Origin of the sequence: Pseudomonas fluorescens NCIMB 11764, assembly GCF_000293885.2 — a bacterium.
Taxonomy (GTDB): domain Bacteria; phylum Pseudomonadota; class Gammaproteobacteria; order Pseudomonadales; family Pseudomonadaceae; genus Aquipseudomonas; species Aquipseudomonas fluorescens_B.
In genome coordinates, this window is the sequence record NZ_CP010945.1 from 4,643,315 (window position 1) to 4,872,009 (window position 228,695).

Here is a 228,695-nt window from a genome sequence, read left to right on the forward strand (position 1 = left end):
CGATCAGCCATGGTCAGGTATTTGATCTGGCGTTGACGCCTGGGCAGGCGGGCCTGTTGCTGGTGGAAGTGTGCGAGGGCGTGAGTTTCGATTGGCTGGGTTGGGTGCAGGATTTGCTGACGACCTTGCTCAGTAGCGTCAACGGCATGCTGCGCGGCTCGCCGTTGTTGGGCCACGATCCACAGCCGAGCCTGTTACTCGATGCGCAGGGGCGGCCGCAGGAATTCAACGCGGCGTTGCTGGCGCTACTGGCCGAAAAGCCGCTGACCGACGTGCTGGGATTTCTGCCGGTCAATCATCGGGTGCTGGTACGTGCCTGTCTGGACCAGCAACGGGCCATTGAAGGGGTCGAAGCACAGTTCGAGGCGCAGATCCTGATCTGGACGTTCATTCCCGATCCCCAGGACAACCGCGTGCTCGCCCGTTGTCGCGACGCCACCACGCAAGTGCTGGCCGAACGCGAAGCAGCCCAGGCGCGGCGGCTGTACCGGTTGATCATCGAGAACACCACCGACCTGATTTCCCGGCACACACCGGACGGCTGTTTTCTCGATGCCTCGCCCGCCTCCTGGACATTGCTCGGTTACTGGCCGGAAGAATTGCGCGGAAAAATGGCCCAGGGCCTGTTCCATGGCCAGGAACTGGCCAGCCTGATGCAGCGCGCCCGCGATGCGCTTGAGCAGGATGGTTATCACACGATGACGTACCGCATTCGCCATCGGGACGGGCATTACCTGTGGTTCGAAACCGCCAGCCGGGCGATTCGTGAAACCTACACTGGCACGGTGGTCGAGGTGGTCAGCGTGTCCCGGGACATTACCGCCCGGGTGCAGGCCGAAGAGAACAAACGGCGCCTGGCCGAAGTCGTCGAGGCCAACATTGACCCGGTGCTGTTTATCGCCCCCGAAGGGCAAGTTACCTACCTCAACCCGGCGGCACGACGCATTCTCGGGATTGGCGAGCAACAGCCGATGCCGACCCTGGCTGAACTGTTCGCCAGCGCTGACCTGACACGCCTGCAACGTGACGGCTGGAGCGGCGCCGAACGCGACGGCGTCTGGAGCACCGATGCGCGTTTGCAACCACCGGGTGGCGGCGCGTCGGTGCCAGTGTCGCTGGTGCTGTTGGCGCACCGTTCAGCAGGTGGCGAGCGTTACTATTCCCTGGTCGCTCGGGACATGACCGAACGTGAATTGCGCGAAGTGCAACAACGTCGCCATCAGGATGAACTGGCGCACACCGCGCGCCTGGTCACCCTCGGTGAACTGGCTTCGGGTATCGCTCACGAAATCAACCAGCCGCTGGCCGCCGTGGTCAATTACGCCAATGCCAGCCAGCGCTATTTGCAGACCGTGGATTCCAATCCCCAGGCCGCCGCCCGGGTGGCACAAGGCCTGGAGCGCATCACCCACCACGCCACTCATGCTTCGGAAGTGATCCGACGTCTGCGGGCATTTTTGCGCAAAGGCCAGCGTCGCATGCAGGCGCTGAATGTCACCGATGTCGCCCGCGAAGCCGTGCGTTTGTGCGACTGGGAGGCGAGCAATTGCCAAGTGACAATCGAGGATCGACTGCCGGATAATCTGCCGCCGGTTTATGCCGACCGGGTGTTGCTGGAACAAGTCCTGCTCAATCTGCTGCGCAATGCCATCGATGCCAACCGCGAACAACATCCCGGCCAGCCTTCGTTGATCGTGATGACGGCGGGGCAGGGCAGTGCTGCCAGTGTGGACATCAATGTGCAAGACCAGGGCCCTGGCGTGAGCGAGCCGGAACTGGAGCAGATCTTTACCCCGTTCTATACCAGCAAGGCCGATGGCCTGGGGCTCGGCTTGTCCATGAGTCGCAGCATCATTGAAGGTTTCGGCGGCGAATTGCAGGCCCGGCGCCAACCGGTCGGGCTGCTGATGTGCTGTCGCTTGCCGCTTGCCGGCCCAACAAAACAACAACAGGAATAATGCAATGGCGGGTGTGACGGAGCACGTGGTGTATGTGGTCGATGACGATCAAGGCATGCTCGATTCGACGGTCTGGTTATTGGAGTCGGTCGGCCTCAAGGCGTTGCCGTTCACCAGTGGCGTCGAGTTCCTCAATGCCTGCGACGCCAGTCTGGCGGCCTGTGTCCTGCTGGATGTGCGCATGCCTGGCATGGGCGGCTTGAACGTGCAGGAAGAAATGCGTTTGCGCGAACTGAATTTGCCGATCATCTTCGTCAGCGGTCACGCCGATGTCCCGATCGTGGTGCGTGCGTTCAAGGCTGGCGCTCACGACTTCATAGAAAAGCCCTACAACGAACAATTGCTGCTGGACAGCGTGCAACAGGCCCTCAGCAATTGCGCGACCCACCGTTCGGGCAATCAAGGGCATGAAGCATTGCAGGCGCGCTTGCTCACGCTGACCCCACGGGAGCGGGACGTCTTGCTGCCGCTGGTGCAGGGTTATACCACCCGGGAAATCGCCGAACAATTGGAGGTCAGCGCGAAAACGGTCGACCTCTACCGCTCACGCGTGATGAAGCGCATGCAGGCCAATACCCTGCCGGACTTGGTCGGCATGGCCATTGCCGCCGGACTGGTTGATCCATTGAAACTGCGTTGAACCCTCGCATTTTCCGCCGAACGTCTATGCTGGGCTAACCGATCCTGTACCGTTGCAGTGATCAGGGAGGCTGCCATGGAACCCACGTCCTTATCCGAAACAAAGCTGACGCGCACGCTGCTCGATGTGTTTATCCGGGCCGGGCTGATCGCCGTTCTGGTGCTGTTCTGCTTCCAGATCTTCAGCCCGTTCCGCGACCTGATGCTGTGGTCGCTGATCCTGGCGATCACCCTTTACCCACTGCAAGAGCGGCTGAAGGGGCCGCTGGGGCAAAAGGAAGGGCGCATTGCGACGCTGATCATACTGGTCGCCATCCTTATCCTGATGGTGCCGATCTATCTGATGGGCATCTCGATTGCCGACTCGGTCGAGCACGCCATCAGCGTGATCAAGAACGGTGGTTTCCACATTCCGCCGCCCGCCGATTCAGTCGCCGAATGGCCATTGGTGGGCAAGCCACTGTCGGCCCTTTGGCTACAGGCTTACACCGATCTTCCGAGCCTGACAGAGAAGTACATTCCGCAAATCAAAGGCATCAGCCTCACCCTGTTGGGCAAACTCGCCGGTGTCGGCATGGGTTTCCTGATGTTCATTTTCGCCTTGATCATCGCCGGGATCTTCATGGCCTATGGTGAAAACGGTTACCGCAGCTCGGTCCAGATAGCCTCCCGCATCATCGGCCCGGAAAAAGGGGCGAAGATCGCCGGGCTTTGCACCGCAACGATTCGTGCGGTCGCACTGGGGGTGGTCGGCATCGCCTTCATCCAGATGCTGCTGGTAGGCCTGGGTTTCGTGTTCAAGGGGGTTCCCGGTGCCGGGTTGCTCGCACTGGGGGTGCTGCTGCTCGGAATCATGCAGTTGCCGGCAACCTTGATTACGCTCCCCGTGATTGCCTTTGTGTTCGCCACGGAAGGTGCCAGCACGGCGACGATTGTCTTTGCAATCTATGTCTTCGTTGCCGGCCTGGTGGATAACGTACTCAAGCCCTTGCTGCTGGGGCGCGGTGTCGATGTGCCGATGCCGGTGATTCTGATCGGCGCCCTGGGTGGCATGGTCACTGGCGGGATTCTCGGGCTGTTCATCGGCCCGGTAGTGCTGGCGGTCGCGTATCAATTATTCTGGCAATGGGTACGGGATCGGCCAGGGCCGCAAGAATGAATGCTCAGGGTGATGATCTGCTGAATCAGGTACTGACCGCCCACGGAGGGCTGGAGCGCTGGAACAGCTTCAGCCAGGTACGCGCCACCCTCGTGACCGGTGGCTCGCTCTGGGCAATGAAAGGGCTGACTCAGGCGACGCTTGCGGGTGACCTTTCCCGAGGACATCGCCACGCATTGCGCGGTGCAGGATTTCTACTTCGGTAAAGACTTTCTGCTACGTCGACACGACTACAACGTGGAGGTCAGCGGTGGCCTGCCTGCCGCCCAGTACGTTCATGGCTATGTCGAAGCCGACATCGACTATTCGTAATGCATTGCGGAGGAATGAATCATGACCGCGCATTCCTGGGAAAAACTCTACCTCGATGACCTGAGCCTGGGTCAGGAATTTGAAAGCGACCCTGTTCGCGTCCACCGGGAAGCGATGCTGGCCTTTGCTCGCGAGTACGACCCGCAACCCTTTCACCTGAGCGCCGAAGAGGCCGGGTTGAGCCTGTTCGGCGGCCTGGCAGCGAGCGGCTGGAACACCGCTGCCCTGACCATGAAAATGCTGGTGGCCAGCGTGCCTCTGGCGGACGGCATCATTGGCCTGGGCATCGAGCTGAGTTGGCCGACGCCGACTTATCCGGACGACGTGCTGCGCCTGTTCAGCACCGTGCAGGCCATCGAACCGTCCGCCACCAAACCGGATCGGGGCGTGGTGACGCTGTTCATGGAAACGTTGAACCAGAACGACAAGGTGGTACAGCGCGCCACCGGGAAGTTGCTGGTGTTCAGAAGACCGGCAGAGGATTGAAGTGGCACTCCGAAGGATTGGCAGTTGCATTTACCGGTCAGTCAGTAATCCGGGAAGCTAACGACACGGGTCAAGCAAATACAAGACCTTGGAAAATGCTCATTACCGCCCCCGTCATAGCCATCAAACTGCCGTTGATGGTTTGACGGGGGTCAGGTCTTTCAGAAACTGAACCGCTGCAAAATAACGCCCAGTCCGTCGGACATTGCCTTGAGTTCCTGGGTCGTTCGAACGATCCCGCCTTGGGCTGTGGCGTTCTCTTCCACACTTTGCGCCACTCTTTCGACGTTGCAGGCGACCTGTTCACTGGCGGCGCGTTGTTCCTGGAGCGACAACGAAATGAAACTGACGGCCGCAAGGGATTCGTCCAGTGCACCCTTGATCCTGCCCATGGAAAGGCCCGCGCTTTCGACCAGTTTCTGGCCATGGGTCACGCGCTCACAGCCAGCGGCCATGCTGTCTTTGGCTTTGACCATGCCGTTTTGTATGGCGTTGACCAAGGCCACGATTTCCGTGGTGGATTGGGCTGTGCGTGCGGCCAGGCTGCGCACTTCATCGGCGACCACGGCGAAGCCGCGACCTTGTTCGCCCGCGCGTGCCGCTTCGATGGCGGCATTGAGGGCCAGGAGATTGGTCTGTTCGGCGATGCCCCGAATCACCCCGACAATCAGACTGATGTCGTTAGACTGAACCGCCAGTTGATCGATGTCAGATGAGCTTTGTGCAACCAGATCGGCAATCTGATCCATTTCCTGGATGGATGCTTGCATGACCTCCATGCCTTCGCTGGTGATTTCGCCCGCTTTCTGCGCGGTGCTCTGTGCCTGTCGGGCATTGTCGGCAATGTGCGTGATGCTGACGGAAAGCTCTTCTACTGTGGCCGCCATGGAGGAAGCTGTCTCGCTTTGCAGGGCGGCGCTGCTCAATCCTTGTTCGGAAGATGCAGACAGTTGCAGTGTGGCACTCTCGATTTGCTCGGAGGCCTGGCTGATTTTGCCAATCATGTCGCTCAAGCTGTGGCGCATCGCCTGGACGGAGTGCAGCACCCCCGTCGACTGCTGTTGGAGATCAAACTGTGTAGCGGCCAGTTGCCCCTGGGCGATGTTCGAACTGATGACGGCAAGTTCTGCCGGTTCGGCACCGAGCTGGCGACTCAACAGTCGGGAGAACAAAAACGTGTAGGCCACGCCCGCGATCAGCGCCAATGCCAGAATCAACAGGCTGAACCGGAGACTGGAGATATAGGCGATCTGGTTCAGCTCGAACTGGTTCTTGGCCTCCACCAGCTGAACCTCGATCAACTCGGAAAACTTGGCTGACAAGGGATCGATCAGTGGATACAACTGCTCTGTTGCGAAACGTGCAAGCCCGGCGTTGTCGTTCTGGCGCAGCATGCCCTGCAAGTTTTGCAATGGCCCGTGGGTGGCTTCCATTAGCGGATTGATTTGCGCGATTAAACGGGTTTCTGCGGGAATCAGTGTTGTCGATTTGTATGCTTGCCACGTCTGATCGATTTCCCTCTGCGCTTGCTCTATCCGAGTCAATGATTCAGCGTAGGTAAAGTTTCCATTACGTGCCTTGTGGGTGGCATCGACGATGTCCACGGCGTACAGGTCAGCGATTTTTTTCAAGTCGCGCAGGGGCACGACTCGATCGAGATACACGGTTTCCAGACTGTGTACAGCGGATTGCATTCCCAAGAGTCCGAGCCCGCCGACACACAATAGACCCAGCAGCAAAGTGCTGGTGAGCACAAGCAGGTGAGTCCTGATCTTCCAGCTTTCCATAGTCCATAATTCCTGAGTCAGCTAAGCGATAGAGATCGAGAAGGTCAGCATCAGTTGCAATGAGGGCACATTGACATCATCCGCTGAGGCTCAGGAGAAGAACATCGTTTGACCGGCGTACATTTATGAATTTGCGACGTTTGAACACCCTAAGTCTCGAGCTTGTTCCACACCTGCCGCACGCGATTTGTTAACCCTGAGGGCTAAAGTCCCATGAGCGATTCGGATGCTCTGCCTCCCGGTCCTGAACCGGGTCGGATTACACGCAAGCACACTGGCGATCAAACCACCTGGCGCCGTTGGCTGCCGGGGCTGCAGACGTTGGGTCGCTATAAGATGGCATGGCTGCAGCACGACATTGTGGCCGGACTCGTGCTCACTACCATGCTGGTGCCCGTCGGTATCGCCTACGCGGTGGCATCGGGGGTGCCCGGCATTTATGGCCTTTACGCGACCATTGTTCCATTGCTCGCTTATGCGTTGTTTGGCCCGAGCCGAATCCTGGTGCTGGGGCCCGATTCCTCATTGGCTGCCGTCATTCTCGCGGTAGTACTGCCGTTGTCCGGCGGCGACCCGCATCGCGCGATTGCCCTTGCCGGCATGATGGCGATCGTCTCGGGGACCGTGTGCATCCTGGCGGGTATAGCGCGGCTGGGTTTCGTCACCGAGCTGCTTTCCAAACCGATCCGCTATGGCTACATGAACGGCATTGCACTGACGGTATTGATCAGCCAACTACCCAGGCTTTTCGGCTTTTCGATCGAAACCGACGGACCGTTGCGCAACCTGTGGGCCATTGCCACCTCGGTGATGGATGGAAAAACCAACTGGACCACCTTCATGATCGGCGCGGCCACCATGGCGGTCATCTTGTTGCTCAAGGACAAAAAACGCGTGCCGGGGATTCTGATCGCCGTGGCAGGAGCCACCGTTGCCGTTGGCGTGCTGGATCTTGCATCCTACGATGTGGCGGTCCTCGGTTCTCTGCCCCAAGGCCTGCCGGGGTTTGCCATCCCCTGGATCAGCAGTGCCGATATCGTTCCTGTGCTGATCGGGGGTTGCGCTGTTGCGCTTGTTTCGTTCGCCGACACCAGTGTGCTCTCGCGTGTCTATGCGGCGCGCACCCAGACCTATGTCGACCCAAACCAGGAGATGGTAGGACTCGGCGTCGCCAACCTTGCCAGCGGTTTGTTCCAGGGCTTTCCGATCAGCAGCAGTTCTTCACGGACTCCCGTGGCCGAGGCCGCGGGTGCCCGAACACAACTTGCCGGCGTGGTGGGAGCACTGGCTGTTGCTTTATTGCTGGTGTTTGCCCCGGATTTGCTGAAGAACCTGCCCACCAGCGCACTGGCGGCGGTGGTCATCGCATCGGCGATCGGCCTGATCGAAATCACCGACCTGCGACGGATTTATCGTATCCAGCGCTGGGAGTTCTGGTTATCGATCGTTTGTACGGCAGGTGTGGCCGTATTCGGCGCCATCGAAGGCATTGGCCTGGCCATCGTCGTAGCGGTGATCGAGTTTCTATGGGATGCCTGGCGCCCGTATTCTGCGGTCTTGGGGCGCGCCAAAGGCGTCCAGGGCTATCACGACATCACGCGTTATCCGCAGGCGAATCTTATTCCCGGTCTGGTGCTGTTTCGCTGGGATGCCCCGTTGTTTTTTGCCAACGCAGAACTGTTCCATGACCGAGTGCTGGACGCCGTGGCGACATCGCCCACGCCGGTTCGTTGGCTGGTGGTAGCAGCGGAGCCGGTCACCAGCGTGGATGTGACTTCCGCCGACATGCTGGCCGAACTGGATGAAACCTTGAACGCAGCTGGCATCACGCTCTGCGTGGCGGAGATGAAGGACCCCGTCAAAGACAAGCTGAAGCGCTTCGGGCTTTTCGAGCGGTTTGGTGAAGCTGCGTTCTTTCCGACATTAGGCGTCGCGGTCAGCAGCTACCTCAAGGTCCATTCGGAGGACGGGAAGGAAGGGCAGGGCGAGGATCGCGAGTAAATGATCGTGCGTGCACGCTATCGGGGCCGGCGCGGTAGTCCGGCCCCGACGTAATCGGGCTGGCGATCCCGGTTACTTACGCACGTTCTGGTACAGCATCAACCTTGAAGTTTCATGCAGGCCGCGGGTCAGCTGCACCAGGCGCTCGAACTCTCCGGGGTTTTGCCGGGCCACGTTGTCCAGCGGCGTCGGTGAGGCCAGGTCGTGCAACGTCGGCGAGCTGCCATCGTGCTGCATCTGCACCATGTAGTGTTGCGTGACGCCCGCAATCAACGGGAACGTACCTTCACGCAGCACCAGTGGCACCACGCGTTCACCCTCTGGCGCAGGCTGCTGGATATCACGCCCCAGGCCGCTGTTGCGAAACTCGAGGCCGGCCATGCCGGCCACGGTTGGCAGCAAGTCCACCAGGCCGACGGCTTCCTTGACGGTCCGCGTGCCGAGCAGGCCCGGTGCATGGATGATCATGGGCACCGCGTTGCTTTCCAGACCCAGTTGCTCATAAGCCGGTGCCAGGAAAGGGATCTGGGCGATACGGGTGTTGTGGTCGCCAAACAGCACGAAAATGGTGTTGTCGTAGTAGCCACCTTCCTTGGCGATTTCCATCAAGCGCCCGATGTTGAAGTCCAGCAAGCGCACGGCGTTGTACTGCTCGACACTGCGCGATCCTGCGGCCTGAACTTCCGCCAGGGTAGGGTGCTTGACCTCGAATCCGTCATTACTCTTGGGAATCGTAAAGGGGCGATGGTTGCCGGCCGTCTGCACATAGGCAAAGAACGGTTTGTCCTTGGGCAATGCCTGCAGGATCTTGTCGGTTTCCTTGAACAGATCCAGATCAGAAATCCCCCAGACATCCACGACCGGGGATTCCCAGTCCCGCTCCTCAAGCAAACGAACCCCGTCGATACTTTGCCGGATCAAGGCGTTCATGTTGGCCCAACCGGAGTTGCCGCCAATGGTGTAGATCTTCTCGTAACCGGTGAAGGCATTGATCAATGTGTGCTGTTTGGTGATCAGCGGATTACGCGTCGCGGTTTCCTGCCGAGTGACGTCTGGAACCCCACTGATGCTGGCCCAAACGGTTTTTGCGGTCCCGGTGACCGGTACGTAGAAGTGCTCGAAGAACCAGCTCTGAGTGGCCAGGCGATCGATATTGGGCGTCGGATTGATCGGGTTGCCATAGGCCCCGACGGCACTCGTGCCCAGCGACTCAAGCATCACAAACATCACGTTCGGCGGCCGTGTGCTGGATACTTTGTAGGGTTGTGGCGCTTGATGACGGACGAAATTCAGGGTTTGCGGGTCGGGCTGGTCGACCCCCAGGTACTTGGCAATCACGGCGTAGTGTTCACGCACCTGCGCTTCGTCATAGCGCGACTGGCCGACCTTGACCGTGTCATAGAGGAAAATCACCGGGTTCAGACCCAGCGCAGCGACCTGGTTATTGCCAGAGAAGAACGCGTCGCTCCAGCGCAACGGGACAGGGTTTTCAAGGTTCATGTTCTCGACACGCCCCAAAATGCCCAACAGCACCAACACGACCATCAACGCACCACCCCAGGTGGCGGAGAGCGGGTGAATGGCTTTGCGTGGGCGGTCCAGTGTCACGCGTTCCAGGCGCACCAGGGCCAGCGTCACCAATGCAACTGTTGCCAGCCACCCCAATGAAATCCAGATGACCGGGTAGGTTTGCCAGACCATGTCTCGGGATATTTGCGCATCTTCGATGAAGCGCAGCACGGTGGCGTTGATCCTCACGCCCAGGTAGGCGTAATGGCCAAAATCGACGATATAGATCAGCAGCAGGGCGCCCATGGCGACTGGCACATACACGCGTGCCAATTGGCGAAGCAGGCGGCTGCTGACGAGATTCCAACGCGGAATCCAGGCCAGCAACGCCAGTGGCAACATGACCAGGATGGCCAGGCGCAGATCGAAACGAAAGCCGATGCCCAGCGTTTCCAGGACTGCATGGTCGTCGCTCAATGCTTTGGCGTCGAAACCGGAAAAACCGAAAAAGAACACCACCCGTAGCAATGCAAACAGCACAAATACAATGGCTGTTGCGCCTAGCCAATAATGCAAACGTCTCGATTGCAGCCAACCCATCCCTGTTCCCCTGTTAAAAATGTCGTTGAATCTCAAACGGATCCGGACTCTTTCACTGAGCCACGCAGCGTGCTCAACCTGCCATACGACCAGCGCACCGCCAGCATCAGCAGTGCCGCGCAGCAATACAGGCCCAGCAGCGGATCAACCAGGTAATCCCAATAGTTATGCGAAGGTTTTACCCCGACGATGAAGGCCAGGGTCGCACTCGCGAGCATCACGACGGCCAGGTAACTGCGCAGGTAAAACAGACCTGCCGTGAGCAGTGCGACGAAGATCAGCAACGGACGCGGGCTGAAGCCAAACCGGTAAGGGTCCAGATAACTCAACCCCAGCGTTGCCGGGTAGAGCACCAGCGCCATCGCAGCGAAGATGATCAATACGCTGGTCGTGCTTTGCTGCGCAGGCGGCAGGAAACCCAGTCGCCGCAAACACCCCCACGCCATGAACACCAATGTCGTGACCGCCAGGTCATCAATGTGGCTGCGCAAGTACGCAGCCAACGACAAACCACCCAGCGGTATGAAGCTGGCTGCCAGCAAGGCGATCAACAGCGTGATCCTCGCGGTCGTCTTTAAACCGAAGGAAGGCAGCAACAGAAAGATGATCAGGGTGAAGCTGATATGGGCTTGCCACAGGTTGATCATTTGGCACGCTCCGACAACCATGCATCGTTGAAGGTGACGTGCTTGATGAAAGTGTTGTTCCAGGAATAAACCAGGTGATACATACCGTCGGGACTTCGGATGAAGTACGGGTATTCATATTCGAAACTGCAGCCTTGCGCCTTACAGACCCGGGTGTCGAGGTTGTTCAGGAACTGCGCCTCCAGCGGTTGGCGAAGTGCGCCACTGGATCCGCGAAACTCTCTGCCGATGATTTCCTTGTACGCCTCGGGTGAAAACGTATCGCCCTCCGGATCGGGTGATTTGTCGAGATCCCGCAGCGAGCGCCAATCGTCCATTTTTGCGTCGGTACCATAAAGACTCAGTTTGAAGCGGCCCTCCTGCAAATCATTGAGCGCCACCAGCAACCCGTGTTTGGGCGTTGCGATGGCGGCCAACGAGGAGTTCGGATTGGAGGGGTCGAGCGGATAAGGATCGCTCCAGGATTGCCCGGCGTCTTCAGTGCGGGCCGCCAGCACACGGTGATGGGTGTTTCCGGCATAGCGCAACAAGGCGATACCGCGCTGTCCATCCAGCGGAACGACCGTGGGTTGCAATGAGTTGTTGCCATGGCTGATGCGGAATTTATCGATCACATCACCGTCTGCGCTCAGGTACAGGTACTCGGCAAACTTGCCCAGAAATTCGTGATAGACCGGCAAGCCGATGGAACCGTCGGCATGAAACACCGGGGCGGAACGTACCAGGGTGCTGATATTCAGAAAGGGCGAGGTGATCAATTGGCGCGGCGCGGACCACTGGCGACCATAATCGTCAGAGACCATCACATTGACCGCACTACCGGCCCAGCCCCCCATGGACACCGACACGTAGAACAGCCAGAGGCGGTTGTCCGGTGCGAGCGCAATGACCGGGTTGCCCAGTTTGCGGATGTATTTTCCTGTGCCCTGTTGGGTCGAATCCCGCGTCGCCAATACCTGTTCCGCCCCCCATTCGCCAGTTACCGCGTCGAAGCGGGCAGAGCGCACCTGAACGTCGGATGCGCCTTCGCGGGTACCCGCGAACCAGACCGACATCAGACTGCCGTCAGGCAAGGCGGTTACCGCCGAGGAATGCACGAAGTCCACCAGGCCGGATGAGGCAAAACGACTGGTATAGATGGGTTTGGCAACTTGATCAGTCACCGCTCTTACGGGACTCATCAAGGCGAAGGATGAGTGCACAGGAGCAGGATGGGTGAACCATGCGACCGAAAACAGGCAGGAAAGGGCTAAATAGGCCCCGAAGGCAGGGAGGGTGGGTAGGTGGATGCGCATGATTAAGGCTGTGCATCTCATGGCCAATTCAGGCCGCTCAACCTATCACTTGTAGTTACAGGTTCGATGTTTTGCGAGCTGCTATTTTGTAAGCAAATAATTGTAGCGCGGATGCGTAGTCCAGAGCCTATATCTATCAATAGGTTACAACCGAGATTGGGTACCGGACCGTTAATCGTATTCCTGAACTGGACGGCGGATGGCGTCATGGCGTCATGGCGTCATGGCAAAGGTGTCCCCTCTGCGGCCGAAGGTCAGGAATGTGCTCGATGAGCCGATCAAGCTTGAGCATTGGCAGTTTTGAGACCCGTTAGCCAGAAACCAAGTTAGAGTGTTCATCAAAGTCCGTTCATAAGGTCCCTCCACTCGATTCGCGTAGTCGCGCCAAGCGCTTCCAGCGAACGAACCGGGCAAAAAAACCGAATCTCAATCATTATGTGAAGAATGAATCGTCCGCTGTTTGTTTCTCTAGATGGGCCCAAGGGAGCCGGCAAAACCACACTGTTGGAAGCCGTGACGAAAGTACTGAGGGCCGACAACAAAAAGGTGATCCGACTTTGCGAGAAAAAAAGCGATCCCTATAGGGGGGAAACAATGACCCTCGTTAACAAGCTCGTCAGAAATCCCACTCGGGATCTGGAGTTGAGGGTTTGTGAGCGCTTTGCGGATAGCCGTACCTGGATTTCCCGGCACGTGCTGACTAAACAGCCACCAGACAGCATCATCCTGATTGATCGGTGGTACCCGTCAGATGCGGCGTTTCGCCGGTTAGTCCCGTTTGCAGAAATTCTACAGTTGAACATTGACCGAAACGTGCGAGTGCCAGACCTGCATGTCGGGGTTGTCACCACTCCTGACATTTCGTGGGCGAGGGCGGCGGCACGAGGGCGCGGGCTGGGCAGTACCGTGATTCATAAGCTGGAAGAACATGTCGCTTGTACAGAGGCGTTCGAGCGAGCAATTGCCGACCACGGCTGGGTGTTGTGTCGTAATGAAGGATCGATCGAAGACGCAACGATGCAGGTGGTTTCCGAGATCTATAAAGTCCTTCGTCGCAGGGATTGCCCAAGTGATACATCCATCGAGTTGTCGCGTGACCCTTTCTGAAGGATGAGCTCGATTCGCAATGGCCTATGCCGAAGTGGCGCCTGAAGAAATCCGGCTAATTGCGAAGCAACCGAGCCGTAGCACTGACAAAAACCAGCAGCACACTCACGCAGCCAAGAGCGAATGACAAAGTGCTCAGATGGGCGACCGCCCCGATAAATACGGGTCCTACCAGAATCCCCGCGTAGCCCATCGAGATGACAGCGGGGATGGCTACCGCCTGTGGCATGCGTTGCTGGCGGCCTACAGCAGTAAAGAGCACAGGGACAATGTTCGAGCATCCGGCACCGACCAGCGCGTAGCCAATCAGGGACGCGGCCCAGCCATCGATACCAAGCGATACGAGCATGCCTGCGGCTGCGCAGAGTCCGCCAAGCGCAACGACGCGCACGCCGCCCAGTTTGCTGACGATGGCATCCCCTGTCAGGCGGCCCACCGTCATGGCAGCCGCGAAGGAGGCATAGCCCAAGCCGGCCATGCTTGGCTCTAACCCTCGGGTCGAGACAAGGAAAACTGCGCTCCAGTCGAGTATTGCACCTTCAGTGAGGAAGACGATGAAACAGAGCGCCCCTAAAAACAGCACGATACCCCTGGGCACCGCGAACAATGGCCCACCCCGTTCGGTGCCATAAGTCAGAAAAGCAGGCGCTGCCTTGTAGAGCGCTCCCAAAACGGTGGCAACGATGCAGAGCACAGCAATCAGCGGATGCAGGCCCAAGGTCAGCAGAGCTGTCATCGCCCCGGCGCCCAATATGCCTCCAACGCTGTAAAGGCCATGGAAGCCGGACTGAAGTGCCTGCCCGCTGTTTTTCTCGACGATGACGGACTGTATGTTCATGGCGCAATCCAGCATGCCCATGCTGGCCCCGAAAATAACGACAGCGATGACCAGGCCAGGCAGCCACGCCACGGTGCTCAACAGCGGAAAAACGGCGCACAAGACAATCGTCGCCCAGATTACGACCGGGCGGCATCCATAGTGTGCAGTGAGATAGCCCGCGAAGGGCATGGCCACAATGGATCCACCACCCAAGCCAAGCAGCAGCAACCCCAGGCCACCATCGTCCAGGCCCGCACGGGCTTTGACCAATGGGACCATAGGCGCCCATGCGGACATGAGTAAGCCCGCGATCAGGAAGGCGATGCGTGTAGACATCCGCTCGCTGTGGTTAGCCGTGGGGACCAATACCGGGGATGGCGCATTCATAATTCTCGGTATTCCTTATCGATGATGCTAGCCATCGTTTGCTCGGCCTGGACAGTGCGGATTCAGGTTTTTTTGCGGGCCCGATTTTCGGAAAACCTAGCGCCTGCGCTCATACGTAGCTCTATAGCTGCTTGGCGCCACGCCAAAGAAGTCCCGAAAGCGCATATGGAAGTTGGCGAAACTACAAAAGCCGGTCGCAATCGCGATATCGGTGATAGGCCGATTGCTCTGCAGAATAAGCTGCCGCGCCCGAGTCAATCTCAGTTCAAGGTAGTAGCGTGTGGGCGTGGCGCCCACGAAACGGCAGAAACGACGCTCCAGTTGTCGTCGGGAAATATTCACACACTCAGCCAGCTCGTCGATCGATAGCGGTTCTTCGATATTCTTTTGCATCAGTTCTAAAGCGAGCTTCAGGGTTTGGGGCAAGGTGGGGTCTGAGTCAACTATGACAGTCGATATCCCGGAGACTTCAGAGGTTTGATCGCAACTGAGTATTTCCTCGACAGCATGGGTCAGCGACACGCCTTGTTTAGCGGTGATGAGCTCCAGCATCATGCGTAACGAACTGCTGGCGCCGGCGCACGTGATGCGGTTGCGATCGATGACGTGCGTTCGACGAGAGACCAGCACCTTGGGGAAAACATCCTCCATCATCGCTCGCCCATCGGGATGGAACGCACACTCGACGCCGTCCATGAGTTGAGCTTCTGCCAGGAAAAATGCCCCGTTCCACAAACCGCCCATGGTCGCGCCGAGGGAGGCGGCGTTACGCAGCTTGCGCCGTAATAACGGGTCGCTGATCAGCTTCACTCGCAACCCACCGGCGACGATGAGAACATCGATGCGATCCGATAGTTGTAATAGCTCCAGGTCTGCTGAAATCGCAATTCCCAGATCGCTCATCACCAGACGGCCCCTGATGCCGACAGTCAACACTTCAAACGCCGGTGTATCGCTGATCAGGTTGGCAGTCACCAGCGCATCGATAGCGCCGGTAAATGACATCATCGAGAAGTTGTTCATCAGTACGAAAGCTACACGAGTCACCGCCTGCGGCTTTACTGGTTTCTGCGCCGTACAGGAGTAGCCCCTGTTCTTGTCTTTGAGCACGCTCTCGAATACGAAGGGCATAAATCCTCTTTGAAACCTGAACGAATAGCCATGAAACCGTTGTGCAATCTAGGCAGCGGTTTTTGGAGCGGACAACAACAACTCAAAGAATGATTGGCAGTCACCACTGCCGGGCAATGCTTCAACACTGTGCTTGATGGCATTGCTGAGTGTTGTCCCCAAGCTGTCATCAGCGAGTAAATGGTATTTGGCGATAAGTTCGTCACTCGACATAGGGTTGCCGGGGTCGCCCTTGGCCGTTGCGGTCGGGCTCGTAAGGCGCGTGCCGTCTTTCAGGGTAACCGTGACGCGGGACAGAATTTCCTCCGGGAACCTGGCGGACAGGTCTGGCGCCTCATGGAGGGTTATTTTCTCGCTGATACTCAAGATGTCTGGCGCGTGAATGGAATCCCCGGTGACCTCTTCAGGCCCCAGCTTCCCGCGAACGATCAGGGCAGCCAGGGGGAACGCCAGCGCATATTGGGCCTCGTCCGCATTCTTTGGAAAATGCCCCTGCAGGCACACAGACTCGTGGAAAGTTTCCACATCAATGGTCTCGATCAACGCTGCAGTGATGACCGGGTGTGCTCGCATCAAATCAGTCATGGCCGTGAGCGCCGGTTGCGCCCAGCGACAGACCGGCCACGGTTTGAAATATTGTTCGTCGATCTCCCAGCGGGTTCCGATGTCCTGCCAGAAAGTGGAAATTTCCAAAGGTTCAACGGTGGCGGCTGGAGCGCCTGTGACACCTACCTGTGCCATCAATAGTGCGTTCAGTCCGGCATACGCCCCGGCGCCGTGGGCATCACGCAACATCGTCGGGAAGCTCACCAGGCGCATCATCGGGCACCTCGGGCCGAAGTATTCCGCGATACCGAGCGCATGACGGAACGTCGTTTCATCAAGCTTCAGCAAGCGGGCGCCAGCACAAACGACCCCGATCCCGGAAAAAGCACCTGAGGCATGATATTCAGGGGCGGTGGCCATCAATGCCTGGCCCGCCCGTAACGCGGTCTCGTAACCGATGCACAGTGCGCTGAGAAATTCTTCGCCGCTGATGTCCTTGCCTTGACTGCGACAGGCGTCGACCAATGCAACGATGGCCGGGACCACGGTCGCACCCGCATGCCCCTTGGAGGTGAAGTGACCTTCATGTGCATCCAGGCTATCAACGCAGAAACCGCCCGCATACGCGGCACCCAATGGATGTACGGCTCTGCCGTCGAACCAGAGGCGGCTGGACAGCTTGTTGGCGGAGTAATGGGTGTCAGCGTAGGTTTTGAGCATCACGCTGGTTTGATTGTTGCGAGCTCCGGCGGCCACACCAATGATGTCGAGCAGGCAGGTTTTAACCAACTCGCGTGTATGCAGGGGAGCGTCCTTGTAACTGAAGTTCTGGACGAATGAATACAACTGCATTTCATGATTCCTGAATGATGAACACCGAAACAGATGAAAAAGTTGCCCGGGGGAGGGCAACCTTTTATGCAGATTTAAATGAAGGGACTAGTTTTTGGCGGTGGCGGTATTCGCCGCAGCGCGTGCGTCTGCCAGCCAGGTGTCATATTTCGCGCGATGGGCCGCGATCCATTCTTTGGCGTGACGAGTAATGTCGGCTGCACTTTTCTCACCATTGTGCATTTTGAGATTTTGCGCGCTTTCATCGTCGGTAGTGATCTGCATTTCAGACAGGAACTTCACGGCGGCCGGATTTTTCTCGGCGAACTCTTTATTGATGACCGCTCTGACACTGTCTACTGCGAACCCAAGGTTTTTACCATCGAAGGTCGTGTTGGTATCGTTTTTGCCACCTGGAAGATCCGTACGCGGCACGGTCAACCACACAACATCTTTACCTTCGACCAGAACACCGGAGATCCACTGAGGTACCCAGGTGTAATAGAGAATCGGCTTACCTTGTTTATAACGAGCGATGGTGTCCGCCATCAATGCGAAATAGGAGCCCTGGTTATTGGAAACGGTCTTCGTCAAGTCATAGGCTTTCATCTGGTGCGCAATGATGAGCTCACAGCCCCAACCCGGGTTGCAACCCGTGAGGTCGGCTTTACCGTCACCATTGGCATCGAACAGTTTGGCAATTTCCGGTTTCTGCAAATCCGCGAGCGAGGTGATGTGGTGCTCATCGGCCGTTTTTTTGTCAATCATGTAGCCCTGCAACACGCCCGGCATGATAGCGCCGGTTTTCACCATCACCTCATCGCCGCCAGCCTTCTCGTAGAAGGATTTGTGCAGTTCCTCCCACAGATGCACGGAGAAATCCGCGTCACCATTGGCAATCGCAACCATCATGGTTGAGTACTCGGTTTCCTTTGGCGTTTCAACGTCGTAACCCAATTCCTTGAGGCCCGCCATTGCAATTTCTCCGCGAAACCGCTCCTCGGCGATTGACGGAAAGATCGGGGTGATGGAGACCCCTTTTCCGGGCTCCTGCGCCGAGGCGGCCGATGCGAACACAGGTGATACCGCTAACACTAAAAGCGCCACAGAATGAATGAATTTCTGTTTTATTCCGAAGGTTGTGAAGTTCATTATCGTCTACCTTGGCTGGTTAAGAAGTTGGCATTTCTTTTGGTTCACAACGCGCCGCTAAGCGAATTAACTTTCTTTGGGACTCACTTCTATCTTTGTAATGGTGTTCTTTCTCTTCAGACGGTAAACGACACCCGCAGGACCGGTCTGGTACCAGTGCTCGCCTTTGGTTGCCCTGTTACTGCGTTCGCCCATTGCCTGGGTCAGGCGGTCGAGGAAAATCGCCAGCAGTACCAGGCCCAGTCCACCGACGGTTGCCAAGCCCATATCAAGGCGGCCAATCCCGCGAAGAACCATCATCCCCAAGCCACCCACCGAAATCATTGATGCGATCACCACCATGGAAAGTGACAGCATTAATGCCTGATTCAGACCGGCCATGATCGTCGGTGCAGCCAAAGGCAACTGGACCCGCCTCAGCATCTGGCGAGGGGTGCATCCGAAAGCCCGGGCCGCCTCAATCTTGTCTTCCGGTACCTGTCGAATTCCCAGATTGGTAAGCCTGACCAGTGGTGCTACCGAAAAGATGATCGTGACCAGCACCCCCGGTACGTTGCCTATACCAAACAGCATCACCACGGGTACCAGGTAGACAAATGCAGGCAGTGTTTGCATGGCATCGAGTACCGGCCGCAGCAGCATCTCCAGCCGGTCACTCCGGGCACACAGGACACCCAGTGGTATGCCGATAGCTGCACAGAAGAACAGTGAAGTGAGCACCAGGGCGAGGGTGACCATGGCGTCACTCCATACGCCGATCACTCCCAAGAGGGTCAGGGTGACGAAACAGAGGATTCCAATCTTTCTCCCTCCTACCTGCCAGCCCAGGAGCGTCGCAAAAATAATGAATATTGACGGAGGAATAGCCAACAATCCGAACTGAATACCATTAAGTACCTGGTCGATTGGCCATCTTATTGAACGGAATACTTCGCGAAAATTATGAACCAGATAATTCAGGGCAACTTCTACCCATTGGCCCAAAGGAACATTGATGGATTGAAACGGGTCTAGAAAACTGAATTCGTTCATGTCATCACCTGAGTATCCGAGCCTGGCAAGCCAGCAAATAGTGACTATTAATGTCGGCTCATTGTTTGAAGCAGCAGGCTCTTGGAGATCGTGCCTTTGAACACACCCTGGCGATCCAGCACAGCCACTGGATTAACGGCATCAGCCACAATGTGAAAGACGTCCTGCAGGAGTACATCGTCGCGCAGCGTTGGCGTGGATTGATCCATGGCGTACGGATGCTCTGCGCAGATCTTGGCAACATCGCCAGCCTTGAGGATCTTCGAGGCATCAAAGCCTTTGAAGAAAGCTCTGACGTAATCGTTCGCGGGATTGCAAAGCAGCGCTTGCGGGGTACCGATCTGTACAACCTGGCCACCCTCCATGATCGCAATGCGATGGCCGATGCGAATCGCCTCTTCAATGTCATGGGAGATGAAGATGATGGTGCGATGCTGTTCTGCCTGCAGGCGGATCAGTTCACCCTGCATTTCGTGGCGAATCAACGGGTCGAGTGCGGAGAAGGCTTCGTCCATCAGCAGGATGGCGGGGTCGTTGGCCAGCGCTCGGGCCAGGCCTACCCGCTGTTGCATACCGCCGGACAGTTGGTGCGGATAGCTGTAGGCGTGGCCATCGAGCCCCACCTGCTTGAGTGCTTCGAGCGCACGTTTATGCCGCTCACTTTCCTCGACGCCCGAGATTTCCAGGCCGAAAGCAACGTTGTCGATCACACTCATGTGGGGCATCAGGGCAAACGATTGAAACACCATGCTCATGTCTTTGCGACGAACGCTGAGGAGATCGGCATCCGACAGGCCGGTGATTTCCTGGCCGTTGAGATGGATGGTTCCGGAGGTGGGCTCGATCAGTCGATTGAACAACCGGACCATCGTCGACTTCCCGGAACCGGAAAGCCCCATGATGACGAAAATCTCTCCACGTTTTACGGAGAAACTGGCATCAAAAACGCCAACGACTTGACCTGTTTTGCTGAAAATTTCACTTTTATCAGCACCGCGAGCCAGCATCTCCATCGCGAGCTTTGGCTGAGCACCAAAGACTTTGTAAATGTTTTTTACCGAGAGTATCTCGTCACCAAGACTCATAACCCCTCCTGCTGCAAATACGACGTAAGATCAAGAATTTGGATATACGTATCTTGATCAGTGAAAACGGTGCTTATGGGGGCAGTCAAGCTGGGAGAAAGGTTGCGAGTTAGTCATTGTGACCATCCTCTTAATTATGTGATGTTTATTATTCTTGTTTTATCGGTGCTGAATTAATCAGTGCCTTGAGACCCAAGTTATTACCTTATAGAGTCAGCGTCTAACAACATTTCTTCCAGCCAATCAATAACGTCATGTTATCAATCATTTAAATATGTCAATTTGCGACTGCGATGATGCTAGTTGCGAAGGCGACTGCCGCGGGCGCTGTCTTAGCCCCTCTGTTTCGGCTACGCTCCAGCGTAGGCTCTAGATGGAACCTTCTCGCCGAACTCATCGCTCACGGCCCTCCAAACGGCCCCGAACCGGATATTCAATACTCTAGGTTATGGTTAAGCACATCGATCCAGACATGACGCTGCTGAAAATGCCGTCTCTGAAAGCAGTGAAGTCATTCGTAGCCGCCGCCAAATATCAGAGCTTTACGCGTGCGGCTGAAGCGCTGTGCGTTACTCAAGCGGCCATCAGCCGTCAGATTCGGGAGCTTGAGGCGTACCTTGGGGTGGATCTCTTCAAGAGGGTGGGGCGAGCAGTCGAGTTGACGGAAGCCGGGTCCATCTTTTTTGATGCGGCACAGCTATCTTTCGTCAATATTTCCCAGGCGGCGGAGCGCATTCGTACCAACAATGCGGGCAAGCGTACGTTGACGCTTTGCTGTTCTCCCGCGTTTTCGGCCCTCTGGCTCGCAGCGAAGTTGCCGGGTTTTTTTACCAGGAACGCAGACATCGACCTCAATCTGGTCACCACTCAAAACTTTTTGTCGATGGAGCCGGGTGTAACTCCGGACATCTTCATCACCAAAATGGCCAGAATTCAGGATGGCTACCGCAGTTATCCGTTGTTTCACGACGTCATCTACCCGGTGTGCACACCTCGTTACAAAGAGGAGCACCCTGAGCTGTCCAGCCTGGAAGGATTACGCGACGGGGTTCTGCTCAACCTCAGCCCCTATGGCAGATCCCAGGTAGCGGAGCACGTTGACTGGGGCGTCTGGCTGGCTTATCACGATGTTGATATCGAGAAACGCCCCCACGACAGCCCTCATGTTTTCAACGCCAACGACTACAACCTGGTCATCAGCATGGTGTTGACCCATCAGGGCGTAGCCCTCGGATGGAATCACCTGGTGGCAACCCTGATCGAAAACGGCACGCTGATTCGGCCGATCGAAGAGGAAGTGGTTCTTCATGAAAGTCAGCACTACCTGACATTTCGTGAAGACCGGATCAATGACGATGCCTGTTGCCGGCTACGCGACTGGATTCTCGCTCAGTTTTCCTGAGCTGTCTGGAAGAAAGGAACACGGCCAGCGGCTGAGCAGTCACTGGGGTGGCGGAGAGGAGAGGGGATTGAAGGTGTGAATCAAGATACCGGTGGTGATCATTCGTGGTTCTCACCACCGGCAGTGCTGCACTTAGCCGACAGATCTTAACGGGATCGTGTCATTGAGCTGCTCAAGCATCGTTTTGCAGTACCAGTCATCAAACTGGCACACACCAATTTCGCTGGCCACCGACAACGGACCTGGCTCGAAAGCTGGAGAGCTGACACCCACCTGTGCACCTTCAACCAAGGTGCGGTCCTGGTCATTGGTGGCAAGCCAAACCTTGGTCAGGCGATCGATGTCGTAGTCGACACCTTCCTGCGCGTCCTTCTTGACGAGCCATTTTGTAGTGACCAACGTCTCGCCCGGACCGATGGGCAGAACGCGGAAGCTCAGCGCGTGATCGCCCAGAAAGTGGTTCCAGGTTGATGGGTAGTTGAAATAAAGCAGCGCACCGATGTTGGCCTCACCGGTGGTGTCCAACCGGCCAGCGACCGCAGGCTTGCCATCCATTGTGTAGCTGACGGCCCCGGAAAACAGGGGAATGCGCGTCATTCGGAAACGACCTTCATCATCCATGACCAATCGGCTAGGCAGACCGGCCGCCTCGCAGCGATCCCAGTGCTCCTTGAGTTCGAGATCTTCATCGCCGCCGGCGCCGCCCACGGATGGATTGTCCACGAATGAATGCATTAATTCCGGGTGAGTAAAATCGCAGTGGTAGCACTCACGGTTGTTCTCGAACACCAGTTTCCAGTTGCCTTTCTCGATGATGTTCGACTCAAACGCGACTTTGCAGTCGTCCAGGTTATGAGGCGCAACGAAAGGGGTGACGGATTTTCTGAACGACGAAAAGTCTGGGGCGACATCTGCTACGCACACGTAGATGTACGTTTCGACGACCTCACAATGCACGGACTTCAACCCATGCTGAGACTTGTCGAAATCTTCCCCCATGTTCCCGGCGAACAGCAGGCGGCCATCCAGTTCGAATGTCCATTTGTGGTAAGGGCACACCAGCTTGGCGACCTTGCCGCTTGCTTCCGGGCACACCTTGGAACCGCGATGGCGACAGGCGTTGTGGAAGGCACGGATCTGCTTGTCTGCGCCGCGCACGATAGCGACCGGGTAATCGCCGATTTGCAGCGACATGTATTGACCCGATTTCTCCAGCTCAAATGTGTGCCCGGCGAAGATCCAGCTTTTGTGCCAGATCTGTTGCAGATCCTGCCTGTAAACGTCGGGATCGCTATAAAGGGCACCTGGCAGCGCGTGGTCAGGCTTGCGCTGCGCGATTAGATTTGAAACTGCCGATTTAGTGCTCACGGTCAACACACTCCAAAATACCAAGGGGGCGACACATTCAGCCTGCTCAGCGAGGTGAGGCCAAACGGTCCTGAGTTCGCAGTACCGTCTGTGGATGCAAGCCCATCAAACCGTGCTGCTGCTAGCCGCGATCCGGAACGTTTTGCCACGTCCAGGAAGCGTTTTACGAAAAATGTGCCTTCTTGGATGGTGGTGCCATCCGTGCACTCATCTCGATCGAATCCTTATTACGGCAGACAATTCCGTAATGCCGATGTTTGCGTCAATAGCAACATTTCTACAGCACCTTATTCAAGCCTGAGCAAACAGACTCTAACTAATGGAGCGAATGCTCGCGAAATTCACTTATCCAATTAGTCGGTAGAATATCGCTGTTGTAAGGCTACGACGGTAATCATGCATCAACAAGAAACATTTACTCTTATCAATGCATAAACAAATGTTATCGATTGAGGTCGCGGCCGCGCTGATTAAATTTCAAGTCATTGAAATAAAAGAAAAATATATTTTCAAGGGCGGGTGAAGCAACCATCTGGAACTGTAGGCGCGAGAAATACACTCTATTGACCACCTTCTTGGCCCATGCCAGTCTGGATTCAACAGTTAAGCAAAGTGCCGCAATTGATCTCATGTTTGAGCCTGGGCATCCGCCCCGTGAAAACATGAAGATTTTTATCGCGCCTAAAGGCATCCAGGCTAACGCGCTCGTTGATCTTCCACCTAACTCGCATTCGGAGCATTTATCTTGAAATTTGAAGGTATTTATACGCCAGCAGTAACTCCTTATAACTCTGATGGGGAGATTGACTGGAACGTGTACTCGGAAGTCTTGGAGTCGCTGATTGAGGCGAAGGTGCATGGCATTATTATTGGCGGGTCGACCGGCGAATATTATGCGCAGACGTCGGAAGAACGTACCGAGTTAGCGGCCTACGCCAAAGATGTGATCGGCACTCGGGTGCAACTGATCGTCAGTACCGGGGCGATCCGTACCGAAGACGCGGTTCAGTACGCCAAGGATGCCAAATCGATCAAAGCGGACGCCATTCTCGTCACCAGCCCGCCGTATGCGCTGCCGACCTCCCAAGAGAACGCGATTCACGCATTGACCATTGATCGCGCCGCCGACCTGCCGATCATGCTTTACAACTATCCGGGGCGCATGTGCGTTTCGATGGATGAAGAATATTTCACGCGTGTCAGCCAGTCGAAAAACGTCGTCGCCATCAAGGAAAGTTCCGGCGACATGGGCCAGGTGCATATGCTGGCCCGGCAGTTCCCCAACATCGCCTTGTCCTGCGGATGGGACGACCAGGCCCTCGAGTTTTTTGCCTGGGGTGCCCGTAGCTGGGTGTGTGCAGGTTCCAACTTCCTGCCCAGGGAACACGTGGCGCTTTATGAAGCCTGCGTGATCGAAAAGAACTTCGACAAAGGCCGTCAGATCATGTCGGCAATGATGCCGCTGATGAATGCCCTGGACGGCGGCAAGTTCGTGCAGTCGATCAAGTACGGCTGCGAAGTGGCCGGATTGAAAGTCGGTAACGTGCGCCTGCCATTGCAGCCCCTTGAAGCGGACGAAAAGCAGAATTTCGCGTCGGTCATTACTGAACTCAAACGTAACGTAGCCAATGTTTCTTCGGGAGCCAGCCATGGGTGATCTACTGAGCAAGGCCGAATACGCCGCTCTGGCCAAAGACATTTCGTTGCCATCCAAGGCGTTCATCAATGGCGCATTCAAGCCCGCAATGTCCGGCAAAACCTTCGCCACGAACAATCCGGCGACCGGTGACTTTTTGACCGACGTCGCAGCGTGTTCGTCCGATGATGTCGACTTCGCGGTGAGCAATGCCAAGGAGGCCTTTGAAGATGGACGCTGGAGATCTGTTTCTCCTCGAGAGCGCAAAGCGGTTCTGTTGAAGTTTGCAAACCTGCTTGAAAGCCATCAATACGAACTGGCCGTCCTCGAAAGTCTCGATAGCGGCAAACCCGTCAGTGAATGTCAGTTGGTCGACATTCCGGACACCATCCACACGATTCGCTGGCACGCAGAACTGATCGACAAGATTTATGACAACACCGCCCCGGTGGGCAGCGACGCGCTGACCATGGTGGTCCGGGAGCCGATCGGCGTGGTGGGCTGCGTATTGCCCTGGAACTTCCCGCTGCTGATGCTGGCCTGGAAAATCGGCCCGGCGCTCGCCGCGGGCTGTTCGGTCATCGTCAAGCCTGCTGAACAAACCTCGCTGACCACGTTGCGCGTCGCGCAGCTGGCGTTTGAAGCCGGTGTTCCCGCTGGTGTACTCAACATTGTCACCGGCACGGGCAAAGACGTCGGTGAGCCGATCGGTTTGCATAAAGATGTCGACATGGTCAGCTTCACCGGCTCCACCGCGACCGGCCGCCGCTTCCTGCATTACGCCGCCGATTCGAACCTGAAACGCATCGTCCTTGAGTGCGGCGGAAAAAATCCGGCTGTGGTGATGGACGATGCCCAAGACCTGGATCTCGTCGCCCAGCACGTGGTCAATGGCGCGTTCTGGAACATGGGAGAAAACTGCTCCGCAACCTCGCGCCTGATCGTCCACGCGTCCGTGAAAGACGAACTGCTGGAGCGCATGGGCGCCTACATCCGTGAATGGAAGATGGGTGACCCACTGGATCCGGAAAACCGCGTAGGGTCGCTGGTCAGCCCTGAGCATTTTGCCAAAGTGAAGTCCTACCTTGAGCACGCCGCCGCCGGAAAGCTTGAGGTGGTTTACGGTGGCGCAACCAAAGACGGTGCCTTTGTAGAGCCGACGGTGATTGACGGTGTTGGTCGAGACAATCGGCTGTTCCAGGAGGAGATCTTCGGCCCGATTCTTTCGGTCACCACCTTCAACACGATCTCCGAGGCCATTGCGCTGGCCAATGACACGGTCTACGGCCTGGCGGCCTCTGTTTACACCGGCAGCCTGCGGCGGGCAATCAAGTTGTCGCGGGAAATTCGCGCGGGCATCGTCACCGTGAATTGCTTTGGTGAGGGCGACGCATCGACCCCCTTCGGTGGCTACAAGGAGTCGGGCTTCGGCGGTCGGGACAAATCCATTTTTGCCCATGACCAGTACACCGAAATCAAAACCATCTGGATCGATGTGTCTGATCGGTCGGATGAAGAGACCGAAAAATGAGCACCCATACCATCAAGCGCCTGCCGGTAGACACCGGGGTTTCGGGTTGGGAGGCGATTTCCGCACGCACTGCGCCTGTCCGCATGCTTGATGGAAACGTGACGGCGGATTGGCTGATCATCGGTGCCGGCTTTGCCGGCCTGTCCGCCGCTCGCAGACTTTCACAGCTGCACCCGGGTGACAGCATTGTTGTTGTCGATGCTCATGAGGTCGCCAAGGGGCCGGCGGGCAGGAACTCGGGTTTCATGATTGATGTGCCGCACAGTCTGTCGTCCGGGGAATACTCCGTGGCGAGTGAGTCTGCAACGGCGCTGGAAATTGCGCAGAACCGCTTTGCGATTGCTTTTGCCGCTGCCGCCGCGCGGGAGTACGGCATGTCTACCGACACGTTCGACCCTTCCGGGAAGATCAACGCGGCCGCCACTGAACGGGGATTGAAGCTGAACGTCAATTACGCTCAATCCCTTGAACGCATTGGCGAGAAGTTCGAGATGTTTGATGCCGCGCACATGCGCGAAATCACCGGGTCCACCTATTACCACGGCGGAATCTACACCCCCGGCGCAGTGATGATTCAACCCGCGCAATACATCAGGGACCTGGCAGCAGGGCTCGAAGGTAAAATCACGCTGTTCGAACGCTCTCCGATTATTGAATTGACCAAGCAGGGAAGTGGCTGGAGCGCTCGTTCTGATAACGGGACGGTGTACGCGCCCAAGGTCATTCTGGGCGTTAACGGGCACATCGAAGACTTTGGCCATTATCAAGGCCGCCTGTTGCACGTCTTCACTTACGCGTCCATGACGGCCGCTTACAGTGATGATGTATTCAGCAAAGAGGTGCCGGGCAAGGCCAGGTGGGCGTTGTTGCCGGCGGATCCAATGGGCGCGACCGTTCGCAAGATCTCTTCAGACGGTCAATCGCGTATCGTCATCCGGACAAAGTTCACCTATGACCCGAGTATTCAGGTCACTCCAGAGCGGGTAGCTGCGGTGGCCAAAGAACAGCGACATTCCTTGGATGCGCGCTTTCCCGAATTGAAATCCACTGCGTTGGAATTCAGTTGGGCCGGCCGTCTGTGCCTGAGTCGAAACAGCGCGGCTGCATTTGGCGAGATTGAAGAAAACCTGTATTCGGCTTGCTGCGAAAACGGGCTGGGTACTGTGAAAAGCACCCTGGCAGGTGTGATGGCTGCGGAGTTGGCATCGGGTACGCGTTCGGAGTTTCTTGATAGCTTCAGTCACGCACCTGGCCCCAGCAAACTACCACCCCGGATAATAACGAAGCTGGGCGTCAGTTCGGTTATTCGCTGGCATGAGTTTTGGGCCGGGCGAGAAGGCTAGCGAATTCAAGTTGTCGGCTATTGACCGACTTCAAAGTCTGATCGGAACGATCTACGAAGGAAAACTTGATTGAAGAGCGACCGAACAAACAACACCGCGCACTTAACGACGCCCACCGTTATCGCCACTCCTGGGGTCACAAGGCCCCAGCTCGGGATATTTTTATGCCTGCTTTCAATGCTGATCTTTGCCAGCCAGGACGGCATAACCAAGGTGCTGGTCAAAGACTTCCCGGTCGCCCAATTGGTCATGGTGCGTTATTGGGTGTTTGTCGTTTTTGCTCTCGGATATGCCGCCTACCAAGGTAGGGTAAAGGCGTCGTTTCGCAGTAAGCATCCCTGGCTCCAAATCCTTCGAGCGTTGCTGGCCGTGGGCGAAACCATACTGTTCGCGGTGGGGCTACGACATTTGGGCCTGGCGGAAATGCACGCGATATACGCGGTATTTCCGCTGATGACACTGGCCTTGGCGGGAGCGTTGCTTGGGGAGTTCATCGGCCTTCGGCGCTGGGTTGCTGCCGCGATAGGGTTCACCGGCACACTGATCATCCTCCGGCCAGGCGCAGGCGTCTTTGAACTCGCGGCGCTGATTCCGCTGGTGGCTGCTTTGGCATTCGCGGTGTTCAACGTACTTACCCGCCGGATTAGCCTGCACGACTCCCTTGCTACGAACATGCTCTTTATGGCGTGTGTGGGTGCCCTGACGGTCACATTTGCAGGGCTGCCGGCATGGGTTTCTCCGACTCCAGTCCAGGGCCTCTTGATGGGGTTACTGGCATTGACGGGAGTAGTCGCACAGATTCTCTTCATTCAAGCATTGAAATACGCAACCGCTTCTAGCTTGCAGCCTTTCAACTATGCGCTTCTGGTATTCGCCACGCTGATTGGTGTCATCGTTTTTGCCGAGCGCCCTGATACCTGGGTGTTTGTCGGCGCAGCGTTGGTGATTATCGGTGGTTTGTATGCGATCAAAGCGAAGACGTGAACAGGTAATACAGCGTTCAACTTAATCCTCTGGAGGCCGTCTGGTTCCGGCAACCTGCAACGGAGGAGGGCAAGTGCCTTCCGCCGTCGCCGGTCAGTCTGCTTCGATCAAAACGGCAGTGGCAGTTTCGCCGTTCGCCCCCCATCCACCACCAGCACCTGCCCGGTGATGAAGGCCGACGATTCGGAGGCCAGGAAAACGACTGTCCCGCCCACATCCGCCGGTAATCCGGTACGCCCGACCGGGTGAAGGCGCAGGAGTGCCTGGCGCGCCGCACGCGGATCGGCTTGAGCGGAAAGGTATGCATCACTCAACTCGGAATTTATCCATCCCGGAGCAATGGCATTGCAGCGAATGCCATCTCGGCCGAGATCGATGGCCAAGGCTCGGGTCAGCCCATGGATACCCGCCTTGGAGGCACAGTACGCGGCATGTTCAGGGTTGGCGCCTAACCCTTCGATCGACCCGATGTTGATGATGCTGCCACCGCCTCGCTGACGCATCTGAGGCACCAACGCCTTGCACAGGAATGCTGGCGCTCGCAGATTGACAGCCATCATGCGATCCCAGTCCTGCTCGGTCATATCATCGATGGACTTTTCGAACATGAACCCGGCGTTGTTAACCAATACATCGACTCCGCCAAGCTGCTCCTGGGCGACCTGAGCAATCAAACTCGGAGTCTCCATCGAAGCGAGATCAGCCTCGACGAAATAGACTTGAGGGTGATTTTGCAAGTCGGCGTCCAGTGCCTGGCGCTGAGCGATCAACACAGAAGCGCCTGCCTCCAGCAATTGTTCGGTGATGCCGCGGCCAATCCCTCTGCCGCCCCCGGTCACCACCACATTTTTACCGTTGAGCATCGCAACCTCTCCTTAGCCGGATACCGGCTTCGCGCCTGTGACTTCTACCGTTTCACCGGCGATGTACCTGGCCTCGTCGGACGCCAGAAATGCGATGACATCCGCAATGTCTTCAGGCTCGGCGATGCGGCCTAATGGCACGCTCTTGTTCAGTTCCTGTACGGCTTTGTCGGGATCCAGGCCTCGACGCTCAAAGCCGCTGCGTATCATCGGGGTATTGATTTCGTGCGGGCACACGGCGTTGACACGGATGCCCAAAGGGGCGCAATCGCGGCCCAGATTCTTGGTTAAAGCCGCGACGGCCCCTTTGCTTGTGCAATACGCCACATGGGCTGGACCGGGATAAATGCCCCAGACAGATGATGTGTTGACGATTGCGGCGCCTGGGCGATTTTTCATGTGCGGTATCGCGGCACGGCAGATGAAGAACACTGCATTCAGGTTTACGCCCATGGCGTCAAACCACATGTCGTCAGTCGTTTCCTCAATCGTGCCACGGGGAATAATGCCGGCATTGTTCAATACGATGTCGATTCCCGAAAAGATATCGACGGCAGTTTGGACAATCGCCTCGCAATATTCCTTACGGCGTAAGTCGCCAGCCACGTAATGCACTTCAGCGCCCAGGTCACGGACTTTGGCGGATATAGATTTGCAACCGGCTTCATCAAGATCAGATAACACAAGCTTTGCGCCTTCTCGGGCGAACAATAATGCTAACGCCTGTCCGACGCCCCCGGCAGCGCCGGTGATGATGACCACTTTATTATTAAACTTCATGACACCTACCTATTGTTTTTTTCGGTAGAGCCATTATTTGGTTTCATTGGTTCTAATCGTCCAGCAACTTTTTTATAGGGGCAAAGATAACTTTTTGTTATCTAAAAGTTGGAATCCGCTGGTAATCAAAAGTGACCCGTCGTACGGCTCGGGCGGTATTCATTGAGGCAGTCCGTTGTGAGACCGAATGCGAATCATCGTCTAAAAAATGTACACTGCTGTACATGCCGTGTACGCCGCGGCCCCTGAGGTGTACAGTAGGGAAGAATTCTTAAATGAAGGTGCAACCCGAATGTCACAGACAGGAAGGGCGAAAACCAAAGCGCAGGATGCAGGCTGGCGAGGGTCCGTCGATGGTTGGCTGGATGCTGCCTACGATGCTCTTAAAGAGTCGGGAGTGGAGGCTGTGCGGGTGATGCCGCTGGCCAAACGCTTGAACTTGTCTCGCACCAGCTTCTATTGGTTCTATGAAGATCGGGAACAGCTGCTGGCGGCGCTCCTCGCTCGATGGCGGGACAAGAACACCGGCGGTATGGTCAGCCAATGTGAGAGTTATGCGGAAAGTATTTCCGAAGCGATTCTCAACGTCTTCGAGTGCTGGGTGAACCCCGAGCTGTTCGATTCACAGTTCGAATTTGCCGTGCGCAGCTGGGCGCTGCAATCGGACGAAGTCAAAGCTGAAATCGCTCTGGCCGATGAGGCACGGATGAATGCCCTGGCCGCGATGTTCCGACGGTTTGGCTACGACGCCGAGGGGGCTGACGTTCGGGCCAGGACGATCTACCTCACGCAGATCGGCTACATCTCCATGAAAACCAATGAAGATATTGTCGTTCGATTCAGACGGATTCCTCAGTACGTGAGCGTGTTTACCGGCAAAGTACCGAAGAGGCGCGAGCTGGACCGCTTTTATGGAAAGTTCGGCTACGCAGAAAAAGAACCCGGCGTTTTCGTCCCCTTGGTCGAGACATTCGAGGAATCCACTGCCGATGGAGAATAGAACGCTGGGCATCATTGGCGGCACCGGCTGGCTCGGGCGTGCAATTGCCGAGGCGCTCCTTGATAACGGTTTCATCAAGCCTGACCATTTGTTGATCTCGAACCGCTCCGGCATCAGTACCTTCGAGCCTGGTGTGAAGCTGCTGTCCGACAATCAACAGTTGGTGAACCTCAGCGATATTGTCGTGCTGTCCATCCGGCCGGAGCAGTTTCGTGAACTGCAGATCAACGCCCGCGGCAAGCGAGTGATTTCTCTGATGGCCGGCGTTCCGGCGGCAGCCATCAGCGCGGCCACCGGTGCGGATGAAATAGTGCGGGCCATGCCGAATGCGGCCGTGGAAATCAGACAGTCGTACACGCCCTGGTACTGTGTCGGAAACTTTTTTGAGCGCGATCGCAACTGGGTGCAGCGACTGTTCGAGTGCGTAGGCTCGGCGGACGAAGTGCCTGATGAAGACTGCATTGATTACCTCAGCGCGTTGTCCGGGACTGGGCCGGCCTTTCCGGCAATGTTGCAAATGGCACTGACTAATCAGGCGGTGGCTGCGGGAATTCCTCTTGCCATCGCGCAGCGCGCTGCACAAGGCGTAGTAGTGGGGGGCGGCCAGATGCTTGCCCGCCGCGATCCGCGGCAAATGATCGAGTCGTTGATGGCTTATCGTGGCGTGACGGCCGCAGCGCTGCAGTCGATGGCCGATCAGGATATCGAATCCATTGTGGGGCGAGCAGTAAAGGCTGGCGCTGAGGTTGCGCGGCGGGGAATGTAGCTGGGGCAGGGGACATACAGTGAAGGCCCGCTGAAGGGCCTTCACTTTTGGACTTAGATTTCTTTCACCAGGCGCAAAGCGTCGTAGATGGCTGCGTGGGTGTTGCGAGCAGACACGGCGTCGCCGATCCGGAACAGCTGGAAGCGCCCTTCAGGATTGGTGACGATGTTCTGTGCCGTGCCGGCGATCAGGTCATGCTGCTCTACCGCGCCGCCATTGGTGGAGAGAGGACGCAGGTCGAAGTACAAATCGTCCAGGGGAAGGGTGCCGTGGTTGACGACAACCTGATCGACCACACGCTGCTTGTGGACCTTTCCGTAATCGCTGCCAAAGGTTGCAACGAGCCCGCCATCACGTTTTTCCACGGTATCGACCCGGTAGGTGACGGTGAAGGTGACGTCCAGGTCCTGCAGGCTTCGCATGTAGGGCACCAGATTCATAGCCATGACTTCAGGTGCAAACGAGCGGTCGGGGGTGACGATTTCGACTTTCGCACCGCTTTGCGCGATGACCTCGGCAGCCTGCAGGGCAGCATGGTCGCCAGCATCGTCGAAGATCAGTACGTTGCGACCGGGCTTGATGTCGCCGGAAATGATGTCCCAGGTTGAAACCACGAGTTCGTTGCCTTTGCGCAGCACCTCGGTATCAGGCAGGCCGCCGGTCGCAACGATGACCACGTCGGGCTCGAAGGCTTGCACAGTGTCGGCTTCGGCCCAGGTGTTGAAGTGGAACTTCACCCCCAGCCGCTCGCATTGCGCCATGCGCCAATCAATGATGCTGATCATCTCACGACGACGTTCGCTCAACGCCGTCAGACGAATCTGCCCGCCTGGTTGGTCAGCCGCCTCAAGCACTGTTACCTCATGGCCGCGCTCACCGGCGACCCGCGCCGCTTCCAGCCCGGCAGGGCCGGTACCGACCACCAGAACCTTGCGCTTGACGGCGGCTTTGGGAATGTCATGTGGCATGGTGGTTTCCCGACCCGTCGCTGCGTTGTGAATGCAGTAGGCCGCGCCGCCCTGATAGATGCGATCCAGGCAATAGTTGGCGCCCACGCACGGGCGAATGTCTTCTTCGCGCTTCTCGATGATTTTGCGCACGATGTGCGGATCGGTCATGTGCGCGCGGGTCATGCCCACCATGTCCACTTTGCCCGAGGCGATCGCGTAGCGCGCGGTGGCCACGTCAGGAATCTTGGCCGCGTGAAAGGTCGGAAAGCCTGTCGAGGAACGGATCTCGCCTGCGAAGTCGAGATGGGGTGAGTTGCGCATACCCTGGATCGGGATGACATCAGTCAGGCCGGCGTCTGTATCGATGTGACCACGCACGACATTCAGGAAGTCGACCAGTCCGCTGTCCTTGAGCATGTGAGAAACCTGCATGCCCTCGCTGGCAGTGAAACCACCGGGCAATTCTTCATCACCGGTGTAACGAACTCCCAGTAGAAAGTCTTCGCCTACCCGCTGACGTATGCCACGCAAGACGTCGAAGGTAAAACGCATGCGGTTTTCCAGCGAGCCGCCGTAAGGGCCGTCGAGGTCATTGGTCAACGGCGACCAGAACTGGTCCATCAAATGCCCGTAAGCCTGGAGTTCCAGACCATCGAGGCCTGCGGCCTTCATGCGTTCCGCGGCGTCTACATAGTCCTTGATGATCCGCTCGATGTCCCATTCCTCCATTTTCTTCGGGAAGGAGCGGTGCGAAGCCTCGCGACGGTGTGACGGCGACACCACCGGTAACCAGTCGGCCTTGTCCCAGCGGGTGCGACGGCCCAGGTGAGTCAACTGGATCATCACTGCCGCGCCATGTTCGTGGCATTCATCGGTCAGGTCCTTCAACCATCCGACTACTTCGTCCTTGTAGGCGAGCACATTGTTGAACACCGGCGGACTGTCTCGGGATACGGCAGCGGAGCCGGCAGTCATGGTCAGGGCGACACCGGCCTTGGCGCGCTCCACGTGGTAGGCGCGATAGAGATCCTTGGGCATGCCGTCCACAGGGTAGGCCGGTTCATGGGAGGTGGTCATGATCCGGTTTCTGAGGGTCAGATTCTTGATTTTATAGGGTTGCAGCAAGGGATCGCTGGACATCGTGGTGCGCTCCAAAGTGGGCTTCATCAGGCTTGGCCACTTGAAATTAGGACAAATGTACACCTGTGTCAACGCTTGGTGACACAGGTGTACATTTTGCTTGCGTGCCAAAAAATCCAGGATTAACATCCGTCAAAACCAAGACCGACTTGTTTGGATAGGAGAGGGCACGTGACAGAGTTATTTGATATTCGGCTGGCTAGTAAACAGACAGCTTTCACTGAAATTCCAGTCATCGATATATCGTCGCTCATACACGGCAACAATCCGCTGACGGTGGCAACCCAAATAGGTGATGCCTGCGAAAAGGTGGGGTTCTTTTATATAAAAAACCATGGCATTGACCAGCAACTCATCGATGAGATGTACACGTTAACCAAAAGATTTTTCGAACTTCCTTATGAGGAGAAAAACAAACTCAATGTCGTAAACTCCGGGCTCACGCTACGTGGTTATATACCGATGTATGCGGAGAACGTCGATCCGGCTAATACCCGCGATTTCAAAGAGTGCTTTGATTGCGGAGCTCATTACGACGAGGTCTCTCCCTTTTTTGGTCCTAATCAAATGCCGTCGGCACTGCCGCAATTCGAGAAGGTTGCCGAAGCGTATCACTCCGCTGTATTGGCGCTCGCAAGAAAACTCATCGGCGGGATAGCGCTGAGTTTGGGGCTGCCACAAGATTACTTTGAACATCTTCAACGCAAGCCCATCACTATTCAGCGAATTTTGCACTACCCGCCCCAGATCGGAAGGATCTCCCAGGAAGAGATTGGTATCGGGGCGCATACGGACTACGGTTTCTTGACTGTCCTGTCTCAAGACGCAGTTGGCGGTTTGCAAGTCAGGAACCGGGCAGGGGAGTGGGTTACCGCCCCTCCAGTTGAAGGCACTTTTATTGTCAACATTGGTGATCTGGTTCAAACACTCACCAACGATCGCTATACCTCGACAATGCATCGCGTCATAAATACCAGCGGTCTAGAGCGTTATTCAATACCTTTCTTTATTGATTTGGATTTCGATGCGGTTGTTGAGCCTGTACCAACCTGTGTAAGTGAGACTTTGCCCGCGAAGTACGAAGCCTACACGTGTGGCAAACACAAGTTTAAGCGTTTCGTTGATAGCTATGCGCATCTGCAAGAAGTCGAAAAGGCATGATCGCGCTTTAAGCTGTGCGAATGCCTTATTTAAGAGTTCAAAAATTATCATTGCAGCTGTGAGACGATTGTTCCACTGGGACCACAAGACTCACCTTGGTGTGCCTTGTGGTTTTTCAAGAGATATTCATCGCGATGAGACCGCTGCAGTATCGGAAATGGCTGCGGTTAAACGAGGCGCGTCGCTTGATGCTCAATGAACATCAGGATGTCTCCAGCGCGGCTTTTAAGGTTGCTTACGAAAGCTTCGCAGCTCAGTCGCGAATTCCATGATGTCGGTCATCGCCATCGTAAACCTGCGATTAGAATTGAAGGGATGATTCGTCGCCGCAGGGAGTAGCCGGTTGACGATTGCTCTGGGCGCCTGTCAACGAACGCTACGCCGAAGCTGCCCGGGGTGGGTGATCAGACGGTTTGAGCGTTGATGACTGGATCCGTGGGGAATGAGTTTGGGGATTGGTAACTCTAAAGAGCCCTTTGGTAGAAGTTCCATCCTAACATATGATTTAACATAATATACATTATGCGCACCTTTGGATAAGAGCCTGGGAGCCAAGAGACGCGCCTTTCAATGTGCTGAAAGCCCCCGACCACGCTCAATTCAGCCTACGGTCAATCGTTGATGTAATGTTCACGGGTCAACGAAGCGGGATTGCCGCTCACCAGGTTCAGCCTTTGATGTGTCAGAACAGCCCCTTTAAAGCTAGCTGGAAGCTCTTTGGAGAACCGGACAAAGCCTTCGTCAGACAACCAACGAACGCAACTCGTGAACAAAAACTCCTCAGCACTTGCCGCAACATATCCAGCTCCATCCCAGCTATTGCCTTCTCGATAGACAGTCTGATGATCGGCTGAGTCAGCTTGCAAGTGAACGGGCTCGGGGAAAGTTCAGCCACGTGCTAAACCGCTCAACAGGCGGAATTACAAATGCAGCAGCCGTCTTGGGCCTGAGCGAGGCCAGGCTAAATGAGCTTTGCGCGGACAATTCAATGACTACGAGGAAAAGGATCTGATCAAGTACCTAGAGAAACTCAACCACGGCGGGAGTTTCGCGGGCGGAAAACTGGAGGAATGAGAGTTACAGCCTTCTGCTTCTGCTGGCATTTAATACGATTAAGTTATAATTATGCTAAATGGTTCTTTAGTTTAGTTATATTGGAAATCAACCAGCCTCGGCGTCAGAAAAAGAACAAGCTCCGTACTGTTTGAAACGGTCGAGCTGCTGGTGAATAACCACTTAAAGGACGATGGTGAATCTAGCCTTGCGCTCGATGATTACCCTGGCTTAAAAGAGGCAGACGCTTCATCAAATCAGTGGTGATGTTTTGGCGCCCGTGCTGCAGTAATCGGTATTTCGCGGCCCTCCTCTTATGCAGTCTGTCGACGAATAGTCAGGATGGCTGCTCCGAAGCAGATGAACGTCGACTCAACTACCCAGCGGACCCACTGGGATAGCTCGGGTCATCACGCACTTGCCCAAGAGACCAGTGCGGCATACAGACTAAGAAACGTCACCAAGCCCAATCACGCGAGCTTTATGGCTCCGCCTTGGATATCGTCACGCGCCATTCGTAAGTCAATAGCGTCCTGGTTGAGTCGGTGAATCATGTTGAGCAACCGTTGACGTAGCACTTCGTCTTGAAGCTGCTCTACTGCGCGCATCATATCGAGCGCCGCTACCTCATTGTTAGTGGCGACGGAGTCGAGCAGTTTGCGCATGCTTCTTGATGGTTGATTCATCTCCAACTCCCTGGATTTCAGTGACGCGAATCATATGACCAGAATGTTTCATCGATATTTCAGCTGCACGAACTGGCTTTAATCACCGGCTCCGGCTCATTTGGCGCTAGCTGGAGGGGTGCCCTGTGAGGTGTCAATTACGCTTGTCGCGCCATCCCGTGATGTAGCTAAATCGCTACCATTAAGCAGGGCCTTGCCCGAATGAGCGATCACAACAATCAACATCAGGTGCTACCGCTGAATGAGGCACGTAACGAAGCTCAAGCGAGCCCGTCCCTCTCCGGTCAACCGATTAGGTCGAGAACACATGTCGTATCTACCCTCAGTCCAGGTCCACAGAGACAGGGAACACGACGATATCATTCTGCATTCAACCGGGTCGTGAAATACCGTGGTGGCGCAATTTGCGATAGAGCGTATTGCGGCTGATCCCCAAGCGAGCAGCAACGTGGGCGATATGCCAGTGTTCCGCCTCAATCAATGTGAGCAGTGTCTGCCGCTCGGATACGCCCAGCGGATTTTCTGCCAGCGCAATTGTCGCTGGCACTACCGGCAGCAACTCCTCCAAATCATCCAGGGTCACACGCCCTTCCAACGCCAACGCTACCAGTGTGCGCAGGCACGTACGCAGCTGCCGGACGTTGCCCGGCCAAGGCTGCGTCAGCAGACGCTCTCTGACGCCAGGCTCTAGCCGAATTCTGCCCCCTGCCCCCTCATCGCGCAGCAATAGGTCGAGTAAAAGCCCCTTGTCTGATCGTTCGCGCAGCGGTGGAAGGTGCACGGCGAACCCCGCAATGCGGTAGAACAGATCCTCGCGCAAGCGCCCTTCGGCCACGCAGACGTGTAGATCCTGGTGGCTGGCACTGATGAGGCGAACATCGAGCGGACGTGCCGTCGCGCCGCCTAAGGGCACCACCTGACGCTCTTCCAACACGCGCAGCAGGCGAGTCTGTAAAGCCAGTGGCATATCGGCGATCTCATCAAGAAATAGTATGCCGCCATGGGCCTGTTCCAGCTTACCGATCATTCCGTCCTTGCGTGCGCCGGTGAAGCTGCCACCGCGATAGCCGAACAGCTCGCTCTCGATCAGCGCTTCTGGAATGGCCGCGCAATTTATCGCCACAAACGGCTGGCTCGCTCTGGAGCTGGCGCGATGCAGCGCCGCAGCAAAAGCCTCTTTGCCGGTACCGGTTTCGCCCTGTAAAAACACCGGAACGTCACGCTCCAAAACACGCAATGCGCGAGCAAAGCCGCGTTGCAGGCGCGGGTCTTCCAGGCACACATGCACGTCGTTAATTTTGGGGATTGCAGGAGTGACTAAAGGCACCTTGCGTAAGGGTTCTCGCAACTGTCCGTAGAGCAGGCGTCCGTCCAGCAGCCGCATTGGCCAGCAGACACTTGGCTGCGAGCTGGCCTGACTCATCACCTGATCGAGAGGTGTCTCCAGCAGCATCGTCAGAGATTGCCCAACCACCTGCTCACGGCTGAGGCCCAGCAGCTCGAGCGCCGCATGATTGACTGAACAGATACAAGCGCTTTCGTCAAAACTGAGCAACCCCTCCCCCAACAGCCCGACGTAGCCGGACTCCGGGTGGAAGCGCAGCAAGTATCGCTGCGGATCATGCCCCAGGAAATAACAGCTCTCGATCATATGGGCCGTCAGGTTGGTCAATGCCATTGCTTTGAAGTGCTGCTGAAGACCTTGTTCCTCTCGCACAGAAGAGAGGTTAAGAACGGCGAGCAGCTCTCCGTTCGCATCAAATATCGGGCTGGCCGAACAGGTTAAGCCGGCATGCTTGCCACGGAAATGTTGATCACGACGGATAGTGACATGCTGTCGCTCGACCAAGCAGGTGCCGACACCGTTGGTACCCTCGCAATCCTCGCTCCATATCGAACCGAGCCATAATCCGGAACGCTGAAATTCGGCTCGTTCGGATTCGTTAAACACACTGTCGATCGCCACACCGCGAGCATCGGTGAGTAGCACCACGTGGCCATCACGTCCGAGCTGTTGGTGCAAGTTGCTCATCTGCCAGTGCGCCACAGCGATGATGTGTTCCAGTGGCGCGCGGTGATCCTGCAAGCGTGGATGCTCAACCACGTTAGGTGCGCGGCGACTGGCAGGATCGAGCTGATATTGATCCAGGCACCGGCGCCAGGATCGTGTGATGGCCAAGTCAGCAATAGGGCCATGGGTGGCGTGAGTGCCCTGCACGGCTTGCAGCACTTGTTGTGCATGGGCGTTGATCAAGGCCGGCTTCATTGTTCTTGTTCTCCGTTACGGTCAGGACACGGGTCTGTTTGCAGCTTATATGAAAAGACCGGAACCAGCGCTTTTTGCACCGAGTGACACTCTGTCATCCACCATTTCCAGAATCGTGACAGATCTCCGAATCCAAGGCTGAGCAACACCGCAGCAGCCGCTCTGCAATGGGGCTTTCGCGAAGGTGGCCCGAGCCTTGCTCAGGGGCAAGTTGTACAAAAACAACAAGATCGGAGAAGCCCAATGAACATCGCTGTTGAAACACCTCTGCACACGCCAACTGCTCAACTCGCGGCTTGGGTCGAAAACCTCGGCGAGCGTCTCGCCCAACGTGATGTGGACGGCGTACTGGAACTGTTTGCCGAAGAGTGTCACTGGCGTGACCTGCTACTTTTCAGCTGGAACCTGGTGACCCTCGAAGGCAAGCCTGCCATCCGAGACATGCTCGAAGCACGCCTCGACCAGACTCGTCCTGAGCGATGGAAACTGGAAGGTGAAGCGACGCTGAATGACGGTGTGCTCGAAGGTTGGATCAGCCTGGAAACCGAAGCGGCGCGAGGTAAAGGCTACGTTCGCCTAAAAGACGGTGTGTGCTGGACGCTGTTGACAGCCATGCGCGAGCTCAAAGGCTTTGAAGAACCCAGTGGCCGCCGTCGTCCAATGGGTGCAAGTCATGGTCACACCCACACCGACAAACGCAACTGGTTAGAGCGTCGCCAAGATGAAGAAGCTTCGCTAGGCATCACCACCCAACCTTACTGCCTGATCGTTGGTGGCGGCCAAGGTGGGCTGGGGCTCGCTGCGCGGCTCAAGCGAATGGGCGTGCCAACTCTGATCGTCGACAAAGCCGAGCGTCCTGGAGATCAGTGGCGCGGTCGCTACAAGTCGCTGTGCCTGCACGACCCTGTCTGGTACGACCATATGCCTTACCTGCCCTTCCCCGATCACTGGCCAGTCTTCACCCCAAAAGACCAGATTGGCGACTGGCTGGAAATGTACACCAAAGTCATGGAGCTCAATTATTGGCCGCGTACCGAATGCGTAAGTGCCAACTTTGACGAGCAAAGTGGCACTTGGAAGGTTGAAGTGCAGCGCGATGGCGAGCATGTGACTTTACAGCCTACCCAGTTGATCCTCGCCACCGGCATGTCTGGCGTACCCAATGTTCCCACTTATCCGGGTGCCGAGGCTTTCAATGGCCAGCAGCATCATTCCAGCCGCCATCCCGGCGGAAACGCCTGGAGCGGCAAGCGCGCGGTAGTAATCGGTGCGAACAATTCGGCTCACGATATCTGCGCCGACCTTGTGGAGAACGGTGCCGAGGTGACCATGGTGCAACGCTCCAGTACTCACATCGTGCGCTCTGACAGCTTAATGGATCTCGTCTTCGGGGGGCTCTACTCCGAAGATGCCTTGGAGTCGGGTTTGACCACCGACAAGGCCGACATGCTGTTCGCCTCGATCCCCTACAAGGTAATGCCAAGCTTTCATCAACCAATCTTCGAAGCGATCAAGGAGCGTGACAAGGACTTTTACGAGCGCTTGGCCAAGGCCGGGTTCATGCTGGATTTCGGTGACGACGAGTCTGGCCTTTTCATGAAGTACGTACGCCGTGGTTCTGGTTACTACATCGACGTCGGCGCCTCCGAACTGATCGCCAACGGCACGATCAAGCTCAAGAGTGCTCCTGGCCTGGGTGTTGAACGCATCGAAGCGGATGCCGTCGTGCTCAACGATGGCAGCCGGCTACCAGCAGACCTGATCGTCTACGCCACAGGCTATGGCTCAATGAATGGTTGGGCCGCGAAGCTGATTTCCCAAGAAGTCGCTGACAAGGTCGGTCGCTGCTGGGGCCTGGGTTCCGGAACCACGAATGACCCTGGCCCATACGAGGGCGAACTGCGGAACATGTGGAAGCCAACACAGCAAGAAAACCTCTGGTTTCACGGTGGCAACCTGCATCAGTCACGGCATTATTCGCTGTATCTGGCGCTGCAGTTAAAAGCGCGCTTCCAAGGCATCAACACGTCCGTCTACGGCCTTGCCGAGAGTCACCACACTGGCTGAGTCAAATGGCGCTCAGCCGTGGTTGGGCGCCTCTCCACAATGCCCCGGACGGATTCGGGACGAAGCGCTGCGGGAGCGCGAACTGGTCGGCGACGCTGTGTATTTGATAGAAGAATTTGTTGGCAGCATGCGCTGCCTAATCCTATCAAAAAAGCCTCAAATCACGGATCGGATAGACGAGCTCACGGAAGCATGGAATAGCAGGCAGCTTGGTAACGCCCAGGAGAAATGAGACAGCTGCAATGCGCTTCGCGAATCAATCGTGGTCGGCCAACTGCGGAGTGAACCGCGCAGGGCATATGAAGACTTTGGGTCGAGCCGGGCTTAAGCCCGAATGAGCGATAGCCGATGTAGCTATAGCTCCGCAGCCCAGCAAATCGCCAATTGAATCAGAGATCAGATATTTGCGGGCCGAGAATTATGCAAAGGCATGGTTAAACGGTAGCGGTACCCAAGGCGTGCATTTACCGTCCATAAAGCGCTCAAATCACGTAAGGCTCGAACAGCCTCCGGACATTCACCCGCGCCTTCAGCTTCGCGGCCAACAGGTACAAACCTACCACCTTGCGATGCAGAAACAGCACATCCACAGGTGGCGTGTGCCAGAAGTCGCGGTCGGCACCTAGTTCCCAACCGGTATCACGTAGGCGTACGGCCAGGTCAGACGTCGCAAAGTCATAGGCACCTTGATGCCTCAGTGGTTCGCAGGCCTGTGTAATGAGCTCAGTGAGTACCGCTCGGTGTTTGGGCAGCGTTTCAGGCTGAAAGTAGCCGACGTCCAGCGCGGCATTGGTGATGGCGGCACGGTCTTCATGCAGGCCTCCAATCAACAAGCGGCGATAAGCCTCGGTAGTGTTGCGGTCATAAAGTCGCGTGGCGCCGAAGTCCAACAACACCATCCGTCCTGAGCCTTGCTGATAACGGTAATTGGCAAAGTTAGGGTCGGTCTGCACGCACTGGAACTCGAACACCTCGCGCAGAAACAGGCCGAATAGCAACATGATGATCCGGTCGCGCTCTGCTTGGGGCGCGTGCTCTAGTGACTCCACCGCTACCCCGTCAACGAAGGACATCACCAAAATATTCGGCGTGCTGAACTGGACATACGCACGAGGAACCAGAAAGTCAGGACTGTCCGCCAACAGTTGATCAAAGCGCTGTAAGTGATCGGTTTCTTTCATGTAGTCCGCTTCATCCTGTAGCTGACGCTTGGCCTCTTGGAGCAATGGGCCGACGTCCATGCCCTTAGGCAGCATCCCGGACATGCGCAGCAAGGAAGCAACGTTATCCACATCGCTGGAAATACTCTCGCGCACGCCAGGGTATTGCACCTTGATCGCCAGGCGTTGGCCGTCCTTTCCTTTCGCAACATGAACCTGGCCGATGGACGCTGCCGCCAATGGCGTGAAGGAAAACCGTTCGAAGCGCCCTTCCCAGCCCTTGCCCCAGCTTTCGTTAAGGACTGCCACCAACTGGCTCATGGGCATAGGATGAGCGTCGCAACGCAGACGAGAAAGGATTTCGCTGAACTCGCGCGGCAACAGATCACCTGCATCCATCGATAACAACTGCCCAATCTTCATGGCGGCGCCACGCAGTTGCGACAGTTGCTCGACCACCCGATGCACATTGCCCGACGTCAACAGCAGTTCGCTGAGCGCCGGACGTTTGCCCTGAACCCACTGCCGAGCGCCTTCGGCTAGCATGCCGCCCGCGACGCCCGAGGCCAAACTGCCTAAACGCATCAACCGCGATAAGCGGCTGCCAGGCACGGGCAACGAGCCGGGCACACGAGGCTTCATGAATGAAGCGCCTCAACGATCGCGGCAAGCAGCAAGCAGACGCTCGCCACGAGGGTAAGCCGTAATCGCATCGGCAGGTACCAGGCGGGCAAGCTCGTAACCCGCAACAGCTGCCTGTCCTGCCGAAGGTGGACAACAAAGCCGATGACCAGCAGCAAGCAACCCAATGGCATTGGCAGTAACGTGGCAATCCAAGCAATAAGCGCAGGAATGACACTCCAGATGAACCGGTCGCTGCCCTGCTCGGCGCTCATGTCTTTCACTGTCATGGCGAAGCCCCAGTGTAAGGCGCCGACGAAGCTCAGGATGACTGCGCCATAGTTAACAAGCGCCATCGCAAACAACGGCCGATAGTCGAGAGAGAACGGGATCAGCAGCGCCAGAAAAATAAACGGCAACAGACCGCCATAACCCAGCAGGCTGACGTGCTTTGGCAGAGAGGTTGAAGGCAACGCGTTCATTTGTATTCCTTGCAGTGAGCGACACTCAAGACTGTAGGCCCAAAAGCCCCGCTTGGGCGAGATTGATGGCGATCCGAAGCTGAGGTCAACGTAATGAGTCGCTTTGTAGAATTAGGTCATTGCCCCATTGCTTTTCGGGCAATCAGGCGACGCCATATGAGGCGCTTCGCATCCTTGAGATCATGCTCAGTGCCTGCATTTACCAAGTCGACAGCACCTTAGAACCCTTCCAGCCTTCAGTTCTTCGTGAGCGGTTTTTTAAAACGTGCCAATGCAATCAACAGATTCTTGAAACCAAAATTAATAGGAAAACCGCGCCAGCAGTGCTTTGCCTGGTCGTCCAAGATTGCTTGCAGTAAGTCATGACGCGATGTGGCTGGCGACGCTGTATGAGATGAACAGGCGCTAGAACACGAAAATCACGACTACAAATTTTCGGAGATGTCTGGTCGTTTCACCATCGGTTTTAAGCATACGAGCCCGGGCTCTCGCTGACGAATCCCAGTCCTTCATCGGGCCACCTAGCTTTTACGAACCGATCCGCTCGCCATCTTGGTGCATCACCGAAACCAGACTGTGACTGCCGTGGCTCGACGTTGAGAGAAGCGATAATACCTATACAAAAATAACTTTGTGTATAGGTTTTCTGCAATCTGTGTCACTCTGCCATCAGTCAGCTATCACCAGCGGCTCACGCTCGTACCTCGCCGGGCTCTCGTCACTTTCAAATGGGCGGTAGAGACAAGTAGCCCTTAACACGGACAGCAAAACAGAACCACCACGTCTTGCCCGTACAGGGTCTATCTAAGAGCTCAGCCGATGAAAAACTCCATCACACTAGCCTCGCGCATAGGCCTTGGTTTCGCCGTAATTGTGTCGCTGCTCATACTAATCACCGCCGTGGGCATCCAACGTGTGGGCTTTATCGACTCCACCCTGGAACACGTAAGCGAAAATGCGGCCAAGATTCAACGTTACGCTATTAATTTTCGCGGGAGTGTACACAACCGAGCCATTGCTATTCGGGACGCAGTGTTGGTGGATAGTGATAAAGACTTAACCGTCCACCTCAATGAAGTTATCAATCTAGAACAGGCCTACTCCGATTCAGCCATGCCAATGGATCAGCTATTTGCAACTGCAGGGGTAACATTGCAGGAGCAACAGCTGTTACTGGCGATTAAAGATATTGAAAAGCAAACGCTAGCTTCCACCAAGTCGGTAATTGCTTTGCGTCGCGCCGGAGATATTTCAGGTGCACAGGCTTTGCTGCTGCGCCAAACCTCCGGTGAATACAGTGAGTGGTTGAAACGCGTGAATGCATTGATTGACTATGAAGAAGCCTCGATCAAAAGCCAACTCAGTGCGGTACAAGCCACCGCTAGTGAGTTTCGAGGACTGATGCTCATGGCCACCGGGATAGCGCTGCTGCTGAGCATTATCCTGGCGATCTCAATTATTCGCTTCGTCAAGTCAACGCTGGGTGCTGAGCCGACTCTGGTTGCACAGGCTATCCAGCGATTGGCGGCAGGTGACTTGCAACAAATCATTGTTACCGATTATCCGAACAGCGTGATGGGCGTCCTGAAAACTGCCCTAAGCCGTTTGGCTGATACCATTAGTGAAGTACGCATTGCGGCCCAAGAGGTCAACAATTCATCTAGGCAACTATTGACCACATCGTCCACCAATAACAATCAAATCAGCCTGCAGAACCGCGAAGCCGAACAGGTGGCAACTGCAATTACGCAAATGGCGGCAACGGTCAATGAAGTTTCAGGTTATGCATCTCAAGCAGCGGACGCAACGCGTCTAGCCGATGCGGAAGTTGTAAGCGGTAATCGCGTCGTTGCGGACACCACTCTCGCTATCGAACAATTAGCGAACACACTGGTTGAAACCACCCATACGGTAGAACAGGTGTCCAAGCGTAGCGAAGAGATTGAAATAGTGATCGAGGTAATCAATTCAATTGCAACGCAAACTAACCTGTTGGCGCTGAACGCAGCCATCGAAGCGGCCCGAGCAGGTGAGCATGGCAGAGGGTTTGCAGTTGTGGCCGATGAAGTGCGCTCTCTAGCTAATCGCACTCAGGAGTCGACGCGGGAAATTCGAGAAATGATAGGCACACTGCAGAGCGGTACCGAAACGGCTGCACAAACCATGCGTAATAGTTGCGAACTGGTAAGCCACACCGTTGCGCAAACCCGCAACGCCCAGACGGCGCTATCTAAAATCAGCCAGCAAGTCGGCGCCATAAACCACATGAATGCCCAAATCGCCAGCGCATCTATCCAGCAAAGCGTAGTGGCCGAAGACGTTGCGCAAAATATCACGCGCATCCATAGCTCAACGGTGCAATCAGCAACGGGCTCTCGTGAAGTTGCAACGGCCAGCCAGGAGTTAGCGCAGCTTGCGGATCGTCTTACCCAGAAGGTCGCATTTTTCAACTTGGCTTAGGGCGGGCCCATTGTCAGTCCTTTTCTTTCAGCATATCTTGTGCAAAACCTATACATGGCGGCTGAAAATGTACAATAAAAAGGATTGGCCACTGACGCTGTACTTTGACGGTCAATGTCCGCTGTGTGCGCGCGAAATCAAGATCCTGAATCGACACGCCGCAGAGAGTCGACTGCTATTTATTGACATCAGCAGCGGAGCGTTCGACGCCAAGGTACTCGGGTTCACGTTCGAGCAAATGCAGTCCTCGCTGCACGCCCGTTTCGCCGATGGCCGCTGGGTAACCGGTCTGGACGCCACCTTGTGGAGCTGGCGAGCCGCGGGCTTGGGGTTTTGGGCTGCGCCATTGACATGGCGTGCCACCCGACCGCTGCTTGCTTTAGGTTATCGCCTCTTCTGCCGCTTACGCCCCCATTTGGCGTGGCTTCCTCACCCTGATGGCCGCCGTCGCTGTGTCGATGACCGTTGCGGTGGGCCGGAGTCAAAACCCGCACCAGACGAGCAGCCCACTTTGAAAACAAAACAGACCTAGAAAACTTCGCTTTCCCATCGGGCCGACGCAGAACCTGAGCAACAGATGATCTGGCGAACTCCTTGTTATCTGGTGCGCAGCAGGCACTCCCCTACTGCCAAGGATTGCCGCCTCTTTAAGCACAGCATGGCTGCGAGGAATCAAAATGAACCCATCAATAGCCAAGCATTACCGTGAAATTCTCATCGCTGTAGGCGAGAACCCTGAGCGTGAAGGACTGCTGGACACGCCCAAGCGCGCAGCCAAAGCGATGCAATACCTTTGCAACGGCTACACGATGAGTCTGGAAGACGTGACCAACGGTGCCCTGTTCGAATCGCAAAACGATGAAATGGTCATCGTGCGCGATATCGAACTGTATTCATTGTGTGAGCATCACCTGCTGCCCTTCATCGGCAAGGCTCATGTCGCGTACATCCCCACAGGAAGGGTACTGGGTCTATCAAAGGTCGCCCGAGTCGTCGATATGTTCGCCCGCCGCTTACAGATCCAGGAAAACCTCACAAAACAAATTGCTGATGCCATCCATCACATCACCGATGCGGCCGGCGTGGGCGTGGTCATTGAGGCAAAGCACATGTGCATGATGATGCGGGGCGTGGAAAAGCAAAACTCTGTGATGACGACCTCAGTGATGCTGGGGGCCTTTCGCGAGTCATCCGCTACGCGTCTCGAGTTCCTGCAACTGATTGGGCGACGCAGCTAAGGCCCCAAATCCGCACAAGGCGTGGGAGAGGCGAAATGAACAGTTCCTTTGAGATGAACTCACTCGGCTACGGCTACCGTGCCTTGGTGATAGGAGCCAGTGGAGCGCTCGGCGCGGCGTTTTGTGAGTTGCTCAACGAAGATCCAAGATGCTCGGTTGTTCGTGAGCTGGGGCGCAATAGTGCTCCAGGATTGGATCTGGAAAAGCCAGACAGTATCGCCAGCGCAGCCGCCGAATTAGCCGAAGAAGCCCCGTATCAGTTGATTTTGCATGCTGCCGGTCTGCTACATCGCGAAGACATCAAGCCTGAAAAAAGTTACACCTCTATTGAAGCTGATGCGCTTCAGGCGATATTCCAAGTCAACGCGCTCGGGCCTGCGCTGGTTTTGCGTCACTTTCTACCCTTGCTAGACCCTCGCGGCGCAATGGCGGTGCTCTCCGCCAAGGTCGGCAGTATTGGCGATAACCGTCTGGGCGGCTGGTATGCCTATCGCGCCTCCAAGGCAGCGTTGAACATGTTGATTAAAACGGCTGCGATTGAACTGGCACGAACACGCCCTCAGACCCGTTTGCTGAGTCTTCATCCAGGCACGGTCATTTCGGGCCTGTCCCAGCCCTTTAAAGGCGCTTCTGCCGCCAGGCCTGCAAGCCTCGTTGCCCGCGAATTGTTATCACTGATTGACCGCTTGGCGCCTGCCGACAGCGGCAATTTCTTTGCTTATAACGGAGAACGCCTACCGTGGTAGGCAGGGAGTGAACCTTGAATCTGCAAGCGTTGACCGAACGGGCCGCGAATGGCGAAGTACGAGAGTTGGAGCTGCTGTCTCTGGAAGGCGGTTTTTATCTGGCGCGAGTCGGGCTGGATCACGGCCAGTTCACACTGCTGGACGACGAAGCAAAGCCTATGCGCCTTCGCTCCATCAATCACCTGCGTGAGTTGTTGCAGTTTGTGCCGCCTTTCCCCTGCGTGCTTGTGCAGCAGTGCGTCCATGACGAGATGTGCGGCTCACGTGAAGGGCGCATTGAGCCGTTACGCATTCCATTCTCGCTGACTGCGCCTTGGTGAGTCATCTTCCGTTGGACTCTTTCGAATGAACAAGACTCACCGACTATGCCTGGTCTTGGGCGACCAGTTGTCTTTTGACCTGGCCTCATTGAAGGGGCTGGACAGCGAGCGCGATACGGTTTTGCTGGTCGAAGTGATGGAGGAAGCCAGCCATGTGCCCCATCACCCGCAAAAAATCGCACTGATCTTCAGTGCGATGCGCCATTTTGCTGAGGCGTTGCAACAGCGTGGCATCCGCGTGCAATACGTCACGCTCGATGATCCGCAAAATAGCGGATCGGTACCGGAAGAGTTACGGCGCTGGCAATCACTGCTGCAACCGGATGAGCTGCACCTGACAGAATGCGGTGACTGGCGCCTGGAGCAGTCGCTGAAAGATTGTGGCTTGGCGATCCAGTGGCATACCGATACCCGTTTTCTCTGCACCCGACTCGAGTTTGCGTCCTGGGCCGAAGGCAAAAAGCAGCTGCGCATGGAGTTCTTCTACCGTGAGATGCGACGCAAGAGTGGTCTGTTGCTCAACGGCGACGGCAGCCCGGTCGGCGGCGCCTGGAACTTTGATGCCGATAACCGCAAGGCACTGCCCAAAGGCGTGAGAGCTCCCTCGCCAGTGCGATTTTCAGCCGATGCAATCACCCAGGAAGTGCTTGAGCTGGTCGCAAAAAACTTCTCCAGCCACTATGGCGCACTCGACACTTTTGATTACCCGGTAACCCACGCCGATGCCCAAGCGTTGTGGGATTACTTCCTCGATTGGAGCCTCGCTGCTTTCGGCGACTACCAAGATGCGATGGCCAGTGATGAACCTTTTCTGTTCCATGCGCGGATCAGCGCCGCACTGAATATTGGCCTGTTGGATCTACGTCAATTGTGCAGCGACGTCGAGGCTGCTTACTGGGCGCACAGCATTCCATTAAACGCAGCCGAAGGCTTTATCCGTCAACTCATTGGCTGGCGTGAATATGTACGCGGCGTGTACTGGCTGAAAATGCCCGACTACGCCGGCGGCAATCTGTTTGGCAACAGCAGGCCGCTTCCAGAGTTCTATTGGACTGGCGACACCAAGATGAACTGCATGGGCCAGGCGATCGGCCAAAGTTTGAAACATGCCTATGCCCACCACATCCAGCGGCTGATGGTGACCGGCAACTTTGCACTGCTGGCCGGCATCGCTCCGTCCCAGATTTGCGACTGGTACCTGGCGATCTACATGGACGCATTCGACTGGGTCGAGCTACCCAATACATTGGGCATGGTCATGCATGCCGATGGTGGTTACCTGGGCTCTAAGCCTTACTGCGCCAGTGGCCAATATATAAAGCGCATGTCTGACTACTGCCGTAATTGTGCGTACAAAGTCAGTGAAAGCACGACGGACGACGCCTGCCCTTTCAATTCGCTTTACTGGCATTTTCTAATACGTCATGGCGACCTTCTGCGCAGCAATCAGCGCATGGGCATGGTCTATAAAAACCTCGATCGTATGACTGAATCCAAGCAGCAAGCACTCTGGGATCGTGGCCAGAAACTGCTCGCCAAACTAGATGCCGGGGAGTCGTTTTGAAGAAGAGTGAACTACCGATCAAAACCTGTGCGGTCTGCGGATTGCCTTTCGCCTGGCGCAAGAAATGGGCGCGCTGCTGGGCTGAGGTGCGCTACTGCTCGGAGCGTTGCCAACGGCGCAGGAGCATTGAATGGTGAGAGAGCGTATGCGTTAACCACTCGGGTGCAGGGTGCGTTTAGCTAGCGTAACGAACGTCCTGGCTGGCCAAATCCTGCGATTTACTGCTGCTTTTGCATACTGCGGTCTGCGTCGTAGCGGCCATGATTCAGGTCGTATTTGGATGCACCCCAATCTTACCGGTCAGTATAGTTAGCTCCGTCCCTACGCCGGAGTGCCTTAAATTGGACAATACCCGTGAACGCTTGATTGACTCAGCGTTGAAGCTGTTTCTGTCGCAAGGTATACACATTACTGGTGTGATGGCCATCGCCGCGATGGCGGGTGTTACCAAGATGACGCTCTACAGCCATTTCCCCTCCAAGGATGCGCTGATAGTGGCTTGCCTTGAGGAGCGTGACCGACGCTGGCGTGAAGAGGTAGCGCGCACCTTGGCAGGGCATCCTGACCCGGTCAGTGGCATGCTCGCTTTTTTCGATTTGTATCAACGTTTTCTTTTACAAGACAGCGAACGCGGGTGCCTGTTCGTCAACAGTGCGGCTGAATTCCCCCAGTTTAGCCACCCTGTACATTTAGCAGTCAGCAGGCATAAGCAAGGGATACGCGACAATCTTAATGCCTTGGCCGTGAGCGCCGGTATAAGTGACCCTGACGTAGTTGCTGAGGGGCTGTTTATCTTACTGGAGGGCAGTTTTGTCAGCGGCACCATGGGCCAGGACGTGCGGGTATTCGACACTGCCCGACACGTAGCTCATTGCTGGATCCGGAAGCAGGCCCAACAGGAGCATCACGTATGACCCTAGGCCTATTAGCGGCCATTGCCGCCACTTTTTCCTGGTCGCTGCTCTACATCTTTCCGGGGTTGGTCGGCGATTACAGCCTTTTTGATCTGGCTGTGGTGAGCTATTCCTTTGCCGGTTTAGGTAGCCTGCTTGTGCTGTTTGTTTACCGCTGCGAAGTTCGGCAGTTGCGACTGAGCGACTGGGCCTGTGCCGCACTGCTGGGCTTCTTGGGATACATCGGCTACTTCTTCCTGATCACCACTGCGGTCTTGGCAGCTGGGCCGGTGATCCCTCCGGTAATGATGGGGTCAGTACCGATTGTGCTCGCGATTGCCGGCAACATGCGAAGCTCCAGCGTACCCTGGCGCGCCATTGCCGGGCCGCTGCTGGTGGCGGCATTGGGCATAAGTTTGGTCAACTTGAGCGTGTTTGATTTTAGCGCCGCAAAGGTGGTGCTCCCGACCCATTCGATATTGCTGGGGCTGCTCGCATCGTTAATGGCAATTGGATTTTGGACTGGCTTTGGATTGTTAAATGAAAGTGCTTTGGCTCAGCGTCCAAGCATGTCACCCATGTTGTGGTCAGCCATGCTGATCTTCATGTGCAGCGTCGAGATGCTGGCGTTCATACCCGTTGGTCTGCACTTGAACCTGTCCCACTTCGCTAGCCATCCGAGCGGGTTAGCAGGTACTCAGGCGCTAATAGTCTGTGGGTTGATTCAGGGGTTAGGGGCCACCCTTGCAGGTGCCTGGGCATGGTCGATTGCAACTCGACGTCTACCTCTGGCGCTCAGCGGGCAATTGATCGCCAGCGGAACCATTTATGCTACTACGATGGGCCTGCTGATCAACCAACGCTGGCCCTCTCCTATGGAAGCGCTTGGGACAGGGTTGCTACTGGTAGGAGTGGTATGGGCAATTCACGCCTTTTATCGCAGGCAAACACGCCTCGCGACGCGTGGCGGGATAACTGACCTTGGCCAGAACTAATTCGACTGCGCCGGTATGGGCATTTTAAAAAAGTGCGTTACGAGCCAACAAGTCAGCGTCTGAAACTCAAGACTGTTATTCATTTTCCTTCCATGCCTGATGGTATCGAAGCGATTATGTCGAGGTCGCTTGCTTCCTCATCTGCCCCCTTAACCGTAGATACGAATATTATGGGATGAAAGAATCCGTAGGACTCGATGATCCTCTTGAATAGCTAGGCCCTGCTGGCCCGAAGCATCGACTATAAGAAAAATGGCTCAACACGCTACCTACTGCTAACCGTGCTTCATGCGATGAGAAGCATGGTGCACCGTCATCAATTGTCTCAGCTTCAGTCCGTCCCGTTCTTGAAGTGGTCTCCTTTTGCCGGTACTTGTAGGGCACCAATCTTCAGCAGGGAACGCACCATGCACCCAAGATTCAGAGTCATCGAGACCACCGGCATGGAAGATGGCGCTAAGCGATACAGAGTCGTTGATCTCGTCGAAGGAGGCTCAGCTAGCAAGCACGGTGTCTTCAAAATCAGGACGGATGCGGAGGCTGTTTGTTCGTTCCTGAATGCCGAGCCTCATCAGCGTGATGTAACTCATAAGTCGCTTAGTCTTTGACCCGCTTGTCCATTCAAAACGGCACAAGTCTCATGCAGCAGGGGATTACGTCATCCCTACACCCCTCCGACCAAGTTGCTTGACTCCATACATGGCCTGGTCCGCCGCTTTAAGCAATGTGTCGAGATTCTGGCCATGAATAGGACACAGCGAAACTCCGACACTGCACGATACCGATAGCTCTCCTGCACTTGTCACGACTGTCTGCGCGATGGTGTCGAACACCCTCAATGCCTGCGACTCAGCACTCTCGGGGTCAGATAGTTTAGAGATCAGCATCACGAATTCGTCGCCACCGTACCGGGCAACGGTGTCACATGAGCGGGTGGCTTGAAGCATGCGGTGTGCGACCGCTCGCAGAACCTGGTCGCCTACTTCATGGCCGTACTTGTCGTTGATTTCCTTAAAATGATCCAAGTCGATCAAAAGCACAGCAAACGGAATCCCTTTAGCCTCCCAATCCGAGAAGGCCTGGGCAAAACGTTCGGCGAACAAGTAACGGTTAGGCAGTTGCGTGAGCACGTCATGTGTTGCGAGGTAGGCCGAGCGCTGGTGCTCAACTTCAGCCCTTTCTAACGCCTTGAAATGCCGAATCAATACCATCGGCATCAACACCAGTGCCCCGGCGAGGACAAAAAGTATCATCAACATTTCTTTGGTGAGGACATCCCCGACACGGAGTTGCCGCTCGAAGACCAACGTCATTGGCTGCGATGTACTGCGGATCTCGACTCGGTCAGCCAATTGCGGCAAGAAGAGGCGATCTAGAAAACTTGCTTGTTGAACCGGTGTTGAAAACACACTGCTTTCAGTCCCAGCAGCGGTTTTCAGGACTGCACTGATGTGAACCAGGGGATCCAGGTTTGCATTATTCACTGCATCCAGTAGCGCGCCCGTTTTGATCAATAGCAAAGACACCATCGTGCTGCCAAAAAAATTGGGGCGGGTGTTCTCTCGCGACTGTTCAGGCCGAATGACTGACTGCATCAGAATGTATGCGTTGCCACCCTCATACATTGTAAAAACGGGTGATACAACGGGCTTCTGATTATTGTGGGTCCGAGCCAGCGCATAGGAGAGATAGGCCACGGTTTCTAATCTGACGCCATAGATCGAACTGGATTCAGGGAGTAACGGGTACATGAACAACACCGGCCAAGTCTCGCTGAGATACACCTGATTTTGGGCAGGTTGCTGGGTGAGGCTCGGGAAGTCTTTGAGTTCAAAGTCTGGCCGCCAGGTACGGCGCAACAGATCTTCAAACGCAGCCTGTTCGGCGATGGGTACTGCCCTAGCAGCCTCGAGCATGTAAATATGAGGGTAAGCTGATAAAACGGCTGCCGCATAACGGGCCGCAGCTTCAGTATCGCTCTGATCCACGGCTTGGAGAAATGCTGAGAAACCTGCCAATACAGCTTCATTGGTATCAAGCTGATTTCGCACGACGCCGGAAATATTCTGAACGTATTCCGAGAAACGCGTTTCCCTGCTTTGGGTCTCTGACTTCAGTAGCAACATGGCCGAAAAACCAACCAGACCGACAGCAAGAATAATGAAACCTGCCAGGGAGCTGCGCCGCCTAGTAAGCATCACTTTAACTTTTCCAAGGCGCAGAGCGAGAGCCGAGCCTTGGCAAGCACCGTTGAAGCTAAAAGAGATCGCGGGTGAACGACCGATAAATGCCGATTTGAAGGTCGCTGAGCATTGAAAACAATTCCAAAGGAATCAGTTCCGATACGATTTCTGCTCTGCACTGCGACTACCCCTTTCGCATGTGATCGAAAGAAAAATTTTCGAGCCCCATTTGCTGCTTCCTAGATGTTCACCACTGCAACGAAACTCACTATAGGGCAATTTGCCAGCATTCGCTGTGTCGTGTGCAATAACTTCGGTTCGAGCTCAGGCGTTTATAAGGGGAAACTCCAAGTGAAAGCTCGTACCTGCGTCAGTGCTGTCAACGGTTATACAACCGCCATGCAGTTGCATAATCGAACGAACGATGGCCAATCCCAGACCACCGGAATCGTCGGGTTGATTACGTGATGGGTCACACCGGTAAAAGCGCTCAAACAATCGTGGAAGATGTTCTGCCGCAATCGGCTCGCCGTGGTTGTGCACCGTGATGTCGAGACGGTGCTCCAAAACCCTGCTGCTGATCGTCACTGCAGAGGTAGGAGTTGCGTAGCGCAGCGCATTCGCCAGTAAGTTAGCAAGTGCTCGACGGATCAAGCCTGGATCACCCAGCAATTGATCCTGGGTCTGGTTTATCAGCTGTACATCTCGTTCTTGCGCTACCCCTTCGAAATACTCACAGAGCTGCTCGATCAGATCGTGCAGGTTGACTTGCTCGAATTTTACGCAAGCGTTTGGCTGCTCGGTGCGAGCGAGAAACAGCATGCTGTCGATCATGCGGGCCAACCTTTCATACTCTTCCTGATTGGAAACCAGCAGGTTCTGATAGTCCTCTATAGAGCGACTGCGCCTCAGGGTTTGTTGGGTATGTCCCATCAGGTTGCCTAGTGGGGTTCGCATCTCATGGGCGAGGTCTTCCGAGAAACGTGAAAGCTGGGCGAATCCGTCCTCAAGACGTGCAAGCATCTGGTTGAGGGCATTACAGAGCGGTTTGAGCTCATTCAGCTCACTGAACTCATCCAGCCGCAGATGCAGATGCTGCACATCGATTGCGGCAGCGCGATTGGCCAGCAGGCGCACAGGGTGCAGGCCTCGTTGACTAACCCACCAACCGAATGCAAAAGCCAATAGCGCTCCGACTGACATGGCCAGCCAAAGCCTGAGTCGGTAAACCCCCAGCATCTGCTCGCGCTCACCCAACAACTTGCCAGCGATCAGGGTCAAGCCGCGATCACCCTGCATGACATCCTGCCAGGCAAGCCGCACAGGCTCGGAAGAGTGATCCTCAACAAGGCGCGCCTGATGGGCAGCCGGCAACTTTGGAAAGGTCATACCCACCGGGTTGATTTCGATCAACACCTTGCCGGTGTCATCGACAATCCATAGCAGACTGTCGCGATTGCCCAACATGTTTTCGTAGAGCTTGGGCCGACCTCGCAGTTGCTCGATGCTGTCGCTATCGCTGATCAATGCTTGCATTCGCTCCAGGCGTCCCAGCAGGGCCTGGTCGTCGCGCCATGCAATCTCTCGCTGTAACGATTGATAAAGATAAAAACCAATGGAGCCCAGTAATAGCACGCTGACCAGTGCGAACATGATGGCCAGGCGCAGGCTCAGAGTGCGCGGATATAGATTCAGGATTGCACCTCGAGCATGTAACCGATACCACGGACTGTGTGTATCAACTTCAGCGGGTAAGGATCATCAACCTTGGCCCGCAGTCGGCGGATGGCGACATCGACCACATTAGTGTCACTGTCAAAGTTCATTTGCCAAATCTGTGAGGCAATCAGCGAACGCGAGAGCACCTCCCCTTCACGACTAAGCAGCAAGTGCAGTAGGGCGAACTCCTTGTTGGTCAGGGTGAGGCGCTCGCCGCTGCGCGTTACCCTGCGTCGCAACAAGTCCAGACTAAGGTCACCAGCCACAAAATGCTCCACCTCGCGAGGCGGACCACGGCGCAGCAAAGTGCGTACGCGTGCCAACAACTCGGCATAGGAAAAGGGTTTCACCAGATAATCATCAGCCCCCAACTCCAGCCCTTTGACCCGATCATCAACCGAATCACGTGCGGTAAGAAACAGTACCGGGGTCTGGCACTTACGCCGGATGATTTGCAGCAATTGCCAGCCATCCAACCCCGGCAACATGACATCCAGAATGATCAGATCGAACTCACTCTCCTGTGCCAAATGCTGGCCATCAAGGCCGTCAAGAGCGATCTCTACCGAATAGCCCGATTCAGTCAGGGCTTTGCGCAGGTAATCCGCCATTTTCGTTTCATCTTCAACCACCAGGATACGCATTTTTTCCTCCAGGACTGGCGCACAGGCTAGCCCGCTTCGCTGATTTCTCACATTACATATTGGTAATCAGGAGGTAATCATTCTGACGGAGCGAGCTGGTCATGATGTCTCGCAATGACCCAGACAGACTCAACCAACCAAGGGAACAGCATGCGTACAAGCCTATCGACTTCATTGCTGATCACACTCGCAATGAACTCTGCGTTCGTCGTTGCAGCTCCGGATCAGGTTGCGCAGCGCCAGGACGTGTCACTTGCAATGGCCAACGATTTGCTAACGGCCGCGCTGACCGCCTGTCACGCCGATGGCCGCACAGCCGTTGCCGCAGTTGTCGACCGTGGCGGCAATCTGGTTGCCGTGCAACGCGATGACAATGTCGGCCCGCACAACACGTTAGCCGCGCAACGCAAAGCCTATACCGCCCTGTCGACCAAGACTTCGACGCGGGTGTTAGCTGAGCGCGCTCGCGCTAATCCAGATGCTGAAAACCTCAACACCCTCGATGAGTTGTTATTGCTCGGTGGAGGCGTGCCATTGAAATTCGATGGTCAGGTCATCGGCGCCATCGGGGTGGCCGGTGCAGGCGGCGCTGCAAACGATGAAGGTTGTGCAGAGGTCGCTATCAACAAAGTTTTACCTGCCGTTAAAAACTAAGGACATCACCATGACTGTATTGAAGAGTTTCTTCGCTGGCGCTGTATTGAGTGCCCTTTCAGCGTTTGCATCAGCGGCAACGAATCCATTGAGCGTGCATGTACTCAATTTGCAGGATGGCCTGCCCTCCCCTGGAGTCAATGTCACGTTGGAAAAACAGGATGGGAAAGACTGGGACATGCTCAACAGCGCGAAAACCAACGAGCAAGGTCGTATCACCGGGCTGTATCCGGAAGGTCGGGGTCTGGAGAAAGGTACCTACCGTGTCACCTTCAAGACTGGCGAGTGGTTCAAGTCGCACAAAACGTCCAGTTTCTTTCCGGAGGTACCCGTCATTTTTGAGGTGGACGGTACCGTACCTCACTATCACATCCCGTTGCTTCTGAGCCCTTACGGTTTCTCCACATACCGAGGAAATTGATCGTTAAGCGATACCAATGGATACCGTCCGAAGGTGAAGACAGCCGCCCCTAATCAAAAGGGCGGCACTGTCGCTTAACTTTTCGGCATCAAAACCTTCAGCGATGACCACGCTCACTCCTCAGGCTTGGCTCACGTTACAGGTGATGCCGGTGACAGTGAACGAGCCCCATGAAAGACAGGACACCGTTTCCCCCTTACGATAAGGGATAGGCAAACGGTTATGTTTATGACTAACAGCAACGATAAGAGTGGGGAGCTTTTGGGCCAGGAGCGGCGGCGCCGCTGGAGCCCGGAGCAAAAACTGGCCATGGTTCGCGAGAGCCTTGAGCCAGGACAAAGCGTTTCGGTGGTGGCTCGGCGCAACGGCATCAATGCCAACCAGCTGTTCCTGTGGCGCAAGCTGTATCAGGACGGCAGCCTGTCGGCGGTCAGTGCTGGTGAGGCCGTGGTGCCTGCCTCCGAGCTGAGCGATGCGCTCAAGCAGATCCGTGAACTGCAACGGATGCTGGGCAAAAAAACGATGGAAGCAGAAATCCTCAAAGAGGCCGTCGAGATCGCCCGGTCGCGAAAATGGATTGCGCACTCACCCTTGTTGCCGGGGGACGACCAGTGAAGCTGGTCAGCGAATGTCTCGGTGTGGCGCGCTCGCAATTAACGGTTCGAATCAAGCAATTGGTATCGCCCAAAGTACGGCGAAACAGGCCTGTGAACGACGCTGAGTTGGTGGCCGAAATCCAGCAACAGGTCAGCGAACTGCCCAGCTATGGCTACCGTCGAGTCTGGGGATTGCTGCGTCGCGCCCGTGAAACCCAGTTGCTACCCGCGATCAACGTGAAGCGGGTTTACCGGGTGATGCGTGATCACAACCTGCTGCTTGAACGCCGGATCAAACAACCCGGCGTGCCGCGTCGGCACGAAGGCCGTATTGCGGTGCAAACCAGCGATACGCGTTGGTGCTCGGATGGCTTTGAATTCCGTTGCGAGGACGGCGCCAAACTGAGCGTGACCTTCGCCCTGGACTGCTGTGATCGCGAAGCCATCGGCTGGGTCGCCAGCCCAACCGGGTACAGCGGCGATGATATCCGCGACTTGATGCTGGAAAGCGTGGAGAAGCGCTTCGGTGATCAACTGCCTGCAACGCCGGTGCAGTGGCTCAGCGATAACGGTTCGGCCTACACCGCCGAACAGACGCGCCTGTTTGCTCGACAGATCGGCTTGCAGCCGGTGACCACACCGGTGCGCAGCCCGCAGAGCAACGGCATGGCCGAGAGCTTCGTGAAGACGATCAAGCGTGACTACGTGGCGCACATGCCCAAGCCGGATCGAGAAACGGCGCTGCGCAACCTGGCCATTGCCTTCGAGCATTACAACGAGCAGCATCCGCATAGTGCCTTGAGCTATCGCTCGCCGAGGGAGTTCAGGCGCTTGGCCGCAGCATCAAGTTAACAGGGAGTTGGTGTCCGGTTTTGTAGGGGCAAGTCCAGACAGCACCTTTCTGATCCTTGAACATGAATAGCGGGCCACTCATCCCCCCCTGAGATACCTCTCCATCGCCGCAGCGGACTGGGATAATGCACCACGGATGCCGGAATCGTTCCGTCGCGGATTCCGTAGTACTTTCAGCGGGGCTGATCATCTACGCCAGTCGTTACAGTGCACAAAGCGCTACGCAGTTGCTGGATTCAGGACTGGCCGACCTTGTCGCTTTTGGCCGTACGTTATACTGATTACTCCGTGTATGGCGGGTAACCGCTAAAAATGAGATGTCACTCACTGGGGCTCTGAAAATGATCGACGCAGAACTGCTGAAACTGGTGGTTGAAGCATCCAACGACGGCATCGTGGTAGCAGAGCAGGAAGGCGACGAAAACATCCTGATCTATGCCAACCCCGCCTTTCAGCGCCTTACGGGGTACAGCGTTGACGACATCCTGTACCAGGACTGCCGCTTCCTGCAGGGTGATGACCGTAATCAAGCTGGTTTGACAGTAATCCGCGAGGCGATAAGGAACATGCTCCCCTGCCGCCAAGTCATTCGCAACTATCGCAAGGACGGCAGCGCCTTCTGGAACGAACTGTCGATCACCCCAGTGTTCAACGACACCGATCAACTCACCTACTTCATCGGTATCCAGAAGGACGTCAGCGTCGAAGTTGAGGCCAAGGAACGAGTGCGTGAACTGGAAGCTGAGGTCGCACAACTGAAGACTCAACTGGCTCAATTTCAATCTAAAGCCTAGATGGATCCGCACTTGATGGGTTAACGATCCAGTATCCACTCGTAAAAACGTCCCTGTTTCTGAACCAGGGACTGGTGAGTTCTCACTCGCAATGATCCGCTAGAACTCGTACACAGCCGTAATCGTAATCAGATGGTGCACAAGGTCATGACCCATTCCAGCTATCCGGCGATATGCCAATGGCCTGGCCTTTCGCCAAGTTTGGCGTATGCCTATGCCCTACGTCATCGACAGACAAGACGTGGTGCGTAAGGATGGCTGGGCTGCACGGATGTTCTGGTATAAAAGCTCCTGAAAGTAATCGCTCAATCCGAGTCACTATTTCAACTCTGGCGTAACTAGCATCGGGCTTAAGGCCAGCCAGCATCTGCGCGTTTGATTTCTTCGCTAAATAGTAGGCTCACTACAAGACAGCAGTCCAAGCTAGCGTCAAGGCGCCTTGTTTTCGATCAGACAATTACCGCCATCCACCACCAGCACTTCACCGGTGATATAGCTGGCTTCCGGAGACGCCAAAAACGCCACTGCAGCGGCAACCTCTTCTGGACGACCGGCGCGGCCGATTGGAGTGTAGGTACCGGCGCGGCTTTCTTCCTCTGTCAATGCCCCCGTATCAATCCAGCCTGGGGCAACGCTATTGACGGTGATGCCCCGTTTACCGACTTCCAGCGCCAGGCCCATATTCATCCCGACCATCGCTGCTTTTGCCGCACTATAAGCCGCCTCACCTGGATTGCTGCCGCGTGTACCTGACGTCGAACTGATGTGGACTATGCGTCCGTAACCGCGCGTCTTCATCCCAGGTAACACCGCACGAGTCAGCAAAAAAGCGCTGGTCAGATTGCGCGCCAGAGATAGATTCCAGGTCGCCAAATCCATGTCAGCCACTTGAACGAAGGGTTCCGGGCTGCCGACCATAGCCATACCGGCGTTATTGACCAAAATGTCGAGATGACCGAACTGCTCATAAGCCCAATCGGTCAGCTTCTTGACCTGCAATTCGTCAGTCAGGTCGGCTGTCATCGCCCGAGCGTCTATACCCTCAGCCTGCAACTCGGCGACACGTTGCTGGATCCGCGCACTGCTGGCAGTGATCAAGACTCGCACGCCTTCGCGGCCCAAGCGTCGGGCGATCGCCAGACCAATACCACTTTCACTGCCCGCACCGCTGACCAGAGCGACTTGACCTTGCCACATTGGAATCGCCATTTCTTATCTCTTTGTAATCACAAATTTAATGCACGATAGCAAAACAGCCGATGAACGCCGGTGATTCGGGAATTTGTGATCAGGCCGGGTACCGGTTGACATTGGTTCCTGGAAGTCAGGCGGTGCTGGCTTTATGAGCGGAGCAGATTGCCCTTAATACGCTATGGACACTGGTGTCTTTAGGCGCTCACCACATTTTCGCCGGCATGGTGATCCTGAAGCTACTCTGGGTTGTGGCCGATGCGATGGTGGTGATGGCATCGCAGTTTGACGTGATTACTGTCTTGATCCTGTTTCCTTACCTTGTTTGGCTTTATATCGCAGCGGCGTTGAATCTTTCTACCTTAAGCAATAAGTGCTGATGCTCAATCCCGATAGGCTGGCTATTCAATGAAGTGCTGCGTGGTTGCATGGACGCAGGTTTGGTCAAAGGTGAAGGCTTTGCCGTAGACGCCAGCATCATCAAAGCGGATGCCATGGGTTGTTTATTCATCTGGCGAACCATTAGGTGTTTTAGCCCAGCAATGGCCAGAACCTAAATTGGCCGTGCCCCCCGCGAGCATCGTGGATCAATATTTCGGAAATATCGAGCCTCGCCTACTGTTCAGATATTGGTGTCAGGTAGATCCAGATGGGGTCTTTTCGGATATCAATGAGGTGTCCGCTGCATCATATGTCGGTTTGTCAGTTGTGATGAGCTTCTCGATACCCCAGTCACCAGGCAGGTGCCAATCCTCGCCGAAAAGTTCGGCCGGATGCATCGTACGGTCGGAGCCATTGCCACAGGCTAGGGACTTCGCCGGACAATACCGGTCGCACCCCCAACAGATCCGTTCGGGGTGTTTGGGGTTGATAGGGAAGTTCTTAGCCATGCCGATCTCCGGTCTTTGGGAGGCGTTCCTCCAACCTACAGCCCTTACACAAAGTCAGCCTTGATACGCATCAAGAATCGACATCGGGCGACTGCGCTCACCTCCTTCGCAATCCCGGGGCTAAGCTAACGCTTTAATAGACTTGGAGACGTCTCTCATGCTCAATAAAAATCCTTTCTCAAGCGGCCTATCAACTTGGAACGATCAAGATGCCGCAACATCTCTCGATGACAAAACGTTTACCGCTCCGCCCGCCTTGACGAACGCCGAACTGGTTCATCTGCGTGTCCGAGTGATTGCCCTTGAAAACCTGGTCATCGCCCTGCTGGCCACTGGCTCGGAACATCAGCTCGCCGTTGCTCGGGAGATGGCCACCTACATATCCCCCAGACCCGGTTTTACCCAGCATCCGCTGACCATTCACGCAGCCGAACAGATGACCCACACCGTCGAGCGCGCCCAGCGATTTCGCCAGAGTGATGTGCCATCGGTTTAATTGCTCGAAACTTGATGCCAATCATTATTGTTCGCAGCAAAGCTTCCTAGACTCGGGCTCCTACTCGTCAATGCCCAGGAAGAAATTATGCGTACCCCCTTGTCGCTTTCGCTTGCCCTGCTCTTGCTCACACCGCTGGCTCACGCCAAGGAATACCCGATCGGTGAGCCACAGTTGTGTCCTGGGCTGGAAGTCGGGGCGGTGTATTTGCAGCCAATCGAGATGGCACCTGCCGGAATGATGCGGGCCACCGCGGATTCCGATGTGCATCTGGAAGCCGACATTCGCGCCACGGCGGACAATCGACAGGGCTTTCAGGAAGGCAGTTTCGTGCCTTACCTCAATGTCTCGTTCAATCTGAAAAAACAGGGCAGCGAGAACGAACTCAAAGGCGATTTCCACGCCATGGTCGCCAATGACGGCCCGCACTATGGCGACAATGTAAAGCTGCTCGGCCCAGGCAAATATCAGCTGACCTTCACCGTCCTGCCACCCGGCGGTCATGGGTCCCTTGGCCGTCATACCGATAAGGAAACCGGCGTAGCCCCCTGGTTTGAACGCTGCGAATTGCACTACGAGTTCATCTACGCCGGCATTGGTAAAAAAGGCGGCTATTGAATGAAGCGCCTGGAGATTGCCTGGCTGATGCTTGCCGGAGCAGTGGCGCCGTTCACGGCCTATGCCGAATTACCCAGCTATGAACTCAGCCTGCGCGATGGCCACTTCACGCCTGCCCTGTTGGAGGTTCCGGCCGGTCAGCGCTTCAAGATCATCCTGAAAAATATCGGCCAAGGCCCAGCCGAATTCGAGAGCACGCCATTGCGGGTTGAAAAAGTACTGTCGCCGGGCGTGACAACCTTCGTGGTCATTCACCCGCTCAGGCCCGGCCACTACCCCTTCTTCGACGAGTTCAATCCACAACTGCCCGAGGGCGGCATCCTCGCGAAATAACCCGTTCAAACACGGAGTTTTCATGAATCAATCAATGTTCATTGTCTGGCGCGAAAGCGTCGAGGCGCTGCTGGTGATCGGCATTCTCCAGGCCTGGGTCAGTCAGCAGCATCAGGGTGATCGACTGGCGAAGTACTTGTGGGCAGGCGTCGTGCTGGGGTTGATGCTTTCGGGCCTGCTGGCGGTGTTGATTCTGTTTGCCGGTGAGGCCATGAGCGGTTCAGCCAGTGAATGGTTCCAGGCTGCACTTGCGCTGGTGGCCAGCCTGCTGATCGTGCAAATGGTCGGCTGGATGCACCGCCACGGGCGCACGCTCAAGCACGATTTGCAACGACACGCCGATAGCCACCTGGCTCGGCAAGGTGGCGCGGGTCTGTTACTGCTGGCCCTGCTCGCCGTCAGCCGCGAAGGCAGTGAAACGGTAGTCTTTCTCTATGGCTCCGGTGCTCAGTTGCGAGGTCCGCAGCTCGGTTTGTTTGCCGTCGGCGGCGCAATGGGGTTGGTGCTGTCGGCGCTGACCATTGCCCTGCTGCACAGCAGTCGCCGGTTCATCTCTTGGCAGCGATTCTTTGCCATCAGCGAAGCTGTTTTGCTGGTACTCGGCGCGGCGTTGCTGGTCAGCGGTACCGAGCGAATTGGCGGCCAATTACTCGCCATGGATTTACCGGAGGTGATGTACAGCCTCGTTGGTGATGCGCTTTGGGACAGCAGTGCCTTGCTCAGTGACAGCCATGGACTGGGTGGTTTTCTTGCCGGTTTTGCCGGTTATCGTGCGACGCCCAGCGGCATGACGTTACTGGTGCTGGCCGGTTATTGGCTGACCGTCGGCGGTTGGCTACGCCAGCGTGCTGTGGAAAAAGTCCCATGCCTGAGCTGAGTTGCCGCAATCAATGGCTGCAGCGCCTGGGCGACGGCATGCGTCGTCACGCGCCCGTCATCCGTGCCGTGCAGTGGGCCGTTGTTCTGTTCTATGCATTGCTGTTGGTGATCCCGGCGGTGTTGCCGCTGCCGGACAGCCAGGCACGGCTGTTCGATAACCTGACCCTGTTCGCGCAGTTTTTGTTCTGGGGCATATGGTGGCCGTTCGTGCTGTTGTCGATCGTGCTGTTCGGACGACTCTGGTGTGGCGTTCTCTGTCCGGAAGGCTCACTCAGCGAATGGGCCAGCCATTACGGCAAAGGTTTGGGTGTGCCGCGCTGGTTGCGCTGGGGCGGCTGGCCAACCCTGGCGTTCTGCCTGACAACCCTCTACGGCCAGTTGATCAGCGTCTATGACTACGCCCAGGCGGCGCTGTTGATTCTGGGCGGTTCGACCGTCGCCGCGGTCGTCGTCGGGTTGCTGTTCGCCCGGGGCAAGCGGGTCTGGTGCCGTTACCTGTGCCCGGTCAGCGGCGTCTTCGCCCTGCTCGCCCGACTGGCGCCCGTGCATTTTCAGGTCGACGAACAACGCTGGATGGAAAACGCTGCGCCACGCCTGCCGCCGCCCAACTGCGCGCCCTTGCTCGATATCCGTCGTATGCGAGGCGCCAGTGACTGCCATGCCTGCGGACGTTGCAGCGGACAACGCGGCGCGGTTCAGCTGATCGCGCGCTCCAGCAACCAAGAGATTCTTCATGCGACGGCGCAGACGCTTTCACCGTGGGACGCGCGCTTATTGCTGTTCGGCGTTATCGGTCTGGCCATGGGTGCGTTTCAGTGGACGGTCAGCCCATGGTTCGTCGCCCTCAAACAAACCCTCGCCCAATGGCTGGTCGAGCACGACCAACTCTGGGCCCTTGAGGACAACGCGCCCTGGTGGCTGCTGACCCATTACCCGCAGCTCAACGACAGCTTCAGCTGGCTCGACGGTTTCAGCATCGTCGCTTACTTGAGTTTGAGTTCGATGGTGTTGGGCACGGCGTTGATGATCCTAATGCGCCTGACGGCTCGACTGGCGCAAGATCCTGCACTGTATTGGCCCCTGGCGCTGACACTCACGCCCTTGGGTGGTGCGGGATTGTTTCTCGGGCTGTCGGCCACAACGGTGAAATTGCTGCGCTATGAAGGTCTGCTACTGGAGTGGGTACAACCGGCCAGGGCTTGTCTGTTAATGGCCGCGATGGGGTGGAGCCTGTTGCTGGGTTGGAAACGGCTGGACCGCGAAGGCCTTTCCCAGGTTCGTCGCTGCGCTGGCAACACTTGCCTGCTACTCGCCATCGGCTTGGTAGGGTTCGACTGGTGGTTGCAGTTCTGGGGCTGGTCCTGAGCGCCCTCATCCACAACCACCAACCCGAATTACCTAGACTTTAAAACGCGCCACCGTCTGGTGCAGCGCCCCGGCCATCTGCGCCAAATCGTGACCTGCGGTGTGAGTATGTTGGGCACCCAGCAAGACCTGCTCTGACAAGTTGCGAATCCCCATCAGATTGCGATCCACCTCACGCGCCACCAATGCCTGCTCCTCCGTAGCGCTGGCAATCATCATGTTGCGCTCGTTGATCTGCGAGATCGACCGGGTGATTTCATCCAATGCATCGCCCGACCGTTGCGCCACTTCCAGGGTGGCCCGCACCAGGTTGCTGCTGCTTTGCATGGCCGTCACCGCATGCCCGGTATCGAGACGAATGTTGCCGATCATCTGCTCGATTTCCTGGGTGGACTCTTGAGTGCGATGCGCCAGGGCGCGTACTTCATCGGCGACCACGGCAAAACCGCGTCCGGCATCGCCGGCACGAGCCGCTTCAATGGCCGCGTTAAGGGCCAGTAAATTGGTCTGCTCGGCGATGCTGCGAATCACGTCCAGCACCTTGCTGATGTCCTGCACCCGGCCCGCCAGTTGCTCGATGCGCTGTGAGGTGTCGGTGACCCCATCGGCCAGTGCGCCGATTGAAACCACTGTTTCCTGAACCTGTTCACGCCCGCGTTGCGCGGTTTGCTCGGACTGCCGCGAGGCCTCGGAGGTGCTGACCGCATTGCGCGCCACTTCATCGACCGCCGCGGTCATCTGGTTCACGGCGGTGGCCGCCTGCTCGATCTCCAGCCCTTGCAATTGCAGGTTGCTGCTGGTCTGGCTGCTGACCGCACTCAGCTCTTCGGAGGAACTGGCCACCTGGTCCACCGACATCGCGATGTGCCTGACCATGGCATTCAGACTTTGCTGCATCTGATGCATGTTCATCATCACGCTGCCGCCGGCACTTGAGTTCACGGGTACCTGAATCGTCAGGTCGCCTTGAGCGATCTGATTTAAAAACCGTGCGGCATCATCCGGCTCGCCGCCCAATGGACGGGTCACACTGCGCGTGACGATCACCGCCGCGGCGATGACAAGCGCCACACAGAACAAAAACAACCCGAGCATATTGCGCCGGGCATCGCTGTACAGTGCCTGCGCCGACTGCTCCCGGTCGGCGAATATTTTGCCTTGCAGCGCCATCAACTGATCCAGGCTGCCATAAACCTCGCGTTCGGCCGGCACGACCTTTTGTTTCAGCTGTGCCATGGCGTCATCGAAAGCCCCTTGCCGGATCAACACCTGCACTTGAGTGAACGCCGCCACGTAGGCTTCACGATTCTTCTTCAACGCGGCATAAGCGGTTTTGCCCTCTGGCAAATAGAACAATGGTTCAAGCGTATCGAGTGCCTGGGTAATCCGTTTCTTGGTAGCGTCGATTGACTGCTGCACCTGCTGATTATCTTTATCGATCAGTAGATCCCGGGTGTTCCTGGCGTTATCACGCACGCCGGTGGCGATGACCATGATCGGATCGATCTTCGGCCAGTCCTGCTTGACGATTACTACCGCCTGTTCCTTGAGCGTTGCCAGATCGTGCAACGCGTAAAACGCCATGCCCATCAGCGCCAACGGCGCGATGGCAAAGCCGATGACGATACGTTGTGCTGTCGTTAATTTGGCCATATCAAATGCTCCCTGTTTGATACCTGCCGATTGGCAGCGCATTTGAAAACCTAATGATGGATGTCACCGTTAAACGTTGATTCGCAGCCACGGTTACCCCCGTAACACGAAAGCGGGAAACAGCTCGCGCATGGTTTCCCATAAGTCAGGTAGCAAGGCTTGTGCCGAAACACTCGGCAGCAACGGATCGAACATCCGCTCGGTGCGGACCAACTGCACGGCGAAGCGTTTGACGCCGAGTTCGCTCAAGCGCTTGGCGAGGATCAGCAGACGCGCCGGTTCAAACAGATGCCAATGCACGGTGGTGCGACATTCGTAGTCGACACCGCTGGCCAGCAGATGCTCAAGGCTGCGCCAGTTGGCCGTTCCGCTGCCTTCGACCCGGGTGATCGCCTGGCAATCCTCGGGCAACGCCTTGACATCGAAACCGACCCAATCGGCCCCGGCCAGTGCCTTGGCGAACGCCGCGGGTTTGATGCCGGCGCTGTGCAAACCGATACGAAATCCCATCGCCCGCACCTCCTCCATGGCGCCGAGCAAACCGTCCTGCAGGGTCGGCTCACCGCCACTGAACACCACCGCATCGAGCAGGTCCTGACGCCGTTTCAGAAACGCCAGCACCCGCCGCCAATCCACCTCGTCTGCGCCTCGAGGCGGAATCAACTGCGGGTTATGGCAGTAACGACAACGCCAGGCGCAACCCTGGCAAAACAGCACGCAGGCGAGCTGTCCCGGATAGTCGATAGTGGTCAGGGGCACCATGCCCCCGACCCGTAGCGTTCGACTCACTGGCGCCCGGCCAGTGCCGCGCTTTCAGTGAAGTGCACCCGCTCGCGGTGCTCCGACTGTTTGCCTGGATTGAACGCCGACACAGGGCGGTGATAGCCCATCACCCGGGTCCAGACTTCGCAGCGTTGACGTTGAGCCTGGGGCAGTGTTTGCGATGCAGTCATGGTGAAGCTCCTTGCGGTTGAGTGGATCGAAATCAATGAACGGTGCCGAGCTTCTGTTCTTGCAGCAGCAAGACCTCGTCGCATTTGGGGCAGAACTCATGCTCGCCATCGAGGTAGCCGTGCACCGGGCAGATGGAGAACGTCGGGGTCACGGTCAGGTACGGCAGGCGGAAGCGGCCAAGGGCTTTGCGCACCAGTTGCTTGCACGCCTCGGTCGAGGAAATCCGCTCGGCCATGTACAGATGCAAGACGGTACCGCCGGTGTATTTGCATTGCAGTTCGTCCTGAAGTTCCAACGCCTCGAAGGGGTCTTCGGTGTAGCCCACGGGCAGTTGGGAGGAGTTGGTGTAATACGGCGCTTGCACGCTGCCGGCCTGGAGAATGCCGGGGTAACGCTTGAGGTCTTCCTTGGCGAAGCGGTAAGTCGTGCCCTCGGCCGGCGTCGCTTCAAGGTTGTACATGTGGCCGGTTTCTTCCTGGAACCGCAGCAACGTGGCGCGCACATGATCGAGCATCTTCAAAGCGAACTGGCGGCCCTGCTCGGTGTGCATGCCCTCCTCGTCGCCGGTGAAATTGCGCAGCATTTCATGCATGCCGTTGAGGCCGATGGTGGAAAAATGGTTGCGCAGGGTTCCGAGGTATCGCTTGGTGTACGGGTACAAACCGGCATCCATGTGGTGCTGAATCACCTTGCGCTTGACCTCCAGGCTTTCCATCGCCAGTTCCATCAGAGTGTCCAGACGCTGCAGTAAACCGCTGGTATCACCCTTGAACACATAGCCCAGCCGAGCGCAGTTGATGGTGACAACGCCGAGCGATCCGGTCTGTTCCGCTGAGCCGAACAAGCCGCCACCACGCTTGAGCAACTCGCGCACATCCAGCTGCAAACGGCAGCACATCGAGCGCACCTGATTGGGTTGCAGGTCCGAATTGAGGAAGTTCTGGAAATACGGCAGACCGTACCGCGCGGTCATCTCGAACAGACGATCGGCGTTTTCACTGTCCCACGGAAAGTCATGGGTGATGTTGTAGGTCGGGATCGGAAAGGTGAACACCCGCCCTTTCGCGTCGCCGGCCTGCATCACTTCGATGTAAGCGCGGTTGAGCAGCTCCATTTCGGCTTGCAGGTCACCATAGGCAAACGGCATTTCTTCACCGCCGATGACGGGTATCTGCTCACGCAAATCCTGGGGGCACACCCAGTCGAAGGTCAGGTTGGTAAATGGCGTCTGCGTGCCCCAGCGTGACGGTACGTTGAGGTTGTAGATGAACTCCTGGATCGCCTGGCGTACTTCCTGAAAACTCAGTTGATCCTTGCGCACGTAGGGCGCCAGATAGGTGTCGAACGAGCTGAACGCCTGGGCGCCGGCCCATTCGTTTTGCAGGGTGCCGAGAAAATTCACCATCTGCCCCAAGGCACTGCTCAAGTGCTTTGGCGGACCGGCTTCGACACGCCCCGGCACACCGTTGAGCCCTTCATGCAACAGGGTGCGCAGCGACCAGCCGGCGCAGTAACCGGCGAGCATGTCGAGGTCGTGCACATGCAAATCCGCCTCACGGTGGGCCTGGCCGATGGCCTCGCTGTACACCTCGTCCAGCCAGTAGTTGGCAGTGACCTTGCCCGACACGTTCAACACCAGTCCGCCCAGTGAATACCCCTGATTGGCGTTGGCCTGGACCCGCCAGTCTTCACGGTCCAGGTATTCGTTCATCGAAGTCGCCACCTCGACCATGGTCCGGCGGTCGCGGCGCAAGCGCCCGTGCTGTTCGCGGTAGACGATGTAGGCACGCATGGCGAGGAAATATCCGGCGTCCATCAACACCCGTTCAACGCGGTCCTGGATTTGCTCGACATGGAGTCTTGGCAAACCTTCGAGCCTGGCCAATACCGCGTTAAGCAAGCCTTCAACCTCAACCTCGGCGTACTCCCCCGTCGCCTTGCCGGCGGCGATCAATGCCTGACGGATTTTGTCGGCATCGAAGGCGACCTGACTGCCATCGCGTTTGTGCAAGCGGTTACATCCTACTGCGATCAGCGTACTTTGCATTCGGCCTCCAGATACTACATATAGATGTTTATAGACAAATAAACACAACATGCAGTGAAGACTACGGACAAAGGGCTGATCTGCAATTGATCGACATCAAGATTTCCCGGCGAAAAAACGTCCGATGACGGCAGAAGAAAATCTAATGTGGGAGCGAGCCTGCTCGCGATGACTGCAGCACGCTCAACATTGATGTCGATTGTTCTACCGCTATCGCGAGCAGGCTCGCTCGCACATTGATTTGCTGTGTTTTACAGATCAGCTCAACCGCCACTCATGTTCATGAACCGTACAATCTGCACCTCCCCTTCGGGGCTGAAATCGTGGCGCAACGGCTTGCCGCGCAAGGCCTTCTGCACAGCATTGATCACGGGCTGATCATCCAGCGGATAACGCCGCAGCAATCCTTTTAAATCCAGGGCATCGTCCTGCCCCAAACACAGCAACAGCTTCCCTTCAACGGTCATCCGTACCCGGTTGCAGCTGCCGCAGAAGTTGTGGCTGTTGGGTGAAATGAAACCGATCCGGGTCTCCGGATGGCGTTCCAGGCGCACGTAGCGCGCCGGTCCACCGCTGTTTTCAGTGCTGTCGAGTAACCGATGCTGGCTGGCGATCAGCGACCGAACCTCGTCGCTGGAACAAAACGATTCACCCCGGGAACGCCCGACATCGCCCAAGGGCATTTCCTCGATGAAACTGATATCGATGCGCTGGTCGATGGCGTACTGCACCAACGCCGGGACTTCATCAAAGTTGCGGCCCTTCATCACCACGCAGTTGAGTTTGATTCGCTCGAACCCCGCGTCCCGTGCTGCCTCGATGCCGTTGAGCACTTGATCGAGATCGCCAATGCGAGTGATCGCGCGAAACTTCTGCCCGTCCAGGCTATCGAGGCTGATGTTCATCCGCTTCACCCCGGCATCGACCAACGGCCGGGCCAGACGGCCCAGCTGCGAGCCGTTGCTGGTCATCACCAATTCGCGCAAACCGGGCAACGCGGCGATGTTGCGACAAAGTTCGACAATGCCCGGACGAATCAGCGGCTCGCCGCCGGTCAGGCGAATCTTGCGTACACCCAGGCCAACGAACAGCGTTGCCAAACGCTGCAACTCTTCAAGGGTGAGCACCTGCTGACGCGGCAGGAAGGTCATGTTTTTCGCCATGCAATACACACAGCGAAAATCACAGCGGTCCGTCACCGACATCCGCAGATAATCAATCTGCCGTCCAAAGCCATCCTGCATTACAGCGTTCATCACATCTCCCGGTTTACCTTGATGCTCACTGCACCAGCGGTGAGTCGGCGCCCTGCAGATGGATACCGCGAATATCCGCCGCACCGATCAGGGTTTGCAGGTATTGCACCAGGGCTTTTTGCCAGACGCCTTGCTGCAACTGCGTGCGAATCGCCGTCGACACCACTTCATAGGGCAACGGCATGCCTTCGATTCGCTGATCGACACTGACTACATGCCAGCCGTAGCGACTTTCCAGCGGTTTGCTGGCCAGGCCCGGTGCCAGAGTGAACAACTGACGTTCCAGTTCAGGCACGGTCTGGCCCTTACTGATCTGCCCCAAAGAACCACCCTGGGCCTTCGACGGGCAGGCCGAATAGTTCACCGCCAGTTCGGCGAAAGTGCCGGGGAATTCTTCCAGACGTTGCAGCAGGATTTCCGCCTGAACATGCGCAAGGCTGCGCGCCTCGACATCGTCCGGCGCACATTCGAGCAGGATGTGCCGCACCGCCAGCAACGGAGCACTGTGGAAGCGTCCGCGATTGTTTTCGTAGTAACGAAGACTGGTTTCCTCGTCGCACTGCGGCACATGCACCTCGCGTTCAAGCAACAAACGCGTGGCCGCTTCTTCTTCGTTCTCGCCAGCACCGATCTCCATCGATACGCCGAGTTCGGCAATGCGTTGCTGCAACAACTCGCGGATCACCAGTGCCCGGGCGGCCAAGTACACCGCTTCTTCGCGGCTTTCGGCCGGGTGATATTGCAGCTCCTGGGCCATCGCTTCCGGCGTGATCGACACCTCGTTGACGCTGATGATCGGCCACTCCTGTTCACTGCTGGCGATCAACTGCGCCGGGGCGTCATCGGCCCCTGCGGGCTCAACCGGCAGCGCTTCGAACTGCGCCTCTGCGACCGGCGCCATGTCGAGAACGGCCTCCGATTTTTTTGAAGAACCGCAGCCACCGCCGCCCCCATTACCGCCACCACATCCGCATCCACCTGACATGATTGTCTCCTCAGTACTTCTGACGAACGATTTGATAACGGCGCCCCAGGTACCAGATCGGTGCGCTGATCATGTGTACGAGACGGGTGAAGGGGAACAGCACAAACAGGGTCAAACCGAGAAACACATGCAGCTTGTAGATCAGCCCAACCGGCGCGATGGCCGCCGCTGCTTCCACCGGACGCAACAACACGGTGTTCTGTGCCCAATCGGCGAGCATCACCATCACCGAGCCGTCCATATGCGCGGTGGACGCAACGATCGTCAGCAGCCCCAGCAGCAACTGCGCCAGCAGCACCAGCAGAATCAGAATGTCCGAGGGGCTGGACGTGGCGCGGACCCGTGGATCGGTCAACCGCCGATTGACCAGCATCAGCAAGCCAATCAGGCACAACAGACCAAAGAAGCCACCGGACACCATCGCCAGCAACTGCTTGTTCTCAGTGCTGATCACGTGGTGATAAACCGACGCAGGGGTCAGCAGGCCGACAAAGTGTCCGGCCAGTACGAACAACACACCGATGTGGAAGAAGTTGCTCGCCACGCGCATGCCGCGCTGATTGAGCATCTGGCTCGAGCCGGCCTTCCAGGTGTACTGCGACAGATCAAAACGCGCCCAGCTGCCAATCAGGCAAATCGCCAGGGCGACGTAGGGATAGACCCCGAACAACAACAGGTTCCATTTAGACATTGCCTACCTCCTTGGCCGGCACGGCGGCCAACCCTTCATGCTGAAAATCCACCCAGTGCAACGGCACCGCGCTTTCTTCCCGGGCCTTGCCCGGTGCGCTTGGCAGTCCACTGCAACGGTCCTGCTGTTCGGCCTGGAGAAAGTCCACGGCCTCCTCTTCCCAGATCTTGTCGAGGGCTTCCAGGGAGTCGTCGCGCGGCTCCGCCGCCACCTGCGCCCGCAGGTCGGCCACCGCTTGATGCGGCTCGGCCCCGGCAATTTGCAGCAGCGCCCGGAAGCAGCTGGCATAGGCGCTTTCGCGCTCTTCCAGACGTGCGGCGAGCAAGGCCAGCAAGTGCGAAACATCCGCCAGGCCCTCCCGGGCCTCGATGTCTTCGCGGGTGGACAGGAACTCCAGGTACAGCGGGATGTAATCGGGCAGCTCTTTGACACCGATGGCAAAACCGGCTTCTTCGTATTGCGCCATCATGTCGACCATCGCCTGGCCGCGATCGCGGGATTCGCCATGCACGTGCTCGAACAAGAGCAGCGACAGCGAGCGGCCTCGACCGAACAGCGCACCGTAGTGTTCCTGCCCATCCATCAGGTCATTGGCGCAGATCAACTCCAACAATTCGAACAACGCACCCCGTTGCTTCGGGCTGATTTCCCGTGACTGGATGATCGCTTGCTCGAGTTCGTCGCGACCGCCAATCAGTGTCTCGGTCGGGTAATCGAGCAGCAGCGAAATCACTTTGAGAATTTGCATGCTCATTCCTCCCACAACTGGACGGTTTTCAGGATGTCGCGGCGGTTGGCTTTCTTCGCACCGAACATGTTGGTGTCGGAGCTGCCGCTGCAGCCGCTACCAAAGCTGAAACCGCAACCGGAGCGCTCGGCAAAGGCGTCGCTCATGGCGTCTTCACGGTGGGCGCTCGGTACCACAAAGCGGTCTTCGTAGTTGGCGATTGCCAGGTAGCGATACATCTCCTCGACCTGGGCCACACTCAGGCCGACATCCGCCAGCACCTGCAGGTCCTGCACGCCGTCGACTTGCTCGGAACGTTTGTAGGCGCGCATCGCCAGCAAACGTTTAAGCGCACGCTTGACCGGCTTTTCATCACCCGCCGTCAGCAGGTTCGCCAGGTACTTCAGGGGAATACGCAGGCTGTCGACATCCGGGATCACCCCGTTCATGCCGACGGTGCCGGCAGTGGCAGCGTTCTGGATCGGCGACAGTGGCGGCACGTACCAGACCATCGGCAAGGTGCGGTATTCCGGGTGCAGCGGCAGCGCGAGTTTCCAGTCCACGGCCATTTTGTAGACCGGCGAACGCTGAGCGGAATCGATCACCGATTGCGGTACGCCATCGGCCAGGGCCTGACGAATCACTGCCGGATCGTTCGGATCGAGGAAGATCTCCAGTTGTTTCTCGTACAGGTCCTGCTCATTGGCGGTGCTCGCCACTTCGCTGATGCGGTCGGCGTCATACAGCAGCACGCCGAGGTAGCGGATGCGCCCGACGCAGGTTTCCGCGCAAACGGTCGGCATCCCGGCTTCGATACGCGGGTAGCAGAAGATGCATTTCTCGGACTTACCGCTTTTCCAGTTGAAATAGATCTTCTTGTACGGGCAGCCGCTGATGCACATCCGCCAGCCACGGCATTTTTCCTGGTCGATCAGGACGATGCCGTCTTCTTCACGCTTGTAGATCGCACCGCTCGGGCACGACGCCGCGCACGTCGGGTTGAGGCAGTGCTCGCACAGGCGCGGCAAATACATCATGAACGTGTTTTCGTACTCGCCGTAAATGTCCGCCTGAATCTTGTCGAAGTTCTTGTCCTTGCGACGTTTGGCGAATTCGGTGCCGAGGATTTCTTCCCAGTTCGGGCCCCACTCGATTTTTTCCATGCGCTTGCCGGAGATCAGCGAACGCGGACGCGCGGTGGGTTGATGCTCGCCCAGCGGCGCGGTGTGCAGGTGCTGGTAATCGAAGTCGAACGGTTCGTAGTAGTCGTCGAGGCTCGGCAGGTCCGGGTTGGCGAAAATGTTCGCCAACACGCGGAATTTACCGCCGATGCGCGGGTTGATCGTGCCGTTGGCGTTGCGGATCCAGCCGCCCTTCCACTTGTCCTGGTTTTCCCATTCTTTCGGGTAGCCGATCCCGGGTTTTGATTCGACGTTGTTGAACCAGGCGTATTCCATGCCTTCGCGGCTGGTCCAGACGTTTTTGCAAGTGATCGAACAGGTGTGGCAACCGATGCATTTGTCCAGGTTCAGAACCATGCCGATTTGTGAGCGAATCTTCATCTCAGTTCTCCTCAATATCGGTCGGCAGCGGACGTGGCAGGTCATCGCCACTTGAACCATCGAGCCAGTCGACTTTGGACATTTTGCGCACCACGACGAATTCATCGCGGTTGCAACCGACCGTGCCGTAATAGTTGAAACCGTAGGCCTGTTGGGCATAGCCGCCGATCATGTGGGTCGGTTTGAGCACGACGCGGGTGACCGAGTTGTGGTGGCCGCCACGGGTCTTGGTGGTTTCCGAACCTGGCACGTTCACGATCCGTTCCTGTGCGTGATACATCATCACCATGCCGTCCTTGACGCGCTGACTGACCACCGCCCGGGCGGTCAGTGCACCGTTGACGTTGAAGCACTCGATCCAGTCGTTGTCCTCGATGCCGGCGCTTTTCGCGTCGTTCTCCGAGAGCCAGACAATCGGCCCGCCACGGCTGAGGGTCAGCATCAGCAGGTTGTCGCTGTAGGTGCTGTGAATGCCCCATTTCTGGTGCGGGGTAATCCAGTTCAGGACGATTTCCTTGTGGCCGTTGCTGCGCTTGCCTTTTACCCCTTCGATGGTGCGGGTGTTGACCGGCGGGCGATAACTCATCAGTTGCTCGCCGAACGCCTGCATCCACGGGTGATCCTGGTAAAACTGCTGGCGACCGGTGATGGTGCGCCACGGGATCCCTTCGTGAACGTTGGTATAGCCGGCGTTGTAGCTGACGTGATCGTCTTCGAGGCCCGACCAGGTCGGGCTGGAAATGATCTTGCGCGGCTGTGCCTGGATGTCGCGAAAACGAATCGCCTCGTGGGCCTTGGACAGCGCCAGGTGGCTGTGGTCGATGCCGGTGAATTCCGACAGCGCGGCCCAGGCCTTGACCGCCACCTGGCCGTTGGTTTCCGGCGCCAGGGACAGAATCACTTCTGCCGCATCGATGGCCGTGTCGATTTTCGGACGGCCGTGACTGATACCGGCATCGCCTTCTTTGTGATTGAGTTCACCGAGGAATTTCACTTCGTCTTCGGTGTTCCAGTTGATGCCCTTGCCGCCGTTGCCGTGTTTTTCCAGTAATGGCCCGAGGGACGAGAACTGTTTGTAGATGTTCGGGTAGTCACGCTCCACCACGTGCAGATTCGGTGCGTTTTTGCCTGGCACCGGTGCCACGCCGGCGCTTTTCCAGTCGGTGCCGCCAAACGGCTGGGCCAGTTCGCCGACGCTGTCGTGCATCAGCGGGATGGTCACCAGATCCTTTTCAACGCCCAGGTGCCCTTCGGACATGCTGGAAAATGCCTTGGCGATGCCTTTGTAGATTTCCCAGTCGGAACGCGATTCCCACGCCGGGTCGATCGCTGCCGACAACGGGTGAATGAACGGGTGCATGTCCGAGGTGTTCATGTCGTCTTTTTCGTACCAGGTCGCGGTCGGCAACACGATGTCGGAATAGACGCAGGTCGAGGACATGCGGAAGTCCAGCGTAGTGACCAGATCAAGCTTGCCGATGGCGCCCTCATCCACCCATTCGGCTTCTTCAGGTTTGCAATCGCCGACCTGGCCGATGTCTTCGTTCATCACCCCGTTTTTGGTGCCCAGCAGGTACTTGAGCATGTACTCGTGGCCCTTGCCCGAGGAGCCCAGCAGGTTGGAACGCCAGATGAACATGTTGCGCGGGAAGTTGACCGGGCTGTCCGGCTGTTCGCAGGAGAAGCGCAGCGAACCGTCCTGCAGCGACTTGACCACGTAGTCTTTCGGCTCCATGCCGGCCGCCGCCGCGTCACGGCAAATGTGCAAAGGGTTAGTGTTGAGTTGCGGTGCGCTGGGCAACCAGCCGGCGCGTTCGGCGCGGATGTTGTAGTCCAGGGCATGCTCGGGGAATTTTGATTTATCGGCCAGTGGCGAGAGCACGTCGTGCATGCTCATCTTCTCGTGGCGCCACTGCGAACTGTGAGCGTAGAAGAAGCTGGTGCCGTTCATCTGGCGAGGCGGACGGTTCCAGTCCAGGCCGAACGCCAATGGCAGCCAGCCGCATTGCGGACGCAGTTTTTCCTGGCCAACGTAGTGCGCCCAACCGCCACCGGTCTGGCCGACACACCCGCAGAGCATGAGCATGTTGATCAGCCCGCGGTAGTTCATGTCCATGTGGTACCAGTGGTTCATCGCCGCGCCGACGATGATCATCGAGCGGCCCTTGGTCTTGTCGGCGTTGTCGGCGAACTCACGGGCGATCTGGATGGCCTTCTCGCGGCTGACGCCAGTGATCTGCTCCTGCCAGGCCGGGGTGCCGGGCACCGAGGCGTCGTTGTAATCCTTGGCGACGTTTTCACCCCCCAAGCCACGGTCGATCGCCAGATTGGCGGCCGACAGGTCGAACACGGTGGCGACTTTGGCCACGCTGCCGTCCGCCAGCACCACGCTGTGAACCGGCACGCGGCGGTATTGCACGGCATCGCCGGCCACGTGCTGGAAGTGTTCGTGGGACTCGCCGGCAAAATACGGGAACGCCACTTCGGCAACGTCACCGCCAATCAGGCTCAGTTTCAGATCGATCTCACGGCCTTCGCCGCCTTCACGAGGCAGGATGTTCCACTTGCCCTTCTCGCCCCAGCGATAACCGATGGAACCCTGAGGCGAAACCAGTTCGCCGCTGACGTCGAGGGCGATGGTTTTCCATTCCGGGTTGTTTTCCTGGCCGAGGTTGTCGGTCAGGTCGCTGGCACGCAGGAAACGGTCCGGCTGGTAACCGGCGCCCGGTGCCTTGTCGACCATTTGCTTGAGCAGCACCAGCACCGGCAAATCGGTGAAACGCTTGGCGTAGTCGGTGAAATAGGCGCTCGGTTTGTCCAGGTGGAATTCTTTGAAGATCACATGGTTGAACGCCTGCGCCAGCGCCGCGTCAGTGCCTTGCTTAGGGTTCAGCCACAGGTCGGTGAGCTTGGCGACTTCCGAGTAATCCGGGGTGATCGCGACCGTCTTGGTGCCCTTGTAGCGGACTTCGGTGAAGAAGTGCGCGTCGGGAGTACGGGTTTGCGGGACGTTGGAGCCCCAGGCAATGATGTAGTTGGAGTTGTACCAGTCGGCCGATTCCGGCACGTCGGTCTGCTCGCCCCAGACCATCGGCGAGGCCGGTGGCAAGTCGCAGTACCAGTCGTAGAAGCTCAGGCAGGCGCCACCGATCAGCGACAGGTAACGCGAGCCTGCGGCATAGCTGACCATCGACATGGCCGGGATCGGCGAGAAGCCGACGATCCGGTCCGGGCCGTATTGCTTGATCGTATAGACGTTGGCCGCGGCAATGATCTCGTTGACTTCCTCCCAGTTGGAGCGGATGAAGCCACCCATGCCACGCTTGCTTTTATAGGAGTCGGCCTTGGCCTTGTCCTCGACGATGCTGGCCCAGGCTTCCACTGGCGCCATGGTCTGCCGCGCATCGCGCCAGAGCTTGAGCAATGGCTTGCGGATTTTCGGGTACTTGAGCCGGTTGGCGCTGTAGATGTACCAGCTGTAACTGGCACCACGCGGACAGCCACGGGGCTCATGGTTCGGCAGATCGTTACGGGTACGCGGGTAGTCGGTCTGCTGGGTTTCCCAGGTGATCAGGCCGTTCTTGACGTAGATTTTCCACGAGCAGGAACCGGTGCAGTTCACCCCGTGGGTGGAACGCACGATCTTGTCGTACTGCCAGCGCGAACGGTAGACGTTCTCCCAGTCACGCGACTCTTTGCGGGTCTCGCCATGACCGTCGGAAAACTCGTTTTGCTTGCGGTTGAAAAACCGCAATTGATCCAGTAAATGACTCACGGTGTAGTCCTCTCAGGCTTTGTCGCGGGGTCTGTGCCCCGCCCACGCAATGGTTGGATGCAGCTCGGCTCAGCAGGGTGTCGCGGCGCCTTTGCGCGCGTACCACCACCAGGTCACCACGATGCAGCTCAGGTAAAAGCCGACGAACATGTAGAAGGCCATCTCCGGGCCGCCGGTCTGGGCCATCGAAGTGCCGAAGGATTTGGGAATAAAGAACGCGCCGAAGGCGCCCATGGCCGAACTGAAGCCCAGGACCGCAGCTGATTCTTTGCCGGCATCCTTGAGCGCTTGTTCGCGCACGGCGGCTGGTTTGCCGGCTGAGGCTTTTTCATGTTGGGTGCGGAAGATCACCGGGATCATGCGGAAGGTGGAACCGTTGCCGACGCCGGTGGTGATGAACAGCAGCATGAACATACCGAGGAAGCCGTAGAAGTTACCGCCCTGGCCGCTTTGCGGCAGAAAGTGCAGAACACCGAACACCATCACGATCATCAGCACGAAGTTCCACAAGGTCACCTTCGCACCGCCGAGCTTGTCCGCCAGCCAGCCGCCCAATGGACGCACCAGCGCACCCACCAACGGGCCGAGGAAAGCGAATTTCAAGGCAATCACGTCAGGGAACGAGGTTTTGATCAGCAGCGGAAACGCGGCGGAGAAACCGATGAATGAACCGAAGGTCGCCAGGTACAACCAGCACATCAGCCAGTTGTGTTTGCGTTTGAAGATCACCGCCTGTTCGCTGAACGAGGCCCGGGCACTGGACAGATCATTCATGCCAAACCAGGCCAGCACGGTCACCAGGACAATAAACGGCACCCAGATGAAGCCGGCGTTCTGCAACCACAACTGGCCGCCGTCCGGTAGTGCTTGCGGCGAGCCGCCCATGAAACCGAACACACCGAAGGTAATCACCAGCGGCACACAGAACTGCATCACCGAGACGCCCAGGTTACCCAGCCCCGCGTTGAGGCCAAGGGCCGTGCCCTGCTGCGACTTGGGATAGAAGAAACTGATGTTGGACATGCTCGACGCGAAGTTGCCGCCACCAAAACCGCAGAGCAACGCAATCAACACGAACACGCTGTAGGAGGTGCTCGGGTCCTGCACGGCGAAGCCCATCCAGATCGATGGCAGCAACAGCGACGCGGTGCTCAGGGCGGTCCAGCGACGGCCACCGAAGATCGGCACCATAAAGGAATAGAAGATCCGCAAGGTCGCCCCGGACAGCCCCGGCAACGCCGCCAGCCAGAACAGCTGGTCGGTGGTGAAGGAGAAACCGATGGCGTTCAAACGCACGATCACCGTGCTCCAGACCATCCACACCGCAAAGGCCAGCAGCAACGCAGGAATGGAAATCCACAAGTTGCGCGTGGCGGTCTGTTTGCCGCTACTTCCCCAGAACGCGGGGTCCTCGGGGCGCCAGTCATGAATGACCGGGCCTTTGTCAGGCTTTTGCAGAACGGACATGTTCTTCTCCTAGGGCAATGCTGGAAATCGGGGACGGTGTCAGCAGCGGCGCTTTACCCAGCACCGGGCTTTTGCGTATTTCGCTGAAGTACATCCAGGTGAGGGAGACCCAGACCACGCCGTACATCAACATGAAGCAGGAAGAGCGCACGCCGGTGAGGTCCACCAGGGCGCCGAACAGGATTGGCAACACGAAGCCGCCCAGGCCACCGGCGAGGCCGACGATGCCGGACACCGCACCCATGTTTTTCGGGTAGTCATTGGCGATGTATTTGAAGACCGAGGCCTTGCCGAACGCGAAGGCGATGCCCATGACGAACAGCAGTACGGTGAACAGCGCGGGGTTGAGGCCGATGTGAAAATCCACCGGGCCGTTGATCGTTTGTACTTGCAGTTGGGTCTGGGGATACGAGAGCAGGAACAGGCAGATCCAGCTGATCCACAACACCCACCAGGTCACGCTTTGCGCACCCCAGCGATCCGACATCCAGCCACCGACCGCACGCAGCACGCCACCGGGCAGGGAAAAACAGGCCGCCAGCAGCGCCGCGCTTTGCAGGCTGAAACCGTATTCCTGCACGTAGTATTTGGTCATCCACAGCGCCAGGGCGACATAACCACCGAAGACGATCGAGTAGTACTGGCAGTAGCGCCACACGGCCGGGTCCTTCAGCGAACTCAATTGCTCACGCAACGTGGCGCCCGAAGCGCTGCGGTGGTTTTTGTTCTCGGCGCTGAGGAACCAGAACAACAGCGCGGTGATAAATAGGATCGCGCTGAAAACTTTCGGCACCAACTGCCAACTGCCGGCAGCGATCAATGCCGGGGCCAGAAACTTGGTCACCGCGGCTCCGGCGTTACCGGCGCCGAAGATGCCCATGGCGAAGCCCTGATTCTCCTTGTCGAACCATTTGGCGACGTAGGCGATCCCCACCGAGAACGAGCCGCCGGCCAGGCCGACGAACAAGCCCAGCACCAGGAACTGCCAATAGGCGGTGGCGTGACTGATCAGGTACAGCGGCGCGACGCAGGCCAGCATCAGCAGGAAGAACACGCTGCGCCCACCAAAGCGGTCGGTCAGCAGCCCCAGTGGCAGACGCACCAGCGAACCGGTCAGCACCGGCGTCGCGGCCAGCAGGCCGAACTGGGTTTCGTTGAGCTGGAGAAGGTCCTTGATCGGCACCCCGAGCACGGCAAACATCATCCAGACCATGAAGCAGACAGTGAAGGCCAATGTGCTCATGCCCAGCACCAGGCCTTGTCGTACACGGGGTTCGGTCACAATGCTCTCCAGTCAGTTAGCCATGGCGGCAGACTAGAGAGGCCAACCCCGCAAAAACTTGACCTACGTCAACGAAGCCCATGGGGGCATAGGCCTATGCTTGCGGGGTCTACCTCTAAGGAGGTAGTACAGAAGAACCCTGAAACCGTTTGTTTATCAGTGTCTTAAGGTTTTTCGCCACGGTTTTTGCTGACAAGGATCAGTCGACAACTCTTTAGAGGTAGCGCGCCCTGGATCGGCGGCAAAACCCTGACCTGGGGTTCCACATGCTCTGTTTTCCTGAAATTGTCCGGGACCTGCGCTGATGATGCGCTGGTTGCGCAGCTCCCTGCCCGCTCGCGCCGGGCTGGCCGTGATCCTGATCGCCGTGCTCGCCCTCGCCAGTTCGTTGAGTGCCGGACTGATCGCCTGGTTCAGCCAGGGTGATGCGGCTGCCATCAACACCGCAGGCTCTGTGCGCATGGAGACCTACCACCTGAGCTGGAAACTGGCCGCAGGGGCAACCGGCGAAGAAATCCTCGCCATCACCGACAGCCTGCAAACCCGTTTAAACAGCCAGTCACTCAAAGCCGTGCTGGAAGATGGCCCGGCCACCGCACTGCAGATCAGCTACGGGCAAATCCAGCAACAATGGAACGAGGATTTGCGTCCGGCACTGGAACGCGGTGATGCCGCCTATTTTCAGCTCCAGGCCCTGCCCTTCGTTGAGCAACTGAACCATTTCGTCGACCTGTTACAGCGCCAAAGCGAACAGAAGCAAGGCTGGCAACAAGTTATCCAGGGCTTGGCGCTGTTCACCACGATGATCGTCCTGCTGCTTGGGCTTTACGAACTGCAATATGGCGTGGTCACGCCCCTGAAAGAGTTGGTGGACGCGACCCAGCGTTTTCGTCGTGGCGATTTCAAGGTGCGGGTCAACCATCAGTCCCAGGACGAATTGGGCCAATTGGCCATGAGTTTCAACGCCATGGCCGAGACGATCGAAGACTCGCATCGCACCCTTGAGAGTCAGGTCCAGCAGAAAACCCTGAACCTGCAACAAGCCAATGCGGCCCTTGAATTGCTGTACCAAAGCAGTCGAAGCCTGGCTACACGCCTGGCCAATGCCGAAGGTTTGGATGAGTTGATCCGGCGCTTCCAGCAACGCCTGCCCGGCTTGCGCCTGTCGCTGTGCCTGCAAGGTCAATTGCAGGCCCCGGCCCAACAGTTGCTCGCCCTGCATGGCGCCAACATCCGCGAAGTCTGCGCCAGCAGCGATTGCGCCACGTGCCAGAAGCACCATAAAGCCAGCCCGCAAACCTTCAGCATCAGCAACCAGGGCAGCGAACTGGGTGAGCTCAAGGCGCATTTTGTCGATGGACACCCGACGCAAGCCTGGGAAACCCAACTGATCCAGGCCCTGGCCAACCTGATCGGCACCTCGCTCTCGCTCAAGCGCCAACGGGAACAGGATCATCGCCTGCTGTTGCTCGACGAACGCACCATCATTGCCCGCGAGCTCCACGACTCACTGGCCCAGGCCCTGTCCTACATGAAGCTGCAAGTCAGCCGCCTGCAGACCCTGATGCGTCGTGGCGAACCGGTCGAGACCCTGGAGAACGTCACCGCCGAACTGCGCGAAGGGCTGAACAATGCCTATCGCCAGTTACGCGAGTTGCTGACCACCTTTCGCTTGCAGATTCACGATGCGGGGCTGGTGCAGGAGCTCAAGGACACCGCCGAAGAGTTCTCCCGTCGCGGGGAGTGCCAGGTGCACCTGCACGTCGACGCGCTGGCCTTTCAATTATCGGCCAGCGAACAAATCCACATTCTGCAGATCACCCGCGAGGCACTCTCCAATTGCCTGCGTCACGCCCACGCGCAAAACGCCTGGCTGCAACTGCGTCAGGACGGTGAAACCGTGAGGCTGATCGTCGAAGACGACGGGCGTGGCTTCAGCGGCAACGTCGACCAACGCGAGCATCACGGCCTGAAAATCATGGATGAGCGGGCCCGCAGCTTGCGCGGTCAACTCGAAATCGTCTCCAGGGAGCCGCAAGGCACCCGTGTCCAACTGGAATTCCAACCGGAGTTTCTGGGACAAAAAACAGAAGGTAGCGTCACATGAACCCGTCCCTGCAACACACCATCCTGCTGGTCGATGACCATCCGATGATGCGTCACGGCATCCGCCAGATGCTCGAACTCGAAGATGATTTCCTGATCGTCGGTGAAGCCAGCAACGGCGAAGAAGCGCTCGGACTGATCGAGCCGCTGCAACCGGATCTGGTGTTGCTCGATAACAACATGCCGGTAATGAATGGCATTGAAACCCTGCGCCAGTTACGGGCGATGCACTACACCGGCAAGGTGCTGCTGTTTACGGTCTCGGATGCCGAAGACGATATTCGCGACGCGCTGCGTCTGGATGCCGACGGCTACCTGCTCAAGGACATGGAGCCCGAGCTGTTGATTCAGTACATCCGCAATGCCTTGAACGGCGAATTGGTGATCAGCCCGGGGCTGACCCAGGTCATGGCCCAGGCACTGCGCTCACCCCAGCGCCAGACCGTGGTGGAACTGACCGAGCGTGAACGTCAGGTGCTGAAAACCATCGCCAGCGGCTTCAGCAACAAAGTCATCGGGCACAAGCTCGGCATCACTGAAGGGACGGTCAAGGTTCATGTGAAAAACCTGCTGCACAAACTCGGCTTGCGCTCGCGGGTCGAGGCCGCGGTATGGGCCATGGAGCATCTGCGCAATGCCGGATGACGGGTATGCCTCTTTGGAGGTAGACCGGCAGAGGCATAGGTCATCCGGCCGACACTCTCTACTATGAGCGTCAGCGGAGGTACGCCATGCTGACCCACCCTTCCATCGTTTTAACGTTGCGCCGTCACCATCTGTTCAGCCAACTTCCGGAGAAAATCTTCGAGGAAGTCTGCGGCCTGGCGATGCTCAAGCGCCTGAGTTGTCACAGCACACTCATGCACCAAGGGGATCCGGCCAAGCGTTTCTTCCTGCTGGTCAGCGGCCAGATCAAGTTGTATCGGCTGACCGGCGAAGGCCAGGAGAATCTGGTGGAGATCATCCAGCCGGGCCAGACCTTTGCCGAAGCTTTACTGTTCAGCCAGGCCCGTCTCTACCCGGTCAGCGCCACGGCGCTGAAAGACAGCGTACTGGTGAGTATCGAGGGCAACCACTACCGCAATGCCCTGGAAGATCAGCCGAAAGTCTGCCTGGCGATCCTGGCGAGCATGAGCGTGCACCTGCACCTGCGTCTGCGCGACATCGACACCTTGACCATGGCCAGTGCGAGCCGCCGGGTGATCAACTTCCTGTTCCAGGAACGCAACCCGGTCAGCGGTTTGATTGTGTTGCAGGTGTCCAAACGCCTGGTGGCCTCGAAGCTGGGCATTCAGCCGGAAACCTTTTCGCGGATCTTGCACCGCCTGGTGGACAGCGGCCTGATCGCGATGGAACGCCGCAACATCAGCATCCTCGCCGAAGAGGATCTCGCGGCCTTCCAATAGTCGTAATTGACCGCCGTCAATGCGCAATGCCACCGCTCTTGCACACTGAAGATGTCCATCCATGGAGAGCGCTCATGTCCCGTTCAACCTTGCCCCTGATTTACTCCTGCTCAGGCTGCTCCAACGTTGCCCAACTGGCCAATACCCTGGCCGTGCGGCTTGATCGCAGCGGACTGGCGGAAATGTCCTGCATCGTCGGGGTCGGCGGGCACGTGGCGGCGTTGGTCAACAAGGCACGCTCGGGACGGCGGATTTTTGCTTTGGATGGTTGTCCGTTGCAATGCGTCGAAAACTGCCTGAAGCAGCATGGTTTGCACGCGGATGTGCATTTGATTCTTAGCCATTACGGGTTGCGCAAACGCTTTGGCGAGGACTGTACGGAGGCGCAGGGGGATGAGTTGTTTGAAGGGATCAAGCAGTTGATTGCCAGTGATGCCCGCCAGTCTGTGGAACAAATACATTCTAATGTGGGCGCGGGCCTGCTCGCGAAGGCGGACTGATATTCAACATTGATGTTGACTGACACACAGCCTTCGCGAGCAAGCCCGCTCTCACATTTTGACCGGCGTTTGCAGGTTGTACTGCGCCGCCAACCCCTTCCCTGCCCGCTCCAGATTGCGCCACAGCCACACAGGCAACACGTCGGGATCGAGGCTGTCGATCAGGTTCTTCAGCGCCAGCCCCAACTCCGTATCGCCCTCTATCACCAAACGCCTGCGAAAGAACAAAGTATCCGGATCCTCCTGACGACTCGCCAGCAATAAAAACTCACGCCAGTTACCACTGATGGTCACATGCGCGTTGGCGCGTTCAGCAATTCGCAACCCTTCACGGGTCAGCGTAAGAAACCAGGACAACCCCAGGTCCGGAATCCGCAAGCACAACCAGCGCCCACGCAACACTTCAAACTCGCCGTCGCGCAACGGCTCCGCGAGGCAGCGATTGAGCGCCTGCTGCAACGCCAGACGCTGCACGACAAAAGGCACCCGGCGCACCAACGGCAACAACCGGTCGGCGCCTTTGAGCAGCCACTTCTTCCGATTCAACACAGGCCGACCTCCTCGACGCGCAACATGCCGGCCTGGCCATGCCAGTAACCGTTACAACCGTCGACGAACACCGGCGGTGTCTCGCCCAGACGAACCCGTTGATAGGCGGCAATGACCTGCGCCATGCCTTGATAACGAGGGCTCAGTCGCAACAAATCAGCGCCGCAGGCCACCAGCCCTGCGTAATCTGCCAGGAGATTGGTCACCTCGGCCGACATCGTTTGAATGCCGTTAATGGTGAACAGTGCCTGCCCTTCCTGACTGGTCAGCGGCAGGCCGTCGGGGTAGTTGATGCAGCAAAACTGGCAGTCGTCCTTGGGCCGGTTTTCCGCCCGCGCGGTGAAGCAGCGTGCGGAATAGGCCAACGGCAAATGTCCATAAGCGAAGACCTCGACTTCCGGGACCTCTCGACCCAGTTCCCGCACCTGATCGAGCACATCGCTAATCAGCGTCGCCGAACACTCCACGGGCGGCACCCAACGGGTCATCCCGCCGTCCAGCAGTTGCGTGAGCGTATGCCCGTTGTACACATTCAGCGCAGGACCGCCCACGAACGGCAACTTGCGCTCGGCCAGAAACTGCACCGCGCCCATGTCGTTGGCTTCCACCAACAGTTGGCCGTTGTCGCAGAGCCGCCGCAGGCTAGAGAGTTCGGAGGCCGCTTCGATAAGCGTCAGGCTGGAGAGAACCAGTTGTGCCTGGCTGCATTCTTGTAACTCGCGCCCCAGCCCCAACCATTGATCCAATGAAAATGACCGGCGTTTCGAGCACACGGTTTCCCCCAGATAAATCACATCCAGGGGCAAGGCCGACATCTCGGCGTAAAAGTTGCTGAGTTGCGCTTTGTCCCAATAAAACAGGACCGGTCCAAGGCTGAGCTTCATGTCGCCTCCCTCATTGCCATGATCGATGGTAAGCACCCAAAGTGGTCTGGCTGCCTTCGGACAAACCGGCCAACACCCGTCGCCATTCTTCCTTGACCCGAAAACTGCCCGGCGAACCACGATGGGCATCCAGCGCCGCACGCCAGACACGGGTGACTTGTTCGACATACGCCGGGCTGCGTTGCCGGCCCTCGATTTTGACCGCCTCGACGCCGATGGCCGTCAATTCCGGCAGCAAGTCCAGGGTGTCGAGGCTGGTGGGTTCTTCCAGCGCATGAAAGCGTTTGCCGCCGACCAGGAAACGGCCTTTGCACAGGGTCGGATAACCGGCGGGTTCCTCAGGGGTGTAACGGTCGATCAGCACTTCACTGAGCCGTGCACTCAAGCCGTCGGCGTCTTCGCTCCAGCGCACCGCTTTGGCCGGCGAACAGACGCCACAGAGGTTCGGCGACTCACCGGTAATGTACGAAGACAGATGGCAACGCCCTTCAGCCATGATGCACAAGCTGCCGAAGCCAAAGACTTCGATGGGCACCGGGCTGCTTGCAGCGACCTGACGCACCTGCGCCAACGACAACACCCGTGGCAGTACCGCGCGACGAACTCCGTAGCGCTGCGCATAAAACTCCAGGGCCGCGGCATGGGTCGCCGAGCCCTGCACCGACAGGTGCAGCGCCAGTTGCGGATGCCGCTGGCTGGCGTAGTTGAGTACGCCGGGGTCGGCGGCGATCAGCGCATCCACACCAAAATCGGCGGCGCGATCAACCGCGCGCTGCCAGCGCTCCCAGCCCTTGGGTTGCGGGTAGGTGTTGACCGCGACATAGAGTTTTCGTTGATGCTGACGAATGTGGGCGACCGCCGCGTCGAACTGTTTGTCGTCCATGTTCAGCCCTGCAAAATGCCGGGCATTGGTGTCATCGCGAAAACCGACATAAACGGCATCGGCGCCTTGGCGCACCGCCGCTTTTAGCGCAGGCAGGTTGCCTGCCGGGCAGACCAGTTGCATGGGTAATCCTCATGGGAAAACGCGTCTGAACCCTCCCTCGATGCCTGTGATACAGCGATCGAAAAAGGCGCTGCCAGTCTAGCGAAACCGGCAGGCACAGCCTTGACGGCAATCAATTGCGATCAATGCATCAGGTCGGCGAAGGACAGGAACATCACGTTGTCGTGCTTGAGCACTTGCTGCTCGCACTCGATCACCGCCAGGCCATCGGCCCAGCACGCGGCGGTCAACATCGCTGAGCTTTGCTGGGGGTGCAGCTCCACGCTCAACTGACCATCAGCACCGGGTGTCAGCCGTGCCCGCAGGTACTGCCGACGTTTGTTGCGCTGCAACCAATCGAACCCGGCGGGCACGGCCAGTGGCGCCGGCAACACATCGCTGACGCCCTGGGCCCTGAGCAGGAACGGGCGCACCACCACCAACGCGGTAATCAGCGCCGCCGAAGGATTGCCCGGCATGCCGATCCAGGGTTTGCCGGCGACTTCGCCGAAGGCCAGCGGCTTGCCCGGCTGAATGGCCAGCCGCCAGAAATCCAGGCTGCCGAGTTCCTCGATCGCTTGTTTGAGGTGATCTTCCTCACCCACCGAGACGCCACCGGAACTCAACAATAGGTCGCATTCCGAAGACGCCAGGCTTAACGCATGCCGGCTGGCGGCCAACTCGTCGGCCATGACGCCATAGTCATGCACCTCGACCCCCCAACCGCTCAACAACGCGGCGAGGCAGTAGCGATTGCTGTTGTAAATCTGCCCGGGCGCCAATGAATCACCCGGCTCACGCAGTTCGTTGCCACTGCTGAGCAAGCACACCTGCAACGGTCGATAGACCTCGACCCGCCCGATACCAGCGCCAGCCAGCAATCCCACTTCTTGCGCACGCAGACGTTTGCCGGCCTGGATTAACAGGTCGCCCCGGCGAACCTCCTCACCTTCTTTGCGCACGTGATCGCCAGTATTGACGGGCGGGAACCACACGCGCTTGCCCTCGATCCGACAACGCTCTTGCGGCACCACGGTGTCGGCGCCTGCAGGTAATGGTGCACCGGTAAAAATCTGCACTGCTTGCTGCGCGAGCAACGGTGAGCACGCCGAATCCCCCGCTGCGATTCGTCCGCCAATCAACAACCAGCCACCCTCCGGTGGCAGGTCAGCGGCCCTGAGGGCATAACCGTCCATGGCGCTGTTGTCCCAGGCCGGCAGGTTGACGGGAGAATGAATGTCCGCCGCCAGCACCCGACCCAAAGCTTGATCCAGGTCGATCTTTTGCGCCAGGGGCGGCGGCGGTGCCTGGTCCAGCAAACGATTGATGGCCTCGTCCACCGGCATCAAGTGACCAAGGTCACACACCCGGCCGGTCATGAGCGGGTCTCGCAGGCGTCGACGCCCCGTTGCCCTTGCGGTTTCAAATGGGGGGCGAAATTGCATGGGCCGGTGCGGCTGTCCAGCTGTTCGAGCAGGATCTGGTTCCAGGCCGTTCGACACGCGCCCGGCGAACCCGGAACGCAGCACACCAGCACGCCATTGCTCATCCCTGCCAATGCCCGGGATTGCAGGCTGGACATGCCGATTTCCGCAAGGGACACCTGACGGAACAGTTCACCGAAGCCTTCCACGTGTTTGTCCAGCAACGGCAAAACCGCTTGTGGTGTGTTGTCGCGCGCGGTGAAACCGGTGCCGCCGGTCATCAATACCACCTGCACCTTGGGGTCGGCGATCCAGTGGGAAACCTTGGCGCGGATCTGATAAATGTCGTCCTTGACCAGACCACGATCGATCAATACATGCCCGGCCGTTTGCAGCAAATCCGTGAGGGTCTGCCCCGAGGTGTCAGTGTCAAAGGTGCGCGTATCGCTGATGGTCAGCACGGCAATGTTCAGGGGTTCAAACGTGCGTTGCGCCAGATGGGCCATATCCAAGCCTTCCCGTAAATGAGGGTATGGGGCAAAGCCTGAACTGGAATTCCCGATGAGCCTATTCCTCCAAGGAGGTACCTCTACAGGGACATATGAAGAACGTGTAGGCCACACGATACCTGTGGGAGCGAGCCTGCTCGCGATAGCGGCTTGTCAGGCAATATTGATGTCGACTGACCCACTGCTATCGCGAGCAGGCTCGCTCCCACATTGTTCTCCATCGCTGCGCGTTCTGCGGGTTCAAGGTGCCAAGCGGTTCCGTTGCCATACGCCATCGCGCAACCGGTAATCGAGACGGTCATGCAAGCGGTCGGCACGGCCTTGCCAGAATTCCAGGCGATCAGGCTGCAAGCAGTAGCCGCCCCAGTGCTCGGGCCGCGGCACGGCCTGGCCGGCAAACCGTTGGGTGGTTTGTATCAACAGCGACTCAAGCTCGGTCCGATTGGCCAATGGTCGGCTTTGCGGTGAGGCCCAGGCGCCCAGGCGACTGTCCTGTGAGCGGGAATCGAAGTACGCATCCGACAGCGTCGGGGCGAGCCTGGACACCTGCCCCTCGATCCGCACCTGACGCTCCAGCCCCGGCCAAAAAAAGGTCATCGCAGCATACGGATTAGCAGCCAATTGCTGCCCCTTGTCGCTCTGGTAATGACCGAAAAACGTGAAGCCTTCATCACTAAAGCCCTTGAGCAGCAGGACCCGACAGTGCGGGCGACCTTCACTGTCGACGGTCGCCAACATCATGCTGTTGGCTTCGACAGGCGCGCGCTCGGTGTCGCGGGCCAGTTGCATCCACTGTCGGAACATGGCCAGCGGGTCGTCCAGCGCCGCTTCGTCTTGCAGGCCAAAAAGGGTGTAGTTGCGGCGCATCTGTGCCAGGGAAAGCGGCATGAGGGTGATCTCCGAAAAGGTTCTGCCCAGCGTGCGAGACTTCGCGCAACAGCACCTTGATCACCATCAACACTGAGCATGCCCAGCCTTACTTGAGACGTAACCGCCGCGCCAGTTTGTGCAGGTTGCTGGGATCGATTTCCAGGATCCGCGCGGCGCTGGCCCAGTTATCCCCGGACAGGCTCAAGGCCTGGAGAATTTTCTTGCGCTGGTAATCGTCGACCGCTTCCCCCAAGGGCTGGAACGGTGCGTCAGCCGTTTCGTCCAGAGGACTTTCGACGACCACGCCCTGCCCGCCCATGGCACTGTCGAGGTCCAGAATCTCGGGTTCCAGCGTCATGATCAGGGTGCGACTCGTGCCGCGGCTGAGCGTCTTCAACGCGGCTCGGCTGATCACATGTTCCAGCTCGCGCACGTTGCCCGGCCAGCTGTAAGTCAGCAGCGCGCGCTCGGCGGCCGGCGACAGACGCAAACCGCGCAAGCCAAGCCGCGCCCGATTCAGCTCAAGGAAGTGCCCGGCCAGCATCAACACATCGTTACCCCGCTCGCGCAACGGCGGAATCGGCACCGGATAGACCGAGAGCCGGTGATACAGATCCGCCCGAAACAAGCCATCGCGGATGCTGTCCGGCAGGTGCCGGTTAGTCGCGGCGATGATGCGCACATCCACGTGCAACGGCTTGTCGGCGCCGAGGCGCTGGATCTCGCCGTTCTGCAGGGTGCGCAGCAGTTTCGCCTGCACAGCCAATGGCAATTCACCGACTTCATCGAGAAACAGCGTGCCGCCGTTGGCCGCATCGAAACGCCCGGCACGGTCACTGGTGGCGCCGGAAAACGCGCCTTTGACATGGCCGAACAATTCACTTTCCGCCAGAGACTCCGGCAAAGCCGCACAGTTGACCTGCACCAGCGGCTTATGACTGCGACGCGACAGACGATGCAAGCGCCGGGCGAACAGCTCTTTGCCGACGCCGGTCTCGCCCAGCAGCAACACCGGCAGCTCGGAATCGGCCAGCACATCCAGTTCATTGAGCAACTGGTGCAGCACTTCACTTTGCCCGAGGATCTCGCCTTCGTCCGCCGGTCTGCGTACGTCTTGAATATCGCTGCGGGACAAGCGCAGGCTGCGGTTTTCCTGTTCCAGTCGGGTGACTCGCACGGCGGCTTCGATCTGCAAGGTGCAGCGCTTGAGTTCTTCCCGCGCACGGCTGTCGAAGGTCCCGGCATGCAGCGCATCGAGGGTGATCGCCCCCCAGATCCGACCTTCCACATACAGGCTCACGCCCATGCAGTCATGCACTGGCATCGGTTCGCCGGCGTGATTGTCGAGCAAGCCATCATAGGGATCCGGCAGCCGACTGTCGGGCTCGAACCAGGTGGGTTCGCGCGACGCCATGATCGCCGCCAGCCGCGGATGCTGAGCGATGACAAACCGGCGGCCCAACGCTTCATGCACCAGCCCCACCGTCGCGACCGGCCTGAGGCTGTCGTCATCCAGACGCAGCAATCCCACGGCGCCACTGTTGAAGTACTCGCGCAGGGTCTGGACCAAACGTTGCAACCGCACAGCATTCGGCAACTCGACGATCAGGTCGGCCGCCAGGCTTTCACGCAGCATGGTAGTTATTACCCTCTATGGTTGGATTCACCCTAAAGCGTCCGGGTGTCTATCACCACAACTAAAAATTAAGCCATATTTTTCAATGCGTTAAATATGGCATGCCGGGTGCAATGAGCCTGGGGAACCGTTGAAATCCAAACAAGGAACCCCTGATGAGCCTGACTCTATTGGAACAAAGCCTCGGCCAACTGGCGTGCGACATTCCCGGCGCCACACGGATTTTTCACACCTTTAAACTGGACTTCTGTTGTGGCGGGCATAAAAGCCTGCTTGAAGCGGCCGCTGGCAAAGGCCTCGATCCGGCCCTGATTGCCGATGCGCTGCACCGGCTGCAAGACACCGGCGAAACCCAGCACGACTGGCGCAACGAACCCTCGGAGCTGTTGATCGCCCATCTTCTGGCGCGCTACCACGCCCGCCATCGCGAACAACTGCCGGAACTGATTCGTCTGGCCCGCCGCGTCGAACAGGTCCATGGTGCCCGCAGCAGTTGCCCCAACGGCCTGGCCGATCTCTTGACCGACATGCAACAAGAACTTGAAGGCCACATGCTCAAGGAAGAACAAGTGCTCTTCCCGATGCTGCAACAAGGCATCGGCCCTCAGGCCGCACCGCCGATCCAGGTGCTGCGCTTTGAACATGATCAACATGGCGAAGCACTGGAAAGGCTGCTTGCGCTGACCAACAACATCACCCCGCCGGCCGATGCCTGTAATACCTGGCGTGCCCTGTATCGCGGGCTGCTAGAGTTCCGTGATGACTTGATGCAACACATCCATCTGGAAAACAACGTGTTGTTCGTCAACGCACTTAAACCTCGCCATTGATCGATTGCGGGTCATACAAAACCAGTGACACAGCTTTCGCGAGCCGGCTCGCTCTCACAGGGAACGGTATCCCAATGTAGGAACGAGCCGGCTCGCGAATGGCACCGTTACAGGGTTACCGGTTCTCCAGCGCGATCAACCGTGCCAATAGAACATGGCCTTGGCCAGGATCACGATCAACACCATGTGCCCGAGGATGCTGCGGCGAATCCAAGTGGCGCGGGTCGTGGTCAGGCGTGCGCTTTTCAGCCAGTACGCCAGCAGAAAATAATGGCCGATGATGCTCAGGGCCAGGATGATCTTCAGGCTCAGCAACGTACCAAAACTGCTCGCCAGCGGCTGACTCAATACACCCCGGTGTTGCCACGCCAGGCTGATACCGGCGCCATACAACAGCAGCACCACGCCATGCAGCACCTTGCGCGAACGCACTGCAATCGCTTGATCGGCGCTCGTTTGCGCGCTAACCGCCACCTGCTGGCGGGCGTTGTGCCAGATCACCACCTCGAAAAACAGCGTGCCGATGAAGGCAATCGCCGCCAGCAAGTGGGTAACCAGTAAAAAGGGATACATCACCGGCAGCCTCCATCAGTTAGCGTGCTTAGCCCGGATGGCCGTCCACCCGGGACTGCAACAGCATCGGCCCATAGCGCCAGGCGTATAGCGCAAACGCCAGCACCCAACACAGACCGGCCAGCCACAACGCCGGCAAGGGGAAAAACAGGATCAACACGACCCGGCTCAGACAGGCCAGGTTGAGCAGAATGAACGCCAGGGTCATGCCCGACGGCGGCTCCAGCGCGCGGCCGGTATGCCCCAGGCTGACCCGTGCAATCATCGCCAGCACCAGGCCACCCATGGCGCCAATGGACAGGCAATGCACCGCCAGACTCGGATTGATCGGCACACCGAAATGCCACAGCGCCATCCCGAGACAGGCCACCGCCAACCAGGCATAAGCCAGGTACAACGACCACAACAACGGCACATGCCAGAGGGCGCGATCATGCCAGCGCACCAGGCGCACCAGATGCCCTGCGGCCAACACAGCGAACAACAGGCCCACCCAGAAATCGGGGGCAAGCGCAGGTCCAGCGGCATAGAGCAACGCCACCAGCGGTGAGCCAATCAGCAGCAGCCAATCCAGCCACGGCCAAGGGGTAACGCCCTCGACCTTGCCGAGGCCGCGCTGGATGAAGAACGGAATGACGCGCCCACCGATCAAACCCATCATTGCCGCCACCAGCCACATACCCGTCAACACGCCTTGACGCTGCCAGCCTTCATGACCTTCGACCAGACCATACAGGGACAACCCATCGGCCGCCGCTAACAGCAGCAACACCACCGCTATGGGGTAGTTACGTTTCTGCCGCACCTTCCACAAGGTGAATCCCATGAGCGCAGCCACCGCCAGCGGGAACGCCAGTTCCAGCACCGCGAGCACCGGCAACGGTGCATTGACCAGCCAGGCCACGCGCGCCAACAACCACAGCAGCGCCAGCATGGCCAGTGGTTGCCCGCTGATGCCGGGGCGACCGGTCCAGGTCTGCACCGCCGTCAGCAGAAAGCCGGCGATGATCGCCAAGCCGAATCCGAACAGCAATTCGTGTCGATGCCAGCCCAGCCAGCCACCCGCCGGCTGCCAGCCGGAAAGCTCACCACTGAAGGCGAACAGCCAGAGCGGAATGACCAGCACCGCCAGCAGGCAGCCGGCGAGGAAAAATGGCCGAAAGGCCAAACGCAACAGCGGCGCGATAGCCATCGCTTTACGGCGGTCAAGCACTTGCATAAAGCTACTCCTTTACCTTGCTGCTGACCTGACGCCAACCCACACGCGTCGAGGCAAGTCCGGAGGCAATCATCGGGTATTGACGATTAATTGCCTTTGTCGCAGATCAAGTGTGCAAGGGCCGTGCCCTGATGTTCATTCGCCCGCTGTGGTGAGAGGACCTGCCCCCTGCGGGACCAACCCAAGGGTAAAAATGACCATTAAAGGGTTATTTAAACCCTAAACCTCGTGGTCGTTTTTACCCTCCTATCTGACAACCCCAGTAAACAAAGGGCTCCAGGCATGGCCCGCGTCTTGCTCAATGGTTCAGAAATTAAGGAAAACCTGATCCTTCTCGATCTCCAGGAGTCGTCATGAAAAAAGTCATCCAGCCATTGGCCTGGTTTGTTGTGCTGACCTCGGTGCTGGCGTTGGCCAGCGGTGTCTCGCTGGGCCTCGTTTGACTTGATCGCCATCCCCTCCTCAAACCTCAGGATGAATTCTTATGGTGCTTCATCGCGTCCATCACCAGATTCTGCGCAGTCACCACTTGTTCGAGCCGTTGAACGAAGAACAGCTGGATGAGTTGATGAGTACCAGCCATTTGCTGAGCATCGACAAAGGCGAACCGTTGTTCCGTCAGGGCGAGCCGGCTGACTCGTTCTATTTCGTGATTGCCGGCGCGGTGAAAATCTATCGCCTGACGCCGGACGGGCAGGAGAAAGTGTTTGAGGTCATTGGTGACCGGCAAACCTTCGCCGAAGCGATGATGCTGATGGACACCCCGAACTATGTGGCCTCGGCCGAAGCGATCTGCCCCACTCAGCTCTATCGGTTATCCAACAGCACCTATATGCGCCTGCTGCAAAGTAACAGCCGACTGACCTTTGCGCTGCTCGGCAAGCTGTGCGTTCGCCTGCATCAACGGGTCAACGAAATCGAAACCCTGTCACTGAAAAACGCCACCCACCGGGTCGTGCGTTATCTGCTGACGCAACTGGTGCGCCAGCAAACCGTTGGCAGCCAATTCGAACTGCCAATGGCCAAGCAACTGATTGCCGGGCACCTGTCGATCCAGCCGGAAACCTTTTCGCGGATCATCCGTCGCCTGATCGATGAAAACATCATCACCCAGGACGGCCGCCAGATCGCCATTCTTGATCGTCTGCGCCTGGAACAGTTCGAGTGAGTGCCCTGCCCGTCTGTTTGTATTGCCAACGCGCCAACCCCGCACAAGAAACCGAGTGCCTCCAGTGCGGCATGCCCCTGCCGGTATTGGCCGCACACGCGGCGCAACGTCGGCTGCGCCGATTCACGTGGTTCTGCATTGGCCTGACGATCTTCTGCGTGGCGATGTTTTTCTGGCTGCCACGCGGCAGCAGTTGATGCTGCGCGCCCCCCTCAAGGTTGGGTCAACTGGCGGTACAGCTGCGGCAATCGCAGGGGTAATTGCTCGGGCTGACGGATCAAGGTGTAGCCATTGGCGCCGAACATGTAAGGCAGGTATTCCCCGGCCTCGCGATCAATCGTGATGCAGAACGGCGTCAACCCCTTGCGTCGCGCCTCCAGCACCGCTTCGCGGGTGTCTTCAACGCCGTAACGTCCCTCGTACAAGTCCAGATCGTTTGGTTTGCCATCCGTGAGCAGCAGCAACAGTTTGCTGCGGCGCTTGCTCTCGCCCAGCAGTTGGGTGGCCTGGCGGATGGCGGCGCCCATGCGCGTGTAATAACCCGGTTTGAGCCCTTGAATACGACCGCGGGTGTTGTCGTCATAACGCTGGGTGAAAGACTTGAGTTCCTGCATCCGCACTTGATGACGGCGCAACGAGGAAAACCCGTACAGGGCGAAATCATCACCGAGCACCGACAGGGTCTCACCGAACAGCAGCAAGCTGTCGCGGATGACATCAATCACCCGATGCTCATCGTTCAGGTGCGCGTCGGTGGACATCGACACATCGGCCAGCAACAGGCACGCCAGGTCACGGCGTGTCTGCCGTTGTTCCATGAACAAACCGCGTTCCGCACACTGGCCATGCTCGCGTTCAACGTGAAAATCCAGCCAGGCCTGCATATCCAGTTCAGACCCTTGGGGTTGCTGGCGTAACCATTGGCGGTCATTGCGCAGGTGCTCGAACTGGCGCCGCAGACGGTGCGCCGAAGCTTTCAGCCGTGGCGGCAGTGGCTGCGCCTCGCAGTCCCGGGGCACCATCATTTGCAGATTGACGAAGGCGTCTTGCATCTGCTGTTTGCGATAGTCCCACTCCGGCAACTTGATGCCCTCGCCCAGGGGAATATCGTCGACATCGGCCGGCGGTAAATCCAGGTGCAGCTTGAGGCCGCCGCCCTTGCGCAGACGGGTGCGCGACAGGCTCAACTCGTCGAGGTCCTCGGCGACTTTGGCCGCGTCCGGGTCCTCGCTGTCGTCCGACCAGCGATCCAGGTCCACGTGTTCGGTCCAGCTGAACAGGTTCTCCAGACGCACGATTAACAACCCGCCGTCACGGGTGCTTTCATCTATCCGCTTGGCGCGTTTGCTTGCGCCCTTTTGCTCACCGGGCGGGGTCGTCAACGATTCTTCGGACTCCTCCCCCAGGTCGGCAGCCTGAGGGCTCGCGAGGTTTTGCGGCGGGTACAACCACAGCGGCAACGGCCACGCGGCCCGTTCGCTGCGGGGGAAATGTTCGACACTGCCGGGCTCGCGCAGCGCCTGGCATAACGCCCGTTCCAGGGCCGCTTCGCCGCTACTCATTGTGGCCGGATCCGGGCGCAATTGCAGGTGAGCATCGACCAGACGTTTGTACCTGGCACGCAACGCGGGATAACGCCCTAACAGCAGTTGCGTCCAGCGTTGATTGTCCCGTCCCCAGTGCCGCATCTGGCCGGCCTGTGCCGCCAGCAAGGCGAGCCAACGATAGAGTTCTTCGTTCAGTGCGACTTCGGGAAACACCGCGAGGCTCGACGGCAGACGAAGGTTGCTCGCATCGCACCACGCCAGGGGCACTTGCTTGCAGGTGCCGGCGATCTGCTGCAACACGTTGCGCCGCAACAGCAGATCGCGGTCGCTGGCGGCTTCGACACCGATGCCACTGGCGCCGCCCATGGCGCGAAACAGCAGCGCCAGCGGACGTTGCTGGCTGGCCAGTTCGACGCGTGCTTCAGGGAAGTCCGGGCTGGCGCGCCGGGTGATGAAGCGATGCCAGACGCTGCCGACCCACTCTTCCAGTTCGACGGTAAAGGCCATGATCATTGCCCTTTTTGTAAAGCAAAAAAACGGCCCGCTGTATCAGCCGGGCCGACCTTTTCTAGCCTTGACAGCGACTCATGAAGGCACCACGGCCGCCGGGGCGCGCAAGGCTGCGCGGCCACGTTGTTTGAAGCTGAACAGGTAACAGAGCAGTCCCGCAAGGAAACCAAGACCGGCGCCAAAACGGGCCCAGAACAGCACCTGCAGATGTTCGACCGTGGCCATGAAGGGCAACGCGACACCATCGACCTGCCAGCGTTGCAGGTAGACCTGAACGACACCGGCTGCGGTGAGGAACAGCGTGATCATCACCATCGACAGGGTCATCAACCAGAAGCCCCAGATTTCGAAGGTCTGCGAGCGCTCATCGCCTGCTTCACCCAACCCGCGCAATCGTGGCATGGCGTAGCTGATCAAGGTCATCACGATCATCGCGTAAGCACCGTAGAAAGCCAGGTGGCCGTGCGCCGCCGTCAGTTGCGAACCGTGGGTATAGAAGTTGACCGGTGCCAGGGTATGCAAGAAGCCCCAGACGCCAGCACCGAAGAACGCTGTGACGACGGTTCCCTTGGCCCACAGGGTGGCGGCGCGGTTCGGGTGTAGCCGGCGGCGGTTCTTCACCATGCTGAAGGCGAAGATCACCATGGCCAGGAACGGCAGCGGTTCGAGTGCCGAGAAGATTGAACCGACCCACAACCAGACCTCAGGCGCACCGATCCAGAAGAAGTGGTGACCGGTGCCGATGATCCCGGTAATCAGCGCCATGGCGATGATCACATACAGCCATTTCTCCACGACTTCCCGGTCTACCCCGGTGATCTTGATCAGGACAAACGCGAGCATCGAACCCATGATCAGTTCCCACACGCCTTCCACCCAAAGATGCACCACCCACCACCAGTAGAACTTGTCGCGGGCCAGGTTGCCGGGGTTATAGAAGGAGAACAGGAAGAACACCGCGAGCCCGATCAACCCGGTCATCATCACCATGCTGACGGTGGTCTTGCGACCTTTTAGCAGGGTCATGCCGATGTTGTAGAGGAAGCCCAGGCACACCACCACAATGCCCATCTTGGTGATGGTCGGTTGCTCCAGGAACTCCCGGCCCATGGTCGGCAGCAATTCGTTGTGGGTCAGCCTGGCCAGGCCGGCATACGGCACCAGCAGATAGCCCAGGATCGTCAGCACACCCGCGGCGGCGAAGACCCAGAACAGGATGATCGCCAGCTTGGGACTGTGCAGTTCGCGGTCGGCCTCTTCCGGAATCAGGTAATAGGCAGCGCCCATGAACCCGAACAGCAGCCAGACGATCAGCAGGTTGGTGTGCACCATCCGCGCCACGTTGAAGGGAATGATCGGGAACAGAAAGTCCCCTATCACGTATTGCAGGCCCATGATCAACCCGAACAGCACCTGACCGAGAAACAGCATCAGGGCGAACACGAAGTACGGTTTGGCCACGGCTTGCGAGGCAAATTTCAGATGCGGATTAGCAATGCTCATCGCTTAGCCCTCCTTGTTTGGCGGCCAGCCATTGGTGTTGATGTTCGAGCTCCATTTGAGGAACTCGGCGATGTCATCCACCTCCTGGTCACTCAACTTGAACTGCGGCATCGCGCGCCGGCCGGGGACACCCAGTGGCTGCATTTTCATCCAGGCATGCAGAAAGGGTTTGAAGCCCGCTTCCCCACCGCGCCGCTGGAACACGTTGCCCAGCTCAGGCGCAAAGTAGGCGCCCTCGCCCAGCAGCGTGTGGCAGCCGATGCAATTGTTTTGCTCCCAGACCAACTTTCCGCGCACCACGGATTCGGTGAGCTGCGCCTCATTGCTGCGGGCCGGAAAGGTCTGTTCCGTGTGATAGGTCAAGGCCAGGAATATCAGGAAGAAGAAGATGCTTCCCCCGAAATAGATATTCCTGGCCATGCCTTTGGTGAAGGTCTCTGACATGGTCGCTTCCTCTTTGCTTGGCCCGTCCATGATAGGAAGCGAAGGGTTGAAACCTGCTTGATGGCGATCAAGAAAGACAGATGGTTTGGGTCGGGTATTACTGACAACGCAAATCGAATGGGAGCGAGCAAGCCCGCTCCCACATGAGTATTCCTTCAGCGGAACGACATCAGTGTCATCCCGATCACCGTCGCCAACACCAGCGCCCAGCTCAACATCAACCGGCGCCACAGTCGCGGCGCGTGGCGCATCTCCATGAAGCCATCGGTGATCAGCCACGCCTTGCCCACCGCCACAAGCAAGATGGCCATCGACAGCAGCGATGTCGAGCCAACGTGGGCCAACGCCACCGTGCACACACTTAACGTGGCAAGCGCCGCCCAACAGACGAGCAATACCCTGGAAACAGACATGAGAACCTCGTCAACTCAGCACGTAGACCAGCGGAAACAGCACCACCCAGATCAGATCGACCATGTGCCAATACAGCACACCCGATTCAAGCCCGCTGCGGTTGGCGGCGTTGTACAGGCCACGGCGACAGCGCTCCGCGAGCCACCCGAGAATGACCATGCCGAGCAGTACGTGGAGAAAATGAAAACCGGTGAGGATCCAGTAGAGGGTGAAAAAGGTGTTGTGCTCAATGCCCAGCCCCGAGGCCAGCAAGTGCCGGTATTCCGTGAGTTTCAGCACCACGTAGACACTGGCGGCGAGTAACGCCATCAGCAGGAAGCCCGCACCGTGACGCGGCCGTGAGCGCCTGACTTGCTCCTGCGCCAGCGCGGCGAACAGCCCCGCAGTGAGCAGACTCAGGGTCATCGCCAACCCGGTTGAGGTGTTCAGCAACAGGCGGCTTTCACTGAACATCTGCGGCTTGATCGCTTGGGTGACGGCGAACGCCAGGATCAGGATGGCGAACACCGACAGCTCGGCCAGTATGAAAAACCACATCGCCAGATCGCCCGGCAAATGCCTGGGCGCCACACCGCTGGACTCAACCGAAGTGGACATCAACCACGTCCATCAGCGCCGCAACTGTCAGCGGATCATCACTCAGCGGCTCGGCCAGGCAGGCCATGCAGGCCTCACGCGGGGTCATGCCGGAGCGGATCATGCGCGCGGTAAAAATCAGCAGCCGCGTTGAGGCGACCTCTTCCAGATCATGTTGATCGAGCCGGCGCAGCGCCTGGCCCAACCGCACCACTTGCGCCGCCAGCGCGTTGTCCACCTGGGCTTCCCGGGCCACGATACGTTCCTCGTCGGCCACCGGTGGATAGTCGAAACGCATCGCCACGAAACGTTGGCGGGTGCTGGGTTTCATGCCTTTGAGCAGGTTCTGGTAACCGGGGTTGTAGGAGACCACCAGCATGAAGGACGGCGGCGCCTTCAGCACTTCGCCGGTGCGTTCCAGGAACAGTTCACGACGATCATCGGCCAATGGATGCAACACCACCACGGTGTCCTGACGCGCCTCGACCACTTCGTCGAGGTAACAGATGCCGCCTTCACGCACCGCCCGGGTCAGCGGTCCGTCCTGCCACCAGGTGCCTTGGGCACCGATCAGGTGGCGGCCGATCAGGTCGGCCGCGCTCAGATCGTCATGGCAAGCCACGGTGTACAGCGGCAGTTTCAGCCGATGGGCCATGTGCTGGACAAAGCGGGTCTTGCCGCATCCCGTGGGGCCTTTGATCAGCACCGGCATGCCGTGTCGCCAGGCTTGCTCGAACAGCGCCTCCTCATTATTGAGCGGTTGATAGAAGGGTTCGCAAGACGGGTTACGGTCCATGGGCTGTCTGTTCCAAAAGCGGATTCAAGGAACACGCTACGGGCCCCTGCGACAACCTGGCAAGTGAGATGGCCGGCAAACTTGATCGTCGTCAAGCGAACATTGGCCTGCTCGGGCATAGCCTTGCACGGCACTAAGAACCTGCGTTCTGCGCTGCCGTTTCAGCACATCGCAAAGGTCTTGCCTGAGGAGAAATGGAATGCTGATCAGCAACAGAAAAATGTTTGCCCTGACCCTCGCCACATTGTGTTCGTCACTGGCCCTGGCGGTGAGTCATGCCGCCAGCGCTGAAGAGCCCGCCGCCGCTGCGGCCAATTCGCCCATGGTCAAAACCGCCGGCGCTCCAGACATGAGCCAGGCCGAGTTCGACTCATCCAAGGAAATCTACTTCCAGCGCTGCGCAGGCTGCCACGGCGTTTTGCGCAAAGGGGCCACGGGCAAACCGTTGACGCCGGACATTACCCAGAACCGTGGGCAGCCGTACCTGGAGGCCTTGATTACCTATGGGTCGCCGGCGGGCATGCCGAACTGGGGGACGTCCAATGCGCTGACCAAGGATCAGATCACGGTCATGGCCAAGTTCATTCAGCACACGCCGCCGACGCCACCGGAATGGGGCATGGCCGAGACGCTGAAAACCTGGAAAGTGTTGGTCAAACCCGAAGATCGTCCGAAGAAGCAGTTGAGCAAACTCAACCTGCCGAACCTGTTTTCGGTGACGTTGCGCGATGACGGCAAGATCGCCCTGATCGACGGTGACAGCAAGAAGATCGTCAAGCTGATAGAGACCGGTTACGCGGTGCACATCTCGCGCATTTCTGCTTCGGGTCGCTACCTGTTGGTGATTGGCCGAGATGCCCGGATCGACATGATCGACCTCTGGCCGGTGGAGCCGACCAAGGTCGCCGAAGTCAAAGTGGGCATCGAGGCGCGCTCGGTCGAGACCTCCAAGTTCAAGGGCTACGAAGACAAATACACCATCGCCGGTTCTTATTGGCCGCCGCAGTTCACCATCATGGATGGCGAAACCCTGGAGCCGAAGCAGATCGTTTCGACCCGTGGCATGACCGTCGACAAACAGCAATATCACCCCGAGCCTCGGGTCGCAGCGATCATCGCCTCCCACGAATGGCCGGAGTTCATCGTCAACGTCAAGGAAACCGGCAAGGTGATGCTGGTCAATTACCAGGACATCAAAAACCTCACTGTCACCTACATCGATGCCGCGCCGTTCCTGCATGACGGCGGTTGGGACAGCACGCACCGCTACTTCATGACCGCCGCCAACAACTCCAACAAGGTCGCCGTGATCGACTCCAAGGAGCGCAAGTTGACCGCGCTGGTGGACGTCGGCAAAACCCCTCACCCGGGTCGCGGCGCCAACTTCAACCACCCGACCTATGGCCCGGTCTGGGCCACCAGCCATCTGGGTGATGACGGTATCTCGCTGATCGGCACCGACCCGACCAAACACCCGCAATACGCCTGGAAGCAGGTCGCCTCGCTCAAGGGTCAGGGCGGTGGATCGCTGTTCATCAAAACCCATCCCAACTCCCGTCATCTGTACGTCGATACCACCCTCAACCCGGATACAAAACTCAGTCAGTCAGTGGCGGTGTTCAACCTCGACAAACTCGACGCCGGCTACACCGTGCTGCCCATCGCTGAATACGCGGGCATCAAGCAAGGCGCCATGCGCGTCGTGCAACCGGAATACAACAAGGCCGGCGATGAAGTCTGGTTCTCCGTGTGGAGTGGCCAGGCAGACGAGTCGGCGCTGGTGGTGATCGACGACAAAACACTGAAGCTCAAGTCAGTCATCAAGGACAAGCGACTGATCACACCCACCGGGAAGTTCAACGTCTACAACACCCAACACGACATCTATTGAGCTCCATCAATGCAAGGAAACACCATGAAAAATACTCTGTTTTCACTGTTCGCCCTGACCGCCGCGCTGAGTATGCAACCGGCCATGGCCCAAGACGCGCTGGAGCTGTTCAAGAGCAAACCCTGCGCAGCCTGTCATTCCATCGACGCCAAGATTGTCGGCCCTGCGCTCAAGGATGTAGCGGCCAAGAACGCTGGCGTACCCGGAGCCGTGGACACCCTCGCGAGCCACATCAAGAACGGTACACAAGGCAACTGGGGGCCGATGCCCATGCCGGCCAACCCGGTGACTGAAGAAGAAGCGAAAACGCTCGCGACTTGGGTACTGACACTCAAATAACCGCCAGGAGGGCGTCTTGATGGTGTATCGACACGCTGTGATTCTGGCGGCCCTCCTCCTCATTTGCGCAACCGCGGTTGCGGCGCCGGACGCCCAGCGTCAGGCACAACTCGAACACTTGCTGACCCAGGACTGCGGCGCCTGCCATGGACTGCACCTGACTGGCGGGCTTGGCCCCGAACTGACGCGCGCAGCGCTGGCCGGCAAATCCAGGGACAGCCTGATTGCCACCGTCACCCAAGGCCGGCCCGGCACCGCGATGCCCGGTTGGGCTCCGCTGCTCAGCCCCGGCGACATCCGTTGGCTGGTCGATCTACTTCTCCAGGGATATCCCGCACCATGATCCGTTCAATCCTGCTGTCAGCGGCGACCGGGCTGTTGTTGTCCGCTTGCGTTCAGCCACCATTGCGTGGCACCGGCGACTTGGGACTGGTCGTGGAGCGCGCCACCGCAAGCGTACAAATCATCGAAAGCGACACCCACACCGCGCTGGCCCGACTCGAGGGTTTCGGCGACCTGTCCCATGCCTCGGTGGTGTTCTCCCGTGACCAGCGCTACGCCTATGTGTTCGGGCGCGACGGCGGGTTGAGCAAAATCGACTTGCTGACCTGGCGTATCGATCATCGCGTCATCCAGGGTGGCAACAGCATTGGTGGCGCCATCAGTCAGAACGGCAAGCTGATCGCCGTGTCCAACTACGTGCCCGGCGGGGTCAAGGTGTTCGATGCCGATACCCTGCAACTGGTGGCCGATATCCCGGCCACGCCACTGGCCGATGGCACCAAGCGCTCCCGGGTGGTCGGCCTGGTCGACGCGCCGGGGCAATGCTTTGTCTTCAGCCTGTTCGATACCGGCGAGATCTGGATCGCCGATTTCAGTCAGGGCAGCACGCCACAGATCAGCCGTTTCACCGGTATCGGCCAGCAACCCTACGACGCCTTGATCACCCCGGACGGACGCTATTACATGGCCGGCCTGTTCGGTGAAGACGGCATGGCCCAACTCGACCTCTGGCATCCAGAACGCGGCGTGCAGCGAGTACTCGGCGATTACGGACGCGGTCAGGCGAAACTCCCGGTCTACAAGATGCCGCACCTGGAAGGCTGGGCTGTCGCCGACAACCAGGCCTTCGTGCCCGCCGTCGGCCGGCATCAAGTGTTGGTGATGGATTCACGCACCTGGCAGCAGACCGCCGTGATTCCGGTGGCCGGCCAACCGGTGTTCGTCACGTCGCGCCCGGACGGTCGGCAGCTGTGGGTCAATTTCGCCTACCCGGACAACGATCGGGTTCAGGTCATCGACACCGAAACCCACGCCGTGGTCGCCGATCTGCGCCCCGGGCCAGCGGTGCTGCACATGGAATTCACCGCACGCGGCGACCAATTGTGGCTGTCATTACGCGACGGTGATCAGGTCCAGGTCTGGGATCCGTACCGCCTGGAGCTGCTGAGCACCCTGCCCGCCAGAGCACCGAGCGGCATCTTCTTCAGCAGTCGTGCGCAGAAAATGGGGTATTGAAATGGACCTTGAACGACTCAGCCGCCAACTCATCGACCGCTTTCAGCACGGCATGCCGCTGTGTCCGTCACCGTACAAGGAGATGGCCAGGATTCTCGGTTGCCGCGAGTCCCAGGTGATGGCCTGCCTGGAAGAAATGGATCAGGCCGGCACCCTCTCACGCATCGGCCCGGTGTTCGAACACAGCCGCGCCGGGGCCAGCACCCTCGCCGCCCTCGCCGTGCCCGCCGACCGCCTGCAACAGGTGGCCGATCGCGTCAGTCAGTACCCGGAGGTCAATCACAACTACGCACGGGAACATTTCTACAACCTGTGGTTTGTGCTGACCGGCCCTGATCGCCAACACATCGACCGCGTGCTCAAGGAACTGGAGGACGACACCGGCCTCATGCCGCTGGACCTGCCGATGTTGACCGCCTACCGCATCGACCTGGGCTTTGCCCTGGGAGAAAACTCATGACACCAGGATTGAACCCCAAACAAGCATTGGCGTTGCGCCAGCACCTCGAAGGCGGGTTGCCGCTGGTGTCGCGCCCGTATCAGGCTCTCGCCGAACGGCTCAACGCTGACGAAAACCAGGTACTCGAACAGATGCGCCAATGGAGCGAGCTAGGGCTGTTTCGCCGTATCGGCCTGGTGCTGCACCATCGAGCGCTGGGCTTTACCGCCAACGCCATGCTGGTGCTGGATGTTCCCGATGCGCTGATTGACGAAGTCGGCCAGCGCCTGGGGCGAGCGCCCGGCATCAACCTCTGCTATCAGCGGCCCCGGCGCCTGCCGCAGTGGCGGTACAACCTGTTTTGCATGGTGCACGGGCGTCAACGTGATCAGGTGGAGGCGCAGATCCAGGCGCTGCTGGAGGAGCATCTACTGAGCGACTTGCCCCATCAATTACTGTTCAGCACCCAGGTCTTCAAACAGTGCGGCGGCCGCTTTGCGCCCTCGCGCACCGGAGCAGCGACCCATGGATGACCTCGACCGCCGACTGATCAACCGTTTGCAATTGGGCTTGCCGCTGGTGCGCCACCCCTGGCGGGTATTGGCGGCCGAACTGCAGAGCAGCAGCACTGAACTGCTCGACCGATTGCACACCCTGCTCGCTGATGGCGTGCTCACACGCTTCGGCCCGATGTTCGACATTGAACGGCTGGGCGGCGCCTTCACCCTCGCCGCGTTGGCGGTGCCGGAAGAACGTTTCGATGACGTCGCCGAACAGCTCAATGGCCTGCCGGAAGTGGCGCACAACTACCGACGCGAACACGCCTGGAACATGTGGTTCGTGCTTGGCTGCGCGACCGAAGAAGGCATCGCCGAGACGCTGCAGCGCATCGAAACCCTGACCGGCCTGCCCCTGCTCAACCTGCCTAAAGAGGAGACTTACCATGTCGGTCTGTATTTCCCGGTCTGAAGACACCCTCGCCCAGCGTCTGATTGCGTTGACCCAGGCCGGTCTGCCGTTGCTGGATGACCCGTGGGCATGGCTCGCCGAACAACTGGGATTAAGCATCGAATCCACCCTGGACCTGCTTAAGCGCTTGCAGGCCGAGGGTGCGATTCGGCGCATTGCCGCCGTACCCAATCACTACCGACTGGGCTATCGCCACAACGGCATGACGGTCTGGGATGTGCGCGACACCGACATAACGCGCCTCGGCGCGCTGATCGGCGCGCAGCCTTTCGTCAGCCACTGCTATCGCCGCCCGCGCCGAACCGGATGGCGCTACAACCTGTTCGCCATGGTGCATGGCCGCAGCCGCGATGAGATCGACAGCTACCGCGAGCACCTGCGCTATTTGTTGGGCGAGGCCTGTGTTGCCGACGAGATGCTGGTGAGCAGCCGCATCCTGAAGAAAACCGGCTTGCGATTACCTGTCGCTTCGCACTGAACACGCCCTGACTCAAGGAGAGTTGCATGTTGAGGATCAGCCAATACTTGCGTGCGCTGGCAGGCCAGGCGCCTGCACCCAGAACCAGTCCACCGGGCAGTAACCGGGCGCCGGTGGTGATCTGGAACCTGCTCAGGCGCTGCAACCTGACCTGCAAACATTGCTACGCGACCTCGGCCGACAGTGTCTTTCGCGACGAACTGGATACTGCCGCCGCGCTGACCGTGATCGACGATTTGCACGATGCCGGGGTGAAGGTGTTGATTCTTTCCGGTGGCGAACCGCTGTTGCGCGAGGATCTGTTTGTGCTCAGCGCCTATGCCCGCACCAAGGGTTTCTTTGTGGCCTTGTCCACCAACGGCACGCTGATCGATGAGCAGAACATTACGCAGATCGGGGCAGCGAATTTCGATTACATCGGCATCAGTATCGATGGCCTGGAAGCCACCCATGACGCCTTCCGCCAACTCAAGGGCAGCTTCGCCCGCTCCATGCAGGCGATCCGGCTCTGTCGCGAACAAGGCATTCGCGTCGGGCTGCGCACTACCCTGACCCAGGAAAACCACCCGCAGTTACCCCAATTACTGGCGCTGATGCGCGAGTACGACGTGCAGAAGTTTTATCTATCGCACCTCAACTACAGCGGTCGCGGTAAACGCAGTCGCAAACTCGACGCGCACCAGCAGATGAGCCGCGAGGCCATGACGTTGATCTTTGAGCGAACCTGGGAAGACATCCAACAGGGGCGCGACAGCGATTTTGTCAGCGGCAACAACGATGCCGATGCCATTCTGCTGCTGCAATGGGCAGCCCTTCGTATTCCCGAGCATTACCCACGCCTGGAAAACATGCTCCGCGCCTGGGGTGGCAACGCCTCCGGCAACGGCATTGCCAATATCGACAACACCGGCGAAGTGCACCCGGACACCTACTGGTGGCAGCACTCGGTGGGCAATGTCCGCCGCACGCCGTTCCGCACGTTGTGGCTGGATCAGCCGGATGCCCTGCTGTTGCGCCTGCGTGAGCATCCCCGCGCTGTCGGTGGTCGTTGCGCGCAATGCCGCTGGTTGCCCATCTGCAACGGCAACACCCGCACGCGTGCCTGGGCCGAGGGAGATCTGTGGGGCCAGGACCCCGGCTGCCACCTCAGCGATGACGAAATCGGTGTTACGCCGTCAACGAACATCCCTTGCATCACCCACTGAATAGCCCGTCCGGCCAACCACCTGACAAAGGCTGGGGCCGGCCAACCTGATGAAGCACCAAGGACGCCCCATGCCTCCATCGATTGCGATACCGGCCACACTTGAGTCGCCGTTCCGGCCGGGCGAAGTCGCCCTGGTCGGCGCCGGCCCCGGCGACCCACGCCTGCTGACCCTGCGCGCCTGGAGCCTGTTGATGCAGGCCGACGCCGTGGTGTACGACCGGCTGATCAGCCCCGAACTGCTGACCCTGATTCCCCTCGCCTGCGCCCGTCATTACGTCGGCAAGGCCAGCGGTTGCCACAGCCTGCCCCAGGAACAGATCAACGAACTGCTGGCCGACCTCGCCGATCAAGGGCAACGCGTGGTCCGGCTCAAGGGCGGCGACCCGTTCATTTTCGGTCGCGGTGCCGAGGAGCTGGAGTACCTGCTGCAACGCGGCATTGATTGCCAGGTGGTGCCGGGAATCACCGCCGCTTCCGGCTGCAGCGCCTATGCAGGCATACCGTTGACCCACCGCGACCTGGTCAATTCCTGCCGGTTCATCACCGGCCATTTGCAACGCGATGGCGAATTGTCGTTGCCCTGGAGCAGCCTCGCCGACAGTAGCCAGACGCTGGTGTTTTACATGGGCTTGTCGAACCTGGGAATCATCGCTCAACGCTTGATCGAAGCCGGATTATCAGCCGACACACCGGCGGCGCTGATCAGCAACGGCACGCGACCCGACCAGCACGTCGCCCGCGGCAAGCTGCACCAATTGCCGACCCTCGCGCTGGATTGTCCACCGGGCATTCCGACACTGACGGTAATCGGCTCAGTGGTCGATATGTTTGATGCAGAACAGCTGGAATACCCGGCGCGACTCTACCCGACCCAAGCCCTGCTACGTCGCGCCAAGGTGGCGATATGAGGCGCATCGTCCTTGCCCACCTGTTAGGGGTCAGTGCGGCCCAGGCCGGCGCAGCAGTGCCGGTACTTGAACACGCGGCGCAACTCTATCAGCAGCATTGCCAGAGCTGTCACGGTATCAACCGTCTCGGCGGCGCAGGGCCGGCGTTGTTGCCTGAGAGCCTCAGCCGGATCAAACCTGATGAAATCCGCAGCGTGATTCAAAACGGTCGCCCCGCGAGCCAGATGACCGGCTATGCCAACGTGTTCAGCCCCGCGCAGGTCGACGCGCTGGTGGATTACCTTCAGCAACCGCCTGCCACCCCGCCCACCTGGAGCAATGACGACATTCTCGGCAGTTACTCGATGCTCGCGGACCTGAGCAAACTGCCCTCCACGCCCCAGCACGGCGCCGACCCGCTGAACCTGTTTGTGGTGGTAGAGGCTGGCGACCATCACATCGACATCCTCGACGGTGACCGCTTTGAGGTGCTCGCGCGGTTCGCTTCGCACTTCGCCGTGCACGGCGGACCGAAGTTCTCGCCCGACGGGCGCTTCGTCTACTTCGCCTCCCGTGACGGCTGGATCAGTCTGTATGACTTGCACAACCTGAAGCTGATCGCCGAGGTCCGCGCCGGCCTTAACACCCGCAACCTGGCGGTGAGCAAGGATGGACGCTGGGTGCTGGTGGGCAACTATTTGCCCGGCAACCTGGTGGTGCTCGATGCCCGCGATCTGTCGCTGGTCAAAACCATCCCGACCATCGGTCAGAACGGTACCGCGTCACGGGTCAGCGCGGTTTACTCCGCCCCGCCGCGCGACAGTTTCATCGTTGCACTCAAGGACGTGAAGGAAGTCTGGGAGCTGTCCTGGGCGGGCACACAGGATTTCGAACCCCGGCGGATTCCTGCCGGGGATTTTCTCGATGATTTTTCCTTTTCGCCGGACTACAAACAGCTGCTGGCTACGTCGCGCAAGGCCCAGGGCGGCCAGGTCATCGACCTCGACAGCGGCAAGGTGGTCACCGACATACCGCTGCCAGGCATGCCGCATTTGGGGTCGGGGACCTATTGGAAACGCAACGGTGAATGGGTGTTCGCTACGCCGAATATCAGCAAGGGGCTGATCTCGGTCATCGACTTCAAGACCTGGAAACTGATCAAGGAAATCCCGACCCTGGGGCCGGGTTTCTTCATGCGCAGTCATGTCAACTCGCGGTATGCCTGGACCGATGTGTTCTTCGGGCCGGACAACGATGCGATCCACCTGATCGACAAACAGACCCTGGAAATCGCCCACACACTGCGCCCGGTACCCGGCAAAACCGCCGCTCATGTTGAGTTCACTCGCGACGGCCGCTACTTGCTGCTGAGCATCTGGGCCACCGATGGCGCGCTGATCGTCTACGACAGCAACACCCTCAAGGAGATCAAACGTATTCCGATGAACAAGCCTTCGGGCAAGTACAACGTGGGGAACAAGATTGAGTTTGCCGAGGGGACTTCGCATTAGGCCTTGTGCCCCAATACCGAAATATACATCGCACTTGTGGCGAGGGAGCTTGCTCCCGCTGGGGCGCGCAGCGCCCCTACAAACCGTCACTGGGTACATTCAGATTAAACGCAGGCGCTGGTTTTACGACTGCTACGCAGCCGAGCGGGAGCAAGCTCCCTCGCCACAGGTTTGTCTTCGCCCTTTAACCCAAGGTGTATCCGTTATCGACTGTCCAGTCCTGACCGTAAACACCCCGAGCGCCCTGCGAGAGTTGAAAAACAATCACATTGGCCACCGCCCCTGCGTCGAGAAAGTGACCGGGCAACAGACGTTTACCCAGGGTGTCGGCGACGTCGCCGAGTTCCCCCTCGCTCAACCCCAGGTTGTCCCACATCGCGGTGGCGGTCGGTCCCGGCGAGACCAGATTGATGCGCACATCAAAACTCGCGAATTCCACCGCCAGCGTGCGTGCCTGAGCCGCGAGCGCAGCCTTGCTGGCAATGCAAGCGGCCAACCCGGGAAAGCTCGAGCCGGTCAGGAAGCTCCCGACAAACACCACCGAAGCCGGGCTCGCCAATTCACCGCGTAACGCCGCCAGGGTGTTCAACGCCCCGGCGCCGTTGACCGCCCACTGACGCTGGAAGGCCTGCATATCCAGGCTGTCGGCCATCTCGGCGACACCCGCGTTAGGCACCAAATAGTCCACGGGGCCCATCGCCGCAGCGCGCTCGGCCAGTTCGCTCAGGTCTTGCTGACTTGTGACGTCCCCGGCAAACCATTGCAACCGCTCGCCGTAGATCTGCTGCAAGGCCGGCAATTCACCGAGAGTCCGTGACATCGCCAGCACCTTGACCCCGCGCGGTAACAGCGCGGCGCACAGCGCCAGGCCGATCCCGGAGCTGGCACCTGTGACCACCGCCAAACGATCTTGAAACTCGGTTTTCATCATTTTCTCCTGGGCATCACGGATGCCAGCACTGGGGACGTAGCGAGACCTATCTTTGAGCAGGAGACGAAAAAACGACTTGACGGCGATCAGGCTTTTTAAACGACGTTAGCGTTGCTGCAGCAGTGCCGGAGTGATCTCGCTGAAGCGCAGCAAGCGACCGCCCTGTTCAGCGGCAAGCTTTTCAGCGGCCTCGCGACTTGAGAACGACGCCAGCACCACGCCCATGGCGCCTTTGAGTTGGGTGCCGACCACGTAGAAGGCGTCTTTGGCATCGATCAGGTGGGCGTCATTCGGCGCGTTCCACGGGCTGCGGCCCATGTCATGGACATACAGTTTTGCATCGCCATGATGGTTTTCCGGCTGCAACCACCAGCCGATCATTTCCGCCGTGGAACAGAACTTCCTGACCCCGGCCCGCTCGACCACTTCGCCCTTGGGCCCGGGGAATCCGTCGATAATCATCCCGCAGACATGGCATTCATCACTGGGATGAAAGGCTGCGGCGGCGTCGCTGTAAGTGGCTTGCACTGGGTTGTCACAGGCCGTCAGCAGGAGGCACATCATCAGGCCCGCCACTGCGCGCACTGTCGTCAGATAAAACGCATTCATCGTCAACTACTCCAAACCATCAAAGTGGAAATTCATGTCGCCCGGCGACGAAACAACAGCCAGGCCGAGCCCAATGGCACCGCCACCCACAGCGACAGGCATAGCCAGAGCATCGAGCCCGGCATCGGCAAATCGCTGCCCAGCGTCAGCACACCCGCGGTACTGGCGCCGGGTTCAAAGCCGGAGAGGTTGATCAGGCGATAGATGTCAGCGGGGTTGAGCAGCAGCAACCAGGGCAGCACTTTCGGGTTGAACTGCCCTTCGCTGAGCACCAACAGCGCCAGCAGAGCCAGGTCGAACACCAGCACGAAGAAGAACCACACGCCCAGCGCCAGCCCGGCCGCCGTGGATTTCTCGGCCGACGCACTGCTCAGCACATAGGCCAACCCCAGAAACCCCCAGCCCAATAACGTCGACGACGCCATGAACCGACCGAAGGCCCAGAGCAGCAGGCTCAGCTGGATATCGTCCACCAGCACCGCGATGGCCAGCATGGCGCAGCCGAAACCGATCAGCGTCGCCAGCGCCAGGATCAACCCGTGGCCGACAAACTTGCCGAGCAGAATCTGCCCGCGACCCAAGGGGTACGTCAGCAACAGCAGCAACGTGCCGCTCTCGTCCTCGCCGACGATGGCGTCATAAGCCAACAGCAACGCAATCAACGGCATCAAAAACGTCGCCAGACTGGCGAGGCTGGCGATGGTGGCCGGCACCGAGGTGAAACCCAACTGCCCGGAGGCCGCGGCGCCCAGCCAGGCGATGCCGATGGCCAGCACCGCGAACAACACACTGATCGCCAGCAACCAGCGATTGCGCAAACCGTCACTGAATTCCTTGCGGGCCATGTTCCAGACAGCGTTCATACGGCCTCCCCGATTGGCGTCGCACCGGCCCGGCTCATGTAGTAGCGGTAGATATCTTCCAGCGACGGTTGATGGATTTCCACGTCGGCCGGTTCGTCTTCATTGAGCAGCTGGCGCAACAGCCCGAGCTTGCTGCCATTGAGCGCGGCCACTTCAAGACCTTCGACGCCCCAGCGTTCGGTGAGGTGCCCGGCGTTGTTCCAGCGTTGCTGCAAGGGCCCGGCGTGCTTGAGGCCGTTGGCGCGAATCAGCGTCGGCAACCCGGCTTCCTCGCGCAAACTGCGTAGACTGCCCAAGGCCAGCAGGCGGCCCTGGGTCAGAATCGCGGCGCGGTTGATGTGCGCCTCGACACCGGGCAAGACGTGGGAACACAGAATGATGCTGGTGCCTTGGCTGCGCAGGCGATCGAGCAACCGATACAAGTCCTGAGTGGCGATGGGATCGAGGCCGACTGTTGGTTCGTCAAGCAACAACAAACGCGGCTCACCAAGCAGCGCTTGCGCCAGCCCGAGGCGTTGACGCATGCCCTTGGAGTACGTCTTGACCCGTCGATGCGCCGCACCGGCCAGGCCGACTTCCTCCAGCAGTGCGTCCACTTGGGCGGACGCGGCGCCTTTGAGTCGCGCGAAATGACGCAAAGTCTCGACACCGCTCAGTTGCGGGTAAAACGTGACGTTTTCCGGCAGATAACCGAGCAGCCGCCGCACGTGGGGATCGCAGGGCAAGCGACCGAACACCCGGACCTGCCCTGCGCTGGGCTGGAGCAGGCCAAGCACCAGTTTCATGCTGGTGGTCTTGCCCGCGCCGTTATGCCCGAACAAACCCAGCACTTCACCTTCCGCCAGGCTGAGGTTGAGCTGATGCAACACGGTGGCATGCCCATAGCGCTGGCTGACGCCTTCGATGTCGATGACGTTCATGAGTTGGGCTCCTGGGTCAGGGGTTGAGTGGATGATTTCATCAGCGGATGGCTGTCCAGCACCCCCGGCGATTTCATCACCGGAAAGGCCCGTTGCACCCAGCGCAGCAACTCGATCCCAGGGCTGTTCATCAGCAGCCGCACCTGCGGGTACAGCCAGAGCAGCCGGTCGACGTTGTCATTGGGTTCGTAGGCGATATCGCCGAGGCCGTCGTTGTTGCGGTCCCAGCCCAGGTAATCGCTCCAGTAGTTACCGCGGCCATCCACCGACCATTCCTGCAAGCGGGTGGCGACGTACTTGACCTGCCGCTGGTTGCCGACAAACGCGTTGTCGGCGATGCGGTTGTCTTCCGAGCCGGCGGTGAGATGGATGCCCACGGCGCTGCGCTCGAAGTGGTTGTGTTCGATGCTGTTGAACAGCGAGTTGTAGATGAACAGCGCCTTGCCCTCGGCGCCGCTGATCATGCTGTCGCCGGTCGAGCCGTCGCGCACGTCAGTGACGAAGTTGTCACGCAAGGTTGAGTAAGTGATGTAGTTCATCAGGATCCCGTAGTTCTGATCCTGTTCGGAGCGATTGCCGATCACCGTGAGCTTGCGGCTTTGCATCAAGGCGTAGCCAGTGCGGGTGCGGCGGGTGGTGTTGCCGATCAGTTGGTTATCGTTGGCGAACATGTAATGCACGCCATAGCGCAGGTCTTCCAGGGTATTGCCCTGCAGCAGGTTGCCGTTGGAGGTGTCGATGTAGATGCCATCGCGGGTGTCGCGCACCTGGTTGCCAATGACCTTGGCGCCACGCACCGCATACAGATGAATGCCGTTGCCGCGATCTTGCGAACGCATCGCCGGATCACCCTGAATACGGTTGTCGATCAGACTCACATCCTGAGTGCCGTCGACCCAGATACCGAAGCCCTTGCCCTGCAGCCGATTGCCTTTGATCACCGCACCATGGGCTTTGGGCTGGATGAACAGCGCCGCATTCATGGCGGTGAGGTCGTGTCCCCAGTTTAGAAAGGTGCAGCCTTCGATGGCGACATCCGGCGCGCTGATGATCACACCGTTGCCCTGCCCCTCCCCCTGAAATACCGCGCCGGGCTCGCAGAGAATCTGCATCGGTTGATCGACACTGAACGAGCCCCGGTATTCCCCCGCCGGCAGGTGCCAGCGTTGATTGGCGTCCACCCGCAGCGGCAACGAGGTGATGGGTTGCACCGCCAGCGCGCTGCCGGACATCAGCAGGAGCGCAAATGCCATGACCGTCACCGGGTTTCCCTTGCTATCAGTCATTGCTTCGCTCCTGTCGATGGGCAACGGTCAGGCCTTCTCGACCTTCATGCGGCCGACCATTTCCATGTGCAGCGCATGGCAGAACCAGCTGCAGTAGTACCAGTGCAGGCCGGCCTTGTCGGCGATAAAGGTGATCGACGAGGTCTGCTGCGGGCTGATTTCCATGCTCACGCCATGGTTGGTCATCACGAAGCCGTGGGTCACGTCTTCAATCTGGTCGATGTTGGTGATGGTCACCGTGACCTCGTTGCCTTGTTTGACGGTGAACTCCGGCAAACCGTAGGCCGGGGCCATCGAGGTCATGTAGACGCGGACTTTGTTGCCGTCGCGGATGACCTTGTTGTCGGTCTCCAGCTTGATCCCGTCTTTGGCGGCGATCGCCACCGTCTCGGCGAAAAACGGGTCGTTGCGGTCCCAGATCTTCTTGGTCTTGATCTGGTCGCGGCGGGCCATGACGCAGTCGTGGGGTTCGGCAAAGGCCGGGCCGTCATGCACCAGTTTCATTTCCTCGCCGGAGATATCGATCAACTGATCGTTTTCCGGGTGCAGCGGGCCGGTCGGCAGGAAGCGATCCTTGGAAAATTTGCTGAGCACCATCAGCCATTGGCCATCGGCGTCTCTGGTTTCGGTCAGCGAGGCATGGTTGTGGCCCGGCTGGTATTGCACGTCGAGTTTCTGCTTGATGTAGTTGACCTTCTCGCCGGTGTACGCGCGAATGGCCTCCTCCACGTTCCACTTCACCACCTGGCTGTCGATAAACAGCGTGGTATAGGCATTGCCGCGGCCGTCGTAGGTGGTGTGAAGCGGGCCCAGCCCCAGTTCCGGTTCGCCGACCACCGCATCGCGCGGGTCCTTGAATTTGTCGTCGAACAGATCATCCAGCTTCGCGGTGGCGATGATCGTGCAGGTGGGCGAAAGTTTGCCCGCGGCAATGAAGTACTTGCCATCGGGCGTCATATTGATGCCGTGGGGGTTCTTCGGCACCGGGATGTAGCGGGTGAACGTGCTGTCCTTGCCTTCGTTTTTACGACCGTCGACCACCGGCACTTTCGAGCCGTCCAGGGTGATGAACTTGCCAGCCTTGATCGCCGCTTCGATGCGCGGGATGTTGAACACCACCACCCAGTCGCGCTCGTTGCGCATCATGCCGCCCAGGTCGTAGGCCTTCTCCGAGTTGTAGCAGGTGGACGCCGCGTATTTGCCGGTGTAGTCGGCGTCGGTGTTGTCCAGGTTGCCATCGACAATGACCTGGAAGGCCATCTCCATTTTCTCGGCATCGATGGCGTTGAACATCGTGTAGCTGTTCTTGTCCTGCAGGTCGAAGGTGCTGCCGTCATTGGGGTGTGGAATCACGAATTCAGCATTGGCGAACACGTATTTTGTGTGCGGCACTTTTTGCAGGCGCAGCCCGTGAACGGCCTGCACATTGGGCACGGTGAGCATCTTGTCGCACTTCATGATGTCCAGACGGATACGCGCAACACGGCTGTTGGCCTTGTCATTGATGAACAGGTATTTGCCATCGTACTTGCCGTCAGTCATGGACAAATGCGGGTGGTGGCAGTCGCCATTCTGGAAATGCGCGCTGTCGCCCATGATCCGTTTGCTTTCGTTGGTCAGGCCCCAGCCAGTGGCGGAGTCGACGTTGAACACCGGTACACGCAACAGCTCGCGCATCGACGGAATGCCCATGATCCGCACTTCACCCTGATGACCGCCACTCCAGAAACCGTAGTACTGGTCCAGTTCGCCCGGCCCGACGTGGGTTTTCAGTTGCGCGTCCTTGGCCGCTGCCGCCCAGGTCTCACGGGTAAACACCGCGCCACCGATGGCCGTGGCACCGGCCAGTACCGCGCCGGTCACCGCGCTGGTGCCCAGGAAACCGCGACGACTGAGGCCGGTCGATTCCGGCACTTCAGTGGCTTTTTTGGATTCTGTGTCGTTCATCAGGTGTATTCCTTGAAGGATAAAAACGGTCGCAGCGCACAGGCGCTCGCGGGGTTCATTCCAGAGCGCTCACTTCCACGACAGGTATCAGTTGCACAGCGATGGGTGCCGGTTTGCCGCGCTTCTTGCGCTTGTTGATCAGTGGCGGACACTTGTTGTCGTTGTGGTAAGTCATCTGGCAATCGAGGCAGTAGTGGCACTCGTTGGCATTGATTCGGCCATCGGGATGAATCGCCTGGATCTCGCACTCCTTAGCGCACAGCTGGCAGGGTGTGCCACAGTCCTTGCGGCGTTTGAGCCAGTCGAACAGGCGAAATTTGCTCGGAATCGCCAGCGCGGCTCCCAACGGGCAGATGTAGCGGCAATAGACTTTGCGGGTGAAGAGGTTGATGACCAGCAGTGCCACCGCGTAGAGAACGAACCACCATTGGCGGTCGAACCTGAGGGTGATCGCGGTCTTGAACGGTTCCACCTCGGCGAACAATTCGGCGGTGGACATCGACTCCAGGGAGAGGCCGAACAGCAGCAGCAAAATGATGTATTTGATGGCCCACAGCCGTTCATGCACCGCGAAAGGCAATTCGTATTGGGGGATTCTCAGCTTGCGCGCGGCTTCGTTGATCAGCTCCTGCAAGGCACCGAACGGGCACAACCAGCCGCAGAATACGCCCCGCCCCCACAGCAGAATGCTCGCAGCGGTGAAGACCCAGAGCATGAAGATCAGCGGGTCGGTGAGAAACAGCTCCCAGCGAAAGTGATCGAACAGCGCATGGGCGAAGGTCAGCACATTGACCACCGACAGCTGCCCCAGCGCATACCAGCCGAGAAACACCACGGTAAAGACCAGGTAACCTCGGCGCAGCCAGTGCAGAAAACGTGGCCGACGCGTGAAGGAGTCCTGCAGGAACAGGATCGCCATCAGCAGCAGTAATGCGCTGCCGAGCACGGTGATCTGAAAGGATTTCTGGTACCAGATGGTCAACCACATCGGCCGACCGGCTTCCTCGAGGGCGGCCAATTCTTCGGCGCTGGGCAGTGGCCGCTCAAGGTATGGCTCGGGCAGTTGATAAGGCAGTTCGAAGCTGCTGAAGGTGCTACTGAGCGGCCCGGTTTGACGACGCACCAGCAACTCCAGGGACCAGGGCGATCCCGGGTCGAACCGGGCCGGCTCGCGCACAATGAAAATCGACATTTCGGTGAATTCCGGCATGCCCTTGGCAAAGACGTCGGAGAGCCGCTGATGGTCCATGTCGCGAAAACTGATGACGTTGCCGAACTGGCGCAATTGCACCCGATCGAAAATCCCGCCGCGCACATACCCCGAGCCTTTATAGGAAAAAAGCCCACGACCCAGCACCACAATGGCCTGCTCGCCGGGCTTGAGGTCTTGCATAAGTAAGCGATATTGATTGTCCCCCAGCAGCGCGCGGCCGATGGTCGGCGGATTCAGGTCGGCGGTGTAGAGCTCGATAAAGGTCTCATCCACCTGATCGGCGGCGGCGTTTTCCACGCCTTCGGCGTCGGTGCCCTTGAAGGCGGCGTCGACCTGGCCACGGGTCAGGTTCAAGCGGCGGATGGCGCCGTTGCCGGTCAGTTGTTCCCAGGTGGCGGGTTCGAAAAAGTCCTGGCGCACGGTGGCAGGCATGCGTGCCACACCGCCCGTGTCCTCGATCAGCTTGAGCGATACGGCCACGTCGTGGGCGGCGCGCATGATGACCTCGTTGACCACCATCGCCGTGACGGTAGCCCCGGCAATCGCATCGACGGTGACGGCCTTCGGGTCGCTGGAATGGCCGACGACCACCCGCTGGCTGACCTTGATGCCCTTGTACCTGGCACTGAAGCCGTGAAGTTTTGCCTCAGGAATGCCGATCAGCAGAATGGGCTCATGGTGCTCCAGCACATAGGCATCCTGAATCGCACCAGCAGTGTCGAGGATCACCTGGGTATTGATCGGCTTGCCCGAGTAGGCAGGAATGTCCACCACGTCCAGACTCTGGAACACATAGCCGAGCACCTTGCCGGCGGCGGACAGCGTGCGCACCTTGAACCGGCCTTCGGGGGCGGAAACGGAATCGGTCTGAGGGAAGGTTTTCTCGATGCGCTGCTGCTCGATGTCGCCGTATTGCTTGGCTTGCACCGCCTCAAAGGTGGCGAGCATCAGCATTAGCATGACCACCAGCCCGACGCCCCAGGCGCGCAGGTTGCCGTGTATCGAAGGCGGATGGATTGTCATGGGCTCGCTGATTTCAAAAGGGCTTTCGGTCATGTTAGGGAGCGTTGCGCCCCCTGCCCTTGATTGAAATCAACTTGAGAAATTAGCCCATGAGGACAGGCGCCAATGACTCAAACCGTGCGTGAAAACAGGCCTTTTTGCTCACTACCCAGATAGGCGTCAAACGCCATCGCGGCACTGCGCATCATCAAGTGCCCCTGTGGTAACAGCACCAGTTCGTCGCAGTGAATCTGCAGCAGTCCGTCGCGAACATGTTCCTCCAGTTGGGCCAAGGCATCGGCAAAGTACTCGGTGAAGCGAATGTCATGACGCATTTCATAGCGGTTAAACGTAATACGGCCGTGGCACATCAGGTCGCTGATCACTTCGCGGCGCAGCAAGTCGTCTGCGCTCAAGCGGTAACCGCGATGCACCGGTAGCAGGCCTTGGTCCAGACGCGCGTAGTACTGAGACAGCTCCTTGACGCTCTGGCTGTAGCTGTCGCCGACCTTGCCGATTGAGGACACGCCGAGGCCGATCAAGTCGCAGTCGGCGTGGGTGGAGTAGCCCTGAAAGTTACGCTGCAGGGTGCCATTGGCGCGGGCCAGCGACAGCTCGTCGTCCGGCAAGGCGAAATGATCCATGCCGATATAGACGTAACCGGCCGCGGTCAGACGGCGGATGGTCAGTTCAAGCAATTCCAGCTTGCGCTCCGGCGGCGGCATGTCGGCGGGACGAATCAAGCGTTGTGCGCGAACCATTTCCGGCAGATGTGCGTAGCTGTAGGCGGCAATCCGGTCCGGACGCAGCGCGATGATCTTGCCGAGGGTGACGTCGAAACTCTGCACGGTTTGCAACGGCAGGCCATAGATCAGATCGACGCTGATCGACTTGAATTGCGCCTCGCGTGCCGCAGCAACCAGCGCATAAATCTGCTCTTCACTTTGCTGGCGATTGACCGCGGCCTGCACGTGGGGGTCGAAATCCTGAACACCGAAGCTCAGGCGATTGAAGCCCAACTGGCGCAGCGACTGGATCTGCTCGGTGCTGATGGTGCGCGGGTCGACTTCGATGGAAAATTCATGGTCATCGCTGTCATCCATATTGAACGCCTGGTGCAGGCAATCCATCAGGTCCGCGAGCTGTTCACTGGTTAAATAAGTTGGCGTGCCGCCGCCCAGGTGCAATTGCGTGAGTTTACGGGTGCTATCGAACAAGGCCGCCTGCATCGCAATCTCAAGCTTGAGGTACCGAAGGTACTCGACGGCGCGATGGGTTTTCTGGGTAATGATTTTGTTGCAGGCGCAGTAGTAACAAAGACTTTTGCAAAACGGAATGTGGATATACACCGACAGCGGTTTCGACGCGCTCGCCTGGTTGCTCTCGCGGGCGGCACGCTGATAGTCGTCAACGGCAAAGGCCTGATGGAACTGTGGCGCGGTTGGGTAAGAAGTGTAGCGCGGCCCCGGGCGGTCATACTTTTCGACCAGGGCGCGATTGAAATCAAAGGAAGGCTTCATGATCAATAAACTCGCAAATGGGTTAACACCTCGCACCGCCCACATCCTTTTCAAACAGGTTGCAGATGGCATCCACTTCCGGCCGACCGGCAGGGAGAATGCTGATGAAGCGGTCCGACAACTCAATCAACCCCTCACGACTCAATTGCTCCAGCAACGGCCAGACCGACGAGAAATACCTGGAAAAAACCAGCCCATAACGTCTTTCGATGGCGCGTATATCCAGTTCCAGATCACACGCCAGTCGCTCCATGACCATTTGCCTGATTTGCTCCCCTGCCTCGAAGCGCCAGCCTCGACACGTCGGCAATTGCCGCATGTCCAGTTGCTGCTGATAGCGTTCAATCTCGTCGGTGTTTTGCGTGTACAAATCGTCGATCTGGCTAATGGCACCCAAACCGAATCCAACATGATCGCAATAGCCGTGACGGGAGAAACCCTCACAGGTACGGCGCAACCGGCCTCGCTCCTGGGCGACGGCCAAATCATCATCGGGCCGGACAAACTGCCCCATACCGATGTAGTGATAACCCGCGCAAAGCAGTTGATCAAAGCAGATTTGGCGCATCGCGCCTTTATCGACCTGGCTGCACGGCGCTCTGACTTTGTCACCGGGCACCGGACGATAGCGCCGTGGTGGCCGGGCATAATCGAACACCATCAGCCGGTCTGGCTCCAGCTTGATAATGCTCGCCAGCTTCAACGCAAAACTGTCTGGCGTCTGCCAGGCATGGCCAAAACCCAGATCGACGTTGATGGATCGAAAACCAAAGGTCCGCACCGCGTCCATGAGCGACTGGATCGGCGCCGGGTTCTGGTAGCAGGCCACCGACCTCTCACAGTCGCTGTCGAAATCCGGTACACCGATGCTGACATGATTGAACCCCTGGTCGCGCAGCACGCCCATGGTCGCCCAATCGGTTTGATAGAGGTCCACCTCGACGCTGTAGTCGCCGCAATCATGTAAGAGAAAGTTGAAACGGCGACGCAAATGACTCATCAGCCGCCCTATGTGAGCAGTGGTGAGTGTTGCGCCGCCCAGATGAAACTGTTCCACCCGTTGCTGCGCATCCAGGTGGCAACCGACGAGGTCGATCTCCTGCTCCAGATGCTGGAGGTACTGCTCAATACCCTGGTGCTCGTCGGCGCTATCACGAGGGGAACAAAAGGCAAGCTTGAGGCTGGAGGGTAGCTGCACGTTCAGGGACAGCGGACGTCGCTTCTGGCGGCTGACGCGCAACGCGCGAAGCAGATCCAGTGATCCGATACCCTCATGGAATTTTTGCGTGTCGGCATGACAGTTGGGGTCGAGCACGCCCTGATCGCACCGGGCGACCAGCTCGCCGGGGTTGTGAAAGAAATCGAGCATGAAGGTCTCCGACACTGGCTGCGGGTCATCAGTGTCGGGGTTCAACGATCAATACGCCTTGATTTGCATCAAGCACAAGGCAACGTCTTGGAAGAACAGACCACCCGTCAAAGCCGATCACCAGGTCAGATAAAACATTCCCTTGGCCAGCAGCACGATAACGACCATGTGACAAAACAGGCTGCCGTGGATGAACTGCAGGTACCGCGGACTCATTCGGCCACGTTTGAACAAAAACATGGCCACCAGGAAGTGCAGCAGTACGCTCACGGCCACCGCGACTTTCAAGGCCAGCAAGGTGCCGAACGATGAAGCCAATGGTGAGGCAAGGACTGGCAGGTAGCGCAGCCAGACCATGCCGAGCCCCGCACCGAACAATACCAGCAGCACCCACGGCATCAGCGAGCGCGCTCGCCGGCCGATGCCTTCCTCCACCAGCAACATGACCCTGGTGGGTAGCTGTTTGCGGATACTTTCAAGGAACAGAACTTCGAAGAACACCGTACCGATAAAGATCAGGGCGGCAAACAGATGCAACGTCAGAATCAGCGGATAGATCATGGAGGTGTCGCCTTGAGTCAAGGCAACCCGTTACGCACGGGTATGTCGATCTCTGGAGACTACTGAGCCGTCGGCTCCATGTGGTTGACATCGATCAAGAAAGCCACAAAACCCACACTCAACGCACTACATCAGTATCGAACGCGCAGAAGTGGCCGTTTTTACCGTTGGTCAAGTGAAAACCTGATAGGCGTGCTGCCTAAACCATTACTGAAATGCCAAACGCCCGATGCGGTGCATCAGGCGTTCGGTTAAATCGGTGTAACACTCAATTAGCGCAGAGGCAGGCCCTTGGTTTCTGGCATGCGCAAATAGACCACGGCACTGATGGCGCTGATCACCGCCAGGTAGATCCAGAACAAGTGCCCATAGCCCCATCCGGCCATCGCGGCCATGAGATACGGTGCGGTTCCGCCAAACAGTGTCACTGATAATGCGTACGGCAAGGCGATACCGGTCACTCGAACTTCAGCCGGAAATTGCTCCGCCATGGTCACTGCAGAAGCTGCGCCGAAGCCTGTCATGATGACCATTGATATGGTTTGCAGGATGGTCACTTCCGTCAGACTGATACCGACATGCAACAGACCGAAACTTGGCCACGCCCACAGAACCGAAGCGACGGCAAATCCGATCAGAACCGGCCGGCGACCGAGTCTGTCAGCAAGTTTCCCGGCAAAAGGCATTAGCACCAGTGACACCCCTACCGAGATCACCCCTGCCAGCAATGTGTCACGGATCGACATACCGGTGATCAGGTGAACCTGCGAGGGATAGCTCACCATCCATACATAGTTGAGCAAGTTGCCGGCCATGGCGATGCCGATCACCCGCATCGCATCTTTTTTATGGCTGAAAAACAGATCACGCAGAGGCCTTTTTTTCATGTTGCTCGCGGAGCGCGCCTTGAAAATTTCAGTCTCGCGCACCGACAGGCGGATCCACAGCGCGATCACCCCCATCAGAGCGGCAATGATAAAGGCAACGCGCCAACCCCAGTCGTTCAACGCAGCGTCACTTCCCAGCGATGCCAGACCAAAGCCCAGAAGGAACGAAACCATGGTCCCGGCATTGATCGCGAACCATTGCCATGAGCCGGCGAAGGCGCGGCGGTGTGCAGGGGCTGACTCGATCAGGAACGCCGAAGCAGAGCCGAATTCCCCCCCAGCGGAAAACCCTTGGACCAGGCGCGCTAAGACCAAAATGATCGGTGCGGCAATTCCAATGCTGTCGTAGTTGGGGCATAGGCCGATGACCAGCGAGGCCAGCGACATCAGCAGGATAGAAAGCGTCAAGCCTTTCTTGCGGCCGTAGCGGTCGGCTATTTGGCCGAGAACCGCACCACCGATTGGCCGCATGATGAAACCAACGGCGAAAATCGCCAACACTGACAGCAAGTTAGTAAGACTATCCCCAGCGGGGAAGAACTGTCGGGCAAGGATGGAAGAAAACGTGGCGTAAATCACCCAGTCGGTATATTCGACTATGGTGCCGAGCGTTGCGGCGACAATGGCCTTTTTCTCGCCATAGGTCAGTTGCCGCCCCTGAACATTTGCACCGGCGCCTGATGCCGACTCTGGCGACAGTGCACTCATCAAACTATTGTCGTTACTCATTTCTACGGCTCCCGTGGGCGCTATTATTATTGACCTCTAGTCGCGGCCTCGTCTTGTCACGGGTTCATACTGCAATTTACCCGCGCCCCGGTGAATCGAGATTTTCGCCCTGCATCGTTGATTAAATCTCAATGCATAGGCATCTATTGAATATTTCAGGCTATTGAAAGTTGTTTGATATTTGCTCAATCGCCAACACCATAAAACTCAGTTGAGCAATATGAATCTGCTGGTTGTAATAGGTATTCGTAATGGAGTTTTAAACAATAAAGACGAGCCTCACTGCAGTTTCAGAGGAGACACACAATGTTTGTAAAAGTTAACAGCTTCGTCGATGGCCGTTCCATGGAGCCGGCTGACGGGCAGTATGTCGACAAGATCGATCCGCGCACCGGAGCCAAGATCAGTGAAGTCGCCAGCAGCGGGGCGAAGGATGTGGCTCTGGCAATCGAGTCGGCAGCCTCCGCGCTGCAAGGCTGGCGCGACATGCGCCCCGCCGAACGTGGGCGCATCCTCAATGAATTCGGGCGTATCATCCGTCAAAGCGAAAATACGCTGGGCGCGCTGGAAAAGGCCGATACCGGTAAACCCGGCAGCGAGATGGCGGCGCTGATGGACCTGACCGCCCAATACTTTGAGTTTTATGGTGGCATCGTCAACGTCATGGACGGGGACGTGATTAACCAGGGCCCCGACTATCACATCTATACACGCCGAGATCCCTTTGGCGTGATTGGGGTCATCCTGCCTTGGAACGCCCCGCTGCACCAGGCAGCGCGCGCTATCGCTCCCGCCCTCGCTACCGGCAATACCGTGGTGGCCAAACCCTCCGAACACACCTCTGCCTCACTGGTGGAACTGGCACGCATTGCCGTGCAAGCCGGAGTGCCTGCCGGAGTCTTCAACGTCATCGTGGGCAAAGGGAGCGTGATCGGCCCCGCCATGGCTCACAACCCGCATATCCGCAAGATTTCCTTTACCGGCGGTCTGCGCGCGGGGCAGGAACTGGGACACATTGCCGCTGAACGCATCCTACCGCTGACCCTTGAACTGGGCGGCAAGTCCGCCAACATTGTGTTCGACGACGCCGACCTCGATGCGGCCGCCAAAGGCTCGACCAAGGCATTTACCTGGAACAGCGGCCAATGGTGCGCTGCAGGCACGCGGTTGCTGGTCCAGGAGAATATCCATGACCGCTTCGTCGACAAGTTGGTTGCCGAGGTGGGTGCCCTGCGCGTCGGCCCGGAGGATGACTCGACGTCCGGGCCGATTACCACTCATGCGCAGTTCGAGAAGATCCAGAGCTACTTCGCCATCGCCGAACGCGAGGGGCTCAAGCCTGCAATCGGCGGCAAGGTGGCCGTACACGAGGGCTATGAAGAGGGTTGGTACATCGAACCGACGGTATACACCGGTGTGAACAACGATATGACCCTGGCACGCGAGGAGATCTTCGGGCCTATTGTCTGCGTCATTCCCTTCAAGGACGAAGCCGATGCGCTGCGGATTGCCAACGACAGCGAATTCGGCCTCGGTGCCGGTATCTGGAGCCGTGACATCGGCCGGGTGCATCGGGTCGCCGCGCAACTGGAGGCCGGCCGGATTGTCGTCAACGAGTACAGTGGCGGTTTCGTCCAGACGCCATGCGGTGGCTTCAAGCAAAGTGGCTACGGTCGCGAGCAAGGCATCGACGCCCTCTCCCACTATACCCAGCTCAAATCCGTGATCATTCGCCTTTAAATACTTTTCACACACAAAAAAAAGGGCACAGCCATTGGCTATGCCCTTTTCGTTTACGGTCGACGACTGTTTACCAGATCGGCAGGGAGTAGCTGAGGATCACCCGGTTCTCGTCGATATCGCTGGCAAAGTTGCTGCGCGTGCTGGCGTTTTTCCATCTAACGGCAAGGTTTTTCAACGCACCGCTCTGAATGACATACGCCAATTCAGTGTCTCGTTCCCACTCTTTTCCAGCCTGAACCTGGTTGCGCACACCCACCTGGTCGCCCGACAGATAGCGCGTCATGAAAGTCAGGCCAGGAATGCCAAGCGCCGTGAAGTTGTAGTCGTAGCGCAGTTGCCAGGAACGCTCATCTTGATTGCCGAAATCATTTATCTGTACCAGATTGATCAAATACGCGTCGGTGCCGTTGAGGTTGGCAAAGCCGGTTGCCCCGCTCATGCGTTGATAGCCAAGGCCCAGCGAATGGCCGATCGCGCTATAAGTGAACATCGCGCCGAGGGCAGAGTTTTCGACGTTGCTACCGCCCTCATCAAGGCTTCGCGCCCAGCGGATATCGGACGTAAGCGTTTGTCCTTCGGTGAGCGCCAACTTGTGGTTCAAGGTCAGGTAGTGCTGCCGGTAAATGCCATCAAGAGCGCCATAGTGGTAGGCCGTACTCAATGCTGGCGTCCAGCGATAGGTCCCCCCCGCAAAATCGAAGCGCTCACTGCTTGTCTTCCGGCCTGGCCGGATATTGCGTGCAGCGCCGTTAAATACCGTCATGGGCTCATTGTCGCTTGAGTTACGCAGGTTGATCCGGTCGAACCGCCCGAGATCGAAAGTCGTATTGCTCAGGTCGGCACTATTGAACCAGGCGCCGCGAAACGTCTGCGGCAACAAACGCGTGTCGTTGTACATCGCCACGGGCAGTTTGGGCGTCAGGGTGCCGGCTTTCAGTGTGCTTTGCGCCATGCGTAACTTGGCGGTCAGCCCCAACTCGCTATATTCATCCTGGGCACGGCCGCCCGGGTCGCGATCAGTAACGAGCAACCCTGTGCCGGTTCTGGATGGGCCCGAGTCCAACTTGATGCCGAGCATGCCCAATGCATCCATGCCAACGCCGATCACTCCGGGAGTAAAGCCGGATTCATAGCGCAGGAGAAAACCCTGGGCCCACTCCTCTGCCTTGCTTTGAGCCGCACCTGATTGGCGAAAGTCGCGATTGAAGTAGTAGTTGCGTAAATCCATGCTGGCTTTGCTGTCGGTGATGAAGTCCGCAAAAGCCGGCGAATGCACAGTGCTGACTGCGCCGCACAATGCCAGTCCTGAGGCGCGTTGAAAATGCTTGCGATGGCGCGTTTTGGCGATCTTCATGAATGGATCTCTTATTGTTGTCGGGAGCTGCATCACGACCAGATGGCGCGTGCGCGCCGATCGTAGAAATCGCAGCCCCCTGACGACAATCGAATAAAACGGGCGCCCACCTTGAGCTTTTATCAAGCGTTCACTTTATTGTTGGGATGCGCCGGGCAATTAAATACACTCCGCGTCCTCGTTTTTTCCAATACAGTAACTTCCAACAACAAGAGATGACTTCCATGGACCGACTGCCGCCACTGAATGCCATCCGTGCGTTTGAGTCCGTAGCGCGTCATTTGAGCATCACCCATGCCGCCGATGAGTTGAATGTCACGCCGGGTGCGGTCAGTCGGCAGATCCGCGCACTCGAGGAATTTCTCGGCCTCGACCTGTTTGTGCGCGGGCATCGGCAAATCACCTTGACCCATTCCGGCGAACAATATTTCCGTGCTGTGGCCAGGATGATCGAAGACTTGCGCGGCGCCACGAAGAAACTCATGTCGCCGCCTCTGCGTCGGCAAATCAAGGTGCGTGCCTACACCACGTTTGCCATGCAGTGGTTGATACCCAGGCTCGCCAGCTTTCACGCCGAACATCCCAAGATCGAGGTGCTGTTGACCGCATCGCTCGAGCCGGTCGACTTTCACAAGGAAGACATCGATGCCGCGATCCGTCTTGGTGCCGGCGAATGGCCCAATTGCAATTGTTACGTGCTGAGCGATAACCGTCTTGCACCCGTCTGCAGCCCTTCTCTTTTGCAACATGGTCCGGGCCTGAGTACACCCGCCGACATCGCGCAGTACACCATGCTGCACTCGATCGCCAGGCCCGAAGATTGGCGCTACTGGCTGGAGGCAAGCGGCGTGAGCCGTGACGTCGATGCGCTTGCCGGAATGTCATATCAGAGTTCTTCGATGGTCTATGCCGCTGCCGCTGGTGGCCAGGGCATTGCCATGGCGCAGTTGTTCCTGGTCGAGAAGGAGTTGCGTGACGGCACGCTGATCAAACCTTTCGATCAAGTCGTCGACATGGGCGTGTACACCTATTATCTGCTCACGCCAAGGCACCGCGAAGAGAGCGATGACACCCGGGTTTTCCGCGAGTGGATCCTCGAGCAGGCACGTTTGACCCGCGAAGGCGCTTGAGTTTTTATCAACCAAAACGCGCCAATAACTCCTTTGTCGCAGGGTAAACGGCAAACCTAGGATGGTGTCTTCCCAATAATAAGGACGACACGCGATGAGCCGACTTCCAACGCATTCAGACGCTGCATCCATCGAAACCATCGGTTTTATCGGGTTGGGCGCCATGGGCCAGAAAATGGCCCATCACCTGCTCGACAATGGCTATGACCTGAGTCTGTTTGACCCCAATCCGCAGGTATTGGCGCCCTTGCTCGCACGCGGAGCGCGCAGTCATGGCAGTCCCCGTGATGTCGCCAATCACGCGCGGATCGTGCTGATCTGCGTGCCCACTCCGGAGATCGTCGAACATGTGGTGCTGGGTGACAATGGGGTCATCCACGGCCAACAGGTGAAAATCCTGGTGGACCACTCAACCACCGGTCCGAGTATGGCCCGACGTATTGAACAGGCACTGCGCGATCATGGTATCCAGGCATTGGACGCGCCATTGGCGGGTGGCGTGACCGGCGCACTCAATGGCACCCTCTCGGTGATGGTGGGCGGTGACAAAACTGCCTACCAACTGTGTGAACCGGTATTCGCCTGTTTCGGCAAAAAAGTCGAACACATCGGCACAACGCCAGGCCTGGGCCAGACCTTGAAGCTGGTCAACAACATGATCGTTGGCGCCACGCTGGTCGCCACTAGCGAAGCAATGCTGTTCGGTATCAAGTCCGGGCTCGAACCCGGGCAAATGCTGGAAATGCTCAACGCCAGCACTGCGCGCAGCTTCAGCAGCGAACAGATACTGGCCGGCACCGTGATGCAGCGCGAATTCGATTTCGGCTTTCGCCTGGACTTGATGCGCAAGGATGTAAGACTGTTCCTCGCAGAGGCGGAAAACGTCGGCACACCGGCCTTCACCTGCGCCGTGGTCAAGCAGTTCTTTGATCAAGCCATGAGCGACGGTGACCCAGCACGCGACATGACCCATGTGGTCAAGGTGCTCGAGAAAATGGCCGGCGCAACCATCGACGGGCATACCTCATCCTAGGCTCACCCCCCTCCTTTTCTGGATGCAGGCAAGCTGGCTTGGCCCGCAGTTTTCAAAGCGTAAAATAAACCAGGCGGGCCGCTAAGGCCCGCCGTCATCTGTGCCTTTGAAGGTGCCCTCTGCGGCTGCTGGTTTGATTTTTTCTCAATTCAACCGCGTTTTTATATCGTTTGTCGCCCATTGAGGCGTGCCCGAACATACCTCCAGACGTTCGCAATCGAGCGCAATAAAAACAGGAGGTCACATGAACAGTCCGTCACCCGTCTGGGCATCCACTACACCGCCCCGGCTTGCTGCTTCACGACATTTGGGCACTGGCGAAATCTTCTTTCCTGCGGTCACTGCCGATTCGCCCCTGGCCGATCAGTTCCAGGACACCACCCTGAGCGTGGAAGGCCGCGTGTACAGCTTCACCATCATGCACCCCAGCCCCAAAAGTGGTTTGAATCCCTTCGTCCTGGCCTACGTCGACCTGCCCGGTCCTGTGCGTCTTTTCGGCCGCCTCAAAGCCAGCGGTGACCGTCCATTCATTGGCGAAAAATGCCGCGTGATTGCCGATGAGACTTTCGGCTACGTATTTGAATCCCTGGAGATACGTCCATGACCCAGATGCATGTAATGGGCGCTGCGATGACGCCCTTTGGCCGCCACATTGGCGTGATGGCGCCGGAACTTGCCCAGCGAGCGATCCTTGACGCGGTGGCCGATGCCGGCGTCTCCCTTGCAGACATACAGGCGGTCTATTGCGCCAATGTGCTGGGCGGGATGATTCTCGGACAAGTGATCCTGCGTGACCTGGGCCTCAAGGGCATTCCGGTCTACAACATCGAAAACGCCTGCGCCAGCGGCGCCACCGCCGTCCACCTCGCTCGGCATGCGCTGATGTCCGGGCAATACGAGCGGGTACTGGTGTTTGGTATCGAGCAACTGACGGCGTTGGGCGGTGGCACCATCCCCATGCAGCGCAACGATCGCATGACTGATCTGTACGCCACGGCCGGTATGGTCCTGCCGGCAGTTTATGCCATGCGCGCCACACGCTTTATCCATGAGCGAGAAGCCAAGCCAGCCGACCTCGCAGCTGTTGCAGTGAAAAACCGCCACCATGGTTCGCTCAATGAGTATGCGCAGCAGCGTACCGAAGTCAGCCTGGAACAGGTGCTCAGTTCACGGATGATCGCCGACCCGCTGACCCTGTTGCAGTGCTGCCCGTCGCAAGTCGATGGCGCCGCCGCCATGGTGCTCGGAACGCAGCCTGGGCCACAGGCCAAAGCTGTCAAGGTGTTGGGCTCGATCATTGTCTCGGGCATGCGCGAAACCGGTGATGACGACATTCTCGATGCCGAAATCACCGCACGCGCGGCGCGCCTGGCCTATGAGCAAGCCGGGGTTGCGCCCGCCGACATTGGCGTGGTCGAGCTGCATGACGCCTTCACAATCGCCGAACTGCTCTATTACGAAGCCCTTGGCCTGGCGGCGCCGGGCGAAGCCGTGTCGCTGTTGCACTCAGGGGCCACCGCGCTTGGCGGTCGCGTACCGGTTAACCCAAGTGGCGGTCTGCTGGCCAAGGGTCATCCGCTGGGCGCTACCGGCGTCGCGCAAATGGTCGAGCTGACCTGGCAATTGCAAGGGCGCGCCGGCAGTCGTCAGGCCGGCACACCGAAGCTGGGCCTGGCGCAATGCACCGGTGGCGGTATTGCGGGCGTCGATCACGCCGCCTCTGCCGTCCACATTCTGGGAGTTTGAGATGAGCACTCGACATTTCACTGCTACACAGGTCGCCGCAATCACCGGCGCCGCTCGCGGCATTGGTCTGGCTATCGCTGAACGACTGGCGCGCCAAGGCGTATTTGTCTATCTGTTGGACCGCGACGAAGCAGCACTCGCCGCAAGTGTTGAGGCCTTGACGGGGCATGGTTTGAAAGTCGCCGGCATTGCGCTGGACTTGACCGAAGGTGAGGCCGTCAATGCAGCGTTTGCGCGGATCCACGAAGCCCACGGGACGCTCGACTTTCTCGTCAATAACGCCGGTGTGGTCAGGGACAAGCGTTTCCTGAGCATGACTGAGCAGGATTGGGACCTGGTCGTCGATACCAACTTGCGTGCCCAGTTTCTGTGCTGCAAGGCCGCCCTGCCGTTGATGCTGGAAAAAGGCTTCGGCCGTATCGTCAACATGTCCTCCAGGGCCTGGCTCGGCGGTTTCGGTCAGGCCAACTACTCGGCGGCCAAGGGCGGCGTGGTGAGTTTGACCCGCAGCCTAGCCATCGAGTTTGCCGCCAAGGGCATCACTGTCAACGCGATCGCGCCCGGCATTGTCGATACCCCGCTGTTCCAGAGCTTCGCCCCTGAGGTTCAGGCAAAACTCAAGGAAACCGTGCCGGTAAAACGCATCGGTACCCCAGAGGACATCGCCAACGCCGTCGAGTTTTTCCTCGACCCGGCCAGTTCCTATGTGACCGGACAAACCTTGTATGTCTGTGGCGGACGCAGTCTGTCATCGGCCAGTGTTTGAGGTGAGCGCCATGTCAGTCTCAATGGAACTACAGGGTGCGATTGCGCTGATCACACTGGATCGTCCGCAGGCCTTGAATGCCCTCGATCTGGACTCGCTCCAGGTCCTTCGGGAGCACCTGGTGAATGTGCGCGATAACCCCGCGCTGCGCGTCGCCGTCATCACCGGTGCCGGCGAGCGGGCGTTTTGCGTCGGCGCGGACCTTAAAAGTACCCGTTCTTCGTCAGCCTCATATGCCCAGGCGCTGTTCCTGGCCAATGACCCTGCTGCCGATGCCGGTCTTTACATCCGCTTGATGGACCTCAGCGACCTCGACCTGCACAAGCCACTGATTGCCGCTGTCAACGGTCACTGCCTGGGCGGTGGCCTGGAGCTGGCGTTGCAATGCGACCTGCGCATCGCCTGCAGCAGCGCCTCCTTCGGGCTGCCCGAGGCTGCCGTGGGCTCTATCCCTGCGGTCAGTGGTTTGCACCGGCTGATGCGGGCGATACCGGCGGCCCCTGCCATGCAGATGGCCTTGACCGGGCAACGCATCGATGCACACCAGGCACACAGCATCGGCCTGATCTCCGAACGGCTGGACAGCCACGACGCATTGCTGGCGCGTGCCATGGAGCTCGCCGAGCGAATTGCACAGCAGGCGCCACTGGCCATACAGGCACTGCAAACCCTGTCACGCAGCACTGCGCACCTCAGCGACCGCGATGCCCAGCGGTTGACCGAGTTGTACTGGGGGGTGCTGCGCGATACCGAAGATCGAATCGAGGGCCGTCAAGCCTTCGCCGAGAAACGTGTACCGCACTACAAGGGCCGCTAGGTGGCCCGAGGAGAGATCATGCAATTGCACAATCCCTTTCTTCAGGGCCTGGGTGTCAAGTTGATCCGCTGGGAACCGGGAGAGGCCGAATTTCAGCTGCACATCGCCGAACAACATCTCAACCGTCAGGGCGCCTTGCACGGCGGGATGATCGCCACACTGATGGACGCGGCGTGTGGCTATGCAGGCTTGCACACTGGCGAAGGCGAAGCTGAGATCCATGGACTCACCGCAATGTTGAACATTGCCTACCTGCAACCGGCATTCGAAGGGAGCGTTAGCGCATTGGGCCGGGTTCGCCGCGCCGGCAGGAGCCTCTACTTCGCCGAAGCCGAGCTGCTGTCCGACACCGGCGTTCTTCTGGCCACCGCCCAAGGGACCTTCAAGAAACCCCGGGCGTCGATCCGCGGAGGTAATCATGTTACGTAACGCACTGGAGGGCCTCACCGTCCTCGATTTCACCCAGATCGCCGCAGGCCCGACGGCGACCATGCTGATGGCCGACATGGGCGCTCGTGTGATCAAGGTCGAACCCCGCGAAGGAGAGCTGGGTCGCACCCTGGGGCCAGCCTGGGTGGGCGAGGACAGTGCGCTTTACCACGCTTTCAATCGCGGCAAGCAATGCATTGGCCTGGACCTCAAGCACCCGGACAGCATCGAGGTCATCAAACGCCTGGTGCTGCAAGCCGATGTGCTGATCGAAAGCATGCGCCCAGGTGTGATGACGCGGCTGGGCCTGGGTTATGAAACCCTCGCCGCACTCAAGCCTGACCTGATCTATTGCTCGATCTCGGCCTACGGCCAGGAAGGACCCTATTCGGACCGGGCGGGTGTCGACGGGATTCTACAAGCGGATTCCGGCCTGATGAGCCTGATTGGCACGCCGGGCTCGGCGCCCTGCAAAGTGCAGGCTCCGGTGGTGGACGTGGTCACTGGCTACATGGCCTGCATGGCCGTATTGGCCAAGCTGCACGCCCGTCAGAGCGATGGTTTGGGCGGCCATCTGGATGTCAGCCTGATGAATTCGGCGCTTGCACTGCAACAGTCGTCCATCACCAGCTATCTGAGTGATGGAAAGTTGCCGACTCGCATCGGCAGCGGCGCACCCTACTCGGCACCCAACGAAGCCTTCCAGACTGCGGATGGCTGGCTGATGGTTGCGGCCTACAACGGCAACCGCTGGCCGACCCTGTGCAAAGTACTGAACCACGAAGAATGGATCACCGACCCACGCTACGTCAGCTCCGCACAGCGAGTCGTCCACCGCGCTGAGATGGGCGCCGCGTTGACTGACGTTTTCATCAGCAAACCAACGGCCCATTGGCTGCAGGTGTTGCATGAAGCGGACATTCTCTGTTCGAAGGTGGCCGACTACAGCGATCTGATGACGCATCCACAGATTGCCAGCAATCGCATGCTGGTTGAGCTCAACGATCCTGTACAGGGCGTCGTGCGGGTCCCGGGGTTCCCCATCAACAGCGTGCAGGCTGCGCAAACAGCCTATGGGCCCGCCCCGCAAAACGGTGAACATTCGCGCTCGGTGCTGCGCGACTTTGCGTTTTCCGAAGCACAGATTGCCGCGCTACAGGCATCGAAGGCATTGCACTGTAGCGACGCCCTCTGACGGCCAATGGCTGAAACCCGGGCCCTTTCATCGCAACGCGGTGGAGGGTCCCGGGTTTTTTCTTTTCTGCAAAACACCTGGTTGTTCAAGCTCGCGGCAAATATCGCGGAACCTGAAGCGCACCACTACGATATTTCGTACCGAGCTACTACGAAACTCCGTATTTATACGCAAATTCGTGATCCGGAGATGAACCCCGAGGGGCTTTCAAGACGTTTGAAATTTTAATTTATCGTTGTGTTTCAACGAGTTGATGATCGCAAAGACCAACAGGATTCAAGTGGCACACTTCTCGCTCCAGTCCCTGTAACCGATCGGCCGATCCCGGCCATCGATAACAGCAAGTACTACTGGAGACGACGACATGCCCAATGTGGACATTGCCCACTATCAAGACGGCGACTTTTTGGTCAACTACGAAGAAAAGGTCTTCGAGGACGTCAAGGCCGCACCCGGTGACAAGGCCCTGTTGACCTTCCACACGATCGCCTTCGAAGGCTCCATTGGCCTGGTCAACATGCTGCAAGCCAAGCGCCTGCTGCGCAAAGGTTTTGAAACCAAGATCCTGCTCTACGGGCCAGGCGTGCAACTTGGCGTGCAACGCGGCTTCCCCACCTTGGGCGCCGAGGCCTTCCCTGGCCACTTGGCCGTCAATAACCAGATCAAGGCATTCATGGCTGAAGGCGGTGAAGTCTATGCCTGCCGCTTTGCCTTGCAGGCGCTGTATGGGCAAACCGAAAAAGCCCTGATCGAAGGCATTCGCCCAATCAACCCTCTGGATGTCATGGACCTGCGTCTGCTGATGCGTCGTGAGGGCGCGATGATCATCGATACCTGGACTGCCTGAGTCGCGGCCCGCCCGCTCCGCGCAGGAAGCGGGCGGGCCTGCAAAGACCTTCAGCCTCCCTCCGCCGCCCCAAGGAATTACCCCATGCCCGTTATTCGCGCCGCCGCCGTGCAGTTCAGTCCCGTGCTTTACTCGCGCCAGGCAACCGTCGACAAACTCTGCCGCCAGCTGCTGGAACTGGGCCGCGAAGGCGTGCAGTTTGCTGTCTTTCCGGAAACCGTGGTGCCGTACTACCCCTACTTCTCGTTCGTGCAGCCGCCCTGTGCCATGGCCAGGCAACACCTCATGCTGCTCGAAGAGTCGGTCACCGTGCCCTCGGACGTCACCCGCCAGATCGGCGAAGCCTGCCGCGAAGCCAACCTCGTCGCCTGCATCGGTGTCAACGAACGCGATGGCGGCACAATCTACAACGCTCAACTGCTGTTCGACGCCGACGGCACGCTTATCCAGCACCGACGCAAGATAACCCCCACCTATCACGAGCGCATGGTCTGGGGCCAGGGCGATGGCTCCGGTCTGCGCGCTACCGACAGCGCCGTCGGCCGCATCGGCGCCCTCGCTTGTTGGGAACATTACAACCCGCTGGCGCGCTACGCGCTGATGGCCGATGCAGAACAGATTCACGCAGCGATGTTCCCCGGTTCCCTGGTCGGTCAGATCTTCGCTGATCAGATCGAAGTCACCATCCGCCATCACGCCCTGGAAAGCGGCTGTTTTGTGGTCAACGCCACTGCCTGGCTGGATGCCGGGCAACAGGCACAAATCATGGCCGACACAGGTTGTGCCATCGAACCTATCTCAGGTGGTTGCTTCACGGCCATCGTTTCGCCGGAAGGCAAGCTGCTCGCGCAGATGACCGAGGGCGAAGGGGTGATCATCGCCGACCTCGACTTTGCCTTGATCGACAAGCGTAAACGCATGATGGATTCAGTCGGCCATTACAGCCGCCCGGAATTGCTTAGCCTGCAGATCGACCGCCGAGTCACGGCACATGTGCATGAGCGTGGCGAGGCTTGCGAACATGAATAGCCCAATGATTGCCAGCGATCTGCTGGCCCAACTGCAATGCCATGGCGTTCGCTGGCAAGGCGCCGAAGGTCTGAGCCGCAAGGGTGGAGCGGGCCCGTCGGACCACAAGGCGCTGAGCCTGGGCGCGCACACCGCCATGGTGCCGATGCTCAACCGCGCCTCCCTGGACTCGCCCTACTCTGCCGAACCTGACGCCACCGGCGGCCAGGCGCTGATCTTTCGCGAAGGCTTGCAGGTTGGCCAGGTACAACTGCCGGGCGTGCCGAATTTCTACAGTTTGAGCACCGAAGACGGTACGCCGTACTGGAAGATCGCCACGTTGCACAGCAAGGACGTGTTGGCCACAACCGTGCTGCAACACTGCATCCGCATGAACGAAGCGGCCACTTCCTGCCAGTTCTGCGCCATCGACCAGTCCCTGACGTCGGGCAAGACCATTGCCCGCAAGCGCCCTGCACAATTGGCAGCGGTCGCAAAAGCGGCGGTCAAGCTGGACGGCGTCAAGCACATGGTGATGACCACTGGCACGCCGCAGACGCCCGACCGTGGTGCGGCAATCCTTTGCGAATCGGCGGCGGCCGTAACGGCCGCGGTCGACCTTCCCATCCAGGCCCAATGCGAGCCGCCAGACGACGATGTCTGGTTCGAGCGTCTCAAGGACAGCGGCGTGGTCTCGCTGGGCATGCACCTGGAGGCAGTCACCGACGAAGTTCGCCGGCGGATCATGCCGGGCAAGGCCGAAGTCCCGTTGCAACGCTACTTCAGCGCCTTCGAGGCCGCGGTCAAGGTCTTCGGCCATGGCCAGGTCAGCACCTACATCCTCGCCGGACTTGGCGACAGCGAGGAGGCCATCGCCAACATGTGCGAAAGGCTCGCACGCATGGGCGTATACCCCTTCGTGGTGCCCTTCGTGCCCATCGACGGCACTCCACTGGCCCACCACCCAAAACCCGACAGCGCCTTTATGCAACGGCTCTATCCGCGTATCGGTGCGAGCTTGCGCCGGCATGGGCTGCATTCGGACAACATCAACGCCGGCTGCGCCAAATGCGGCGCCTGCTCGGCCCTGAAACATTACGAGTGACAGGAGCCTGACCATGGCCGAACACGCATTTGCCTTGAGCGAAGACACGTTCCGGGATTTTCTCGCCGACGATTTGCTCGTCAAGCCAGCCAGTGAAACCTGGGAGCGCAGCGGATATTACGCACTGCGCCGCACAGTGTTCTGCGAAGAACAACGTTTGCTGGAGAAAGACAAGGACGAACGCGACTTTCAGGCCATTCCCATTGTTGCCATCGCCCACCACTGCGGCATGCCGGAACAAGTGATTGGCGCCGTGCGGATCTACCAGACCGAGCCCGGTGTCTGGTTCGGCGGTCGCCTGTGCGTGGAGCGGGCCTACCGCCGCCACGGCATGATCGGCAAAGCCCTCGTCAACGAAGCGGTATCGCGGGCTATCGACCTGGGCTGCCAGACCTTCCTGGCCACCGTGCAGGTTGCCAACCAGCAGTATTTCCATGGCTTGCACTGGCAGACGCTTGAGGCAATCGAGCTGCTTGGCCAGCCCCACATGCTGATGCAGGCAGACCTTGATTGCTATCCCTTCATGCGGCGTCAGGTTGCCTTGACGCCTCGCCGGAGCCGCTGTCATGGGGACTGATCTGCACACCCTGTTGGCAGCATTGAAGAACACGCCAGCAATGCGTTCCAAACAAGCTATCCAGCAACCAGCGCGATTCATGCAAGCGTTGACGTGCAGCGACGATGCGCGCTACGCGTTACCCGGTGACGACACCGCAGCCATCCGTTGTGGCGACCAATACCAACTGCTCGCCATCGAGGGCATGCTGCCGAACTTTGTCGCCCAGGCGCCGTGGTTCGCCGGTTGGTCGTCTGTCATGGCCAACGTCAGTGATATTACCGCCATGGGCGGTCGCGCCACGGCAGTGGTCAATGCCTATTGGCATCACGATGTCGAAGCAGCCGACAGCGTGCTCGCCGGCATTCGCGACGCCTGCAATGCCTATGGCCTGATCCTCGCGGGCGGTCACACCAGCCTCACCCCGGACAATCCGACGGCACTCGCCGTGGCGATCACTGGCTGGGCCCGGAGCCTGCTCTCGAGCCTTCATGTCGCGCCCGGTCAGGCCCTGGCCATGGTCGTGGACCTCAACGGCCAATGGCACGGCCAGGCGCCGTACTGGAAAGCGTTCGAAGGTGTGCCCGGCGAACGATTGCGGGAAAAGCTCGAAGTCATTCCGCGCCTGGCCGAGGCAGGCCTGTTGCTGGCCGCCAAGGACATCAGCAACGCGGGGATTCTTGGTTCCTTGCTGATGTTGCTGGAGCCGACAGGATGTGGCGCGCGAGTCGATCTCGGCGCCCTGCCCCGACCTGGGGATGCGCCTTTGGAACGCTGGCTGCAAGCCTTCCCCAGCTACGGCTTCCTGTTGACCCTCAAGCCAGAAGACCTGGCCACTGTGCAGGCGGCCTTCGCCTTTGAAGGTTTGCACTGCGCGCCAATCGGCACGATCAACGGCAGCGCCAGCCTCGACGTACAACTGGCCAACCAGCACGACGAATTCTGGAACTTGCGACGACAGCCCTTTACCGGTTTCAGCTACCCCAACCTGATCAAGGAGCACTGACATGCCCGCCGTCAACATCCGCTTGCGCTGGCCCGATGGCCAGGAGAGCAACGCCTACTCGCCGTCCACCACCATCTACGACTACCTGCAAGCGGGTCAAAGCTATCCCCTCGACGAATTTCTGCGCCGGGCGGAAACCGGCCTCAACAACGCCTCCGAACGGGTCAGGCAGGTCAAGGGTTTTTATTGCAGCGCTGCGATGGACACGCTCGGCAGCCTGCGCCTGAGCGCGAGCAAGTTCAATGCGCGCGAGGCGCAGGTCGAGGTACTGGAAATCAAGAACCAGGGCGCCGGGCAGGTTAACTACGCCGGATTTTCCGACATTTGAATCACGACTTCTCAGAGGACCACAGCATGAATCACTACAAAGCGATCGTCGTCGGCGGCGGCCAGGCAGGCCTTTCTGCCAGTTACTACCTGCAACAGCAAGACATCGACCACCTGGTGCTGGAAAAGCACACCCTGACCCACACCTGGCGCAACCAGCGCTGGGACGCCTTTTGCCTGGTGACTCCCAACTGGCAATGCGCCCTGCCCGGCTATCCCTATGCCGGTGACGACCCGCACGGGTTCATGAAAAAGGATCAGATCATCCGCTACCTGGACGGATTCATCGCCAAGGTCAACGCCCCGGTGCGTGAGGGCGTGACCGTACAACGCATGAGCGCCCGCGCAGAAGGCGGTTACCTGCTTAACACCAGTGCAGGCGACTTCAGCGCCGACCAGGTCATCGTCGCCAGCGGCGGCTACCACACCCCGATCATTCCGCGCCTGGCCGAACGCCTGCCAGCCGAGATCAAGCAAATCCACTCCGAACAGTACCGCAACCCCGATGCGCTGCCAGAGGGTGCAGTCCTGGTGGTCGGCTCTGGGCAGTCCGGCGCGCAAATCGCCGAAGACCTGCACCTGGCCGGCCGCAAAGTCTTCCTTGCAGTAGGCGATGCGCCGCGCTGCGCGCGCTTTCACCGCGGCAAAGACGTGGTCGACTGGCTGGCCGAGATGGGCTACTACGACATCGGTGTTGATGTGCACCCTCTGCGCGAGGGCGTACGCGACAACACTAACCATTACGTCACCGGCCGTGACGGCGGGCGTGACATTGACCTGCGCCGCTTCGCCAGCGAAGGCATGCAACTGTTCGGCCGCCTGGAAAGCCTGGACGGCACCACCCTGAAGTTCGCCCCTGATCTTGGCACCAACCTCGACGCAGCGGATGCCGTGTACAACCGAATCAATGCGAGCATCGACAAGTACATTGCGGAAAAAGGTATTGAGGCCCCCGCCGGCACGGTCTATGAGCCACTGTGGACGCCCGGGCAGGAAACCACCGATCTGAACCTGGCAGGCTCGGGCATCACCAGCATCATCTGGTGCATCGGCTTCCAGCCGGACTTTACCTGGGTCGACGTCCCCGTATTCAACGGCCGCAGCTATCCCGGCCATCAACGCGGCGTGACTGCCCGAAAGGGCCTGTACTTCCTCGGTTTGCCATGGCTACACACTTGGGGCTCGGGGCGGTTTTCCGGGGTGGCGCGCGATGCGCAGTTCGTGGTCGAGCATCTCGCTGCTTGCCGCTGACCTTTCGACTGGCATTTATCCGTCGGCCCTGCGCGGGCCGACGTCAGGGGTTTCGCATGCATAACGTCAGCCTCGAACAGACTTACCTCGCCAGCATGCCCAATCTGGCGTACACCGGCTTGTCCGAAAACTGGCTGCTCAAGGAATGCGGTCACCAGCACTGGCTGGCGCTCGCCGGACTCTACGACCGACCACTCCCCGATTTTGTCGACGCACAGGGGCGCACAGCCTATGCCGCCTTCACCCTGGTCAAAAGCCAGGGGCTGCAGTTGCAGGCGATCACCGAGAATCGCTCGTTCAGGATAGAAACAAAACTCGGCCGGGCGGGCCAAACCCGGCATTACAGCGAACATCGGCTGATGCTCGGCCAGCGTTGCGTCGCAGAAATCAGCCTGATGTCGGCCTTTGTCAGCCGCCATACGCCGGGGGACAACCGTAGCGTCGCCAAAGCCAGCCTCAGGGGCACAGCACCGATTGAGGCCACCCTCCCCACCTCCCTGCAAACCTTGCATGCGTTCGGCAAACAGCTGCGTAAAGGCGACTGGCTCAAGCACTTCGAGATCAGCCGTGCCGCGTCATCAGCAACATCGGTCTTCTCATTCACCCCTTGCCCCGACGTCGACTTCAATGGCGCCGAATTTCTTTACTTTGCCAACTTCCAGGCGCTGGTCGAGCGCGCCGAGTGGAGCGTACTGGGGCTGCGCCGCCCAGGTTTGGTAAGGCAACGTGAAATCCACTTCCACGGCAACCTCAACATTGGCGACAGCGTTCACGTTCATCTGCATACCGCAGAAGCTGGCCAACATTCACGGCATTGGTGCGAGGTTTTTCGCCAGTCCGATGGCTACAAGCTTGCCGATGTCTTTACCGAGAAAACCTGGCTTCGGGAGTGCACAAGGCCATGACTCGTTCTCCGTTGTACCGCGCCCCCGGCCTGCAACTCAAAGCGCTTTACCGACCCTGCGATCTTGCCGGCATCGAACATCTGGATAGCGATCCGGGCAAGCCGCCTTATCTGCGCGGCCCCTACGCCAGCATGTACACCCACAAACCCTGGACGATCCGTCAATACAGCGGTTTTGCCGACGCCCGGTTGTCCAATCAGCGTTTACGCCAAAGCCTCGCCGAGGGGGCCCAGGGACTGTCCGTTGCATTCGATCTGCCGACCCATCGTGGTTACGATTCTGACGACACTCACTGCAGCGCCGACGTCGGCAAGGCCGGCGTGGCCATCGACAGTGTCGAGGACATGCTTGAATTGTTCGACGGCATTGCACTGGACCGGGTTTCCGTGTCGATGACTATGAACGGCGCGGTTCTTCCAGTTCTGGCAGCCTTTATCGTGGCCGCCCAGGAGCGCGGCATCGCCAGGGAGCAACTGAGCGGTACCATCCAGAACGACATTCTCAAAGAGTTCATGGTGCGCAACACTTATATCTTTGCGCCCGAACCTTCGCTGCGGATCTGCACCGATGTCATCGAATACCTCGCCCGGCACATGCCACGTTTCAACCCCATTTCAGTGTCCGGCTATCACTTCCAGGAAGCCGGCGCCGATCCAATACTCGAATTGGCACTGACCCTCCTCAACGCGCGAACCTATGTCGAGCAGGTGCGACTTCGAGGGCTGGATATCAACGCCTTTTGCGCGCGAATGAGCTTCTTCTTTGGTGTCGGCAACGACTTCTTTACGGAGGTGGCAAAGCTACGGGCTGCGCGTGTTTTATGGAATGAGATCAGCGAACAGATGGGGGCCGACAAGCCGCGCGCCAGGGCCATGCGCATGCATTGCCAAACCTCCGGCTGGACGTTATGCGCACAGGACCCGATGAACAATGTCGTGCGCACGACCGCACAGGCCATGGCCGCAGTATTTGGCGGCACCCAGTCACTGCACACCAATGCCTGGGATGAAGCCCTCGCACTGCCCAGCGCAAGTTCGGCAAGGCTGGCAAGCAACACCCAACAAATCCTGCAAGAAGAAACCGGTCTGACCGATGTCATTGACCCTTGGGCCGGCTCCTACATGATGGAGTCCTTGACCGCGTCAGTGTGCCGCGAGGTTCGCGCGTGTATTGCACGCATAGACAGTGAAGGCGGCGTGGTCGCGGCGATCAATAATGGCTCGATCAGCACGATGATCCATGCCCAGGCAGTGCAGACACAAGCGCGGCTCGATACCGGAGCGCTACGACGGGTCGGAGAACGGACAGCCAGCCCGACATCGCAAGCCCTCCATACGGTCTATCCGGTGGACAGCTGCGCGGTGCGTCAGCGTCAGAACCAGCGACTCACGCAATTGCGTATCAGGCGAGACGAGGCGGCGGTACAGGCGCACCTTCAGGCGCTCACCCATTGCGCACGGAACGGTCAGGGCAATCTGCTGGAACTCGGCATTGCCGCGATCAGCGTCAGAGCGACCGTAGGTGAGTGTACGAAGGCACTGGAGAAAGCCTGGCCTCGTCACCGTCAGGCACCTGCTTTTCTACCCCGCGGCTATGGTGCCCTGCGTGGCCAATTGCCTGGTTGGTCGGCACTTTGTGAACGTACTTCACGCTTTTCGACACAGCATGGCCGGCCGCCACAGGTACTGCTCGGAAAACTCGGCCAGGATGGCCATGATCGCGGGATCCGCTTGATCGCCTCAGTGCTCGTCGAAGCAGGATTTCGGGTCACGATGCTGCCACTGTTCCAGAGTCCAGCCGAACTGCTGGCCTCCATGAACGCCGATGGGCCGGTCGATCTGATCGGATTTTCCAGCCTTGCAGGTGCGCACAACGAAATACTCTGCGACCTGCTCCTACAGCTGCATCGCCAGCGCATCGACGTTCCCGTCGTGCTGGGCGGGATCATTGCGCAATCGGACATCGCCTCACTCACCCAGCAGGGTGTGCGTGCCGTCTTCGGCCCAGGGGACGATGTGCTCAAAATCGCCAATCAGTTGATGAGCCTTGTCGAGCAACAATCTGTTCAAAGCCGCGCACGGAATGCGGCAGGATTCAGCGGCGCCGAAACAGCGGCCGGGGCTCAATCGCCAAGCGCCCATACTGCACGCTCATACCAGCCAGCCCCCTGAGGGCATCGTCAGGGGATTTGTCATCACGCACCGCAATTTGCTCGGTACTCAACGACGGGCGATCACTTTGCCCAAGGCTGCGCTTGCGCTGATATTCATTACAGATTCAGATCTCGTATAAAAACAGGATCAGACTCAACTGAACCTGTCCGGTAGGCGCGCCCTATCTGATATCTTTTTTTTAAACGGTTGCTCTGCCTGTTTTACCTCAAACAACTAGCACCTGACCTTTCACCGCTGGCGCTCATCACATCAATCTGCGATGGTTTTTTACGGCTCATCTGATGCTATCAATGAACCCCGAACTCCCGTAGATATACGAAAATTCGTAACGCCACGAGATGTCGTACCCATGAACGAAACCGACTCCATCACTGGCTGGGCCGACCTGGCCTACTCTTCACGACATATGGTTTTCGAGCATTGCGCCGAAGCCATTGCCCTGCTCAACCCCTTCTCCGACCGCTTGGTGGACCTGAACATCGCAACCTGCAAGTTGCTCGGTTACCCGCGTCAGGAACTGCTTGATCTGCCTGTGAGCAAACTGTTCGGTCATCAGTTGGCGGACTTGATCGTGTTTACCCAAGCCGTCATGGACAAAGGTCGCGGCTGGACTGAAGAACTGAGTTGCAACTGCAAGACCGGTGAGCGCATCGAATTGACGATTTCTGCCACAACCTTGCAGATCAAGGGCCAGCAGCAGCTTATCCTGGTACTGCGAGAACTGAGCCATGAGCAATACCAGCGTGACCAGGCCCACACTGAGCGCACCATGCGCGGCGGGCTGATCGAGTGGCGCAATATCCTCAACCTGTTCCAGGAATCGGAGCGTGATAACCAGTTACTGCTCAGTTCGGTGGGGGACGGTATCTACAGCATCAACACAGAGGGCCTGGCTACTTTTGTCAATCCGGCCGGGGCTCGGATGCTGGGTTGGGAGCCCAAGGACATGATCGGCAAGAACATCCACCGCATACACCACCACACCCATGCCGACGGCAGCCATTACCCGGTCGAGAGCTGTCCGATCTACAAGGCGGTGCGTGATGGTGTGGTTCATGAAGGACGCCAGGAGATCTTCTGGCGCCGCGATGGCAGTTCGTTCCCGGTGGAGTTCACCAGTACTCCAGTGATTTCCGATGGCCGAATCGTCGGGGCCGTGGTGGTTTTTCGGGATATTACCGAACGGCGCAATACCGAAAACCAACTGCAAAGTGCGCTTGATGAGCTGCAGGTACTGAAAAAACGGCTGGAAGAGCAAAACGCCTACTTGCAGGAAGAGATTCATATCGAGCACAACTTCCGCGAAATCGTTGGCCAGAGCGCCCCCATTCTAAAAATCATCAAGCAGATCGACGTGGTTGCCCCTACCGATGCCAGCGTACTGATCAACGGCGAGTCGGGCACGGGTAAGGAATTGATCGCCCGTGCGATTCATCAGGCCAGCCGTCGCAACGCAAGTCCGCTGATCCGGGTCAACTGCGCGGCAATTCCCACCGAGCTGTTTGAAAGCGAATTCTTCGGACATATCCGTGGCGCCTTTACCGGTGCTGTCCGCGATCGCGTCGGGCGCTTTGAACTGGCCGATGGCGGCACGCTGTTTCTCGACGAAATTGGCGAAATCCCCCTGGAGCTGCAAAGCAAGCTGCTGCGGGTTTTGCAGGAAGGCCAATTCGAACGGGTCGGCGAGGAGCGCACGCGCAAGGTCGATGTCCGGATCATTGCTGCCACCAATCGGGACTTGCGTCTGGAAGTGGCGGACAAGCGTTTTCGCGAAGACTTGTATTTTCGCCTTAACGTATTCCCGATCCAGTCTCCCGCACTTCGCGATCGTCCCATGGACATCGCGCCGCTCGCTGCGCACTTCCTTAAACAAACCGCAAAGCGGCTAAACATGCCTGGGCGTCGACTGCGCAACCTGGATATCGAGCGCCTGCAGCGCTACTCCTGGCCGGGCAATATCCGCGAGCTGCAAAACGTCATTGAGCGTGCGCTGATCACTTCAATCGGCGTAGACCTGACGCTCGATCTGCCCGAAGAGAACAAACACAGTCCTCTGCTGACTCAACCCTCCAGCGTCTCCCCCACGATCATGACCGATGCCCAGTTGCGCGAACTGGAGCGCAACAACATGCAGGCTGCGCTCAAGGCCGCTGACGGCAGATTGTTTGGCAAAGGTGGAGCAGCTGAACTTCTTGGGCTGAAACCCACGACGTTGGCTTCAAGGTTCAAACGGCTGGATATCAAACCCGGATAGCATCATGTCAGCCGCCCGCTTGCCTGCGATCCTCGCGGAGCTCAGCGCGGGCTGGGAGCAGCGGCTAACGGGTCAGGTTGTGTCGGCCTGAACACCAGACCCGAGGCAAACACTACGCCCAGAATGACGCCGCCAGCGCCAAGCAGTTGCCAGACATTGGGTGCTACACCCAACACCGAGGAAACCAGCATGGTGAACACTGGGGCCAGATTGAAAAAGATCGACGTGCGTGCGGCGCCGATGGCGTGGATGCCTTTGAACCACAGCAAGTACGCAATCAACGAGCCGCAGACCGCCAGGTAGATGACTGCACCATGAATGGACAGCGAAGCGGTACTGATGCTGGCAACCGGAGCCTCATAGATGAATCCCAGCACAATCAGGCCAATGACACCGAACAACATCGAGAAGGTTGTTGTTTCCAGCGGCGTTGCATTTTTGACAAAGCGCCGTGTGCCGACCATGTTCGCAGCCCATGCAATGCTGCCGGCCAGAATGATCGCATCACCGGTGGCCACTTTCAGCCCCAGAAGCACCTGGATATCCCCTCGGGTGATCACCAGGCCGACGCCCAGCAAGCCCAATACGAGACCTATGGCACGCCCGCGATCAATGCGATCGCCCTCAAGCAGAACTGCAAAGAGCATGGTCCAGAGCGGCGTGGTCGCCAGGATCAATGCGCCGTTGATGGGGGTGGTGCTTTGCAGGCCAAAGAATGTCGCGAGGTTGAACGCAGTGAATCCAAGCAGGCCCAGGCCGATAAAAGCCACCAGATTGTTCTTCAGCGTGCTCAGGCGCAACTTGCCGGCCAGACCGAAAATCAGTACGAGTAACAGGGTAGAAATCGAAAAGCGCTCAATGGAAGCGCTGATGGGTGCCATGCTCTTGATGATGTAGGCACCCGCGTTGAAGTTGGTGCCCCAGAAAAATGTGGCACCCACGATGCCGGCATACGCGAGAGGCGTTGATTTAGACATGGCTTTTTCCTCGTCAAGTCGTGCGATGAAAACCCGGCAGCACGCGGGGCTCTTTGCACCTGTTTGTCAGGTGTTGAAAGATTCTTGCAGACCCGTCGACGGGGAAAAATTCCCCATTTATTCACCTGTCATATGAGAAAACGCCCATGTTTGACTGGGAGGATCTTCGCTATTTCATTGTCTTCGCCCATGAACACTCTTTATCGGCGGCGGCACGCAAGCTCAAGGTCGACCATGCCACCGTGGCGCGCCGCATCAGCGCCCTCGAGGGCTCGCTTAACCTCAAACTGGTGGACCGCCGCCCTCGCTCGTACGTGATCACCGAAGACGGGGAACGTATCGCTCAGCTGGGGCGACGCATGGAAAGCGAATCCTTCGCGGTGCAGCGGACCGCGTTGGCCGGGCAGGAAAGCTATACCGGCGAAGTCATCGTCAGTGCCCCGCCAGCGCTCGCCTGTACCCTGATCGCGCCCCGCATCAATGAATTGCGCATGAAACATCCGCAGCTGTCCCTGCAATTGATCGGTAGCCTGGGCAGCGCTTCCTTATCACGACGGGAGGCGGATATAGCTGTGCGACTGAGCCGCCCCACAGAGCCGGACCTGGTGGCCCGCAAGGTTGCGACGTTGCCGTTCCACCTCTATGGCTCGGCGGACTATTTGGCCAACACCGCCGCGCAGGACCTGACTTTCATCGCCTACGACGAGACGATGGAACAAACACCACAGCAGGACTGGCTCCAGGCGCAAGCGGGTGATCGTCCTATCCTGCTGCGCAGCAATGACCTGAATATCCAGGCCACCTGCGCTCAAGCAGGCGCCGGTGTTGCCGCACTGCCCTACTTCCTGGGTCGCCACTACGGTCTGCAAGCGATGGAGACCGTGGGAGCGGATTTTGCGCGGGATGTGTGGCTAGTGGTCCATAGCGACATCCGCTATACCCCTGCTGTCCAGGCGGTAATGAGTTTTCTCGCATCCTGCTTTGATAACTGAACCCGTGCACAGGGACGGATGTGCATTTTTGCGGACGCTGCCCGCACTTTTTCAGGCTGGCGAAGGGAACTATCCAGCGGCAAAAATAGGATCTCGAATGCCCGATCACTCCATTCATACCCTTCGAGGATTTCAGTGACCGACACGCACCCAAAACCAACGGTTGTTGCTTCCGTTTTGTTGGCTATCGCACAGATTATGGTCTGGGGTGGTTCATTTTTTTTGATGGCGATGCTTGCAGGCCCGGTGGTCAAGGACACGGGCTGGTCACAGCAATGGGTGTACGGCTCACTGTCGCTAGGCATTTTAATTTCTGGGCTGCTGGCACCGATGGTCGGCCGCGGGATCGCCAGGATCGGTGGTCGACTGGTCCTTGCAAGCAGTGGCCTCATCATCGCATTGGGCCTGTTCTTGCTCGCCAGCGCCCCCAACCTGCCTTGTTTCGTTCTGGCCTGGGTGGTGATTGGTATCGGTATGGCGGTTGGACTTTACGACCCTTTGTTTGCCGCGCTGGGGCAACTCTATGGAGACAATGCGCGCAGTGCGATCACCCGGATCACGCTGATTTCGGGTTTCTGCACCACCATTGTCTGGCCACTGATTGCCATCCTCATCGAGCACCTCGGCTGGCGGGAAACCTGTCTGGTGTACAGCGCTGGACTTGCGCTGATGGTGCTGCCGATCTACCTGTGGGTGTTTCCCAAGCACGTCCCCGCCGTGCAAACACCAAAGGTGCACTCAGGCATCGAATATGCGCTATCGAGCGTGGCGCAGGAAAGGATGTTCAAGCTACTGACCGCGGGCTTCATCCTGGCCTCGGTGATCATGACCGCCATTTCGGTGCAACTGATCGCGATACTACAAGCGCAAGGCATCTCGCTCCCTGCAGCCCTGGGTATTGCCGCATTGCTCGGCCCCAGCCAAGTGGGTGCCCGCGCCATCGACCTGTTCATCGGCAAGCAAACTCACCCGATCTGGAGCGCGTTAGGCTCTTCGGTGCTCGTCGCACTGGGTCTGCTGTGCGTGATTATGTCTCCTACGATGGCAGCCGTAGGCATCGTGCTCTACGGCGCAGGTAGCGGCATTCGTTCCATAGTTCGCGGCACTCTGCCCCTGGCGCTTTTCGGTGCGCGCATCTACCCGATCATACTGGGCCGAATCGCTCGCCCTACATTGATTGCGCAAGCATTGACACCTTTGGCAGGCGGGTACTTGCAGCAGCGTTATGGCGCAACGGTGACCATGATAGTCCTGGGTGGCCTTGCGCTAGTCAACGTCGTTCTCGTGTTGATGTTGTTGATTCAGGTACGCAAGACGTCGAAGCCGGACGGCACGAGGGCCGCGACGATAGCGTCTGACTGACGAGTCCCTCATGAGACTGCCCGCGTTGAGAAGGACCATGGGCCTTGACGCTCACTCACGAACAGCATCAGCCTAGCGATCATCTTCATGAATGGATGCGGGGTGCCGGCAGATCGCATCCACCTCAATTGCCATATAGGGATGTAACGGCAGTTGCATCAACAAGTCGTGCAGTTCCTGCACGCTGTCAACGTCAAAGATGCTGTAATTGGCGTAGTGTCCGGCGATGCGCCACAGGTGACGCCACTTCCCTTGTTGTTGCAGGCGCTTCGCCAAGGCTACCTCGTCAGCCTTGAGCTGGGAGGCGAGTTCAGGGGGCATGTCGAATGGCAAATTCACGGTCATTTTCACATGGAACAGCATGATGCTCTCCTCAAGTTTGATGAACGATGGGGAGGGAGCCAACTGCTCCCACCCTTCAACCTCCAGTTAGCGGCAGACTCGCACTACCGCTGGCCATCAAGCGAACGCACGACCGCATCGCACGATAATAGTCGATGGGCATCCCCCTGTTCATTCGCGTGCTGCTGGCCCCATTCCTGAAGCGACGAAATCAGCGGCTGAAGACTCAACCCCAATGGCGTCAGCATGTAATCGACGCGTTGCGGCTCTTCAGGATAGGTTTTTCGCCAAACAATACCGTGTTCTTCCAGCGCCTTGAGCTGTTGAATCAAAACTTTCTGCGAGATGCCGGCAATTTGCGCCTCTATCTCACACGTCCGCTTGGGACCCTCCAGCAACACATGGATGATGACGGCTTTCCAGCGTCCTGAAATGATTCCAAGGGCACGCTCGATGGGTAGGCGGGGAAGCAATTTTGTCAGGGTCATAGGGCGATTAAATCTTGCATACCAAAGGGTGTGTAGATAGGAGAATAAGCGCTAACTAATCTGGTTCTCCAGTCCACTTTGGAGTTAATTCAGATGTCCTCCTTGTTCAAGGCTTATACACGAGGTCCCCTTAAACTGAAAAACCGCATCGTCATGGCCCCCATGACCCGATCGCGCACCTCCAGCGGGGATGTCCCCAATGCGCTGATGGCGGCCTATTATGCGCAACGAGTGAGCGCTGGCCTGATCATTACGGAAGCTACAGATGTCTCGGCATCTAGCAATGGCTATGCGTGCACCCCCGGCATTTATACAGCGGAGCAGACTCAAGGTTGGCGCCTGGTAACCGACCGAGTCCATCTCCACGGCGGAACGATTTTTCTGCAAATCTGGCATGTCGGCAGAATGGCCCATCATACAATGCTACCTAACGGAGAGGCACCGCGTGGTGCGACCGATGAGCGGGCAGCACAATCCCAAGTATTTATCTACGACAGTACCGGCAAGGCGGTTTTCGTTCCCGCGGATACGCCGCGCAAGATTGAGACCGACGAGGTCGCAGATCTGCTCGATGAGTTCACCCTCGCTTTCAGGAACGCAAGGGCTGCCAAGTTTGATGGTGTGGAAATTCACGGGGCCAATGGTTATCTCTTCGATCAGTTCATGAACTCGACCCTTAACAAGCGCTCAGATCAGTTCGGGGGGCAGACACCTCAAACACGCACGCGCCTGCTGCTGGATGTGGTCGATCTGGCGATTCGGGAACTGGGGGCCGGCAAGGTCGGCGTTCGCGTTTCCCCCTTCGGAAAATTCAATAGCATGCCTTCTGATCCATTCGTTGAAGAAACATTGCTGTACCTGTGCAGCGAGTTGAATCGCCGTGAGATCGCTTATCTGCATGTCGTTTACCAACCATTACCTGCAGGCAACACGGTGGACAGTGAGTTTAACGAAAAGAATCTCAGTGACGACTTGGTGCGCGAGGTGCGAAAAGCCTTTCAGGGGACATTGATCTGGTGTGGTGGTTTTGACCAAAACTCGGCTCAGGCGGCATTGGATGAAGGCTGGGCAGACCTGATTGCTTTCGGCAGACCCTTCATTGCCAATCCAGATTTAGTGGAGCGCATGACAAACAATTGGCCGCTCGCTGAAGCGCATCCTGACACCTTCTATACACGCGACGGTGAGAAGGGCTATACCGACTTCCCGTTTTTCCAGTAAGCCGAAAAGCGCCCGTCAAATCACATTTTGTGTGATTTGACGGGCGCAAACACGATCAGCGCGTCTATTGCGTCTGCATCAACCTTCGGCAAAGCATCGCGATGGATTCGGTGACGGACCGGTCCATTGCATTGACCGAACCCACCGTTTTGATGACACCCGAGATCATCGACAGTAAACACTGCGAAGTCAGGTCGATATTGCACACTTGAAACTGACCATGCCGAATGCCCTGAACAATGATTTCGCTGAGCGCCCCCAAGTATCGCCCATGAAGTGCAACCAGTCGGGTTTGCAATCCATCATCGACGTGGCGCAATTCACGCTCGAACAACCGTTCTTCATTGGCGAACGCTGAGCTGCGTTGTAAATGAAACAACACAAACGCATTGAGGTTTTCCAGCGCGCCCCGACGCTTGGGTTTGCAAACTTTCCAATCGTCGAGCCGCCGTTGCAGCACTGAGCTGAGCACCTGCTCGAGCAGCTCAACCTTGCCAGGAAAATGATAGTAGAGACTACCCGCGTGCACTCCGAGCGTCTTGGCCAACATACGCATCGACATTGCACTGTAACCACAGTCGAGCATCAAGAGCGTGGCCGCCTGCACAATGTCAGCTTCGCACAATGCAGGCCGTTGTTTGAAAACCGCGTTCATTCTCGATCGAACTCTGCTTATCCATTACGCATAGACAACCGCTTACGACCTTTCATGAGCCAGCACCTGACGCGCACGGCGCAGTACCGGCGCATCGATCATCTGGCCATCAAGTCGAAACGCTCCGCCTTCATGTTCAGCCGCGGCCAGGACTTTGCGTGCCCACGCCAACTCCTCTCTAACCGGCGCAAATGCTTGCTGGACTGCTGCCACCTGTGCAGGATGAATACACAGCAAGCCATCAAAGCCCATACCGCGGGCGCGTCGCGCAGCGTGTGACAAACCATCGAGGTCACTGATGTCGGGAAAAACCGTATCGACCGGTGCCGCCAAACCTGCTGCCGCGCTTTGCAATACCAATTGATAGCGGACATGGTCGATGATCGTTGCGCCTCCTTCGGTACCTTTGATGCCCAGATCCAGGGCCAGATCCAGGCCACCGAAACTCAAGCGTTCCACCCCGGGGCCGCCAACGATTTGCTCTAGCGCAAGAAGTCCCTGGGCCGTTTCGATCAGTGGCCACACGGGTTTTGCGCAAACGGATAAGGCCTCGACCTGATCCACACTTTCTGTTTTGGGCAGAATCACGCCGATGACCCCCGGATGCCGGGCACAAAATTCAATGTCGGCAGTATGCTCGGCATGATCAGGAGCATTAATGCGTACCATGACCCGCGCCTGGCAATGACTGCGTAGAAACTCCGCCAGGTTCTGCCGCGCCTGTTGTTTGAGCGGTTCTTCTACAGCGTCCTCAAAATCAACGATAACCCGCCCTGCTCCGCTGGCCAGCGCCTTGGCGAAACGCTCCGGGCGACTACCCGGAACGAACAGTGCGGTGACGATCGCAGGCCCATTTCGCTTGCTCATATAACCGCTCCCTGTTTCATCTTCGCGATTGCGTCGCTGGTGTACCCGAGCTCAATGAGTATGGCTTCACTGTGCTCGCCCAATGCAGGGACTGCGCCCATGCGCGGTTCGAACGCACTATTGATCGCCGGTGGCAACAAAGCCGGCAACACGCCTGCCGGACTGCCGATATCAACCCAGCGTTTGCGCGCCTTGAGTTGGGGATGGTTCCACAACCCACGCATGTCATTGACGTTGGCGTTGGCAATTTGCGCACGATCCAGCCGCTCGACGATTTGCGTTACGTTTAAATCAGCGAAGGTGTCGATAATGATTTGTCGCAGCGCCTTGCGATTAGCCGAGCGTTTGACGTTGGCGCAAAACCGCTCGTCCTGTTTGAGAGTCGGCATCAGCAGAACCTGATCACAAAACGCCGACCATTCACGCTCGTTTTGCAGGCCCAGCATGACCGCCCCGCCATCACCGGCAGGAAACGGACCATAGGGGTAAATCGTTGCGTGGGAAGCGCCTGCGCGTGGCGGCGGTGCCGCACCGTCGTAAGCGTAATAGAGGGGGAAACTCATCCACTCGGCCAGGCTTTCAAGCATGCTGACGTCAACGCGGCTACCCTGCCCCGTACGTCCACGCAACAGGAGCGCCGACAGAACACCGCTGTACGCGTACATACCCGCCGCAATGTCTGCAATTGAACACCCGGCCTTTGCCATCTCGTCCTGACCCGCACCGCCCGTAACCGACAGAAATCCACTCTCGCTCTGAATCAACAAGTCATAAGCCTTCTTGTCCGAGTAGGGACCGCCCTCCCCGTACCCGGAAATATCGCAGACGACCAGTTGCGGGTACTTTTCGTGCAGTGCTTCAAAAGACAATCCCATCCGCGCCGCTGCGCCTGGCGCAAGGTTCTGAACCAACACATCGGCTTTAGCCAGTAGCGCGTCGAGAACGTTGTCGGCGCCTTCCGCTTTCACGTCCAGCGCCAGGCTCTCCTTGGAGCGGTTGCACCATACGAAGTGCGATGCCAGACCGTTGGTGCGCGTGTCATATCCGCGTGCAAAATCACCGACATTGGGCCGTTCGACCTTGATCACGCGCGCGCCCATATCCGCCAGCTGACGCGTGCAAAAGGGTGCGGCGATCGCGTGTTCAAGGCTGACGACCGTGATGCCGTCCAGCGGGCGCGGTCTATCAAAGTGCAGACTCATGAACGGCTACTCCGCGAAGGTGGACAGGTCTTGGGCTTCACGCAACGCCCAGACACGGTCAATCAGAAGGCTAGAGTCTTCAAGCGTTCGGGCTGCGGAAAACGCCAGTAACTGGCGGAATTTTTCCTCCAGCTCAGGCCGGGATAACGTGTTACCCGGATCGCCCTTAGGCTCATCGCAGCGGCCAAAGAGAACGCGACCATCGGTTGTGGTGACCTCTACACGGCCCAGCCAACGCTGGGGATAGGCTTGGTCGACTTGCAGGTCGAGCTCCATGCTGACGTTTTTGGCGAACGCGGCGACCTCTGGATCGGTCAGCGCCAGCCGGTCGAACTCGGTTAGCCCAGCCTTGGCGTGTACCGCAATCAAACCCAGCACGGTGCCCATGGAAAACTTGGCCTGGTGCACGGTTTTTGGCAGGACGACTCGGCCCAGCACGTCGATGGCGGCTTGATGGACATGCGTGACCACCTTGGCGATCTGCTCGTGGGTCAGGCTCTGCTCACGCATCAAGGCCAGCAATGCATCCGCGGCGGGATGGGTGTGGCGACACGAGGCGTGGAATTTGAAAGAGGTTTCAAGCAATGCCCAACGACTGCCCAGGCCCAGTGATAATTTGCTCGGATCGGCATCGCTGGACATGCCTGCAGCCATGCCTTGATCACCCTCCAGAATATTGCGTGCCCCGGATAGACCTTCTTCAGTCAAGTACGCGGCGAGCAAACCGTCAGCAGCGGCTTTGGCCGTGTGCAGTTGCTTGGAGTCTGCGGCATCGCGCAAGAACTCCCACAACCCGGCGGCCTGGGTGCCTGCCGTCCCCAACAGGTTGATGAACTGCTCCTCGTTGAATCCAAGCAGCTTGCCTACCGCCACCGCTGACGCCAGCGTACCGACGGTCGCGGTGGTGTGGAAAATCCGGTAGTGCGAGCGCCCCAGGAACTCACCGATACGAATGCCGGCCTCATAGCCGGCAACCGAGGCCAACAACAGGTCACGGCCGGATTTGCCGCGCTCCTGCGCGGCAGCCAACACCGCCGGAAACACCACGGTCGCCGGATGCAGCACCGAGCTATTATGCAAGTCATCCTGCTCGACCAGATGCGATGATGCACCGTTGACCAAGGCAGCAAAATACGCCGAAGTGCCGCGACCATTGACCAGTATTTTGGCGTTACCGTGCGCCGGTCCCATCTTTTGCGCATAACGCTCGAACAGCGGGATCGGGTGCGCGCCCTGACTGGCAAACGCCGAACCGAGCCAGTCCAGGAACAAGTCTTCAGTGCGATCAAGAACACTGTCCGGGATGCTGGCGTACTCCAGTTCCGCGAGGAACTGCGCCAGTTGTTGTGTATGACTCATGACAGGCTCCTTAGAAACTGCGCGGCAGTTCGAGCAGATGCTCGGCAACGTAAGACAGGATCAGGTTGGTAGAGATGGGCGCTACCTGGTACAGCCGGGTTTCGCGGAATTTGCGTTCCACGTCGTACTCGCAGGCGAAGCCGAAACCACCGTGGGTTTGCAGGCAGGCATTGGCGGCCTCCCAGGAAGCCTTCGCCGCCAGGTACTTGGCCATGTTGGCGCTGGCACCGGCATTGATGCCGCTGTCGTATTCCTCACAGGCACGCCAGCGCATCAGGTCTGCGGCTTCGATTTCGATATGGGCTTCGGCAATCGGGAACTGCACCCCCTGGTTCTGGCCGATGGGACGACCAAACACTACTCGGTCACGGGCGTACGACGCCGACTTTTCGATAAACCATCGACCGTCGCCGATGCATTCGGCAGCGATCAATGTGCGCTCGGCATTCAAGCCATCAAGGATGTAGCGGAAGCCCTGGCCCTCTTCGCCGATGAGGCTGTCGGCAGGAATTTCCAGGTTGTCGAAGAACAGCTCGTTGGTCTCGTGATTGACCATATTTGCGATCGGCTGCACGGTCAGGCCGTTGTCGATGGCTTCGCGCAGGTCGACGAGGAAAATCGACATGCCTTCGGACTTTTTCTTCACTTCAGCCAACGGCGTGGTGCGCGCCAGCAGGATCATCAGGTCGGAATGCTGGATGCGCGAAATCCAGACTTTCTGCCCGTTGATGATGTACTTGTCGCCTTTGCGCACGGCCGTGGTTTTGATCTTGGTGGTGTCGGTTCCCGTGGTCGGCTCGGTAACCCCCATGGATTGCAGGCGCAACTCGCCATTGGCGAGCTTTGGCAGGTAGTAACTTTTTTGGCTCTCGCTACCGTGGCGCAGCAGGGTAAACATGTTGTACATCTGTCCGTGAATAGTGCCGGAATTACCGCCGCAACGATTGACCTCTTCCAGGATCACTGACGCTTCGGCCAGTCCGAGGCCGGAACCACCATATTCTTCGGGGATCATCGCCGACAACCAGCCGGCTTGGGTCATGGCAAGGACGAAGGCTTCGGGAAAGCCTTTGCGCTCATCGATTTCGCGCCAATACGCGGCGTTAAATTCCCCGCACAGCGCTCGCACACCTTCACGAATGGCATTGAGTTCTTCATTGTTGTTTTGCATATCTATCGCTCTCAGGGTGCTTGGAAGTGAGTCTGCCCACTCAGTCGAAAACCAGTTCGGCGATCTGTGCCAGACCACCGTCATTGCTCGCCCACAGTTGCGCACGGCCAGGCGCGAGAACGGCTCCACCGACGTCAAACGGCTGTGGAGCAATCAAAGGGCGCACACCGCGGAAATTGAACGCGCGTGGTTGGGCGTAAGGATGGGCACGCAGGAACGCTTGCAAATTCAGCGTTGCGATCAAAGGACCATGGACGACTTTTTCGGGGTAGCCCTCGACATCCACCACATAAGGCACGTCGTAATGAATACGGTGACCGTTGAACGTGATAGCGGAATAACGGAACAACATCACGGCGTCTGGGAAGACGGTTTCGTGCCATTGTGTGACCGGCGCGGGGTCACCGGGCGCGAGGTTCGGCGCCGTCATTTCGCGATAGACGATGTCCTGCTCTTCGCGAATGCACAGTTGCCCGCCCTGGGAAAATTCGTGGCTTACCGTCACGAAGAGCAATTGCCCGCTACGACCGTTTTTCTCCTCGATGCGGGTAATGGTCGACAGGCGTGAAGCTTCGGTTCCAGCGCGTAGAGGCTGGATGAATTCGACCCGGCTGCCGGCCCACATACGATTGCGCCGGGCCGCTGGCGGCAGGAATCCACCCCTCGCCGGATGGCCGTCCTCGCCCAAACCGGACGGCGCGACAGGCTCCTGAAAAAAGCACCAGTGCCACAGTGCTGGAAGTGCCGCCCCCGGCTTCAGCGGTGGCACGCCGAAAGTCGCAGCCACCCGTTTAAGCAGACTGGCGCCCAAATCGTCGGTCGCTTCTTCGGTGTTGCCGAGCCACGCATTTAGGTCGTGATTACTCATCAAATTTGCATCCTCGGTATGTTGCGTTACGACCGATGATGCGAGTGGCGTGGTGTTCTGTGAATCTACTTTTCTTTAAGCCTTCGTTAAACCAGAATTAACACCAAAGACCATCAGAAGAGACTTGCGGCATGCACTTTGATTTGACTGATCTGCGCCTGTTCATTCACATCGCCGAAGCCGCCAGCTTAAGCCAGGGGGCTCGACGGGCATTTATGTCACCTGCTGCGGCAAGCGTACGTATCAAGGCGCTGGAGGCGCAGTTGAACAACCATTTGCTGTATCGAGACAGCAAAGGCGTCGAACTGACCGATGCGGGCAGCAAGCTGCTGCAACACGCACGGTTGATCATGCGTCAGGTGGGGTATTTGAAAACCGAGTTCACCGAGTTCGGCGCCGATTCATCCGGGCATATCCGTATTTTTGCCAATACAACGGCCGTCACGGAGTTCTTGCCCGAATTGCTTTCCGGATTCCTCGCACAACGTCCCGGCGTGACTGTGGACCTGCGGGAACGGTTGTCCCGCGACATCATTCGAGGCGTGCTCGATGGTTCGACGGACATCGGTATCATTGCCGGCCCGGTGACGGCGAAAAATCTGCAAGTGCTGCAATTCAGCACTGACCGACTGGTGCTCATAGTGCCCGAGGGGCACGAACTGACCCGGCGTAAACACATCAGGCTGCGAGATACCGTTGCCTTTCACCATGTCGGCATGCAAGAAGGCAGTACCCTTCAGGCATTTGTACGCGATAAAGCCGAATTGATGGGTGAAACTCTGGTCTGGCGAATTCAGTTGTCCAGTTTCGAAGCAGTCTGCCGCATGGTTGAAGCAGGCGTCGGTATAGGTGTGATTCCGGAGTCCGCCGCCCTGCGCAATAGCAAAACCATGAAACTGGCCATTCTGGAGCTGGACGAACCCTGGGTGGTGCGCGACCGCAGTATTCTCATACGGGACTTCGATGCATTGCCAGGATGCGTCAAAGCACTGATCAGTCTCTTGCGAGAGCAACAATGAAACCAGGTTGCACGGTTCATCCGGCCGCGCAGCCTTAGACCTCAGGTCAAACTGGTTCCCGACATCAAGCCTTCGGTCAGCAACGAAACCAGAGGCTGGACCAGATGCTGCGTGCGCAACTCATCACCGATCACCGCCACTTCCGTCGTTGGCAACGTCGGTAATTTTTCCGAGGGTTCGACAATCCGCATGCCTTCCTGCAGGAATGAAGTGCCCAGCGCGGTAATGCCGAGTCCGGCCGCGACGGCAGCCTGAACCCCAATCAGGTTGCTGGCAAGACAAGCTGAAGACCATTCACGTCGTACCGACGCCATCGCTTCGATCATGATTGCGCGGTAGGCACACGGTGGTCGCATCATCACCAGGCGAACCGGGCGCGAGGCTTCGATTTCATAGTCTTTGGCAGCGATCCACACCAGCGGCTCGCGCCAAATGATTCGACCACGCTGAGCGCTGTTGCTGATCTTGCGTTTGGCAATCACTACATCCAGCTGGCCGGCTTCGTAGTCGTTCAACAGGTCGTTACTCAGGCCTGTTGTGAGTTCAAGCTGGACATCGGGGTAAAGCTTGCTGAACCGCGACAACAGCTTGGGCAACTGAGTGGGCACGAGATTTTCCGAGATCCCCAGACGTAGCAGGCTTACCTCCGCGGGTTCCCTGATTTCCCGAACGAAACTGTCGAAGTGCACCATCATCTTGCGCGCGCCGACCAGCAGGCGTTCGCCGTCCGGCGTCAGGGTCAACGCACGGCTGGTACGTTCGAACACTCGCAGGCCCAGCACTTCTTCCAGGCGGATGATCTTCTGGCTGACCGCCGATTGCGACCGGGAAATCACGTCGGCCGCGGCAGTAAAACTGCCGGTTTCCGCCACGGCGATGAACGCCCGCAACAAATCGATTTCAACGTCTCCAGCTTGCATGATGAATTCGCCTTTCTACTAGATACCATTAACTTTATGCGTTTGAGTTCTTGATAGCAAACTCCGAATATCGGGTCATGAAGCCAATCGAGTTGGCCCGACAAACCGGATCAGGAGCGTGTGGATGAATGAATCAGAATCCAGGCCCTCAGTCATGAAAGTGATATCCAACGCACTTGTGCTTATGGCAGTAGCACTTGGATTCGTCATGGCCATGCTGGATGTCACTGTGGTGAACGTTGCGCTGTCGGATCTGCAACGCGAGTTCGTCGTACCCTTATCCTCCCTGGTTTGGGTCATTGATGCTTATACGCTTACATTTGCTTCATTCCTGCTGCTGGGCGGTGCGCTGGCAAACATGCTCGGAGCCAAGCGGGCTTACATGCTCGGCCTGGCCTGGTTCATTCTGGCCTCTTTAGGATGCAGTCTGGCCACATCTGCGCCGGAGCTGATCGTAGCCCGTTTCATGCAAGGCATCGGTGCCGCGCTGTTCATGCCAAGCTCCTTGAGCCTGCTCAGCGAAGTATTTCCTGATCGCAGTGTGCGTATGCGAATGGTTGGAATCTGGGGCGCCATCGTCGGTACGGCAGCAGGAACCGGACCATTTGTAGGCGGTGTACTCGTCAACACCCTGGGCTGGAGAAGCATTTTCTATTTGAATATACCGATCGGCATCATCGGTATTCTCCTGTCCCAGTGGACATTGTCCGCTTCTGCTCGCCGCCCGGTCAGCTTCAACCCCAGCACGCATTTGCTGATTATGCTCGCATTGGGCGGTGCCAGTTTCGTGCTCATTGAAGGCCCCACGCTCGGCTGGCGCGCCACGAGCAGCCAAATTGCACTGGCTGTTACGGTAGTAGGCGGATTGGCCGTGGTCTGGCGGGAAAAAGTCTCGGCAGCGCCAGTCATCCCGATCCAACTGCGGGGCAACAAAAATTTTTGGACCCTCAACGGGCTGGGGTTTCTGATCAACTTCGTCTTATTTGGCGAGATCTTCTTCATCAGCCTGTTCCTGCAACAGTTCCATCACACCACGGCGCTGCAAACCGGCACTTGGATGCTACCGATCATGGGCGTGGTGCCGATCATCAATTACGCCTCAGGACATCTTTCACACCGGTATGGCGAGCGTTTGGTAATGCTTTGCGGGCTAGGCATTGGGGTAGCAGGCGCCCTTGCCACGGCCTTGATCGGCGGTAAGGCGACCTATGTCTGGATAGCCCTTGGCGCAGCACTGTGCACGGGCGGCATGGCGTTAGCGATACCGGCAGTCATCAGCACAGTCATGCATGTGAGCGGTGCCCTTAACTCCAACGTGGCCGCCGCCGCGCTTAACGCAAACCGCCAGATCGGCGCACTCACTGGTGTGGCGGTGATCGGGATTTTGCTGCACGCCGTCAGCGACTGGAACCTCTCAATACGGTTCGCGTTTGCCCTTGATGCCTGGGTTCTGATCGCCGCACTGGCATTGGTTTATCGGTCAAGAACTCTGACCCACTGATATCTGTTTTGCGTCACCACTGAAGCGGGCTGTAAGGCCCCAAAAAACCGAGGAACCCAAGATGGCAGACAATAAAGCTGTAGAAATTGTTGAAAGCTTCTGGCGTGAAGTCTGGCAGGCGAGAGACCCGCAAGCCGCCGCACGCTTTGTTGCAGAAGACTTCATTATCACGTCGGGCGGTGTCGATATTGTCGGACGTGAAGCCTTTATTGAGTGGATTGGAGTTTTCCTGTCGAAGATTGAAGACTTCACGTTTGGCAGTATCGAAACCTTTCAAAATCATGAAGGTACTCGAGTGGCTTCGCGCTGGAAACTCGCTGGAAGAAACCAGGGGTTCATTGGCGGTCGTTCATGCCGCACACCTTTTGAAATGCTCGGTACCGCGGTTTGGGAGGTTCGTCCAGACGGCTTGCTGGCGCATAACTGGGTTGAGCGTAACTCGCTCGAAGTCCATCGCGACTTGATGGCTCTATAAGGTCGTCACACGACGGCACTTTTGTCTCGAAAACTCCCTCCGCTCTTGTCCACGCAACAAAGTTGAGGGAGTCATTTACCAATGAGGATACGTTAATGAAGAATTATCTTCCGTGGATGACGCTCGTCTGTGCTTTTTCTGTCATGGCTCAACAGGAGCACAATGAGGGTCCGATAAAAGTTGAGCAATACCACTATGGAATGCAATTGGATATCGCCAGCGTCATCTCCACTACGACGCCGGCAGACAAATGCAACGCATCACCGGTCACCATGATTTATCGCGACTCCGAAGGCCGTCTCAAAGGTCTTGAATACATCGTTCTGTCGTCGGAGTGTGCAGCTGCAAGCGGCTGAAATCACCTCGCTACCTGAATGAACTCCTACTCGCTTGCAGAAACAAGAACAAGAAAGCAAGCACCCTTCCCCCCCTTCTTCGACATCCCCCTCATTCCTTTCCATTCGATGGCTATATGGAACCGCGTTGTGTCCGAAACTCAAAGTGACCGCGATGTTCCGAGGGACACAAGCACAAAAAAATCGCCGAGCACAGCTCAGCGATTTTATCGTTCAATCCTGTTTGAACCCGCCGTTTTATACTGCCGGTACTTGCGCACCAAGAACCGGTTCCATGCGCGGGGTACGCACCATGCACATCATGATCAAAATCCCAAGCAGCAATAATCCGGTGACGGCGTAGAGCCCATAGGCAAAACTTCCGGTAGCTGTTTTGATGGCTCCCATCAAGTAAGGCCCCACAAAACCGCCCACCATGCCAACGGTATTCACGTAAGCAATGCCACCGGGCGCGGCGCCAGCCGGCAAGTAACTCATGGGCATGGCGAGGATTATCGGCATCGCCGAAAACACGCCGAGTGCAGCCAAGGTCAGCCCGACAATACTCAAGCCAAAATTACCTTGCACAAAAGGCAACATCCCGAAACCGATGGCAGCCATTAATGAGCACACTGAAATATGCGCGCGGCGCTCCAAACGTCGATCGGAATGCCGGGAGATAAGGATCATGCCAATCGTGGTGATGCTGTAAGGCACCATCGCCCACAGGCCGATTTCAGTCCCCGTGGTCAAGCCGGCTTCACGCAGCATCATGGGCATCCAGAAATTCACCGCGTTGTGCCCACAAACAATGGTGAACCAGGTTATGGCGATAAGATGGATAGTTGGCCCGCGCAACGCGCCGATAAAGCCGTCATCACGCGCTGGCTGGAAACTGGCCAGATGACCGATCACTTTGACTTTTTCATCGGCTCGCAACCACCTGCAGGTGGCGGGACCATCAGACAGCAACCACAGCGCCAAGACCCCCAACACAATCGAAGGAATGCCCTCAATGACAAACAACCATTGCCAGCCTTGCAGCCCGGCCGTGCCCTGGAATACGTCGAGAATCATCCCTGACAAGGGCGCTCCTGCCACGCCAGCGATGGCCGAACCGCAAAGGAAAATGGCGGCCATCTGCGCCCTTCGAGCCGGAGGAAACCAAAAAGTCAGGTACAGCAGTACCCCAGGGGCAAAGCCAGCTTCGAATGCCCCCAGCAGTAAGCGCATCAGATAAAACGAAGTTGGGCTTTGGACCAGCATGGTGCAGCAAGAGACAAAGCCCCAACCGATCATGATGCGGGCAATGGTGATGCGTGCACCGAGGCGTTTCATCAGCAGGTTGCTGGGGATCTCGCAGCAGATGTAGCCAAAAAAGAAAATTCCGGCGCCCATTCCGTATACGGCGTCGGTAAAGTTCAGGTCTGCTTTCATATGCAGCGCGGCAAAGCCAACGTTAACCCTGTCCAGGTAGGCGAACACATAACAAATGAACAAAAAGGGCATCAGCCGCCAGGCAATCTTGCGATAGACGGGATCGTTATCATCGATCTGCGGCGCAACGCCATCAGCGTTGGAGGGTGTGGAATGCATGGATTGAATCTCCTGCTGCTATTGTTATTGGATGCGGAAGAGTTACGTTGATGAATGTTTGTCTCTTTTGCAGTCAAAGCGGTTGGGCAAGTGCATCCAGATCCATGGAAGTTCGAATACGTACAAGCCGCGAACAAAATGAATAAACGTCAATTCATTTTAAGCTCGCGGCCGGGCCAGATTGTTCGCAAAGTGTTCGTATTAACTCGACACTGTAATCACCGGATAACGCGATGCCGTCATCGAGACTTTCAATCCGATGCCAATTAACGCTTTGGAACTTTTCTTAACCGTTATTTTTCAAGTCGGATCAGCGAATGAACTGGTCGGCGTAATCAGCACCCAACCCGACGGATTCGTAATGACGACGGGCACTTTCCAGTTTGGTGTATACGTCCTCATAGTCCAGCGCCTTGCCGTAAGGATCGACATAGACGTAGTTGCCGGTCACGTGAAACAGCGTGATCATTTCGGTCACGTCTTCCGGCACAACCAATGTATGGGTCTCTCCTGGTGGTTCGAAGGCATAGCTGCCCTCGGTAGCGACCCATTCGTGTTCAAGATAATGCCAATGGCCGCGCAGGGTAATCGCATGCACCGGCCCACCATGTCGGTGACGGGAAAGAACACCGGCACGACGCACGCGGGTCAGATTGACGAAGTAGCCGCCCGACAAACTCAGGATCAACGGACGAAACCATACGCCTTCAGCTTGTGGCACCCACTCTCGTTCGTCACAGTCAAGATTCAGTGCGCCTGGCAGCAAAAAATCCGCCGGCATTCCTGCCGGTTGATCAAACTGATAAGGCACTTTGGATTGATCGCCACGCGCGGCCGTCATCACGGGTCTAGCCAAACTTGTTTCTTGTGCAGTCATTTTCAGATCACCTCACGGTCAAGCATTTAGCAAATACGATATCGCTATCGCAAACATCATAAAGTTTGCATTTAACATGCGAACTCCCCCAATGAGCGCACCCAATAGGAGCGCACTCAAAAAAGATCAACTTAACTTTTCGCCGTGCGTCAGGTTATCGTCCAGCGCTGGTCTTTCACTCGATCGCTGAGAAAATCAATAAACACTTTTATCCGCGGACTTAAATATTTTCGATTCGCATATATCAGGCTCACCGATTCTTTTTCACCGGTATAGAACTCTGGCAACAGCGGTACCAGCCGCCCATGGCGAATATCTTCACCAATATGAAATCCCGCGAGCTTGACGATGCCCGCTCCCTGTAACGCCAAATCTCGTAGCAGGTCACCCTGACCGAACGAAGAGCGACTGCGAAACGGCACTTTGAACAAGCGCCCGTTTTCCTGAAATGACCACGCGCTCCATTGGCTTTCGAAGTCAAAGCCAAAACATTGGTGGGCCAGCAAATCCTGCGGATGAAGTAATGGCGCGTGATTAGCCAGATACTGCGGCGAGGCACAGATAATCCATTCGTTGTCGTTCAAGCGACGGGCAACCCTCGATGAACTGGGTAAAAAACCGCTGTGAATGGCGACATCGACACCTTGCTCAAACAGATCGAGGTATTGCGCCCCCAATTGAATATCAAGATCGAGTAACGGATAGGTTTCCAGAAACTGTGGCAGCCACGGCAGGATCTGGTGCTTTGCAAAAGTGGTCATCGTATGCACGCGCAACATGCCGCTGACCCGGGTGGGCAGACGTTCGGCTAATGAGTCAGCCTCGCTCATGGCATCAACGACCGCCAAGGCACTTTTCAGATAGACCGCTCCCTCTTCCGTCAGTAGCAATGCTCTGGAACTTCGAACAAACAAACGCACTTGCAAGCGTTCTTCCAGCCGTGAAATCAGCTTGCTTACTGCCGAGGGCGTCAGATGGCTTGCCCGGGCCGCCGCGGAAAAACTGCCGTGCTCGGCTGCGCGTATGAAGGCGAGCATTTGCGAATAGTTGTCCAGATCTCACCTCCCGTTTTTATCAGTTGTCAGCCGGTCAATGACCGGGGCTTGGGGATCATGGTGCTTAAACTATTACATCTCTGAAAGGCTGAATATCCTCAAGATTTCACACCGGCTGTGAATTTTGGTCACAGCGGTGCCAATTCATAGGTGGCGAAATAAAGACTGGCAGACAGGCCAGGATTTATTGGCTTAACCACTGGCTGCAATCTGATTTATTCGTTTGCCAAGGGCATTGGTCACTCAAATACTCAAAACGCAGAAATGCCAAAGACAATAAGAGAGACCCCACATGTCCAATACGCCACGTTCCCTGGCTACGCCTTATACGTTGTCGTTCAGCCAGGATTGCATGGATGGCCGGCTGGCTCCCTTCAGCGCGGAAGTCGAGTCCATGACCGAGTCGGCGGTTCGTCCGGTCATCCATACCAAAGATGAACTCAATCACTATGTAGCGCTGATCGAACGCCCCTATGCAAAGCTCAATCGGGTGATAGCACAAATCGCCGGGCTGTTGATTCTTGGGCAAGCCGATAATGGCTTCAGTACTTACGCTCAACTGGCGCGCACGCCGGAACAGGATCTGATCGAAGTTATGGATCTGCTGGGCAATCTCAATATCCCGGTGATGGCGTCAGCGCATTTCAACCACTTGTCGCACACGGCCAGCAGTTTGTTGCACATCGCCCGAGAACTGCAGCGAAACATCAGTAATGGTGCAGTACTCAGGGAGCGCACACCGGCCTTACTGAAGGGACTCAATAACACCAATGCCATGCTGCGCTGCGCATCCAATGCACAGTTGGGGCTTATGCCTGTCGATCTGCAAAACGCCTGTTTTTGCTGTTCGCAGCATTGATATCGCTTTCATTCAAACACTCATAAAAGAGGCTGTCATGTCCCCCTATTCGATCTGGATTCTCGAATTTGCCAATATTCCGAACTTTCCGGTCAGCGGCATCAAATACGGCGTACATAATGAAGGGACCCGCAAATTGCCCTATTGCTATGTGCTGATCAAAGGTAATGGCCGCACGATCATGGTGGACGTCGGTTACAACCATCGCGATTACGGCCAGGCATTGGCCAAGCAATTTGGGGTTGGCGACTGGCACTCGCCACGGGACGTTCTGGCCGAGTGCAATGTCACGCCTGAAGAGGTCGATACGGTGTTTGTGACTCATGCTCACTTTGATCATTTCGGCAACACCGATGCCTTTCCCAATGCACGGTTTTATCTTCAGGAGCGGGAGCTGTCGAAGTGGATCTGGGCCATGGCGCTTCCGGACCGTCTGAACTGGACCCGCACCGGACTCGATCCTTCGGACATTTTGCGAGCGGTCGATCTGGCGCGCCAGGGCCGCCTTATCTGCGTGGAAGGTGAGATAGAGGACGTAGCACCGGGTATCGATCTGCGCGTCGCGTTCGACAGCCATACATTCGGCTGCATGTGGGTTCACGTACGCAATGATCTGGCCTCCAGTTCACACAACAGTTGGGTGTTGGCCGGAGACTTGGTGTACGTGTACGACAATATGCTGGCCAACCCGAAAATAGACCAAGGTGATATCACCGGGACATTGGAATACCGGCCCGTCGGGCTGGCGCAGAACAGCAATACCAATCTTGTGCTTGCCACCGAGGAAATGCTCAAGGCCGTGGATTACGAGGCCAAACGGGTGATCCCGGTGCACGAGGATCGGTTGAGCGAGGTATTCCCTACCCGTGTCACCGATAAAAACCTGCGGATCATGCAAGTCTGCCTGGCTGAAGGGGAAACTTCCCGCGTCTGACCCTCGGGTGTTGAGTCTTGCAAAAGCCGTCTTGCGACGGCTTTTGCGTTTCTGGCATGGGGTTACTTCAGCGCCAGGGTGTAGCTGAATATCAAGCGATTTTCGTCTGTGTCGCGCGTGTAGTTAGAGCGCTGGGTCGCATTGAGCCATTGCACACCGACGTTTTTCAACGGTCCGTCCTGCACCACGTACGTGATGTAGGTGTCGCGTTCCCACTCTTTACCCTCCTGGCTCATGTTGATCACATTAGCCTGGTCGCCACGTACGTATAGGGTGGTCAAAGTCAGGCCCGGTATGCCCGCTGCAGCAAAGTTATAGTCGTAACGCGCGCGCCATGAACGTTCCTGGGCGCGCGAGAAGTTACTGACCTGTAGTTCAGTGAAAAGGTAGCTGATCGTGCCGTCGATCAACGGATAGGCGGTATCGCCCCACAATTTCTGATAGCCACCGCTGATGGTATGGCCATTGAGGGAGTACCCCAGATTGGTACTGAGCGTTTGGTTATCGACCTTGCCGCCCAGCGCCGCGCCCGTTTCACTGCCGTCAAAGTATCGAACTTCACCCAGGATCCGGCCCGGCCCCCATGGCGTGCTGTATTTCAACCCGGCGAACCCTTGCTGATAGATGTCCTGCAGTTGACCGTAATGCAGGCTGGCGAGCAGATCCGGAGTGACCAGATAATCGACTGCCGCGAATTTGAAATCGTCCGAGCGTGCGCTGCTTGCATACTGCCCAGACTGGCTGGTGATGCCCATTTTTTCGAAATCCGTGGAGTCGCGTTGCTTGACCCGACTGATATGGCCCAGGTTGAGGGTCATGTTTTGCACGGCCTTGCTGGTGAGTTGCTGGCCTTCGAATGTCTGGGGGAATGCACGGCTGGTGTTCGGTTGTATCACCGCGATGCCAGACGGTTGCAAACTGCCCACGAACAATTCATTGCTTTCAAACAACCGCGCCTTGGCGGTCAGTCCAAGTTTTGAATATTCGTCAGCGGCACGTTTGGCGAAGGGCTTGGCCGGATCGTCGGAATCAGCCTGGCGCGCCAGAATCCCGGTACCCGACCGCTCCGGTGCCGAGTCAAGTTTGATCCCGAGCATACCCATTGCATCGAGGCCGAAACCAAGCGGCCCTTCGGTATAACCGGACTGGTATTTGAGGATAAAGCTTTGCGCCCACTCCTCCGCTTTCGACGGCCCGGTACCGTCGCGGTAATCGCGATTGAAGTAATAATTCTTGGTGCTGAAATTGACGTGACTGTCTTCAATGAAATCAGCGTGTGCCAGCGCCGGCAGCCCGGCCAATGCGCCTGCCAGAGAGACAGAGAACAACTTCGGAGTCATGTTTTGTATACCTGTATTGTTGTTGTGGGGACTTCGGAAATGACTAAACAAACTCGAATGACGGACACGCAAAACCGACAAGCCAGAATAAAAGTCCGGCCCATTGGCATAAACGAATGTCTTGTTATGTATCAGCGATGCTGGAAGATCGGCGCTCGTTTCTCAATGAACGCGCTGGCTCCTTCCTTCTGATCCTGTGTCGCGAACAAGGAGTGAAACGCGCGTCGCTCATAGCCGAGCCCTTCGCCCAACCCGGTTTCGTACGCCTGGTTTACACATTCCTTCATCAGCAACAGACTGGGCAAAGAGCGCGCGGCAATGTTCTGCGCGATCGTGCCGACTTCAATCAGTAATTGCCCTGAAGCCACCACTCGTGAAACCAGCCCGATTCGTTCGGCCTCCTCGGCCCCGATTCGGCGCCCCGTCAGGCACAAGTCCATCGCTTTGGCTTTACCGACCCAGCGCGAGAGTCGCTGTGTTCCGCCGGCGCCAGGAATCAAGCCAAGGGAAATTTCCGGCAAAGCGAAACTGGCGTTGTCCGCCGCAATGATCAAATCGCACATCATGGCCACTTCACACCCGCCCCCCAGTGCGTACCCCGCGACTGCGGCGATCATCGGTTTGCGACACCGTGCGATCCGGTCCCACTCGCCAAGAAAGTTATCAAGGCTGGTTTGCGGAAATGTCTGGTCGCGGGTTTCCAGAATGTCAGCACCGGCGGCAAAAGCTTTGGCGCTGCCGGTCAACACCACGCAGCCGATCTGAGGATCTTTTTCAAAACAATCCAATGCCTGGGAAATTTCCGCGATCATCTGCGCGTTCAAGGCATTCAACGCTTCGGGACGGTCCAGCGTGATCCATCCGACCCGGGCATTACGGCTGGCGCGCACATAAAGCAGGTGGCTTAAACAGACCTCGTCTTGCATATCGTTCTCCTGATGCAGTTATTTCGTCAGCGTTGCCTAACGCGTGCGCTCCAGAATGCTGACGTAGTTGGCGACCGCCGCACCGCCCATGTTGAACAGGCCTCCCAGGCTTGGTGTGTTGGTCAGTTGCAGGCCAGGTGACTCGCCTGCCAATTGCATGGCGGTCAGCACGTGCATTGAGACACCGGTCGCCCCGATGGGATGACCTTTGGCTTTCAATCCCCCCGACAGATTGACCGGCAAACGCCCGTCAGGCTGCGTCAACCCCTCAAGAATTGCCTTGGCGCCTTGGCCAGGCAGCGTCAGGCCCATGGCTTCGTACTCAATCAATTCGGCGATAGTGAAACAATCGTGGGTCTCGACGAAGTTCAGGTCATCGAGCGTCAGGCTCGCCATGCTCAACGCCTTGTGCCACGCCTTGGAAGCACCTTCGAAACGCGTGATGTCGCGTCGGCTGATCGGCAGGTAATCGTTGACCTGCACCTGGGCTCGTATCGAAATACGCTGCTCCCTGCGCATCGCGACGTCATCGCAAGCCAACACCAGGGCTGCCGCGCCGTCCGACACCAGCGAACAATCGGTACGACGTAAAGGTTTGACCACGTAAGGATTGCTTGCGGATTCCTGACCGCAAAAACTCACGTCCAGGCTTTTCCGCAAGTGAGCCAATGGATTGATGCTCCCGTTGTGATGGTTTTTCGCCGCAATGCAAGCCAGCGCATGAGATTGATCCCCGTAACGGGAGAAGTACTGTTGGGTAATATCGGCGAACAACCCGACAAAAGACGCCTGCGCCCCGCCCTCCTCGGCGACATAACTGGCGGATACCAATGCCTGGCGCACCGCTTCCTCCGTGGCAGCCGTCATCTTCTCCACGCCCACCACCAAAACAATTTTCGCCTGGCCCGACGCGATCAGGCTCGACGCCTGGCGCACCGCTGCAGACCCGGTGGCGCAGGCGTTTTCCACCCTTGTCGACGGCGTAAAACGCAAACCGCTGTCGGCCTGCAAGACCAGTGAGGCCGGCGAGCCTTGGGGATCCATACCCTGGTTGAAATGCCCGATGACAATCTCGTCGATATCCCGAGCCTCCAAATGCGCATGTGCCAACGCGTCCAGAGTCACCCGAGTAATCAACGATTCCAGCGACTCGCCCGCAAGCTTGCCGAATGGTGTATGCGCCCAACCAATAATATTGCCGAACATAGCTGCCTCCCCGACAAAGCCTATTTTCAGTCCGACAATATTCTTAATCGTTACGCTCAATTCCCGCAATAGCTCATTTTAATGCTTGACGATGTATTTTCGGTCCGACAATAATCGATTCAATCTCAACGTCGGATGAACGTAGCTATGGTCGAGATCGGATTCACTCCCGCTGCCCGTCAGCGCTTACCCGAAGGTGTTGCCCTCAGGCCCAAAGAGGCAAGCCACGAGCTTGACTGGGTCACTATTGAGCGCTATCTCGCCAGCCAAAACTTGCGGATGGACCCTGGCCACGCACCGAGGCAACTGTCGGGCGGACTGGCCAACCTGAATTTTCTGGTGCGCATCAATCACACCTGGATGGTGCTGCGTCGTCCTCCCGCAGGACCGCTACCACCGGGCGCCAATGACATGCAACGTGAGCACCGGATTCTTTCCCGACTCTGGCGCGTATTTGCGCTGGCGCCACGCAGCCATCATTTCTGTGCCGACGCGGGCGTCGCTGGCGCGCCGTTTCTCTTGATCGACTACCGGGCCGGCTTGTCTTTGCGAGGCGACAGTGTTCACCCCTTGCCTGCCAGCGAAACCACCGGGCACCAATTATCAAACATGCTGGTCGATACGCTCGCTCAGTTGCATACCGTCGACCTGGCCAGTGTCGGGCTGGAAAACCTCGGGCGGCCGGAAGGCTTTTTCAGACGCACTGCGCAGGGCTGGATCAAGCGCGCGCAGTGGGTGGTCAATGGTGACTTGAGCCGTCCAGCGCAAGCGCTGGCGCAATGGTTAACCGACATCAAGGACCCGATCGCAGGCAAACCCGTGCTGCTGCATAACGACTTCAAACTCGACAACATTCTGATCGACCCGCAGACATTGCAACCTAGGGCCATTGTCGATTGGGACATGGGCACACAAGGTGACGGCCTGTTCGATCTCGCCACGCTGCTCAGTTACTGGGGCGAGCCCGACGACCCTTCCTGCATGCACCGCTTGGCGCAGATGCCAACGATGCAACCGGGCTTTTCCACCCGGCAAGACATTGCCACCACCTACAGCGCATTGACTGGACAAAGTCTTGACGACCTCAAGTCTTATCGCGTGCTCACCATGTTCAAACTGGCGGTTGTGTTTCAACAACTTCACCGCCGGTATTTGGTCGGCGAAACCAGCGACCCCCGTTACGCCGACTTCGGTCAACTGGCAGAAGAGCTTTTCGAATTCACCCTCGATATTTCCAACAATAAGATTTTCTGAGGATTTCGCCGTGGACTTCACGTTGCCTGATTCGCTCGCTCAATTGCGAGACAAGACCTGTACCTTCATTCAGGAGGTGGTGATTCCCTATGAGAAAGACCCTCGACGCAGCGCCCACGGGCCAAGCGACGAGTTGCGCAGCGAACTGATCACCCAGGCTCGTGATGCCGGCCTGTTAAGTCCACACGTAGACCGCGATCTGGGTGGTCTGGGGCTTTCCCATGTGGGCCGCGCCGTGGTTTTCGAAGCTGCGGGTTATTCGATGCTCGGGCCTGTAGCGCTCAATTGTGCAGCGCCGGATGAGGGCAACATGCATTTGATGCAGACCGTGGCCTCTGCCGAGCAAAAACAACGCTGGCTCGTGCCCTTGGCGCAAGGCAAGACGCGCTCCTGCTTTTGCATGACAGAACCGTCGCCAGGCGCCGGCTCCGACCCGACATTGCTGATGACTACAGCCATCAACGATGGCGACGACTTCATCATCAATGGCCGTAAATGGTTGATCACCGGTGCAGACGGCGCAGCGTTCACCATCATCATGGCCCGCACGATTGTCGATGACGTGGACGTGGGCGCCACGATGTTTCTGGTTGATCTGCCTAACCCGGGATTTCGCATCGAGCGCGCCCTGGACACCCTTGATTCGTCCTTCACCGGCGGTCATGCCGAAGTCGTGCTGGATAACTTGCGCGTATCCAGAACCGATGTACTTGGGGAAGTCGGCGAAGGTTTTCGCTATGCCCAGGTGCGATTGGTCCCGGCCCGTTTGACCCACTGCATGCGCTGGCTGGGAGCCGCGCAAAGGGCTCATGACATTGCCGTGGTCTACGCACAAAAACGTGAAGCCTTTGGCCTGCCCATCATCGCTCACGAAGGCATCGGCTTCATGCTTGCCGACAACGAAATCGATTTGCACACCACCCGTCTGAGTATCTGGCATACCGCCTGGCTGCTCGACCAGGGTGAGCGCGCAAGCGCCGAAAGCAGCATGGTCAAAGTTCATGCGTCAGAAGCGATCTGGCGAGTCGTCGATCGTTGCGTGCAGGTGCTGGGTGGCATGGGCGTCACAGCCGACACCGAGGTCGAGCGGATTTTCCGTGACGTGCGGGCTTTCCGTATCTACGACGGCCCGTCCGAAGTCCACCGCTGGAGCATCGCCCGTCGCCTGGGGAGGAAGGCCCAATGAACGGTGAAAACTCACCCGCGTTCGCCGTGTTTGCCGACCTCGCCGATAAAGTCGTGATCATTACCGGCGGTGGCCGAGGCCTGGGGCGAACCATTGCCGATGGCTTCGCCAAGCAAGGTGCCACAGTGGTGCTGGTAGGGCGCAGCCTTGAACAACTGAACATCGCCGTGCGCGAGATCAATGAAGCGGGTGGCAAAGCCGCCGCGTTCCAGGCCGATATCGCCGATGAAGACAGCGTGTCCGCCCTGTGTAAATCAGTGCATGACACCTATGGCCGGATTGACGTATTGGTGAACAACGCCGGTATCAATCCCTGGTATAAATCTGCGGAAAACACCACGCTGCAGGAGTGGCGGCAAATCATCGACGTCAACCTGACGGGAGTGTTCCTCACCTGTAAATATGCCGGCCAATTGATGCTCAACGCGGGCCAGGGCTCCATCATCAACATCACCTCCGTGGCCGGTCGCGTGGGCCTGGCCAAGACCACCGCCTACTGCGCGGCCAAAGGCGGGGTCGAGATGCTGACGCGCCAGTTGGCACTGGAGTGGGCAGCAAGAGGCATTCGGGTTAACGCCGTTGCACCCGGCTACTTCGCCACCGACTTGACCGAAGGCCTGCGCACGCATCCGGTCCTGGGTCGCAGAGTCATGGATCGCACGCCGTTGGGGCGCTTCGGCGAGCTCCAGGAAATCGTCGGCGCCAGTCTGTTTCTGGCCTCATCGGCAGCCTCGTATGTCACCGGTCATTCATTGGCCGTTGATGGCGGCTGGACCGCGTGCTGAGGGAGGCATAGACCATGAGCACTCCTGTGATGGCGCTCGAAGGCCTGAAGATTCTCGACCTGACCCGCCTGCTGCCCGGTGCATTCTGCACGCAGATCCTGGCCGATCTGGGGGCTGAAGTGATCAAGATTGAGCAGCCACTGAGCGGCGATTACAACCGCGCGTTTACCCCGCTGAACAAGGTCGAGTCTGGCTCCTTTCTCCTGCTTAACCGTAACAAACAAAGCATCACGCTCAATCTGAAAAGCGAACAGGGAAAGCAGATCCTGCTGGATCTGGCGCGGGATGCGGACGTGTTGATCGAAGGCTTCCGCCCAGGCGTGATGCGACGTTTGGGTCTGGCTTACGAGACGTTGAGCGAGATCAATCCACGGCTTATCTATTGCGCCATTTCCGGCTACGGCCAGGACGGTCCTGACCACCTCAAGGCTGGCCACGATCTCAACTATATGGCGCAGGCCGGGGCGTTGCAGTTGTTCGGCAAGGCTGGCGAGGGACCGATGGTGCCGGGCCTGTCGATTGCCGACGTCGGTGGCGGTTCGCTGATGGCGACCACCGGCATTCTGTCTGCACTGCATGCCCGTCACCGGACCGGTAAAGGCCAATTGGTGGACGTGTCGATGCATGACGGCGCGATTTCCTGGCTGGCCCTGCATGCCGCCGACTCATTGTTCGCCGGCATCGAACCCCGAGGCGGCGAGCGCCCGTTTATTGGCCAGGCGCCCTGCTACAACGTCTACCGCTGCGCCGATGGCAAGTACTTCGCGCTGGGCTTGATCGAGGCACATTTCTGGCTGCGGTTTTGCCAGCATCTGCAACTCGAAGAGCTTGAGAACGAGCAATGGCCAACCGGCGAGCGCTGCGTGCAGCAAAAGCAATTGCTGGCCAGCCTGTTTGCCAGGCAGTCCCGCGATGCCTGGGTGGAAACCTTCAATGACGTCGACCTGCCGGTCGGGCCGGTACTGGACATCGCCGAAGCACTGGATGCACCACACGCCAGACACCGACAAATGCTTCAACACATTGAGCATCCGGTGGAAGGTGTGATTCCACAACTGGGCTTCCCGGTGAAGTACTCCCTGACGCCTTGTACCCTCAGAAGCCCGCCTCCATTGCTGGGCGAGCACAATGAAACAGTACTCGGCGCCCTCGGCTACAGCGCCGGTCAAATCGATGCGCTTCGACAATCGCGGGTGATCTGAACCCGCCAGTGATTTTGACGAAAAACAATAATGACTCCTGAGGAGAAAAATCATGGCCCGCAATATGAGTCACTACGATCAGAGCTATCGGGATTTCAAATGGGAACTTCCGCCGACGTTTAACTTCGGCACCGATGTGGTCGATCGTTACGCTCGCGAAGCCGATGGTCCCGCATTGATTTGGGCGAATGCCGCCGGGGAAGAAATCCGCCTCTCGTATTCCGACATATCACAACTCACCGACCGATTCGCCTCAGTGTTGACTCAACGCGGCATACGACGCGGCGATCGAGTGCTTATCATGCTGCCGCGTATTCCGGATTGGCAGATCGCGATGGTCGGCTGCCTCAAGATAGGGGCGATTCCGATTCCTTCCGTGGAAATGCTCACCCGCAAGGATATTAATTACCGCGTCCGTCACGCCGACGTGCGCGCGGTGGTGGCCAGGGCTGAGCACGTCGAAAAGTTCGCCGATGTGATGAACGACGTGGCGGTCAAGTTATCGCTGGGCATCGCACCGGGTTTTGAGTCGTACGAGAACGCGATGATCAACGCCGACGGCGTCTTCGAGCCCGCGGTGTTGTCCCTCGATGAACCGGCGGTGCTGTATTACACCAGCGGTTCTACCGGCGAACCCAAAGGTGTGCTGCACCCGACCCGAAGCCTGTTTGCCTGGCGCGAAGCCGCACGGCACTGGCTCGATCTGGATCGCAACGATGTGATTTGGTGCACCGCCGACGTAGGTTGGAGCAAGGCTGGCACGTCCATCCTGTTTGGCCCATGGAGCGCCGGTGCCTGTACCTTTTTTTATGACGGCCCGTTCGATCCAGCACAGCGTCTTGCGTTGTTGGCCAAATACCAGGTCAGCGTCTATTGCGCCCCTGGCACCGAACTGTTTCGCGTGGTCGACGAGGATCTCTCCCGCTACGACCTGTCGCAGCTGCGTCACACGGTATCGGCCGGCGAGCGGTTAAACGCTTGCGTGGCAGAGAAATGGCGTAAGAAAACCGGGGTCCCGGTCATGGAAGCCTACGGACAGACCGAAACCCTGATGACCCTGGCAAACTTTGCCTGTGTTGCGACGCGCGAAGGATCGATGGGGCTGCCGATGCCGGGTAGCGACGTCGACATCATCGATGCCCAAGGCCGCCGACTGCCCTGGGGCAGTGAAGGCGATATCGCGATTCGCGTTCCTAATCCATTGCTGATGCTCGGTTACTTAAAGGACGAAGCGCGCACCCAAGAGTCGTACGTCGACGGCGACGATGGGCGTTGGTTCATTACGGGAGATATCGGAGCGCGAGACGCGGACGGTTACTTCTTCTACAGTGGCCGACGTGATGACGTCATCAACTCGGCGGGTTACCGAATCGGTCCAACCGAAGTGGAAAATGCCCTGCTCAGTCACCCTGGCGTTCTGGAATGTGCCGTGATTGGCGCGCCCCACGAGGAACGCGGTGAAATCGTCAAGGCGTTCGTGGTGCTGCGCCCCGGTATGGCGCCGAAAGATCAACTTGTCAGTGACTTGCAGGACCATGTCAAACACATGACTGCGCCCTATAAATACCCACGCGCCATTGAGTTCGTCGACGCGCTGCCCAAGACCCAGACAGGCAAGATTCAGCGCAGCGCACTCAGGGCACTTGAAAAAAAAGAGACTCACCCTTGAAGAACAGCCCATTCATGGCACTGCCAATTGATACCACCTCTACGGAATCCAGCTTCCGCGTGGTGGCCCGAACCATTGAACAGCAGATCCTCTCCGGGGAAATCAATCCCGGGGACATCCTGCCGGCTGAAGCCAGGCTAGCGGAACAACTGGGCGTAAACCGCTCGACCATCCGGGAGGCCATCCGGGTCCTGGAGCAGAACGGTTTTGTCAAACGCGAACCGGGGCGACGCAAGTTGATCACCTCGATCCCGCATTCCGGTGAGATCTCCCAGCGCCTCACCGCCACCATGGTGCTCAACCAGGTGACGTTCGAGGAGTTGTGGGAAGCGATGTACGCCCTGGAGCCGGCAGCCGCAGCTGCCGCAGCGGTACGTGGCAACGACGAGGATTTTGCCGCAATCGAGGTCAATCTCGCCGCGACGCGCCAGGCACTGGAGGACTGTGCAAGCCTGGTGGAACTGGATATCGAGTTCCACGAATTAGTGGCCAAGGCAACACGCAACCGGGCGATCCAAATGGCCAGGGCGCCATTGAGCACGCTTTTTTATCCGCCCTTTTACACGGTGATGTCGCAGCTCAATGCGGGTCAGCGCTTATTGACCGCTCACGAACATATTTACCAGGCCATTCGCGATCACGACACGGTCAATGCCCGGGGCTGGATGGAAAAACACATTCAGGACTTCGAACGTGGCTATGAGTTGGCGAACCTGAACATGAACAGTCCGGTGCATATGCCCGAACGATGAGGTCAGCATGAACACAAAGGCCTTTTCCATGAACATTCACGATCCGCAGCTCAGTACTCGGCAAGCCATCACGTCACGCCGTTCGGTACGCGCTTTTTTGCGCACGCCGGTACCACGCGAGACAGTCGAGCACGTTCTGGAACTGGCAGCCCGCGCACCAAGTGGATCGAATGTTCAACCCTGGCAGGTTTGGGTACTGACAGGCGCCCCGCTCTACGATCTCGGCCAGGAACTGCAAGCCCTGGCGCTGAATGCAGAGTCGGAGCACGCCGAAAACCCGCAAGTGCATCACGTGCGCGAACCGTACCGCTCCCGGCGTCGAAAAGTCGCTCAGGACTTGTACCAGGCCGTGAATATCAATCGCGATGAAATGCAAAAAATGCGTGTGCAAACATCACGCAACTTCGTTTTTTTCGATGCCCCGGTTGGGCTGTTCTTTACCATCGATCGGGATCTCGATAACGGCCGCTGGCTCGATTACGGGATGTTCCTGCAGACCCTGATGCTGGCGGCAAAAGCCCATGGTCTCGACACCTGTGCCCAGCAGGCCTTCGTCAAATACGAAACGCTGATCGCTCGGCGCCTGGGCCTGGATGACAACCAGAGGCTAGTGTGCGGCATGGCGCTTGGTTTTGCCGACCCGAGTGCGCCGTCAAACAGTTTCATTGCCGAACGCGCGCCGTTATCGGCATTCGCGCAGTTCGTCGTCACTTTGAACTGAACAACAAAACCCGGAGCTACAGGATGGATATCGACAATAAGGTTGTGGTGGTCGCCGGTGGCGGCTCAGGTCTTGGCCAGGCAACGGCCCAGGATCTTGCGGCGCGTGGCGCCCGCGTGGTGATCGTGGACCTTAACGAACAGGCCGTGCACGAGGTCGCCAGCAAAGTTGACGGCTTGGCAGTCATCTGCGACGTGGCGGATGACGAGGCGTCTCGGATCGCCATGCAGACGATTGTGGAACGTGTCGGACGACCTCACGTACTGGTCAATTGTGCGGGCATTGCCCCTTCCGCGCGAATCATTGGCAAACGGGGCCCGGCATCGCTCAGTGATTTCGAACGGGTCATTCGTATTAATCTGTTGGGCACCTTCAACTGGCTGCGTCTGGCGGCAGACGCCATGAAAGACAATACGCCCAACGATGATGGTGAACGAGGCGTGATCATCAATACCGCCTCGATAGCCGCCTATGAAGGCCAGATCGGCCAAAGTGCCTATGCCGCCTCCAAGGGAGCAATCGTCTCCATGACATTGCCCGCAGCCAGGGAGTTGGCACGTTTTGGCATTCGCGTGACGGCGATTGCGCCAGGCTTGTTCGGCACTGCGATGCTTGAGGCAATCGACGCCGACATCAAGGAGCGACTGATCGCTGATATACCGTTTCCTCATCGCTTCGGAAAACCGTCCGAGTTTTCCGCGATGGTCGGCGCGATCATAGAAAATCCGATGCTCAACGGCTCGGTCATCCGGCTGGACGCCGCACTGCGCATGCAAGCGCAATAAATTCCCCACGCTCCATATCGGTACCCGATGTGCACTTTCATTTGCGATCGCACAACAACTTGATCAATTAAAAAACGGCAACAGTAAATACCGCGGCATAAAGATGATCGCCAGTAACGTTTTCGCGCGCGCGTAAAAAAACACCGCAATAAATAACAGCGTTGATGCTCTCTCGTGCTTCCAATAATAATTTTCGGAGACAACATAATGCACTCTAACTCTACCGTCGGAAAATCCGACCCGCTTGATGCCACTTACAAAAAAATAACCTGGCGCTTGCTTCCCTATTTATTCATCGCCTATGTGTTTGCGTATCTCGATCGGGTCAATATCGGATTCGCCGCTGTGCAAATGAAAGCTGATCTGAACTTTACCGATGCTGTTTACGGGTTGGGTGCCGGCGTATTTTTTATCGGTTATTTCATGTGTGAAATCCCCAGTAATTTGCTGATGAACAAAATAGGCGCCCGCTTGACCATCGCCCGCATCATGATCTGCTGGGGGCTGGTATCCAGTTGCATGATGCTGGTGACCAGTCCGACGTCGTTTTATCTGTTACGGCTTTTATTGGGCATCTTCGAAGCCGGCTTTGCACCCGGAGTGCTGTTGTATCTGACGCTGTGGTATCCACCGGCACGCAGGGCACAGATGGCTGCTATTTTTCTCAGTGGTGCCGCAGTCGCAGGTTTGATCGGCGCGCCAATCTCCGGCTGGATGCTCGACGCGCTGGATGAATACGCCGGATTGCATGGATGGCAATGGCTGTTCATGCTCGAAGGTATTCCTTCGGTTTTTCTGGGCTTGATGGCATTGGTGATGTTGCCGGATCGCCCTGGCGCGGCAAGCTGGCTTACACCTGAAGAAAAAAATCGCATCAAGGCCGAACTGGTTACCGGGCAGTCAACAGCCCACCATGGTTTTATCGACGCGTTGCGCGATCCGGTCATTTATTACATTGCTCTCGCCTGGTTTACCGTGATTTGCGGTATTTATGCCGTGGCTTTCTGGATGCCCATGCTCATGCAGGACGCCGGGATCAAAACCTCCACTCAGATCGGCCTGTGGTCGATCATTCCCTACGGCTTCGCAGCCATTGGCATGGTGTTGATATCGCGTCACTCCGACAAAGTCATGGAGCGTCGATGGCATGCAGCGACCTGTGCCTTGCTTGGGGCGCTAGGCCTCGGTCTGCTTCCGTTTGTACACGACAATTTCTTCCTGACCATGGCAGCTTTGACCCTGGCCAGCACGGCGGTCTTCTCTGCCATGCCGATTACCTTGGCAATGCCCATGTGCTATCTGTCCGGCAAAGCTGCTCCGGGCGGTATTGCCTTTGTCAACACGATCGGTTTGTTGGGCGGCGTGGCCAGCCCTTACATGCTGGGCCTGATCAAGACCAATACAGGCAGTCTGGACAACGGGTTGTTTCTCATCGCGGCGTTGCTGGTAATCGGCTCGTTGCTGGTGGTGGGATTCGTGCGCCTGGAACCGCAAAACAAACCTGTAGTTGTCTGAGATGCTTTTCTGATTTCAGCCATTAGGTAACCGCATCGCAGGACGAGACTGTCTTATTTCAGTCAGTCTCGTCCTGCGCTTTTTCCGTCAATCAATTAGAACAGTGACTGGCTGCAATCAGAATTATGCGTTTGCCCGTTCGGCATCAAAATCAAATAATCAACTTATAGACAACCCATTATTTGCGCTCACGCAGGAGTATTCCTATGGGCTACACCATGACTGAAAAGATTCTGGCCCGTACCGCTGGGTTGGCAGCAGTCAACGCCGGCGATGAAGTTCAAGTCAAACCGGATTTCGTATTGGCATATGACTTTCCCGGTTATACCGATCGCTACTTCAAGGAAATGGAAAGCGAGTTTCAGGTTATCCAGGTAAAAGAGCCAGAACGCTTTGGCGTATTTATCGATCACATGGTGCCGGCCATTAATCCGGAAGAAGAAAACTTCCACAAGGAAACCCGGGACTGGACAACGCGTAACGGTGTGGAAGTATTCGAGCGTCGCGGCATTGGTCATCAGGTGGCGGCTGAAGTCGGTTATGCGGTGCCTGGCGCATTGGCTGTGCATTTTGATCCACACATTTCGCAGTTGGGAACGTTCGGTACATTAGCCCTGGGCATTCACCGCAACATGCTACAAGCCTATGTTCAGGATACGGTTTCCTTGCGAGTGCCGGAGACTGTGCGGATCGATTTCATCGGCCATTTGCAAGACGGTGTCATGGCCCGCGATGTGCTGAATCATCTGGTCAAAACCCTGGGCCCGAGCGCCTGCCAGTTCTGCGTGATGGAGTTGGGCGGTCGCGGGCTCGCCAACCTGTCCGTCGAAGGCTTGCAGACCATTACCGGCCTGGCGATGTTCACCGGTGCAATTTCCGCGATTGTCGCGCCTGATGCCGCGCGCCTCGACTATGCCCTGCCTCTGGCTCGAAAAGTTCTCGAGCCGGTATACAGCGATCCGGATGCCCGGTATCAGGCGATCCACACCATCGACTTGAGCGCTATCGAGCCGGTTATTGTCATTCCACCCAGCTCCGCCGGTACCCGCGATCTTGCCGAGTACATCGGTATGGAAGTGCAAGTCGGCTATCTCGGTTCCTGCGCCTCCGGACGCCTGGAAGACCTGCGCATCGCGGCGCGTATTCTTCGCGGCCGCACATTGGCGCCTGGCTTCACGTTGTATGTCGTTCCGACCAGTCAACACATCATGGCCGAAGCGGCCCGGGAAGGCTTGTTGACCACGCTGGTGGAGGCCGGCGCTTTTGTCTCGTCGCCCAGTTGCGACTACTGCTATGGCCGGATAGGCACCATGAATGCGGGGCAGCGTGCCGTTTCCACCGGAACCTTGAACGTACGTGGTCGGATGGGCAGTACCGACGCTGAAATCTACCTGTGCAGCGCCGCCGCTGTGGCTGCTGCCGCAATCGAAGGCAAGGTCGCTGACCCTCGCCATTATCTTTGAGGATTCGTCATGAGCCTGCTCAATCTACGCGGCCGTGTGGCTTACGTATTCGAAGAGGAAAATTTCGATATCGATCAAATTGTGGGTGTCAAGAATATCCGCACAAGCGATGCCGAAGCGTTGGCCAAGTTGGCCATGAGTGCTTACGACGAACACTTTGCGCGGGACATGCGACCCGGTGACGTGTTGGTCGGTGCTGCCAACTTCGGCTATGGGCATCCACACTACCCACCGATGATCGCCATGCGCCAATTGGGTATCACTGCGGTGATCGCCGAGTCCTTTTCGCCAGGTTACTGGTGGGGAGAAATGGCCGAAGGCTTTCCGCAAATCGAATGCCCGGGCATCACCCGACTGGTGAAGCGCTGGGACGAGATTGAAGTGGATTGGCAGCGCCTTCGGGTGATCAACCACAGTCAAGGCACCGAACTGACGTTCCGGCCCTTCAGCCAATCCGACCTGCATGTGCTCGAGGCCGGAGGGCTCATTCCCTACATCAAACAACAACGGCAATGCCGATAGACTTCCTCAGGAGAACCGAAATGCGCGCAAAGAACAGCTTTTACCCACTGACCGAAGCCTTCAGCGGCCCCAAGGCGCTAGTGATTCCAGGGGCCTACGATGCATTGAGCGCCATGCTGGTACAAGCGGCCGGTTATCCGGCGGTCTATGTCGGTAGCTATGCAACGGCGGCCGCCGGATTTGGCCTGGCGGACGTCGGCGTGCTGACGCTGGATGAGCTGGCCCGGCATGCCAAGTCGGTCAGCGGCGCAGTCAGCGTGCCAGTGATTGCTGATGCCGAGGGTGGTTTCTTCGACCCCGCCAATATCTGGCGCACTGTGCAGGCCTTCGAAGACGCGGGCGTGTCGGCTATTCATATCGAGGATCATGCCGGTGGCAAACACACCAATCTGGAACAGAAGCTGATTCCGTTAGAGCTGATGCTGCAACGTTTGCAGGCCGCCATGGATGCGCGACGCAACCCGGAATTCATCATCATCGCTCGAACCGATGCCATCTGGGCGACTCACAATGTCGATGAGTGCGTTACACGCTTGAAAGCGTTTGCGCAAATCGGCATCACGCACTTTTTTGCGAACGGTGCAGACCCGGCCACGTTGCGAGAAATCAAAAAGCAGGTGCCGGGCAACTACATCGTGATCAACCTGCCCAGCATACGCAATCGGGATGAGTGGGATGGCGCTGCCGATGTCGTGATCGATTACGCATTCTGCCTGCTGGCGGCGAGCAAGGCTCTGCAAGTGGCACTCGATCAATTTACAAGTAGCCCCGACGCAAATCGCTCGGACGCATTGATCGAAGACTTTGAAGCGTTTGAGCATCGTCTGGGCTACAGCGAGTTTACCGAGCGAGCGCTGCGCTACGCCCGTCACGATTAAAGCCGAACTCAATGTATTTCGAACGTGTCCAGTCTATCCGGCCTGCCGGAACACACTGATCGGCCATCCTGCGAAACCGCCCATGAATCTGATGGCAATACTTGTATTGTTTCTTCAATTGATGACATCGCCTCACGCTGCCCGACCACCGGAAATCGTGATGAGCAGAAGAAAAACCATTCCTTGGGCGGGACTTGCGTACCGGCGTCCATGCATTTCGACGATTATCTTCAAGAAAAAAAATTGATGGCTTTTGGCTTGAACGAAGCGCGCTGGCGCAACGTATTCAGCAATGGCTGTTCGGTACTCTTCTCATAGGATTCTCCGTAAGGCTGGCACTGGTAAAGCAAGCCTGAATCCCAATTATTGAAGAGCTGTTTCATTGGCGACTGTGGTGTTCGCCCATTCGCGTCGGAACCGGCGCGAAATCACCGCCTTAACAACTGGAGCACTTGATACAACCCCTTCGGTCAGGTCGGCTCAACCAGAGCGAGAGGCTCTCGGATGAGTCATCAATTCGGATAGAACTCGATTGGCGCCCGGAATAATACTGAAGTATGAGACGCCCATATACAGTGACTATCGGCTACAAACCTATGCACGACTGCTTATTTCCCTCTGGAAAGTTACTCTACTTTCAAAGGTTCCAGAGGACTTCATCGTGAACAAGCTACTGATGAAAACAATTGGCATTGTATCCTCCCTGGGTTCGATCTGTTTGAACTCGGTAGTCGTCAATATGGAATGTGAATCAAGCGTGAATGGCCCGTTTTTTGAAAACGGTTCCCGTGCCTGCAGCGTTAACAGTGCGCCAACACCATGGGAAGCAGACTCAAAGCATGCAGCCTTCATAGTCCGCGACGCTGATCGCCTGAGCCCCGGATCGCACCTGATGAGTCCGCGCAAGTTCTATGTTCATCACGGCATCTACCTTGGCGATGGCAAGGTCGCTCATTACTCTGGATTGAGTGCATCGCTGCAAGCCGGCCCTATCGAAGTCACTGACCTGGATCGCTTCGGCAACGGCAGTTCCATCTGGGTAGATCAGGAGCAGTGCGCTTTTTCCAGCGACGAGATCATTGTGCGGGCCATGTCGAGAGTCGGTGAATCACAGTACAAAATCCTGTCAAACAACTGCGAACACTTTTGCAATTGGTGTATCAACGGCAATAGCTACAGCGCACAAGTTACCGAGTACCTCCATCGCCCTTTCCGCTTGGTGCGCATACTTTTCTCGTCGAAGACAGGTTTGATTGCTTAGTTTGTCGTACGCTTCCCCAACTTTATGTTAGCTGTCTTCACTCATAGAAACGCGGGAGCGACGTCGTTTCCCGGCACGAACCAAAACGCTTTGCTTTCGGATATGGGTTTTGCTTGCTGCAATTTCGCCAGGGGTGTTCACTGCAATCACCCGTAACGAAATGCGTTCCCAGCAGGCCTATTGATTGATATGAAAATCTCAATTGAACCGACGGTAGCTGTAGAAAACCCCGCCCCCCCTACCCTTCATATGCACCTCCAGAGATTTGGCGCCGCCACGCTTTCAGCCGCCATCTTCATCATCGACACACTCACTTCCATCCATATCGCCATTGCGGTGCTCTACGTCGCCGTGATTTTGATGTCGGTGAACCTGTTTTCCCGGAAAGGTGTAATCGGCGTTTCGCTCTCCTGCTTTGGATTGACGTTGGCTGCGTTTTTTATTTCCCATGGCAGCGACTTCAATAGCTCCGCGTTCGCCCGTTGCCTGGTCAGCCTGTCCGCGATCGGTATCACCACTTTACTGGCACTGAAAAACAAAGCCGCCAATGACGAGTTGCAGGAGCAGGTGCGGATGCTCGCGCAAACCCACGACGCCATCATCGTTCGAGACATGAATGGCATCATCACCACGTGGAGCCCGGGCGCCGAAGCCTTGTATGGCTGGTCCAAAGCACAAGCTATTGGTCAGGATTTTCGAAAGCTCCTGCGGCCTCAACTGACGCTCACCTGGGAGCACGTGATGAACTCGCTGATTGAAACCGGCCGATGGGAAGGCGAAGTTGTGGAACACCGACGTGACGGAACACCCGTGACGGTTGTAAGTCGTTGCTCCCTGTCACGGGACGAGAGCAATCAACCAAAAGCGGTTTTGGCCACTCACAACGACATCACCGAGCAAAAAAGGGCCATCAATGCCCTGCGACGCAGCGAAGCGTTTCTGGCCGGTGCTCAATGGCTGAGTCAGACCGGGAGCATTGGTCTGAAAATCCCAAGCGGCGAGATGTATTGGTCCGACGAGGCTCGGCGGATATTCGAGTTCGGCGACGACGAGGAACCACTGCTGTCCAGCGTCCTGAAAAAAACCCATCCAGATGATCTGGACGTGGTCAAAGTATCAATCAAGCACGCCTATCAGAAAGAGCCTCACATCAAGGTGGACTACCGGCTTTTGATGACTGACGGGAGGATCAAGCATGTGCAAATGCTGGCTCATCCCGTCCAGGATGCCACCGGGAATTTTGAATACATCGGAGCACTGATGGACGTCACCGATGCAAAAATGTCTGAGGAAGCGCTCCACCGCTCGCAGACAGAATTGGCTCACGTGACCCGAATCACAACGTTGGGTGAACTGGCCGCATCGATAGCACATGAAGTCAACCAGCCATTGGCGGCCGTAACCACCAATGGCACTGCCGGTTTGCGTTGGTTGAATCGCGAGGTGCCAGACATCGACGAGGTGCGCAGTGCAATGGAGCGGATGATGAGCGAGACCCATCGAGCGAGCGAGGTGATTCGACGTATCCGCGCAATGTCACGCAAGACCGATCCTCAAAGCGTTCCGGTTGATCTCGTGGAAGTCATAGAAGAGTCATTGGCACTGGTCGACAGGGAGGTCAGACGGAACAAAATTGTGCTAGACCATCAATACGATACTGAGGGTGCCCAGATTATTGGTGACCGTGTCCAACTTCAGCAGGTCATCATCAATCTGATCATGAATGGTGTGCAGGCAATGTCCAATACCAAAGGTAAACATCGCACACTCCATTTGCGCCTCAGGCGTTCTGATGCGGGCGAACTGTGCGTTGATGTCAAAGACAACGGCCCCGGTATTTCGCCGCAAAGCATGCCTAAACTCTTCAACGCTTTCTACACCACCAAGCCCGATGGAATGGGTATGGGGTTATCCATTTGTCGATCGATCATTGATGCTCACGGTGGCCGCATCTGGGCAACAAGTGAGGCAGGTGAAGGCGCGGTATTCCACCTGTCCTTCCCCTCCAGCAATGAGGAGCCTGCGTGAACGCAGATATTACTTCCATGGATAAGGCCCCGGTTGTCTTTGTGATTGACGACGAGGCCCCCATGCGCGAAGCGCTCAGTAGTCTCTTTCGTTCGGTGGGGCTCCAAGTGCAGACGTTTGCCTCGCCGACAGAATTTCTACAACTACCCGATCCCGATGCGCCCAGCTGTCTGGTCCTCGATGTACGGCTTCAAGGCGCCAGTGGCCTGGAGTTCCAACATCAGTTGGTGGAATCGAAGATCGCGTTGCCCATCATCTTCATCTCCGGACATGGAGACATCGCCATGTCAGTCAAGGCGATGAAAGCCGGGGCCGTGGATTTTCTGGTCAAGCCGTTCCGCGATCAGGATTTGCTGGATGCCGTCGCCGCTGCTCACCACAGGGATGCCAAACGTCGGGAAATCGACCAGCAGGACGCCGAAATGCATGCCTGCTACCAAACGCTGACACCCCGGGAGCGAGAGGTCATGGCCCACGCAGCCAAGGGCCTGATGAACAAACAGATTGCGGGAGAAATGAATCTGAGTGAAATCACCGTCAAAATCCATCGCGGGCATGTGATGAAAAAAATGCACGCAAAGTCGTTTGCAGACCTGGTTCGAACGGCACAAGCCCTGGGGATCGGACCAAAACGCTGAGCAACACATACGTGTGTATGATTTCTTTTAAGGCTATCGGCAAATAGAGTGGAATTGGCGCGATAGCTTTTCAGCTGTTTCGAACCCATTGATATCGCGCCAGGATCTGCGCGATGAATAAAATCCCTGTGATCTCCATTGTCGACGATGACGAATCTGGTCGAATAGCACTCAGTAGCCTGGTGCGTTCCATGGGCTGTGAACCCAGTCTTTTTTCCTGCGCCGAAGATTTTCTCGCCTGCGCCAAAAGCTACAGCACGGACTGCCTGATCTCGGACGTTCAAATGCCGGGCATGACTGGCCTGGACCTGCAATCTGAACTCCTCAGTAAAGGGCACGACATCCCCATTATTTTCATCACCGCATACCCGGAGGAGTTGGTTCGCAAACGTGCAAATTCCGCAGGGGCGATCTGCTTTCTCAGTAAACCATTTGATGGACAAGTCATGATTGACTGTATTGAGAAAATCTTGAGAAATAGAGAGACTGGCCTTGTCACAAATTGACAACCGCGAGGCGTCCAGCAAAGCCCAGCGGTTTAACGGCCAACATTAACTGTCTCTTTTCCGACGCCCAGCCTTAACCCACTCAACTAACACCTACATACTCAAGTATTAGCCCTTACCACTTACACCCTAGACAAACAAAACCTACGTAGAAGTGCCAAGCAAGTCATCATCAATCACTATACAACCAAGCCAACGACAGCGGCATTTCAATTAAATATCAGCCATCAACGCTGTTTAATTGATTCGGTTATTACCGCCCGCCTAGAGGCTCACAAGCAATGAGCCAGATGTCCTTTGAACACCGCTCTTTGCGCGCCGAAGCACAATAACGGGCCGCAACCCTTTTGGTGATGACGATGAATAGAAACGATCTTCGCAAAATCGACTTCAGCCTTCTGATCGTTTTCGAAACGCTGATGCACGAACGAAATCTTACCCGCGCTGGTGAGAAATTATTTCTCTGTCAATCGGCAATCAGTGCTTCCTTAAATCGGTTGCGTCAGTTTTTCGATGATCCGCTGTTTATTCGGATGGGTCGAACCATGGAGCCCACGAGCAGAGCATTTGAAATACAACTCACGTTGACTCCGGCGCTGGACAACATGGCGGCAGCGCTGAGCAATGTTAGCGAATTTGATCCAACGACCAGTACCAACGTCTTCAGAATTGGACTTTCCGATGATGTGGAGTACTCCTTGCTGCCAGGCCTGCTTCGCCAACTGCGTATGGAAGCGCCTCAAGTCAGTTTCGTCGTGCGCCGTACCGACCATTCTTTGCTGGCCAGCCAGCTGGCTACGGGCGAGGTGTCACTGGGCGTGTGCCACTCCCGGGAACTCCCCGCCAATGCCAAACGAAAATTTCTGCGCAGCATCCGGCCGACTGTTTTAAGTGCCAACACCCTCACGGGTCTACTGGACCTCAACGAGTACTGTAATCGGCCACATGTCTCTGTTTCGGTCAACGGTGAAGCGTCCGATTACATTGACCGGGCGTTGGGATCTCTGGGGCGGCAACGCCAGATTATCCTGGCAGTTCCGCAATACAGTGCGCTTAAAACACTGCTTGAGGACACGCAGATGTTGGCCGTCGTACCCGATTACGTGGCCAAGGCCATGATTCGACAAGGTGGTTTACGCGCGGACCCCGTTCCGATGAGTCTCCCGACTCTCGATCTATCCATGTCATGGAGCGCCACATTGGACAACGATCCAGGCGAGCGTTGGTTACGCTCGAGAATTACTGATTATTTAAGTGAAAAAAGTGGAACCTTGATCGAAATTAGTGCAAAAAAAGAAGCGGCTTAAGATTTCAGTTAATAATTAAGACCCACCAAGGCTAATTATTTCAATAATTGGCAGGGAAAATCACGACCTCCCTTAAACAATACGCAGGCAGCACAAAAGTTCAACAGTATTAGATTCATCCTATCTAACAGATAAATCGTTACTCCCTCTTATTCTTGGACGATGTTTAGCAAGACTTATAACATTGGTCATCGCAATCTCACACAGAGGCTTAACGCCGGTACTTGCACATGAAAGCACTCATCGAAGGCTTCATAAAGTTTCAAAAAGAAGTTTTCCCGCAGAGAACGGATCTTTTCAAATATCTCGCCACCACTCAAAATCCAGAAACGTTATTTATCACGTGCTCCGACAGTAGAGTCATTCCGGAACTGCTCACACAGCAAGAACCCGGAGAGCTGTTCGTTATACGCAACGCTGGAAACATAGTTCCCTCCTATGGGCCGCAGCCGGGGGGTGTCACCGCCTCTGTCGAGTATGCCGTTGCGGTACTCGGGGTCCGTGACATCGTCATTTGCGGTCACTCGGATTGCGGAGCAATGACGGCGGTTTCCAGTGGCAGATCATTGAATCATTTACCGGCAGTGGCAGCCTGGATGAGCTATGCAGAGTCCGCAAAAGTTATGAACGCGACCCGTACCCACGCATCCGATAAAGAACGTGTCAGCTCGATGGTTCGGGAAAATGTTATCGCTCAGCTCTCCAACCTGAAAACCCACCCCAGCGTCAGATTGGCTTTGGAACAGAAAAAACTGAATCTGCATGGTTGGGTGTACGACATCGAAACAGGGTCCATCGTCGCGCTCGATGGCAGAACCAACACATTCGTTCCATTGGCGGAGTTCCCGGAAACTACGGCATAGGACTAACCTGTTGCCTAAGCACATTGCCTGCTCGACCACGATGTCCCCACACATTCGGAGTGAAAATCATGGCTGAATCTGAAACCCGTCCCCCACTGCCCCCTTTCGATCGCGAATCGGCGATTCTTAAAGTCCGGCTTGCAGAAGATGGCTGGAACTCCCGCGATGCAGAAAAAGTTTCACTGGCTTACACCACTGATACCCAGTGGCGAAATCGAGTCGACTTCGCAGTAAACAGGTCTGAAGCCGCAGCATTCCTCACCCGAAAATGGAACAAAGAGCTGGACTATCGACTGATCAAAGAGTTGTGGGCATTTACCGATAACCGCATCGCGGTACGTTACGCCTACGAATGGCACGATGACTCCGGTCATTGGTATCGCTCATACGGAAACGAGAATTGGGAGTTTGCTGAAAACGGACTGATGGCTCATCGGTTTGCCTGCGTCAATGACATGCCAATCAAAGAATCGGAGCGAAAATTTCGTTGGCCGTTAGGCCGTCGCCCTGACGATCATCCAGGTCTTTCTGATTTAGGCCTGTAACCATTGGCGTTCGACAGACGATGTAGCGAAACGTGGTTTGGAGAGTAGTGCGCTCTTCACACGAAAATTTGTAAGTGTCAAAGGCAGACGACTGCAGGCCGTTACTCCCTAAAAAATTACGGCTGTGGAAGTAGATTGCGCCTGTCCCTGACTTTTCCCTCTGCGACTTACACAAAGCTTCGCCTCGTCGGCCAGATCGAGGCGAAAGCTTCACCCTCCCCACCGCAGCGCCAACAGCCTCGCCAATGCCTCTGGCAGATCGCTTAGCCAATCCCGGAAAGGCCGGACCGTTATCGATTCAGGATCATGGTCATGGGATTGCGTGGTCCAGACCACATCGTAACGAGCGAGGATCTCAATCATGTCGCTGCGTTGGTAAGCCTTTTCAAGGGCGGCCACCGCAAGTTCTCGAAAGGCTTGTTCGACCGCACCTGGCCATAACACCGCACCGACAGTGCTCGCCACCGTTCCACGCTGATGGATGCGGTGAGCGATCCCGGGAGCGAGTTTTATAGCCTCGCCTTCCTGAAGTAAGGCGATTCGCTGTCGACCGGCACGAATATCCAGTTCGCCCTTGAGCGCCACCACCAGTTTGGTTTCCTGACGATGCATCAACGGTAGGTTGTGAGCCTGTAAGGGCAACACAAAGCGCATCGCCGTGCCCGCCCCTCCAATGCTTGCCTGGGCTACGTCAATCCACACCGGAAAGCCGTTGGGGATCAATAGCAGCGCCTCTGAGTTTTCAACGTTCATCAACACTCCGACCTGCATCTATAGGAACCACCTATGCGCAGAATTGTATATCGGTCTTGGACGCTATGGAGCAAACGGCAGAAGATTGCTTCACACCCAAGCAACACCAACCTGGCAACCGCCACCAAGCAAACCCGATAGGAGAAACACCATGCAACAGTCCCACGCTTACAACGACACCAGCCTCGAGCTGACCGCGAAAATCCTCGACGCCAAGGCGCGTAAAAACCTGTCCTTCGAAGACGTGGCCCAAGGCACCGGCCTCGGTCTGGCTTATGTCACCGCCGCCCTGCTCGGCCAGCATCCACTGCCTGAAGCCGCAGCCAAAGTGATCGGCGACAAACTGGACCTGGACGCCGACTCGGTCGCCCGTCTGCAAATCATCCCACTGCGCGGCAGCCTGTCGGGTGTTCCAACGGACCCGACCATCTACCGCTTCTACGAAATGATTCAGATCTATGGCACCACCCTGAAAGCCCTGGTTCACGAACAGTTCGGCGACGGCATCATCAGCGCGATCAACTTCAAGTTGAACATGCAGAAAGTTGAAGATCCGGAAGGCGGTCACCGTGCAGTGATCACCCTCGACGGCAAGTTCCTGCCACTGCGTCCTTTCTAAGGATGCAACCGGACCTGTAAATCGGCCCGCAGCCTTGCGGGCCTGCTTCAAAAAAAATTCTTAACCCTTTTCGATCAATCACCACATTTGAATGGAGGATCCGTCATGAAAAAAATTCTGTTTCTTGCCCTGTCACTGACCGCTTCGCTGTCGGCCTACGCCCAGCCAGCCGTAGTCGCACCGGAGGCCATTCCATATGCGTATGGCATGCAGCTGGATATCGCCAAAGTCATTCACATCACCCCGACGGCGGATGTCTGCGGCCCGACAGCCGTGCAAATGGCTTACCGCGATTCGCACGGTGAAACCCACATCCTGGAATACAGCGTGATCGGTAGCGGCTGCACCAACTGACGGTCACTCACTCAATACTCAATGAAAGGTAAAACATCATGAAAGCGCTCATCGAAGGTTTTTTGAAGTTCCAGAAAGAAGCATTCCCACAACGCACTGACCTGTTCAAACACCTGGCCACCACGCAACATCCGGGCACCTTGTTCATCACCTGTTCCGACAGCCGCGTCGTACCGGAACTGTTGACCCAGCAAGAGCCTGGCGAACTGTTCGTAATCCGTAACGCTGGCAACATCGTGCCGTCCTACAGCCCTCATTCCGGCGGTGTGTCGGCCACCGTCGAATACGCCGTCGCCGTACTGGGCGTGACTGATATCGTGATCTGCGGCCATTCCGATTGTGGTGCCATGACCGCTGTCGCCAAGTGCAAGTGCATGGATCACCTGCCTGCGGTCGCCGGTTGGTTGCAGCATGCCGAGTCGGCGAAAGTCATCAACGAATCGCGTCCTCACGCCAGTGAAAGCGCCAAAGTCAGTTCCATGGTGCGTGAAAACGTCATTGCCCAACTGGCCAACATTCAGACTCATCCAAGCGTGCGCCTGGCTCAGGAAAAAGGTCTGGTGAATCTGCATGGCTGGGTCTACGACATCGGGACCGGTTCAATCGACGCCCTGGACGCCGACAACAAGACCTTCAAGTCACTGGTCAAGCATCCGAACACCGTTGCCGTTCATGCCCGTCCAGCAAAAGCTGTTGCCTGAATCAGCCGCTAATTTCCAGGAGTACTCAACATGCTTGAAGTCACTATGTACACCACCACGACCTGCCCCTACTGCCGCAATGCCAAGCGTTTGCTCGATACCAAAGGGGTGGCGTACAAGGAAATCGATGTGCGCTCAGTCGACGTGAAAAACGAAATGATCAGCCGAAGCGGTCGCCATACCGTCCCGCAGATCTTTTTCGGCAACTGGCACGTTGGCGGCTTCGATGACCTGGCTCAACTTGAAAGCGAAGGCGGCATCGACCCGGTACTCAACCCGCGCATGGCGGGATGAGCACCGATGACGCCAGCTCACAATTCCAGCACCAGGGGGGCATCGCCCTCCTTGGCTTGCGCTGGCACCGCACAGCAAATCAGTACTTCCCCTTCGGCCGGCATCTCAGCCGGCAGGTTCAGATAATGCACTTGGCCACTGACCAATCGGGTCCGGCATGTACCGCACGATCCGCCCCGGCAACTGAAGTCCGGGTTCAGGCCGCGGCTCTCGGCCAGTTCCAGTAAACTCCCACCACCCGGCTCCCAACGAGCTTCCTTCGCCGACGCCGAAAACAGCACTTTGACCGGGCTGCTTGCCGCGGGTATCTGCTCGACCGCCGGGGTTAAATGATCCCGTTGGCGAACCAGGGTCGAAGGACCGAAAGTCTCCGCGTGAATACGATCATCGCCAATACGCAACTGACGCAGGCCGTCGTAAAGCGCCTGGGTAAAAGCACCAGGGCCACACAGGTAAAAGTCGTAATCGTCCAGGGGCAGCAAAGCCTTGAGCAGTTCGACATCCACCCGCCCCGCCACCTCAAAATCCTCACCAACGCGAGCATGAGTTTCCGGCTGGCTGAGCAGGCGCAGCGCACGAATTTTATCCTTGGCTCGAGTCGCCAGTTCGTAAAGCTCATCGCGAAACCCGAGTTCACCCAGGCTGCGCGCACTTTGGATGAACCAGGTGGGTCGAGTGCGACGGATGCGTTCGCCTTCATAAATCACTTCGCGCAGCATCGACAGCAGTGGCGTCACGCCCACGCCCGCGGCCAGCAAAACCAACGGTCGATATTCATCGGCTTGCACCGTGAAACGCCCTTGAGGGGCGCGGGCTTCGACCAGATCCCCTACCTGAACGCGGTCGTGCAGATGCGACGAGATGAGTCCGTCACGCTTGACGCTGATGCGGAAAAAACTGTCCGACGGCGCACTCGACAGGCTGTAGGTTCTGACCAGAGGCGCCTGTCCTTCAGCAAGGCAAAAGCGAACCGGCAGATGTTGGCCAGCCTCGAACCGCGGTATGCCCGCGCCATCGGCCGGTTCAAAATAGAAGGAGCGAATGGAACTGCTCTCGTCAACGATCCGCGTCACCCTCAGCGGTCGCCATTGATCGCGCAGGTAATCGGCTTGCAATCGGCCCTCAGCTTGCTTCCAGCTGCCCGTCATCAGGCTGTTAGGTGAAAAACCTTCAAACCGCCAACGGAGGGCCAACACAGCCTGACGTCGAACCACCTGTTCCACGGTCAGCGTCCAGAGCCGTTCGGCCCCCTGAAAGGCGGCAATCTCCGGCCCCTCGAGGATGATCTCGGTACGCCCGCTGACTTGCAGCATGTCGCCTGTTTCAAAATCGATGAACACCAGCCCCGCGCGCGGGTTGAGCAGGAAATTACCCAAGGTGTTGAAGTGCAGGTTGCCGGCGAAATCGGGAATCGTCAGCACGTTGCCTTCTATCCTGACGAAACCTGAATTGCCACCTCGGTGAGAAACGTCTACCGAGCGCCGGGTTGCGTCGCCATCCAGGTCGACATAGCTGGCGATGAAAAAGGTATCGGCCTTGCTGATGGTCGCCTTCGCGGCTTCATCCAGTTCACTGAGGCATTCGACCGCCACGTTTGCCGAGGCTTGGCCAAGGCTGACCGGCTCAACGCCTCGCAACTGGATGTATTGCGGGCAGTTGCCGAAAGCGTGCACCACAGAAACGGCAAAACCGCCTGACGAGGCGGTACTGATGTTGCCGTTCATGCGATTGCGCCTTCGGGTCTTCAGGTCAATACCCAGCAGTCCCACCGCAGCGCCCTGCTTAAGGGCCGCCCGAACCGGATCACCCTCGGCGGGCAGGCGGTCGAGTTGCAGCATTCGCGGATCGGGAGAATGGATGAAGCCAGGGGGGCCTTCGATCAACGTGGCCCAAGGCATCCCTTGTTCATCGACCGCGCCCACCACCAGGTAAGGCAACTGGTTGTAAAACAATCGGTGCTGATCAGGCATGAAGTCACGCACGACCTTGCGTCCGAATATCTCCATTTGATCGGCGACGCCGACGCTTTCCTGCAATTCACGCTCACCCGCATGCCAAGGGGATGTTCCTGGCGCGTCCGACTGACTCATGATCACCTCTACGCATTCGTAAACAGGTGTCCTTCACCCGCCGCCCGGCGAGGAATGGTTGAATCCCCGGCAGCGGGGTAAATACGCCATTGCCGGTGATCATCAACTCTGCGTTTTGCAACCTCAGGAAGCTCGATACAGACCCTGCACGCACTCGAGCAACCCGGAATCGCCTAAGGGGGGTAGCGACCCCGCTATGGAAGCCCATATAGCTTTTTTCTGTCTTGATCAGTTTGACCAGATGGACGAATTCGCTCGCCTTTAACGTAGGCGCGAACCACTGCTGGACGCTTACTGATTTTCTCTAGCCAAGCGGCGACGTTAGGATAACCATCGAGCGTCATTCCTTGCTTGTCATGTTGCAGCACCCAAGGATAGATCGCCATATCGGCAATGGAGTACTCGCCGGCGACATAAGGCCGTTCGCTCAATTGCTGCTCCAGAACGCCATACAAACGTTCGGTCTCTTTACTGAACCGTGACACGGCGAGCGGCACATGTTCAGCGGCGTAATTCAGGAAGAACACTGTCTGTCCCAATATCGGCCCCAGGTTCGCCGCTTGCCAGAACAGCCACTGCATGACTTCAGCCGCCCCTTTCGCATCGGCGGGCATGAATTGCCCGCGACGCTGAGCCAGGTACAACAAAATCGCCCCTGACTCAAAGACCGATACCCCAGTCTCTCTGTCGACTATCGCTGGAATACGCTGATTGGGCGAAATCCGGGTGAACTCGGTGGAAAATTGCTCACCATTGCTGATATTGACGGGATGCGCGACGTAGGGATGTTCCGACTCCTCCAGAAAAATGGCGACCTTCTGCCCGTTGGGGGTTGGCCAGTAATAGTAATCGACAGCACTGGAAAGATTGAACATTGGGTTCCCCAATTCGGCAACAGAATGAAAACCTAGGTCACATACTCGTCAGTGCTCAGCTCAAGGCAGCCATGAACGCCGTCGGAGTTGGCGGATCATTTCAGGGCACTTGCGGCGTTTCGTACCAATCACGGCTGGGGGTGGCGAAGCGCATCTTCTTGCGGATAACAGCGGCATTTTCGACGCTGGTTATTTTTTCGAGCAGTACGAATGCAACTTCAGTGGCAGTCCCCGGCCCGCTTGACGTGATGATCTGGTCATCGACAACCACGGGGCGATCGACAAAGCGTGCACCGGTTTCCAACAGTTGGTTTTTCCGCTTGCCTCCCTCCTGGTGATAGGTCGTAGCGTTCCTGTCACGCAACACGCCGGCCACGCCGAGGCATACGGAAGACACGCACACGCTGGCGACGGGTTTACCCGCTTCGACGAAATGCCGGATGGTCGCCAGGAAGGGTTCACTCAAGGCTTCCTCGTAAAAACCCGACGGTTCAAAACCACCCGGCAGTGCCAGGGCATCGAAGCGGCTCACGTCCAGATCGCTCAATAAAAAACTCGGATTGAGCATGAGGCCAAAGGTGGTCACGATCTTTCTGCGAAGGCCGGCGTTGACCAGTTCCACAGGGTGATCACCCAGCAGGTTGGCCCAGCCAAGCACATCGGTAAAAGCGGCCATTTCCAGGGGCTCCACGCCGTTGGCCAGTAACATAAGCACGCGTTTCATCAGTCATTAGCCTCTGCGGTACAGCATGGAAGAGTGTGTGCTTATGCTCCGCCTTAAGCGCGATGTAGAGAACGACCAGAAAATACAATCCACTATTTCGCGCACTGAAATGCCCGAGCGGGCACACGCGAAGAAGACTGTTGTAGTCAAAGACGCGTCCCTTGGGACGATGGTGTCCAATCCGACAGTCGTTGCCTGCCTGTTTGAAACAGCTGCCACTGCCAAGTAATGGCTCGCAGTGACCTCCGCGGTTGGTGCGCTGCAAGCGTTCAAAGCACATCCGGCTGCATGGCCGGATGCTCGCGCAGGCCGTCGACGATGTGGTCAACAAAACTGCGCACCCGCATCGAGGCCTTGCGCCCTTCGCGGTACACCACGTGCACCGGCAGCGCCGGTAACTCATAGGGCTGCAACACTCGCCGCAATCGCCCAGTGTTCAGATACTCATACAACGGATAGCTCAGGCAACGGGTAATGCCGGCGCCATAAGCGGCTGCATCGATGGCCGCCTGTACCGTCGCGCAACTGATCCGTGTACGGGCTTTCAAGTGATTGATCTCACCGTCGTGCTGGAAGTCCCACTGGACTCGGTCTCGATAAGCATGGGTGGCGACCAGTCGATGATTTTGCAGTTCCTCGGGTTCGCTGGGCTCCCCGTGAGTAGCCAGATAAGCCGGGCTGCTGCATACCATCGAGCGTACGTAGCCCACCTGTCGTGCGATCAATGACGAACTGGGTAGATGGCCGACCAGCACCGCCACATCGATGCCTTCTTCATTCATGTTCGGAAAACGATCATGGTATTGCGCAAAGACTTTTACCTCCGGGTACAGGCTCATGTAGTCCGTCAGAATCGAGGTCATGACATAACGGCTGAACAGCAAAGGCATCAGCACCGTGAGATTGCCTTGGGCCTGTACATGCAAGCCCTTGGCCGAAGCCTCTGCGTCTTCGATGGCCCTGAGAATGCGTGAACAATCGACCATGAAACCGGCGCCGGCCTCGGTCAGCGACACCCCACGGGTGCTTCGAATCAACAGAGGCACGCCAAGACGTTCCTCCAGCCGTGCAATGGCGCGAACGACCGTAGGTCCGGACACATCCAGACGACGGGCCGCAGCAGCGAGACTGGGACGCTCCGATAACGCTTCGAACATCAGCATTTCATGGTAGCGATCCATCAGTTGGAACCCTTCACCACAGCCTTGAGCGCCGAGTCCTTGCCGAGTCGATCCGCGAGAAAATCCACGAAGGTACGAACCTTTGCCGGAATTCGGGTGCTCTTGAGGTAGACCACTTGAATGGGCAGCGCCGGTGGTTCGAAGTCCTCCAGCACCAGTTCCAGTTCGCCAGCCGCCACCTGGTTGGCCACCTGATAGGACAACACCCGCGTGACACCCCAGCCCAGGCTGGCGATATTGATCGCGGCCTGATTGGCGGTGACCACCAATCGCGGTTCGAATCGAAAGCTCAGGGCGTTGCCGTCGTTGACGAATTGCCAGTCGCTCAGCAAATGGCTGGCCGAAGACATGACGATGTTGGCGTTACTGAGTTCACCGGGATGACGCGGCCTGCCGTGGCGTTCGAAATAATCGGGAGTACCGCAGATCACCTGACGTACTTCGCCAACTTTGATGGCGTGCTGATTAGTCTCATGCAAGTGGCCGATGCGTATGGCCACATCGATACCCTCGTCCGTCATGTTCACGACACGATCCACCAGCAAGGCATTGAGGTGCACCGAAGGAAACTGGTCCACGTAGTCGGCCAGTAGCGGCGCGATGTACAACTCGCCAAACAGCACCGACGCGGTCACGGTCAAATGCCCGCACGGTATCGAGTAACTCCCGGCAGCCGCCTCCTCCGCCTCGTCGATATCACTGAGGATACGCCGACAATCCTCGAGATAGCGTTGACCCGCTTCGGTAAGATGCAGGCTGCGAGTGGTTCGAGAAAGGAGCTGTGTGCCGATTCGCTCCTCCATCGCGGCAATGGCACGGGTCACGCTGGGGGGAGAGATATTCAACAGCCGGGCGGCGGCGGCAAAGCCTTCTTCCTCGGCCACGGCCATGAATATCTGCATTTCTTGAAAACGATCCATAGTCGCCCCTGTCTTGATGAGAGGACAGCGAGGTATCTGGCCGCTTGCGCGGTAAGACCTGATTGCCAGTATCGTCGGCTACAGCGACTTTCGCACGCGCCGTCGGGCTGGCTGCATTTACGTAAAGCGTCCTGGGAAAACCGCGAAACAAATGAAAAGGAGCTGGCCGGAATTATTTTCCCGGCAAGCTCCTTCAGAATCGAGTCAAGCCTCTTGCAAGCCTACAGCAGTACGTTGCATGCCAACGAAGTTCGGCAAACCTTCGATGCTGCTCAACCAGGCACGGACATTCGGGTAGTCAGTCAGCGCCACGTTACCTTCCGGCGCGTGGGACACGTAAGTGTAGGCAGCAACATCGGCGACGGTCGGCTTGTCGCCGGCCAGGAATGTGCTCTGACCCAACTCTTCTTCCATGACCTTAAGCAGGGAATGAGAGCGTTTGATTGTATCTTCGGCGTCAAGACCGGCACCAAACACCGTGATCAATCGTGCGGCGGCAGGACCCGAACTGATTTGACCGGCGGCCACCGACAACCAGCGTTGAACTTTGGCTTGCTCTAAAGGATCGGTTGGCAGCCATTGGCCCTTGCCATATTTGGCGGCGAGGTAAACCACGATGGCGTTGGAATCTGCCAGGACGGTGCCGTTGTCATCGATCACCGGCACTTGGCCGAAGCGGTTGAGCGCCAGGAAGTCAGGCGCTTTGTGCGCGCCCTTCATCAGATCCACGAAAACCAGTTCGGTTGGCAGTCCCAGCAGGGACAGCATCAGTTCGACCCGATGTGAGTGGCCAGACAAAGGGTGACGATAGAGTTTGATCGCTTGCTGAGACATGACGTGCTCCGATAGTTGTTAGACTTCGACCCGGTGATCGCGTCGATGGAGTTATCTTCCCCTCCTCTCGTAAACAGCGGAATGACCAGCAATTACAATCCAGCATTTCATTGCATGTAATAATCATTTTTTTTCGACCCTGCTGCCCCTCCCGACACTCCCAGCATCAAGTCCATAAAGGCCACTGACGCCGCGCTGTGATAGTTGTTTTTACGCCGTAACAGCGCGGCTCCGCGCCGTGGCCCCTTGTCCAGCAGCGCGATCCTGCGCAGGGCTCGGTCCTGGGTAGCGATAGGCTCCGGAAGAATAGTGGCGACCGCCGTGTGCCGCATGACTTCCAGCAAGGTATTTACCGAATTGACCTCGATCACCACCTTGGGTGTGATCTGCGTCTTGGCGAAGTACTCGTCAATACAGATGCGGGTGGCGAAGTCGGGCGTCAGCAACGCAAAGTCCAGTTGAGCGACCTGCTCGGCGGTCAACGGTTTCTTGCAGTCGTATAACGGATGATCCCGCCCCACCACCAGCCCCAGGGTTTCTATAAAAGCCGGGATCGTTTCGATGTCCGGGTTTCTCACCTCATCAAACGCAATGGCGATATCCAGTGAGTCATCCGCCAGGCCGGTTTCGATATCGGCCATGGAGAGTTCAAAGATCTCCAGGTGGATATTTGGATAGAGAGCCATGTAGTCGCGCATCAACGGTCCTACCAGGTACGCCATGAACGTCGGGGTCATGGCCAGGCGCAGGGTACCGCGGGACAGATCCTTCACATCGTGCAACGCGCGCTTGCCAGCTTCCAACTCAACCAATACGCGACGTGCACATTCGATGTAAGCCTGCCCCGCATCGGTAGGTTTTACCGTGCGCGAGGTCCGGTCGAACAGCACAACGCCAAGGGTCTCTTCCAACTGTCGGATCTGTTGCGACAAGGTCGGCTGGGAAACATGCAGCGCCTCGGCGGCGCGGGTGAAGCCGGCGTTATCGGCGACAGCCAACAAATATCGCAAGTGTCGTAGCAGCATGGGATTCCCCCTCTATAGGCCGTGCTTATGCGTGCATTGTATATCGGTCCTGGACGCTATCGAGCAACCACCAGGACATTGCTCATACCCAGGCAACACCAGGAATGCCAAAGGTTATTCCGGCGAATTAATGTGCGACGCGAACAGCAAACTGGACACCAGTCGTACAAAAGCGTTTTTACACAACCTCTATCGAGGATGTGTAAAAACGTCATAGAGGGATTTTGAATCTCAGGTCCAAGCTTTTTGAAGGGTGACGTTCCGTCGTTGCGTCCGGCGTCATCGACAAGTAAGCACATGCCGTGAAAAAAATATGAATTGGCCGTCTGCTGTCATCTGCCAGAGACAGGTGTACGCAGGGTCACAAATTCTTCTGCCGAGGTCGGGTGTACACCGATGGTTTCATCGAACAGACGCTTGGTCGCACCCGCTTTCAACGCGATGGCCAGCCCCTGGATGATGTCTCCGGCGTCGGGCCCCACCATGTGCGCGCCCAAGACCCGATCAGTAACGGCATCCACCACCAGCTTCATCAACGTCTGCTCGGACGAGTCCGTGAGGGTCAGTTTCATCGGCTTGAATCGGCTTTCGAAAACGATCACATTCTGGCCATTCTCCAGCGCCTGTTCCTCAGTCAGCCCAACGGTTCCGATGTTGGGCTGGCTGAACACAGCAGTGGGAATGTGGCGGTAATCTACTGGACGATATTCTTCAGGCTTGAACAATCGACGAGCGACCGCCATGCCTTCCGCCGTTGCAACAGGGGTCAGTTGCACCCGTCCAATCACATCACCCAACGCCAGGATCGATGGTTCGCGAGTTTCAAAGTTGTCATTGACGTCTATGTAACCCTTCTCATTGAGTTCGACGCGGGTATTTTCCAGGCCCAGATTGTCGAGCATCGGCCGCCGGCCAGTGGCGTAGAAAATGCTGTCGGTCTCCAGTTGACGACCGTCGTTGAGTGTCGCCAGTAGACTTCCGTCAGGCTGTTTATCGATCCGGACGATATCCGTGTTGAATTCCAATTGCAGTCCGCGCTTGGTCAGCTCCTGCACCAGGTGCGTGCGAACCGCCTTATCAAACCCACGCAGGAACAGATCACCGCGATACAGAAGGCTGGTGTCGGCACCAAGGCCATTGAAGATGCCGGCGAATTCGACGGCGATGTAACCGCCGCCCACCACCAGTACTCGCTTGGGCAGTTGCTCCAGAAAGAAGGCTTCATTCGAAGTGATGGCATGCTCGCGACCTGGAATTTCCGGAATGTGTGGCCAGCCGCCAGTTGCAATCAAAATGCGTTCGGCGCTGAAACGCTGTCCATTGATTTCCACATGATGCGCGTCGGTCAGTCGTGCATGGCCTTCGAGTAACGTTACGCCGCTGTTGATCAGCAGTTTGCGATAAATACCATTGAGTCGTTCGATCTCTCGGTTCTTGTTGGAGATCAATTTTTGCCAGTCGAATTGCGCCTTGCCGGCCGTCCAGCCAAAGCCCTCGGCCTGTTCGAAGTCGTCGGCAAAATGCGATCCGTAGACCAGGAGTTTCTTCGGCACACAGCCGACATTAACGCATGTACCACCGAGGTAACGACTCTCGGCAACTGCCACTTTCGCGCCGAATCCTGCGGCAAAACGCGCTGCACGGACACCGCCGGAACCAGCGCCAATCACAAACAAATCAAAGTCGTAGGTCATCTCAATTCTCTGCAAGGTCGCACAACACATGTGCTGCCAAATATCGTTAAAGGGGAGAAAAACGAAGTTTCAATGCACGCAACATCGAGCCGCACCGTTCCAGGACCGAAGCCTTGTTCTGACGCGTGCCGGATCTGTACGTGACAGGAGCCGCGATGTATTCGCTAGCCAGCGCTCCCATCAATTGGGGCAGCAAAAAGCCGCCTTCGTATTCGGTAACGACCATGACCGGAGTATCCAGCCAAGGGTTACCGTCGCAGGAATGAGCGACATCAATCATGTGGGGACTCCCTGGATGGACACCGCATTCACCCGAACTGGGTCAATTGCTTCTGCGTTCAGTCTCACCATGTATGGGCAATTAGAGAACCAGCAGGGATGTCATGACTTAATTGTGCTGAGTGAAACAATCCTGCGAAGCGTTGTTCTGAACATACTGATCAGGCTGCCGTCAGCGTCTTATGCGAGGTCATTGACAGTCACAAATTCCACGCTAATCCCTCTTTCCAGCGACCATCCGACTATGAGGTCGCTGGAAAGACACGGGGGCTGATCGCGTGTTGTCAGGGTCGCTTAGCCGCCGCTGCACGCCGATCCCCAGACTTGATACGTCACGGTGTGACGCTGGCCCTGGGAATCGTCATACGTCAGTACCACGGGGACGATTCCGCAGGCATTACTGACATCGGTGATGCTGATGGTTTTGACGATATCAAGGGGCATTCCGGTCCGTGCAACCTCCTCAGCCGGTGCTGCCACGATGCTGCTGGAAACAATGGCAAACGTCAGAGCTATCACCGGTTTGGAAAAGTTCTCCAATAAGCGGTTCATGCGTGACTTTCCCGCAGCAGATTGCGAGCGGAGTCGGCCATCACGGCAAGAGAGCCGGCCAGCATCAGTACGTCTTTGAGCACCAGGCGACCGCCACCGGACAGGTAGGGAAAACCGTGTTGAGCATCGCCCAGAGCCCCCACCCAGGCTTCGGGCGTAGTGATCAGAAAGCTCAAAGTCACCAGCGGCGTACCGAAGGCCAGCGCACCACCGAGCAAGCCGGTGCGTCGTGAGATCGGGTTGGACAGCACCAACAAGCCAATCAGGAGTTCGACAATGCCCAACCCCGTCGAGAATCCGTAAGTGTTGTTGCCTGTCTGCCACGCGCGCTTCTCCACGTTCAGTTCACCTTCATGTGTCAGGTGAGCCTTGTACTCTTGGGGGTGTTCGTAGAAGAACGACATGAAGGGACTGTTGGCCACAAACGGTGTGATGCTATCGGCCTCGTATGGGACGAATTTGAGCGCGCCGATCCACAGGAAAACGATGCCGATTGCCAGTCGCATGAGCGAAGCGCCAAAGGTGTCCACTTTGCTGAGGAACCGTAACCAGGTTGTAAATGAGGTGAGCATGGGACTTCTCCAGAACATTGAATGTGGAGCCAGTCTGCTGGTTTTGAGACCCGTGCTTTTGTTCGTCATGCTCAAGTTGTTGCTTGATCGTCTCAACGTGACCTTCACGTTTCAATGACGTAAAAAAACCTCGGCACTTTGTAGTACCGAGGCTGCTTGGACGCGATGTCAGGCTAGTTTTTCAGCGCATCAAACGCTTCGAGCGTGCGTAGCGAATAGATGTAAGCAGCGCCCGCGTTCATCGAGATAGCCGTGGCCAGGGTCGCAGCCACCTCTTCGCGGCTCGCGCCTGCCTTGATCGCTGAGTTCGTATGTGCGGCGATACAACCATCGCAACGAGTAGTGACAGCGACGGCGATCGAGATCAACTCGCGTGTCTTGACATCAAGCACATCGTTTTCGGCAGCGGCTTCACCGAGTGCCATGTAGGCTTTGACCATCTTGGGGTTGCTCTTGCCCAGTGCGCCGAAGGCTTTCTGGATAGTGGGCAATAATTCGGACCAATTATTGAACATAGCGTAAATTCCTGAGCAGGTTGAGTGTACTGTTTCGACACACTCAGTTTTCTCCAGTGGCGCGATTCAGGTTTGTTCGATCGGCTCAGCTTTTATTGCGAAAGACTCAAAATGAATTCAATCGATAAACTCATCAGCTTGGCCAACGTGCGCGGCAGCCTGGATTTGCGCTGCCAGTTCGAGGGGGATTGGGCTCGCGAGCATGAGCAGGAAGCCTTGGGCAAGGCGCCCTATCACATCGTGTTGGCCGGAGAGTGCCAGGTATATTTTCCAGATGGCGAGCGTGTTTCCATGAAGACCGGGGACATTTTGCTGCTTCCACGGGGCGTGCCGCATGTCATGCACAGCACAGGCAAAACCGTAGCGCCGACCGTGCCGTACGTTAGCGAAGGTGGTGTCGTGCCGATGCATCGTATTGGCGGGGCCAGTCGCGATTTCGACATGCTCTGTGGCGGGTTTCACTTCAATCGCACGTCACTGCTCTTCGCTGCGCTGCCCGAGTATCTGGTCATCCCGCCCACCGCCAGTGGGCAGCTACTTGCGCTGGTGGAGATGCTGCGTGGCGAAGCGGATGGCGACCAGGTCTGCTCCAGATTCATGCTCGACGCGCTATCCCAGGCGCTGTTCACCTTAATCCTGCGAGCGCACCTGGCAAGCGATGGCCAGACCACTGGCTCATTGGCCTTGCTCAGCGACAAACGCCTCGGACGCGCCTGGCAGGCGATGCTGGCCGACCCTGCATTCGAGTGGACCGTTGAAGGGCTGGCGGAAATGGCGAGCATGTCCCGCGCAACGTTCCTGCGCGCATTTGCACGTGTGGCTGGCGCGTCACCCTGGGTGCTGTTGACTCAGGTTCGTATGGAAATGGCGTTCAACCTGCTGAGCCATTCCCATCTGGGGCTGAGCGATATTGCCGTACAGGTCGGGTACCAATCGCAATCGGCCTTCAGCAAGAAATTCAAGGAGTTTTACGGCGAGGCGCCAGGCAAACTGCGTCGCGGGATTTAATTCTACGGCAGGTCCATCGGCGACACGGCGGTCACGATCTTCAAGGAAACCTCCCCCGGCCGTATGCCTCTTCGCGCCGCCCTGGCAACAGGATTGTGCTAGACCTTAGATATGATTGCGCTGGCGTCGAAGTCGTAGGGAGGCCGCATCCAATGGCGCCAGGTGATCAGCCATTTGCTCATCAATGACTTGCAGTCAATCACAGATGCCACAGCAAGGCTTACCACCTTGTGCTCGAGCCTTTGACCATAGGGAGGTTCTGAGCGAGGAGACACCGCCGCTTTCCACTTGTCGTTACCTACCTGGGAGGAGCACATGTGAGTCGAGATTCCCTCTCTGATTCGCCTCTGGATAACGGACCAATAGTCTTCGTTGTTGATGATGATGAGTCCGTGCGCATCGCATTGAGCAGTCTTTTCCGCTCGATGGATGTGCGGGTCGAGACGTTCGCCTCCGCGGCCGAATTCATTCGCCGCCCCGACCCTCAAACACCGTGCTGCCTGGTGCTGGATGTCCGCCTACAAGGGTCCAGTGGCCTGGATGTCCAACGAGAGTTGCTTGAGTCAGCGAATAAGTTGCCCATCATCTTCATTTCCGGGCATGGCGACATCGCGATGTCTGTTAAAGCGATGAAGGCTGGCGCCCTGGACTTCCTGGTCAAACCGTTTCGCGACCAGGACCTTCTGGACGCAGTATCGGCTGCACTCAGGACAGATACAAAGCGCCGCGAACTGGCCAAGGAGGATGCTGGATTGCATGCCTGTTACCAGTCACTGACTGCCCGGGAACGCGAAGTCATGGCTTATGCCGTGAAGGGTCTGATGAATAAACAGATCGCCGGCGAGATCTGTATCAGTGAAGTCACTGTCAAAATTCACCGCGGGAACGCGATGAAAAAAATGAAGGCGAAGTCGTTTGCTGATCTGGTACGAATGGCTGAATCGCTAGGGATAGGAGGTAAGCACTGAATCAATTTAAGGCGTAAGTACTGTGTACTTGGAAGCAATACGCTCTTGGAGTGCCAGGCAAATGCCTCTATGCACCTGCCCCACCGTCCGCCCCCTCTCTTATTACTCCCACTCATACTCACAAATCTCGCCCAGCTGAACGCCGACAAATTGTCCAGCAATTAAAAAATCAAAATCTCGCCGTCCGCCATTAATACTCAAGTATTAGCCGCTACCACTCACGCGCTAAAAAATTCGACCTTATGTCGAAGTGCTTATCGGCTGCGACAGTCCTATCCTGTGTTCAAGCAAACGAAAACACCGAACGAGCAGACACCAGTGACAAAAGCAATCAGTCCCAATGCATACAGATCAATTCGGCGAACTTGAATGGAGGCTCAGACACTACCAACAGTTTTGACAATGATTACCGACTTCTAAAACAACACCAATCAATATCATCCGTTACATTATCTCGACTGGAGAAACGCCATGACACAGTCACACGTTTATAACGAAGTCAGCATTGCATTGACGACCGAAATCCTGCAAGCCAAAGCCAGCAGAAACCTGTCATGGCAGGACCTGTCAAACGGTACCGGGCTGGGCCTGGCTTACGTTACTGCAGCCCTCTTGGGTCAGCAACCGCTGCCAGCTGACGCAGCCAGAATCATCGGCCAAAAACTGGGCCTGAACTCCGAGAGCGTGGCTTTACTGCAAATCATTCCACTGCGTGGAAGTTTGTCAGGGGTCCCTAGTGATCCAACCATCTACCGTTTCTACGAGATGATCCAGATCTACGGAACGACGCTGAAAGCGCTGGTTCACGAGCAGTTCGGCGACGGCATTATCAGCGCAATCAACTTCAAGCTGAATATGCAGAAAGTTGAAGATCCAGAGGGTGGCCACCGTGCAGTGATTACCCTTGACGGCAAGTTCCTGCCGCTACGTCCTTTCTGACGGTATAACAGGCACAACAGGCCGACGTGCGGGCCAATTAAAGCCCTCTCAACGAGCTCACATCCATTAAACCGGAGATCACTTTCATGACTAAATTCCTGTTTTTCGTCTTGTCCGTTACGGCCTCATTATCGACATACACACAAGAAGCCAACGCAGATCCAACAGTTGACATATATAAATATGGAATGCATCTAGACATTGCTAACGTGGTCAAAACCTCACTGGCAGCTGATGTCTGCGGACCCACACCAGTGCGGATGACATACAACGACTCTGACGGTGAAGTACACATCCTGGAATACCGCGTCATTGGCACCGGATGCACGAATTGAGGTAACCATAGGAACGTGAGGATAATGAAAATAAAAAACACCTCATTGGCGTTTTTTTGAAAAGTCACTGCTAGCACACCCAACGACCTGCGCATTACCTGCTCGCCATACCCGCGTTGCTGCGTGATACAAGAAAAGATCACTCTGGCGAAAGCGCCAGGCCAGTAAGAGGGCAATAGCCTTTCAGCGCTTAAACTTCGGCTGTTTCACCCAGTGAAATATTAGATTGTTCTTTTTGGTCGTTCTCACGCAATTGATAGAAGCAGACCATGATCCGCGCAGTCGATCGATTCGTTACAGGTATAGCTGTCTGTGCTCGAAGATCCGTGGACTTCTGGATGGCGCAAAAAAGTGTCTGAAACGCTCCATAGACGTTGCGCCAACGCCCTCCCCATGAAGGCGCAGACAGTTCTGCACCCGTTTCAAATTTACCTGACTGCGTCAATCTTCTATACACAGGAACATTCGATGAAACAGTTATTTGCAGGGCTTGCGCTCGCAGCAACAATGATCAGTTCGACCGCTGCATTGGCCGCTCCGATCAAACCAACCGTTGTGTTGGTGCACGGAGCCTTCGCCGACTCCAGCAGTTGGAACGGTGTGGTAAGAATTCTGGAAAAGGATGGATATCCGGTAATCGCGGCCTCCAACCCTCTTCGCTCGCTCAAGGGTGACGCACAGTCTGTCGCGGATGTGTTAGCGAGCATCAAGACTCCAATCGTCTTGGTCGGGCACTCTTATGGCGGTCCGGTCATCAGCGAAGCTGCCTATGGAAATGCCAACGTCAAAGCCTTGGTTTACGTCGCTGCTATTGCGCCCGAGGCAGGTGAGTCCACCGCAGACCTGGCGGGTCGCTTCCCAGGCAACACACTTGGCCCAACCTTGGCGCCACCGGTTGAATTGGCCGACGGTGGTAAAGACCTCTACATCCAACAGGACAAGTTTCACGATCAGTTCGCTGCGGATGTGTCGAACGCCGACGCCAAGGTGATGGCTGCGACCCAACGCCCTGTGACCGCAGAGGCGCTCAACGAAAAGTCGAGCGAGCCAGCGTGGAAAACCATTCCTTCATGGTTCGTTTACGGTGACAAGGACAAGAACATCCCCGCGCAAGCCCAGGCGTTCATGGCTGAACGAGCGCATGCCAGACAGACCGTCGCGGTCAAAGGCGCGTCCCATGTCGTGATGGTGTCCAATCCGAAGATTGTTGCCAGCCTGATTGAAGCGGCTGCCACTGCCAAATGACGATTGCCTGCAACCGTCAATGGAACGGTCGTGGCACTCGTTCAATCAGCATCTGGCCGAAAGGCCGGATGCACTTGCAGACCTTCGACAAGGTCGTCGACGAAACTGCGTACACTCATCGTTGGAGAATTTGTGATGACTTCCAAATTGCTCGTTCTGACCGCGACCGCCAGTATTCTTTGCGGGCTAGCTTTCTCTATTGTTGCAAACGCTGATTCAACCCCCGGTACGGCCGCAGAGGGGTCGCCAGTGTTTGGGGTGACACTCCCACCGGGCTACCGGAACTGGCAATTTGTCAGCATTGCTCATGAAGAAGGTGATAAACCTGACATCCGTGTCATTCTGGGAAATGATGTCGCCATGAAAGCGTTCAGGGATGGGACACGGCCATTTCCAGATGGCACTGTCATCGCTCGACTCGCTTATCAATATGAATCCTCCGCGCAAAACAACGCTGTGTTTGGTCGGGACCAATCTTTCATCGCGGGCGAGCCCACGAACGTCCAGATCGAAGTCAAAGACTCTAAGCGTTACGCCAATACAGGCGGATGGGGTTACGGGCAGTTTGAAAACGGCAAGCCCAATCCCAGTGAAAAGATCGTCAATGGCTGCTTCGCTTGCCATACGAAATTGCCCACTGCGACGGACCTGATATTCACAAAGTATTCCGAATAACTGGCCGTCGCTGGTGAACAACCGTCACTGGACGGGTGCCCACCGATGCGAGTATTGCTTCAGTTATGCTGGCTCAATCGCCGTAGGCGTCAATCGGCACGGAAGTGTTGGCAGAGCGATTCTCGAAAATGCTCCAACAGAAAATCGACGAACACCCGTGTTTTGGCCGGCAAAGATTTTTTGGAAGAGTAGTAAACCGAGACCACGCCCAGATCGACATACCAATCTGGCAATAATCGAATCAGCTCACCGCGTTGCAAGCGAGGCCAGGCGCGATCCAAGGGCAGCAGTGCGACACCTAGCCCCATCACAGCACAGCTGCATAGCGCTTCCGGGTCGTTCATGATGGCTGCGGGTTTGAGATTGAGGTCGAACCGCCCTTCCCCAGCATCACGAAGCGTCCAGTTCAGCAAACGCCCTGAGTTGGTCGAACGCATTACGATGCCATCAACCCCCTGCAACTCGCTGGGCGTAGTGGGCAGCGGCTTGCCTTCCAGCCATGACGGAGCAGCGACAGCCACGAGATGAAGTTTGGCGAGTTCTCGTGCCACAACGCCAGGTGACAATTCCATGCCGCCACCGATAGCGACATCAAACCCTTCACCTATCAAATCCACGCGTCGTATTTCTAAATGCCAATCTGGCACCACCGCGGGGTAACGCTGCATGAAGGTCTTGAGCAATGGCAATACATAATCGTAAGCCAAAGATGGTGACAAATTGACCCGCAATCGTCCTGCGGGGACTTCTCTGGCTTCGCTTATCTGATTGATGGCCCCCTGGAGGGTTTCGAGGCCTTCTGCGACCTGTTGGTAAAACAACTCTCCCGCTTCGGTGAGGGTGATACTTCGCGTGCTGCGGTGGAACAACCGCGTACCCAGATTGGCTTCAAGGCGCGCCACATTCTTACTGACAGCGGCTGCGGAAATGCCCATGCGCCGTGCGGCTTCGGAAAAGCTGCTGGCTTCCGCGGCACGGGCGAAGGATTCTAGATTACCTAGAGTTTCCACGATCATCTCCAACTTTTGGTTGAAGCTGATTCTACCTATTGAAGACTAATTTATCTTTTATGCTTTGGTCATGATGGGCTTCCTCCTGGTTATCAAGATTGGAAGCAAAGCATCATGGCAAAATTTCTCGTTACTGGCGCGACAGGCAGATTGGGCAATGCTGTCTTGCATTCACTGGTACAAAAAATCCCGGCATCCGATGTTGTGGCAATGGCACGTGATATTGAAAAAGCCGCGCCCCTGGCTGCACTGGGTATAGAAGTGCGCTACGGGGATTACACCGATTACGATTCGTTGGTGGCGGCATTCGAAGGCGTCGAAAAAATCTACATGGTGTCAGCCGTAGCCTTCAGTGATCGTCTTGCCCAGCATAAAAACGTGATCGTTGCTGCCGGCCGGGCCGGTGTTCGCCATGTGGTTTACACCAGTATTCAACGGGTCAACGATGAGCTGGCTCCTATTGAAGGCGTGACTGAAAGCGATATCGCTACCGAACGATTGCTCAAGAGGTCGGGCCTCACGTACACGATTGTTCAACATCCCCTATACGCCGACGATTTGCCCTTCCTCACTGGCGCCGATGCGGCAAAAGAAGACTTCAGTGCCCCAGCAGGTCAAGGTCGAGCCAGCTTCGCCACTTTTGCCGAGCTGGCAGAGGCCGGTGCCGCACTGTTAACCGAAACGGGTTATGAAAACCGCACTTGCCTGCTGAATGCGGGACAGACGTGGTCATTCCAGGACATCGCTAACGGGTTGGCTCGACTGACGGAGAAGCCGATTGAATACCAACCCATTTCCGCTCAAGCATTCATCGCCGCTCGGGAGGCTGACGGCTGGCCAACCTCGGTCGCGAAATTCCTCAGCGGCTGGGGTAACGCCATTGATAAAGGCGCTTTCGACCAGAGCAGTCATACGCTTGAAAAACTGTTGGGACGCAAGCCGAAAGACCTTGAGGGTATGCTACGGGTCGCTTTCTCTCTCTAACTATTTGTTCTTCGTTCCTTCCCATGCTGCATAGCGTCTTGGTGGGAGGCTGCGTGTTGAGGCGGGTGAACTGCCGTCTCAACCCACAATACTCCCCTCAGCCCTCATTCTATTGTCAGTTGTTCAATCAATGCCGAATGCTCGGGAAACTCCGCACAGAGCTTTTGCCTGTTGCCGCTGCCGCCACGATGGGCACCATCAGCCATGAGCCGAGCATCAGATCTATGATCGCGATGCCCGGTTTGAAGCGCCATCCAGCGGCATGCGGCGCATTCATGGCTGCCGTTCCTTTTTGACGAGTCATATTGAATGTGATGCCGCGTGAAAGCTTAGCAGTCGGCTGATCATCAGGGCGTCTATGCTCTTGTGAACTTAATGGACCGGAAAACGTGCATGCATTTGACGCGATCAAGCCAACTGCTCCTGCTGGGTGTACTGGGCTTGAGTGGTTGCGTGCGCCTCGGGCCGGATTTTCAGTCACCGAAGCCAGCCTGGATTGACCACTGGAGCTCCCCTGCCCTTGAGCAATCCAGCCAGCGCAACCTGCATCCTGATCTGCGGCAGTGGTGGCAAGTCTTCGGCGATCCGGTGCTCGATCGTTTGATCGCCGAGGCGGACGCCCAAAATTCGGATCTGAAAATCGCCGGTCTGCGAGTGATGGAGGCCCGTGCCCAACTGGGCATCGCTCAAAGCGGGCGCTACCCGCAATTGCAGCAAGCCAGCGTCGACAGTCTGTACTTCAACCGCAGGCAATCCGGCGGAAGCAATCCGCAGGACAGTCATTTCTGGCAACACAGCGCCGGGTTCGACATTGGCTGGGAGCTGGATTTCTGGGGTCGCTTCAGCCGTGCCATCGAATCCGCCGATGCCGGTTACTTCGCCGCACAGGCCAACTACGAAGACGTGCTCGTCCTGCTGCGTGCCCAAGTGGCGGACACCTACTTTTCGTTGCGCACCACCGAGGCGCGTTTGCGTGTGGCGAAGGAAAACGCCAAACAGCAAAAGCGTAATTTCGAGATCACCGAAAAGCTGTTCAACAGCGGCCAGCAAGCCGAGCTCGACCTGCAACAGGCCAAGACTCAGTACCTGGGCACCCTTAGCACCATTCCCAACTTTGAAGACCAGGTGCTGCGTATCCGCAATGCGCTGGCTGTGCTGGTCGGTCAGCCACCCGGTGCACTGTCACAGTTGCTTGAGAATGAAGGACTGATCCCGCTGGTAGACCGCGCAGTGCTGCAGGATGTGCCCGCCAACCTCCTGCTGCGCCGACCTGATGTGCGCGCCGCCGAACTCAACGTCGCAGCCCAGTCGGCGCTGATCGGTGTGGCCGAAACCGAGTTCTACCCGTCGTTGACTTTGCTCGGCAGCATCGTCTGGTCGGCCGACACGCTGAACGGCACCTCCAGAAGCCTGGACTTCATCGGCGGCCCCAGCCTGCGCTGGAACCTCTTCGACCATGGCCAGATCAGCAACAACGTGCGTGTCCAGGATGCGCGGTTGCAGCAGTTGATCGAAGCCTACCGCGACAAAGTTCGCCAGGCGGCGCGCGAGGCTGATGATGCCGCCAGCGGATTGATCAAATCCCTGGAGCGCGAACGCATCCTGCGTGAGGCGGAAGTCTCCGCCAAGCGCTCGCTGGTGCTGGCCAACGCGCAATATCGTGAAGGTTATTCGGACTTCCAACGGGTGCTGGATGCGCAACGCGCCTTGCTGGAGCAACAGGACAATTACCTGGTCAGCCGCAGCAATGCCGTGAGCAATGTGATTGCCCTGTACAAGGCCCTGGGCGGTGGCTGGTATAGCGCGCTGCCGAAAATCGATGCGGCGACCCGCCGGCAAATGGAGCAACGTACGGACTGGGGCGATCTGCTGGATGAGCCTTCAGCTACACAAGCCAACAAGGTAAAAGACCATGAGTGAAGCCGCACCGCCCTCCCCCAAGGCACCCGAGCCGCCCGCCGATCCGGCGAAGAAAGGCATCAAATGGGTGTTGCTGGTCATCGTCCTGAGCCTGGCCTGGTATTTGTCGGCGGACCGGTTCACGCCTTACACCCAACAGGCCCGGGTAGGCGCCTTTGTCATTCCGGTGGCGGCCGAAGTGGCCGGCCGGGTCATTCGCGTCAACGTGCGCAACAACCAGGACGTCAAGGCCGGAGACGTTCTGTTCGAGGTGGATCCCCAGCCGTATCAGATCGCCGTCGACCGCGCACGCGCAGACCTCGAATCGACACGCCGACAAATCGGCGCCAGCACCGCCGGCATTGCCTCGGCACAAGCCAATCTGCGCGCCGCCCAGGCCAACGAACTCAAGGCGCGCCAAGACAATCAGCGCCTTGAGGGGCTGTATCGCGATGACCCCGGAACCATTTCCGTGCGGCTTCTCGAAGTGTCTCGGGCCAATCGCGAACAAGCCGTCAGCCAGGTCGCCGCCGCCCGTGCCGAAGTCCAGCGTGCGCGGGAGCAGGAAGGTGGCAGTGAGGAAGATAACGCTATGCTGCGCAGTGCCGCGACGGCGTTGTCGAAAGCCGAACTGGACCTGGCCAACACGCAGATTCGCGCACGATCGGCAGGCTTGATCACCGACCTGCGCACCGATGCCGGGCAGTTCGCCGCCGTCGGCAGTCCGGTGATGACCCTGATCGCCATCCACGATGTTTGGATCAGTGCTGACATGACCGAGAACAACCTCGGTCGGGTCAGGGTCGATACGCCGGTGGCGATTGTTCTGGATGCGCTGCCGGGCGAAGTGTTCGACGGGCGCGTGCGTAGCGTCGGTTACGGCGTCAGTGTCGGTCAGACGCCGGCACCCGGTACCTTGCCCAATGTACAGAACAGCCGCGACTGGCTGCGTCCAGCCCAGCGCTTCCCCGTGATCATTGAGTTTTCCGAGGAATCCAAAGCGCGGCTGCGCGACAGCCGTGCGATGCGTGCCGGCGGCCAGGCTGAAGTCATGGCCTTTCCTACCCAAGGCAATCCATTGAACCCGCTCGGTCGTCTGTTTTTTGGTCTGATGAGCTGGCTGTCCTATGCCTACTAAACGCACACCCAGGGCTCAACGCGCACTGCGCCTGGCCACGGGCACTGCGTTGTGTCTCGCCGGGAGTTTCGGTTTGGGCTTGCCGATTCCCTTTATCGCGCCGGTGCTTGCGTTGTTGCTCCTCGCCACCGTCAACCGGCCATTGCCGTTCAAGGCCGGAATTGTTCTGGCCGTCGTTGCAATGTTGACCACCGGAGTCGGCCTGTTGTTGATTCCGGTTCTGCGTTATTACCCGGTCAGTGGCGTGCTGCTGGTCGGCGTCTGTCTGTTCCTGGTTTTTCGTTTTGGATTGCGCGGCGGCAACAACCTGATCGTCACATTCCTGGTGATCGGCCTGACCATGATTTCTTCAGCCGGTGTCGCCGAGTTCGACCTCGCGGCGATGGTTATTGGCGCCCTGGTCAAAGGATTACTCCTCGCCGTTTTGATGGTGGCGGTGAGTCACTGGCTCTTTCCCGACCCGCCCAACGCGCCGTCGCCACCCCCTGCGCCGCTGTTACCGGCGGAAGAAGTCAGCCGGGTTGCGCTGCGTGCAACCCTGATCGTGTTGCCGGCGTTTTTGCTGGCAATGATCGATCCGGCGAGCTACTTGCCGATCATTCTGAAGGCAGTCGGCCTGGGCCAGCAGAGTTCCACCACGGCCCGAAATGCCGGTCGCGAACTCGTCGGTTCGACCCTGCTGGCCGGCGTGCTGGCGGTGCTGTTCTGGAGTGCGCTGAGCCTGTTTGTGCACCTGTGGATGTTTTTCCTGTGGATGCTGCTGTTCGGTCTGATCCTGGCGCGCAAGTTGTACGCCCTGAGCCCGACCCGGTTGAGTCCGGGGTTCTGGCTCAACAGCCTGATCACGATGATTATCCTGCTCGGTCAGTCGGTGCAGGACAGCCTTGCGGGCAAAGACGTCTACACGGCATTTGCCGTGCGCATGGGGCTGTTTATCCTGGTGACTCTGTATGCGTGCCTGATGGTTTATCTGCTGGATCAGCGACCGCCAAAACGCGTTCAGGGATTAACCTGATACCCCTTTCCTTGCAGGCAACTGGTGTAGGCCGTCGAACTGGTGGAAGCGGCGGTTTTCTGTTGCGCCCGGCGTTCCTGGCGTTGACGCGATCCCCCCACCACCGCACCGGCGGCCGCCGTCTCTTTGGCCCGGTTCTGCCGATAATCCTGCTTCACATCGTCATCCACACGGTCATAAAACTCATCGTGCTGGCGACCGCGAACCTGAGCTCCAGTGGCGCCGGCAGCGGCACCGACAGCCGCTCCTTTCAGGCGGCCACCGGATGCAGGCGGCGGCGTCGAAGTCTGACCCGCGGCGATGTTGTGGCAGGCCTCGATGTCCAGTTGGGTTTGTTGCGACGTCTGGCCCTTCAACGGGACCACCGTTTCGGCCCATGCCTGCGTGGCGGCAATCGACAGCGCGACACACAGACCAAGGGAAGACAAGCTGTTCATGATGACCTCCGAGGTGTCCTCAGCCTCCAGAGTGTAGATCACCCCCGCGCGCCCTCCCCCGACTTATGACTGACGGCCAGCACGCTTGAGCGTTTCACTCGGCAGCTCTTTGAACAGCGCGCGATAACTGCTGGAAAACCGACCCAAATGCCAGAACGACCATTGCATCGCCACTTCGGCCACAGTGGTTTCCGTGGCCGAGCGACTGAGCAGTTCGCGGTGAGCACTGTTGAGGCGGCGTAGGCGCAGCCAATGGGTCGGCGTCATGCCGGTGTACGCCTTGAAGGCGTGCTGCAACTGACGCAGCGACACCCCGGCGACCTGGGACAGTTCCAGCAAATTCAAGGTTTCTTCCGGGGAATCGGCCGCCCATTCGCCGATACGCTTCATCACCGCCCGCTCTTCGGCGCGACGCTGCAAACCGCCGCGGTCCAGGCACACACACGCGTTGTCGAGGATGTACAGACAGTCTTCCAGCAACTGCTGGGTCAACGCCTCTTTGCTCGGCGGATCGAGGGTCTGCGCCAGACGGGTCAAGGTTCCGCTCAACCAGCGACTGAACAGCGCGTTCTGCTCCGAGTTCAACGGTGCCATGAACAGCCCTTCGAGCCTGGCGACATTCAGCCCGTGCCGTTGAACGAACTCAGGCCCGAACACCACGGCAATTTCCTGATAGTTCTCCGGCGTGATCCAGATGTTGCGGCTTTCTTCATTCAACACGTACAGCGCGTTGTCGCTGCGATCGAAACAGAACGCCAGTGAACCCTCAGGCGCACTGAAATTCTGTTCGACCCGAGTGTTCATGTGTTCCTCGTAGATCTCTACGCCTTGCAGGTCCAGATACCGCACCCGCCCGGCAAAATGCCCCGGCGACATCTGCTGGTAATGCTGGACCCATCCCGGCGTGGCGCGGATTTGCTCGGCGACATCGGCGGTGTTGAACGCTTGGACCTGTAATGGATTGCACGTAGTCATGGGTGACCTTACGCACTCGTTTGGTGCGTTTTGGTGCTGCTGAAAGTGGATAGATGGAACGTCAAGGCTCGCCCAAGATAGTCGTCAACGCGTCCCAGGGGAAGTGTGTGGCGGATGAAACCACCCTCCCCGGCGTTAATAAAACCAATAACGAGGTCTTTATGAATGTCCCTTTCGATCAGCTGCTCACGTGGCTGAAAGATCACAAGATTACCGAAGTCGAGTGTGTCGTCAGTGACCTGACCGGCATTGCACGCGGCAAGATTGCACCCACCAACAAGTTCCTGCATGAGCGAGGCATGCGCCTGCCGGAAAGTGTGCTGTTGCAAACGGTAACCGGGGACTTTGTCGACGACGACATCTACTACGACCTGCTCGACCCGGCCGACATCGACATGGTGTGCAAGCCCGTTTCAGACGCGGTCTACGTGATCCCATGGGCCATCGAGCCTACCGCGATCGTGATCCATGACACCTTCGACAAATTTGGCAACCCGATCGAACTGTCGCCGCGCAACGTGCTGAAGAAAGTCCTGCAGCTGTACACCGATAAGGGCTGGAAACCGATTGTCGCGCCGGAAATGGAGTTCTACCTGACCCAGCGTTGCGAAGACCCGGACTTGCCGCTCAAGGCGCCGCTGGGCCGTTCGGGCCGGGCGGAAAGCGGTCGCCAGTCGTTTTCCATCGACGCGGCCAACGAATTCGACCCACTGTTTGAAGACGTCTACGACTGGTGCGAATTGCAGGGCCTGGACCTCGACACGCTGATCCACGAAGACGGCCCGGCGCAGATGGAAATCAACTTCCGTCACGGCGACGCGCTGGACCTGGCCGACCAGATCACCGTGTTCAAACGCACCATGCGCGAAGCGGCGCTCAAGCACAACGTCGCGGCGACGTTCATGGCCAAGCCGATCGGCGATGAGCCGGGCAGCGCCATGCACATCCACCAGAGTGTGGTGGACATCGCCACCGGTCAGCCGATCTTCGCCAATGCCGACGGGCAGATGAGCGAGCTGTTCCTGCACTACATTGGCGGCCTGCAGAAATACATCCCCAAAGTACTGCCGATGTTTGCGCCCAACGTGAACTCGTTCCGCCGCTTCCTGCCCGACACCTCCGCACCGGTGAACGTCGAATGGGGCGAGGAGAACCGCACCGTGGGCCTGCGTGTGCCGACCTCCAGCCCCGAGGCGATGCGCGTGGAAAACCGCTTGCCGGGCGCGGATGCCAACCCGTACCTGGCCATCGCTGCCAGCCTGTTGTGCGGCTACCTCGGCATGGTCGAGCGCATCGAGCCAAGCGCTGCGGTGCAGGGCCGGGCCTATGAGCGACGCAACCTGCGTTTGCCGATCACCATCGAAGACGCGCTGACGCAGATGGAAGAATGCGAAACCATCGGGCGTTATCTGGGTGACAAGTTTGTCCGCGGTTATGTCGCGGTCAAGCGCGCGGAGCACGAGAACTTCAAGCGAGTGATCAGTTCGTGGGAGCGGGAGTTTTTGTTGCTCAGCGTCTGAGCCCTGCACACATCTCCTGTGGGAGTGAGCCTGCTCGCGATGGCGTCGGCACAGCCAACCTCTGTATCGATTGGCCCACCGCAATCGCCAGCAGGCAGGCTCCCACAGGAATAGCGAAACACCTGAATAACCCAATAATTCCAAGAGGTGTCGATATGCGTCTATTGAAATCCGTGGTCCCGGTCGCGCTGGCCATGCTGGTCAGCTCCGTTGCACAGGCCCAGCCGACCGTCAGCGTCTACAACTGGACCGATTACATCGGCGAAACCACCCTCGCCGACTTCCAGGCGAAAACCGGGATCAAGGTGATCTACGACGTCTTCGATTCCAACGAAACCCTTGAGGGCAAACTGCTCGCCGGCCGTACCGGGTATGACGTGGTGGTGCCGTCCAACCACTTCCTCGCCCGCCAGGTTAAGGCCGGCGCGTTCCTCAAACTGGATCGCGCGCAGTTGCCGAACTTCAAGAACCTCGACCCGAAACTGCTGGCACTGCTGGAGAAGAACGACCCGGGCAACGAACACTCCGTGCCGTATCTGTGGGGCACCAACGGCATCGGTTACAACGTCGACAAGGTCAAACAAGTGCTGGGCATCGATCACATCGACTCCTGGGCCGTATTGTTCGAGCCGGAAAACATCAAGAAACTCAGTCAGTGCGGCGTGTCGATGATGGACTCGGCGGACGAAGTGTTCCCCGCCATCCTCAACTACATGGGCATGGACCCACGCAGCGAGAACCCGGAAGACTTCAAGAAAGCCGAAGCCAAGCTGTTGAGCATCCGCCCTTACATCACCTACTTCCACTCGTCCAAGTACGTGTCGGACCTGGCCAACGGCGACATCTGCGTGGCCTTCGGTTACTCGGGTGATGTGTTCCAGGCCGCCAACCGCGCCAAGGAGGCCAGGAACGGCGTGAACATCGCTTACGCGATCCCCAAGGAAGGCAGTAATCTGTGGTTCGATTTGCTGGCGATTCCCGCCGATGCCAGCAACCCGAAAGAGGCTCACGCCTTCATCAATTACCTGCTGGACCCGCAAGTCATCGCCAACGTCAGCGCCTCGGTCGGTTACGCCAACCCGAACCCTGCCGCCAAGCAGTACATGGACGCTGAACTGGTCAACAATCCCGAGGTTTACCCCCCTCAGACCGTGCTCGACAAACTCTACATCTCGACCACCCCGCCCCAGACCATCATGCGTTTGATGACCCGTTCCTGGAGCAAAGTGAAGTCCAACAAATGAACCCGTACAGCAACGAACATGCGCGCTCCTATTACGCCGCGTCGGCCAATGCGCTGGCGCCGTTCCCCGCCTTGACCGAAGACCTTGTGGCTGATGTCTGCGTGATCGGCGGCGGGTTTACCGGGGTCAACACCGCCATCGAACTGGCGCAGCGTGGGCTCTCGGTGATTCTGCTGGAGGCCCGACGGATCGGCTGGGGCGCCAGCGGGCGCAACGGGGGGCAGCTGATTCGCGGCATCGGGCATGACGTCAGTGGATTCACCAAGCATGTCGGTCACGAAGGCGTTCGCTACCTTGAGCGCGCCGGGATCGAATCGGTGGAACTCGTGGGCAAGCGCATCCGTGAGCACAATATTGATTGCGACCTGCGCTGGGGTTTTTGCGAACTGGCGAACACCCAGGCGCAATTCACGGCGTTCAAGGCTGAACGGGAAAGCCTGGCCGAGTCGGGTTACGTCCATGAAACCCGGCTGGTCGGGCCGGAGCAGATCCGAGAGCAAGTGGTCAATTCAGGCGTGTATGCCGGTGGCCTGGTCGACATGGGCTCGGGGCACTTGCACCCGCTGAACCTGGTGCTGGGCGAAGCGCGGCTGGCGCAATCGCTCGGGGTGCAGATCTTCGAGCAGAGCCCGGTGCTGGAACTGATCCATGGCAGCACGGTGCAGGTTCGTTGTGCCGGCGGCACGGTGCGTGCCGGCAGTCTGGTGCTGGCGTGCAATGCGCATCTGGACGAACTGGAACCGAAACTCAGCGGCAAGGTGCTGCCGGCGGGCAGCTACATCATCGCCACAGAACCATTGGCGCCTGAGGTTGCCGCGCAATTGATCCCGCAGAACCTGGCGCTGTGCGACCAGAAAGTCGGCCTGGATTACTACCGGCTCTCGGCGGACCGGCGCTTGCTGTTCGGCGGTGCCTGTCATTATTCCGGTCGCGATCCTGCAGACATCGCCGCTTACATGCGCCCGCAAATGCTCAAGGTGTTCCCGCAACTGGCCGATGTGCGCATTGATTATCAGTGGGGCGGCAAGATTGGCATCACGGCCAATCGCTTTCCGCAGGTCGGGCGCTTGCGCCAACACCCGAACGTGTTTTATGCCCAGGGTTACTCCGGCCACGGGCTGAACGTGACTCACTGGTGCGCAAAACTGCTGGGCGAAGTGATTCATGCCGGGCACAGCCAAGGCTTCGACGTGTTCAGCGCCGTGCCGCACATGACCTTTCCCGGTGGCCCAATGCTGCGTTCGCCGTTGCTGGCTCTCGGGATGTTCTGGTATCGGCTGCGTGAAATCCTCGGCTGAAACCGGAGCACAGACCTCACACAAAACCTGTGGCGAGGGGATTTATCCCCGTTGGGTCGCGAAGCGGCCCCCTGCATTCTTTCAGGTATCCCCCGGAAGCAGGTTTAGCGACGGCTTCGCCGCCGAACGGGGATAAATCCCCTCGCCACAAATGTTGATCTTCGCCCTCCGTTGACTCGCCAAATTGCCTTTCGATTTGCTCATTCGCAACGCACTTCTATATTGAGGAGGTGCTCTGACTTTCCTGTGTCCTGGCGAGTGCGGCCTATGGCTACGACTGACCAACTGATCATCTGCGAGCACTGCGACTGCGTGTATCAAAAAGTCACGCTCGCCAAACATCAGAAAACCCTGTGTACGCGCTGCGGTGGTGTGCTTCAGCGTTATAACGGCCTGACGGTGGAGCAGCGGCTGGCGTTGACCGTGACGGCATTGATGCTGTGGATTTTCGCCAATTTCTATCCGGTGATGAGCATCAGCCTTAAAGGCTTGAAAAACAGCGCAACGCTGTGGGATTCCATAATGGCCCTGACGCTGGGCCCGATTACCTTCATCGCCCTGGTGGCGGCCATTTCCATGATCATTGCGCCGATTTTCCAGTTGCTGCTGTTGATCTGGGTCTTGAGCTTCGCCCTCACCTCCCGTCGCTCACCGGGTTTCAGATTCTGCATGCGCTGGCTGGAAACCCTGCGGCCCTGGAGCATGCTGGAAGTCTGCCTGCTGGGGGCGATGGTCGCGGTGATCAAGCTCGCCGGGTTGCTCGACGTGCTGCCCGGCATCGGACTGTTCGCCCTGGCCATTCTCAGCCTGATGATGATCCGCATTGCCGGGCGCGATATACGTGAACTGTGGGATGTTTTATGACCACGCCTCCGGTCGCGAGCGAACTCAACCTGTGCCTTTGCCACAGCTGCGGCCTGGCCTGTGACATGACCGGCGAACCCCAAGAATGCGAGCGTTGCGGTGCACCGCTGCATCGGCGCAAGCCCAACGCACTGACCCGCACCTGGGCCTACCTGCTGACTTCGCTGGTGTTTTACATCCCGGCCAATGTGTTGCCGGTGATGAACACCAAAATGGTTGGCGCCGGCGCCGACAGCACCATCATGGGCGGTGTGCTGGATTTCTGGCAGCACGGCGCCTGGGACATTGCCCTGATCATTTTCATCGCCAGTATCGCGGTGCCGGGCGTCAAATTCGTCGCTCTGACGCTCCTGCTGGTGACCGTTCAGCGCGACAGCCAATGGGCGCGCAAGGAGCGGTCGAAAATGTACCGCTTCGTCGAGCTCATCGGTTATTGGTCGATGCTCGACGTGATCGTGGTGGCCCTGGTGGCTTCACTGGTCAAGTTTCAAGCCCTGGCCGATATCGAACCCCGCGTGGGCATTCTCTTCTTTGGCCTGGTCGTGGTGTTCACCATGCTCTCTGCCATGAGTTTTGACCCGCGTTTGATCTGGGACCAACACCATTCGAATCACGAGGAGGTCATGGATGAAGTCGCAAGCCACTGACGGGCCGCAAGCTCCCGGGCAGGCCCCGATCAAGACCCGTCGTTTCAGCGTGTCCTTGGTATGGATAGTCCCGATTATCGCGGTGCTGGTAGGTATTTCGCTGGTGGTGCACAGCATCCTGCAGGAAGGACCGACCATCACCGTCACATTCAAGACCGGCAGCGGCCTGACCGCCAACAAGACCGAGGTCAAATACCGTAACGTGGTGATCGGGCAAGTCTCCGAGGTAGAACTGAGCAACGACCAGAAAAGCGTCAACGCCACCATCAAACTGGCCAAGCAGGCGGAAAGTTTCACCCGCGAAGACTCGCAATTCTGGGTGGTGCGGCCCCGAATCGGCGCGGGCGGCGTGTCGGGTATCGATACGCTGCTGTCCGGGGACTACATTGGCGCCGACATTGGCCAGGCCAATGCGCGGTCGAAGAACTTCAAAGGCCTGGAAAATCCGCCGCCGATCACTTATGGCGAGCCGGGCAAGCGCTTCATGCTGAACACCCCGGACCTGGGTTCGCTGGACATCGGCTCGCCGGTTTACTACCGCAAGATTCCGGTCGGCCAAGTCGTCGCTTACACCCTGGATGCCGACGGCAAAGGGGTGAACATCGAAGTCTTCATTCACTCACCCAACGATGCCTTCGTCACCGAAAACACCCGTTTCTGGAACGCCAGCGGGATTGATGTGAATGTCGGCGCCAACGGTTTTGCAGTGAAGACCGAGTCGCTGTCCGCCATATTGGTGGGCGGCATCGCCTTCCGCGCCCCGGAGTACAGCCCCAACGATAAACCGGCCACCGAGGAAAAAGCCTTCGAGCTCTTCGAAGACCAGCAAACCGCCCTCGCCCCGCCCAGCGGCAAGGCGCAATACCTGAGTTTGCGTTTCGACCAGGCATTGCGTGGGCTGAAGGTCGGTGCGCCGGTGGAATTCCTTGGCATCGAGTTCGGCACAGTGGTGTCGGTCAATCTGGATTTCGATGCAAAAAAGCGCAGCTTTCCGGTCAACGTCGGCATCGTTATCTACCCGCAACGGCTCGGTCAGGCTCACGCCAAAATGCTTGAGGCGTTGAAGCACGACCCCAATGACGAAGCCGCCGGTGTCAGGCTTATGGGCTCCTTCATCGAAAACGGCCTGCGGGCTCAGGCCCGAAGCGGCAACCTGTTGACCGGTCAGCTCTATATAGCGCTCGACTTCTACCCTAAGGCAGAGAAAGTCGTGTTCGATCCAACCGCTCGGCCTGTGTCCATCCCGACCATTCCCGGCAGCCTTGAACAGTTGCAGGAAAAACTCGAAAGCATGGTCAACAAAATCAACGATCTGCCCATCGGACGCATTGCCGGCAACCTCGACAGCAACCTCGTCGAGCTGCGCAAAGGCCTCGCGCAATTCAACGCCAAGACCTTGCCCGGCGTGCAAACCACCCTGGCGGACGTCAGCAAGACCCTGCAATCGGCCAGCTCGACACTTGCCGAGGACTCGCCGCAACGCGAGCAATTGACCCAGACTCTGGAGGAACTCGGACGCATGTCGCGCTCCTTGCGTGAGCTCTCGGATTACCTGGGCCGGCATCCGGAATCGCTGATTCGCGGTCGCCCCGATAACGCCGCGCCGATGGACTTGAAGGCACCGCCGCGCAACTGACCAACAGGAGCAACACCCATGGTTTCCTCGCTGAAGATGACGTTGGTCACTGCGCTATTGCTGCTCGCCGCGTGCCGCAGTGAGCCGATCCAGTTCCATACCCTGACGCCGGCGCAACTGAGCGGGACGGCGCGCGCCAACGGCGGGGAAATCCTGATCGAAGGCCTCAGCGTGCCGCCGCAGGTCGATCGTCCGCAGATCGTCATTCGTCAGGGCAACAGTGGCCTGGCGATTCTAGAGACCGAGTGGTGGGCGGCGAGCCTGGTGGATGAGTTGCGCAGCGCCTTGGCCGATCAACTGGCCAACAGCAATCCCCAGCGCAAAGTGTCGGTGCGCGTGGAGGTTCAGCGCTTTGATTCGGTTCCCGGTCAATACGCGCTGATGGACGTCAAATGGCGCCTGCGCAGTCCCGGCGAAGGCGATACCACGCTGGTGAGCTGCCGAAGTACGTTGCAAACACCTTCAGGGCCGTCCATCGACGACTTGGTCCTTGCCCAGCAGAACAACGTCAAACGCCTGGCCGCGTTGATCAGCCAGGCGGCAGCCGGATCGAAAAAAGGGTGTCCGGCATCGCAATGAATTGACGTTTTTTTCTCATTCATCCCCTTACATTTGGCACCGTCTCAAACCTGCAAATGATTCGTATTGACCTACAATCATTGACGACCCAACGGTCTGTCCAGAGTGCACGAATCTTAAAATCACGGAGCCTCCACTGCATGAATCGCCCTGTCCCCTCTTTCCTGAAAGCCGCCTTGCTGGCCGCCGCCCTGTTCGGTGCAGGTCACGTTTACTCAGCCGATGCCGACGGTATCGTGGTCTACAACGCCCAGCATGAAAGCCTGACCAAAGCCTGGATCGAGGGCTTTACCAAGGAAACCGGAATCAAGGTCACAGTGCGCAATGGCGACGACACGGAAATGGGCAATCAGATCGTGCAGGAAGGCGCAGCCTCCCCGGCTGACGTGTTTCTGACCGAAAACTCCCCGGCCATGGTGCTGGTGGATAACGCGGGGCTGTTTACGCCCGTAGCGCCAACCACTCTGGAACAAGTCGACGCGGCCTACCGTCCGGCGCATGGCAAGTGGGTGGGCATCGCCGCGCGCTCGACTGTGTTTGTCTATAACCCGGGCAAACTGCCCGAAGCCGAGTTGCCAAAGTCACTGATGGATCTCGCCGCCCCGAAATGGAAAGGTCGCTGGGCGGCGTCACCGGCCGGCGCGGACTTCCAGGCCATTGTCGCCGCGGTGCTGGAACTCAAGGGCGAAGCCGCCACTCTCGAGTGGCTCAAGGGGATGAAAACCAACTTCACCGCGTATCGGGGCAACAGCTCCGTGTTGAAAGCAGTGAATGCCGGGCAGATCGACAGCGGTGTGATTTACCACTATTACCGCTTCGGTGATCAGGCCCGGACCGGCGAAAACAGCAAGGACACTGCCCTGCATTACTTCAAACATCAGGACCCGGGCGCGTTTGTCAGCATTTCCGGTGGCGGCGTCCTGGCGTCCAGCCAACATAAGGAACAGGCCCAGGCGTTTCTGAAATGGATCACCGGCAAGGATGGCCAGGCCATCCTCAAGACCGGCAATTCGTTTGAATACGCGGTCGGCAAGAACGCGCAATCCAACCCAAAACTGGTGCCCCTGCAGCAGCTCGACGCGCCGAAAGTCGACGCCTCGAAACTCGACAGCAAAAAAGCCGTTGAGCTGATGACACAGGCCGGACTGCTCTAATTGATGCCTGAAACATTACCGGCGGTCGTCGCTGAGGCGATACCCGCACATTTGCGCCGCCGCTCTCGCGGAGTGTTCGTGGGTCGCGGCGGTGCATGGGTGATCGGTTTGTCGGTGCTGGTTTCGCTGCTGGCGCTGCTGCCAATCGCTTTTGTCATCGGCGTGTCCGTGCAAACCGGCTGGACAACCTTGCTCGCACTGGTGTTTCGGCCACGGGTCGGCGAGCTGTTCATCAACACCGTATTGCTGGTGCTGATCACGATTCCCCTGTGCGTCGCGCTGGGCGTGACACTCGCCTGGCTGACCGAGCGCAGCGATCTGCCGGGGCGGCGCTGGTGGTCGTTGCTGGCGACCGCGCCGCTGGCGGTCCCGGCATTCGTTCACAGCTATGCCTGGGTCAGTCTGGTGCCGCCGATTCACGGGCTGTTTGCCGGGGTTCTGGTGTCGGTCATCGCCTACTTCCCGTTCCTCTACTTGCCGATTGCGGCGACGTTGCGTCGCCTCGATCCGGCCATCGAAGATGTCGCGCAATCGATGGGGCTCAAACCTTGGGCGGTGTTTTTTCGCGTGGTGCTGCCGCAGCTGCGTCTGGCCATTTGCGGCGGCGCCTTGTTGGTCGGGCTGCACCTGCTCGCCGAATACGGCCTGTACGCGATGATCCGCTTCGACACCTTCACCACAGCGATCTTCGATCAGTTCAAATCCACCTTCAACGGGCCAGCCGCGAACATGCTGGCGGGTGTGCTCGCGCTGTGTTGCCTGGCGATGCTGACCGTCGAATCGGCGGCGCGTGGCAATGCGCGGTATGCCCGCGTCGGTTCCGGGAGCGCCCGCGAACAGCAGGTCGTACGCCTGAAAAAGTTGCCGACCGTTCTCGCGCTAACCTTGCTGTTGGTGACCTGCGCCCTGGCGCTCGGGGTGCCGTTGATCACCTTGGGCAAATGGCTGATCGCCGGTGGCTCGCAGGTCTGGCAGATGGCCGAGCTGATGCCGGCACTGCAACAGACGCTGCTGCTTGGGGTTGCCGGCGCGGCCCTCACCACCTGCGCGGCGATTCCGATTGCGTGGCTGTCGATCCGCTCGCCGGGTCGGCTGCAACGGATCCTCGAAAGCTGCAACTACATCACCAGTTCGTTGCCGGGCATTGTGGTCGCCCTGGCGTTGGTGACGGTCACGGTGCATTTCGCCCGGCCGATTTATCAGACCACGATTACCGTGTTGCTTGCGTACCTGCTGATGTTTTTACCCCGTGCGCTGGTGAGTTTGCGGGCGGGCATCGCTCAGGCGCCGGTTGAGCTGGAGAACATCGCCCGCAGTCTCGGTCGCTCTCCCGGTCGTGCGTTGTGGTTGATTACCCTGCGCCTCGCCGCGCCCGGTGCTGCTGCGGGTGCCGCGCTGGTGTTCCTGGCGATCACCAATGAATTGACCGCCACCCTGCTGCTCGCTCCGAACGGCACGCGCACGCTGGCGACCGGGTTCTGGGCGTTGACCAGCGAGATCGACTACGCCGCCGCTGCGCCTTATGCCTTGCTGATGATCCTGCTGTCACTTC

217 protein-coding genes and 8 pseudogenes (2 of these 225 running past the window's edge) are annotated in these 228,695 nt (G+C 57.7%); 127 read left to right on the plus strand and 98 right to left on the minus strand.

The window, feature by feature from the left end; all coding sequences use genetic code 11:
- From B723_RS21195 to B723_RS21210, 5 genes are all read left to right on the plus strand, one after another.
- Positions 1 to 1,958: the 3' portion of a PAS domain-containing sensor histidine kinase gene (locus B723_RS21195; protein ID WP_017338807.1), read on the plus strand. Its footprint begins 319 nt before the window's first position; the window shows 1,958 of its 2,277 coding nt (coding positions 320-2,277); the start codon falls outside the window, past its left edge; it ends in the stop codon at positions 1,956 to 1,958.
- A 4-nt stretch (positions 1,959 to 1,962) separates the two neighbouring features.
- A complete protein-coding gene (locus tag B723_RS21200; RefSeq protein WP_017338808.1) occupies positions 1,963 to 2,598 on the plus strand; it encodes a response regulator transcription factor in 636 nt (211 codons plus the stop codon).
- 75 nt (positions 2,599 to 2,673) lie between these two features.
- Positions 2,674 to 3,756 (plus strand): AI-2E family transporter, encoded by a 1,083-nt coding sequence (locus tag B723_RS21205; RefSeq protein WP_017338809.1) that lies wholly within the window; start codon positions 2,674 to 2,676, stop codon positions 3,754 to 3,756.
- Positions 3,757 to 3,903: 147 nt separating this feature from the next.
- Positions 3,904 to 4,068, plus strand: a complete 165-nt coding sequence (locus B723_RS33745; protein ID WP_017338810.1) for a hypothetical protein — start codon at positions 3,904 to 3,906, stop codon at positions 4,066 to 4,068.
- A gap of 21 nt (positions 4,069 to 4,089) precedes the next feature.
- Positions 4,090 to 4,554: a MaoC family dehydratase gene (locus B723_RS21210; protein ID WP_017338811.1), complete on the plus strand. Its 465-nt coding sequence runs from the start codon at positions 4,090 to 4,092 to the stop codon at positions 4,552 to 4,554.
- 161 nt (positions 4,555 to 4,715) lie between these two features.
- Here the strand turns inward: B723_RS21210 and B723_RS21215 are convergent, their stop codons facing one another.
- On the minus strand, positions 4,716 to 6,341 hold the full coding sequence (locus tag B723_RS21215) for a methyl-accepting chemotaxis protein (RefSeq protein WP_017338812.1): 1,626 nt from the start codon (positions 6,339 to 6,341) through the stop codon (positions 4,716 to 4,718).
- A gap of 213 nt (positions 6,342 to 6,554) precedes the next feature.
- Between B723_RS21215 and B723_RS21220 the strand changes: the two genes are divergently transcribed.
- Positions 6,555 to 8,342, plus strand: a complete 1,788-nt coding sequence (locus B723_RS21220) for a SulP family inorganic anion transporter (RefSeq protein ID WP_017338813.1) — start codon at positions 6,555 to 6,557, stop codon at positions 8,340 to 8,342.
- A gap of 72 nt (positions 8,343 to 8,414) precedes the next feature.
- On the opposite strand, the gene B723_RS21225 is transcribed toward B723_RS21220, so the two are convergent.
- Genes B723_RS21225 through B723_RS21235 form a run of 3 tightly spaced genes read right to left on the minus strand, consistent with a single transcriptional unit; the run spans position 8,415 to position 12,393 of the window.
- Positions 8,415 to 10,451: an LTA synthase family protein gene (locus tag B723_RS21225; RefSeq protein WP_017338814.1), complete on the minus strand. Its 2,037-nt coding sequence runs from the start codon at positions 10,449 to 10,451 to the stop codon at positions 8,415 to 8,417.
- Between the two features lie 32 nt (positions 10,452 to 10,483).
- Positions 10,484 to 11,098: a hypothetical protein gene (locus B723_RS21230; RefSeq protein WP_017338815.1), complete on the minus strand. Its 615-nt coding sequence runs from the start codon at positions 11,096 to 11,098 to the stop codon at positions 10,484 to 10,486.
- Positions 11,095 to 12,393 (minus strand): sialidase family protein, encoded by a 1,299-nt coding sequence (locus tag B723_RS21235; RefSeq protein WP_031318917.1) that lies wholly within the window; start codon positions 12,391 to 12,393, stop codon positions 11,095 to 11,097. Before B723_RS21235 ends, B723_RS21230 begins: the two co-directional genes overlap by 4 nt.
- A 444-nt stretch (positions 12,394 to 12,837) precedes the next feature.
- Here B723_RS21235 and B723_RS21240 point away from each other — a divergent pair, with 444 nt between their 5' ends.
- Complete coding sequence (locus B723_RS21240) at positions 12,838 to 13,500, plus strand: dTMP kinase (RefSeq protein ID WP_017338817.1); 663 nt, start codon at positions 12,838 to 12,840, stop codon at positions 13,498 to 13,500.
- Between the two features lie 55 nt (positions 13,501 to 13,555).
- On the opposite strand, the gene B723_RS21245 is transcribed toward B723_RS21240, so the two are convergent.
- From B723_RS21245 to B723_RS21270, 6 genes are all read right to left on the minus strand, one after another.
- Positions 13,556 to 14,707 carry an MFS transporter gene (locus B723_RS21245; protein WP_017338818.1) on the minus strand — a complete coding sequence of 384 codons (1,152 nt, stop codon included), beginning with the start codon at positions 14,705 to 14,707 and terminating at the stop codon, positions 13,556 to 13,558.
- Positions 14,708 to 14,803: 96 nt separating this feature from the next.
- A complete protein-coding gene (locus tag B723_RS21250; RefSeq protein WP_017338819.1) occupies positions 14,804 to 15,838 on the minus strand; it encodes a GlxA family transcriptional regulator in 1,035 nt (344 codons plus the stop codon).
- 48 nt (positions 15,839 to 15,886) lie between these two features.
- Positions 15,887 to 17,236 (minus strand): MmgE/PrpD family protein, encoded by a 1,350-nt coding sequence (locus B723_RS21255; protein WP_017338820.1) that lies wholly within the window; start codon positions 17,234 to 17,236, stop codon positions 15,887 to 15,889.
- Between the two features lie 87 nt (positions 17,237 to 17,323).
- Complete coding sequence (gene proX / locus B723_RS21260) at positions 17,324 to 18,367, minus strand: glycine betaine/L-proline ABC transporter substrate-binding protein ProX (protein ID WP_080995141.1); 1,044 nt, start codon at positions 18,365 to 18,367, stop codon at positions 17,324 to 17,326.
- A 66-nt stretch (positions 18,368 to 18,433) separates the two neighbouring features.
- Positions 18,434 to 19,438: a glycine betaine/L-proline ABC transporter permease ProW gene (proW, locus tag B723_RS21265; protein WP_274521491.1), complete on the minus strand. Its 1,005-nt coding sequence runs from the start codon at positions 19,436 to 19,438 to the stop codon at positions 18,434 to 18,436.
- An 8-nt stretch (positions 19,439 to 19,446) separates the two neighbouring features.
- Entirely contained in the window at positions 19,447 to 20,484 is a 1,038-nt protein-coding gene (locus B723_RS21270; RefSeq protein WP_017338823.1) for a quaternary amine ABC transporter ATP-binding protein, read from the minus strand.
- Between the two features lie 448 nt (positions 20,485 to 20,932).
- On the opposite strand from B723_RS21270, the gene B723_RS21275 reads away from it, so the two are divergent.
- On the plus strand, positions 20,933 to 21,886 hold the full coding sequence (locus B723_RS21275) for a LysR family transcriptional regulator (RefSeq protein WP_031318919.1): 954 nt from the start codon (positions 20,933 to 20,935) through the stop codon (positions 21,884 to 21,886).
- Positions 21,887 to 22,018: 132 nt separating this feature from the next.
- Here B723_RS21275 and B723_RS21280 read toward each other — a convergent pair whose 3' ends face one another.
- The gene (locus tag B723_RS21280) at positions 22,019 to 23,254 is read right to left on the minus strand and encodes an aromatic ring-hydroxylating oxygenase subunit alpha (protein WP_017338825.1); all 1,236 of its coding nucleotides are present in this window, start codon (positions 23,252 to 23,254) and stop codon (positions 22,019 to 22,021) included.
- Between the two features lie 745 nt (positions 23,255 to 23,999).
- Here B723_RS21280 and B723_RS21285 point away from each other — a divergent pair.
- The 4 genes from B723_RS21285 (at position 24,000) to B723_RS21300 (ending at position 28,748) form a co-directional block, all read left to right on the plus strand.
- Entirely contained in the window at positions 24,000 to 24,911 is a 912-nt protein-coding gene (locus B723_RS21285; RefSeq protein ID WP_031318920.1) for a dihydrodipicolinate synthase family protein, read from the plus strand.
- On the plus strand, positions 24,904 to 26,421 hold the full coding sequence (locus tag B723_RS21290; protein ID WP_017338827.1) for an aldehyde dehydrogenase: 1,518 nt from the start codon (positions 24,904 to 24,906) through the stop codon (positions 26,419 to 26,421). Before B723_RS21285 ends, B723_RS21290 begins: the two co-directional genes overlap by 8 nt.
- Positions 26,418 to 27,764: an NAD(P)/FAD-dependent oxidoreductase gene (locus tag B723_RS21295; protein ID WP_052909701.1), complete on the plus strand. Its 1,347-nt coding sequence runs from the start codon at positions 26,418 to 26,420 to the stop codon at positions 27,762 to 27,764. The genes B723_RS21290 and B723_RS21295 overlap by 4 nt, the downstream gene beginning before the upstream one ends.
- A gap of 69 nt (positions 27,765 to 27,833) precedes the next feature.
- The gene (locus B723_RS21300) at positions 27,834 to 28,748 is read left to right on the plus strand and encodes a DMT family transporter (RefSeq protein WP_017338829.1); all 915 of its coding nucleotides are present in this window, start codon (positions 27,834 to 27,836) and stop codon (positions 28,746 to 28,748) included.
- A 107-nt stretch (positions 28,749 to 28,855) separates the two neighbouring features.
- Here B723_RS21300 and B723_RS21305 read toward each other — a convergent pair whose 3' ends face one another.
- Together B723_RS21305 and B723_RS21310 are read right to left on the minus strand one after the other, a co-directional pair.
- Positions 28,856 to 29,611: an SDR family NAD(P)-dependent oxidoreductase gene (locus B723_RS21305; protein WP_017338830.1), complete on the minus strand. Its 756-nt coding sequence runs from the start codon at positions 29,609 to 29,611 to the stop codon at positions 28,856 to 28,858.
- A gap of 12 nt (positions 29,612 to 29,623) precedes the next feature.
- Positions 29,624 to 30,391, minus strand: a complete 768-nt coding sequence (locus tag B723_RS21310; RefSeq protein WP_017338831.1) for an SDR family NAD(P)-dependent oxidoreductase — start codon at positions 30,389 to 30,391, stop codon at positions 29,624 to 29,626.
- Positions 30,392 to 30,683: 292 nt separating this feature from the next.
- Between B723_RS21310 and B723_RS21315 the strand changes: the two genes are divergently transcribed.
- Both B723_RS21315 and B723_RS21320 read left to right on the plus strand, forming a co-directional pair.
- Entirely contained in the window at positions 30,684 to 31,391 is a 708-nt protein-coding gene (locus tag B723_RS21315; RefSeq protein ID WP_017338832.1) for a TetR/AcrR family transcriptional regulator, read from the plus strand.
- Positions 31,381 to 32,157 (plus strand): pyrroline-5-carboxylate reductase family protein, encoded by a 777-nt coding sequence (locus tag B723_RS21320; protein ID WP_017338833.1) that lies wholly within the window; start codon positions 31,381 to 31,383, stop codon positions 32,155 to 32,157. Before B723_RS21315 ends, B723_RS21320 begins: the two co-directional genes overlap by 11 nt.
- A 53-nt stretch (positions 32,158 to 32,210) precedes the next feature.
- Here the strand turns inward: B723_RS21320 and B723_RS21325 are convergent, their stop codons facing one another.
- Positions 32,211 to 34,247: an NADH:flavin oxidoreductase gene (locus B723_RS21325; protein ID WP_017338834.1), complete on the minus strand. Its 2,037-nt coding sequence runs from the start codon at positions 34,245 to 34,247 to the stop codon at positions 32,211 to 32,213.
- Between the two features lie 171 nt (positions 34,248 to 34,418).
- Here B723_RS21325 and B723_RS21330 point away from each other — a divergent pair, with 171 nt between their 5' ends.
- Both B723_RS21330 and B723_RS33750 read left to right on the plus strand, forming a co-directional pair.
- Positions 34,419 to 35,408: an isopenicillin N synthase family dioxygenase gene (locus B723_RS21330; RefSeq protein WP_017338835.1), complete on the plus strand. Its 990-nt coding sequence runs from the start codon at positions 34,419 to 34,421 to the stop codon at positions 35,406 to 35,408.
- 131 nt (positions 35,409 to 35,539) lie between these two features.
- Positions 35,540 to 35,747 (plus strand): annotated as a pseudogene (locus B723_RS33750) (helix-turn-helix domain-containing protein); the annotation flags it as partial.
- Between the two features lie 1,028 nt (positions 35,748 to 36,775).
- Here B723_RS33750 and B723_RS34185 read toward each other — a convergent pair.
- The 3 genes and pseudogenes from B723_RS34185 to B723_RS21340 form a co-directional block, all read right to left on the minus strand.
- A pseudogene (locus B723_RS34185) lies at positions 36,776 to 36,868 on the minus strand (LysE family translocator); the annotation flags it as partial.
- Between the two features lie 63 nt (positions 36,869 to 36,931).
- Entirely contained in the window at positions 36,932 to 37,147 is a 216-nt protein-coding gene (locus tag B723_RS21335) for a hypothetical protein (RefSeq protein ID WP_017338837.1), read from the minus strand.
- 370 nt (positions 37,148 to 37,517) lie between these two features.
- On the minus strand, positions 37,518 to 39,413 hold the full coding sequence (locus tag B723_RS21340) for a sigma-54-dependent Fis family transcriptional regulator (RefSeq protein WP_017338838.1): 1,896 nt from the start codon (positions 39,411 to 39,413) through the stop codon (positions 37,518 to 37,520).
- 243 nt (positions 39,414 to 39,656) lie between these two features.
- Between B723_RS21340 and B723_RS21345 the strand changes: the two genes are divergently transcribed.
- Both B723_RS21345 and B723_RS33760 read left to right on the plus strand, forming a co-directional pair.
- Positions 39,657 to 41,480, plus strand: coding sequence for an NAD(P)/FAD-dependent oxidoreductase (locus B723_RS21345; RefSeq protein WP_017338839.1), 1,824 nt, complete (start codon positions 39,657 to 39,659; stop codon positions 41,478 to 41,480).
- Positions 41,473 to 41,712, plus strand: coding sequence for a hypothetical protein (locus B723_RS33760; protein WP_080995184.1), 240 nt, complete (start codon positions 41,473 to 41,475; stop codon positions 41,710 to 41,712). The genes B723_RS21345 and B723_RS33760 overlap by 8 nt, the downstream gene beginning before the upstream one ends.
- A gap of 250 nt (positions 41,713 to 41,962) precedes the next feature.
- Here B723_RS33760 and B723_RS21350 read toward each other — a convergent pair whose 3' ends face one another.
- Both B723_RS21350 and B723_RS21355 read right to left on the minus strand, forming a co-directional pair.
- The gene (locus B723_RS21350; RefSeq protein WP_017338840.1) at positions 41,963 to 43,282 is read right to left on the minus strand and encodes an ABC1 kinase family protein; all 1,320 of its coding nucleotides are present in this window, start codon (positions 43,280 to 43,282) and stop codon (positions 41,963 to 41,965) included.
- Positions 43,279 to 43,743, minus strand: coding sequence for a DUF3429 domain-containing protein (locus B723_RS21355; RefSeq protein ID WP_017338841.1), 465 nt, complete (start codon positions 43,741 to 43,743; stop codon positions 43,279 to 43,281). The genes B723_RS21350 and B723_RS21355 overlap by 4 nt, the downstream gene beginning before the upstream one ends.
- Before the next feature lie 1,932 nt (positions 43,744 to 45,675).
- On the opposite strand from B723_RS21355, the pseudogene B723_RS34190 reads away from it, so the two are divergent.
- The 9 genes and pseudogenes from B723_RS34190 to B723_RS21395 all read left to right on the plus strand — a co-directional run.
- Positions 45,676 to 46,203 (plus strand): annotated as a pseudogene (locus B723_RS34190) (methyl-accepting chemotaxis protein); the annotation flags it as partial.
- A gap of 67 nt (positions 46,204 to 46,270) precedes the next feature.
- Complete coding sequence (locus B723_RS21365; RefSeq protein WP_017338843.1) at positions 46,271 to 46,735, plus strand: thiol-disulfide oxidoreductase DCC family protein; 465 nt, start codon at positions 46,271 to 46,273, stop codon at positions 46,733 to 46,735.
- Between the two features lie 145 nt (positions 46,736 to 46,880).
- Positions 46,881 to 47,441, plus strand: a complete 561-nt coding sequence (gene folE / locus B723_RS21370; protein WP_017338844.1) for a GTP cyclohydrolase I FolE — start codon at positions 46,881 to 46,883, stop codon at positions 47,439 to 47,441.
- Between the two features lie 35 nt (positions 47,442 to 47,476).
- Entirely contained in the window at positions 47,477 to 48,187 is a 711-nt protein-coding gene (locus tag B723_RS21375; RefSeq protein ID WP_017338845.1) for an SDR family oxidoreductase, read from the plus strand.
- 14 nt (positions 48,188 to 48,201) lie between these two features.
- Positions 48,202 to 48,507: a DUF6482 family protein gene (locus B723_RS21380; RefSeq protein ID WP_017338846.1), complete on the plus strand. Its 306-nt coding sequence runs from the start codon at positions 48,202 to 48,204 to the stop codon at positions 48,505 to 48,507.
- A gap of 25 nt (positions 48,508 to 48,532) precedes the next feature.
- Positions 48,533 to 50,071: a cryptochrome/photolyase family protein gene (locus tag B723_RS21385; protein WP_017338847.1), complete on the plus strand. Its 1,539-nt coding sequence runs from the start codon at positions 48,533 to 48,535 to the stop codon at positions 50,069 to 50,071.
- Entirely contained in the window at positions 50,068 to 50,208 is a 141-nt protein-coding gene (locus B723_RS32440) for a DUF2256 domain-containing protein (protein ID WP_080995142.1), read from the plus strand. The genes B723_RS21385 and B723_RS32440 overlap by 4 nt, the downstream gene beginning before the upstream one ends.
- Before the next feature lie 204 nt (positions 50,209 to 50,412).
- On the plus strand, positions 50,413 to 50,985 hold the full coding sequence (locus B723_RS21390; RefSeq protein ID WP_017338848.1) for a TetR/AcrR family transcriptional regulator: 573 nt from the start codon (positions 50,413 to 50,415) through the stop codon (positions 50,983 to 50,985).
- Entirely contained in the window at positions 50,982 to 51,959 is a 978-nt protein-coding gene (locus B723_RS21395) for a DMT family transporter (protein ID WP_017338849.1), read from the plus strand. The genes B723_RS21390 and B723_RS21395 overlap by 4 nt, the downstream gene beginning before the upstream one ends.
- A 653-nt stretch (positions 51,960 to 52,612) precedes the next feature.
- Here the strand turns inward: B723_RS21395 and B723_RS21405 are convergent.
- The 3 genes from B723_RS21405 to B723_RS21415 all read right to left on the minus strand — a co-directional run bounded on the left by B723_RS21405 (position 52,613) and on the right by B723_RS21415 (position 56,505).
- Complete coding sequence (locus B723_RS21405) at positions 52,613 to 54,157, minus strand: GGDEF domain-containing protein (RefSeq protein ID WP_017338851.1); 1,545 nt, start codon at positions 54,155 to 54,157, stop codon at positions 52,613 to 52,615.
- Positions 54,158 to 54,466: 309 nt separating this feature from the next.
- The gene (locus tag B723_RS21410) at positions 54,467 to 55,837 is read right to left on the minus strand and encodes a heavy metal sensor histidine kinase (protein WP_031318923.1); all 1,371 of its coding nucleotides are present in this window, start codon (positions 55,835 to 55,837) and stop codon (positions 54,467 to 54,469) included.
- Entirely contained in the window at positions 55,834 to 56,505 is a 672-nt protein-coding gene (locus B723_RS21415) for a heavy metal response regulator transcription factor (protein WP_017338853.1), read from the minus strand. The genes B723_RS21410 and B723_RS21415 overlap by 4 nt, the downstream gene beginning before the upstream one ends.
- A 192-nt stretch (positions 56,506 to 56,697) precedes the next feature.
- Here B723_RS21415 and B723_RS21420 point away from each other — a divergent pair, with 192 nt between their 5' ends.
- The 5 genes and pseudogenes from B723_RS21420 to B723_RS21440 all read left to right on the plus strand — a co-directional run bounded on the left by B723_RS21420 (position 56,698) and on the right by B723_RS21440 (position 59,822).
- Positions 56,698 to 57,159, plus strand: coding sequence for a GlcG/HbpS family heme-binding protein (locus B723_RS21420; protein ID WP_238588347.1), 462 nt, complete (start codon positions 56,698 to 56,700; stop codon positions 57,157 to 57,159).
- A 10-nt stretch (positions 57,160 to 57,169) separates the two neighbouring features.
- A complete protein-coding gene (uraH, locus tag B723_RS21425) occupies positions 57,170 to 57,580 on the plus strand; it encodes a hydroxyisourate hydrolase (RefSeq protein WP_017338855.1) in 411 nt (136 codons plus the stop codon).
- A 228-nt stretch (positions 57,581 to 57,808) separates the two neighbouring features.
- Positions 57,809 to 59,028 (plus strand): IS3 family transposase gene (locus tag B723_RS32445; protein ID WP_425311781.1). Its coding sequence is split into 2 segments (ribosomal slippage): positions 57,809 to 58,148 and positions 58,148 to 59,028, totalling 1,221 coding nucleotides; the frame shifts between segments, so codons are not numbered across the junction.
- An 88-nt stretch (positions 59,029 to 59,116) separates the two neighbouring features.
- Positions 59,117 to 59,297: pseudogene (locus tag B723_RS33765) on the plus strand (alkene reductase); the annotation flags it as partial.
- A 72-nt stretch (positions 59,298 to 59,369) separates the two neighbouring features.
- Positions 59,370 to 59,822 (plus strand): PAS domain-containing protein, encoded by a 453-nt coding sequence (locus B723_RS21440; protein WP_017338856.1) that lies wholly within the window; start codon positions 59,370 to 59,372, stop codon positions 59,820 to 59,822.
- Positions 59,823 to 60,251: 429 nt separating this feature from the next.
- On the opposite strand, the gene B723_RS21445 is transcribed toward B723_RS21440, so the two are convergent.
- Positions 60,252 to 61,031 carry an SDR family NAD(P)-dependent oxidoreductase gene (locus B723_RS21445; protein ID WP_017338857.1) on the minus strand — a complete coding sequence of 260 codons (780 nt, stop codon included), beginning with the start codon at positions 61,029 to 61,031 and terminating at the stop codon, positions 60,252 to 60,254.
- 83 nt (positions 61,032 to 61,114) lie between these two features.
- Between B723_RS21445 and B723_RS21450 the strand changes: the two are divergent.
- Positions 61,115 to 61,393 (plus strand): annotated as a pseudogene (locus B723_RS21450) (tryptophan-rich sensory protein); the annotation flags it as partial.
- A gap of 255 nt (positions 61,394 to 61,648) precedes the next feature.
- Here B723_RS21450 and B723_RS21455 read toward each other — a convergent pair.
- A complete protein-coding gene (locus B723_RS21455; RefSeq protein ID WP_017338859.1) occupies positions 61,649 to 61,903 on the minus strand; it encodes a DUF3079 domain-containing protein in 255 nt (84 codons plus the stop codon).
- Between the two features lie 157 nt (positions 61,904 to 62,060).
- Here B723_RS21455 and B723_RS21460 point away from each other — a divergent pair, with 157 nt between their 5' ends.
- The 5 genes from B723_RS21460 to B723_RS21480 all read left to right on the plus strand — a co-directional run bounded on the left by B723_RS21460 (position 62,061) and on the right by B723_RS21480 (position 65,594).
- Positions 62,061 to 62,399, plus strand: a complete 339-nt coding sequence (locus tag B723_RS21460) for a hypothetical protein (RefSeq protein ID WP_017338860.1) — start codon at positions 62,061 to 62,063, stop codon at positions 62,397 to 62,399.
- Positions 62,400 to 62,486: 87 nt separating this feature from the next.
- Entirely contained in the window at positions 62,487 to 63,017 is a 531-nt protein-coding gene (locus B723_RS21465; RefSeq protein WP_017338861.1) for an iron transporter, read from the plus strand.
- Positions 63,018 to 63,350: a cupredoxin domain-containing protein gene (locus tag B723_RS21470; protein WP_017338862.1), complete on the plus strand. Its 333-nt coding sequence runs from the start codon at positions 63,018 to 63,020 to the stop codon at positions 63,348 to 63,350.
- Between the two features lie 22 nt (positions 63,351 to 63,372).
- Entirely contained in the window at positions 63,373 to 64,227 is an 855-nt protein-coding gene (locus B723_RS21475) for an FTR1 family iron permease (protein ID WP_031318930.1), read from the plus strand.
- Positions 64,215 to 65,594, plus strand: a complete 1,380-nt coding sequence (locus tag B723_RS21480) for a 4Fe-4S binding protein (RefSeq protein ID WP_017338864.1) — start codon at positions 64,215 to 64,217, stop codon at positions 65,592 to 65,594. Before B723_RS21475 ends, B723_RS21480 begins: the two co-directional genes overlap by 13 nt.
- Positions 65,595 to 65,627: 33 nt before the next feature.
- Here the strand turns inward: B723_RS21480 and B723_RS21485 are convergent, their stop codons facing one another.
- The 13 genes and pseudogenes from B723_RS21485 to B723_RS21540 form a co-directional block, all read right to left on the minus strand.
- Positions 65,628 to 66,689, minus strand: coding sequence for a methyl-accepting chemotaxis protein (locus B723_RS21485; RefSeq protein ID WP_414883967.1), 1,062 nt, complete (start codon positions 66,687 to 66,689; stop codon positions 65,628 to 65,630).
- Between the two features lie 30 nt (positions 66,690 to 66,719).
- Positions 66,720 to 67,289, minus strand: a pseudogene (locus tag B723_RS34195) (MCP four helix bundle domain-containing protein); the annotation flags it as partial.
- 51 nt (positions 67,290 to 67,340) lie between these two features.
- Positions 67,341 to 68,009, minus strand: coding sequence for an anaerobic ribonucleoside-triphosphate reductase activating protein (locus tag B723_RS21490; RefSeq protein ID WP_017338866.1), 669 nt, complete (start codon positions 68,007 to 68,009; stop codon positions 67,341 to 67,343).
- A gap of 23 nt (positions 68,010 to 68,032) precedes the next feature.
- Positions 68,033 to 68,200, minus strand: a complete 168-nt coding sequence (gene nrdD / locus B723_RS33935) for an anaerobic ribonucleoside-triphosphate reductase (protein WP_017338867.1) — start codon at positions 68,198 to 68,200, stop codon at positions 68,033 to 68,035.
- A 32-nt stretch (positions 68,201 to 68,232) separates the two neighbouring features.
- Complete coding sequence (locus B723_RS21500) at positions 68,233 to 70,248, minus strand: ribonucleoside triphosphate reductase (protein WP_017338868.1); 2,016 nt, start codon at positions 70,246 to 70,248, stop codon at positions 68,233 to 68,235.
- Between the two features lie 263 nt (positions 70,249 to 70,511).
- The gene (gene moaA / locus B723_RS21505) at positions 70,512 to 71,504 is read right to left on the minus strand and encodes a GTP 3',8-cyclase MoaA (RefSeq protein WP_017338869.1); all 993 of its coding nucleotides are present in this window, start codon (positions 71,502 to 71,504) and stop codon (positions 70,512 to 70,514) included.
- A 25-nt stretch (positions 71,505 to 71,529) separates the two neighbouring features.
- Positions 71,530 to 72,489, minus strand: coding sequence for a peptidylprolyl isomerase (locus B723_RS21510; RefSeq protein ID WP_031318932.1), 960 nt, complete (start codon positions 72,487 to 72,489; stop codon positions 71,530 to 71,532).
- A gap of 10 nt (positions 72,490 to 72,499) precedes the next feature.
- The gene (gene narI / locus B723_RS21515; protein WP_017338871.1) at positions 72,500 to 73,180 is read right to left on the minus strand and encodes a respiratory nitrate reductase subunit gamma; all 681 of its coding nucleotides are present in this window, start codon (positions 73,178 to 73,180) and stop codon (positions 72,500 to 72,502) included.
- Positions 73,173 to 73,928: a nitrate reductase molybdenum cofactor assembly chaperone gene (narJ, locus tag B723_RS21520; RefSeq protein WP_017338872.1), complete on the minus strand. Its 756-nt coding sequence runs from the start codon at positions 73,926 to 73,928 to the stop codon at positions 73,173 to 73,175. The genes narI and narJ overlap by 8 nt, the downstream gene beginning before the upstream one ends.
- 2 nt (positions 73,929 to 73,930) lie before the next feature.
- A complete protein-coding gene (narH, locus tag B723_RS21525; RefSeq protein ID WP_010460230.1) occupies positions 73,931 to 75,469 on the minus strand; it encodes a nitrate reductase subunit beta in 1,539 nt (512 codons plus the stop codon).
- Position 75,470: 1 nt separating this feature from the next.
- Positions 75,471 to 79,244 carry a nitrate reductase subunit alpha gene (locus tag B723_RS21530; protein WP_017338873.1) on the minus strand — a complete coding sequence of 1,258 codons (3,774 nt, stop codon included), beginning with the start codon at positions 79,242 to 79,244 and terminating at the stop codon, positions 75,471 to 75,473.
- 69 nt (positions 79,245 to 79,313) lie between these two features.
- Positions 79,314 to 80,711: a NarK family nitrate/nitrite MFS transporter gene (locus B723_RS21535; RefSeq protein ID WP_017338874.1), complete on the minus strand. Its 1,398-nt coding sequence runs from the start codon at positions 80,709 to 80,711 to the stop codon at positions 79,314 to 79,316.
- Positions 80,689 to 81,993, minus strand: coding sequence for an MFS transporter (locus B723_RS21540; protein ID WP_017338875.1), 1,305 nt, complete (start codon positions 81,991 to 81,993; stop codon positions 80,689 to 80,691). Before B723_RS21540 ends, B723_RS21535 begins: the two co-directional genes overlap by 23 nt.
- A 304-nt stretch (positions 81,994 to 82,297) precedes the next feature.
- On the opposite strand from B723_RS21540, the gene B723_RS21545 reads away from it, so the two are divergent.
- From B723_RS21545 to B723_RS21560, 4 genes are all read left to right on the plus strand, one after another.
- Entirely contained in the window at positions 82,298 to 84,100 is a 1,803-nt protein-coding gene (locus B723_RS21545; protein WP_017338876.1) for a HAMP domain-containing protein, read from the plus strand.
- On the plus strand, positions 84,097 to 84,744 hold the full coding sequence (narL, locus tag B723_RS21550) for a two-component system response regulator NarL (RefSeq protein WP_010460222.1): 648 nt from the start codon (positions 84,097 to 84,099) through the stop codon (positions 84,742 to 84,744). Before B723_RS21545 ends, narL begins: the two co-directional genes overlap by 4 nt.
- A gap of 86 nt (positions 84,745 to 84,830) precedes the next feature.
- A complete protein-coding gene (locus B723_RS21555; protein WP_017338877.1) occupies positions 84,831 to 85,505 on the plus strand; it encodes a Crp/Fnr family transcriptional regulator in 675 nt (224 codons plus the stop codon).
- Positions 85,506 to 85,579: 74 nt separating this feature from the next.
- On the plus strand, positions 85,580 to 86,005 hold the full coding sequence (locus B723_RS21560) for a putative zinc-binding protein (protein WP_017338878.1): 426 nt from the start codon (positions 85,580 to 85,582) through the stop codon (positions 86,003 to 86,005).
- Positions 86,006 to 86,056: 51 nt separating this feature from the next.
- Here B723_RS21560 and ubiT read toward each other — a convergent pair whose 3' ends face one another.
- The 7 genes from ubiT to norR form a co-directional block, all read right to left on the minus strand.
- The gene (ubiT, locus tag B723_RS21565; RefSeq protein WP_017338879.1) at positions 86,057 to 86,554 is read right to left on the minus strand and encodes a ubiquinone anaerobic biosynthesis accessory factor UbiT; all 498 of its coding nucleotides are present in this window, start codon (positions 86,552 to 86,554) and stop codon (positions 86,057 to 86,059) included.
- Positions 86,548 to 87,438: a U32 family peptidase gene (locus B723_RS21570; protein WP_017338880.1), complete on the minus strand. Its 891-nt coding sequence runs from the start codon at positions 87,436 to 87,438 to the stop codon at positions 86,548 to 86,550. Before B723_RS21570 ends, ubiT begins: the two co-directional genes overlap by 7 nt.
- A gap of 10 nt (positions 87,439 to 87,448) precedes the next feature.
- Positions 87,449 to 88,444 carry a ubiquinone anaerobic biosynthesis protein UbiU gene (ubiU, locus tag B723_RS21575; RefSeq protein ID WP_017338881.1) on the minus strand — a complete coding sequence of 332 codons (996 nt, stop codon included), beginning with the start codon at positions 88,442 to 88,444 and terminating at the stop codon, positions 87,449 to 87,451.
- Between the two features lie 122 nt (positions 88,445 to 88,566).
- Entirely contained in the window at positions 88,567 to 89,802 is a 1,236-nt protein-coding gene (gene glp / locus B723_RS21580) for a gephyrin-like molybdotransferase Glp (protein WP_017338882.1), read from the minus strand.
- Positions 89,799 to 90,353 (minus strand): molybdenum cofactor biosynthesis protein B, encoded by a 555-nt coding sequence (moaB, locus tag B723_RS21585; RefSeq protein ID WP_017338883.1) that lies wholly within the window; start codon positions 90,351 to 90,353, stop codon positions 89,799 to 89,801. Before moaB ends, glp begins: the two co-directional genes overlap by 4 nt.
- Before the next feature lie 243 nt (positions 90,354 to 90,596).
- A complete protein-coding gene (pdxH, locus tag B723_RS21590; RefSeq protein WP_017338884.1) occupies positions 90,597 to 91,244 on the minus strand; it encodes a pyridoxamine 5'-phosphate oxidase in 648 nt (215 codons plus the stop codon).
- An 88-nt stretch (positions 91,245 to 91,332) separates the two neighbouring features.
- Complete coding sequence (gene norR, locus B723_RS21595) at positions 91,333 to 92,862, minus strand: nitric oxide reductase transcriptional regulator NorR (protein ID WP_017338885.1); 1,530 nt, start codon at positions 92,860 to 92,862, stop codon at positions 91,333 to 91,335.
- Positions 92,863 to 93,017: 155 nt separating this feature from the next.
- Here norR and ytfE point away from each other — a divergent pair, with 155 nt between their 5' ends.
- On the plus strand, positions 93,018 to 93,692 hold the full coding sequence (ytfE, locus tag B723_RS21600) for an iron-sulfur cluster repair protein YtfE (RefSeq protein ID WP_017338886.1): 675 nt from the start codon (positions 93,018 to 93,020) through the stop codon (positions 93,690 to 93,692).
- Between the two features lie 135 nt (positions 93,693 to 93,827).
- On the opposite strand, the gene B723_RS21605 is transcribed toward ytfE, so the two are convergent.
- Both B723_RS21605 and B723_RS21610 read right to left on the minus strand, forming a co-directional pair.
- Positions 93,828 to 94,265, minus strand: a complete 438-nt coding sequence (locus tag B723_RS21605) for a CopD family copper resistance protein (RefSeq protein WP_017338887.1) — start codon at positions 94,263 to 94,265, stop codon at positions 93,828 to 93,830.
- A 28-nt stretch (positions 94,266 to 94,293) separates the two neighbouring features.
- Positions 94,294 to 95,484 carry an NnrS family protein gene (locus B723_RS21610; RefSeq protein WP_017338888.1) on the minus strand — a complete coding sequence of 397 codons (1,191 nt, stop codon included), beginning with the start codon at positions 95,482 to 95,484 and terminating at the stop codon, positions 94,294 to 94,296.
- A gap of 484 nt (positions 95,485 to 95,968) precedes the next feature.
- Here B723_RS21610 and B723_RS21615 point away from each other — a divergent pair, with 484 nt between their 5' ends.
- The gene (locus tag B723_RS21615) at positions 95,969 to 96,652 is read left to right on the plus strand and encodes a Crp/Fnr family transcriptional regulator (protein ID WP_010460193.1); all 684 of its coding nucleotides are present in this window, start codon (positions 95,969 to 95,971) and stop codon (positions 96,650 to 96,652) included.
- Positions 96,649 to 96,849, plus strand: coding sequence for a hypothetical protein (locus B723_RS21620; protein ID WP_017338889.1), 201 nt, complete (start codon positions 96,649 to 96,651; stop codon positions 96,847 to 96,849). Before B723_RS21615 ends, B723_RS21620 begins: the two co-directional genes overlap by 4 nt.
- 15 nt (positions 96,850 to 96,864) lie before the next feature.
- Here the strand turns inward: B723_RS21620 and B723_RS21625 are convergent, their stop codons facing one another.
- The 6 genes from B723_RS21625 to B723_RS21650 all read right to left on the minus strand — a co-directional run bounded on the left by B723_RS21625 (position 96,865) and on the right by B723_RS21650 (position 102,442).
- Complete coding sequence (locus tag B723_RS21625; protein ID WP_017338890.1) at positions 96,865 to 98,706, minus strand: nitric oxide reductase activation protein NorD; 1,842 nt, start codon at positions 98,704 to 98,706, stop codon at positions 96,865 to 96,867.
- A gap of 78 nt (positions 98,707 to 98,784) precedes the next feature.
- Positions 98,785 to 100,212 (minus strand): cbb3-type cytochrome c oxidase subunit I, encoded by a 1,428-nt coding sequence (locus tag B723_RS21630; RefSeq protein WP_017338891.1) that lies wholly within the window; start codon positions 100,210 to 100,212, stop codon positions 98,785 to 98,787.
- 3 nt (positions 100,213 to 100,215) lie between these two features.
- Positions 100,216 to 100,656, minus strand: a complete 441-nt coding sequence (locus B723_RS21635) for a c-type cytochrome (protein WP_010460184.1) — start codon at positions 100,654 to 100,656, stop codon at positions 100,216 to 100,218.
- Between the two features lie 155 nt (positions 100,657 to 100,811).
- Positions 100,812 to 101,069 carry a cytochrome C oxidase subunit IV family protein gene (locus B723_RS21640; RefSeq protein ID WP_031318934.1) on the minus strand — a complete coding sequence of 86 codons (258 nt, stop codon included), beginning with the start codon at positions 101,067 to 101,069 and terminating at the stop codon, positions 100,812 to 100,814.
- 10 nt (positions 101,070 to 101,079) lie between these two features.
- Complete coding sequence (locus B723_RS21645) at positions 101,080 to 101,667, minus strand: cytochrome c oxidase subunit 3 family protein (protein ID WP_017338893.1); 588 nt, start codon at positions 101,665 to 101,667, stop codon at positions 101,080 to 101,082.
- Positions 101,651 to 102,442 (minus strand): CbbQ/NirQ/NorQ/GpvN family protein, encoded by a 792-nt coding sequence (locus B723_RS21650; RefSeq protein ID WP_017338894.1) that lies wholly within the window; start codon positions 102,440 to 102,442, stop codon positions 101,651 to 101,653. The genes B723_RS21645 and B723_RS21650 overlap by 17 nt, the downstream gene beginning before the upstream one ends.
- A 199-nt stretch (positions 102,443 to 102,641) precedes the next feature.
- Between B723_RS21650 and B723_RS21655 the strand changes: the two genes are divergently transcribed.
- The 11 genes from B723_RS21655 (at position 102,642) to B723_RS21705 (ending at position 111,681) form a co-directional block, all read left to right on the plus strand.
- Positions 102,642 to 104,333 (plus strand): nitrite reductase, encoded by a 1,692-nt coding sequence (locus B723_RS21655; RefSeq protein WP_017338895.1) that lies wholly within the window; start codon positions 102,642 to 102,644, stop codon positions 104,331 to 104,333.
- Between the two features lie 24 nt (positions 104,334 to 104,357).
- Positions 104,358 to 104,672, plus strand: a complete 315-nt coding sequence (locus B723_RS21660) for a c-type cytochrome (RefSeq protein ID WP_017338896.1) — start codon at positions 104,358 to 104,360, stop codon at positions 104,670 to 104,672.
- Positions 104,673 to 104,691: 19 nt separating this feature from the next.
- Positions 104,692 to 105,015, plus strand: coding sequence for a c-type cytochrome (locus B723_RS21665; protein ID WP_017338897.1), 324 nt, complete (start codon positions 104,692 to 104,694; stop codon positions 105,013 to 105,015).
- Positions 105,012 to 106,190: a cytochrome D1 domain-containing protein gene (locus tag B723_RS21670; RefSeq protein ID WP_017338898.1), complete on the plus strand. Its 1,179-nt coding sequence runs from the start codon at positions 105,012 to 105,014 to the stop codon at positions 106,188 to 106,190. Before B723_RS21665 ends, B723_RS21670 begins: the two co-directional genes overlap by 4 nt.
- A gap of 1 nt (position 106,191) precedes the next feature.
- Positions 106,192 to 106,650, plus strand: a complete 459-nt coding sequence (locus B723_RS21675) for an Lrp/AsnC family transcriptional regulator (RefSeq protein WP_010460166.1) — start codon at positions 106,192 to 106,194, stop codon at positions 106,648 to 106,650.
- On the plus strand, positions 106,647 to 107,162 hold the full coding sequence (locus B723_RS21680; RefSeq protein ID WP_017338899.1) for an Lrp/AsnC family transcriptional regulator: 516 nt from the start codon (positions 106,647 to 106,649) through the stop codon (positions 107,160 to 107,162). Before B723_RS21675 ends, B723_RS21680 begins: the two co-directional genes overlap by 4 nt.
- Positions 107,155 to 107,598, plus strand: coding sequence for an Lrp/AsnC family transcriptional regulator (locus B723_RS21685; protein WP_010460162.1), 444 nt, complete (start codon positions 107,155 to 107,157; stop codon positions 107,596 to 107,598). The genes B723_RS21680 and B723_RS21685 overlap by 8 nt, the downstream gene beginning before the upstream one ends.
- Positions 107,573 to 108,076 carry an Lrp/AsnC family transcriptional regulator gene (locus tag B723_RS21690; RefSeq protein ID WP_017338900.1) on the plus strand — a complete coding sequence of 168 codons (504 nt, stop codon included), beginning with the start codon at positions 107,573 to 107,575 and terminating at the stop codon, positions 108,074 to 108,076. The genes B723_RS21685 and B723_RS21690 overlap by 26 nt, the downstream gene beginning before the upstream one ends.
- 26 nt (positions 108,077 to 108,102) lie before the next feature.
- Positions 108,103 to 109,281 carry a heme d1 biosynthesis radical SAM protein NirJ gene (gene nirJ, locus B723_RS21695; RefSeq protein WP_017338901.1) on the plus strand — a complete coding sequence of 393 codons (1,179 nt, stop codon included), beginning with the start codon at positions 108,103 to 108,105 and terminating at the stop codon, positions 109,279 to 109,281.
- A gap of 70 nt (positions 109,282 to 109,351) precedes the next feature.
- A complete protein-coding gene (gene cobA, locus B723_RS21700; RefSeq protein WP_017338902.1) occupies positions 109,352 to 110,191 on the plus strand; it encodes a uroporphyrinogen-III C-methyltransferase in 840 nt (279 codons plus the stop codon).
- Positions 110,188 to 111,681 carry a nitrite reductase gene (locus B723_RS21705; protein WP_017338903.1) on the plus strand — a complete coding sequence of 498 codons (1,494 nt, stop codon included), beginning with the start codon at positions 110,188 to 110,190 and terminating at the stop codon, positions 111,679 to 111,681. Before cobA ends, B723_RS21705 begins: the two co-directional genes overlap by 4 nt.
- Positions 111,682 to 111,865: 184 nt before the next feature.
- Here B723_RS21705 and B723_RS21710 read toward each other — a convergent pair whose 3' ends face one another.
- The 11 genes from B723_RS21710 to B723_RS21760 form a co-directional block, all read right to left on the minus strand.
- A complete protein-coding gene (locus tag B723_RS21710; protein WP_017338904.1) occupies positions 111,866 to 112,609 on the minus strand; it encodes an SDR family NAD(P)-dependent oxidoreductase in 744 nt (247 codons plus the stop codon).
- Between the two features lie 108 nt (positions 112,610 to 112,717).
- The gene (locus tag B723_RS21715) at positions 112,718 to 113,221 is read right to left on the minus strand and encodes a nitrous oxide reductase accessory protein NosL (RefSeq protein ID WP_017338905.1); all 504 of its coding nucleotides are present in this window, start codon (positions 113,219 to 113,221) and stop codon (positions 112,718 to 112,720) included.
- A 32-nt stretch (positions 113,222 to 113,253) separates the two neighbouring features.
- A complete protein-coding gene (locus B723_RS21720) occupies positions 113,254 to 114,084 on the minus strand; it encodes an ABC transporter permease (RefSeq protein ID WP_017338906.1) in 831 nt (276 codons plus the stop codon).
- Positions 114,081 to 115,004 (minus strand): ABC transporter ATP-binding protein, encoded by a 924-nt coding sequence (locus B723_RS21725; protein WP_017338907.1) that lies wholly within the window; start codon positions 115,002 to 115,004, stop codon positions 114,081 to 114,083. Before B723_RS21725 ends, B723_RS21720 begins: the two co-directional genes overlap by 4 nt.
- Positions 115,001 to 116,290: a nitrous oxide reductase family maturation protein NosD gene (locus tag B723_RS21730; RefSeq protein WP_017338908.1), complete on the minus strand. Its 1,290-nt coding sequence runs from the start codon at positions 116,288 to 116,290 to the stop codon at positions 115,001 to 115,003. The genes B723_RS21725 and B723_RS21730 overlap by 4 nt, the downstream gene beginning before the upstream one ends.
- Positions 116,291 to 116,317: 27 nt before the next feature.
- Positions 116,318 to 118,240, minus strand: coding sequence for a TAT-dependent nitrous-oxide reductase (gene nosZ, locus B723_RS21735; protein WP_414883968.1), 1,923 nt, complete (start codon positions 118,238 to 118,240; stop codon positions 116,318 to 116,320).
- 52 nt (positions 118,241 to 118,292) lie between these two features.
- Positions 118,293 to 120,473 carry a transcriptional regulator NosR gene (nosR, locus tag B723_RS21740; RefSeq protein ID WP_193393002.1) on the minus strand — a complete coding sequence of 727 codons (2,181 nt, stop codon included), beginning with the start codon at positions 120,471 to 120,473 and terminating at the stop codon, positions 118,293 to 118,295.
- 110 nt (positions 120,474 to 120,583) lie between these two features.
- Positions 120,584 to 121,972: an oxygen-independent coproporphyrinogen III oxidase gene (hemN, locus tag B723_RS21745; protein WP_017338911.1), complete on the minus strand. Its 1,389-nt coding sequence runs from the start codon at positions 121,970 to 121,972 to the stop codon at positions 120,584 to 120,586.
- Positions 121,973 to 121,994: 22 nt separating this feature from the next.
- A complete protein-coding gene (locus tag B723_RS21750; protein WP_017338912.1) occupies positions 121,995 to 123,341 on the minus strand; it encodes a coproporphyrinogen III oxidase in 1,347 nt (448 codons plus the stop codon).
- 117 nt (positions 123,342 to 123,458) lie between these two features.
- The gene (locus tag B723_RS21755) at positions 123,459 to 123,902 is read right to left on the minus strand and encodes a CopD family copper resistance protein (protein WP_017338913.1); all 444 of its coding nucleotides are present in this window, start codon (positions 123,900 to 123,902) and stop codon (positions 123,459 to 123,461) included.
- Positions 123,903 to 124,174: 272 nt separating this feature from the next.
- Positions 124,175 to 125,518 (minus strand): MFS transporter, encoded by a 1,344-nt coding sequence (locus B723_RS21760; RefSeq protein ID WP_017338914.1) that lies wholly within the window; start codon positions 125,516 to 125,518, stop codon positions 124,175 to 124,177.
- A 306-nt stretch (positions 125,519 to 125,824) separates the two neighbouring features.
- Here B723_RS21760 and B723_RS21765 point away from each other — a divergent pair, with 306 nt between their 5' ends.
- Positions 125,825 to 127,258 carry an aldehyde dehydrogenase family protein gene (locus B723_RS21765; protein ID WP_017338915.1) on the plus strand — a complete coding sequence of 478 codons (1,434 nt, stop codon included), beginning with the start codon at positions 125,825 to 125,827 and terminating at the stop codon, positions 127,256 to 127,258.
- 70 nt (positions 127,259 to 127,328) lie between these two features.
- On the opposite strand, the gene B723_RS21770 is transcribed toward B723_RS21765, so the two are convergent.
- A complete protein-coding gene (locus B723_RS21770) occupies positions 127,329 to 128,615 on the minus strand; it encodes an OprD family porin (RefSeq protein ID WP_017338916.1) in 1,287 nt (428 codons plus the stop codon).
- A 224-nt stretch (positions 128,616 to 128,839) separates the two neighbouring features.
- Between B723_RS21770 and gcvA the strand changes: the two genes are divergently transcribed.
- The 17 genes from gcvA to scpA all read left to right on the plus strand — a co-directional run bounded on the left by gcvA (position 128,840) and on the right by scpA (position 144,907).
- Positions 128,840 to 129,745 carry a transcriptional regulator GcvA gene (gene gcvA, locus B723_RS21775; protein ID WP_017338917.1) on the plus strand — a complete coding sequence of 302 codons (906 nt, stop codon included), beginning with the start codon at positions 128,840 to 128,842 and terminating at the stop codon, positions 129,743 to 129,745.
- 94 nt (positions 129,746 to 129,839) lie between these two features.
- On the plus strand, positions 129,840 to 130,778 hold the full coding sequence (locus B723_RS21780) for an NAD(P)-dependent oxidoreductase (RefSeq protein ID WP_017338918.1): 939 nt from the start codon (positions 129,840 to 129,842) through the stop codon (positions 130,776 to 130,778).
- Positions 130,779 to 131,022: 244 nt separating this feature from the next.
- Positions 131,023 to 131,382: a Zn-ribbon domain-containing OB-fold protein gene (locus B723_RS21785; RefSeq protein ID WP_017338919.1), complete on the plus strand. Its 360-nt coding sequence runs from the start codon at positions 131,023 to 131,025 to the stop codon at positions 131,380 to 131,382.
- Positions 131,379 to 132,524: a thiolase family protein gene (locus B723_RS21790; protein ID WP_017338920.1), complete on the plus strand. Its 1,146-nt coding sequence runs from the start codon at positions 131,379 to 131,381 to the stop codon at positions 132,522 to 132,524. Before B723_RS21785 ends, B723_RS21790 begins: the two co-directional genes overlap by 4 nt.
- 1 nt (position 132,525) lies before the next feature.
- Positions 132,526 to 133,290, plus strand: coding sequence for an SDR family NAD(P)-dependent oxidoreductase (locus B723_RS21795; RefSeq protein ID WP_017338921.1), 765 nt, complete (start codon positions 132,526 to 132,528; stop codon positions 133,288 to 133,290).
- A gap of 10 nt (positions 133,291 to 133,300) precedes the next feature.
- A complete protein-coding gene (locus tag B723_RS21800) occupies positions 133,301 to 134,107 on the plus strand; it encodes an enoyl-CoA hydratase/isomerase family protein (protein WP_031318940.1) in 807 nt (268 codons plus the stop codon).
- Positions 134,108 to 134,125: 18 nt separating this feature from the next.
- Entirely contained in the window at positions 134,126 to 134,536 is a 411-nt protein-coding gene (locus B723_RS21805) for a PaaI family thioesterase (RefSeq protein ID WP_017338923.1), read from the plus strand.
- Positions 134,526 to 135,731 carry a CaiB/BaiF CoA transferase family protein gene (locus tag B723_RS21810; protein WP_017338924.1) on the plus strand — a complete coding sequence of 402 codons (1,206 nt, stop codon included), beginning with the start codon at positions 134,526 to 134,528 and terminating at the stop codon, positions 135,729 to 135,731. The genes B723_RS21805 and B723_RS21810 overlap by 11 nt, the downstream gene beginning before the upstream one ends.
- 364 nt (positions 135,732 to 136,095) lie before the next feature.
- The gene (locus B723_RS21815; RefSeq protein ID WP_017338925.1) at positions 136,096 to 136,578 is read left to right on the plus strand and encodes an MSMEG_0572/Sll0783 family nitrogen starvation response protein; all 483 of its coding nucleotides are present in this window, start codon (positions 136,096 to 136,098) and stop codon (positions 136,576 to 136,578) included.
- 84 nt (positions 136,579 to 136,662) lie between these two features.
- Complete coding sequence (locus B723_RS21820; RefSeq protein WP_017338926.1) at positions 136,663 to 137,607, plus strand: Nit6803 family nitrilase; 945 nt, start codon at positions 136,663 to 136,665, stop codon at positions 137,605 to 137,607.
- Between the two features lie 4 nt (positions 137,608 to 137,611).
- Positions 137,612 to 138,691 carry an MSMEG_0568 family radical SAM protein gene (locus B723_RS21825; RefSeq protein ID WP_017338927.1) on the plus strand — a complete coding sequence of 360 codons (1,080 nt, stop codon included), beginning with the start codon at positions 137,612 to 137,614 and terminating at the stop codon, positions 138,689 to 138,691.
- A 13-nt stretch (positions 138,692 to 138,704) separates the two neighbouring features.
- On the plus strand, positions 138,705 to 139,268 hold the full coding sequence (locus B723_RS21830; RefSeq protein ID WP_017338928.1) for an MSMEG_0567/Sll0786 family nitrogen starvation N-acetyltransferase: 564 nt from the start codon (positions 138,705 to 138,707) through the stop codon (positions 139,266 to 139,268).
- Positions 139,258 to 140,253, plus strand: a complete 996-nt coding sequence (locus tag B723_RS21835) for a sll0787 family AIR synthase-like protein (RefSeq protein ID WP_017338929.1) — start codon at positions 139,258 to 139,260, stop codon at positions 140,251 to 140,253. Before B723_RS21830 ends, B723_RS21835 begins: the two co-directional genes overlap by 11 nt.
- A 1-nt stretch (position 140,254) precedes the next feature.
- Complete coding sequence (locus B723_RS21840; protein WP_017338930.1) at positions 140,255 to 140,581, plus strand: MSMEG_0570 family nitrogen starvation response protein; 327 nt, start codon at positions 140,255 to 140,257, stop codon at positions 140,579 to 140,581.
- A 26-nt stretch (positions 140,582 to 140,607) separates the two neighbouring features.
- On the plus strand, positions 140,608 to 141,831 hold the full coding sequence (locus B723_RS21845; RefSeq protein ID WP_017338931.1) for an MSMEG_0569 family flavin-dependent oxidoreductase: 1,224 nt from the start codon (positions 140,608 to 140,610) through the stop codon (positions 141,829 to 141,831).
- Positions 141,832 to 141,926: 95 nt separating this feature from the next.
- Positions 141,927 to 142,736, plus strand: a complete 810-nt coding sequence (locus B723_RS21850) for a Pnap_2097 family protein (protein WP_238588290.1) — start codon at positions 141,927 to 141,929, stop codon at positions 142,734 to 142,736.
- Positions 142,733 to 144,907, plus strand: coding sequence for a methylmalonyl-CoA mutase (gene scpA, locus B723_RS21855; RefSeq protein ID WP_017338933.1), 2,175 nt, complete (start codon positions 142,733 to 142,735; stop codon positions 144,905 to 144,907). Before B723_RS21850 ends, scpA begins: the two co-directional genes overlap by 4 nt.
- Here the strand turns inward: scpA and B723_RS33770 are convergent.
- A pseudogene (locus B723_RS33770) lies at positions 144,831 to 144,989 on the minus strand (DUF934 domain-containing protein); the annotation flags it as partial. The gene scpA and the pseudogene B723_RS33770 overlap by 77 nt on opposite strands.
- Positions 144,990 to 145,259: 270 nt before the next feature.
- On the opposite strand from B723_RS33770, the gene B723_RS21860 reads away from it, so the two are divergent.
- Positions 145,260 to 147,164: a sigma 54-interacting transcriptional regulator gene (locus tag B723_RS21860; protein WP_017338934.1), complete on the plus strand. Its 1,905-nt coding sequence runs from the start codon at positions 145,260 to 145,262 to the stop codon at positions 147,162 to 147,164.
- A gap of 41 nt (positions 147,165 to 147,205) precedes the next feature.
- Here B723_RS21860 and B723_RS21865 read toward each other — a convergent pair whose 3' ends face one another.
- Entirely contained in the window at positions 147,206 to 148,141 is a 936-nt protein-coding gene (locus tag B723_RS21865) for a DMT family transporter (protein ID WP_017338935.1), read from the minus strand.
- Between the two features lie 146 nt (positions 148,142 to 148,287).
- On the opposite strand from B723_RS21865, the gene B723_RS21870 reads away from it, so the two are divergent.
- Together B723_RS21870 and B723_RS21875 are read left to right on the plus strand one after the other, a co-directional pair.
- Positions 148,288 to 149,133 (plus strand): LysR family transcriptional regulator, encoded by an 846-nt coding sequence (locus B723_RS21870; protein ID WP_017338936.1) that lies wholly within the window; start codon positions 148,288 to 148,290, stop codon positions 149,131 to 149,133.
- Between the two features lie 186 nt (positions 149,134 to 149,319).
- A complete protein-coding gene (locus tag B723_RS21875) occupies positions 149,320 to 150,495 on the plus strand; it encodes an MFS transporter (RefSeq protein ID WP_050558281.1) in 1,176 nt (391 codons plus the stop codon).
- Between the two features lie 72 nt (positions 150,496 to 150,567).
- On the opposite strand, the gene catC is transcribed toward B723_RS21875, so the two are convergent.
- Both catC and B723_RS21885 read right to left on the minus strand, forming a co-directional pair.
- Positions 150,568 to 150,858 (minus strand): muconolactone Delta-isomerase, encoded by a 291-nt coding sequence (catC, locus tag B723_RS21880; RefSeq protein ID WP_017338938.1) that lies wholly within the window; start codon positions 150,856 to 150,858, stop codon positions 150,568 to 150,570.
- Positions 150,859 to 150,941: 83 nt separating this feature from the next.
- Positions 150,942 to 151,325 (minus strand): winged helix-turn-helix transcriptional regulator, encoded by a 384-nt coding sequence (locus B723_RS21885; protein WP_017338939.1) that lies wholly within the window; start codon positions 151,323 to 151,325, stop codon positions 150,942 to 150,944.
- 93 nt (positions 151,326 to 151,418) lie between these two features.
- Between B723_RS21885 and B723_RS21890 the strand changes: the two genes are divergently transcribed.
- Positions 151,419 to 152,546 (plus strand): alkene reductase, encoded by a 1,128-nt coding sequence (locus B723_RS21890; protein WP_017338940.1) that lies wholly within the window; start codon positions 151,419 to 151,421, stop codon positions 152,544 to 152,546.
- A gap of 64 nt (positions 152,547 to 152,610) precedes the next feature.
- On the opposite strand, the gene B723_RS21895 is transcribed toward B723_RS21890, so the two are convergent.
- From B723_RS21895 to B723_RS21920, 6 genes are read right to left on the minus strand one after another with little or no spacing between them, the layout of a single operon-like run.
- Positions 152,611 to 153,201, minus strand: coding sequence for a TetR/AcrR family transcriptional regulator (locus B723_RS21895; protein ID WP_017338941.1), 591 nt, complete (start codon positions 153,199 to 153,201; stop codon positions 152,611 to 152,613).
- Between the two features lie 42 nt (positions 153,202 to 153,243).
- The gene (locus B723_RS21900) at positions 153,244 to 154,068 is read right to left on the minus strand and encodes an HpcH/HpaI aldolase/citrate lyase family protein (RefSeq protein WP_017338942.1); all 825 of its coding nucleotides are present in this window, start codon (positions 154,066 to 154,068) and stop codon (positions 153,244 to 153,246) included.
- Positions 154,065 to 155,270, minus strand: a complete 1,206-nt coding sequence (locus tag B723_RS21905) for a CaiB/BaiF CoA transferase family protein (RefSeq protein WP_017338943.1) — start codon at positions 155,268 to 155,270, stop codon at positions 154,065 to 154,067. The genes B723_RS21900 and B723_RS21905 overlap by 4 nt, the downstream gene beginning before the upstream one ends.
- 6 nt (positions 155,271 to 155,276) lie before the next feature.
- The gene (locus tag B723_RS21910) at positions 155,277 to 156,629 is read right to left on the minus strand and encodes an MmgE/PrpD family protein (protein ID WP_017338944.1); all 1,353 of its coding nucleotides are present in this window, start codon (positions 156,627 to 156,629) and stop codon (positions 155,277 to 155,279) included.
- Positions 156,630 to 156,639: 10 nt separating this feature from the next.
- Complete coding sequence (locus B723_RS21915) at positions 156,640 to 157,800, minus strand: acyl-CoA dehydrogenase family protein (RefSeq protein ID WP_017338945.1); 1,161 nt, start codon at positions 157,798 to 157,800, stop codon at positions 156,640 to 156,642.
- A 40-nt stretch (positions 157,801 to 157,840) separates the two neighbouring features.
- Positions 157,841 to 158,668: an FAS1-like dehydratase domain-containing protein gene (locus B723_RS21920; protein WP_017338946.1), complete on the minus strand. Its 828-nt coding sequence runs from the start codon at positions 158,666 to 158,668 to the stop codon at positions 157,841 to 157,843.
- A gap of 131 nt (positions 158,669 to 158,799) precedes the next feature.
- Here B723_RS21920 and B723_RS21925 point away from each other — a divergent pair, with 131 nt between their 5' ends.
- Positions 158,800 to 159,687 (plus strand): LysR family transcriptional regulator, encoded by an 888-nt coding sequence (locus B723_RS21925; RefSeq protein ID WP_017338947.1) that lies wholly within the window; start codon positions 158,800 to 158,802, stop codon positions 159,685 to 159,687.
- A 41-nt stretch (positions 159,688 to 159,728) separates the two neighbouring features.
- On the opposite strand, the gene B723_RS21930 is transcribed toward B723_RS21925, so the two are convergent.
- A complete protein-coding gene (locus tag B723_RS21930; protein ID WP_017338948.1) occupies positions 159,729 to 160,607 on the minus strand; it encodes a LysR substrate-binding domain-containing protein in 879 nt (292 codons plus the stop codon).
- Positions 160,608 to 160,731: 124 nt separating this feature from the next.
- On the opposite strand from B723_RS21930, the gene B723_RS21935 reads away from it, so the two are divergent.
- The 3 genes from B723_RS21935 (at position 160,732) to B723_RS21945 (ending at position 162,939) form a co-directional block, all read left to right on the plus strand.
- Complete coding sequence (locus B723_RS21935) at positions 160,732 to 162,108, plus strand: MFS transporter (protein WP_017338949.1); 1,377 nt, start codon at positions 160,732 to 160,734, stop codon at positions 162,106 to 162,108.
- A 61-nt stretch (positions 162,109 to 162,169) separates the two neighbouring features.
- On the plus strand, positions 162,170 to 162,583 hold the full coding sequence (locus tag B723_RS21940; protein ID WP_017338950.1) for an ester cyclase: 414 nt from the start codon (positions 162,170 to 162,172) through the stop codon (positions 162,581 to 162,583).
- A 95-nt stretch (positions 162,584 to 162,678) separates the two neighbouring features.
- A complete protein-coding gene (locus B723_RS21945) occupies positions 162,679 to 162,939 on the plus strand; it encodes a DUF2790 domain-containing protein (protein WP_017338951.1) in 261 nt (86 codons plus the stop codon).
- A 237-nt stretch (positions 162,940 to 163,176) separates the two neighbouring features.
- On the opposite strand, the gene B723_RS21950 is transcribed toward B723_RS21945, so the two are convergent.
- From B723_RS21950 to B723_RS21960, 3 genes are all read right to left on the minus strand, one after another.
- Positions 163,177 to 164,514, minus strand: coding sequence for an MFS transporter (locus tag B723_RS21950; protein WP_017338952.1), 1,338 nt, complete (start codon positions 164,512 to 164,514; stop codon positions 163,177 to 163,179).
- Between the two features lie 310 nt (positions 164,515 to 164,824).
- Positions 164,825 to 165,391 (minus strand): 2,4'-dihydroxyacetophenone dioxygenase family protein, encoded by a 567-nt coding sequence (locus tag B723_RS21955; RefSeq protein WP_144425261.1) that lies wholly within the window; start codon positions 165,389 to 165,391, stop codon positions 164,825 to 164,827.
- A 149-nt stretch (positions 165,392 to 165,540) separates the two neighbouring features.
- Positions 165,541 to 166,428, minus strand: a complete 888-nt coding sequence (locus B723_RS21960) for a LysR family transcriptional regulator (protein ID WP_017338954.1) — start codon at positions 166,426 to 166,428, stop codon at positions 165,541 to 165,543.
- Positions 166,429 to 166,840: 412 nt separating this feature from the next.
- Here B723_RS21960 and B723_RS21965 point away from each other — a divergent pair, with 412 nt between their 5' ends.
- Together B723_RS21965 and B723_RS21970 are read left to right on the plus strand one after the other, a co-directional pair.
- Positions 166,841 to 167,305, plus strand: coding sequence for a hypothetical protein (locus tag B723_RS21965; RefSeq protein ID WP_238588291.1), 465 nt, complete (start codon positions 166,841 to 166,843; stop codon positions 167,303 to 167,305).
- Positions 167,306 to 167,342: 37 nt separating this feature from the next.
- Complete coding sequence (locus B723_RS21970; protein ID WP_017338956.1) at positions 167,343 to 168,239, plus strand: N-acyl homoserine lactonase family protein; 897 nt, start codon at positions 167,343 to 167,345, stop codon at positions 168,237 to 168,239.
- A 62-nt stretch (positions 168,240 to 168,301) separates the two neighbouring features.
- On the opposite strand, the gene B723_RS21975 is transcribed toward B723_RS21970, so the two are convergent.
- The 3 genes from B723_RS21975 to B723_RS21985 all read right to left on the minus strand — a co-directional run bounded on the left by B723_RS21975 (position 168,302) and on the right by B723_RS21985 (position 171,711).
- Complete coding sequence (locus tag B723_RS21975) at positions 168,302 to 169,579, minus strand: OprD family porin (protein WP_017338957.1); 1,278 nt, start codon at positions 169,577 to 169,579, stop codon at positions 168,302 to 168,304.
- A gap of 131 nt (positions 169,580 to 169,710) precedes the next feature.
- Entirely contained in the window at positions 169,711 to 170,505 is a 795-nt protein-coding gene (locus tag B723_RS21980; RefSeq protein WP_017338958.1) for an enoyl-CoA hydratase-related protein, read from the minus strand.
- 36 nt (positions 170,506 to 170,541) lie between these two features.
- Complete coding sequence (locus B723_RS21985; RefSeq protein WP_017338959.1) at positions 170,542 to 171,711, minus strand: acetyl-CoA acetyltransferase; 1,170 nt, start codon at positions 171,709 to 171,711, stop codon at positions 170,542 to 170,544.
- Between the two features lie 147 nt (positions 171,712 to 171,858).
- Here B723_RS21985 and B723_RS21990 point away from each other — a divergent pair, with 147 nt between their 5' ends.
- The 20 genes and pseudogenes from B723_RS21990 (at position 171,859) to B723_RS22080 (ending at position 191,591) form a co-directional block, all read left to right on the plus strand.
- On the plus strand, positions 171,859 to 172,965 hold the full coding sequence (locus tag B723_RS21990; protein WP_017338960.1) for a phosphotransferase family protein: 1,107 nt from the start codon (positions 171,859 to 171,861) through the stop codon (positions 172,963 to 172,965).
- A gap of 10 nt (positions 172,966 to 172,975) precedes the next feature.
- Complete coding sequence (locus B723_RS21995; RefSeq protein ID WP_017338961.1) at positions 172,976 to 174,151, plus strand: acyl-CoA dehydrogenase family protein; 1,176 nt, start codon at positions 172,976 to 172,978, stop codon at positions 174,149 to 174,151.
- Positions 174,148 to 174,936, plus strand: a complete 789-nt coding sequence (locus B723_RS22000; protein ID WP_017338962.1) for an SDR family NAD(P)-dependent oxidoreductase — start codon at positions 174,148 to 174,150, stop codon at positions 174,934 to 174,936. The genes B723_RS21995 and B723_RS22000 overlap by 4 nt, the downstream gene beginning before the upstream one ends.
- Positions 174,937 to 174,950: 14 nt before the next feature.
- Positions 174,951 to 176,138 (plus strand): CaiB/BaiF CoA transferase family protein, encoded by a 1,188-nt coding sequence (locus B723_RS22005; protein WP_031318945.1) that lies wholly within the window; start codon positions 174,951 to 174,953, stop codon positions 176,136 to 176,138.
- A gap of 52 nt (positions 176,139 to 176,190) precedes the next feature.
- Positions 176,191 to 177,807 carry an acyl-CoA synthetase gene (locus B723_RS22010; protein ID WP_017338964.1) on the plus strand — a complete coding sequence of 539 codons (1,617 nt, stop codon included), beginning with the start codon at positions 176,191 to 176,193 and terminating at the stop codon, positions 177,805 to 177,807.
- 14 nt (positions 177,808 to 177,821) lie between these two features.
- Complete coding sequence (locus B723_RS22015) at positions 177,822 to 178,559, plus strand: FadR/GntR family transcriptional regulator (RefSeq protein WP_050558282.1); 738 nt, start codon at positions 177,822 to 177,824, stop codon at positions 178,557 to 178,559.
- Between the two features lie 7 nt (positions 178,560 to 178,566).
- Entirely contained in the window at positions 178,567 to 179,280 is a 714-nt protein-coding gene (locus tag B723_RS22020) for a nitroreductase (protein WP_017338966.1), read from the plus strand.
- Positions 179,281 to 179,303: 23 nt separating this feature from the next.
- The gene (locus tag B723_RS22025) at positions 179,304 to 180,065 is read left to right on the plus strand and encodes an SDR family NAD(P)-dependent oxidoreductase (RefSeq protein WP_017338967.1); all 762 of its coding nucleotides are present in this window, start codon (positions 179,304 to 179,306) and stop codon (positions 180,063 to 180,065) included.
- A 174-nt stretch (positions 180,066 to 180,239) separates the two neighbouring features.
- Positions 180,240 to 181,580 (plus strand): MFS transporter, encoded by a 1,341-nt coding sequence (locus tag B723_RS22030; RefSeq protein ID WP_238588292.1) that lies wholly within the window; start codon positions 180,240 to 180,242, stop codon positions 181,578 to 181,580.
- A 206-nt stretch (positions 181,581 to 181,786) separates the two neighbouring features.
- Positions 181,787 to 183,043, plus strand: a complete 1,257-nt coding sequence (locus B723_RS22035; RefSeq protein WP_017338969.1) for a 3-isopropylmalate dehydratase large subunit — start codon at positions 181,787 to 181,789, stop codon at positions 183,041 to 183,043.
- A gap of 9 nt (positions 183,044 to 183,052) precedes the next feature.
- Entirely contained in the window at positions 183,053 to 183,565 is a 513-nt protein-coding gene (locus B723_RS22040) for a 3-isopropylmalate dehydratase (RefSeq protein ID WP_017338970.1), read from the plus strand.
- Positions 183,566 to 183,585: 20 nt separating this feature from the next.
- Positions 183,586 to 184,443 (plus strand): isocitrate lyase/PEP mutase family protein, encoded by an 858-nt coding sequence (locus B723_RS22045; RefSeq protein WP_017338971.1) that lies wholly within the window; start codon positions 183,586 to 183,588, stop codon positions 184,441 to 184,443.
- Between the two features lie 248 nt (positions 184,444 to 184,691).
- Positions 184,692 to 184,799, plus strand: a pseudogene (locus B723_RS33775) (LysE family translocator); the annotation flags it as partial.
- A gap of 305 nt (positions 184,800 to 185,104) precedes the next feature.
- Positions 185,105 to 185,704 (plus strand): lecithin retinol acyltransferase family protein, encoded by a 600-nt coding sequence (locus B723_RS32455; protein ID WP_033037319.1) that lies wholly within the window; start codon positions 185,105 to 185,107, stop codon positions 185,702 to 185,704.
- A gap of 189 nt (positions 185,705 to 185,893) precedes the next feature.
- Positions 185,894 to 187,732 carry a PAS domain-containing sensor histidine kinase gene (locus tag B723_RS22055; RefSeq protein WP_238588293.1) on the plus strand — a complete coding sequence of 613 codons (1,839 nt, stop codon included), beginning with the start codon at positions 185,894 to 185,896 and terminating at the stop codon, positions 187,730 to 187,732.
- A 17-nt stretch (positions 187,733 to 187,749) separates the two neighbouring features.
- A complete protein-coding gene (locus tag B723_RS22060) occupies positions 187,750 to 188,370 on the plus strand; it encodes a response regulator transcription factor (protein WP_144425315.1) in 621 nt (206 codons plus the stop codon).
- 113 nt (positions 188,371 to 188,483) lie between these two features.
- Positions 188,484 to 188,876 (plus strand): response regulator transcription factor, encoded by a 393-nt coding sequence (locus B723_RS22065; RefSeq protein WP_017338976.1) that lies wholly within the window; start codon positions 188,484 to 188,486, stop codon positions 188,874 to 188,876.
- 359 nt (positions 188,877 to 189,235) lie between these two features.
- A complete protein-coding gene (locus B723_RS22070; RefSeq protein WP_017338977.1) occupies positions 189,236 to 190,183 on the plus strand; it encodes a LysR substrate-binding domain-containing protein in 948 nt (315 codons plus the stop codon).
- A gap of 230 nt (positions 190,184 to 190,413) precedes the next feature.
- Positions 190,414 to 191,046 (plus strand): carbonic anhydrase, encoded by a 633-nt coding sequence (locus B723_RS22075; RefSeq protein ID WP_017338978.1) that lies wholly within the window; start codon positions 190,414 to 190,416, stop codon positions 191,044 to 191,046.
- Between the two features lie 68 nt (positions 191,047 to 191,114).
- Positions 191,115 to 191,591 (plus strand): DUF1348 family protein, encoded by a 477-nt coding sequence (locus tag B723_RS22080; protein WP_017338979.1) that lies wholly within the window; start codon positions 191,115 to 191,117, stop codon positions 191,589 to 191,591.
- A 210-nt stretch (positions 191,592 to 191,801) separates the two neighbouring features.
- Here the strand turns inward: B723_RS22080 and B723_RS22085 are convergent, their stop codons facing one another.
- Positions 191,802 to 192,344, minus strand: a complete 543-nt coding sequence (locus B723_RS22085; RefSeq protein ID WP_144425262.1) for a hypothetical protein — start codon at positions 192,342 to 192,344, stop codon at positions 191,802 to 191,804.
- 151 nt (positions 192,345 to 192,495) lie between these two features.
- Between B723_RS22085 and cynS (B723_RS22090) the strand changes: the two genes are divergently transcribed.
- From cynS (B723_RS22090) to grxC, 4 genes are all read left to right on the plus strand, one after another.
- Positions 192,496 to 192,963 (plus strand): cyanase, encoded by a 468-nt coding sequence (gene cynS, locus B723_RS22090; protein ID WP_017338981.1) that lies wholly within the window; start codon positions 192,496 to 192,498, stop codon positions 192,961 to 192,963.
- Positions 192,964 to 193,068: 105 nt separating this feature from the next.
- Entirely contained in the window at positions 193,069 to 193,317 is a 249-nt protein-coding gene (locus tag B723_RS22095; RefSeq protein ID WP_017338982.1) for a DUF2790 domain-containing protein, read from the plus strand.
- A gap of 38 nt (positions 193,318 to 193,355) precedes the next feature.
- The gene (locus tag B723_RS22100) at positions 193,356 to 194,018 is read left to right on the plus strand and encodes a carbonic anhydrase (protein WP_017338983.1); all 663 of its coding nucleotides are present in this window, start codon (positions 193,356 to 193,358) and stop codon (positions 194,016 to 194,018) included.
- 30 nt (positions 194,019 to 194,048) lie between these two features.
- Positions 194,049 to 194,312, plus strand: a complete 264-nt coding sequence (gene grxC / locus B723_RS22105) for a glutaredoxin 3 (protein ID WP_017338984.1) — start codon at positions 194,049 to 194,051, stop codon at positions 194,310 to 194,312.
- A 17-nt stretch (positions 194,313 to 194,329) separates the two neighbouring features.
- Here grxC and B723_RS22110 read toward each other — a convergent pair whose 3' ends face one another.
- The 12 genes from B723_RS22110 to B723_RS22170 form a co-directional block, all read right to left on the minus strand.
- Positions 194,330 to 196,402: a pyridoxamine 5'-phosphate oxidase family protein gene (locus B723_RS22110; RefSeq protein WP_017338985.1), complete on the minus strand. Its 2,073-nt coding sequence runs from the start codon at positions 196,400 to 196,402 to the stop codon at positions 194,330 to 194,332.
- A 194-nt stretch (positions 196,403 to 196,596) separates the two neighbouring features.
- A complete protein-coding gene (locus tag B723_RS22115) occupies positions 196,597 to 197,277 on the minus strand; it encodes a glutathione S-transferase family protein (RefSeq protein WP_017338986.1) in 681 nt (226 codons plus the stop codon).
- A gap of 100 nt (positions 197,278 to 197,377) precedes the next feature.
- Positions 197,378 to 198,001 carry a DJ-1/PfpI family protein gene (locus B723_RS22120; protein ID WP_031318949.1) on the minus strand — a complete coding sequence of 208 codons (624 nt, stop codon included), beginning with the start codon at positions 197,999 to 198,001 and terminating at the stop codon, positions 197,378 to 197,380.
- A 269-nt stretch (positions 198,002 to 198,270) separates the two neighbouring features.
- Positions 198,271 to 199,182, minus strand: coding sequence for a LysR family transcriptional regulator (locus B723_RS22130; RefSeq protein WP_017338989.1), 912 nt, complete (start codon positions 199,180 to 199,182; stop codon positions 198,271 to 198,273).
- The gene (locus tag B723_RS22135; protein ID WP_017338990.1) at positions 199,182 to 200,102 is read right to left on the minus strand and encodes a LysR substrate-binding domain-containing protein; all 921 of its coding nucleotides are present in this window, start codon (positions 200,100 to 200,102) and stop codon (positions 199,182 to 199,184) included. Before B723_RS22135 ends, B723_RS22130 begins: the two co-directional genes overlap by 1 nt.
- A 204-nt stretch (positions 200,103 to 200,306) precedes the next feature.
- Complete coding sequence (locus tag B723_RS22140; protein WP_017338991.1) at positions 200,307 to 200,936, minus strand: glutathione S-transferase family protein; 630 nt, start codon at positions 200,934 to 200,936, stop codon at positions 200,307 to 200,309.
- 107 nt (positions 200,937 to 201,043) lie between these two features.
- Positions 201,044 to 201,961 (minus strand): transcriptional regulator CynR, encoded by a 918-nt coding sequence (cynR, locus tag B723_RS22145; RefSeq protein ID WP_017338992.1) that lies wholly within the window; start codon positions 201,959 to 201,961, stop codon positions 201,044 to 201,046.
- 332 nt (positions 201,962 to 202,293) lie between these two features.
- Entirely contained in the window at positions 202,294 to 203,655 is a 1,362-nt protein-coding gene (gorA, locus tag B723_RS22150) for a glutathione-disulfide reductase (RefSeq protein ID WP_017338993.1), read from the minus strand.
- 46 nt (positions 203,656 to 203,701) lie between these two features.
- The gene (locus tag B723_RS22155) at positions 203,702 to 203,935 is read right to left on the minus strand and encodes a hypothetical protein (RefSeq protein WP_017338994.1); all 234 of its coding nucleotides are present in this window, start codon (positions 203,933 to 203,935) and stop codon (positions 203,702 to 203,704) included.
- Positions 203,936 to 204,228: 293 nt separating this feature from the next.
- The gene (locus B723_RS22160) at positions 204,229 to 204,486 is read right to left on the minus strand and encodes a DUF2790 domain-containing protein (protein WP_017338995.1); all 258 of its coding nucleotides are present in this window, start codon (positions 204,484 to 204,486) and stop codon (positions 204,229 to 204,231) included.
- Positions 204,483 to 205,058 carry a reactive chlorine resistance membrane protein RclC gene (gene rclC, locus B723_RS22165; protein ID WP_017338996.1) on the minus strand — a complete coding sequence of 192 codons (576 nt, stop codon included), beginning with the start codon at positions 205,056 to 205,058 and terminating at the stop codon, positions 204,483 to 204,485. Before rclC ends, B723_RS22160 begins: the two co-directional genes overlap by 4 nt.
- 173 nt (positions 205,059 to 205,231) lie before the next feature.
- Positions 205,232 to 205,573, minus strand: coding sequence for a carboxymuconolactone decarboxylase family protein (locus B723_RS22170; protein WP_017338998.1), 342 nt, complete (start codon positions 205,571 to 205,573; stop codon positions 205,232 to 205,234).
- A 111-nt stretch (positions 205,574 to 205,684) separates the two neighbouring features.
- Here B723_RS22170 and B723_RS22175 point away from each other — a divergent pair, with 111 nt between their 5' ends.
- The 6 genes from B723_RS22175 to B723_RS22200 all read left to right on the plus strand — a co-directional run bounded on the left by B723_RS22175 (position 205,685) and on the right by B723_RS22200 (position 210,743).
- Complete coding sequence (locus B723_RS22175) at positions 205,685 to 206,581, plus strand: AraC family transcriptional regulator (RefSeq protein ID WP_031318950.1); 897 nt, start codon at positions 205,685 to 205,687, stop codon at positions 206,579 to 206,581.
- A gap of 317 nt (positions 206,582 to 206,898) precedes the next feature.
- On the plus strand, positions 206,899 to 207,549 hold the full coding sequence (locus B723_RS22185) for a response regulator transcription factor (protein WP_017339001.1): 651 nt from the start codon (positions 206,899 to 206,901) through the stop codon (positions 207,547 to 207,549).
- A 471-nt stretch (positions 207,550 to 208,020) separates the two neighbouring features.
- Positions 208,021 to 208,488, plus strand: coding sequence for a cyanase (gene cynS / locus B723_RS22190; protein ID WP_017339002.1), 468 nt, complete (start codon positions 208,021 to 208,023; stop codon positions 208,486 to 208,488).
- An 86-nt stretch (positions 208,489 to 208,574) separates the two neighbouring features.
- Positions 208,575 to 208,823, plus strand: a complete 249-nt coding sequence (locus tag B723_RS32460; RefSeq protein ID WP_017339003.1) for a DUF2790 domain-containing protein — start codon at positions 208,575 to 208,577, stop codon at positions 208,821 to 208,823.
- A gap of 468 nt (positions 208,824 to 209,291) precedes the next feature.
- Entirely contained in the window at positions 209,292 to 210,068 is a 777-nt protein-coding gene (locus B723_RS22195; RefSeq protein ID WP_017339004.1) for an alpha/beta fold hydrolase, read from the plus strand.
- Between the two features lie 135 nt (positions 210,069 to 210,203).
- A complete protein-coding gene (locus B723_RS22200) occupies positions 210,204 to 210,743 on the plus strand; it encodes a cytochrome P460 family protein (protein WP_017339005.1) in 540 nt (179 codons plus the stop codon).
- Positions 210,744 to 210,832: 89 nt separating this feature from the next.
- Here the strand turns inward: B723_RS22200 and B723_RS22205 are convergent, their stop codons facing one another.
- On the minus strand, positions 210,833 to 211,753 hold the full coding sequence (locus B723_RS22205) for a LysR family transcriptional regulator (RefSeq protein WP_031318951.1): 921 nt from the start codon (positions 211,751 to 211,753) through the stop codon (positions 210,833 to 210,835).
- A 114-nt stretch (positions 211,754 to 211,867) separates the two neighbouring features.
- Here B723_RS22205 and B723_RS22210 point away from each other — a divergent pair, with 114 nt between their 5' ends.
- The gene (locus B723_RS22210) at positions 211,868 to 212,737 is read left to right on the plus strand and encodes an NmrA family NAD(P)-binding protein (protein ID WP_017339007.1); all 870 of its coding nucleotides are present in this window, start codon (positions 211,868 to 211,870) and stop codon (positions 212,735 to 212,737) included.
- 127 nt (positions 212,738 to 212,864) lie between these two features.
- Here B723_RS22210 and B723_RS33110 read toward each other — a convergent pair whose 3' ends face one another.
- Entirely contained in the window at positions 212,865 to 213,149 is a 285-nt protein-coding gene (locus B723_RS33110) for a hypothetical protein (RefSeq protein WP_144425263.1), read from the minus strand.
- Between B723_RS33110 and B723_RS22215 the strand changes: the two genes are divergently transcribed.
- Genes B723_RS22215 through B723_RS22225 form a run of 3 tightly spaced genes read left to right on the plus strand, consistent with a single transcriptional unit; the run spans position 213,131 to position 216,789 of the window.
- Entirely contained in the window at positions 213,131 to 214,657 is a 1,527-nt protein-coding gene (locus tag B723_RS22215) for an efflux transporter outer membrane subunit (RefSeq protein ID WP_017339009.1), read from the plus strand. The genes B723_RS33110 and B723_RS22215 overlap by 19 nt on opposite strands.
- Complete coding sequence (locus B723_RS22220; protein ID WP_017339010.1) at positions 214,650 to 215,774, plus strand: HlyD family secretion protein; 1,125 nt, start codon at positions 214,650 to 214,652, stop codon at positions 215,772 to 215,774. Before B723_RS22215 ends, B723_RS22220 begins: the two co-directional genes overlap by 8 nt.
- Complete coding sequence (locus B723_RS22225) at positions 215,764 to 216,789, plus strand: DUF2955 domain-containing protein (RefSeq protein ID WP_031318952.1); 1,026 nt, start codon at positions 215,764 to 215,766, stop codon at positions 216,787 to 216,789. Before B723_RS22220 ends, B723_RS22225 begins: the two co-directional genes overlap by 11 nt.
- Here the strand turns inward: B723_RS22225 and B723_RS22230 are convergent.
- On the minus strand, positions 216,774 to 217,226 hold the full coding sequence (locus B723_RS22230; protein WP_031318953.1) for a YMGG-like glycine zipper-containing protein: 453 nt from the start codon (positions 217,224 to 217,226) through the stop codon (positions 216,774 to 216,776). The genes B723_RS22225 and B723_RS22230 overlap by 16 nt on opposite strands.
- 63 nt (positions 217,227 to 217,289) lie before the next feature.
- The gene (locus tag B723_RS22235; RefSeq protein WP_017339013.1) at positions 217,290 to 218,201 is read right to left on the minus strand and encodes a helix-turn-helix domain-containing protein; all 912 of its coding nucleotides are present in this window, start codon (positions 218,199 to 218,201) and stop codon (positions 217,290 to 217,292) included.
- 161 nt (positions 218,202 to 218,362) lie between these two features.
- Between B723_RS22235 and B723_RS22240 the strand changes: the two genes are divergently transcribed.
- The 9 genes from B723_RS22240 to B723_RS22280 form a co-directional block, all read left to right on the plus strand.
- The gene (locus B723_RS22240; RefSeq protein WP_017339014.1) at positions 218,363 to 219,721 is read left to right on the plus strand and encodes a glutamine synthetase family protein; all 1,359 of its coding nucleotides are present in this window, start codon (positions 218,363 to 218,365) and stop codon (positions 219,719 to 219,721) included.
- 155 nt (positions 219,722 to 219,876) lie between these two features.
- Positions 219,877 to 220,965 (plus strand): polyamine ABC transporter substrate-binding protein, encoded by a 1,089-nt coding sequence (locus B723_RS22245; protein WP_017339015.1) that lies wholly within the window; start codon positions 219,877 to 219,879, stop codon positions 220,963 to 220,965.
- Positions 220,962 to 222,263, plus strand: coding sequence for an NAD(P)/FAD-dependent oxidoreductase (locus tag B723_RS22250; protein WP_017339016.1), 1,302 nt, complete (start codon positions 220,962 to 220,964; stop codon positions 222,261 to 222,263). The genes B723_RS22245 and B723_RS22250 overlap by 4 nt, the downstream gene beginning before the upstream one ends.
- Positions 222,264 to 222,530: 267 nt before the next feature.
- Positions 222,531 to 223,127 (plus strand): paraquat-inducible protein A, encoded by a 597-nt coding sequence (locus tag B723_RS22255; RefSeq protein WP_017339017.1) that lies wholly within the window; start codon positions 222,531 to 222,533, stop codon positions 223,125 to 223,127.
- A complete protein-coding gene (locus B723_RS22260; RefSeq protein WP_017339018.1) occupies positions 223,124 to 223,774 on the plus strand; it encodes a paraquat-inducible protein A in 651 nt (216 codons plus the stop codon). Before B723_RS22255 ends, B723_RS22260 begins: the two co-directional genes overlap by 4 nt.
- Complete coding sequence (locus B723_RS22265) at positions 223,755 to 225,410, plus strand: intermembrane transport protein PqiB (RefSeq protein ID WP_017339019.1); 1,656 nt, start codon at positions 223,755 to 223,757, stop codon at positions 225,408 to 225,410. Before B723_RS22260 ends, B723_RS22265 begins: the two co-directional genes overlap by 20 nt.
- Before the next feature lie 18 nt (positions 225,411 to 225,428).
- A complete protein-coding gene (locus tag B723_RS22270; RefSeq protein ID WP_017339020.1) occupies positions 225,429 to 225,989 on the plus strand; it encodes a PqiC family protein in 561 nt (186 codons plus the stop codon).
- Positions 225,990 to 226,129: 140 nt separating this feature from the next.
- Complete coding sequence (locus tag B723_RS22275; RefSeq protein WP_017339021.1) at positions 226,130 to 227,143, plus strand: iron ABC transporter substrate-binding protein; 1,014 nt, start codon at positions 226,130 to 226,132, stop codon at positions 227,141 to 227,143.
- A 3-nt stretch (positions 227,144 to 227,146) separates the two neighbouring features.
- Positions 227,147 to 228,695: the 5' portion of an ABC transporter permease gene (locus B723_RS22280; RefSeq protein WP_031318954.1), read on the plus strand. It continues 50 nt past the right edge of the window; the window shows 1,549 of its 1,599 coding nt (coding positions 1-1,549); the start codon lies at positions 227,147 to 227,149; its stop codon lies off the right edge, out of view.

What these genes read in the sequence shown, in the direction of transcription:
- scpA (WP_017338933.1), top strand. Translation starts at nt 142,733, where the DNA reads ATGACTCGTTCTCCGTTGTACCGCGCCCCCGGCCTGCAACTCAAAGCG.
- B723_RS21965 (WP_238588291.1), top strand. Translation starts at nt 166,841, where the DNA reads ATGACCGAGTCGGCGGTTCGTCCGGTCATCCATACCAAAGATGAACTC.
- B723_RS21800 (WP_031318940.1), top strand. Translation starts at nt 133,301, where the DNA reads ATGTCAGTCTCAATGGAACTACAGGGTGCGATTGCGCTGATCACACTG.
- proX (WP_080995141.1), bottom strand. Translation starts at nt 18,367, where the DNA reads ATGAACTTCACAACCTTCGGAATAAAACAGAAATTCATTCATTCTGTG.
- B723_RS22250 (WP_017339016.1), top strand. Translation starts at nt 220,962, where the DNA reads ATGAACCCGTACAGCAACGAACATGCGCGCTCCTATTACGCCGCGTCG.
- B723_RS21885 (WP_017338939.1), bottom strand. Translation starts at nt 151,325, where the DNA reads ATGACCCTGACAAAATTGCTTCCCCGCCTACCCATCGAGCGTGCCCTT.
- B723_RS22075 (WP_017338978.1), top strand. Translation starts at nt 190,414, where the DNA reads ATGAAAGCACTCATCGAAGGCTTCATAAAGTTTCAAAAAGAAGTTTTC.
- B723_RS21865 (WP_017338935.1), bottom strand. Translation starts at nt 148,141, where the DNA reads ATGTCTAAATCAACGCCTCTCGCGTATGCCGGCATCGTGGGTGCCACA.
- B723_RS22005 (WP_031318945.1), top strand. Translation starts at nt 174,951, where the DNA reads ATGAGCACTCCTGTGATGGCGCTCGAAGGCCTGAAGATTCTCGACCTG.
- narH (WP_010460230.1), bottom strand. Translation starts at nt 75,469, where the DNA reads ATGAAGATTCGCTCACAAATCGGCATGGTTCTGAACCTGGACAAATGC.
- B723_RS21730 (WP_017338908.1), bottom strand. Translation starts at nt 116,290, where the DNA reads ATGACTGATAGCAAGGGAAACCCGGTGACGGTCATGGCATTTGCGCTC.
- B723_RS21860 (WP_017338934.1), top strand. Translation starts at nt 145,260, where the DNA reads ATGAACGAAACCGACTCCATCACTGGCTGGGCCGACCTGGCCTACTCT.
- B723_RS21365 (WP_017338843.1), top strand. Translation starts at nt 46,271, where the DNA reads ATGTACAATAAAAAGGATTGGCCACTGACGCTGTACTTTGACGGTCAA.
- B723_RS22010 (WP_017338964.1), top strand. Translation starts at nt 176,191, where the DNA reads ATGGCCCGCAATATGAGTCACTACGATCAGAGCTATCGGGATTTCAAA.
- gcvA (WP_017338917.1), top strand. Translation starts at nt 128,840, where the DNA reads ATGGACCGACTGCCGCCACTGAATGCCATCCGTGCGTTTGAGTCCGTA.
- B723_RS21680 (WP_017338899.1), top strand. Translation starts at nt 106,647, where the DNA reads ATGACACCAGGATTGAACCCCAAACAAGCATTGGCGTTGCGCCAGCAC.
- B723_RS21355 (WP_017338841.1), bottom strand. Translation starts at nt 43,743, where the DNA reads ATGAACGCGTTGCCTTCAACCTCTCTGCCAAAGCACGTCAGCCTGCTG.
- B723_RS22070 (WP_017338977.1), top strand. Translation starts at nt 189,236, where the DNA reads ATGAATAGAAACGATCTTCGCAAAATCGACTTCAGCCTTCTGATCGTT.
- B723_RS22115 (WP_017338986.1), bottom strand. Translation starts at nt 197,277, where the DNA reads ATGTTCAATCTTTCCAGTGCTGTCGATTACTATTACTGGCCAACCCCC.
- B723_RS21335 (WP_017338837.1), bottom strand. Translation starts at nt 37,147, where the DNA reads ATGAATCAACCATCAAGAAGCATGCGCAAACTGCTCGACTCCGTCGCC.
- B723_RS21830 (WP_017338928.1), top strand. Translation starts at nt 138,705, where the DNA reads ATGGCCGAACACGCATTTGCCTTGAGCGAAGACACGTTCCGGGATTTT.
- B723_RS21930 (WP_017338948.1), bottom strand. Translation starts at nt 160,607, where the DNA reads ATGCAAGCTGGAGACGTTGAAATCGATTTGTTGCGGGCGTTCATCGCC.
- B723_RS21215 (WP_017338812.1), bottom strand. Translation starts at nt 6,341, where the DNA reads ATGGAAAGCTGGAAGATCAGGACTCACCTGCTTGTGCTCACCAGCACT.
- B723_RS21455 (WP_017338859.1), bottom strand. Translation starts at nt 61,903, where the DNA reads ATGGCTAAGAACTTCCCTATCAACCCCAAACACCCCGAACGGATCTGT.
- B723_RS21275 (WP_031318919.1), top strand. Translation starts at nt 20,933, where the DNA reads ATGGTTAAGCACATCGATCCAGACATGACGCTGCTGAAAATGCCGTCT.
- B723_RS21480 (WP_017338864.1), top strand. Translation starts at nt 64,215, where the DNA reads ATGCCTGAGCTGAGTTGCCGCAATCAATGGCTGCAGCGCCTGGGCGAC.
- catC (WP_017338938.1), bottom strand. Translation starts at nt 150,858, where the DNA reads ATGCTGTTCCATGTGAAAATGACCGTGAATTTGCCATTCGACATGCCC.
- B723_RS22240 (WP_017339014.1), top strand. Translation starts at nt 218,363, where the DNA reads ATGAATGTCCCTTTCGATCAGCTGCTCACGTGGCTGAAAGATCACAAG.
- B723_RS22170 (WP_017338998.1), bottom strand. Translation starts at nt 205,573, where the DNA reads ATGTTCAATAATTGGTCCGAATTATTGCCCACTATCCAGAAAGCCTTC.
- B723_RS22085 (WP_144425262.1), bottom strand. Translation starts at nt 192,344, where the DNA reads ATGAACGTTGAAAACTCAGAGGCGCTGCTATTGATCCCCAACGGCTTT.
- gorA (WP_017338993.1), bottom strand. Translation starts at nt 203,655, where the DNA reads ATGACCTACGACTTTGATTTGTTTGTGATTGGCGCTGGTTCCGGCGGT.
- B723_RS21975 (WP_017338957.1), bottom strand. Translation starts at nt 169,579, where the DNA reads ATGACTCCGAAGTTGTTCTCTGTCTCTCTGGCAGGCGCATTGGCCGGG.
- B723_RS21670 (WP_017338898.1), top strand. Translation starts at nt 105,012, where the DNA reads ATGATCCGTTCAATCCTGCTGTCAGCGGCGACCGGGCTGTTGTTGTCC.
- B723_RS21790 (WP_017338920.1), top strand. Translation starts at nt 131,379, where the DNA reads ATGACCCAGATGCATGTAATGGGCGCTGCGATGACGCCCTTTGGCCGC.
- B723_RS21725 (WP_017338907.1), bottom strand. Translation starts at nt 115,004, where the DNA reads ATGAACGTCATCGACATCGAAGGCGTCAGCCAGCGCTATGGGCATGCC.
- B723_RS21825 (WP_017338927.1), top strand. Translation starts at nt 137,612, where the DNA reads ATGATTGCCAGCGATCTGCTGGCCCAACTGCAATGCCATGGCGTTCGC.
- B723_RS21705 (WP_017338903.1), top strand. Translation starts at nt 110,188, where the DNA reads ATGAGGCGCATCGTCCTTGCCCACCTGTTAGGGGTCAGTGCGGCCCAG.
- B723_RS21990 (WP_017338960.1), top strand. Translation starts at nt 171,859, where the DNA reads ATGGTCGAGATCGGATTCACTCCCGCTGCCCGTCAGCGCTTACCCGAA.
- B723_RS21795 (WP_017338921.1), top strand. Translation starts at nt 132,526, where the DNA reads ATGAGCACTCGACATTTCACTGCTACACAGGTCGCCGCAATCACCGGC.
- B723_RS21615 (WP_010460193.1), top strand. Translation starts at nt 95,969, where the DNA reads ATGGTGCTTCATCGCGTCCATCACCAGATTCTGCGCAGTCACCACTTG.
- B723_RS22020 (WP_017338966.1), top strand. Translation starts at nt 178,567, where the DNA reads ATGAACACAAAGGCCTTTTCCATGAACATTCACGATCCGCAGCTCAGT.
- B723_RS21510 (WP_031318932.1), bottom strand. Translation starts at nt 72,489, where the DNA reads ATGTCAGGTGGATGCGGATGTGGTGGCGGTAATGGGGGCGGCGGTGGC.
- B723_RS21630 (WP_017338891.1), bottom strand. Translation starts at nt 100,212, where the DNA reads ATGAGCATTGCTAATCCGCATCTGAAATTTGCCTCGCAAGCCGTGGCC.
- B723_RS21970 (WP_017338956.1), top strand. Translation starts at nt 167,343, where the DNA reads ATGTCCCCCTATTCGATCTGGATTCTCGAATTTGCCAATATTCCGAAC.
- nirJ (WP_017338901.1), top strand. Translation starts at nt 108,103, where the DNA reads ATGTTGAGGATCAGCCAATACTTGCGTGCGCTGGCAGGCCAGGCGCCT.
- B723_RS22195 (WP_017339004.1), top strand. Translation starts at nt 209,292, where the DNA reads ATGAAACAGTTATTTGCAGGGCTTGCGCTCGCAGCAACAATGATCAGT.
- B723_RS21940 (WP_017338950.1), top strand. Translation starts at nt 162,170, where the DNA reads ATGGCAGACAATAAAGCTGTAGAAATTGTTGAAAGCTTCTGGCGTGAA.
- B723_RS21200 (WP_017338808.1), top strand. Translation starts at nt 1,963, where the DNA reads ATGGCGGGTGTGACGGAGCACGTGGTGTATGTGGTCGATGACGATCAA.
- glp (WP_017338882.1), bottom strand. Translation starts at nt 89,802, where the DNA reads ATGACCGGCCGGGTGTGTGACCTTGGTCACTTGATGCCGGTGGACGAG.
- B723_RS21765 (WP_017338915.1), top strand. Translation starts at nt 125,825, where the DNA reads ATGTTTGTAAAAGTTAACAGCTTCGTCGATGGCCGTTCCATGGAGCCG.
- moaA (WP_017338869.1), bottom strand. Translation starts at nt 71,504, where the DNA reads ATGAACGCTGTAATGCAGGATGGCTTTGGACGGCAGATTGATTATCTG.
- cynR (WP_017338992.1), bottom strand. Translation starts at nt 201,961, where the DNA reads ATGCTGCTACGACACTTGCGATATTTGTTGGCTGTCGCCGATAACGCC.
- B723_RS21850 (WP_238588290.1), top strand. Translation starts at nt 141,927, where the DNA reads ATGCCCAATCTGGCGTACACCGGCTTGTCCGAAAACTGGCTGCTCAAG.
- B723_RS21460 (WP_017338860.1), top strand. Translation starts at nt 62,061, where the DNA reads ATGCTCAATAAAAATCCTTTCTCAAGCGGCCTATCAACTTGGAACGAT.
- nrdD (WP_017338867.1), bottom strand. Translation starts at nt 68,200, where the DNA reads ATGACTGCATCGCAAACACTGCCCCAGGCTCAACGTCAACGCTGCGAA.
- B723_RS21945 (WP_017338951.1), top strand. Translation starts at nt 162,679, where the DNA reads ATGAAGAATTATCTTCCGTGGATGACGCTCGTCTGTGCTTTTTCTGTC.
- B723_RS21220 (WP_017338813.1), top strand. Translation starts at nt 6,555, where the DNA reads ATGAGCGATTCGGATGCTCTGCCTCCCGGTCCTGAACCGGGTCGGATT.
- B723_RS21980 (WP_017338958.1), bottom strand. Translation starts at nt 170,505, where the DNA reads ATGCAAGACGAGGTCTGTTTAAGCCACCTGCTTTATGTGCGCGCCAGC.
- B723_RS21925 (WP_017338947.1), top strand. Translation starts at nt 158,800, where the DNA reads ATGCACTTTGATTTGACTGATCTGCGCCTGTTCATTCACATCGCCGAA.
- cynS (WP_017338981.1), top strand. Translation starts at nt 192,496, where the DNA reads ATGCAACAGTCCCACGCTTACAACGACACCAGCCTCGAGCTGACCGCG.
- B723_RS22200 (WP_017339005.1), top strand. Translation starts at nt 210,204, where the DNA reads ATGACTTCCAAATTGCTCGTTCTGACCGCGACCGCCAGTATTCTTTGC.
- B723_RS21465 (WP_017338861.1), top strand. Translation starts at nt 62,487, where the DNA reads ATGCGTACCCCCTTGTCGCTTTCGCTTGCCCTGCTCTTGCTCACACCG.
- B723_RS22060 (WP_144425315.1), top strand. Translation starts at nt 187,750, where the DNA reads ATGGATAAGGCCCCGGTTGTCTTTGTGATTGACGACGAGGCCCCCATG.
- B723_RS21890 (WP_017338940.1), top strand. Translation starts at nt 151,419, where the DNA reads ATGTCCTCCTTGTTCAAGGCTTATACACGAGGTCCCCTTAAACTGAAA.
- B723_RS21820 (WP_017338926.1), top strand. Translation starts at nt 136,663, where the DNA reads ATGCCCGTTATTCGCGCCGCCGCCGTGCAGTTCAGTCCCGTGCTTTAC.
- nosR (WP_193393002.1), bottom strand. Translation starts at nt 120,473, where the DNA reads ATGACAATCCATCCGCCTTCGATACACGGCAACCTGCGCGCCTGGGGC.
- rclC (WP_017338996.1), bottom strand. Translation starts at nt 205,058, where the DNA reads ATGCTCACCTCATTTACAACCTGGTTACGGTTCCTCAGCAAAGTGGAC.
- B723_RS22160 (WP_017338995.1), bottom strand. Translation starts at nt 204,486, where the DNA reads ATGAACCGCTTATTGGAGAACTTTTCCAAACCGGTGATAGCTCTGACG.
- B723_RS21610 (WP_017338888.1), bottom strand. Translation starts at nt 95,484, where the DNA reads ATGCAAGTGCTTGACCGCCGTAAAGCGATGGCTATCGCGCCGCTGTTG.
- B723_RS22255 (WP_017339017.1), top strand. Translation starts at nt 222,531, where the DNA reads ATGGCTACGACTGACCAACTGATCATCTGCGAGCACTGCGACTGCGTG.
- B723_RS21545 (WP_017338876.1), top strand. Translation starts at nt 82,298, where the DNA reads ATGATGCGCTGGTTGCGCAGCTCCCTGCCCGCTCGCGCCGGGCTGGCC.
- B723_RS21605 (WP_017338887.1), bottom strand. Translation starts at nt 94,265, where the DNA reads ATGTATCCCTTTTTACTGGTTACCCACTTGCTGGCGGCGATTGCCTTC.
- B723_RS21660 (WP_017338896.1), top strand. Translation starts at nt 104,358, where the DNA reads ATGAAAAATACTCTGTTTTCACTGTTCGCCCTGACCGCCGCGCTGAGT.
- B723_RS21635 (WP_010460184.1), bottom strand. Translation starts at nt 100,656, where the DNA reads ATGTCAGAGACCTTCACCAAAGGCATGGCCAGGAATATCTATTTCGGG.
- B723_RS21815 (WP_017338925.1), top strand. Translation starts at nt 136,096, where the DNA reads ATGCCCAATGTGGACATTGCCCACTATCAAGACGGCGACTTTTTGGTC.
- B723_RS22095 (WP_017338982.1), top strand. Translation starts at nt 193,069, where the DNA reads ATGAAAAAAATTCTGTTTCTTGCCCTGTCACTGACCGCTTCGCTGTCG.
- cynS (WP_017339002.1), top strand. Translation starts at nt 208,021, where the DNA reads ATGACACAGTCACACGTTTATAACGAAGTCAGCATTGCATTGACGACC.
- hemN (WP_017338911.1), bottom strand. Translation starts at nt 121,972, where the DNA reads ATGAAGCCTTCCTTTGATTTCAATCGCGCCCTGGTCGAAAAGTATGAC.
- ytfE (WP_017338886.1), top strand. Translation starts at nt 93,018, where the DNA reads ATGAGCCTGACTCTATTGGAACAAAGCCTCGGCCAACTGGCGTGCGAC.
- B723_RS22135 (WP_017338990.1), bottom strand. Translation starts at nt 200,102, where the DNA reads ATGGATCGTTTTCAAGAAATGCAGATATTCATGGCCGTGGCCGAGGAA.
- ubiU (WP_017338881.1), bottom strand. Translation starts at nt 88,444, where the DNA reads ATGCAACTGGTCTGCCCGGCAGGCAACCTGCCTGCGCTAAAAGCGGCG.
- B723_RS21305 (WP_017338830.1), bottom strand. Translation starts at nt 29,611, where the DNA reads ATGCTCAACGGTAAAAATGTGGTGGTGACCGGGGGCGGCAGAGGGATT.
- B723_RS21240 (WP_017338817.1), top strand. Translation starts at nt 12,838, where the DNA reads ATGAATCGTCCGCTGTTTGTTTCTCTAGATGGGCCCAAGGGAGCCGGC.
- B723_RS21915 (WP_017338945.1), bottom strand. Translation starts at nt 157,800, where the DNA reads ATGCAAAACAACAATGAAGAACTCAATGCCATTCGTGAAGGTGTGCGA.
- B723_RS21675 (WP_010460166.1), top strand. Translation starts at nt 106,192, where the DNA reads ATGGACCTTGAACGACTCAGCCGCCAACTCATCGACCGCTTTCAGCAC.
- B723_RS22175 (WP_031318950.1), top strand. Translation starts at nt 205,685, where the DNA reads ATGAATTCAATCGATAAACTCATCAGCTTGGCCAACGTGCGCGGCAGC.
- B723_RS21785 (WP_017338919.1), top strand. Translation starts at nt 131,023, where the DNA reads ATGAACAGTCCGTCACCCGTCTGGGCATCCACTACACCGCCCCGGCTT.
- B723_RS22275 (WP_017339021.1), top strand. Translation starts at nt 226,130, where the DNA reads ATGAATCGCCCTGTCCCCTCTTTCCTGAAAGCCGCCTTGCTGGCCGCC.
- uraH (WP_017338855.1), top strand. Translation starts at nt 57,170, where the DNA reads ATGACTGTATTGAAGAGTTTCTTCGCTGGCGCTGTATTGAGTGCCCTT.
- B723_RS21840 (WP_017338930.1), top strand. Translation starts at nt 140,255, where the DNA reads ATGCCCGCCGTCAACATCCGCTTGCGCTGGCCCGATGGCCAGGAGAGC.
- B723_RS21210 (WP_017338811.1), top strand. Translation starts at nt 4,090, where the DNA reads ATGACCGCGCATTCCTGGGAAAAACTCTACCTCGATGACCTGAGCCTG.
- B723_RS21805 (WP_017338923.1), top strand. Translation starts at nt 134,126, where the DNA reads ATGCAATTGCACAATCCCTTTCTTCAGGGCCTGGGTGTCAAGTTGATC.
- B723_RS21320 (WP_017338833.1), top strand. Translation starts at nt 31,381, where the DNA reads ATGGAGAATAGAACGCTGGGCATCATTGGCGGCACCGGCTGGCTCGGG.
- B723_RS22035 (WP_017338969.1), top strand. Translation starts at nt 181,787, where the DNA reads ATGGGCTACACCATGACTGAAAAGATTCTGGCCCGTACCGCTGGGTTG.
- B723_RS22245 (WP_017339015.1), top strand. Translation starts at nt 219,877, where the DNA reads ATGCGTCTATTGAAATCCGTGGTCCCGGTCGCGCTGGCCATGCTGGTC.
- B723_RS21750 (WP_017338912.1), bottom strand. Translation starts at nt 123,341, where the DNA reads ATGCTCGATTTCTTTCACAACCCCGGCGAGCTGGTCGCCCGGTGCGAT.
- B723_RS21535 (WP_017338874.1), bottom strand. Translation starts at nt 80,711, where the DNA reads ATGTCCGTTCTGCAAAAGCCTGACAAAGGCCCGGTCATTCATGACTGG.
- B723_RS22225 (WP_031318952.1), top strand. Translation starts at nt 215,764, where the DNA reads ATGCCTACTAAACGCACACCCAGGGCTCAACGCGCACTGCGCCTGGCC.
- grxC (WP_017338984.1), top strand. Translation starts at nt 194,049, where the DNA reads ATGCTTGAAGTCACTATGTACACCACCACGACCTGCCCCTACTGCCGC.
- B723_RS21690 (WP_017338900.1), top strand. Translation starts at nt 107,573, where the DNA reads ATGTCGGTCTGTATTTCCCGGTCTGAAGACACCCTCGCCCAGCGTCTG.
- B723_RS21415 (WP_017338853.1), bottom strand. Translation starts at nt 56,505, where the DNA reads ATGCGTATCCTGGTGGTTGAAGATGAAACGAAAATGGCGGATTACCTG.
- B723_RS22140 (WP_017338991.1), bottom strand. Translation starts at nt 200,936, where the DNA reads ATGTCTCAGCAAGCGATCAAACTCTATCGTCACCCTTTGTCTGGCCAC.
- B723_RS22155 (WP_017338994.1), bottom strand. Translation starts at nt 203,935, where the DNA reads ATGATTGATGTCGCTCATTCCTGCGACGGTAACCCTTGGCTGGATACT.
- B723_RS21405 (WP_017338851.1), bottom strand. Translation starts at nt 54,157, where the DNA reads ATGCTTACTAGGCGGCGCAGCTCCCTGGCAGGTTTCATTATTCTTGCT.
- B723_RS21295 (WP_052909701.1), top strand. Translation starts at nt 26,418, where the DNA reads ATGAGCACCCATACCATCAAGCGCCTGCCGGTAGACACCGGGGTTTCG.
- B723_RS22015 (WP_050558282.1), top strand. Translation starts at nt 177,822, where the DNA reads ATGGCACTGCCAATTGATACCACCTCTACGGAATCCAGCTTCCGCGTG.
- B723_RS21920 (WP_017338946.1), bottom strand. Translation starts at nt 158,668, where the DNA reads ATGAGTAATCACGACCTAAATGCGTGGCTCGGCAACACCGAAGAAGCG.
- B723_RS21440 (WP_017338856.1), top strand. Translation starts at nt 59,370, where the DNA reads ATGATCGACGCAGAACTGCTGAAACTGGTGGTTGAAGCATCCAACGAC.
- B723_RS21345 (WP_017338839.1), top strand. Translation starts at nt 39,657, where the DNA reads ATGAACATCGCTGTTGAAACACCTCTGCACACGCCAACTGCTCAACTC.
- B723_RS21770 (WP_017338916.1), bottom strand. Translation starts at nt 128,615, where the DNA reads ATGAAGATCGCCAAAACGCGCCATCGCAAGCATTTTCAACGCGCCTCA.
- B723_RS22220 (WP_017339010.1), top strand. Translation starts at nt 214,650, where the DNA reads ATGAGTGAAGCCGCACCGCCCTCCCCCAAGGCACCCGAGCCGCCCGCC.
- pdxH (WP_017338884.1), bottom strand. Translation starts at nt 91,244, where the DNA reads ATGCCGCTTTCCCTGGCACAGATGCGCCGCAACTACACCCTTTTTGGC.
- B723_RS21780 (WP_017338918.1), top strand. Translation starts at nt 129,840, where the DNA reads ATGAGCCGACTTCCAACGCATTCAGACGCTGCATCCATCGAAACCATC.
- B723_RS21760 (WP_017338914.1), bottom strand. Translation starts at nt 125,518, where the DNA reads ATGAGTAACGACAATAGTTTGATGAGTGCACTGTCGCCAGAGTCGGCA.
- B723_RS22120 (WP_031318949.1), bottom strand. Translation starts at nt 198,001, where the DNA reads ATGAAACGCGTGCTTATGTTACTGGCCAACGGCGTGGAGCCCCTGGAA.
- B723_RS22130 (WP_017338989.1), bottom strand. Translation starts at nt 199,182, where the DNA reads ATGGATCGCTACCATGAAATGCTGATGTTCGAAGCGTTATCGGAGCGT.
- B723_RS21665 (WP_017338897.1), top strand. Translation starts at nt 104,692, where the DNA reads ATGGTGTATCGACACGCTGTGATTCTGGCGGCCCTCCTCCTCATTTGC.
- B723_RS21310 (WP_017338831.1), bottom strand. Translation starts at nt 30,391, where the DNA reads ATGAAGTTTAATAATAAAGTGGTCATCATCACCGGCGCTGCCGGGGGC.
- B723_RS21290 (WP_017338827.1), top strand. Translation starts at nt 24,904, where the DNA reads ATGGGTGATCTACTGAGCAAGGCCGAATACGCCGCTCTGGCCAAAGAC.
- B723_RS21645 (WP_017338893.1), bottom strand. Translation starts at nt 101,667, where the DNA reads ATGTCCACTTCGGTTGAGTCCAGCGGTGTGGCGCCCAGGCATTTGCCG.
- B723_RS22040 (WP_017338970.1), top strand. Translation starts at nt 183,053, where the DNA reads ATGAGCCTGCTCAATCTACGCGGCCGTGTGGCTTACGTATTCGAAGAG.
- B723_RS21445 (WP_017338857.1), bottom strand. Translation starts at nt 61,031, where the DNA reads ATGGCGATTCCAATGTGGCAAGGTCAAGTCGCTCTGGTCAGCGGTGCG.
- B723_RS32460 (WP_017339003.1), top strand. Translation starts at nt 208,575, where the DNA reads ATGACTAAATTCCTGTTTTTCGTCTTGTCCGTTACGGCCTCATTATCG.
- narL (WP_010460222.1), top strand. Translation starts at nt 84,097, where the DNA reads ATGAACCCGTCCCTGCAACACACCATCCTGCTGGTCGATGACCATCCG.
- B723_RS22000 (WP_017338962.1), top strand. Translation starts at nt 174,148, where the DNA reads ATGAACGGTGAAAACTCACCCGCGTTCGCCGTGTTTGCCGACCTCGCC.
- B723_RS22270 (WP_017339020.1), top strand. Translation starts at nt 225,429, where the DNA reads ATGGTTTCCTCGCTGAAGATGACGTTGGTCACTGCGCTATTGCTGCTC.
- B723_RS21340 (WP_017338838.1), bottom strand. Translation starts at nt 39,413, where the DNA reads ATGAAGCCGGCCTTGATCAACGCCCATGCACAACAAGTGCTGCAAGCC.
- cobA (WP_017338902.1), top strand. Translation starts at nt 109,352, where the DNA reads ATGCCTCCATCGATTGCGATACCGGCCACACTTGAGTCGCCGTTCCGG.
- B723_RS21245 (WP_017338818.1), bottom strand. Translation starts at nt 14,707, where the DNA reads ATGAATGCGCCATCCCCGGTATTGGTCCCCACGGCTAACCACAGCGAG.
- B723_RS22110 (WP_017338985.1), bottom strand. Translation starts at nt 196,402, where the DNA reads ATGAGTCAGTCGGACGCGCCAGGAACATCCCCTTGGCATGCGGGTGAG.
- B723_RS22230 (WP_031318953.1), bottom strand. Translation starts at nt 217,226, where the DNA reads ATGAACAGCTTGTCTTCCCTTGGTCTGTGTGTCGCGCTGTCGATTGCC.
- B723_RS21230 (WP_017338815.1), bottom strand. Translation starts at nt 11,098, where the DNA reads ATGATCAACCTGTGGCAAGCCCATATCAGCTTCACCCTGATCATCTTT.
- B723_RS22235 (WP_017339013.1), bottom strand. Translation starts at nt 218,201, where the DNA reads ATGACTACGTGCAATCCATTACAGGTCCAAGCGTTCAACACCGCCGAT.
- B723_RS21625 (WP_017338890.1), bottom strand. Translation starts at nt 98,706, where the DNA reads ATGGCCTTTACCGTCGAACTGGAAGAGTGGGTCGGCAGCGTCTGGCAT.
- B723_RS21985 (WP_017338959.1), bottom strand. Translation starts at nt 171,711, where the DNA reads ATGTTCGGCAATATTATTGGTTGGGCGCATACACCATTCGGCAAGCTT.
- folE (WP_017338844.1), top strand. Translation starts at nt 46,881, where the DNA reads ATGAACCCATCAATAGCCAAGCATTACCGTGAAATTCTCATCGCTGTA.
- B723_RS21715 (WP_017338905.1), bottom strand. Translation starts at nt 113,221, where the DNA reads ATGAATGCGTTTTATCTGACGACAGTGCGCGCAGTGGCGGGCCTGATG.
- B723_RS21485 (WP_414883967.1), bottom strand. Translation starts at nt 66,689, where the DNA reads ATGCTCGGGTTGTTTTTGTTCTGTGTGGCGCTTGTCATCGCCGCGGCG.
- B723_RS21420 (WP_238588347.1), top strand. Translation starts at nt 56,698, where the DNA reads ATGAACTCTGCGTTCGTCGTTGCAGCTCCGGATCAGGTTGCGCAGCGC.
- B723_RS22045 (WP_017338971.1), top strand. Translation starts at nt 183,586, where the DNA reads ATGCGCGCAAAGAACAGCTTTTACCCACTGACCGAAGCCTTCAGCGGC.
- B723_RS21250 (WP_017338819.1), bottom strand. Translation starts at nt 15,838, where the DNA reads ATGCCCTTCGTATTCGAGAGCGTGCTCAAAGACAAGAACAGGGGCTAC.
- B723_RS22025 (WP_017338967.1), top strand. Translation starts at nt 179,304, where the DNA reads ATGGATATCGACAATAAGGTTGTGGTGGTCGCCGGTGGCGGCTCAGGT.
- narJ (WP_017338872.1), bottom strand. Translation starts at nt 73,928, where the DNA reads ATGCAAATTCTCAAAGTGATTTCGCTGCTGCTCGATTACCCGACCGAG.
- B723_RS21895 (WP_017338941.1), bottom strand. Translation starts at nt 153,201, where the DNA reads ATGAACGCGGTTTTCAAACAACGGCCTGCATTGTGCGAAGCTGACATT.
- B723_RS21910 (WP_017338944.1), bottom strand. Translation starts at nt 156,629, where the DNA reads ATGAGTCATACACAACAACTGGCGCAGTTCCTCGCGGAACTGGAGTAC.
- B723_RS21395 (WP_017338849.1), top strand. Translation starts at nt 50,982, where the DNA reads ATGACCCTAGGCCTATTAGCGGCCATTGCCGCCACTTTTTCCTGGTCG.
- B723_RS21810 (WP_017338924.1), top strand. Translation starts at nt 134,526, where the DNA reads ATGTTACGTAACGCACTGGAGGGCCTCACCGTCCTCGATTTCACCCAG.
- B723_RS21655 (WP_017338895.1), top strand. Translation starts at nt 102,642, where the DNA reads ATGCTGATCAGCAACAGAAAAATGTTTGCCCTGACCCTCGCCACATTG.
- B723_RS21845 (WP_017338931.1), top strand. Translation starts at nt 140,608, where the DNA reads ATGAATCACTACAAAGCGATCGTCGTCGGCGGCGGCCAGGCAGGCCTT.
- B723_RS22265 (WP_017339019.1), top strand. Translation starts at nt 223,755, where the DNA reads ATGAAGTCGCAAGCCACTGACGGGCCGCAAGCTCCCGGGCAGGCCCCG.
- B723_RS21905 (WP_017338943.1), bottom strand. Translation starts at nt 155,270, where the DNA reads ATGAGTCTGCACTTTGATAGACCGCGCCCGCTGGACGGCATCACGGTC.
- B723_RS22055 (WP_238588293.1), top strand. Translation starts at nt 185,894, where the DNA reads ATGAAAATCTCAATTGAACCGACGGTAGCTGTAGAAAACCCCGCCCCC.
- B723_RS21325 (WP_017338834.1), bottom strand. Translation starts at nt 34,247, where the DNA reads ATGTCCAGCGATCCCTTGCTGCAACCCTATAAAATCAAGAATCTGACC.
- B723_RS21640 (WP_031318934.1), bottom strand. Translation starts at nt 101,069, where the DNA reads ATGTCTGTTTCCAGGGTATTGCTCGTCTGTTGGGCGGCGCTTGCCACG.
- B723_RS21570 (WP_017338880.1), bottom strand. Translation starts at nt 87,438, where the DNA reads ATGAAGCTCAGCCTTGGACCGGTCCTGTTTTATTGGGACAAAGCGCAA.
- B723_RS21500 (WP_017338868.1), bottom strand. Translation starts at nt 70,248, where the DNA reads ATGCAAAGTACGCTGATCGCAGTAGGATGTAACCGCTTGCACAAACGC.
- B723_RS21490 (WP_017338866.1), bottom strand. Translation starts at nt 68,009, where the DNA reads ATGGTGCCCCTGACCACTATCGACTATCCGGGACAGCTCGCCTGCGTG.
- norR (WP_017338885.1), bottom strand. Translation starts at nt 92,862, where the DNA reads ATGCTGCGTGAAAGCCTGGCGGCCGACCTGATCGTCGAGTTGCCGAAT.
- B723_RS21710 (WP_017338904.1), bottom strand. Translation starts at nt 112,609, where the DNA reads ATGAAAACCGAGTTTCAAGATCGTTTGGCGGTGGTCACAGGTGCCAGC.
- moaB (WP_017338883.1), bottom strand. Translation starts at nt 90,353, where the DNA reads ATGGCCCATCTGGCGCAACGCACGTTTGAACCCCTGAACATTGCCGTG.
- B723_RS21555 (WP_017338877.1), top strand. Translation starts at nt 84,831, where the DNA reads ATGCTGACCCACCCTTCCATCGTTTTAACGTTGCGCCGTCACCATCTG.
- B723_RS21720 (WP_017338906.1), bottom strand. Translation starts at nt 114,084, where the DNA reads ATGAACGCTGTCTGGAACATGGCCCGCAAGGAATTCAGTGACGGTTTG.
- B723_RS21235 (WP_031318917.1), bottom strand. Translation starts at nt 12,393, where the DNA reads ATGCGCATCCACCTACCCACCCTCCCTGCCTTCGGGGCCTATTTAGCC.
- B723_RS21205 (WP_017338809.1), top strand. Translation starts at nt 2,674, where the DNA reads ATGGAACCCACGTCCTTATCCGAAACAAAGCTGACGCGCACGCTGCTC.
- B723_RS21950 (WP_017338952.1), bottom strand. Translation starts at nt 164,514, where the DNA reads ATGCATTCCACACCCTCCAACGCTGATGGCGTTGCGCCGCAGATCGAT.
- B723_RS21960 (WP_017338954.1), bottom strand. Translation starts at nt 166,428, where the DNA reads ATGCTCGCCTTCATACGCGCAGCCGAGCACGGCAGTTTTTCCGCGGCG.
- narI (WP_017338871.1), bottom strand. Translation starts at nt 73,180, where the DNA reads ATGTCTAAATGGAACCTGTTGTTGTTCGGGGTCTATCCCTACGTCGCC.
- B723_RS22210 (WP_017339007.1), top strand. Translation starts at nt 211,868, where the DNA reads ATGGCAAAATTTCTCGTTACTGGCGCGACAGGCAGATTGGGCAATGCT.
- B723_RS22215 (WP_017339009.1), top strand. Translation starts at nt 213,131, where the DNA reads ATGCATTTGACGCGATCAAGCCAACTGCTCCTGCTGGGTGTACTGGGC.
- B723_RS21870 (WP_017338936.1), top strand. Translation starts at nt 148,288, where the DNA reads ATGTTTGACTGGGAGGATCTTCGCTATTTCATTGTCTTCGCCCATGAA.
- B723_RS21350 (WP_017338840.1), bottom strand. Translation starts at nt 43,282, where the DNA reads ATGAAGCCTCGTGTGCCCGGCTCGTTGCCCGTGCCTGGCAGCCGCTTA.
- B723_RS22100 (WP_017338983.1), top strand. Translation starts at nt 193,356, where the DNA reads ATGAAAGCGCTCATCGAAGGTTTTTTGAAGTTCCAGAAAGAAGCATTC.
- B723_RS21255 (WP_017338820.1), bottom strand. Translation starts at nt 17,236, where the DNA reads ATGCAGTTGTATTCATTCGTCCAGAACTTCAGTTACAAGGACGCTCCC.
- B723_RS21315 (WP_017338832.1), top strand. Translation starts at nt 30,684, where the DNA reads ATGTCACAGACAGGAAGGGCGAAAACCAAAGCGCAGGATGCAGGCTGG.
- B723_RS22065 (WP_017338976.1), top strand. Translation starts at nt 188,484, where the DNA reads ATGAATAAAATCCCTGTGATCTCCATTGTCGACGATGACGAATCTGGT.
- B723_RS21225 (WP_017338814.1), bottom strand. Translation starts at nt 10,451, where the DNA reads ATGGGTTGGCTGCAATCGAGACGTTTGCATTATTGGCTAGGCGCAACA.
- B723_RS21650 (WP_017338894.1), bottom strand. Translation starts at nt 102,442, where the DNA reads ATGGACCGTAACCCGTCTTGCGAACCCTTCTATCAACCGCTCAATAAT.
- B723_RS21270 (WP_017338823.1), bottom strand. Translation starts at nt 20,484, where the DNA reads ATGAGTCTTGGTGACGAGATACTCTCGGTAAAAAACATTTACAAAGTC.
- B723_RS21900 (WP_017338942.1), bottom strand. Translation starts at nt 154,068, where the DNA reads ATGAGCAAGCGAAATGGGCCTGCGATCGTCACCGCACTGTTCGTTCCG.
- B723_RS21835 (WP_017338929.1), top strand. Translation starts at nt 139,258, where the DNA reads ATGGGGACTGATCTGCACACCCTGTTGGCAGCATTGAAGAACACGCCA.
- B723_RS22260 (WP_017339018.1), top strand. Translation starts at nt 223,124, where the DNA reads ATGACCACGCCTCCGGTCGCGAGCGAACTCAACCTGTGCCTTTGCCAC.
- B723_RS21375 (WP_017338845.1), top strand. Translation starts at nt 47,477, where the DNA reads ATGAACAGTTCCTTTGAGATGAACTCACTCGGCTACGGCTACCGTGCC.
- B723_RS21955 (WP_144425261.1), bottom strand. Translation starts at nt 165,391, where the DNA reads ATGACTGCACAAGAAACAAGTTTGGCTAGACCCGTGATGACGGCCGCG.
- B723_RS22080 (WP_017338979.1), top strand. Translation starts at nt 191,115, where the DNA reads ATGGCTGAATCTGAAACCCGTCCCCCACTGCCCCCTTTCGATCGCGAA.
- B723_RS21685 (WP_010460162.1), top strand. Translation starts at nt 107,155, where the DNA reads ATGGATGACCTCGACCGCCGACTGATCAACCGTTTGCAATTGGGCTTG.
- B723_RS21755 (WP_017338913.1), bottom strand. Translation starts at nt 123,902, where the DNA reads ATGATCTATCCGCTGATTCTGACGTTGCATCTGTTTGCCGCCCTGATC.
- B723_RS21385 (WP_017338847.1), top strand. Translation starts at nt 48,533, where the DNA reads ATGAACAAGACTCACCGACTATGCCTGGTCTTGGGCGACCAGTTGTCT.
- B723_RS21475 (WP_031318930.1), top strand. Translation starts at nt 63,373, where the DNA reads ATGAATCAATCAATGTTCATTGTCTGGCGCGAAAGCGTCGAGGCGCTG.
- B723_RS21470 (WP_017338862.1), top strand. Translation starts at nt 63,018, where the DNA reads ATGAAGCGCCTGGAGATTGCCTGGCTGATGCTTGCCGGAGCAGTGGCG.
- B723_RS21560 (WP_017338878.1), top strand. Translation starts at nt 85,580, where the DNA reads ATGTCCCGTTCAACCTTGCCCCTGATTTACTCCTGCTCAGGCTGCTCC.
- B723_RS21935 (WP_017338949.1), top strand. Translation starts at nt 160,732, where the DNA reads ATGAATGAATCAGAATCCAGGCCCTCAGTCATGAAAGTGATATCCAAC.